The organism is Pseudomonas sp. (assembly GCF_049300855.1).
Taxonomy (GTDB): Bacteria; Pseudomonadota; Gammaproteobacteria; order Pseudomonadales; family Pseudomonadaceae; genus Aquipseudomonas.
In genome coordinates, this window is record NZ_JBAQKH010000026.1 from 56,398 (window position 1) to 287,083 (window position 230,686).

The following is a 230,686-nucleotide window of genomic DNA, read 5'->3' on the forward strand; positions in this document are numbered from 1 at the left end:
ACGGCGTTGAACTGCTGGCGTCGCTGCCGCTGTCGATGTTGATCCGCGAGCAGGCCGATGGTGGCAAACCCACCGTGATCGCCGAACCGGACAGCCAGATTGCCATGGTCTATCAGGAACTGGCCCGCCACGTCGGCGCGCGGATCGTGTTGCAGGAAGCGGCCACGCCGGCGATGCCGAACATCACCATCAGCGACGATTGATCAATCCGCAACCCCGATAACCTTGTGGGAGCGAGCTTGCTCGCGAACGCGGAGTGTCATTCAACCCATCAGTTGTCTGATACGCCGCCTTCGCGAGCAAGCTCGCTCCCACATTGGTTTTTGTGTTGTCAGTTAGATGCGCAAGCCGCCATCCATCTCCAGAATCCGCCCGGTGTAGTAGTCGTTTTCGAAGATATACGCCGCCGAATGGGCGATCTCTTCCGGCTTGCCCATGCGCTTGAGCGGGATCCCCGCCGTCATCTTCTCCAGCGCTTCGGGCTTCATGCCCAGGGTCATCTCGGTTTCGATGAAACCCGGGGCAATGCCCGCCACGCGAATGCCATAACGCGCCAGCTCTTTGGCCCAGGTCACTGTCGCCGCCGCAACGCCAGCCTTGGCCGCCGAATAGTTGGTCTGGCCAACGTTACCGGCACGCGAGATCGACGAAATGTTGATGATCGCGCCGCTGTTCTTCAGCTCGACCATTTTCGCCGCCACTTCGCGGGTGCAGAGGAACACGCCGGTCAGGTTGACGTCGATCACCGCCTGCCACTGTGCCAGGCTCATCTTGGTCATTTCGCCGTCCTTGACCTTCAGCAGCAGACCATCACGGAGGATCCCGGCGTTGTTGATCAAGCCGTGGATCGCACCGAAATCAGCGGCGACCTGGGCGACCATGTGCTCGACCTGCTCTTCATTGGCCACGTTGCACAGGTAGCTGCGCGCCTCGACGCCTCTGGCTTTGCACGCCGCGACCGCGTCGTCGAGTTTTTCCTGATTGAGGTCGACGAGGGCGAGCTTCGCGCCTTTGCCGGCGAAATACTCGGCCATCGAACGGCCCAAACCCTGGCAACCGCCAGTGATAATGATTACTTTGTCGTTGAGTTGCATTCGCATGCCCCGATAGCAGGTCTGAGTAGTTTTTGTTTTCAGCGACTCTCGATCTGCACCGGCCTTGGCTGGGTTGCACATGAGAATTGCCCGCTGGCGTGACAGGGACTTGAATCCCGGCGCCTGTCCGTTTTTTCGACGGATTCTATTTAAGGAGTCATAAATTGAGCGTTGAAGTGGCGAAGAATGCCCGAGAATTGCTTCTCAAGGAATACCGTGGAGTGCTGTCGACCCACTCCAAATCGATGCCCGGTTTTCCCTTTGGCTCCGTCGTGCCGTACTGCCTGGACGAGCAGGGCCGGCCGCTGATCCTGATCAGCCGCATCGCCCAGCACACTCACAACCTGGAAAAAGACCCGAAATGCTCGCTGTTGGTGGGTGAGCGTGAAGCTGACGACGTACAAGCCGTTGGTCGCCTGACCTATCTGGCCCAGGCGCAGAAACTCGAAGACCCCGCAGCCATCGAAGCGGCCGCCGAGCGTTACTACCGCTATTTCCCGGATTCGCAGAATTACCACAAGGCCCACGATTTCGACTTTTGGGTGCTGAGCCCGGTGCGTCACCGCTACATCGGCGGTTTCGGTGCGATTCACTGGGTCGATCAATTGACCCTGGCCAACCCGTTCGCCGGCAAGGCTGAAATCAGCATGGTCGAGCACATGAACAGCGACCACGCCAAAGCCATCGCGCACTACGTCGACCTCGCCGGTCTGCCGAAAAGCGTGCCGGCGCAACTGGCCGGGATCGACACGGAAGGCATGCACCTGCGCATCGGTCAGGCGCTGTACTGGTTGCCGTTCCCGGCACCTTGTAATACGCCGACACAAGTGCGCGAAGCCTTGGTTTCTCTGGCTCACGCCGAGGTCTGGGCAAAAAATGCAGTGGCCGACGCTTGAATTCACGAAAGGGCGACGTCATCTAAGGCTTACTGCAAGGCATTTCTTGCGTTGAGGAAACTTTGATGCGCCCTTTTCTGTTGCTCTTTCTGCTGTTTCCAGTGCTGGAGCTGTTCGTATTCGTCAAAGTGGCAGGGGCTATCGGGTTTTTTCCGGCCCTGCTGCTGATCATTGTCGGCTCGATGTTCGGTGTGTTTGTGCTGCGCGTCGCCGGTCTGGCCACTGCATTGCGTGCCCGCGAAAGCCTGAACCGCGGCGAACTGCCCGCGCAAACCATGCTCGAAGGGTTGATGCTGGCATTGGCCGGTGGCCTGTTGATCCTGCCGGGCTTCATCAGCGACGTGGTCGGTCTGGTCATGCTGCTGCCGATCTCGCGTCGTCTGCTGGCGAATAAAATGCGTAAGCGCGCCGAAGAACAGGCCATGCGCCAGCGTGCGTTCGCCGATGACCTGCAACCTCGTGGCGGTCCCGCACCGCGTCAGCCGCTGGGCCGCGAAGGTGATGTGATCGAAGGCGAGTTCGAACATCGCGACAGCAAGTAACTGCTCTCTCTGCACGGCACCTTCGGGTGCCGTGTTCTTTTATGAGCTGCTTTTGTGCAGAACATCGGTGAAAAATTTTTCGCCTCGCCCTTGTAATAAGCTTATGCGCCCTTATGTATCGGTCACCGAAAGGTTTCCGACATTTGCGTCGGACAGACTTCCGCGGTTCGCTCGACGAACCGCAACCGGCGCAGGCCGGATTCGTTAAACCCGCCGGGACTACACCGGCCGATGAAAACCACAATTAGGAGAGATCGACAATGAAGCTTCGTCCTCTGCATGACCGCGTCGTTATCCGTCGCAGCGAAGAAGAAAAGAAAACCGCTGGCGGTATCGTCCTGCCAGGTTCGGCTGCTGAAAAAGCCAACCACGGTGTGATTCTCGCTGTAGGCCCGGGCAAAGCTCTGGAAAACGGCGAAGTGCGCGCACTGTCCGTTAAAGAAGGCGACAAGGTTGTGTTCGGTCCTTACTCCGGCAGCAACACTGTGAAAGTCGACGGCGAAGACCTGCTGGTAATGAGCGAGAACGAAATCCTCGCTGTTATCGAAGGCTGATCCCCCGCTCATTTTCCCGCTACTACAAAGTATTTAAGGAATATCGATCATGGCTGCTAAAGAAGTTAAGTTCGGCGATGCCGCCCGCTCCAAGATGCTCAAAGGCGTCAACGTTCTGGCTGACGCGGTAAAAGCGACCCTGGGCCCGAAAGGCCGTAACGTGATCCTCGAGAAGAGCTTCGGCGCTCCGACCATCACCAAGGACGGCGTTTCCGTCGCCAAAGAAATCGAACTCGAAGATCGTTTCGAAAACATGGGCGCGCAGCTGGTCAAAGACGTTGCCTCCCGTGCCAACGATGACGCAGGCGACGGTACTACCACCGCTACCGTTCTGGCTCAGTCGATCGTCAACGAAGGCCTGAAAGCCGTCGCTGCCGGCATGAACCCGATGGACCTCAAGCGCGGTATCGACAAGGCGACCATCGCCATCGTCAAAGAGCTGAAAAACCTGTCCAAGCCTTGCGCTGACACCAAGGCAATCGCTCAGGTAGGCACCATCTCCGCCAACTCCGACAACTCCATCGGCGACATCATTGCCGAAGCCATGGAAAAAGTCGGTAAAGAAGGCGTAATCACCGTTGAAGAAGGCACTGGCCTGGAAAACGAACTGTCGGTTGTAGAAGGCATGCAGTTCGACCGTGGCTACCTGTCCCCGTACTTCGTCAACAAGCCGGAAACCATGGTTGCCGAACTGGACAACCCACTGGTGCTGCTGGTCGACAAGAAGATCTCGAACATCCGCGAAATGCTGCCAGTGCTGGAAGCCGTTGCCAAAGCCGGCCGTCCACTGCTGATCGTTTCCGAAGACGTTGAAGGCGAAGCCCTGGCGACTCTGGTTGTGAACAACATGCGTGGCATCGTCAAAGTTGCAGCCGTCAAGGCTCCAGGCTTCGGCGACCGTCGCAAGGCCATGCTGCAGGACATCGCCGTTCTGACCGGCGGTACCGTTATCTCCGAAGAGATCGGCCTGAGCCTGGAAGCCGCCACCCTGGAAAACCTGGGCAGCGCCAAGCGCGTGACCATCTCCAAGGAAAACACCATCATCGTTGACGGTGCCGGTGTTGCAGGCGACATCGAAGCCCGTATCGCTCAGATCCGTGCGCAGGTTGCTGAAACGTCCTCGGACTACGACCGTGAAAAACTGCAAGAGCGTCTGGCCAAGCTGTCCGGCGGCGTTGCAGTGATCAAGGTTGGCGCTGGTTCCGAAGTAGAAATGAAAGAGAAGAAAGCCCGCGTTGAAGACGCCCTGCACGCAACCCGCGCAGCCGTTGAAGAAGGCGTGGTACCTGGCGGTGGCGTAGCGCTGATCCGCGCTCTGGAAGCCCTGACCGAACTGACCGGCGACAACGCTGACCAGAACGTCGGTATCGCTGTGCTGCGTCGCGCTGTTGAAGCGCCGCTGCGTCAGATCGCTGCCAACTCCGGTGACGAGCCAAGCGTTGTCGTTAACCAGGTCAAGAACGGCAAGGGTAACTTCGGTTACAACGCCGCAACTGGCGAATACGGCGACATGATCGAAATGGGCATCCTGGACCCAACCAAAGTCACCCGTTCCGCTCTGCAAGCTGCAGCCTCGATCGGCGGTCTGATCCTGACCACCGAAGCCGCGGTTGCTGACGCGCCGAAGAAAGACGGCGGTGCTGGCGGCGGTATGCCAGACATGGGCGGCATGGGTGGCATGGGCGGCATGATGTAAGCCAGCCGTACCCCTGTAACGCAAAACCCCGCTGACGCGAGTCAGCGGGGTTTTTTATTGCCCAGAACTCAGGGCACATTGTTTCCCTGTGGGAGCGAGCTTGCTCGCGAAGAGGGCATGTCAGTCAACATGTATGTTGTTTGATACACCGCATTCGCGAGCAAGCTCGCTCCCACATTGGGTTCATGATTTCACACGCTGACCGGTTGTGCCTGGACCACGGCCTCGGCCTTCACCGCCGGGCGATACAGCACCCAGTAATACGACCCCAGGCAAATCAGCCAGCAGAAAATCGCCGTCCACACGTTGTGCGAGAAGAAGTGCGCGCCCTGCATCATCCGGCTGATCGAAAACACCGAGCCCAGCGCAAAGGCAAAGATAAACGCCTGACGCGCCAGACGCGGCCGGCGATCACGCAGGACAAAGAACAGCGCAAACAAGGTGAACCCCGTCGCCGCATGGCCACCGGGCCAGCAACGGCCGGGCTTGTTGGTCTCTGGGCGATGCTCCATCAGTTTGCTGTAGGTTTCATGCCCGCCGAATTGCTCCAGGCTCCATGGGCATTGCACGGCCGTCACCGCTTTAACCGGCGTGACGAACGAAGTGGCGAGGCCCAGCGAGAGCACCAGACAACCCAGTTCGCGCTTGAACGGCTGCAGTCTTGCGATAAAAAACGAGCCGATAAAGCCCAGTACCGCAAACACCGAGAAGCCGATCACCACCTGTTTGGCACGGTCGTGAAGGATGTCTTCAAGGAAAAAGCTGTGGCGGCCAATGAAGTCGCCGGCAACCGGATCGTAGAACAACTGCGCCAGCACCATGTCCAGGTCAGTCATTTCCAGCAGAATCAGACTTATCGCCGCGATGAGGGGAATGCCCAGATACAGTCTCAGATTCATCGGGCGAGGCGTGGGGCGTACAACATTTGATGACATGTTGGTTCCTGAATAAAAGAGAACGCCCCGGGGCATCAGCCCGGGGCGCTTCGATTTAACGTTCGCTGACTTGCGGAGCACCCTCCTTGGGTGCTTTCCAGCCAAGCAGCTGTTGCTTGAAGCCATAACTGGCGGTTTGGTAATAGGTGATGGCACGGCTGATCAGCGGGTCATCGCTGGATGCCCGGGATTCGCGGCTTTCGCTCAGCGCATCGTCATGTCGGCGCAAGCCTTGGCGCGGACTGAGGATCGCCAGATCCTTGCCGTCGAACAGCCCCAGATGCTGGTAGTTGCCGACCACGACACGCGGCGGCAGCGGGTTGTCCTGCAACAGGTTGCGACCGAAGAACGTCGATTGGTAATCCATGTTCAACAAGCCCAGCAGCGTCGGCGCGAGGTCGATCTGGCTGGCCAGTTGGCCATTCTCGCGAGGCTCGATCAGTTTCGGTGCGTAGATGAACAATGGGATCTGATAGTTGCTGATCGGCAGATCTTCCTTGCCGGCGCTACCGGCCGTGTGGTCGGCGACGAAGATGAAGATCGTGTTATCGAACCACGGTTTCTGCCGTGCCTGTTCCAGGAACTGGCCAATCGCGTAGTCGGTGTACTTCACCGCACCATCGCGACCGTTACCGGATTTGATGTCGATCCGCTCGTCCGGGTAGGTGTAAGGACGGTGGTTGGAGGTGGTCATCAACTGCAATAGAAACGGCTGCTGTTTGGCATAGTCGGCATCGGCCAGCTTCAGCGTCTGCGTGTACAGATCTTCGTCGGCCATGCCCCAGGCGTTCTTGAAGTGGATCTCTGCTTCGTCAACGCTGCTCTGGTCGACTACACGGTAACCGTTGCCGCTGAAAAACGCGTTCATGTTGTCGAAGTAACCGCGTCCGCCGTAGACAAACACACTGTCGTAGCCCACTGCGCTCAGCTGCTGACCGAGACTGGCGAAACCGCTTTCACGGCCGATGCGCTTGACGATCGAACGGCCCGGAGTCGGTGGAATGGCCAGGGTGATGGCTTCCAGACCACGGTCCGTGCGAGTGCCGGTAGCGTAGAAGTTATTGAAGTACAGGCTCTGTTTGCGCAGAGCATCCAGATTCGGCGTCAGGTCGCGTTTGTCACCATTGCTGCCCAGGTACTTGGCGCTGAGGCTTTCGATGGTCACCAGCACGATATTCGGTTTACGCGGGGTGCCGGGGTTATCGATCATCCGGCGAATGTCTTGCGGATCCTGGCCGATGAACTGCGCATTGGATTCATTCAGTTCAGCACGAATCTGTTGGGCGACTTTTTCCGGCGCCAGGCTGCCGTAAAACTGGGTGTAGTCCAGTTCGTTATTGCGGAACGCGGCGAAAAACTGGTACGGGCCGTTGCTCGCCAGTTCATTCTGATAGGCGTTGCCGCCCTGGGCGCGCGGTGCGTCCTGACTGAGCAATTGCAGGCTCAGGCCAGCGACGACCAGCAACGCCAGCGCATTGAGCAAACGCCCACGCAACGGCGGCAGCGGAGCGTCCAGCGCCGCATTGAACGGCTTGCGCAGGGCAAAGCTCAGCGCAATGGCCAGCAGCGCCAGAATGCTCAGCAGTGTGCCGATCGGGTACGACTCCAGCACGTTGTTCAGCACTTCGTCGGAATACACCAGGTAGTCGACAGCGATGAAGTTGAAGCGCACGCCGAACTCGTCCCAGAACAGCCACTCGGCCACCGAGACGAACAACATGGCGAACAGGCTGACGGTCAGCAGCCCTTGCAGAAACCAGCGATGACCACGGCGACGCCACAGCGCCGGCGGGCAGAGCAACAGGTACAGGCCCATCGGCAGCGCCGCGTAGGCGAGGAAACCCAAGTCATACAACAGACCGATGCCGAACACGGAAAGCGCAATGCCGCCGGCCTCATCAAGGTGAGTCAGCAGCAGGACGGTTCGGGTCAGGAAGAACAGCACCAGCCAGACGCCAGTGACCAACAGCAGAAGGCGCAGGGGCGCCGTCTTGAAAAAGTCCATTGTCTACATTCCTTATATCTAATGGCGCGAGAGTGTCGCGTCGTCACTGTAGTCAGGTTGTGAACCGATAGTGAAAAACTTGTTAAGGATTGAATTTGCTTGAGAGAGTTGATTTACGAGGCTTTCAGCCCTAGCTCTGAGCTGAATCTGGCCTTAAGCTGCGCGGGCCATGACGGCCGTTACTGTGTACGGAGGAGATGCCATGCGAATTTTATTGGTCGAAGACAACCGCGACATCCTGGCCAATCTGGCCGATTACCTGGGGCTGAAGGGCTACACCGTCGATTGCGCCCAGGACGGTCTGTCGGGCCTGCATCTGGCTGCCACCGAACATTACGACCTGATCGTGCTCGACATCATGTTGCCGGGCATCGATGGCTACACGCTGTGCAAGCGCCTGCGCGAAGACGCTCGGCGTGACACCCCGGTGATCATGCTCACTGCCCGCGACCAACTCGACGACCGCTTGCAGGGCTTCAAGTCCGGCGCCGACGATTACCTGGTCAAACCCTTTGCGTTGTCTGAGCTCGCGGCACGCGTCGAGGCGGTCATGCGCCGTGCTCAAGGGGGCGGCCGCCGTGCCTTGCAGGTCGGTGATCTGAGCTACGACCTCGACACGCTGGAAGTGACCCGCGAGGGCAAACTGCTGAAACTCAACCCGGTCGGCCTGAAATTACTGGCGGTGTTGATGCAGAAGAGCCCGCACGTGTTGCGTCGGGAAATTCTCGAAGAGGCGCTGTGGGGCGATGACTGTCCGGACAGCGACAGCCTGCGCAGCCACGTTCACCAGTTGCGCCAAGTCATCGATAAGCCGTTCGCCAAGCCACTGCTGCACACCGTGCACGGTGTCGGTTACCGCTTGGCCGAGGGCCGTGATGGAGTTTAAGCAAAGCCTTTCCCAACGGATCATCATTGCCTTTGCGTTGATGAGCGCACTGGTGGCTGGCGCCTTTGCCATGGGCATCGTCGCGACCGTGCACCTTGTGGAAGAAAAATTGATTTCGGCCGGGCTGGGCGGCGACTTGCAGCGCCTACTGCTGATGGACAACGTCTCGGACTGGAGCCATCGTCCGGAACCGGATCAGCTGTTCTATTTCAGCGGCGGTCCGGGTGATTTCGAGCTGCCCAAGGATTTACGCCACCTCGATTCAGGCTTCCATGAGGTGTTCCGCGAGCAACTGTCGTACCACGCGATGGTCGAGATCGTCGACGGTCGACGTTATGTCTTGCTGCAGGATCAAAGCGATTTCGAAGAGCGTGAGCGCGTGCTGTTTGCCGTGGTGCTGGTGGGCTTCGTGCTCAGTCTGGCGCTGGCGGTGTTTCTCGGCTGGGTGCTCGCGCGCAAAGTGATGGCGCCAGTGGTGCGCCTGGCGCGGCAGGTGCGCCATCGCGACCAGTTACTCGGCCTGGCGCCGCCGCTGGCACCCGATTATGCGGCCGATGAAGTCGGCGAACTGGCAGTGGCGTTCGATGCGACGCTGGGGCGTCTGCGTCAGGCGTTGACCCGTGAAAGATTGTTCACCAGCGACGTCAGCCACGAGTTGCGTACGCCGTTGATGGTGCTGGCCAGTTCCTGCGAATTGCTGATGGAAAACCCGGCCATCGATCAGCGTGGACGCAATCAGGTCGAGCGCATTGCCCGGGCCAGTGAGGAAATGCGCGAACTGGTGCAGACCTTCCTGATGCTCGCCCGCGCCCAGCGCGAAGATGCCGGCTCGGCGCCACAGCAAACGCTCGCGCAAGTGGCTGACAGTCTGTTGTGCGTGTGGCGCGAGCCGATCGAAAGCAAAGGGCTGACCTTGCAATTCGAACCCGGTAATCCACCGGACACCTGCTACAACGCCACGCTGTTGACGGCGGTGATGGGCAACCTGTTGCGCAACGCCTGCCATTACACCGAGCAGGGGTTCATTCGCCTGACGCTCAATGCCAACGGCTTCATGGTTGAAGATTCCGGTGTGGGCATTCCCGAGGAAAAACGCGAAGCCATGTTCCAGCCGTTTGTGCGCGGTACGGAAAAACGCGGCGAAGGTTTGGGGCTCGGCTTATCGCTGGTGCAGCGGATCTGCGAAAACCAGGGGTGGTGCGTCAACTTGAGCACGATGGAGCCCAATGGCTGCCGCTTCGAAGTGGATCTCGGAAAAATCTGACGCAAATAGTGGCTTCAGGCTACTCCCTCCTTCCTGTCTAAATCCTGTATAACTCTGTAATAGTTTGTCGGTTTACCGGACGTTTTTTTCACAAATGGATGACCTGACGCTGACACGCCGCTCCCTAATGTGGTGCCATCAGCAACTCAGGAGTCCTGGTGATGGCCGGCCCGATCAAACTCGATTTTTCCGAGAAGTACGACGATCAACACGCGCAGAAATACCTGCGCAAACACAAAGAAAGTCTTGGACGTCGTCTGTCCCACTGGCGTGACGAACAGGTGGCCCGCAAGGCGCTGGCGGCGGTCGGTGAACCGGGGCTGGTGCTCGATCTGCCCTGCGGTGCGGGGCGTTTCTGGCCACTGCTGGGCGAAAAAGCCAACCGGGTGATCATCGGCGCGGACAATTCCGAGTCGATGATCAAGACGGCGATGCAGTCGCAACCGGCCGATGTGGTGAAACGGGTACAACCCTTGCACACGTCTGCGTTCGACATTGCCCTGCCGGACAACGCAGTCGACAGCATTTTCTGCATGCGTCTGCTCCACCACATCGGTGAAGCCGAGCATCGCATGGCGATTTTGCGAGAATTCGAGCGCGTTACCCGTGACAGTGTGATTGTTTCATTGTGGGTCGACGGCAATTTCAAGGCCTGGAAGCGTGAGCGTGCGGAGAAAAACCGTGACAAGCGCGAGTACCAGAATCGCTTTGTGTTACCGGCCGCTACGGTCGAAAAGGAATTCGAAGCAGCAGGTTTTCGAATTCAGGAACAACTGGACTTTATTCCGCTCTACGCCATGTGGCGGGTTTACGTATTACGCAAGAGGTAACAGGATGGCAGTGCAATTTGCAGCAGAAACGGAAGTCGCTCCGCAAGATCGCTTTGACTTTTACTGGAACCAGCGCGGTGAGTGGGTGGAAGAACCCAATGTCCGGCGCGGTGGCGAAAGTGGTGTGCAAAGGGTCGTGGGGCGCGATGGTCAATTGCTGTATGCGAAACGCCAGACCGGACATATTTATCGCAGTTGGTTACACCCTTTCGGGCGTCCCACTGTTTTGCGTGAACTGGACGCGCTGACCGGCGTCAGCAAGCTCGGTGTGCGAGTACCGGAGATCGTTTTCTGTGGTGCCCAGCCTGATCCGCAGCACAAATGGCGAGCGCTGTTGGTGACCAAGTCCCTGGACGGTTTCCAGGAACTGGAACACTGGTTGGCATCGGCCGGTGGCCGCGACCAGTGTGGCGAGGTGGTTTATGAGCGTGTGCTCAAAGACCTTGCCGAGAATCTGGCGCGCATGCACAAGGGCCGTTGGCAGCACAGCTGCATCTACATCAAGCATGTGTTCGTGCGAGTGACCGGTGAAGGCGAATCGGCCAAAGTCGAAGTGGCCTTGATTGACCTGGAGAAGTGCCGCCAGCGTCTGACCGCTTACCGCGCCGCCTCCCACGACATGAAACAATTACGTCGCCATTCGTCGTTCCGCGACGCGGACTGGAAAAAACTCGTCTATTTTTATGAGACGGCGTTTGGCAGCGCTATCAAAGGTTTATAGCGATGAAACTAGAAATTGCACGAGGTTTGTTTTTGGTTGGAGCCTTGGCAGTTGCTTCATTGGCGGTGGCTGCCTGGGAGCAGCCCCGCATGCAGGTTGTTGGCGCGTCCGTAGACGACGCCCACTGCGCAGTCCCACGGGTGGCGAAAGCCTCCGTGGCGACTAAACCTGACCATGATTTGTTGTTGTTCATGTTCGGACTTTCTCAAGGGATGAGGCCACAGAGTTGAACCGATTGAAGCCCAAATAAAAGGCCTCGCAGATGCGAGGCCTTTTTTTATGCGCTTGGTTTGGGATCGGGTTTCGCCAGCAGGGTGTAAACGCATGGCAAGACGAACAGCGTAAACAACGTGCCAATCGACATCCCTGTGGCAATCACCATGCCGATATCAAAGCGGCTGACCGCACCGGCACCCGTGGCGAGAATCAGCGGCACCATGCCAAACACCATCGCTGCCGTGGTCATCAACACCGGCCGCAAACGAATCGCCGCCGCTTCCTCAACGGCCTCACGCGCGGTCAGGCCCTTGTCCTTGCGCAACTGGTTGGCGAACTCGACGATCAGAATCCCGTGTTTACTGATCAGCCCGATCAGCGTCACCAACCCGACCTGGGTGTAGATGTTCATGCTCGACCAGCCAAGGAACAGCGGAATCAGCGCCCCGCAGATCGACAACGGCACCGTGACCAGAATCACCAGCGGGTCGCGGAAACTCTCGAACTGCGCCGCCAGTACCAGAAAGATAATCGCCAGCGCCAGCGCAAAAGTTACCCACAGGGCACTGCCTTCCTGCACGAACTGGCGTGAGGCGCCGCCGTAGTCGAAAGCGAACCCGGCGGGCGCTTCTTCGCGGGCAATCTGCAACACGGTGTCGATGGCTTCGCCCATGCTCACCAGCGGGAAACCGGAAATCTTCGCGGCGTTGAGTTGCTGGAACTGGTTGAGCTGGCGCGGTCGTGCGCGGTCGCTGACCTTGATCAGCGTCGACAACGGCAACAGTTCACCCTGAGTGTTTTTTACGTAGTAATTGTTCAGCCAGTCCGGGTTGTCGCGGTAGGGGCGCTCGACCTGGGCGATGACCTTGTAGCTGCGCCCTTCAATGGTGAACCGGTTGATTTCCGCCTCGCCCAACAATGTCGCCAGCGTACCGCCGAGGTCCTGCATCGACACGCCCATCTGCGCGGCTTTGGCGCGGTCGATATCCACCACCACTTCAGGTTTGTCGAACGCCAGATCAAGGTCGACGAAGGCGAACTTGCCCGACTCCATCGCACGCTTCTTGATCCGGTCAGCCACTTGCAGCAGCAATTCATAGTCGTTGGCGGTGTTGACGACGAACTCGAACGGCAAGCCTTCGCCGGTACCGGGCAAGGAGGGCAGGTTGAAACCGAAAATCTGCAGGCCGGGGATGGCACCCAGTTTTCCTTGTACCTCTGGGAGGATCTGCATCTGCGTGCGACTGCGCTCGTTCCATGGTTTGAGCAGGAAACCGCCAATACCGGCCTGCACGCCGTTGTAGCCGTTGATCTGGAACGAGGAGTAGTACTCCGGGAATTCCTTGAATATTTTGATGAACTCGTCGGTGTAGGTGCTCAGATAATCGAGGTTGGTCGGCTGTGGCGCGTTGGCCATCATGAAAATAATGCCCTGGTCTTCATCCGGGGCCAGCTCCGACTTGGTGAACTTGAGGAACACCGGGATCAGGCACAACACGATCACCGCGAACACCAGCACCACCGGCCGCGTGTTCAGCGTGCCATGCAGCATGCTTTGATAGCGGCGCTTGAGGCCTTCGAAGACGCGGTCGAGGCGGTGCGCCAGGCCACTGGGGTTTTCCTCGTGACGCAGCAAAAACGCGCACATCATCGGCGACAGGGTCAGGGCAACGATGCCGGAAATCACCACCGCACCGGCCAGGGTCAAGGCAAACTCCTTGAACAGCGCCCCCGTGAGTCCCGTCAGGAAGCCGATCGGCGCATACACCGCCGCCAGGGTGATGGTCATCGACACCACCGGCATGGCGATTTCCCGCGCGCCTTCCAGCGCCGCATCAAACGGCGTCTTGCCTTCCTCGATGTGCCGGTGGATGTTCTCCACCACGACAATCGCATCGTCCACCACCAGGCCGATGGCCAGCACCATCGCCAGCAGCGTCAGCAGGTTCATCGAGTAGCCCATCATCTGCATGAAGAACATCACACCGATCATCGACAACGGAATGGTCACCACCGGGATCACCACCGAGCGCAGTGCGCCGAGGAACAGGAACACCACGACGATGACGATCAGCACCGCTTCGAACAGGGTTTTCACCACTTCGTCGATGGAGGCCTGAATGAACAGCGTGGCGTCGTAGGCGATCTCGCTTTTCAGGTTCGGCGGCAGCTGCGCTTCCAGCTCGGGCATCAGCTTGCGCACTTCCTTGATCACGTCCAGCGGGTTGGCGCCGGGTGTCGCCTTGATGCCGATATACACCGACGGCGTGCCGCCGAAGGAGCTGATCGAGTCGTAGTTTTCCGCGCCCATTTCCACCCGCGCGACATCGCTGAGCAGCACCCGGCTGTCGCCACTGACCTTGAGCGGAATGGCGGCGAACGCTTCGGCGGATTTCAATTCGGTGTTGGCGTTGATGCTGGTGACCACGTACTCGCCTTTCACTTCGCCGGCGGCGGAGAGGAAGTTGTATTGGCGCACGGCGTTGGTCACGTCGCTGGCGCTGAGGCCGAAACCGGCGAGCTTCACCGGGTCGAGCCACAGGCGCATGGCGAATACCTGGTTGCCGAGAATCTCCGCTTCGGCCATGCCCGGCAGCGTCGCCAGTTTTGGCTGGATCACCCGCGACAGGTAGTCGGTGATCTGCGGGTTGCTCAAGTCCTTGCTGAAAAAGCTGATGTACATCAGCGCCGAGGCGTCGGCGGATTCTTTGCTCAGCACCGGATCTTCGGCGTCCTGCGGCAATTTGTTTTTCACCTCGTTGGCCTTGGCCAGCAATTCGGTGAACAAACGGTCGGTATTGGAACCGATGCGCGCGTAGATCGAGATCACCGAGAAGTTCTGCCGGCTGACCGAGGTCATGTAGTCGATGCCCTCGGCGCTGGCCAGACTCTGCTGCATCGGCTGGGTGATGTAGCCCTGAATGGTTTCGGCGTTGGCCCCGGGATAAGCGGTGGTCACCGTGATCAGGGCGTTTTCCATTTGCGGGTATTGGCGCAGCGGCAACTTGCTCCAGGCCTGAAAGCCGAGCAACACAATCAACAGGCTGACCACAGTGGCGAGCACCGGGCGGCGGATGAACGGATCAGTAAAAGCCATGAGGATTCCTTGATCAGTCGGCGCGGGGCGGACTGTTCTGCTCGCCGAGGGTCTTGTCGTCGCTGATCGCGATGTGCGCGCCGTTGTCCAGTTTGATCTGGCCAGCCGTCACCACTTGTTCGCCGTTCTGCACGCCCTTGTTGATCATCACCAGGCCATCGCGGCGTTCACCGGTTTCGATGAAGCGGCGTTCGGCGATCAGCACCGGTTGGCCCTTGTCGTCTTTTTCGACGTTGCCGTCCTCGGCTTTCTTCTGCCCGACCACGTAGATCGAGTTGCCGTAGAGGGTGTAGGTGATCGCGCTTTCCGGCACGACGATGTGTTTCTGCGGATCCGGCAGCAGCACCTCGAGGCTGGTGAACATGCCCGGCAACAGTTTGCCGTCGGGGTTGGCCAGCGTGGCGCGGATCAGAATATTGCGCGTGGTGCTTTCAACGATCGGGTTGATCGCGCTGATCTTGCCGGCGAAGTTTTGCCCGGGGTAAGCGGAGACCGAGATTTGCACCGGTTGACCGATGGCCAGTTTTGGCACCGATTGCTCGGGCAGGTAGAAGTCGGCGTAGAGACTGCTGAGATCCTGCAATGTGGCGATTTTAGTGCCGCTGGCGAGGTAGTCGCCGACGTCGACCTGACGGATACCGATGGTGCCGCTGAACGGCGCGAGGATGCGTTTTTTCGCCAGCGAAGCGTTGAGCTGATTGACCGTGGCCTTGTTCTTTTGCAGCACGGCGGAGAGGCGGTCGTACTCGCCTTTGGAAATGGCACGGCTGTCGACCAGTTGCGCGCCACGGCCGAAGTCCAGTTGCGCCAGGCCCAGATCGGCCCTGGCGGTTTCCAGCAGGGCGGTTTCGACGGCGCTGTCGAGTTGCAGCAACGGTTGCCCGGCCTTGACCTTCTGCCCGGATTCGAACTTGAGCTCGGTGACGGTGCCGGCGACCTCCAGGCTCAGCTCGACCCCTTGCAGCGCCTTGAGCGTGCCGACGGTAGGCAAGCGCAATTGCCACGGCTGCTCGGTGGCGTGGGCCACGGCGACGCTGATCGGCGGTTTCGGCTTGGAAAAGCCCTGGATCATTGTGTAGATCGAAAAGGCTTTGTAGCCGCCCAACACCAGGACGATCAACAAAACAACACCCAACATGATCAGCATGCGGCGACGCAGCATATTTCCAGTTCCTTGGATAAATCAGGTGAGACAGGCGGGCACATTACTCCGAGTACAGGGGGGATTCCAACTGACAGTTATTACAGGTGAAGAAAAGGGTGAGGGAGATAAAATCCCCTCACCCTTGAGGTCGTGGCAGCAGAGAAAGCGGGCGGCTTATGCCATCAGATGCAGATGGTTGTCCCAGAGCCCCGCCGGCAATTCCAGCGGCTTGGCCAGCAGCTCATCCTGACGGCAATCGTAGTACCGGCAACGCCCTTGACCGGAGGTCACGACAAAACCGTCCTTCACCGCACCGACACCGGCGCAATCGGGCAGCGGCGCATCGAGGCGTACTTCGCCACTGTCCAGATCCCAGATAAAGAAGCGGTTGCCACGCGGTGCCGTCAGCGCGACCAGGCGCAAATCGCTGTGCACGGCGACGCTGGCGGTGTAATGCCCCATCGACTGCAACTGATGCTCCGGCACCGGGAACGCCACGAACGGCTGCCCCGGACGCTTGATCGCCAGCAGCTCTGAACGCTCGTGCGAGGCGCCCATGAATTGCTGACCGGCGACGATGGTGCCGTCGCTGGCGATGCCCAAGTGACGCACGCTGTTCATCTGCTGGGCGAGGGTTTCCTTGCTCAGCAGCGTACCGTCGCGCTGCATCAGCACCAGACTTGGCTCCATGGCGTTGAGGTTCATGTCGACACGGCTTTCCGCCTCGGTACGAATCCCGCCATTGGCCACCACCAGCGTCTCGCCGTCAGGCATCCATGACACCTGATGCGGGCCGAGACCGTGGGTGGAAATCTCCCCCGTGTGCACCAGTCGCTCGCCTTCGAACTTGTACACGCCGAGCAGACCGCGACCAGGATCGCTGGTGTCGTTCTCGGTGGCGTACAGGTATTCGCCGTCCTTGTGCACCACGGCGTGGCCGTAGAAATGCCGGTTCGGCTGCGAGGTCACCGTCTGCAACAGCGTGCCGTCACGCAGATCGATCAGGTAACTCTCGGTGCCCGGACGCCGCGCGACGAACAGTGCAATCGGCTGCGTCGGGTGGTTGATGATGTCGTGGCAACGCTGGCCGACTTCGGTGGCGAACACCCGCGTGCCATCCAGCCGATAACCGACGGCGTAATGCTTGCCGTCGGTGTCGTCGCGCGCCGACAGCAACAGCGGGCTCTGATCCTTGCGTTTGAACAGCGTCCAGCCGCCCAGCGTCACTGCTCCCAGCAGTGCACTACCTAAAGTCAGAACCTGACGTCGCAGCATGGCCGTTGCCCTCATCAGTCACCGTCGTTGGCGTTGAAGCCCAGTTGGATGCCCAGCGCCTTGGCCAGTTCGCCTTCGTGCAGGCGATGGACGACGTTGAGGCTATCGTAGATGTCATTGAGTTGCTGACGACCGGCGTCGTCTTCGAGCATTTCGCCGAGCGAACGCTGGGTGCTGTCGAACAGTTTCAGCGAAGCGGCGTAGGCAGCATCGATCTTGTCGGCCAACGGCTTTTGCTCAGCCGGCAACAGACCGCGCAGGCCTTTGTTGTCGACGCCTTCCCACACGGTTTTCGCGGCGGCAAGGCTGGCTTCCAGCGCGGTCAGTGAAGACTGGCTGCGCCAGGCATCGGCCTGGAACGGCTGTGGCACGCCCTTGCTCTGGCGGCCCATTGGCGTGCCGAGCTTTTTCTTCAGGGTGTCCAGCGCGGTGACCTGCACACGCAGCAGATCGGCGATCGCTTCGTGGGAGTCGGCGTAGCGCTGGTTGGGGAACTTGGTCATCTGCGCGAGCATGCCGTCGGTGTTGTTCCAGTTCTGCAGAATCTCTTCGGCCAGTTGCTTCTGACGCTCGCCGATGGCGATCAGCAGCGGGCAGTACTTGGCTTTCTGCTCGGCGTTGGCCACGTCAGGCTTGGCGTCGAAGAGGATGTATTCGTAAGCCGACAGGCCTTGCACGACGACGCTCGATTTGGCCAGTGCGGCGGCATCGATCTGCGGCTGTGCGACGACCAACTGCTCGACCTGACGGCCGACGAGATTCTTCTTGTCCGGCCAGAACTGCACCTGCCACGAACGGTTGCCCTCGGCCAGCGGACCGATCAGCAGCGGTTGCAGCTCGGCCCAGGCTTTCTGTGCGTGGAGGAAGTCGGCGCGGGCGGTCTCCAGGGTTTCTTTGCCCTGGCAGTAGGCGAGGGCGCTGACCGCCAGTTGCTTGTCGGCTTCGACCCAACGGGTGTAGGTCGGCAGGATCACCGATTTGGCGATGGCCGCCGAGGTGACCGCTTGCGGATCCTGCGGCGAACAGGCGCCGAGGGCGAGCGCGGCAAGGCTGGTGAACAGTAGCTTGGGACGGAACATGTCGGGCTCCCGATTCTTTTATCAGTGTTTAAAGTGAGTTCAAAAACGCCAGCAGCGCGGCACGCTGCTCGGCATTGAAAGACAAAACCTGTTGCTGCGCCGCCGCAGCTTCGCCGCCGTGCCAAAGCACCGCTTCGAGCAGATTGCGTGCGCGACCGTCATGCAAAAACTGTGTGTGGCCGCTGACCGCTTGCGTCAGGCCAATCCCCCACAACGGCGGCGTGCGCCAGTCGCGGCCGGAGGCCTGGAATTCCGTGCGGTGGTCGGCCAGGCCGTCGCCCATGTCATGCAGCAGCAGATCGCTGTACGGACGAATCACTTGATTGGCCAATTCAGGTTCGGCGGCGTTGGCGGCGGTGGTGTATTTCGGCGTGTGGCACGAATCGCAACCCGCCTGGAAAAACAGGTTCTTGCCGGCGATGACTTGTGCATCGTTGACGCCACGGCGCGCGGGTACGGCGAGGTTACGGCTGTAGAACAGCACCAGACGCAGAATGTTATCGCTGACTTCCGGCTCGCCGTCCGGGCCATTACCGTTCGGTGCCTGTTTGCAGGCGGTTTGTGCGTCGGTGCAGTCATCGAAGGGTCTCAGGCTGGTCGTGAGGCCCATGTCACCGGAAAATGCGTGAACATTTTGTTGATTGAGGTTCGGTTGCCCGGCTTTCCAGCCAAAACGGCCCATGACGGTTTTCTGCAATTCGTCATCCCAGACCCGGTTTGGCCGGCCATTGATGCCGTTGTTCGCTTTGGCCTGGGCGGCAGCGTTGGCGAGGATCGCTTCTTCGGGGATCGCTTCAAGCAGGCCGAGGCCGATCATCGGTGGCGCGACGCGGGCCGAAAAACGCGTGTCCGGGTGCATCGGGCCGTAACCCAGTTGGGCGATCTGCAACACCGGTTTGCGCAGCTCGATTTCGCTGCCGTCCTTGAACCGTACGGGCACCGGGGTGTAGTCGACGCGCACCTTGCCTTCCGGGGCGACGCCGGGCACGGCCATGTCCTGGAACTGGCCGCCGTAAACCGGCTCCGGCACCACGCCGACCTGCTCGATGAGCCGGGCATATTCCGGCGCATCAGGAATCGACAAGCGCACCAGCATTGACACCGCGTTGGCCGCATCCGGCGTTGGCGGATGACCGCGACCGTCCTTGATGTGGCAGTTCTGGCAAGCGTTGGTGTTGAACAGCGGGCCGATACCATCGCGCGCCGTGGTGGTCGACGGTGCGATCACCCAAGGGCTGCGGAAGAAACTGTTGCCGACGCTGAAATCCACCCGCCGCGACGGCGGCAGGTTGGCTGAGGGCAGCGAGAACGCGTTCTGATCGGTCTTGCGCACGGTCGCCGCGCCACCCGAACGCGCTTCACCGGGCTCGGCCTTGGTGAAACGCGGGGCGTCATCGCAGGCACTCAGGCCCAGGGCCAGCAACAGTGCGGACAAGCGAAGAGGCAGCGAGGGCATCAGACATCCTGCGGACGGGCGAAAATAAAGGCGCAAAGTCTAACAGGGCGAGGGGGTTTGAATAAGAGGAATTATCGTTTGCTTGATATGGCGCAGGATTTCACTCGAGACCGAGGTGCGGCCATCGCTGGCAAGCCAGCTCCCACAGGTACAGCGGCGTTCACAATATCTGTGTACACCAGCAATCGCTGTGGGAGCTGGCTTGCCAGCGATGGGGCCATCAGCATCACCACAGAAAGCAGGCATGAAAAAGGCGACCCGAAGGTCGCCTTTTTTTGAATCGAACGCAGTGATCAGAACTCGTGATCAGCATTGTCCGGGTTCAGGTCGCTGATGCCCAGTTTGCCAGCAGCGGCTTCGATCGAACCGGTCTGCTTGACCAGCGATGCGATGGCGTCGCGAACGATCTGGTTGCCAGCGGTGTTGCCGGCCGCGATCAACTGGTCGTAGTGCTCACCCTTGTTGGCGTGATCGACCATGACCTGGATCTTGGCTTCAGTTGCCGCCAGATCGGCTTTCAGCGCGGTGTCGGCAGCCGGGTCGGCCTTGGCCACCAGCGACGACAGGCTGGCGCCAGTCATTTTGGTGCCGTCAGTGCGGGTGTACTCGCCCAGGTAGACGTTACGAATGCCTTTGGCATCGTAGAAGTGCGAGTTGTGCGTGTTGTCGCTGAAGCAATCCTGCTCGTCTTCTGGGGAGTTGGCTTCCAGGGAAACCTTCATGCGCTCGCCCGCCAGTTCGCCCAGCGACAGGCTGCCCATGCCGAAGAGCATTTTGCGCAGACCGGTTTCGCCCGGCTCGGCTTCCAGCGTGGCGCGGTAGTTGTCAGCCACGTTCGGCTTCCAGTTACCGACCATTTCTTCCAGGTCGCTGACCAGCAGTTGGGTCACGGACTTCAGGTAGGCACGGCGACGATCGTTGTGACCGCCAGTGGCGCCGGCGCCTTCCAGGTAGTCCGAAGCCGGACGGTTGCCAGCGCCAGGGCCGGTGCCGTTGAGGTCCTGGCCCCAGAGCAGGAATTCAATGGCGTGGTAGCCGGTAGCGACGTTGGCTTCGGAACCGCCCAGCTCGTTGAGGCTGGCGAGTTTTTCCGGGGTGATGTCTTTGACGTCGACCTTGTCTTCGCCGACCTGAACTTCGGTGTTGGCGATGATGTTGGCGGTAGCGCCCGGGTTACCCAGTGCGTGCTCGTAGGATTTGTCGACGTAGTCGATCAGACCCTCGTCCAGTGGCCAGGCGTTAACCTGACCTTCCCAATCGTCGATGATGGTGTTGCCGAAGCGGAACACTTCGCTCTGCAGGTACGGAACGCGTGCAGCGACCCAGGCAGCCTTGGCGGCTTTCAGGGTGTCGGCGTTCGGCTTGGCGAGGAAGGCGTCGACGGCGGTTTGCAGGGTCTTCGCGGTGGATTCGGCATCGCTGTAAACGGCGAAGACCATGTCGGCGTAGTGCGCAACCACAGCCTTGGCGGCGGCTTCGTCGACTTTACCGGCAGCGGCAGGCGCAGCCGCAGGAGCGGTGGTGCTGGCGGCTGGCGTCGGCGCGGCGGGTGCTGCAGCCTTGTCTTTGCCTTCGCCGCAACCGGCGAGGGAAATAGCGATGGCCAGCAGACTGGCGGTAGCCAGAGGCATACGAATCATGGCGAACATCCTGCTTCGGTAGTTGATTGGACAGGCGCGGGGGTGCGCAAAACTGCGACATAATGCAAATCTTTCGCATTATGTGTAAAGGGTTGTGGCTGGAAATATTTCTTATTTACGAAGATCAAAAGATCGCAGCCTGCGGCAGCTCCTACATTTGGAATGCATTCCCTATAGGAGCTGCCGCAGGCTGCGATCTTTTGCTTTTATAAAATGGCTGCGTTAGTGCGTTGCGCCTGCTTGAGATAGGCACCCAGCTCGCGCGCCGGCAGCGGCTTGCTGTAGTGGTAACCCTGACCCTCGTGGCAGCCTTCGGAGATGATGTAGGTTTCCTGCTCAGCCGTTTCCACGCCCTCGGCGATCACCTGCATGCCGAGGCTCTTGCCCAACTGAATGATCGCGCGAACGATGGTCGCATCGTCGTCGTCATCGAGCAGGTCCTGGACGAAGCTCTTGTCGATCTTGATCTTGTCCAGCGGCAGGCTTTTCAGATAACTCAGTGACGAATAGCCGGTTCCGAAGTCATCGATGGCAATCAGTGCGCCGGAGCGGCGCAGGCTGAGCAAGTGCTGGGCGGCGGTGCTGATGTCTTCCATCAGACCGGTTTCGGTGACTTCCAGCTCCAGACTGCGCGGCGGCAGGCGGTACATCTGTAGCAGGTTGTTGACCACTCGTGGCAGTTCGGCGTGGTGCAACTGCACGGTAGACAGGTTGACCGCCATGCGCAGGTCGGCAAAGCCCTGATCGTGCCATTCGCGCAACTGCTTGCAGGCCTGATCGAGCACCCATTCGCCGATGGCGATGATCGTGCCGTTCTGCTCGGCCAGCGGAATGAACAAGTCCGGCGGCACCAGACCGTGCTCCGGATGTTGCCAGCGAATCAGCGCTTCTACGCCGACCACGCGGTGATCGCGATAGCTGATCTGCGGCTGATAGACCAAGTAGAACTGATCGCGCAAGAGCGCATCGCGCAGGTCTTTTTCCAGCTCGCGGCGGCGGCGCATCTCGCTGTCGACGCTGGCGATATAGAACTGATAGCGGTTGCGCGAGCGGGTCTTGGCCAGGGTCATGGTCTGCTCGGCCTTCTGCAACAGCTTCTCGGTGCTGTCGCCGTCCTCCGGGAACAGGGTGATGCCGATGGTTGCGCGCAGGCGGATTTCCTGATGGTCGAGGGCAAACGCCGCTTCCAGATCATCGAGAATGCTTTGCGCCAGTTCCGCTGCTTCGTATGGCTGTTCGATATCGGCCTGGACCAGCGCAAACTGATCGCCGCCCAAGCGGGCGAGGGCGCCGAGGCGGCCGCTGTGGGCACGCAGGCGATCGGCCAGGGCCAGCAACAATTGGTCGCCGGTCTGGTAGCTGAATTGTTCGTTGATGCCTTTGAAATCATCCAGCCCCACGCACAACACCGCGACTCGGCGTTGCAGTTTGCCGGCGTCGACCAGAATCTTGTCCAGTTGCTGCTGCAATTGCTGGCGATTCGGCAGGCCGGTGAGGAAGTCGTACTGGGCCATGCGCAGCAGGCTGTTTTCCGCTTCGTGGCGCAGATGGGTGTTGCGCTCGATCGATTCGAGCAACTGGTTGGCGGTGTTGATCCAGATCCCCAGTTCGTTTTTCTCGTGACCCTTGAGCTGCGGAATCTTGTGCTCGCTGGGGCGATCCGGGTTGATCTCGGTGAGGTGCTCGATGATCCGCGACAGCGGTTTGGTCAGCAGCCAGTGATAGACCAGATACAGCACCAGACCCATGGCCAGTGCGCGCAGCACACCGGAAATGAAAATGATCACCGAGCTGACGATGAAACCCTCGCCATAGGTGGCGGTGTCGAGGGTGATGCTCAGGTCGCCGTAATATTCGCTGTACGGGCCACGCCCGACCAATTGCGTGGTGAAGGTGCGTTCCTGGCCGAGGATCAGATCGGTCAGCCAGCGGCTGTTGGAATGCTGCAATTCGCGGGATTTCTGCGCGAGCATGGCTTCGTTGGGATGGCCGATGGAGGCCTGACGCACGGCATCGTCCTGGAACAGGCCTTCGATCACCTGCATGCCCATCTCCCGGTCCAGGCTGTAAACGGCCTGGGTCGAGGGGTCGCGGAACATGTCGAGGATGCGTTCGGCGTCGCCGGCAACCGCCTGACGGGTTTTGTAGGCATCGAAAACAATCTGCGCGCAGCTCAAGACTACGCCGACGATCAATGCCGACAGGAGCACGACCCGGAGCAACTTCACCGACAAGCTGTTCTTGAGTTCCAGCTTCAAAGGGTTATTCCTTAATCCGTGCGGGTAGCGTCAAGTTGCCATGAGTATTGGCAATCCCGAGTTGGCAGTCAAAGGGACAATCAGGCCCAAGGTCATTTGCCCGTGGCGTTGGCCGAAATGCTGCTGTCTGGAGTATTAGCCCTATTTGTACTGTGTCGGTAGTTTTGGCCCTCAACTTGAGCGGTTCGCAGGATATTTTCCTCTTTTTGATGGTAGCCGGCTGTGGCATGGCGGCAAGCGGCCTGAGGCTGCATTTTCTGTTTGATCGTTCCCACGCTCCGCGTGGGAATGCCTCCAGGGACGCTCTGCGTCCAGTGACGCGGAGCGTCACGGGCTGCATGCCCACGCGGAGCGTGTGAACGATCATCGTACGGGGTTTATCCGGGCATAAAAAAACCCGGCAAAAGCCGGGTTTTTTGACTGGCGCGCAGCTTAAGCGGTGAAGGTTTTGCCTTCGAACTGCTCAGCGACGAACTTCCAGTTGACCAGGTTCCAGAACGCTTCGACATACTTCGGACGAACGTTGCGGTAGTCGATGTAGTAAGCGTGTTCCCAGACGTCGCAGGTCAGCAGCGGGGTGTCGCCGCTGGTCAGCGGGTTGCCGGCGCCGATGGTGCTGGCCAGGGCCAGGGAACCGTCAGCCTTTTTCACCAGCCAGCCCCAGCCGGAACCGAAGGTGCCGATCGAGGTTTTGCTGAACTCTTCCTTGAACTTGTCGAACGAACCGAACGAAGCGTTGATGGCTTCAGCCAGCGCGCCGGTTGGTTGACCGCCGGCGTTTGGCGCCAGGCAGTTCCAGTAGAAAGTGTGGTTCCAGACCTGAGCGGCGTTGTTGAAGATACCGCCCGAGGAAGTCTTGACGATTTCTTCCAGGGTCTTGCCTTCGAACTCGGTGCCTGGCACCAGGTTGTTCAGGTTCACGACGTAGGTGTTGTGGTGCTTGTCGTGGTGGTATTCCAGGGTTTCCTTGGAAATGTGCGGCTGCAGGGCATCGTGTGCGTAAGGCAGCGGCGGCAATTCGAAAGCCATGATGATTCTCCTAATCAGGTCTGTTGCGGTGAGCGCAAGGCCGATCACGGGCGGCCAGAAATGCACCGGCGAGTTTTTACTCTTTGCGGCGCAGGGTTTCGATCATAGCACCGGGGTTGCGGCATAACCACGCAACAACTGTGTGGGATAGAGGTTCCAGAGCCTTTTGGAATAAATCAGGATGCCAATATCAATTGCCCCGCGACCGTGAACATCATCAACGCCACCACCAGATCAAGGATCCGCCAGGTACTCGGCCGGGCCAGCCATGGCGCTAGCCATGCGGCACCGAGTGCCAGAGTGAAAAACCACAACAGCGAGGCGCTCGCAGCACCGACCACATAAGCGCCGGGCACCGATTGCTGCGCGCCCAGCGAGCCGATCAGCAACACCGTATCCAGATAAACGTGGGGGTTGAGCAGCGTCACGGCCAAAGCGCTGAGCATCACTGCACGCAGCGAACGCACGGTCTGGTTTGCGCCCTGATCCATGCTCTGTTTCGAACAGGCCCGGCGCAGCGCCTGGCTGCCGTACCAGATCAGAAACGTCGCGCCGCCCCAGCGGGCAATCGCCAACAGCGTCGGGTTCTGCGCCAGAATCGTCGCCAGACCGAATACCCCGGCGGCGACCAGCAGTGCATCACAGACCACGCACAATGCCGCCACGGGCAAGTGGTGTTCACGGCGCAAGCTCTGCGCCAGGACAAACGCGTTCTGCGTGCCGATCGCCATGATCAGTCCGAATGCCACCAGCAGGCCGTTCACATAGCTTTGCCACATAAGATCTACTCCGCGTTGGCTGCGAGATCGCGCAGCACTTGCATGGCGCGTTCGGCGTCGGCCTGGCCGACAAACAAATGGTCGTGGTAGTACCCGGCGATCACGTTGCAACTGATCCCGGCCTTGCCCAATGCCGTGGCGAACGCGGCTGTGAGGCCGACGGCCTCCAGCGCCGAATGCACGTTGAGGGTGATCCACGCAGCGACATAGTCGAAACTGAAACCGGCCTGTTCGGCCTGCGAACGTTCGAGAATCACCGTCAAGCCTTCCTGTTCGCGGAAGCTGCCGATGATGTCCACACCGCTCGGCAACAGACCGTCGCGCAGGGTACAGAACACGTAATCACCGGCATTGAGTTGCGGGCTCATGCTGCGCAACAGGGTCGTGAGTGAGGTTTCGCCAGCCATTGCAGTGTTCCTTGATAAAGAGTGCTTGCTGGCTATTCTCCGGTCGAACGCTGTATAAGAAAAACCAATAGTGCTGATCGCTCATTAGGAAAACTGATGTTCGACTACAAATTGCTTTCTGCTCTGGCGGCCGTCGTTGAGCAGGCCGGCTTCGAACGCGCCGCGCAGGTGCTGGGTTTGTCGCAATCGGCAATCTCGCAGCGGATCAAACTGCTTGAGGCGCGAATCGGCCAGCCGGTGCTGATACGCAGTACGCCGCCATCGCCGACCGAGATTGGCCGGCGCCTGCTCAACCATGTGCAGCAGGTGCGCTTGCTTGAGCGCGACCTGCAAACCCTGGTGCCGGCGCTGGACGAAGAGGGTTTGCCGGAGCGTCTGCGCATTGCGTTGAATGCCGACAGCCTCGCCACATGGTGGGCCGAAGCGGTCGGCGACTTCTGTGCCGAACAACATTTGTTGCTCGATCTGATCGTCGAAGACCAGACCGTCGGCCTCAAACGTATGCGCGCTGGCGAAGTGGCCGCATGCCTGTGCGCCAGCGAACGACCGGTGGCCGGCGCGCGCAGCGTGTTGCTGGGGGCGATGCGTTATCGCGCACTGGCCAGCCCGGCGTTCATCGAGCGGCATTTCCCCGACGGCGTGCGTGCCGAACAACTGCCTCGCACGCCGGCGCTGGTGTTCGGCCCGGATGATTTCCTCCAGCATCGCTACCTCGCCTCGTTGGGCGTCGATGGTGGATTCGAACATCATTTATGCCCGTCTTCGGAAGGTTTCATCCGCCTGACCGAAGCCGGCCTCGGCTGGGGCCTGGTGCCGGAACTGCAAGTGCGCGATCAACTGCAACGCGGGTTACTGCGCGAACTGTTGCCAGATAAACCGATCGACGTGCCGTTGTACTGGCATCATTGGCGCAATGGCGGTCAGCTGCTGGGCTTGCTGACCGAGCAATTGGTGCGTTCGTCGGCGCAATGGCTGGTGCCGTTGGAGTGACGGCCAGCGTCAAGACACACGAATCAGGCAAAACGAAAGACATCGGAGCTTTACATGAAAATTCTGGTCACCGGCGCAAGCGGCTTCATTGGCGGACGTTTTGCGCGTTTCGCCCTGGAGCAGGGCCTGGACGTGCGGGTCAACGGTCGCCGGGCCGAAAGCGTCGAGCATCTGGTGCGCCGTGGTGCCGAGTTTGTGCCCGGCGATCTGACCGATCCCGATCTGGTCCGCGAGTTGTGTGCCGACGTTGAAGCCGTGGTGCATTGCGCCGGTGCCGTCGGCCTGTGGGGCCGCTATCAGGACTTTCATCAGGGCAATGTGCAGGTCACCGAAAACGTCGTCGAAGCCTGTTTGAAACAGCGGGTTCGGCGCCTGGTGCATCTCTCCTCGCCATCGATCTATTTCGATGGTCGTGATCATCTCAACCTGACCGAAGAGCAAGTGCCCAAGCGCTTCAAGCATCACTACGCGGCGACTAAATATCTGGCCGAGCAGAAGGTCTTCGGGGCACAGGAATTCGGTCTCGAGACCATTGCGCTGCGCCCGCGTTTCGTCACCGGCGCCGGCGACATGAGCATCTTCCCGCGTCTGCTCAACATGCAGCGCAAGGGTCGCCTGGCGATCATTGGCAATGGCCTGAACAAAGTCGATTTCACCAGCGTGCAGAACCTCAACGAAGCGCTGCTCAGCAGTCTGCTCGCCGCCGGTTCCGCGTTGGGCAAGGCTTACAACATCAGTAACGGCGCGCCGGTGCCGCTGTGGGATGTGGTCAATTACGTGATGCGCAAGATGGAAGTGCCGCAGGTCAGCAAGTACCGTTCGTATGGTCTGGCCTACAGCGTCGCAGCGCTCAACGAAGGCGCGTGCAAGCTCTGGCCGGGGCGCCCGGAGCCAACCCTGTCGCGCCTGGGCATGCAGGTGATGAAAAAAAATTTCACCCTCGACATCAGCCGCGCCCGGCATTATCTCGACTACGATCCGAAAGTCAGCCTGTGGTCGGCGCTGGATGAGTTCTGCGTGTGGTGGAAAGCTCAGGACATCCGCTGAAACGAATTGGCCGGCCGGCAATGAACCGCGTAGCCGCTCGGGGGTCAATCCCTGCGGCTGCGGCGGTTATACTTCGCAGCATTTAGCCATCACCGCGTTTCACAAAGGTTGCCTCAATGTCCATGCGTAATGATGCCCACGACGATTTCGATGATGTCCCGAGCCTGCGTGCCGACACCTTCGACGACGATGACATTCCGACCACCGCCCGCACCTCCGTGCACTCGCGCACGCCGCCGGTGGTCAAGGTCAAGGCCGCGAGCACCGGGCCATTGTGGGCCTTGGTCGGCGCCTTGTTTTTCGCCTTCGTCGGTCTGGCCTGGTGGAGTTTCCAGCAGATCTCGCTGATGGAGCAGCAACTGGTCGCGACCCAGGAAAGTTTCGCGCGGATCAGTGAAGAGGCGGCGGGGCGCTTGCAGGACATTTCCGGCAAGGTCGTGGCCAGTCAATCCAACGTCACCAGCGACAGCGAAGCGCTGAAGCTGCAGATCAAACAGCTCGAAGGCAAGTTGCTCGATCAGAGCAAACAGCAGCAGGGCGTCGCGGGGCAGGCCAGTGATCTGGACAAGCGTCTGGCGCAGATGACCGCGCAGACCACCGAACAGCAGAACGCCAATACTCAGTTGCAAGCGCAGGTCAAAGCCCTGAGTGCGGAACTGGCGACGATAAAAAGCACACCCGCCGACACCAGCAAGGTCGACACGCAGTTGAAGGCCTTTGACGCTCAGTTCAAAAGTCTCGGCGCCGATATCGCGGCATTGAAGAAGCAGGGCAACCCGAGCGCGGCGATCGATCGCCTCGAACAGGAAATCGTCGTGCTCAAAAGCGAACAGGACAACCGTCCGGCCGCCGCGCAGGGCGGCGGTAATACCGCTGAATTCGACGCCTTCCGTGGGCAGATGACCCGCAATATCAATACGCTGCAGGCGCAGATCCAGAACCTGCAGCAGCAGATCAACGCCCGCCCATAAATGCCGATGTGGCGAGGGCAAGCCCCCTCGCCACAGGAGATCCTGTAATCCCCTGCATCATTCTGAATACTCGTACATCACCCCAAGCCGTCTACGCTCTTGAAACACCAACAAGAACGAGGGATGCGTCATGGGGTTTGTGCAAAAATTCGCCTGGCTCTGTTTGATGTTACTGGCCGGCGTGGGCCCGGCCAGCGCCGCCACCACCGCCAAGGATGACGGCCAGGCCGCCATCGCCTTGCTGGAGAAAGCACTCGCTTACTATCACGACAACGGCGACAAGGCCTTTGCCGCGTTCAGCCGCCAGGGCGAGTTTGTCGACAAGGATCGCTACGTCTTTGTGGTCGACACCAAAGGCGTGATGCTCGCCAGCGGCGGGCCTTCTTCGGCGCTGATCGGTCGTGATGTCAGTGAAGTGCTCGGCCCGGATTTGCAGAAAGCTTTCAAGGAAGCGTTGCGGGTGCCCGAGGGCAATGGCATTCAGCAGGCGGAATACCGCTGGCAGAATCAGGCAGACGGCAAGGTCGAGCGCAAACATGTGTATTACCAGCGCATCGGTCAGCGGATTCTGGCGGTCGGTTATTACTTGCCGCGAGCCTCGGCCGAGCAGGCCAAAGCCTTGCTCGACAAAGCGGCGACTGACCTGAGCAAAGACGAGAAGGGCACGCTGACGGCGATCAATTCGCTCAAGGGTGGCTACTTGCAGGATGACCTGTATGTGTTTGTGGTTGACCTGAATACGCAGCGCTACGTCGCCCACGGTACCAATCTGCGGCTGGTCAATACCGACTTCGGCAAGGTCAAGGACCCGGAAGGCAAACCGGTGGGCGAGCCGATTCTGGCGCTGATCGGCAAGCAGGATGAGGGTGAGTACGAATACCGCTGGAAGAACCCGGTGACCGGCAAGGTCGAGGATAAACATGCGTACCTGAAGAAGGCCGGGCACTTCCTCGTCGCCGTCGGTTACTACAGCCCTTGAAGGATGATCGTTCCCACGCCCCGCGTGGGAATGCAGCCCGGGACGCTCTGCGTCCCCTTCAAAGCCGAACGCAGAGCGTCCGTTGAGGCATTCCCACGCAGAGCGTGGGAACGATCAAGGGGAGAACGTTATTTGGCGCCGTGCTCACGTCCGCGCAGCAGGTTGTTCGGCATCGCAATCGCTGCCGCCAACCCGAGCAACGACACCGCCGCACTTACCCACAGCAAATGCCGGAACGTCACCAGCAATTCAGCGCGCAAGGCATTTTGCGCATCCCCCGGTGCGGCGTTCAGACCATCGAGCAAGACGTTGCCCGAATGTCCCTCGCTCATCAGCGAACTGCTCGCCAAATGGGCGAAACTCGAATCCTGCAACAGCGCCAGCAACAACGCCGACATCAACGCCACACCCACCGCGCCGCCGAGGGAGCGGAACAGGTTGGTGGTGCTGGTGGCCACACCGATGTCGCGTTGTTCCACCGAGTTTTGTGTACCCACCAGCGATGTCGGGAATTGCATGCCACCGGCAATCCCGCTGAGCAGCATGAACAAGCCGCTGAGCAGCGTCGCCTCTGGCGGACTGAACGCCATGCCGAGAATCGAAATCGGCATCAGCATCGCGCCGGTCAGGATCTGTGGTTTGTAGCGCCCGGTGATCGAAGTACGACGGCCGGCGAAATACGCACCAATCGGCAAGCCCATCGCCAATGGCAGCAAGTGCAGGGCGGCGCTGTCGGCGCCGGCACCGGTGACACTCTGGAAGCGCAGCGGCATCAGCACGATCAGCGAAATCGCCTGGAAACTGGTGAAGAAAATCGTGCACCAGCACAGCAAGGCGTTGCGATTGGCGAACAGGTGCATCGGCAGCAACGGTTCCCGCGCCCGGCGCTCGTGCCAGACAAACACCGCCAGTACCACCACCGCACAAGCGAACAGGCCAAGCACTTGCGCGCTGCGCCACGCATGACCCTGACCGACCTGGGTAATGCCCAACAGCAGGGCGGTCAGGCCGATGATCATCAACAGTGTGCCGAGGTAATCGATGATCGGTTTGCGTTGCGGAATCGGCAGCCCGCGCAAATTACGTCGTGCTACCCAGTAAGCGCCGAGGCCCAGCGGCAGGTTGATCAGAAACACCCAGCGCCACGACAGGTATTCGGTCATGTAACCGCCGAGCACCGGCCCGGCGACGCTGGCCACTGCGTACATGCTGCTGAAGTAACCCTGATAACGCCCGCGTTCACGCGGCGGCACGATGTCGCCGATGATCGCCTGGCTCACCGAAATCATCCCGCCGGCGCCGATGCCCTGAAGGATCCGCGCCAGCACCAGTTGTTCCATGCTCTGCGCCATGCCGCAAAACAGCGAGGCGAGGGTGAACAGGCCCATGCCGAACAGCATCAGTTTGCGCCGCCCGTACAAGTCACCGAGCTTGCCGTAGATCGGCACCGCCACGGTCATCGCCACCATGTACCCGGAAATCACCCAGGCCAGCAGGCTGACGTCCTTGAACTGAGCAGAAATGGCCGGCATCGACACGGCGACGATGGTTTGGTCGAGCGCGCCGAGAAAGATCGCCATCATCAGCGCGACCAGCACGCTGCGAATGGCCGGTTTGGGCGTTTCGGGGTGATTGAGATTGGTCACGGGCGAGCCTGCGGGCAGTGATTGACCCGCGCGGCCATGGCGCGCGGGTGGATGCTCGCCAGTGTAAGTCGATAGGAAGCTATTCGATAGCCTCGTACGGAAGTCCGACGTAATTTTCTGCAATGGTTTTTCGCCCTGCTTCTGAACTGACAAAGTAGTCGAGTTCCGAGGCGCTGATACGTTGGCTGAAAGCGTCGTGATCATCGAAGCGGTGCAGCATCGAGGTCATCCACCAGGAAAAGCGCTCGGCTTTCCAGACGCGGCGCAGGCAGATCTCCGAGTATTTTTCCAGCAGCTCGGTGCGGCCGTCGCGGTAAACCTTCAGCAGGATATTGAACAACGTGCTGACGTCACTCGCCGCCAGATTCAGACCCTTGGCGCCGGTCGGCGGAACGATATGCGCGGCATCGCCGACCAGGAACATCCGTCCGTACTGCATTGGCTCGACGACAAAACTGCGCAGCGGCGCGATGCTTTTTTCAATCGATGGGCCGGTGACCAGTTTCTCGGCAAGCGCCACCGGCAGGCGATTTTTCAATTCATCCCAGAAGCGCTGATCGCTCCAGTCATCGACGTTTTCCTCCGCCGGCACTTGCAGGTAATAACGGGTGCGGGTGGCCGAACGCATGCTGCACAAGGCAAAGCCGCGTTCGTGACGGGCGTAGACCAACTCGTCATGCACCGGCGGCGTGTCGGCGAGAATGCCCAGCCAGCCAAACGGGTAAACGCGCTCGAACACTTTCAGACAATCGGCCGGAATCGACTGCCGCGCGACGCCGTGGAATCCGTCGCAACCGGCAATGTAATCGCAGTCGACGCGAAAGATTTCACCGTCCTTTTCAAAGGTGACAAACGCCTCGTCGCTTTTCATGTCGTGAGGCACGACATGGCTCGCCTGGTAAATCGTCGGCGCACCAGCCTCCCGACGAGCGGCCATCAGGTCGCGAGTGACTTCGGTCTGGCCGTAGATCATCACGCTCTTGCCGCCGGTCAATGCGTGCAGATCGATGTGCACCTGACGCCCGTCCAGGGCCAGATCGAAACCGCCGTGCACCAGCCCTTCGGCGTCCATGCGCTGACTCACGCCAGCCTGACGCAACAGCTCTACCATGCCTTGTTCAAGCACGCCGGCGCGGATGCGCCCGAGGACATAATCGGGGGTCTGACGTTCGAGGATGAGAGTGTCGATGCCCGCGTTGTGCAGCAACTGGCCGAGGAGCAATCCGGATGGACCGGCGCCGATAATGGCGACTTGGGTTTTCAGCGTTTTCATTGTTTTTATGACTCGCAAGCTTCACGCGGCTCAGACCGGTGAATGATTTTTATGGATCGAGTGCTTGCATTTTTCCCTTGCGGGTCTGTCAATTGAAGGTGAAAACTGAGCCGATACCTGTACATTCTGCCAATCGGTGCGATTATCGCCCACAACCCCGAGGCCTGGATTGAAGTGATGAACAAGCCTGAGCTGCCTTCGATTCCAGTGTTCAAGCTCTACGGTGAAAGCCTGGACTGGCCGACCCCCGACTTGCTGCACTGTGAAACCATTTCCTCCCGCAGTCGCGAACATGAATGGGAAATCAAACCCCACCGCCATGCCGATTTGTGCCAATTACTCTTCGTCTTCAAAGGTCAGGCAGAGCTTGAGATCGAAGGGCAACGCACCCAGCTCCAGACGCCAGCCATTCAAGTCTTGCCACCGTTATCGGTGCATGGCTTTCGTTTTTCCGAGGACGTCGAAGGATTCATCGTTACCCTCGCCACCCCGCTGATCAACCACTTGCAGGCGCAGCTGGGCGATTCGGTACAGGCGCTGGCCAGCGCGGACAACTACCCGGCCGCTCAGGACGGCGATTACCTCAACAGCCTGTTCTCGGCGTTGCAGGCCGAATACAACGGTCATCAACCGGCGCGGGAAATGCTCATGCATTCGCTGGTCAGCGTGATCATGGTCTGGGTCAGCCGTCAGGCGCTGGTGAGGCACAAAGCCAGTCAGCGCCCGCAACGTCAGCGCGAATACCTCAATGGTTTCATTCAACTGGTGGAAGAGACTTACCGTCAGCACGTCAAGGTCGAAGACCTGGCTCATCGGTTGGGGATTTCGGTGTCACACCTCAACGGCACGTGCCGCGAACTGGCGGGGCAACCGGCGTTGCAGATCATGCACGAGCGTCAGTTGCTGGAAGCCAAGCGCTTGCTGACTTACACCAGCATGACGATTTACGAGATGTCGGAATTGTTGGGGTTTTCCGATCCGACCAACTTCACGCGGCTGTTCCGGCGGCGGGTGGGGATTTCGCCAAAGGCTTTTCGCGACCGTCTGAAGGCCGAACAGTAATTTCATAACCACCTCAAAAACCTGTGGCAAGCCAGCTCCCACAGGTAATGAGTCAGCCTCAGCCTCAGCGCAACGCGTTCAGCGTGGCGTTGTGCGGAATGCAGCGCTCGAAGTTGCAGCTCGCGTACTCGCGCGGCAGCTGTCGCAGTTGCTCGACCCGCCAGGCCGCGGTGCCGTACAGCGCCAACGTGGCGGCGCAGGTGATGAAAATCGCGAAGTACCTTCTTGTTTTGATGTTCATGGCGTTGACCTCTGAACGACATACCCTGCGGTATTACTTTCAGCATAGGTCAGCGGCGGGGAGTTGCCAGCGAGTGTGCTTGAGGATTTACCACGGCATTCAGCACGCTGATGAACCCTTTGTGGGAGCGAGCTTGCTCGCGAAGAGGGCGTGTCAGCCAATGCAGTTTTCGAATGAAATTCCCTCTTCGCGAGCAAGCTCGCTCCCACAGTGGATTGGGTTTACAGACCGATATCCCATTCGGGGCTTTCCGGAAATCTGAGCACCAGAAAATCCAGCATGCTGCGCAACGCCGCCGGCATGTGTTTGCGCGAGGCATACACGGCGTAGATGTTCATCTGTCGTGGCTCGGCATGGGGTAGCAGGCGAACCAGTTCACCGTTGTGAATATGCACCCCGGCCTGATAGGTCGGCAGCATCGCCACCCCCGCGCCGGCCAGTGTTGCGCGCAATAACGTGCTGGCCTCGTTGGCGCTGATGTTGCCTTGCACCGGCACCGACACCGGTTCGCCGTCCTCCTCGAAATGCCACAGGCTCTTGCCGAAGTACGAGTGCGTCAGGCAGTTGTGCCGACTCAATTCCTCGACCCGTTGCGGCGCCGGCTGCTCCTGCAGATACGCCGGCGCCGCGCAGACCACCGAACGACAGACGGTCAGGCGTCGGGCGATCAGGTTGGGGTCCAGGTCATTACTGGTACGAATCGCCAGATCGATGCGCTCATCGACCAGATTCACCGTGCGATCGAGCATTTGCATATCGATGCTGACACCGGGATAGCGCTTGACGTAAGCGGCCATCGCATCGGCCAGTTGCGCCTGACCGAACGAGGTGCTGACGCTGATCCGCAGCAAGCCGCGTGGCGCATCATGGGGTTCGCTGACGGCGGCTTGCATGTCGGTCGACAGTTCGAGCATTTGCCGACAGCGCGGCAGAATCTCACTGCCGGCGGCGGTCAGGCTCAGCTTGCGCGTGGTGCGGTGCATCAGGCGTGCGCCGACCCAGTCTTCCAGTTCCGCCAAATAACGCGAAACCACTGGCCGCGAAAGGTCCAGATGATCAGCCGCAGCCGACTGACTGCCCAGATCCACCACGGTGACAAACACCCGCATTGCTTGGAGACGATCCATGATTTGCCCGCTTTCAGAAACAAACTATGTTCAAGCATCGCATTTTTTGTACTGAGTCAGGCAACTAAGCTCTGTTCCATCGCCAAGCACGGCATTCCGACACCGGAGCAACAGATGATCGGCTTCACCACACTCAAACGCGTTCTACTCGCCACCGCCTCCCTCGGTTTCGCCGCGCATGCCGCCGCTGCCAACCTGACCCTCGATGTCTACAACCCGGGTACCAATGCGATTTTTCCGGTGACCTCGGTGCTGGTCAGCGGCGACAAAGACGCGATCCTCGTCGATGCGCAATTCGGCAAATCCCAGGCTGAAAAGGTGGTGGAAAAGATCCGCGCCAGCGGTAAACACCTGACCACCATCTACATCAGCCACGGTGACCCGGATTACTACTTCGGCCTCGACACCCTGACCCAAGCTTTCCCTGACGCCAAGGTGCTGGCTTCGCAGCCGACCGTCGACCACATCAACAAAACCGTCGCCGGCAAACTGGCCTTTTGGGGCCCGAAAATGGGCGCGGACGTGCCAGCGAAAACCATCGTGCCGGGCGTGCTCAAGGGCGACAGCCTGATGCTCGAAGGGCAGAAATTGCAGGTGGTCGGCCTCGATGGCAAACAACCGGACCGCAGTTTTGTGTGGATTCCGTCGCTCAAAGCCGTGGTCGGTGGCGTGGTCGTCGCCGAGAACATTCACGTGTGGATGGCCGACACCCAGACCGCGCAATCCCATGCCGACTGGCTGGAAACCCTGCACTCGATCGAAACCCTCAAGCCGAACACCGTGGTGCCGGGTCATTACCTGGGCGACAGCAGCCGTTCGCTGGCCAGCGTGAAATTCACCGCCGACTACATTAAGGCTTTCGACGCGGAAACCGCCAAGGCCAAAGATTCCGCCGCACTGATCGCCGCGATGAAAAAGCGCTACCCGAAACTCGGCGAGGAAAGCTCGCTGGAGCTGAGCGCGAAAGTCGCCAAGGGCGAAATGCACTGGTGAGCCGATTCTGAAAAACGCAGCACTCTCAAGCCAACTGGAGAATGTCATGGGCAAGATCGCAATCATTGGTGCCACCGGACGTGCCGGTAGCCAACTGCTGGAAGAATCCCTGCGTCGTGGCCATAGCGTTACCGCTATTGCCCGCGATACCTCGAAGATCGGCGCGCGTGCCGGTGTGGTCAGCAAGAATGTCGATGTGCTGGATGCCGCGGCGTTGCAAGACGCGGTGGCCGGTCATGATGTGGTGATCACCGCTGCGCATTTCGCTACCGTCCCGGCGACCGCGATTGTCGGGCCGGTGAAGCAGGCGGGCGTCAAGCGTCTGCTGGTGGTGGGTGGTGCCGGTTCGCTGTTGCTGCCGGACGATACGCGAGTGATCGACAGTGCGGGTTTCCCGGCGGAGTACAAAACCGAAGCCAGCGCCGGTGCGGCGTTTCTTGAGGCGTTGCGTCAGGAACAGGATCTGGACTGGACCTTTCTGTCGCCGTCGGCGGAATTTGTTGAAGGTGAGCGCACGGGGAGTTTCCGTGTCGGCAAGGATCACTTGCTGGTGAGTGCCGAGGGGCGTAGCTGGATTACCTTTGCTGATTACGCGATTGCGCTGATCGACGAAGTGGAAACGCCGAAGCATTCGCGTCAGCGGTTTACTGTCGGGTATTGATATACAGCTTTACCCTCACCCCAGCCCTCTCCCGGAGGGAGAGGGAGCCGACCGAGGTGTCTGGCGCTGTACATCGACCTGAAAAATCCAGTCGATTATGGATTCAAAGCCAATCGTTCAGGTCGCTGAACCTCTTCAATATCCCCTGGTCAGTCCCCTCTCCCTCTGGGAGAGGGTTAGGGTGAGGGAAAAGGCCTCAGCGCAAATGCGCCTGCTCAACCAACCAGATCATCAATTCTTCCAGCTGCGGCGAAGGCTCGGTTCCCGCAGGCACCACCACGTAATACGCCAGCCCCGTCTTCACCTTCAATTCAAACGGCATCACCAGCCGCCCGGCGCGCAGGTCATCGCCAATCAACGACCAGTCGCCAATCGCCACCCCCGTCCCATGTGACGCCATCGACATTGCCTGATCCAGCGTTTCGAAATGCTGGCCCATGTTGACGTTATCCAACTGCAACTCGGCCGCCGTCAGCCAGACCTTCCAGTCCTGAGTGTCGCGAGTCGGATGCAGCAATAAATGCTGTTGCAGATCGGCCGGGTCGGATAGTGCCGGTGGGCCTTTCAACAGGGCCGGTGAGCAAACCGGGGTCAGTTGTTCATCGAACAGATGCAGCGCGGTCGATGAGTTGTCCGGTGGCGTTCCGTAGATCACCGCTGCGTCGAATTGCTCGCGTTGAAAATCCACGCCATGGGCCAACGTCGTGGTCAGTTTGACCGGCACATCCGGGCGCTCCTTTTGCCATTGCAGCAGGCGCGGCACCAGCCAGCGCATCACACAACTGGGTGCCTTGAGTTGCAGGGTTTCGCGCTTGAGGCCGATCTGCTCGGTCGCCTCGCTGATCAGGCCGAAGACCTTCTCCACTCGCGGTAACCACTCACGACCTTCAGCCGTCAGCTCCAGACCACGGGCCAGGCGGATGAACAATTCATACCCCAGATGATCTTCCAGCCCGGCGATCTGCCGGCTCACCGCGCCTTGGGTGATGTGCAACTGCTCGGCGGCCCGGGTGAAGTTGCAGCACTGCGCGGTGATCAGAAACGTATGCAGGGCAGGCAGGGGAGGCAGTCGCTTCATGTGGATCCAAGGTATGACGTGAGGACATGGCTAGTATGACTTTTAATCGATTGTTGCCGCTACCTGCCGACCGTTCAATGAGCCCATTGAAGGCCTGCATGGGCCTTGTGTCTCAAACGAACAAGAAGGGCAACGACATGGCGACGTGTGGCGAAGTACTGGTCAAGTTACTCGAAGGTTATGGGGTCGAGCAGGTGTTCGGCATTCCCGGCGTGCACACCGTGGAGCTGTATCGCGGGCTGGCCCGTTCGAGCATCAACCACGTCACCCCACGGCATGAGCAGGGCGCCGGTTTCATGGCCGACGGTTATGCGCGCACCAGTGGCAAACCGGGGGTGTGCTTCATCATCACCGGCCCGGGCATGACCAACATCACCACCGCCATGGGCCAGGCTTACGCCGACTCGATCCCGATGCTGGTGATCTCCAGCGTGCAGAGCCGCAATCAGTTGGGCGGCGGGCGCGGCAAGTTGCACGAGTTGCCGAACCAGAGCGCATTGGTCGCTGGCGTTGCGGCGTTCTCCCACACGCTGATGTCGGCGGCGGAATTGCCCGGCGTGCTCGCTCGCGCATTCGCCTTGTTCCAGGCCGGGCGTCCACGTCCGGTGCACATCGAAATCCCGCTGGACGTGCTGGTAGAAGAAGCCGATGAACTGCTCGCCAGCGTCCCGGTCAACATCGACCGCGCCGGTGCCGCACCCGCCGCCGTCAGCCGCATGAGCGAGCTGCTCGCCGGCGCTCAGCGTCCCTTGATCCTCGCCGGTGGCGGTGCGATCGACGCGGCTGCCGAACTCACTGAGCTGGCCGAACTGCTCGACGCGCCGGTGGCGCTGACCATCAACGCCAAAGGCATGTTGCCGTCGACGCATCCGCTGCTGATCGGCTCGACGCAAAGCCTGGTCGCCACTCGCGCGCTGGTTGCCGATGCCGATGTGGTGTTGGCGATCGGCACCGAACTGGCCGAAACCGATTACGACGTGACCTTCGCCGGTGGTTTCGAGATTCCCGGCAAACTGCTGCGCATCGATATCGATGCCGATCAGACCGTACGTAACTATCCGCCGCACGTCGCCCTGGTTGCTGATTCGCGCAACGCCGCCCAAGCGCTGCTCAGCGCCTTGTCGCACAAGGCGCTGGCCGAGCGCCGCAATGATTGGGGCCAGGTGCGCGCGGCGCGTCTGCGTAATGATCTGGCCGCGAGTTGGGATGCAGCGACTTTGGCGCAAACCCGCTTCCTCGAAACCGTGCTGCACGAATTGCCCGACGCCGTGTTCGTCGGCGACTCCACGCAACCGGTGTACACCGGCAACCTCACCTTCAACCCGGAGCGTCCGCGCCGCTGGTTCAACTCGTCGACCGGTTACGGCACCCTCGGCTATGCGTTGCCAGCCGCGATTGGCGCATGGCTCGGTGGACAACTCGATAAAGGCGCACGCCCACCGGTGGTGTGCCTGATCGGCGACGGCGGTCTGCAATTCACCCTGCCGGAACTGGCCAGCGCCGTCGAAGCGCGCACGCCGGTGATCGTCCTGCTGTGGAATAACCAGGGCTACGAAGAGATCAAGAAGTACATGGTCAACCGCGCCATCGAGCCGGTCGGCGTCGACATCTACACCCCGGACTTCATCGGTGTGGCCAAGGCTCTCGGCTGCGCCGCCGAAGCGATCAGCTCGGTGGAACAACTGCGCAGTGCGCTGCGTGCGGCGACCGATCGCCAAGGCCCTACCGTGATTGAAATCGACCAGCACCAGTGGATGCAGGCGGTGGCCCAATGATCAGTTTCCCAACCACGCTCGACGGCCTCTACATCAACGGCCAATGGTCGGCCGGCCGCGAACATCTGCGGGTGATCAACCCGGCCACCGAGGCGCTGCTGACCACGGTCAATGGCGGTGACGAGCAGGCGGTCGAGCAGGCTGTTGCTGCTGCCACAGCGGCGTTCAACGGTTGGTCGAAAACCACGGGCGCAGAGCGTGGCGCGATCCTGCGCAACATCGCCAATGGCGTGCGTAACGGTCGCGATCATTTGATCAATCTGCAATCGAGCAACAACGGCAAACCGCAGTTCGAAGCGGCCATCGACGTCGACGACGTGATCGCCACCTTCGAGTATTACGCCGAACTCGCCGAAGGCCTCGACGCGAAACAGGACAGCGACGTGCCGCTGCCCAGCGATGATTTCAGCGCACGCCTGCGCCGCGAGCCGTGCGGTGTGGTCGGGCTGATCGTGCCGTGGAATTTCCCGATGGTCACCACCGCGTGGAAACTCGCGCCGGCGTTGGCGGCGGGTTGCTGCGTGGTGCTCAAGCCTTCGGAAGTGACACCGCTGCCGGAGCTGGAACTGGCGGCGATCATCGCGCAATCGGGTCTGCCGAACGGCGTGTTCAACCTCGTCTGCGGCACAGGGTTGGCGGTCGGTGCTCCGTTGTCGGCGGATCCGCGTATCGCCAAAATTTCCTTCACCGGCAGCAACGCCGTCGGCGTGCAAGTGATGCAGCGCGCAGCGGAAACGGTGAAGGGCGTCAGCCTGGAACTGGGCGGCAAATCTTCGTTGCTGGTGCTGGACGATGCCGATCTGGAGCTGGCCGTCGAGTTGGCCTGCGGCGGCGGCTTCTTCAATGCCGGGCAGATGTGCTCGGCCACCAGCCGTGTGCTGGTTGCTGATGAGCTGGCGGATGAATTCCTCGAGCGTTTGCACAAGCGTGCGCAAGCGATTCGCGTGGCGGATCCGTTCGACCCGGATGTGGAAATGGGCGCACTGGTCAATCAGGCGCAATACCAGCGTGTGCTCGGGCACATCGATCGCGGCCTGAGTGCCGGAGCGAAGCTGCTTTGCGGCGGCAATCGTCCGGCGGATTTGCCGCGCGGCTATTTTTTGCAGCCGACGGTGTTCACCGACGTGCCCCTCGACAGTGCGCTGTGGTGCGAAGAGATTTTTGGCCCGGTGCTGTGCGTGCGCCGTTTCAGCAGCGAAGCCGAAGCGATCGCGCTGGCCAACGACAGCCAGTTCGGCCTCGTCGCCAGTGTAGTGACGCGTAACGCCGAAACGGCCGACCGAGTCGCCAACGCCCTGCAAGCGGGGCTGGTGTGGCTCAACGCGCCGCAAGTGATCTTCCCGCAAACCGCGTGGGGCGGTTACAAGCAGAGCAGCATCGGCCGCGAATTGGGGCCGTGGGGCTTGGCCGCGTTTCAGGAGCTCAAGCATGTGATTCGGGCGGTGTAAAAGCTTACCCTCACCCCAGCCCTCTCCCGGGGGGAGAGGGAGCCGACCGAGGTGTCTAACGCTGTCCATCGACCTGAGAGATCGAGTCGATTATGGATTCAAAGCCAAACGTTCAAGTCGGTGAATCTCTTCAATATCCCCCAATCAGTCCCCTCTCCCTCTGGGCGGTCCGACGTTTCGGGAGGGCTAGGGTGAGGGGCTTCTGAAAGGTCACACCGAAAGCCGCAACCGCGCCAGATCCCTTAACGGCGGCGCACCAAACAAGCGGCTGTACTCACGGCTGAATTGCGACGGACTTTCATACCCCACGCGATACCCCGCCGCCGACGCTTCCAGCCCTTCAGCCAGCATCAAGCGCCGCGCCTCTTGCAGGCGCAACTGCTTCTGATACTGCAGCGGACTCATCGCCGTCATCGCCTTGAAGCGGTGATGCAAGGTCGACACGCTCAGATTTACTTCCTTGGCCAGATCATCAATGCGCAACGGCTGCTCGAAGTTGCCGTTGAGCCATTTGATCGCCTGGCTGATGCGATGGCTCTGGCTGTTGGCAATCGCGATTTCATACAAGCGATGCCCCTGTGGGCTGCGCAGCAGGCGATAGAGAATCTCCCGGCGAATCAACGGCGCGAGCATGGCGATGTCTTTCGGTGCATCGAGCAATCGGGCCAGACGCAGCACCGCATCGAGCATCGAACTGTCGATCTGCTCGACATACAAACCACGCCCGGTCGGCCGGGTCGGCACGCCCATGGGGCCGGCATCGGCAATCAGCGCAGTGATTTCGGTCGGGTCGATGTCCAGGCGCACGGCGAGGATCGGATCCTCCGGCGAAACGTTGACCACGCGCCCGCTCAGCGGCATCGAAACCGACACCACCAGATAATTCAGCGGGTCGTAATTGAAGTACTCGTCGGCCAGCCGCACCTCTTTGCGTCCCTGCGCCATGATGCACAGCGCCGGTTGCGCGAGCACCGGGGCGAAGTCGTGGGATTGGGTGTGGCGCGACATGAACAGCGAGCCGATGGCGGTCTCGTAGCTGCCATCGTCGGTGGTGTTGCGGCGGATGATCGCCGCCAGCTCCGCGCGCTGTTTTTCCATGTCAGCGGTGGGTTCGGCTTGAAAACGATCGAATGACGTCATACACGGCATCCTCGGCAGGGGAGGTGGAATGGAGCAGAGCATATGTTTGTGCAAGCGCCAGCGGTAGACACATCCTGCGAAATGCTTGCCTGATTCTGCCTGGGCTTGTGTGCATGCCCAGCCATGGCAGGACGCAGAGCGGCAAACTTGCTCGATACGCCGTATGACAACCGTGTGACGCTGTTTTACAGGTTGTTACAGGTCCTGTGTGCAGTCTCGCAGGATTGTGCAACGCGGCGGCAGGAATCGACTAACGGCGACGGGCGTCAGGCCCTTAACCTTTGATCCTGTCGCAGCCCGTCCCCCGGCTGCCACGCGACTCCCTGGGAGGGTTGAACATGTCCAAGCAGATTCCCGTCAGTCATATGGCCTTCGTTCGAGCGCGCGCCGGACGTTCGGCGGAACTCGGTGTACGCCTCAGCGCGTTGATCGAGCCGTCCCGCGCCGCCCCCGGTTGTCTGAGCTTTGCCTTGCAGCATTCGCAGTGTGATCCCGAGTTGTGGCTGGTCTCCGGCTTCTGGAGCAGTCAGCAAATGATGACCAACTATTTCAACAGCCCGTCGATGGAAATCTTCGCCGAGCTGGTGCAGGAGCTGGTGGTCAACAGCCTCGACTTTCACACCTTCAAGGACGTGTCGGTGGCACAAGCCCTCGGTCAATGTCCGGCGCCGGTACACAAACTCGTCGGTTGAGGGTTTAATGTCCGGCTTATTTGTCTGAGCCGGGATCTGTGACATGGCACGTAAAGAGTTCGAACACTTCGAAGCAGTCTCCGCAGTCGTCCCCGTCGAGTTGGGCGGCAACAAGGGTTATCACGCGGCAATCGCGGTCAAGGCCCTGGTCGATGGCGGCGCACCACGCTTTCACAAATTGCTGAATGATCAGATTTTCCCCGGCGCCATCGCTGCCGATGAAGCGGCGATCAATGAGCTGGATAACCTCAAGGGCGTCACTGACGACGCCGAGTTGATCTGGTAACGCGTTACTGGTTGGCGCCCGGACGCCACATCTTGAACAGGGCTTCAGGCCCCAGCTGGAAATAATCCGCCGGCCCGCCGCCGCGCAGAATCGGTTCTGCCGCGGCGGTGTCGTAGATGCCGTCCTTCAACAGCCACTTGGCGATATGCACGGCGACCACTTCGCCGAGGATCAGCCAGCTCGGTACTGTCTCGCCATCGGCGCGCTGCAACTGAATGATCTGCGTGACCTTGCACTCGAAGGACACCGGGCTTTCGGCCACCCGCGGCACCGAAATCACTTTTGACGCGACGGTCGTCAATCCCGCCAATTCAAATTCGTTGACCTCAGGCGCGACCATCGCGCAACTCTGGTTCATCTGCTCGGCCAGCGGGCGAGTGGCGAGGTTCCAGACGAATTCGCCGGTCTGCTCGATGTTGTTCAGGCTGTCTTTGCGGCCGACGCTGGAAAAACCAATGATCGGCGGAATGTAGTTGAAGGCATTGAAGAAGCTGTAAGGCGCCAGGTTGAGCTGGCCGCTGGCATCCTGCGAAGAAATCCAGCCGATGGGGCGCGGACCGACGATGGCGTTGAACGGATCATGGGGCAGCCCGTGGCCGTTGGCGGGTTCGTAGAAGTGGATGTCATCGGGCATGGTGGGCGGTCCTGAGGCTAGGTTTTGAATGAGCCCATAGTGCAAGGCAGCCCCACATATTTCCAGCCAAACAAAAATCCCATGTAGGCGCTGCCGAAAATTTGTGTTCCCCCAGAAATAACTAAGCCCGGCCGAAGCCGGGCTGTGCGCCGTGCAGCAGCGATTAGCTGATGGCAGCGGATTGGGTGCGGTCATAACCATCGGCTGCGAAAGTCGCGGAGCCCGTGCGGTCGTAGCCATCTTCAGCAACAGTCGCCGAACCGGTGCGATCGTAACCGTCAGCAGCGACAGCGGCAGAACCGGTGCGGTCATAACCATCAGCAGCAACAGCAGAACCGGTGCGGTCGTAGCCGTCGGCGGCAAAGGTGTTGGCAGCCAGTACGGACAGGGCGAAGGCGAGGATCAGTTTGGTTTTCATGGTCGTGTACTCCGAATTCGTTGGGGGTGTGTGTCTTGCTTGGGTTTAATGCTACGCCGATAAAATCGATTAAAAAGCGCAAAATAATGCTAAAAGCTATCGATTAACTTGATGTTAAGGGCGGCGCATTTAAATCGCTTACGTCGTCGAAGCGAGCGTCGCGCAGGTCATCGATCAGGTGATTGCAGAATGCGCGAGCAGCATTAATTAGCGATTAATCGCTGTTTTTGCGCGTGTGACAGATTTTTCATACTTTGCCGACCGCGTTTTCACTGCCGTAACGCCAGTCTGCCCACGGCCAGAAAACCAAGAACCGGCCGTCACACACTGGAGCGTTGCCTGCGATGAATAAACTGCCTCAAATCACCTTGGCTTTCTGGGTCATGAAAATTTGCGCGACGACACTGGGGGAAACCGCGGGGGATTTGCTGTCGATGACCCTCAACGTCGGCTACGCGATCAGCTCGCTGATCCTGATCAGCGTCTTCGTCCTGACCTTGATCACGCAGTTGATGGCCAAGACTTACAAGCCGTTGCTGTACTGGCTAGTGATTCTGTCGACCAGCACCGCCGGCACGACCATGTCGGATTTTATGGATCGCACCCTCGGACTCGGTTACGCCACTGGCTCGATGATCCTTATCGCCATTCTGCTGGCGATCTTCGCCGCGTGGCGTCTGAGCGGTGATTCGCTCAACGTCAGCAAGGTGCAGACCTTCCGTGGCGAGATGTTCTACTGGATGGCGATTCTGTTTTCCAACACCCTCGGCACGGCGCTGGGCGATTACCTGGCCGACGATTCAGGGCTGGGTTTTGCCGGTGGCGCGCTGCTGATTGGCTCGACCATTGCGGCCGTCGTGCTGCTGAAATACTTCACCAGGATTTCGACGGTGGTGTTGTTCTGGGTGGCGTTCGTGCTGACCCGGCCGTTCGGCGCGACCTTGGGTGACTTGATGACCAAGCCCCATGAGAAGGGCGGGCTGGACTTCGGCACCATCGGTTCATCGGCGGTGCTGGCGGGGATTCTGCTGGTGATGATTGTCGGGGCTTCGTATGCGCAGAAGCGCTATGGCAAGCCGCAGGTTGCCGAGTTGAGTTGATACCGGGTCGCCCTCATTCGCGAGCAAGCTCGCTCCCACAGGGTAATGGGGTGCCCACAGAATATGTGAACACCACCGACCACTGTGGGAGCGAGCTTGCTCGCGAAGGGGCCAGAACAATCACCACAATGGTGACTGAATCTACACCGGTCAGTCAGTGACGATCCGCGAATGCTTCTGGGTGTCTTTCATGGTGATGTACACCAGCAACGACACCGCGATGCACGCGGTCACGTACCAGTAGTAACCGGTTTCCATGCCGATGCTCTTGAACCACAGTGCGATGTATTCGGCGGTGCCGCCGAAGATCGATACGGTCAGTGCGTACGGCAGGCCGACGCCCAGCGCGCGGATTTCGGTCGGGAACAATTCGGCTTTCACCACCGCGTTGATCGAGGTGTAGCCGCTGACGATGATCAGCGCCGCCATGATCAGGAAGAACGCGCCCCACCAGCTCTGAATGGTGTGCAGGGTCATCAGGATCGGCACGGTGAAGATCGTCCCCAATACACCGAAGGCGATCAGGATCGGACGACGACCGATCTTGTCCGACAGGCCGCCGATGATCGGTTGCAGGCACATGAACAGGAACAGCGTGGCAGCGGAAATGGTGGTCGAGTCGGAGATGCTCATGCCGACGGTGTTCACCAGGTACTTCTGCATGTAGGTGGTGTAGGTGTAGAACGCCAGGGTGCCGCCCATGGTCAGGCCGACCACGGTCAACAGCTCTTTGGGGTGGCGCATCAAGGTGCGCATGGCGCTTTCCTTGGACTTCTCTTTTTTGGTGAACGACTCGGTTTCTTCCATGCCGCGACGCAGGTACAGCGCCACGACCGCACACAGCGCGCCGATGGCGAACGGAATGCGCCAGCCCCACGCGTACAGCTGTTCAGTGGTCAGCACGTTCTGCAGCACGATCAGTACGCCCAGCGCGATGAGCTGACCGGAGATCAGCGTCACGTACTGGAAGCTGGAGAAGAAGCCACGACGTTCCTTGGTTGCCATCTCCGAGAGATAGGTCGCCGAGGTGCCGTACTCGCCGCCGACCGACAGGCCTTGCAGCAGTCGCGCGAACACCAGCAGGATCGGCGCACCGATGCCGATGGTTTCGTAGTTAGGGCTGAGGGCGATCAGCAGCGAGCCGAAGCACATCAGGTAGACCGAGGCCATCAGGGCTTTCTTGCGTCCGACCTTGTCGGCGTACAAACCCATCAACCAGCCACCGATCGGGCGCATCAGAAAGCCGACGGCGAAGATCGCAGCGGTGTTCATCAATTGTGCGGTGGAGGAGCCGGCGGGGAAAAAGGTCTTGGCGAAGTACAGCGAGAAGGCGGCATACACATACCAGTCGTACCACTCGACCATGTTGCCGACGGAACCGCTGAAGATCGATTTGATCCGGCTGGCGGTGGTTCTTTCTTTGGCGGGCACGGCAGCCGACCCAAGTGGCAGGGCGTTGGAGTTATCCATTGAAGGATCCTTCGTTTAATTGTTTTTGTGGAGCGCGTTGAAACGCAGCCTGCGAGGGCTATAGCAGGAGCTGTGCCAACGGGGGGGAGGGCCGGTTTAGAGGGGGTGACGGGATTGGGTGGGCGGATTTGTGCCGATGGAATTGATCTTGTGAGCGGATTTCCGCTTATTGGAGCTGAGATCAAAAGCCCCTCACCCTAGCCCTCTCCCAGAGGGAGAGGGGACTGACCGAGTGGATTGTTCGAGGTGCATCGACCTGAGATATCGAGTCGAACTCAGGTTTTGAACAGCACAAAGATCGGCTCCCTTTCCCCCTCGCCCCCACTGGGGGAGAGGGCTGGGGTGAGGGGGATGGATTTCAGCTAGACCGAAAATCCCGACCCAGCCTCACTCAGCCAGAAACATCTCCCGACTCAACCCATGCCGCTGCATCTTTTCATTGAACGTGCGGCGCGGCAGTTGCAGTTCTTCAAGCACCGCTTTCACATCACCCTTGTGCCGGGTCAGTGCCGCACGCAAACACTGCGCTTCAAACGCCTCCTGCTGCGCCGCCAGCGATTGTCCCGGATCGATCCCCGGTGCCGGCTCATCCAGCCCCAACACCTGGCGTTCGGCAACGTTCGCCAGTTCGCGCACGTTGCCCGGCCAGTCGTGGCTGAGCAGATGACTCAATTGCGCGCCACTCAAGGGTGGAAAGGTGCGCCCCAGACGTTCAGCGGCATTGTGGGCGAAGGTTTCGAACAGCAACGGAATGTCTTCGCGACGATCGCGCAACGGTGGCAAGCGCAGTTCGGCGACGTTCAGGCGATAGGCCAGATCCTCGCGAAAACGTCCGGCCCGAGCCTCGTCGAGCAGATCCGGTTTGGTCGCCGCGACGATCCGCAGATCCACGCGGATGCTTTGGTTCGAACCCAGCCGTTCAAGCTTCTGCTCCTGCAATACGCGCAGCAGTTTCACCTGTTGCGCCAGCGGCATGCTTTCGATTTCATCGAGAAACAAGGTGCCGCCATCGGCGTATTCGAGTTTGCCGATGCGCTTGCCCGAGGCGCCGGTAAACGCGCCGCTCTCATGACCGAACAGCTCAGCCTCGAACAACTGTTCAGGGATCGCCGCGCAGTTCAGGGCGACAAAGGGTTTGTCCGCTCGCGGGCCAAAATCATGCAGGCAACGTGCGACCAGCTCCTTGCCGCTGCCGGTTTCACCACGGATCAGCACGTTGACCGGCAACGCCGCCAGGTCCAGCACTTGCCGGCGCAAGGTCTGCAAACCACGGGAGACGCCGAGCAGGGTCGCATCGAGTTTCGCGCGGTTGTCGGCCTGCTCGTGCAGGGCGCGGTTTTCCAGTACCAGGCGACGCTTTTCCAGCGCCCGGCGCAGGCTGCCGAGCAAGGTTTCCGGGCTGAAGGGTTTTTCCAGAAAGTCGTAGGCGCCATCGCGCATGGCTTCGACGGCCATCGGCACATCGCCATGGCCGGTCAGCAGAATCACCGGCAGATCCGCATCGCGTTTCTGCACCTGGGCCAATAACGCCAGCCCGTCCATACCGGGCATGCGCACGTCGCTGAGGATCACCCCGGCGAAATGCGCGGGCAGGGCGGCGAGGCATTCTTCGGCGCGGCTGAACAGTTGCACCTCGAACCCCGACAGGCTCAGCCACTGTTCGACGGCGTTGCGGATGCTGCTTTCGTCATCGACCACCATCACCGAATTGAGCATCAGATATGCGCCTCCAGATCGATCGGCAAGGTCAGGGTGAACACTGCACCGTTGTCGCCATTCTCGGCGCTCAGGCGGCCGCCGGATTCATGCACGATGGCGAACGAAACCGCCAGCCCGAGCCCCAGCCCGTCGCCCACAGGTTTGGTGGTGAAGAACGGGTCGAACACCTGACTCAGGTGCTCTTCGGCGATGCCGCCACCGTTGTCGATCACGCTCAAGCGCCACAATTGTTCGTCGGCTTCCAGACGGATTTGCAGACGCTTGCACGGTTTCCCGTGCATGGCGTCGAGGGCGTTGCGCAGCAGGTTGATCAGCACCTGTTCGAGACGAATCGCATCGCCGCGCATCCACGCCGGCCGGGTCAGGTGCAGCACCAGACTGACCTGTTCGTCACGCAGGCGCGCGTCGAGCAATTGCAGCGCTTGATCGACCACCGTCGCCAGATCCAGGCGCTCGCGCAAACCGCTGGGGCTTTTGCGCGCGAAGGTTTTCAGGTGGCCGGTAAGGGCGGCCATGCGCGTGAGCATCTCGTCCACCGGTTTGAGCGCCTTGTACGCGTCGTCGACGCGGCCATGATCGAGCAGCAGGCGCAGGGTCGCCAGTTGCATGCGCTGAGCGGTCAGCGGTTGATTGATTTCGTGGGCGAGCGCGGCGGACATCTGCCCCAGCGCGGCGAGTTTGGCCGATTGCACCAGGCCTTCTTGCGCGGTGCGCAGGTCTCGGGTGCGTACTTCGACCAATTGCTCGAGTTCTTCGCGGCTGCGTTGGCGCAGCCTGGCCAGCCGCCAGCGCTGGTTGAGGAACAACAGCAGAAACACCAGTGCCAGCCACACCCCGGCAGCGGCGAGCCCGGCATTGCGTTGATCTTCGAACGCCACTTGCGGGCGTCGCAGCAGGTGCAGGGTCCAGCCTTCGGCCGCCAGCGGCAGCGACTCCCACAAATAGTCCGCGGTGCCTTGCGGGCCTTCGACGCGGCGCAGATCGCTGTTGTCATCGAAGCGGCGCAGCGACAGATGGGTCAACGGCGCGAGGGCCTGTTTGTCGTATTGGCGAGTGGCTTTGATCTCGGCCAGATCGGCGCTGTTGAGCGCACGCAACGAACGATAGCGCCAGCCGGGCTGGTTGGCGATGAAGATGATCCCGCGCGCATCGCTGACCAGCAGCGTATCAGTGCCCTGGCTCCACTCGCGTTCCAGTTCCGGGAATTCGAGCTTGACCACCATCGCCCCGAGAAACTCGTCCTGGTCGCCAAGGACTGCGCTGGAGAGGAAATACCCGGGGATGCCGCTGGTCACGCCCACCGCATAAAAGCGCCCGGTGCCTTGCGTGCGCGTCTGACTGAAGTACGGGCGGAAACCGTAATTGTGGCCGACGTAACTGCTGGGCAGACGCCAGTTGCTCGCCGCCACGGCCAGGCCAGTGTGATCAAGCAGCTCAAGGGTCGAGGACTGCGCCGCGCCGTTGATCTTTTCCAGTTTAAGGTTCAACGCCGCCTGTTCTTCGGCGTCGACCGGGCCTGCCAGTGCCGCACGCAACTGCGGATCCAGCGCCAGCACGGCGGGGAGCGCGCGATAGCGGTCAATCAACGTGTGCAGAGAATTGGCATACAACGCCAGTTGCTGATTGGCGCGGGCGGCGTCTTCCTCCAGCGCCTGTCGCTCGGCATGGCGGATGGCAAGCGTTGCGGCAATGGCCGCACCGGCGATGATCAGCAGGGTATACAACGACAGACGCAGGGTACGGGAAGTCGGCAGCATGCTGGGCAGATGGGTGGCAGGTCGGGCGGGCAAGATAGCATGGGCCGGGCTGGCCCGGCGTGCTGTTCGCGCCGGGCACTCGGGTCACACAAACGTTTCGCCAGTACTTTGCCGGCGTGGCAGTTTCGACCGGGGTTTGGGGATCGGTCGGGGGCGCGGTTCGTCGACGAGCGAGCGTTCCAGTTGCTGCAGGCGTTCGGTCACGCCTTCTGCCGCGCTGGGGGCGTCGAGTAGCGCCTGAGCTGTCTCCATGACCTTGTCGATGGCATCGAACGGATCGAGACCGGTCCTCGCCAGCTTCAGTACCTGGCGTTGCTTTTCCGCATCCAGTGCCTTCAGCTGCTCATAGAACAGTTCCTGAAGAGGTGCCGCGTAGGTGCTGAGGTTGTCAGTGAAGTTTTTGATGCCGTCGATCAGGGCGGTGCCCCCGTTAATCAGATCTCTTGCACCCTCGACCACGTTTGAAACCGTCTCGCTGACGGTATTGAGGCCATCCTTGAGTTCCTGGGTGTGCAGCGTTTGCGCCAGCTTCAAACCTTTCTTGAAGAAGTGGTAGCGCAGCAACGGCATCGCCACGCCACCGACCACCGCACCGATAGCCACACCGATCGCGTTGCCGGCGCCCGGTACAACGCTGCCCAATGTGCCGGCCAGCGGAGCTCCCGCCAATACGCCCTTGAGGACTGATTTGACTCCGTGTTTCGACCTGAGGAATTTGCCGAAGGTCATACTTTCACGCAGTTCGTTGATGTCGGCGTTTTCCGGAACAAGCCCGTCGAACTCAGTCGCCAGATTGTGTAACTGAGCGGCGGCTGTCTGAGCCTTGTCGAGCATTCCCACAAATTCGCCAAGTATTTCGAATACGGCTTTTTTTCCGCCGGTCCTGTCGACGTACAGGATCGGGTTGTTGGCAACCATCGCGTACAGATTCAGGCCATCGACTTCGCCATTCGGATCGGCACTGAGCCAGCGTTGCAACCACGCTGCGTAATAGCGCTCGCCGTAGTAATACAACCCACTGACATCCATCTCCTTGCCCGAATACCGCACGGTCTTGTAGTCGATCCCGTCGGCCGGGTACTTGAGCATCCAGGCGGTGGCACCGAACGGGTAATAACCTTCGTGGCTGATGATTTGCGCCTGCTGATCGAGCTCCATGACGCAGGAGCCGAGGTGGTCGGCGAGGCTATAGCGCAGTTGATCGTCGCGCACACCCTCGGGTTGTTTCTGCGCCCAATGCAGGCAGCGCGCATTACCGACACTGATGACGTGCAGTGCTTCGCCATTGTCGCGGCTGCGTATTTCCAGCCCCGGCAAGTAGCGCACCTGATGAAAATGTTCAGCGTTGGCTGTGTAAGTTTCGTGGCGCTTGAACACCCGTACGCCCTGGCTGTAGCGGTAATGCTCGGCGTCGTGGTGCCCGTCCTCGCGGTGGATCAGGGTGACGCTTGCCAGTTCATCGCGTGCATTCCAGTGCAGGGCTTGCCCCGGTTGCAGGTTCTGCTGGTTGCCGTGGCGATCGAACAGCGTGTCGAAATCCGGCACCGGTTGCCCTTCGGCCCAGCGCACGCCACGGTTGCTGTGCGGGTCAATGCACAACTGCCGCGTGTAACTGGCGCCGGCCCGCACATGCACCAGTTTCTGCAGATTGCCGCCGGTGTCGTAAATGTAGGTCTGGGTGTAGTTGAGGCGGTTGTTAGGGTCGGTGGGCTTCGGCAGGCCGGGAATGTCCGAGAGCGGGCCGTCGTCGTAACCGCTGGCGCTGACCAGTCGGTACAGCGAGTCGTAGCTGAAGTCACGGTGACCGTCGACCCGCTGGTTAGCGAAATAAACCGGCTGGAAGGCGTGGTCTTCGATGCGAGTAATGTTGCCGACGAGGTCGTAGAAATATTCGAGGTCTTGTAGCACTGCGCCGGTGTCTTTGCGACTGGACTGGGTGTGCAGACGACCATCGGCCGGGTGGTAAGTCCAGCGACTGAGTACAAGATTACCGGCCTGCTGCTCGATGATCTGGTCGGCGGCGTTGTACTGCGCATCCAGCAACACGGGCTGCCAATCGGGCTGACCGTTGATCTGCAACTGCACGTGCTTGAGCTGTCCGCCGAAGCCGTAGCGTGATTGCTGACGATGGTCTCCGGCATCGGTCTGTTCCAGCACTGCGCCCATTGGGCTGAACACCCGACGGCTGGTGAAGCCTTGGTCATCGTCAAAGAAACGGGTTTCGGCCAGCGGCTGGCCGGTGAGGGCGAAGCTGTCGGTGCGCAGGGTGCCCGAGCTGTCGTGTTGCTCCAGCAATTGTCCGCGTCGATTGAACCGGGGATCGGCGGCGGCATCGGCGTAGGTAAACACATCGACGTCGGCCACGCCGTTTTCTTCGACGGCAACTACGCGCAACTGCTTATCGAACGTCGTGCGCCAATGATCGTTGCGCTCGTCCCAGTGTTGCAACGGTTCGCCAGCCAGTCCCGGCAGGAGCAGGCGCCAGCCAGCATCGACGCTGGCGGTTTTCAGCGGTTCGCCGTCCAGGCGATAGAGGGTGGTCAGGCATGGAATCGGCAGGCGTGGATCCCACTGCTCAATCAAGTGGCCCGCTGCATTGTGATGCAGGCGGTTCGCAAGGGCAGCGGGCGTGTCACTGGCAACCCTGCGCAGATAATCCAGCCTCTTCACGACTAATGTGCGCGAATCCCAGGCACTGATTCGTGGAGTAGAAGCATGCACCAAGGCTGACCGCGCGTTCATGCCGTTATGCCGCTCGTTTCAATGTTTGTTGCGCAACATAAGTACGGTATCGGCCGAGTATGGACCTGGCGTATTCGACGCTGCTCAATGCACTTTCTGTATCGGTGTTTATGGTCGAACGACTGACCATTCTAGAGTTGGGGGCTGCTACCCGTCCTTGTGCGAGATCCATCAGGTAATCAGCAGAGTTTGCATACACTTGCTCGACGCCTAGCGCGTCGAGTGCAGCGTGGCCGGCTTTCGATGAACGGATGATGGCGTCGCGCAAGCTGTCGAACATCGATTCATAAGCGTCCATTTCAAAACGGGTCAAGAGCTGTTCGGCTTTGGTGGCGTCTTTCGACACCTTGAACAACTCGGCCAGTTCAGAGACACCGGGAAGCAGGGCACCGCCAACCCCGTCACGTCCGAAGCTGAACAAAGCCCTTATGTTCTCCGACCTTTCCTGCCATGTCGCTGGACTGACGCTGTAGCTTTCCAGAGGGCTGGCAGATGAGCCAGCGCTTTGAGCGCGCAGTGATTGCACATCCAGATCCGACTGTCGCGGCAAAATGGATTGATTGAGAGACGATGCAACCTTGGCAAATACGGGATTGACTGCATCTGCGCTTGCATTGCCTAAGGTCAACCCTTGCAACTCTCCCGGGATACTGGCCGGGAGCGTACTGGTCGTGTTGTATCCGGCAGCGAATCCAATGATTGCCCGACCGCTGAGATAGAGGAGGTTGGTCAGTATCTTCTGTCGAAAACTTGCAGGAGAGGTCAAATCACCCAAAGCCTTCTGCACATCTCTCATGCTGCCTGGGATAACTGAAAGGAATTTCCTTTCTTGATCGATGATTTTTTTTTGCTCCGAGGGTGTCTTCGTCGTGCCGCCATCATCGAAGTAGCGCAGTGGATTATTTCCCACAAACCCATACAGATTCAGGCCATCTACAGCCCCCGCCGGGTCGGCACTGACCCAACGCTGCAACCACGGCGCGTAGTAGCGCGCGCCGTAGTAGTACAAACCGCTGACATCCATCTCCTTGCCTGAATAACGGATGAATTTGTAGCTGACTGTCGTCGCCGATTTTTCGGCCATCCACGCCGTGGCGCCGAACGGGTAATAGCCTTCGTGGCTGATCAGTTGCGCGGCCTGGTCCAGTTCCATCACGCAGGAGCCCAAGTGATCGTCGAGGCTGTAACGCAGTTGATCGTCGTCGACGCCGTCGGGTTTGTTCTCAGCCCAGTGCAGGCAGCGCGCGTTGCCGAGGCTGATGACGTGCAGTTCTTCGCCGTTGTCCTTGCTGCGGATTTCCAGCCCTGGCAAGTAGCGCACCTGATGAAAATGGGCGGCGTTGTCAGTGAAGGTTTCATGGCGCTTGAACACGCGCACGCCCTGGCTGTAGCGGTAGTGCTCGGCGTCGTCGCGTGTACCGCCTCGGGCAATCAGGGTCACGCGCTGCAGTTCGTCGCGCGCGTTCCATTGCAGGTCCTGAACCGTTTGCAGGTTCTGCTGGTTGCCGTGGCGGTCGAACAGACTGTCGAAGTCAGGCAGCGGATCACCCGGGTGCCAGCGCACCCCACGGTTGCTGTTCGGGTCGATGCGCATCTGGCAGGTGTGGCTGGCACCGGCCCGCACATGTTTGAGTTCGATCAGGTTGTTGCCGGCGTCGTATTGGTAGGTCTGGGTGTAGTTGAGCCGATTGTTCGGGTCGCCGGGTTGCGGCAGGCCGGGAATGTCGGACGGTGGCGCGTCGTCGTAACCGGTCGCGCGAGCCAGTCGGTACAGCGAGTCATAGGTGAAATCCCGGTGGCCATCGACGCGCTGGTTGGCGAAATAAACCGGCTGGAAAGCGTGGTCTTCGATGCGGCTGATATTGCCGACAGGGTCGTGAAAGTATTCGAAATCCTGCAGGACCTCGCCGGCCGCGTTGCGGCTCGACTGAGTGTGCAGACGGCCGTCCGCCAAGTGATAGGTCCAGCGGTTGCGCACGTGGTTGCCGGCCAGTTGCTCGATGATCTGCCCGGCAGCGTTGTACAGCACATCCAGCACCACCGGCTGCCACTCAGTCTTGCCGTTGATACGCAGATGCACTTGTTTTAGCTGTCCGGCCAGACCGAAGCCGGAGCGTTGTCGGTGGCCGCCGGCATCGGTCTGCTCCAGGGCCGCACCCAGTGGACTGAACAGCCAGTGGCTGGTGAATGCCTGACCCTCCTCAAAGGTCCGGGTTTGCGTGAGCGGCTGGCCGGTGAGGGCGAAGCTGCCCGTGCGCAGCGTGCCCGCGCGCTCCTGCTGCGCCAGCAACTGACCGCGCAGATTGTGGGCGGCGTCGGCGCTGGCATCGGCGTAGGTAAACACATCGACATCAGCCTCGTCGTTTTCGGCGAGTGCGATCACCCGCAGTTGCTTATCGAAGGTCGTGCGCCAATGCGTGCCACGCTGGTCCCAGCGCTGCAACGGCTCACCGGCCAGACCAGGCAGGCTGAGGCGCCAGCCGGCGTCGACGCTGGCGGTTTTCAGCGCGGTACCACTCAACGAATGAGCGGTGGCGAGACAGGGCACGGGCAGGCGTGCGTCCCACTGCTCGATCGAGCGTCCGGCAGTGTCGTGAATCTGACGGCTGATCTGGCGCTCGGCGGCAACACCGGCGATTCTGCGCAGATAAGCCACCTGAGCAATCGGCAGGCCTCGCCCATCGATCACCGACAATGCCGGTGTGCGCCAATCCACGGAGGCAGTCATCACGGTAACGTCTTTGCGGCTGGTGAATGTTCAGCGGTGTCGTTGAAGTCCTCGCTGGTCTGATACCAGGGGTGATAAGTCTCGCGAGAGAAGTCGCCACGAGCATTGATCAATTTGGTCGTGCGGCCCAGTGGGTCATAGCACAGGCTGTCGAAACAACCGTGGGTGCGCAGTGACTGGTCATTGACGTAGCGATGCCGATTGGCAAAAAACGGCCGGAACCTTCGCACCGGCAACCCCTTGTTGTTGTATTCGATGCGTTCACTGATACGCCAGCGTTGCTCGACGAAGACTTCTTCAAGCTGGCCGTCCTTGATGATCAGTGCGCCGTCGTCGTCCACTGCGTAGGCGATGCCCGGGTCAACCAGTTGCTGGTTTTGCAAGGCGCGACCAAAGCCATCGACGCAGGCTTTGACGATCTGAATCTGTGCCGCTATGGCATCGTCCGGATAGCGATCGGCGCTGAGGACGACGCTGTGCACCGGTTCGCGCCGAGTGCTGGCGATGATGTCACGCAAGGCGTGCTCTGAAGCTGTCAGCACCGTACGCCGCGTCAGTTGTTGACGGGCGCTGGCGCGAATATGGCCGCTGGGGAGGACGTAGCGCCGGGCGATCCAGTCGGTCAGTAGCGCAGCATCGGGCGGCACCTGGCCCATCCAGCTGAACAAGTCCTTGCGCAGCGTGCTCGCGGCTTTTTGCACCGCGCCTTCGGGGTCTTCAATGGCCGGGTCCGGACGATGATCTTCCGGGCGCTGATACTCGCTCAAGGGCCTGAAGCCTGCGGCGACGCCACGTTCGGTGCCGTGAAAGCTGGTGGCCAGCGGTTGTCCGGAGGGCTCGTACAGCGCTTCTTCGATGTTTTCATTGGCATCGATGATGCGCAGCGGCTGCAGGGCGTGGTAGTCGTACTCGATGTGGGTGGTGCAGTGATCCGGCAATTGGACGCGGCTGATCGCCAGGTGGTAGGCGTCGTATTCGGCGAGAGTCGCGCCCTGGCTGAGGGTCTCGTGGTAACTGCGCACCTTGTAGAAACCGCTGAGATCGGCGTAATCGGCGTAGCCGTAATGCACCGACCAGAGGTTTTGCTCGGCGTCGATGGCGGGGTCTATTTCGAACAACAATCGCATCGGTGTGTAGCCGATCTTTGCCAGTTCATCGCGAATATTGAAGGGCGCCGGTAACACGTCGTAGGCATCCAGCGCGGTCTTGTCCAGCTGCGCCAACTCCAATGGCCCGACGAGCGCGACAAAATCGGCTTTGCCATCGTCGTGCGGTGTGCCATCGCTCTTCACATAACGTTGCACCGACTGGGTGGTCAGGACCCGCTGCTCATCCCAGTGCGCTGAATCCTGATGCGCGACCATGTCTTCATAGCTGACCTGTTGTGCCGTCAGACCTTCCGGCAGCGAACCTTTGGGCAGCACCAGTGCATTGCTGCGTTGTTGCCACGGCAAACCGAGCCGCCACTGCTGCGCATCGTCGCTCAGATCAATAAAACGTGAGCGTGTTTCGTTCAGATAAAAGGCTTGCTGCGCCGCATCGTGTGCATCGCGCCACCACTGTTGCTCATCAACATCGGTAAAGGGCGGAGTGTCCGTTTCGGTCAGGCGCCGCGCATAGCTGACGGTCAGCGCATGGGTGGCTGAACCGTGGGCGTCCCAGCTCAGATTGAGCGCGTGGCGGCACAGCGGATCGTCGATGAAACGGTCGTACTGGTAGCTGATGTTTTCCAGCGCCAGCGGCAGCAACACTGCGGAGTCGTATTGGCCTCGGGCCCGGACTTCGCGCACCAGGTAGCGGTTCTCCTGCACCGCAAAAGGGCGGGGTATGCCCGGGGTGTCAATGTCGTCCTCGGCATAGGTTTCGATGCGGATGACCGAACCCACCAGTGCCCGAGCGATTTCGTATTCGGTGTCGGCATCAGCTGGCGTGATGGTTTCATCGCACTCATCGGTGACGTGATAGCGGCTGAACAGGGTGTCGCCCAGCGGCCAGGCTTGTTGATCGCCATTGAAATAATCTGCACGCGAACGGTCCATCGACTGCCCGGTGTGAAACCAGGTACAGACCCGCACCGGCGCAGTAAAACCGCCCTCGTCAATGGCTCCGGCGCGCTCGCTGTCGGTCTGTTGGAGCTGGCCGAACCCGCGGAACTCACGTTCTCTGGCGTCATAGACACCCTCGCGATAGACGAACGCCTGAGTCAGGCAATTGCCGGTGATTTCGTCCAGTTGCCGTTGTTTTTTGACCACGGCCACGGCAAACGGCAGATGACAGACCGGCGGGTTTTTCAGCGTCAGCAGGCGCTGCTTTTCATCCAGCCACTCTTGCGCCGAGCTGCGATAGACCACGCTGGCGCTGCATCCCATGTTGTTGTTGCTTGCGGTCAGCAGATAGGGCTTGGCCGCGACGAAATCGTAGCGCCAGTGCTGCGGTGTGATGTGTGGCACCGTCAGGATCAGGCTCGCGCAGCCGAGGCCTTGCAGGTCGGCGAAACTGACCTGGCTCAAGCGGTCGTAGCGCACGCCGGCAGGCCACGGCACGTGGATCGGCGTCTGTTCCAGCCCGTTCCCGCCACGGTTGCGGTAGATATCGAACCCCACCGATCGCAGATAAATCAGCGCAGGCGCACCGCTGCCATCGAGGTCGGCGATGCGTACACGCGATGCATCGAACGATTCATAGGCAAAGGGCAGGGCGCTGATGACCCGGCCTGCGCCAAACCTGCCGTGCCCCAGGTTCGGCCAGCATTTGATTTCGTCATGACGGATACGGCACAGCTCGGGCATGTCGCTGCCGAGCAGGTTGCCCAGCATCACCAGTTCGGTCGGCGAATGGCTGAACAGCGGCAGGCGATCATCGCTCGGCTGGTGCTCGACCTCTTCGGCAGGGGCGAAACCTTCTTCGCGTCGGTTGGCATAGAGGCGCACCGAGTTCGGTCCGATCAACGCCAGCGAGCTGAGCCCGTCGCCACTGAGGTCGCCGAGTTGCGACAGCGTGTGGAAAAACTCCAGCGGAAACGCATTGAACGGGACAAAGTCGGCGAATTCACGCTGGGCATTGAGCGAGCGAAAAGCGCTGATGCCCGGCTGCGCGCTGACCCAGTCGAGGCGGCCATCACCGGTCAGGTCTGTCAGCAGTTGGTGCACCGGGCGCTGGCGATCGCCCCGTGGAATGCTGTCCAGCGCCTGCCACGGTCCGTAGCCGATCTCATCGGTGCCTGATGTTTTGCGTAGCGGCTCACGGTAATACCAGCCCTGATCATAGCGGCATAGAAAACCCGGCACGCCTTCGCCATAGAGGTCAACGCACTGGTAGAAACCGCCGTCTTCCACGCCGGGCTGATGGTCGGATTCGAGCAGGCGTGTGGGGATCGGGTTGATCTCGAACGGCGAATAATCGAACTCCACCGGCGGGCTGTTTTCCACGCGGCCACTGGCGTCATAAGCCTGATAGTGGGCGGCGCTGATCTGGCTGAAAGACCATTCGCTGCCAGGCGCCGAATATTCCAGCAACAGGCGCCGTACCAGCGCCGGTTTGCTCGCCGGCTCATCGCTGAAACGATGAAACATCAAGACTTGCCGACAGAGCCGGCGGGTCGCCAGTTCAAAGCCCTGACCATAGGTCGAGAAGGGATCCGGGCGCGTGAGCCACGGTTGCAGGGTTTCGCCGTCGTAGGCCGGCGTATCGGTCAGCGCGGTACTGCGCTCGCCGTAATCGAACAGCAGGTGAAAGTGCCAGTCCAGATCGGCCGGATTCTCCACCGTCCAGCTGTACAGATCCTTGCTCGCCGTGACGTTGCCGTAGCACACCCGGTGCAGGTAGCGCTGGGCGCGGTGATCATGGATCGGGTCAGGATCCTGATCATCGCTCTTGTAGGCAAAACAGATGTGTTCACCGCGCGCATTCATGCTTTCGCAGAGCAGCCAGGTGGCAATGTGTCCGGGGGCGTGCGGGTCGGCAATGCGTGTGGCTTCGGTTTTGCCGTACAGGTGCAGCGAACCGTCAGCGCCGTGGATCAGCCAGAATATCGCCGGATCGGCTTCTCGGGTCTGTCGCTGCCAGCGCTCGCACAGGGCAAAGCCACTTTCGACCTGTGGCCAGTAACGCAGCACGCTGTGCGCGCCGATGTCGACGCCATCGTAACGCGATTCCTCACGCGTTTTGAGGCTGCCATCGTCCTTGAGCTCCGGCATCCACACTTCGCCGTCGTGGCCAATGATCTCGTCGTGATCGGTGTAGCGCGGCACGCCTTTTTGCCTGCGCCGGCTGATGGCGCCAAGCCCCGAGAGGCCCCAGCCGATACCGAACGCGCCGTTACCGCTCTGGCTGCTGTAGCTCAGGCCCATTTGCGGGTCCCAACCCCGCCCGCTGGAAATCGGCAATGGCAGTTCGAACGATGCCGCACCCGTTGGGCCAACGACGCCCCAATCCTTGCCAATGGTGGCAATCGAGGCGCTTTTGGCGATGCTCGGGGTCGTGATACTCAGCTCTTGATCAGCCATGATCGAATCCATTGCGTACGTGAACACGAAGGTGGATTGACGCTAGCAAGAAAAGGTCTGGGCGTAACCTGTCAGATCTGACAGGTCATAAAGAATAAAAAGTGTGATAGAGGGCGGTTTTTATCGCCAAATCCCGATCAAGCCGTAAATGGGTGAACGACGGGCATAAAAAAGGCCGGCCCGTCGGGTGACGGGCCGGCCTTTTTTTCAGGCTGCGAAGCGCTTACTGCACTTCGACGGCCAGGCTTTCGCTGATCTTCTGTTGCCAGATCGCAGGACCAGTGATGTGGACCGACTCGCCTTTGCTGTCAACGGCAACCGTCACCGGCATGTCCTTGACCTCAAATTCGTAGATCGCTTCCATGCCCAGTTCGGCGAACGCCAGCACTTGCGACTTCTTGATCGCCTGGGCAACCAGGTAGGCAGCGCCGCCGACGGCCATCAGGTACACGGCTTTGTTGTCCTTGATCGCTTCGATCGCGGTCGGGCCGCGCTCGGATTTGCCGATCATGCCCAACAGGCCGGTTTGCTCAAGGATCTGCCGGGTGAACTTGTCCATCCGCGTCGCGGTGGTAGGACCTGCCGGGCCAACCACTTCGTCACCGACCGGATCAACCGGGCCGACGTAGTAGATGAAGCGACCCTTCAGGTCGACCGGCAGGGTTTCACCCTTGTTGAGCATCTCGACCATGCGCTTGTGCGCGGCGTCGCGACCGGTGAGCATTTTGCCGTTGAGCAGGACGGTTTCGCCCGGCTTCCAGCTCTGCACGTCTTCCGGGGTCAGGGTGTCGAGGTTGACGCGACGGGCCGACGGGCCGGCTTCCCAGACGATTTCCGGGTAGGCGTCCAGCGGTGGCGCTTCCAGCGAGGCCGGGCCGGTACCGTCGAGCACGAAGTGCGCGTGACGGGTGGCGGCGCAGTTCGGGATCATGCACACCGGCAGCGAAGCGGCGTGAGTCGGGTAGTCCATGATCTTCACGTCGAGCACGGTGGTCAGGCCACCGAGGCCCTGGGCGCCGATGCCCAACTGGTTGACCTTCTCGAACAGCTCCAGACGCATTTCTTCGATGCGGTTCTGTGGACCACGGGCCTTCAGCTCGTGGATGTCGATGGATTCCATCAACACTTCTTTAGCCATCACCGCGGCTTTCTCGGCGGTGCCGCCGATGCCGATGCCGAGCATGCCCGGTGGGCACCAGCCGGCGCCCATGGTCGGAACGGTCTTGAGTACCCAGTCGACGATCGAGTCGGACGGGTTGAGCATGGCCATTTTCGACTTGTTCTCGGAACCGCCGCCCTTGGCCGCCACGTCCACTTCCACGGTGTTGCCCGGGACGATGGAGTAGTGAATCACGGCCGGGGTGTTGTCCTTGGTGTTTTTCCGAGCGCCCGCCGGGTCGGCGAGGATCGAGGCACGCAGGACGTTTTCCGGCAGGTTGTAGGCGCGACGCACGCCTTCGTTGATCATGTCGTCCAGGCCCATGGTGGCGCCATCCCAACGTACGTCCATGCCGACGCGCACGAACACGGTAACGATACCGGTGTCCTGGCAGATCGGGCGGTGGCCGGTGGCGCACATGCGCGAGTTGATCAGGATCTGCGCCATCGAGTCACGGGCCGCTGGCGATTCTTCGCGCAGGTAGGCTTCGTGCATCGCCTGGATGAAATCCACGGGGTGGTAATAGGAAATGAACTGCAGGGCGTCGGCAACGCTCTGAATCAGGTCGTCTTGCTTGATCACGGTCATGAGTCGCGCTCCTCTAAAAGACGGGAACATTCAATAAGGTGCCTGCGGCTTGGGTGCATCGGTCGCTCGCATGCACCTTTCAAGGCACGCCGGGGCTGCTGGCGCGACGCTAAAAAGGCGCGGCAGTATACCGCGCCTCGGTGGGGCATACACGCGCCGGCAGTCATTCGTTGGTCGCATGGCTGGGCGAATATCGGACAGCGGGTTTGCACTTGCGGTTTTACCCCCTCACCCCAGCCCTCTCCCCCAGAGGGGCGAGGGGGAAAGGGAGCCGATCTTCGTGGTATTCAAAACCTTAGTCCGGCTCAGGAAAGTTGCCGATCTTCATGCTGTTCAGACCTGAGTTCGGCGCGATGTTTCAAGTCGATGTACCTCGGATAAACAACGCGCTCAGTCCCCTCTCCCTCTGGGAGAGGGCCAGGGTGAGGGGCTTTTGCAGCCGCACTTTTGACGTCAATTTTCGAGCCCGAAAATCGGTGGTCATTTATCGACTACGCCACTAAAGTGGCAGCCGGTCTGTAGAGTAGGACACTCGGTCAGCCTCCTATCGCACGGTGAGTCAACGATTGACCCATAACGCCATTCAACGTCTTTTGCTTAAACGTTTCGCCCTTGCTGCGGCCACCTACGGATTGGCTTTGCTGCTGCTGTGGCTGGCGTTTTTCACCGGCCATTACGGCCAGTCCCTGAGTGCCGTGGCCATCGGCAGCGCGCTGGTGGTGATCAGTCAGGCGACGCTGTTCGCGCTGTTCTGGAGCGGCCGCAATCAACGCTTTGAAGACCCCAGCCTGACCGAAGTGCAGGTGCTGCTCGGACTGGGCTGGCAAACCTGGCTGATCGCGCATCTGGATGACGCCCGGGGCGCCTTTCTGGTGTTCTATGTGTTGATTCTGCTGTTCGGCCTGTTCCACCTGAGCCGACGGGCGTTCATTCGCTGTGCGCTGCTGGTGTTCTTCAGTTTCTGCGCGATCACGCTGTGGGACGGTTATTACTTCCTCTTGCCGGATCCGGCGCTCGCCGCCCTGCAGGTGTGCATTCTGGCGATGGTGCTGGCGTGGCTGGTGCTGTATGCGCGCTTCGTTCAGATCTCGCGGCAACGCCAGCGTCAGCGCCGGTTTGCCTTGCAGGCGCATCAGGACACCCTGCGCGGGATGATGCGTCAGCTGGAAGACCTGGTGGCCACCGACGAGCTGACCGGGTTGTTCAATCGTCGGCATTTTCTGCGCCTGGCCTCGCGTGAGCTCAACACGATGGACAGCGACGTGGTGCATGGCCTGGCGCTGATCGACCTCGACCATTTCAAACGCATCAACGACCTGCACGGTCACGCCGCCGGCGATCAGGTGTTGCAGGCGTTCGCCGGCGTTGCCCAGGCGTGTCTGCGCGACGGTGATGTGCTGGCGCGCTATGGTGGTGAGGAGTTTGTGCTGTTGCTGCCCGATTGCGACGCCGAACGCATGACCGCCTGCTGCGAGCGTCTGCGCCTGGCCTTTACCGATGTTGAACTGGTCGGCCTGAACGTGCACAACCTCAGCCTGTCGGCAGGCATGACCCTGCTGGAACTGGGCGATGATCTGGACGACGCCTTGCAGCGCGCCGATCAGGCGCTGTATCGGGCCAAGCGCGACGGACGCAACCGTTGTGCCGCAGCCTGGGAGAATCTCGATGCCTGAACTTCGCGTCGGTGAACGTCAGTGGTCGGTGGCGGCGGGCAGCAACCTGCTCGATGCCCTCAATCAGAACGGCGTCGCCGTGCCTTACAGCTGTCGTGCCGGCAGTTGCCACGCCTGTCTGGTGCAATGCGTGCAAGGCCTGCCGGCCGATAACCGCCCGGATGCCTTGAGCGCTGAACAACGCGATGAGGGCTGGCGGCTGGCCTGTCAGTGTCAGGTGGTCGAAGATTTGCGCGTGCACACCTTCGATCCGCTGGCTGATGGTCGTCCGGCCGTGGTCGAGGCACTCGACTGGCTGAGCGAGGGTGTGTTGCGTATGCGCCTGACCCCGCAACGGCCGTTGCGCTACAGCGCCGGGCAACATCTGGTGCTGTGGATCAATCACATTGCCCGGCCGTATTCACTGGCGAGCCTGCCGGAAGAAGATCGCTTTCTCGAGTTTCACCTGGATTGTCGCCTGCCTGGCGAATTCAGCGATGCGGCGCGGCGCTTGCAGATCGGCGACCCGGTGCGCCTTGGCGAACTGCGTGGCGGCGCTTTGCACTACGACCCGGATTGGCACAGCCGGCCGCTGTGGCTGCTCGCCGCCGGCACGGGGCTGGGGCCATTGTTCGGTGTGCTGCGTGAAGCTTTGCGTCAGGATCACCAGGGCGCCATTCGCCTCATTCACCTGGCCCATGATGCTGACGCACATTATCTGGCCAAACCGCTGGCGGCACTGGCCGCGCAGCGCGAAAACCTCAGCGTCGAGTTGTGGACGGCGGCCGAGTCAGCCGCCGCTTTGGCGCAACTGCGCCTTGTTTCCCGGCAAACCCTGGCCTTAGTCTGCGGCTCGACGGCCAGTGTCGACGCCTTTGCCAGGCGCCTGTATCTGGCCGGATTGCCGCGCAATCAACTGCTGGCCGATGTATTTTTGAGCCGTGGTTGAGCGCTGAATCTCAGACGCGAGACACGCCATGACCGATGCCATTCTGCTGGAACGCGAACGCGGTTTACTGACTCTGCGCCTTAATCGCCCAGACAAGAAAAATGCCTTGACCCGCGCCATGTACAGCCGACTCGCCGAGGCGCTGAAGCAGGCCGACAGCGACCCCGAGATCAACGCCGTGCTGATCACCGGCAGCGCCGAGTGCTTCACCGCCGGCAACGACATTGCGGATTTCATCCAGCAACCGCCGAGCGACCTCGACAGCCCGGTGTTTCACTTCATGCTCAATTTGCTGGAGTGTCGCAAACCGGTGATTGCCGCCGTGGCCGGGGCGGCGGTGGGCATTGGCACGACGTTGTTGCTGCACTGTGATCTGGTCTACGTGGCCCGCGATGCGCGCTTGCGCATGCCGTTCGTTAACCTTGGGTTGTGCCCGGAGTTCGGCTCAAGCCTGATTCTGCCGCGCTTGCTCGGGCAGGCGAAAGCGGCAGAACTTCTGTTATTGGGCGAAGGTTTTACCGGTGAACAGGCCGCGGCCTGGGGCATTGCCAGCGAGGCGCTGGGCAGTGGCGAAGCCGCATTGAGCAAGGCGCGGGAGATGGCCTTGCGGTTCGATGAGTTGCCGCCTGAGGCGGTGCGCATCAGCAAGCAATTGATGAAGGCACCGGACCGCGAGCTGATCCGCAAAGTGATCGAGGAGGAGGGCGCGTTATTCACCCAGCGCCTTCGTTCGCCAGAAGCGCTGGCGGCGTTGACCGGGTTTATCAAACGGCATTGATGTTCGGCTGGCCGAGTTGGCCGTGTACTTTTTCAGGCCTGCACGCGAGAAGCCCTGCCATTCACAGGGCAGGGCGTTGTTGCCGTCACGGTTGTTGAAGCCCAGGATTGGCAACCCGACAGCCCGTTTGCCGATCGGACGGGAGGTGCGGTCCACTGGCCGCTGCTTCAGTCGTGCATCGTCGTCAGCAGGCCACGGGCAACACAGCGCATTCGCCGACCACTGACCATGGCGGTGCCGAGAAACAATACGCTGCGGTCATCGAATAAGGCAGCCAGCGCTTCTCCCGCCTCGACATTGAACTGCAGCCATCCCTTCCCGGTCCCCAGCGTTGTATCCAGTTCGCCGCGGTCAGTGAACTTCGCGACGACCGCACGCGCCGATTCTGAAAGGCATCCATGCACCAGGATGCTGGCGTCCTGCTGGCTGATCGCCGATGCCCATCTGGTCAACTGGCCATCCAGTCTGGTCAACAGTGGTTCGCCATTATTGAACCGGGTGTTCTTGCTGCCATCGGACTTGCGGTTGATCAACAGTCCATGCTCACCCTCGGGGTGTTCGTAGCCAATGCCCAAGAGGTGTGTATCGGTCTGGGCAATGAGCTGGTGAATGAAGAAGTGTTGATCGTCGCTGTTCGGCTCAATCAACAAATAGCCCGCCGTGGCGAAGGAGGTATCCAGCGCCCCGGTGGTCTCGATTTTGCTGAAAAGCGCACGGGCTTGCTGAGCACTTTGCCCACTGCAATAACCGCTGAGGGCGTATTTCCCCTCATGGTCGACGGCAATATCCGTCAACACAGTATGCAGAAAGTCAGGATGCGCGAAGCGGACACTGCCCGTCTGATTGAAGCTTGTATCGAGTGCGCCATCCGGCATGAGCCGAATCACCATGGATTGGGTCTTTTGCAGACCATCATAAATCTGCCCCAGTACAAGAATCTTGCCGTCAGGCAGCACGGGGCCGTGGCTGAACGATCGGGTCAGCGACGCAGTGAGCGAGTTTGCCTCGCGCTGTTTGTGGCTGGTGCTCAGGCTGCCAAGCGGGATCAGCACTTGTCCGTTGTCGCCAAAACCCTGGTCCCGACGGCCATCGGCGAGCAGGCGCACCAGCCCGGTCCAACTGGCAAAACTACCGTCATGATAGTCACCGATCAGCAGAATTTTACCGTCACTCAGTACTGCGACTTCGTTGAGGGTCGAGTAAGCGCGTCCGCCTTCGTTGGAAGCAAACTCGCCAGTGACATATCCGGCCTGACCGAATGAGTGATCGACGACGCCGTTTGCACTCATTCTCATGCAGCAGTAGGAAGTCCGATCACTGTGCAGGTGCGCATGCCCGGCGATGTAAACCCGGCCAGCGGCATCAACCCCCAGTCCCTTGGGCGAAATCGATGGACCGCCTGTTTCGGATGCCTCCAGAAGTGCCAGGCCACGCTTGCCGAACGAGGGGTCAAGTTGCCCTTCGTTGTTCGAAAGCGTCGTGCTGTTGGCGTGGTAACGCAGGATCACTCCGTGCATGTCAGCGTCGGCATGCCGAACGCCAGCCACGACGATTTTTCCGTCATCCTGCAGCGCCAGCGCATTCAAAATGGTCACGCCGCCGACCCGAGTGCTTGCCCAGCCAAGTCCGTGAAATGTCTCGTCCAGCCTGCCGTCGCTCAGTAAACGTGCGACCACGCCCGGCGATGATTGGTCCGCCGGTTTGATGGCACCGCACACAACGATTTTTCCATCGGGTTGCATCGCACCTGCTTTCCAGTAGGTGATGTGCTGGCCCAGTTGGGTAAGCAACGGTTGCGCACCATTGAACTGAATGTTGTACTCACCATTCGGTTCGAGGCTGATCAAAAGACCTCGCCCGTCCGCAGTTGAGCCGATCCCCAGCAGTTTGTTGTTCGGCTGGCCAATGACCGAGTGGAGTTCGCCGGACTTGAACAAGCTCTGTGGTGGGGCGAAGAAACCACCTGCGCCGAAGCCAGGAACAAGTCTGCCGTCGCGCGAGAAACGCGCCATCAGCGGCAGCTTCGACGCCGGGTCCTGGGCCAGGTAACCCGCGACGACGATCGTCTTGTCCCCATCAATAAAGCCACTGCGCAGTTTTACGTGAGACTGATCGACGCCGGGATAAATGACCTGGACATAACCGGTCTGGTTGAACGACTGGTCCAGCGAACCATCGCTGTTGAGCACAAACAGGTAGGCCCGGGTGTCGGTTGTGTGAGTGACGGTATAGGTGTGAACCACCAGAATTGTGCCATCGTCCAGTGCCGCGACGCTTGTCGACGAGTCTGGGCCGTCATTGCTGTTGGTTGCGTCAGCGAGGATTTGATCTTGCGTCGAACCCGGCATTCTGAGGATCACATATCCATCGTTGGCACCGAACTCAGTGTCGTGCTTGCCATCAGCAGTGAATCTGGCCAATGCCGGCACCGCTTGGCCAAACACGTGCCCGACGAGCAGGATTTTTCCGTCAGGGAGCAGCGTGATCGAGTGCCCGCCAGAGGGTGTGCGCTCAATAAACGTAGAGCTGGTGATGCCGTTCGTTCCGAAGGCAGTATCGAGTGTGCCATCAGGTTTCAAGCAACCCAGCAGGTACGCTGAGTTGACGCCTGATTGCACCGTTCCAGTGAAATAAATTCGTTCGGCTGCTGGTGAATAATGAGTCTTGACGCCCTTCAGTATTATTTTCCTACCCAGATGAGGTATCTCCAGTAGAAAGACACCTTCGTCTGCGAAATCCTTATCAAGCCCGGTATTGTTCTGCACTGACTCTTTCAAATCGTTCATGCCGCTCTCCTTGAGGGGATGGTTGCGACTCGATTAGCTGCCGAACAAGATTCCTCGTCTACTGTCAGGTCTGACAGTAGACGCCGGCGTCGCCTGTGTGCGTCGCCCATAAAAAAGCCCCACCATTCACATGGCGGGGCTGTGCTTTTTCAGCAACCGGTCACTCAGACCTGCGGGTCGCCCACGTGCAGGATCTTCATGCCGTTGGTGCCGCCGGTGGTGTGGTAGCTGTCGCCCTTGGTCAGGATGACCCAGTCGCCTTTTTCCACAACGCCGCGCTTGACCAGCTCGTCGATCGCCTTCTGGCTGACTTCGTGCGGTTCCAGCGAAGCCGGATCGAACGGTACGGTGTACACGCCACGGAACATCGCTGCGCGTGCCTGCGTTTCGCGGTGCGGCGAGAACGCGTAGATCGGCACCGACGAACGGATACGCGACATGATCAGCGGGGTGTAGCCACTTTCGGTCAGCGCGATGATCGCTTTAACGCCCGGGAAGTGGTTGGCGGTGTACATGGTCGCCAGCGCGATGCTTTCGTCGCAACGGGTGAATTCCTTGCCGATACGGTGGCTGGAAGTCTTGCCGGTAGGGTGCTTTTCGGCGCCGACGCAGATGCGCGCCATGGCCTGCACGGCTTCCAGCGGGTACAGACCTGCAGCGGATTCAGCAGACAACATCACGGCGTCGGTGTAGTCGAGCACGGCGTTGGCCACGTCGGACACTTCGGCGCGGGTCGGCATTGGGTTCTGGATCATCGACTCCATCATCTGGGTCGCGACGATCACAGCCTTGTTGTGGCGGCGTGCGTGCAGAATGATTTTCTTCTGAATGCCCACCAGCTCGGCGTCGCCGATTTCCACGCCCAAGTCACCACGGGCAACCATCACCGCGTCGGAGGCCTTGATCAGACCGTCGAGGGTTTCGTCATCGGCCACGGCTTCGGCGCGTTCGATCTTCGCCACCAGCCAGGCAGTGCCGCCAGCTTCGTCGCGCAGTTGACGGGCGTATTCCATGTCGGCGGCGTCACGCGGGAAGGACACGGCGAGGTAGTCGACTTCCATTTCGGCGGCGAGCTTGATATCGGCCTTGTCTTTTTCAGTCAGGGCCGGTGCGGTCAGACCGCCACCGCGACGGTTGATGCCTTTGTGGTCGGACAGCGGGCCGCCGATGGTCACGGTGCAATGCAATTCTGTTGCGGTGGCGGTATCAACGCGCATCACCACACGGCCGTCGTCGAGCAGCAGCTCGTCGCCCACGCCGCAGTCCTTGACCAGATCCGGGTAGTCGATGCCGACCACTTGCTGGTTGCCTTCGGTCAACGGATGGCTGGTGGAGAAGGTGAACTTGTCACCGATCTTCAGCTCGATCTTCTTGTTGGCGAATTTGGCGATACGGATTTTCGGGCCTTGCAGGTCACCCAGCAGGGCGACGAAGCGACCGTGCTTGGCTGCCAGGTCACGCACCAGCTTCGCGCGAGCCTTGTGCTCGTCGGGGGTGCCGTGGGAGAAATTCAGACGGGCAACGTCCAGACCAGCCAGAATCAGCTGTTCGAGAACTTCCGGCGAGTTACTGGCCGGGCCAAGGGTAGCGACGATTTTGGTACGACGGACGGACATGCAAAGACTCCTGAGTTCAAGCGCTAGCGAAGGCTACTATGCTCTTGGGGTGTAGTCATTGTTCGTTTGCACTACTTATTACTTTCTTTATTGAACACGACGATTGGCGCAAACACTTCTGAAGATTTCTCGGCAAGGGTCGATAAAGAGCACAAGACAGGAGAACCTTCATGCGATTCGTACCCATTGCCGCCCTTGCCCTCAGCGTCCTCGCCGTCACGGGCTGCACCCGTTGGTCGATGAACCATCATTTGAACAACGCCTACAGCGCCTACGACCGTGGCAATTGCGAGCAGGTCATGCTCGAACTGTCCAAGGTCGAGCGCGCCAGCCGCGCCCGTCCGTACGTGTGGCCGGAAGTGTCGATGATGCGCGGTCAGTGCCTGGAGCGGCAGAAAATGTTTGTCGACGCGGCGCAGACCTACCAGTTCATCATCGCCTCGTACCCGAACAGCGAATATGCCTTCCGCGCCCGCGCCCGCCTGGAAACCTTGCAGAGTCTGGGTCACTACCCGACTCGCAGCGCCGCAACCGTGGTGAAACCGAGCCGTTTCTGATGACACTTGTCATACAAAATCTGGCCGGTTGTACAGGCTGAGCTATAGTCGAATGATCCGGTTTTAGAGCAGCGTTTCTAAATTCGGGGCAACACCTGCGACTGGCAAGTGGTCACGTGACAGCGAGGTAGCGACTGTCACACCGGAAGCGGGGAGAGCGTGCCGGCAGTACCGGCGCGTTCCGAAGCAAAGGTGCGGCTCTGTGATGGAGCCTTGCATGGCGAACTGCGCATCATGTTTACCGACCGCCGAATCGAACGGCATCAGTTGCCGTATTTCCTCCGCGTGTTCAACAGCGTCACCGACAAGCCCATCGGTTTTCTCGGCAACGTGTCCGAAGACGGGCTGATGCTGATCAGTCAGTTGCCGATGATGACCGGCGTGGATTTCCATTTGCGCCTGAAAATCCCCTGCGGCGACAGCTGCCAACAGGTGATCGACCTGACAGCGTGCTGCCTGTGGTGCCACGAAGACGCAACCCCCCTGCATTACGACGCCGGCTTCAGCCTGCTGCGACCGCCGCCGGAATATGGGCAGCTGGTTGAGGCATTGCGTCAGTATTTCAGCTTTCAGCCGTTGCCGGCTTCGGCCTGATTCCTCTCTGCGCCGCCTCTAAAAGCTGTTCAGGCGCCAGGCGGCCTTGTTCATGCGTAGCTCTTACCGTTTGTCGGGACTGTCAGATTTTACAGGTGCCGGGAGCGTTGCCGTGCCTGTAAACATCGTGTCAACGATGAGCCACGGAAGATCGCTGCCATGTCTGACTTCACTGTTACGGTACTGGACGAACCGCTGATCAACGATCTTGAGGAGATTCCACAATTAAATAGCGGGAGTGTAGATAGCAAGCCCGACGGCCTGCAGTTCTATTATGCAGGGAGGGTGATACTCGGCGATTTCGCAATGGACCTCACCTTCAACGTTCCTCAGGATGATGGCGAGCAGCACAAGGTCTGGATTGATTATCACGGCCCACTTGGCGGGATGAATATTCTCGCTGACGTACCTTTTTACGGGAAGCGGTGGAATACCATTCGCATCACGGGTCTTGAAGGCGCGGGGGCCGCGCGGTTTGATGGCAAGTGGAATTACAGAGGTACCAACTCTGAATGGACATCCCAGGGCCTGCAAATGTGGCCTGCAGCCAGGTTTGATCCCCGCACGGTGATTGCTGATGGAGTGTTAAGGGGGACTGCTCGGAGTCGGCACACCATTACCGTCGTGCGTGCCAATGTTGGCGAGGCCTTGACCGAGACAGTAATCGCGGCTCCCGACGGCAGCTGGAGCGCAAACCTGTTGCCCTCCACTGGCACAGGGGGGGCCGTGATTCTTGAGACCCTTCCAGGCGTGGCAAGCAGATACGCTGAGTCTAAACACCTCACAATCATGAACGCTCCCGCTATTACTTCTCCAACCGAGGGGGCCGATGTAAAGCAACAAAGGCCCAACGTCTCTGGCGAGGGAACGCCGGGTGCGACAGTCAGAATCTATCGCGAGAGTTTTGGCGGCATTGTCTATGGCGAGGCGCTGGTTCAACCCAACGGTCGATGGTCGACACCTGTGCTCATTGAGCTGCCAGAAGGATCCTTTACGTTCACCGCGCAGCAGACGCTGGGCACTACCCTGTCTGCCTGGGCGAAAGGCGTAACCGTCACGGCCAGCAATCGGCCTGTCATCACCCGTCCTGAGCCAATCTTTCAGGAGATGAATTTTCAGCTGTTTGGAACTCATAGCGAGGCAGGAGCCACGGTTCAGGTGTTCCGCGATTTGACTCAGGACAGGGTCGGGGCAAGCTGGCCGTTGACGGGGGAGAACTGGGAGGCGGGCGTCATAGTCCCGCCAGGACCTGTGTCACTGGTAGCCATCACTGTCGTGGCAGGATTGCAGTCGCGGCGCAGTGCGGCCTGTGCAGTCAAAATTCGCCCGCCCAAGTTGACTGGCGTCAAGGTCGAAATTCTGGCGGATAATTCGATCCGTTTCTCAGGCAGCGCCTACCCTGGTGCGACGGTTGTGATCACTGTCCTTGAGTCGATGGTCGAGCCGCCTGCGGAGGTTGTGGCCGTTGACGGCAATTGGGCAACCACGGCTACGGGTTGGCCGGCCGGTGCTTACAAAATCAAGGCCATTCAAAAGGTTTCTGATAACGCCGGTGGCTGGATCGAGTCGACGCATGAGAAGGGTGATGACTTGCCTGTGGCCAATGTGCCGAGGGTGAGCGCAGTCACCTCCACAATAAACTATCGACCCATCGTCAGCGGTAGGGGTGTCAACGATGCCACGGTAGTGTTATTACGCCCCGGAGGCGAGGCGTCGGTTCTGCCCGATGCAACGGTCGTTAACGGTCAGTGGACGAGCACCGCGCTGATAGAGTTGGGCCCGTTGAAGGACTACACCCTTCACATTCGCCAATGCCTCGACGGGGTGGGCGCGTCCGAAAGGGTTGAGCACAACGTCAACATTCCCCCATTAGCCCCGGGCCTGCATGACCCGGTTGAAGATGGCCTGTCACCCAGGTTCAGTGGCACGTGCTGGCCGGGGGCCGAAGTCAAGATCTGGTTCAGCGATGCCATCTCGGATGTGCATGATGCGTGGGTCAGCGATGCCTCCTGGTCCTTCCGGCGGGCAAAGGAATTTGCCGCGAATGAGCTGCATACCGTCTACGTGACCCAAGTGGCTGCATCGCAGACTTCGGCGCCCGCGTCGAAAACATTTACCGTCAGACGGACCCTGCTGACGCCGCAGATCACGCAACCGCAAGAGGGGGGCGCGGTAGGCCGCGAGGTGATGATCGAGGGCGACAACGGTATGAAAGACGCCACGATGCAGTTGTTTGACGCTCAGTACAGAGTGCCCGTAGGACTGCCGTTGCTTTTGCTCGAGCAGGGCAAATGGCAGATTCCGCTCAGCGATCTGCCTTTCGGTCAGTTCACGGTCTATGCGGTACAAACGTACGCTCAAATTCCCTCCGAAGAGAGTAAACCGCTAGGGTTCCGGGTCGTGCTGCTGCCACCGACATTCATCCTGCCTGAGCCGGGTGGCAAGTTGTCGCGTACCGCCACAATTGAAGGCAAAGGCATGCCGTTCGGGTGGCTCGATATATGGCTGGATAACGATCAAGAACCCTGGTTGAGCAATATTCCGGTCGAGGCCGACGGCAAGTGGCATCGGGCAGTGAATTTGCCAGTCGGCAGCACGACTATTCGGGCTCGGCAGTCTTTCGATTTCAATGGCGCAATACAAGAGTCTGACTACACGCAGTTGACCTTTGACGTCGTCCCTGTGGCACCTTTCATCGAGACGCCAATCGCACTGGAACACGTCGGACGGCGGGTGGTGGTGTCAGGCTTTGGTGTGCCGGGCGATACCGTCAGCGTGGCGTTGGGGATCGACAGGCAAAGCGCCGTGGTGCTTGAGGATCGCACCTGGTCGGTCACCGTGAATCATGGTGAGGCCGACGGCAACAAGCTGTTGGCTGCGAAGGCAATATGCGACGGCTTCGAGTCAGACTTCACAGAGCTCCGTGTGTTGGCGGACACGTATCTGCCCGGTATCGATCAGCCAGCGGCAGGCCGCGAGGTCAGCGATCCGCTGGTCTTTGCCGGGACGGGCGAGGAAGGCAGCGGGCAGGTCGCAAGCTGGTTCAATCCGGAAATTAAATTGACGCTGCCGTTGACGGTCGCCAACGGCCAGTGGCGCGGTGTATCCGACGTGTCTTTAAGGCCCGGTGGCAACTGGTGTCGGTTCAGGCAGACGATCACGCAAGGGGCGAAGCTGTCCGACTGGGGGGTGAGCGCCCGCTTCGAAGTGCTCGCCGCACCCTCGAAAAAGCCTTGAGCCTTGAAAAGTCGATGAGCGGTCATTGAACCTGTCAGATCTGACAGTAGACGTACATCGCCGTTCGGCGCCCAATTCTCAGGAACGAATACGCAGCCGGTTGACGTCTCCTTGCTGCGTACTCCCGGTGTCGCCTTGAGGAATTTGATCATGCCTGAACCACGCCGTCCCGGCTTGCAGCTTTACACACAGTTGTTTGCTGAAGAGACAAACGCCCGGCACGAAGGTCTGCAAAGCCTCAAAGCGTACCTGGAAGGCGGCGGTTCGATTTTTCCTCTGGTGGAAAAAGGCGTGCAAGGGATGGTCCGGGAGTACGGGGTAAGTGTCGAGCAGGCGCAACGGTTTTTGTACCGTGCCAACAGCATGGCCACTTATTTGAGCCGTCAGTTCATCGAGCGCGAACTGCACGGCGGCAACGCTGGCCAGACACCGTCCCAAGGGCTGTTGTCGATGGTTCGTGGTCCCCGGTATGAGGACATGTTCTCTACCCGATTCGACAGTATGTGTTTGCCGCAGGCCTTGGAGTCGCTCGCTTCACCCGTGGCCTACCTGATAGACCTGTTGCGCTGGATCCGTGACCGGATCGAACCTTATCGCCGGGGGCTGGAGCCGCAGCCGGATAAGTTCGAACTGCATATCCGGCGCCAGGATCTGCTGGCGTTGTCGGTCGATTTCAATGCGGTGTACCAGTCGGTGTCTTCGGTGGAGATCATTGTCTCGGTGCTCGAGTCCTTTATTGCCGCTCATGAGCCAACGCGCGGATTGGCTGCAAACGCCTCGATCGAGGACGCATTGATCCAAGCCCGTTATCCCAATGGCCTGCCTTACTATCAACACTGGGTCACGCTCGACGGTGTCGCGCAACTGAACGCGCTGTCCGTGGGGGATTTTGCCCGCAGGGTGGATAAGGGCTACCCCTACTTTATGGCAACGGCTGACTGGAAGGAAAACGCCGGGCGTGCGTTGGCGCATGCTTCACGACTGGGGCCGTATCAGCGCGAATTGTTGACAGAGGATGCCGCAGAATTCGAGAGCCTCGAAGATTTTTATCGGGATAACTACGGTGCAATAGATGTGGCGGCGAGCAACTTGAATCAGGTGCAGTACTTCGCTGATCACACCAAACTCGATGCGCCAGCGATTGAACGTTTGCTGTCGATCCACGAGTTCGCACCGGTGCGTTCAGCCAATGTGGATTATCCGTCAGTCGCTCCCGCGCAAGCGGAAAGCGCGCACGCCGGCTCGGTTTACCTCAACGCGCATGATCACCCTGGCATACACATCATTAACCACGGCGAAGGCCCCGCATTTCTGCATCGTCTGTCAGTGTCGCCCAATGATGAGGACGGGCTTGCCAGCTTCGACCGAATGAACCGGATGGTGCGCCTGTGCAACTGGCTGGCATTGCCCAGTGACCAGGTAGACGCCTTGCTGGTTGCAGCGATCAAGGCTGAAGAGCGCGGCGGTTTGCCAGCAGGCGATTGGTGGATAACCGATAACGGTGTGCATGCGCTCGGACTGTTTCAGACCTTGCGCGAGCGCTACAACTGTTCGGCCGCAGACTTTGCGGTGTTCCTCGATGAGTTGGGCATTTACGGGCGCGGCGAGGCGTTGTCGCAGTTCGACCAGATATTCAACAGCCAGGGCGGTTATCGCGAGCCACTGCGACTGGATAACGGGCCGTTTCCGGTGATGCCTGAACCGGGTGTGGTCGACCTGACGATCAACCAGTTGTGCAATGGCCTGGGGATCGACATCCAGACCTATCAGTACCTGGCAGTGCAAGTGGCCAGCGCGCACGGTGTCACTGGCACGTTCAGGCGCAATCTGCCAATCATTTCCAGTTTTTATCGACTGGTCAGGTTGCCAAGGTTGCTCAACCTCACGCCGGTTGAGGGTGTGCTGATGCTGTTGCAGTTGAGTGAGGGGGGGGAATGGCTGCAAGCCCTGGCGGGATGTCCGGCTATCGACGCTGGCGAAAGCAGCGAGCCGGATGTGCTGCAGATTATCGACACGCTATTGGCGTGCGTGCAGTGGTGCGAGCAAAACGAGCTGCCGGTGTTGTGGATGCTGCAACACGTGTCAGCCCCGCCACCTGCCCGCGAAGCCAGCGAGCAGGATCGCCAGTTGTTCGATCAAATACGCAATCTGCTGCCAACGGCACAGTTCTCCAACGCGGGGGTGTTGATGGCCGGTTTACCGCCTGCCGGTGCGGCCAGCTGGCTGGACTTCCTGACCGCCGAGGCCGACGCAATGGCCGCTGTGGTCGATGCCGACGGACTGGTGCTGGCGCCCGTCGTGACGCCGGAGCAGTACTTGATCGATGTCCGTAAAAGGCTCGAGTGGGCGGTCGATAATGCGCTTGGCCTGCGCGATGAGCAAACGCGCACGGTCATGGTTGACACTCTGCTCGGCGTGCTTCTGGAAGCCAGAGATGCCCAAGCGTCGCTGGTCAAGCAAACGCTGGCCGTCTATGCCGGGGTCGAGGTGGAACAGGCAATTCCCGTGCTGAATTGGGCCAATACGACGGTTTACCGGTTGTTGCAGGCGGTGAATGCACGGGGCGATTCGAGCGCTGACCAATCCGCTCGCAGAGGCGACGCCGAGCCAGATCCCTTGCTTGCTCTGCTGGCCGAGGTACGGCGCCGCAGCGAGGTCGTGTCGACGTTGGGTTTAAGTGCCGCGCTATTGCAGGAGTATCTGGATTACGGTTATGACGCCTGGATGGAACAGGGCGACAAATACGCATTGTCGATGCAAACGCTTTATCACCTGACAACGCTGACTCGCGCATTTGGCATGAGCACGCAACCGGCGCAGAAACTGCTCGACTACCTGCGCGCGGTCAATTTTGCCAAACCACAGGGACTACACGCGAACCGGCTGGTGCAACAGGCATCAGCCATCAGACTGGCCGAGTTTTTCGGCTGGAGCGTACAGGAGGTACGTGAGTGCGTGGAGCGCATGGACGCAGCGGCACCGCTGCTCAAAGACCTGACCCAACTGGCACTGCTGATGCGCGTGCGTGAACTGTCGCTGGATACGGGCATGGATGCGCTGACGATTTTCCTGATCGGCCATTTGCCCGAGCGGGTGTTCAAGCCGGACTACGCCAAGGCCGCTGAACTGGCGTTGCTCAGTGAGTCCAGCCCACGTGCGCCGATCGTCCAGCTGCCAGCCGATCTGCGGCAATTGGTAACCACGACTTGCATCGTGGATAAAACCGAAATTGTCGCCGGATCCACCGACCACGCCACCTTTACGGTCACCGTCACAGATGCCGGCGGGGCCCCGTTGAGCGGCGTCACCGTGCATTTTCGCGCCAGCCTCGGGCAGATTCAGTCGGGCGATACCCAGCCCGGTGGGACTTTCACCGCCAGGTACACCCCCGGTATGGAAATGGGGGTAGACACGCCTGTGTACTGGCTGGATTTGTTTGAGCCCCAGAACGCTCCTGCGATCAATCTCACGTGCGATTTGGCGACTCTGGAGTTTGTAACGCGGCTGACGTCACCGTTGCCATTGGGAGACGTGGCGAGAGGTGAGGACGTCGAACTCCATGTGACGCTCAAGGATAGATACAACAACCTTGGGAAAAATGAATGGGTGGAATGGACGTTTGAAGGTGGTCAGGCAAACGAAAGTGCACTGATTCGCCCAACGCGAGCGCTGACCAATCAGGAAGGGCTGGCGCGGGCGTTTGTTTCCAGCACTACGGGTGGCACATTCAGGTTCAGGGTTAACTGCGAGCGTGCCGGAAGAAGTCTGTTGTTCGATGCCATTACGTTCGAGGGTGGAGGGACACCGCAATGAAATATTCCCCCGACCCACGTTTATTGCGTAATTTTCCCAGGGAGCACGGATCATGGCATTGAATGACATTGGCGGTCTGCTGGAAAAACGGCGTTCCGCGCTGCTTGAATACTGCATCGGACAAACCAGTCAGGCCGTTTACGACTTTGTGAAAATACCGGCTGACCTGTTCGAACTGCTGCGCATGGATCCGCTGGACACCTTCGCGGTGCAAAGCTCCCGAGTGGCGGAAGCGAGCAGTTGTGCGCAGCAATTCATTCACGCGGTATACCGCAGGCTTGAACCGGATTTTGAAGAACAGCAGTTCCCTGCCAGCGATCTCGCGCAATGGGAACTCTACAACAACTATCCCGATTGGGCGGCCGTGCAACTGATCCGGCTCTACCCGGAAAACTACATCAATCCGTTCGTGCGCCAGCGCAAGAGCAGCCTGTTCAGGGATCTCGAAAACGACCTCAATCAGGCGCGCCTGACCACGGACTCGGTGCAGGCGGCATTGCAGAACTATCTGCAAACGTTCGAGCAGACCTGCGATCTCGACGTCATCAGTTGCTACATGGACGGCGTCTCACCCGCGCGAGCCGATTATTATTTTGTCGGCCGGCAACGCGTGCAGCCCTTTCAGTATTTCTGGCGCAAGGCCGAGATCGAACTCACGCCCACCTGCGAGGCAGTCAACCCGGCGGCCTGGGGTGAATGGCAGGCCGTGGATATTCAGCCCGCCCATCGCGTGCTGGATATGCGCCCGGTGTTCTGGAACGGTCGGCTGTGTCTGGTCTGGGCTGAGTGGCGTGACAAGGTGGAGGGTAAAACCGGGGAGGCTGTCATTCCCGACAAACTCAGTGTCAGCCTGGCGTTCATGAAGCAAAACGGTCAATGGTCAGCGCCGTTGAGTGTGTATGACGCAGAGGCAGACATCAGCCATGCCGAGAATTTTCGGCTGATTGCAACCGTGTGGAACGATTCGTTTTCCCCCAAGGGCAAGTTGGGAGTGCGGATCTCAGGCGGTAAAAATGAAGGTCCGACTAAACAAGCTCTGCTGAAGGTGTACAGGATTTACGACGTGCTGATGCGTGTGGATACGACAGACGCCGGTGGCTGGCTCGATACCGCCCGCGAGCGGTTCGCCACGCCGGAGACGGTCCAGCATTCCTTCGGCACACAATTAACGATGACCGCCGAAGGCGTAGAGAACGGCAGCATGTCGGACTACCTGGATCTGCGGGCCGCGGCCCAGCGGGTAGGTGGTGAAGATGTACTCACCGTCAATGGTTTGTGCCGACCGACGGGGTTACCTGGCATTTCGATTCCTTTTACATTGTCCCTGGTGAATGCCAGTGGCGATGACCCGACGCCTGTCATTGAACAGTTTCCGCCAGCGGGTGATTGGGTAACCCGGTCCTATACGTTCAGGCGTGAAAAAGGTCACTGGCCGCTCGACACGACATTCACGTTATTGACCTCCGCTGCAGGATATGGCGGCAAAACATTCAAACTGACGATCAAGGATCTAGCGGATTTCACTCCGCCCACGCTGGTGAAAAACAGCGTCGATGCGGCGCAGTTTCTGTCCTTCGAATTGCCGGGCACCTACCTCAAATACACCCGGCTGAATTCACTGTTCGGTCCCGAACTGGTCCAGCGCTCGAATATTTCCGTCGATGCGGTACTGGACTGGGACACTCAATTCATTGCTGAACCACCGCCAACCCTGCAGACCGTCAAGGAGCCAAACGGCGCTTTCGATGGCGCCAACGGATTATTTTTCTGGGAGCTGTTTTTCCATTTGCCGCATCTGGTCTTCACTCGCCTGCGTGATGAAGAGCGTTTCGCCGATGCGCAGAAATGGGCGCATTACGTATTCGATCCGCAAGCCATTGCCGAGCCTGGGAGGGCGGCGCCGAAAGTGGACTATTGGCGCTGCCGACCGCTGGCCAATAACGCCGGCAATGCCGGCTGCGAAGCACTGGCTCCGGCCGATCCGGATGCCATCGGTTACGCGGCGCCGGTGCACTTCAGGATTCTGATGTTCTGCGAGTACGTGAAAAACCTGTTGAGCTGGGGCGACTGGTATTACCGGCAACTGACGCGTGACAGCCTGGTAGCGGCCAAGCTGTGTTACGTGCAAGCCGACTTTCTGATGGGCAAGCCACCGCTGGCGCGCACGGTCAACGGTTGGCAAACCGCAACCGTGGCAAGCCTGCTGGTGAGGAGCTCTACGCGCCCTGCGCTGGAACAGTTCGAACAAACCCTGGCGTTCAGCCTGGCGGATATCGCCGCCGGTTCCGAATCCACGGCGACGCTCGGATTGTTGGCCAATGAGCCCTTCAAGGCGCCGATCAATCAGCCACTGCTGGACTTGTTTGCCTTGCCCGAACAGCGCTTGTATACCCTGCGCCACAACCTGACCCTGGATGGCAAACCCCTGGATATCAGCTTGTTCAGTCCACCCACGGATCCCAATCAGTTGCTGCGCGATCTGGCGGCGGGGGGTGTCGGCGGGCCAAGGCCGATGGGTGGGCGGCTGGTGGTTAACGCGTTCCGCTGGCGTGTAACGTTCGAAGTCGCCCTGCGAGCAGTGCAGGCATTACAGGAGTTTGGCAGCCAGGTCCTCAATCTGCTCGAGCGCCGGGATCGCGCCGAGCAAGAGGAATTGCAGCAAACGCACCTGCTGGAACTGGGCACTTATGCCCAGAGTGTGCAGGAGCAATCGATCGCTCAGCTGGAAGCGACTGTCACCGCCCTGCAGCAGAGTCGGCTAGTGGCGCAGCAGCGCGCCGATGCCTACGCCCGGCGCTACGACGAGAACATTTCGCCGGTTGAATATGAGGTCATGGCGAACCTGAAACTGTCGAAATACCTTGCCCTGAACGCCAAAGTGCTCAAACCCACCGCAGCGCTGATTGCGGCGTTGCCGAAAATCTACGGCACGGCCAATGGTGGCATGAAGCCTGAGAATGCCATCGAAGCGCTGGTTTTTGGTCTGGAAATAGCCTCATCCATGGCGCAATCGGAGGCCGACAGTCAGGCCACTACCGAAAGCTATCGACGCCGCCGCAGTGAATGGGCGCTGCAACGTGATCAGGCGTTGGCCGAGGTCGATGCGATCAATGCGCAGATCGAGGCGCAAGGCCATGCGGTCGGCGCGGCTCGCACCAGTCTTGCGCAAACCCTGCGGGCCAACGCTCAGGCATTGACGGTTTACAACTTCCTGAAAAAGCGCGCGAGCAATGCCGAGTTGTTCGGCTGGATGCTCGGCCAGCTCAAGGCCTTGCACTATCAGGCGTACGACGCGGCGGTCAGTCTGTGCCTCAGCGCACAGTCTTCGATGAGTGCCGAAACCGGTGATTACGACACCCAGATCCCCTTGCCTCAGGCGTGGCTCGATCAACGTCATGGTCTGACCGCCGGCGAGCATTTGCGTGGGCATTTGCTGCGCATGGAACGTGAGTATCTGCAGCGCTACGAGCGGCGGCAGGAACTGGTGAAAACCGTGTCCCTGCGCAAGTTGTTCGATGACCCGGTGGAGAGCCAGATCGGCATCAGCAGTTGGGCTGCTGCACTGCAACAACTGCAAACAACCGGCACCCTGGAATTCCAGCTGACCCAGTTGCTGTTCGATCGTGATCATCCGGGACACTACTGCCGGCAAATCAGCTCGGTGGAAATCGACCTGCCGATGTTGACCGGGCCATTTGAGGACGTGCGGGCTACTTTGCTGCAAATCGAAAGCAAAACCGCGACCCGCCCCACCACGCAGTCGGTGAGGTATTTACACCATCAGGACAGCCAGGCGCCGGGGGATGTGCTGATCAATTTGCGCAGTGGCCAGCAAATTGTCCTGTCGGCAGGGATTGCCGACAACGGTTTGACCGCGATGAAGCCTGACGAAGGTTTGCTCAACAGCTTTGAAAACACGGGGGCGGTTTCGAAGTGGCAATTGAATTTTCCGCGGCCGTTGAAACAACCCCAGGCGGACATGCTGCAATCAATGACTGACGTCATCGTGCGCATCCGCTTTACCGCCAAGGTGGGTGAGTCGACCTTTACCCGCAAGGTCGAAGATCTGGTGACCGAATTTGAAAACACTGCGCTAACCATCAAGGGCAAAGGAGCGGGCAATCATGAGTGAGCCAGTCATTCAAGCGAACCGCAATCTGCTGCGCAACGGCGATTTCACGGAAGGAACCAGTGAGTGGAAAAAGAACGGCCTCTCGATCGGCGTTTTCGGGGAGAGGTATGAAGGTGTCTGTATCAACATTCTGGATCTCAGTCATGAGAGTGGGGTCAGCCAGGAGATCGAGGTCCCCAAGACGCCTGCTGACAACGCCCGTTACACACTGAGTTTTCTCTGCGAAACCAGACACGTCGAGTCGGGTTGGCTGCGTATCTTCAACGGTGCGCAGGAGTTGTTGGCGATCGAGCTCAGACCCGATCCTGCGCGTCGTGTGCAAGACGATCTGGCGCGATTGGCGGCCGGCCAGCCGCTGGCCTTCGAGCCTAAGCCCTACGAGCAGGAACTGGAATTATCGGTCGAGGCCGCGGACACGCTTCGCTTCGAAATTCGCAGCCCGAAAAACGACCCCGCCGATGATTACTCAAAAGTTCGTATTACCCGGCTCAACGTCCAGTTGCATCTGGATCCGTTGACCCTGCAAACCGTGCAACTGGATGAACAATCCCTGGCGCCGGACAGGACGTTGTACCTCTGTCTGGGGGCCACGGATTCCCGGTCGCACAGGTTGATGTTCAGGCCGCAGGCGGGCAATGCCTGGGACGGCACCGAGGCGTCGTTGACCCTTGATGGCAATCCACAGGAAGCGATCATTGTTACCCCGGGCAAGGACGCCGAACAGTTGCTGACAGAACACTGGCTGCTCGAATGTCCGGTGGTCGGCGAGGCCGATGAGTATCCATTGACGCTGAACCTGCTTAACCGCTACGCCTCCGCCCCTTGCGCCATTCCCGTGTCACTGGGGCACCATCGTCTGACGTTTCGCGACAGGCTCGACGCCGCTTATTACCCGGTGATGGACGATAAGCAGAGCGTTCAATTGGGCGTGCGCGTGGCGTCCTTCTATACCGGGCAGGTACTGGCAGGGCTGACGGTCAACTGGGCGATGGCGGGGCACGGGGTAAAAAGCGCGGCTGTGACCAATCAAGAGGGCTGGGCTTACTACGATTTTTCGCCAGAGGAGGCGGGTGCGTTTGTCATTGAGGCGACGGTCGAAAGCCGCTACTACGCCACGGCTGTGATCACTGAACAGTTCGAGGTGCGTGTATTGGACGCCGATCCGTGGCTGGATCTGTGCGCCGTGGTTGACGGTAACGAGACACCCTGGGTTGCGAAAGGCTATCCGAACCGCGGCAGCGAATATGAGCTGAAGGTACGTCTGCCGGCTGCCAGTCCCTTGCTCGCAACGGAGTTGTCCTTGTACTGGGCTGGTGACAGCCATGCGCAGTTGGGCGTCGAGGTCGCCCCGGCGCTTGAAAGTGCGGTGCCCGTCGACGCTCGGGACGTCGTCTGGGCGTTGACCTGTGAGGATGAACTCGACGGCGAATTCGACCTGTCGTTGGTTTGCTCGAAACTGTTACGGCCTTCGCCGGGTAAACCGATGTCGTTGGCGCGCAACAAGGTCAAGGTGGGTGACGTCCGTGAGGCCAATAAATCCCCGGTGGTCGATGAGCAGGAAAGCGTGCTACTGCGGCTACAGGTGCTGCATGACACGACAGGCCCTGAGGAAGTGCCGGTCAGCAATGCGTTGGTCGACTGGCAAACGCCCGAAGGTCTGATAATGGCTCGGTCCGGTGCCGATGGCTGGGCGAGTTTGCTCTATGCGCCGAAAGCGGCGGGGAACCTGCAAGTCACGGCCCACATCAAAGCGCATTCCGAGGCTGTGCCGGTCACGCAAGTGTTCGACGTTCACGCGATCGAAACCAGCCCCTGGAAGCAACAAATCGAGATCCTCGTGGACGACGTGCCCGTCGAGTTCAATTCGCTGGGCGTGGTGTGCCGCCCAGGGCGGTCACACACCTTGAGCGTCAGACCCCGCACTGACAGTCAGTGGCTCGACAGGCACGTCAGCCTGCACTGGCGCCATGATCAGGCCCCGAATATCGGGCTGCGGCCTTCCGATATGGGAATAGGGAAACCGTTGGTGAAGGAGGGGGTGCAATGGACACTGACGGTGACAGCCCAGGGCATCAGCAGTCTGTTTGATCTGGAGTTGCGCCTGGACGGTCTGGGCGATGTTCGCGCGTTGCCGGGGCGTTTGCTGTCTGTGGATTTGAATAAAGAAGTGAGCCTGTTGCTCGATCAGATTCAGATACAGATGAATGAGCAAGCGCTTTATCCCTGTCTGGGTGCCACGCACCGCTTCAAGGTCTTGCCCAACACGTTAAGCCCATTGGTGGGGCTGCGGGCCACGCTGAGCTGGCAGGGAGATTCGCCTGAGGATCTGGAGGCAAAAGTTCGTCCGCTACTGCACGATCCACAGATCTTGAGCGATGGTGGTGCTGTGTGGGCGCTGGATTTTGCTGCCAGTGAGCGCATCGGCCGGTTCGCGTTGACGTTGGAGTTACCTGAACTGAATTTTTCCGCCATCGCCAAACCGATGGTATTGCACCATAACAAAGTCAGAATTCAGGTCATGCGTGGATCGGCGGTGGACCCGGTCGTCAATCAGCTACCGGCGCACTTGTGGGTACAAGTCATCTCACACTTCACTGGCCGGCCCGTGGGCCAGGTACCGGTGAAATGGTGGGCTCACATGAATGGCGAGACCGTGCCCACCGATGACGAAGGCTGGAGCGGTTATGCCTTTGCGCCGGAAGAACCTGACAAGTATGACGTCACCGCGTTGGTGGAGAACTTCTACGACGATTATGAAGACCAGAACTCGATAGCAGTCGTTGCCCTTGCAGAGGATCCGTGGGCCGGCTTGCAGGTCAGTTTTGACAATCAGCCAGCACAGCCATGGGCTGAAAGAACTTTTTTCCCGCGGCGTAATGCTCCGCACCAGCTCACGGTGACCGCCGCCGCCAATAGCGCTTTGTTTGGTAAAAGTCTGGCGCTCGGGATGACGGGTGGGGTCGGGCCAACGGAGCTGGCCATCGACTTTAGTGAACCCCCGCTCGGTGAGCCCAGGCTTTTCTGCGAAGAGGGATTGACCTACACCTTTAAGGTTGGCGACCAGCGCGATGGTGGTTTTGGCTTTTGCTTCGCCGCCGAGCGGCTGGCGAGCCTTTCGCCTGTCAACGCGATGTCGGTGGGGCGAGGTACGCCAGCGCTGAAAATCGTCAGTGGCGAACATGTCATGCAAACCCTGCTCTGGGAGGACGCAGTGGCGAAGCAGATCACCGTGGTGTCGGTGATCAACGGCAAGCCGATGGCGGGTGTGACAGTGACGTGGTGGAGTCCGGATCTTGGTGCAGTCACCTCGACCACCAACTTTTACGGGGTGGCGAAAATCAGGTTCGTGCCGACGACTCCTGGCGCGTTTGAGCTGACGGCGCGGGTGGGCGATGCGTTGCATTCGGATGCGGTTTCATCGTCGTTTTACCTGAATGAACCACGGGAAATACAGGCGCTGTATCAAGCGCTCGACTCACCGCCATCAACCAACACGCCGCAGGCGTACGCCTATGCCAAAGTGGTGTCTGCACTGACCGGGTTGCCGTTGGCGGGTGTGGAAGTGTTGTGGGAGTACGAAGGCCAATTCATGCAAACCTCGCTAACGGGAGAAGACGGTATTGCCGGTTTCGCTGCGGATTTTTCGGGACTGGGACATGGCGTGCTGTCAGCCATCGTGAAGGGCGGGATCGCCGGTTGGAAAGTTAGATCTCTATTGTATGGCGGACCCATGGCGGCCATCGAATCGCTCACGTGCGACACGTCAGTGACGTATGTGGGCTATGAGGTTAATGCCCAGGCTCACGTGAAAAACTTAGCTGATGGTGCGGGATGGCCCGGTATCCAGGTCAAATGGAGCTTCGCCGGGCAAACGTTGCCCGACGCCACTGCCGACAATGAGGGTATTGCTCGCAGCACGTTCAGACCACAGCAGGTTGGTTATTTTGATCTGGTTGCTTCATTGGCTCGCGGCCTGTCGAGCGAGAAGCGATTTCCAATCACCGTGGAGTTTTTGCCCATCGCTGCGCTACGCGATATTCGCACTGATCCGCAAAGGGTATTGGTCAACAGTGAAGTGAAACTCAGGGTCTATGTCTTTGCCCGAGGACAAGGTGGGCTCGAGATGCCCCTTACAGGAATTGAGGTGCAATGGAAGCTGAATTACGCAGAGATCGGACATTCGTTGAGTAACGATCAGGGGTGGGCCGAGTTTGACTACAAGGCCGGCACAGCAGCGGGGGCATTTCCTTTGAAGGCGACAGTGTTCAACACGAACGGGGAGGTAAGCGCTGAGATGGATCTGGTCGTGAGGTGGCCGGGTTAGGCTCAAAAACTGCCAGCCTTCTTCCAGCTCAAATAGCGCGTCACCAGTTCAGCCCCAAGCTCCACAGGCCGAACATCCACCACCGGAACCCCATGAGCACTCAAGCGCTCATGGAGTTCTGCTCGCTCATTCAAATAACTCACCGTGCCGCAATAGGTCATCGCCTCGGACAAGGTTTGCACGGGGGCCTCGCGCAGCGAGTCGAGCGTTTCTTCGCGCAGGCTCGCCACCAGTACGCGATGTTGCGTGCTCAGGCGTTTGACCGCGTTCAGCAGTTCATCATCGTCTTCATCGCGCAGGTTGGTCACAAGAATCACCAGCGCCCGGCGCTTGTGCCGAAGCAGCAGTTGATTGACCGCGGCCTGGTAGTCGGCGGGACGTTGCGTGCTGTCGAGGTCGTAGACGCTGTTGAGCAAGACGTTGAGCTGGCCATTGCCTTTGACCGGCGCGAGATGGCGCGGTCGTTCACTGGCGAAGGTGCTCAAACCCACCGCATCGCCCTGGCGCAGGGCCACGTAACTGAGCAACAGGCAGGCATTGAGGGCATGGTCGAAGTGCGACAACTCATCGTCCTGGCTGCGCATGCGTCGGCCGCAATCGAGCATGAAGATGATTTGCTGATCGCGCTCGTCCTGATACTCGCGGGCAATCGGTGTGCGCTGGCGGGCGGTGGCTTTCCAGTCGATCTGGCGCAGGCTGTCGCCTTCGCGAAATTCGCGCAGTTGATGGAACTCCAGACCCTGGCCACGGCGTTGGCGCTGACGCACGCCGAGCTGGCTGAGCCAGTTGTCCACCGCCAGCAGCTCACCGCCATAGAGTCGGGCAAAATCCGGGTAGACGCGGGTGTGGTCGGTAACGTCGAGCAGGCGTTTGCCTGACCACAATCCCAGCGGGCTCGGCAGGTTGATTTCGCAATGCTCGAAAGCGAAATGACCACGCTTGAGGGGGCGCAGGCGATAGTTGATCAGGCTGCGCTGGCCCGGTTGCAGTTCGACCGACAGCGGCAAGTGCTCGAAGCTCAAGCCCTCGGGGACGTGATCGAACACCTGAACCTGCAACGGCGCGGCACATTCATGCGCGATCTCCAGACGGACTTCGCTCCAGCGACCGAGGGCGAGGCTGCCGGGGATCTGCCGGTTGATACGCGGTGCGGGCAGGCGTCTGAGGCGCAATGCATCGAGTGTTGCCAGTGCGAGCAAGGCCAGCAGCAACCCCCAGTTGATCGACAACAGGCTTGCCGGGACGTTGATCTGCAGTGCTTGCAAGGTGCCCAGCACGATGCCGATGGCCACCAGGGTCAGCAGCCAGACCAGCAGCAGGCGCGAGGGTTTCACAGGCGCGGCGCCGGTACTTGATCGAGCAATTGCTGCAACACCTGATCGACTTGCAGGCCTTCGATATCCAGCTCCGGGGCGAGGCGCACACGGTGACGCAGCACGGCCAGGGCGCAGCCCTTGATGTCATCGGGAATCACGAATTCACCGCCGCGCAACAACGCTCTGGCGCGGGCGCAACGCACCAGCGCAATCGAGGCGCGTGGCCCGGCGCCAAGGTTCAGGCCCGGCCAGGTGCGAGTGCTGCGCGCCAGCCTGACGGCGTAATCGAGCACCTGATCATCCAGCGGCAAGTCACTGGCAATGCGCTGCAAGGCTTGCACATCCTTGGCCTGCAACACCGTGCGCAACGGTTGCACATCGAGCATGTCGGCACGGGTCGAGCGGCTGACCTGACGCACCATGTTCAACTCTTGGTCGGCGTCGGGATAGTCCATGCGCACCTTGAGCATGAAGCGGTCGAGCTCGGCTTCCGGCAATGGATACGTGCCTTCCTGTTCGATCGGGTTTTGCGTCGCCAGGACCATGAACGGTTGCGCGATCGGCAGGGCCCGGCCTTCAAGCGTGACCTGGCGTTCCTGCATGGCTTCGAGCAACGCTGCCTGGGTCTTCGCCGGGGCGCGGTTGATCTCGTCGGCCAGCAGCAGGTTGGTGAACAACGGCCCTTTGCGCAGCTTGAACTGCTCGGTTTGCAGGTCATACACGGCGTGGCCGGTCACATCGCTGGGCATCAGGTCCGGAGTGAACTGAATGCGCGCGAACTCACCGCCGAAGCAACGCGCCAGCGCGCGCACCAGCAAGGTTTTACCCAGCCCGGGCACGCCTTCGAGCAAGACGTGGCCGCCAGCAATCAGCGCGGTCAGCACGTCATCGATCACGGCATTCTGGCCGATCAACGCTTTCTGCAATTCGCTGCGAACCGCCTGCGCCAACTGGCTGGCGCGCTGGCGCTGCTGGGCGGCGTGGCTGGCGCTGCCTGGCTCGATCTGTTCAGTCATAGCGTGTTCCTCAAGGTTTGCAGGTGGGCGACCCGGCGGCAGAACTCGGCGCTGGACAGGCGCTTGTCCGGCACCGGGCTCAAGGCCTGGCTGATGGCGCGGGTGGGTTGTCGGGTCAGGCGCGACAACGCCAGCCATTGTTCGGCAACGTTCAGTTGGTCAAAGCCTGGAGAGCGGCGGCGGGCGCGGCGCAACACGTCTTGTTGCAGCGCTTGCAGCAAGGTTTGCTGGCCGTTGTGGCGCAACACGAAGTCGCTGCTGGCGCGCAGGTGCTCCTGCAATTGTCGACGTCCAGTGGCTGCGGGTAGCTGAAGCGGGCCGTGGCGTACACCGACGTGCCACCACCACAGCCCAAGCAAGGCGAGCAGGGCGACGATGGCTTGCGGAAAATAACGCCAGAGCAAGGTCAGCAGACTGTCGTGCTCGGTGTTGTAAATCAGCGTGACGTCGGTGTCGGCGCTCAAGTACCAGAGCAACCAGGCGTTGTCGTACTGAGCGATGCTGGTGCTTTTCCACAGGTCGGCGTCGGTCACCACGGTGATCGAGCCGAGGCCGTGTGCCAGTTGCATCATGTGCGTCGCCTTGGCGCTGTTGGCCCAGGCTTGCGCAAGGTTCTTCGGGTCGTCGAGGTGGAAGTCCGTGTCGAAACCGGCATAGGCCGGTGCATCTTCGTCTTCCAGATACAGTTTGGTCAGTTTCGGCAAGCGGTCCTGCTCCAGATCCTCGGGCGGATCCTTGAGGTCCTTGCTCAGGGACTGATGCAATTGCACCCGATCCAGCAACAGGTCGTTGCTTTGCTTGCTCTGCTCATCCCACAGCGACTCGGCGACAAACACCAGCCGGCCACCGGCGCGTGTCCAGTTCAATACTTGCTCGACCTGACGCGGGGTCATCCTGGAACGGTCGTTGAACAGCAGCAGCGTGTGTCGGCGTGGGTCGATATCGGGCAGCACGGCAAGGCTTTCGGCATGGCTGACACGCAGGCCGCGCTCGCGCAAAAACAGCTCCGCTGCCAGATAGGGATTGGCCTGCGCCGCGGGTGAAGGGCCGTGATCGACCACTTCCTGATAAGGCCTGGCCTTGATGAACAGATAAGCGCTCAACGTGCCCAGCAGTACGATGAGCACGGCGCCGACGCACGCCATGGTACGGCGACTCAACGGGCCGCTCCGGGGCCGAACAAGGCGCGCCAGCCGTCGCACAACTCCCGTTGCAGATGCGCTGAGGGTGCGCGATGCCCGTAAGCCATGTTCTGCCAGTGCGCGGTCAGACTGCGACTGAACGCCACCAGTTCAGGGTGCTGCAAGCGCTCAACGTGGGCCAACACCTGATTTTCGGTGTCGGCAGGTTTCAGGGTCATGTCAAAATCGTTGAGCAGATGGCTGAGCAGGCCGCGATACAGCAGGCTCAGCGCCGCGCGTGGCTGGGTGGGCCAGAGGCTCTCGGCACTGGCAGCGATGTCCTCGGGCAATGTTTCAGGGCTCAAGTCCAGACCGAAGGCTTGCTGTGGTGGCGCTGGTTTTTGCTTGTCGGGCAATCTCGGACGCCGACTGACGAACGCCTGCAGAAACTCGCGATAGCGCCAGACCAGCCAGCCAAGCCCTGCGATGACGAGACCCCACAACAGCACCTCGATCACCTTGGCCAAGGCATTGAGCGGCTGGCCGTTGAGCCAGCCCAGCAGGGTTTTCAACCATTGCGGCGCTTGCGTGCTGTGCTCTTCTTTGCCTGGAGCGGCCGGATCTTCGCCAAAACGGTAGCGCGTGACGCTTTCCTTGTTCTTGAACGGCGGCTGTTCCAGCAAGGCCTTGATGCTGTCACGCGAGGCCTGACTGGTCAGCGGCTGATTCAACAAGCGCGGGGCGTCCGGGCTGCTGTCGGGTTCGTCTGCCCAGGCCGAAGGCAGATTCGGCAGCAACAGACAGATCGCCAGTAATAAACCCAAAGCGCTGCTGTTCAGGCGCTGGCGCAAGCGGCGGAACACCAGTTCGATGTCCCAGGCTTCCAGTTGGGTGCGCCGGTTCAGATAAAGGCTGAAGCCGCAGGCGACGTAGATCGGCTCCCACACCACCAGCACCAGCGCATAAAAAGCGTTGGTCAGGTGTTCGAGCCAGCGCCAGTCGTGATCCGCGGCGAGGATCAGCGTTTGCCAGTCCCAATCGGTTTCGATCTGCTCTGGCAGCAGCATATAGAACAGCACCATCAGGCCGATCCACAGTGCGGTTTCCAGATGCACGCCGATGATGGTCAGCCATTGCGCGGCCCCGGCGTTACGTTGCAACAGTACTTGCAGGCGTTGTTGCCGCGCGCTGCCGTCGAGGCCTTCGAGTTGCATCACCGGCAGCAGAAAGCTGCGGCTCAAGCTCAGTCGGCGCCACGTCAGGCTGGCCAGCAGTTGTGGCTTGAGCAGGCGCGGCCATGCGCGCAAGGCTTGCTTGAGTGTCGGCGTTTCCCCGAACAGCGCTTTCGAGAGGATGTACAGCGGCAGGCGTTCATACGCCGGTTTCAGCCACCAGAAGATAAACACCGCCAACGACGGCGAATCCCACAGCAACAGGCTGAGCACGGCAAACAGCGGCAGGGTGACGATCGCCCAACTGGTCATCAACAAGCGCCGATGCTGCTGGCTCATGAGCACGCCCAGGTCCATGGCTTCCCACGTCGTGCGCGGCCGGATCACCACCATGGCGTCACTCAGGCGCATGGCGTGTCCTTCCGGCAAACAACAGATAGCTCGCGACGAGCACCCACAGACCGGCACCCACCAGGTATTTGGTGGGCGCGGCGACGCTGGTTTTCGACGACCAATACGCTTCGATGAATGCCGCGATCAGCAGGAACAACATCACCCCGCAGATCAGCAGTACGCTTTTGCGTGCCGCGCGTTTCAACGCTTCGGCGCGGGTCAACCGTCGCGGTGCGATCAGGGCCCAGCCGAGTTGCAGGCCCGCCGCGCCGGCGAGGGCAATCGCGGTCAGTTCGAAAGCGCCATGGGCGATGACAAAGGACCAGAAGGTCTGGCCGAAGCCGATTTCGCTCAGGTGCCCGGCGACGGCACCGATGACCAGACCGTTGTAGACCAGAAAGAACGCACTGCCCACGCCCATCAATAAACCGCTGGCGAAGGTCTGGAAGGCGATGCCGATGTTGTGCATCACGTAGTAACCGAACATCACCCAGTCTTCACTGGCCGCGCGTTCGGCGGTGCGCCCTAGGTGGCCGGCGACCGGATCGTACATGCCTTGCATTTCGCGCACCTGATCGGCGGGGAGCAGGTTGTAGACCAGTTCCGGAAACACGTACACCAACACGCCAACGCCCATCAGACTGCCGAAAAACAGCAAGCCGGCGACCAGTACAAAAGGCCATTCGGCGCGGACCAGACGCGGAAAATCGGCAAGGATGAAACTCAGCAGGTTGGCGCCGAGCCGACTGCGATGCCGGTACAGTTGTTGATGCCCGCGCCATACCTGACGCTGCAGCGAGTCGATCAGAAAACTGCTGTAACCGCGTTCCTGGGCCAACGCCAGATGCTGGCAAAGTCGGCGATAGGCTTTGGGGAAACCGGCGACTTGCGAGGTGTCCTTGCCGTGTTCGAGGCGTTCGAGGGCTAGCGTAAACCGCTCCCATTCGGCCTTGTGGCGACTTTCGAAAAGGCTCTGCTTCATGTCGGGCCCAACAAGCCGCGGGCGATGCCGTTGAGTTCAGTAACCGCTTTGGGGGCGCTAATGTGTAGCGGCTGGGCCAGCAGGCCTGCCAGTTCATTGACCCGCGCCGGCGTCAACTGCGCCTGACGTTCCGCAAAACCGAGCACGGCGCGTTGTTCGCTGAGTGTCAGGGCGACGGGCGAGCGACGGGGTTCGGCCTCTGGCAATTGCGGGCGAGTCAGCGGGCGTTCGCTGTAGATCACCAGCGTGCCGGCAGCCATGTCGCCAAGGCGTTTGAAGGTTGGATGTTGCAGGCAACTGAGCGCGCCCAGAAAGTAGCCAAACGGCAGCAGATCGACGAAACGCAGCAGATTGCGCAACAACGAGGCTGACCAGCCGACCGGTGTGCCGTCCTCATGCACCACGCGCAGGCCCATCCACTGTTTGCCCGGCGAGCGGCCCTGACGCAGCACTTCGAACAGCACCATGTACCACCAGCTGATCGCAAACAGCAGCAGCGAGCCGAGGCCCATGCCGAGCTTGCCGAGAAACGCCAGCGCGATGAACAGCACCGACAGGAGCGCGCCGCGAATGCCCAGATCGATGGCGAACGCCACCGCCCGCACCATCAGCCCGGCGGGCCGCAACGGCAGGTCGATGCCTTCCGGCGTTTCGACCTGATGCCGCGTATCCAGCGGCGGGGTCAGCGATGCTTTCCTTGGCGGTGCTGTGGGCTCGAGCATGGGCTACCTGATGTACGCCTGTCTGAGTGCAAGTGCGTCCGATGCTAGCAGCCTCTCGGGGTGAAACGACATAACTATGTATTGCACCGCGTGTGACACGAGGTATTTGAATGTTTCAAGGCTGGCCGCGACGGCGGTTGAGCGCCTAGACTTCGCCGATCTTCAGTTCAGGAACCGCCCGTGACTTCTATCTTCTGGTACGACTACGAAACCACTGGCATCAATCCCCGCAGCGACCGCCCGTTGCAGGTGGCCGGGATCCGCACCGACCACGCGCTCAACGAAATCGATGCGCCGGTCAACCTCTACTGCCAGCCCAGCGAAGACATCCTGCCGCATCCGGCAGCGTGCGCCATTACCGGCATCACGCCGAGCCAGCTCGCCGAGCACGGCTTGAGCGAAGCCGATTTCATGACCCGGGTGCATGCACAACTGGCGGCACCGGGCACTTGTGGTGCCGGTTACAACACCTTGCGTTTCGACGATGAGATGACGCGTTACAGCCTGTACCGCAATTTTTTTGATCCTTATGCCCGTGAGTGGCAGGGCGGCAACAGTCGCTGGGATCTGATCGATGTGGTGCGGGCTGCCTACGCGCTGCGCCCCGACGGCCTGGTCTGGCCGACCAATGACGAGGGCCGGGTTACGCTCAAACTCGAACGCCTGACCGCAGCCAACAATATTGACCATGGGCATGCCCACGAAGCCTTGTCCGATGTGCGCGCAACCATCGCGCTGGCGCGTTTGATCCGCGAGAAACAGCCGAAACTGTATGACTGGCTGTTTCAACTGCGCAGCAAACAGAAAGTCATGGATCAGATTCGCCTGTTGCAGCCATTGGTGCACATCTCCGGGCGTTTCTCGGCGGCGCGCAGTTACCTCGGTGTGGTCCTGCCACTGGCCTGGCACCCGAAAAACCGCAATGCGTTGATCGTCTGCGACTTGCATCTGGACCCTCAGGGCTTGCTGGACCTGGACGCGCAAACCCTGCGTCAGCACTTGTACACGCGCCGCGACGATTTGCCTGAGGGCCAATTGCCGGTGCCACTCAAGCTGATTCACATCAATCGTTGCCCGGTGGTTGCGCCGCTGGCGGTATTGCGCCCGGACGATCAACAGCGATTGGGTCTGGACCTGGCGCTTTATCAGGCGAGGGCGCTGCGACTAACTGACGCACAACAAGTTTGGAAAGATAAAGTTGCGGCGATTTATGCCAGTGAAGATTTCACCCCGAGCGAGGATCCGGAACAACAGTTGTACGACGGATTTATCGGCGACCGTGACCGGCGTCTATGTGAGCAAGTGAGAACGGCTGATCCTGCCCAATTAGCGCAAGAGCAATGGCCGTTCGATGACGAACGTTTGCCCGAATTACTCTTTCGATATCGAGCGCGCAACTTTCCCGATACGTTGAATTCTGAAGAGCAAGAGCGTTGGAGATTATTTTCTCAGGCGCGTTTGTCCGCACCTGAATGGGGCGCTCCGAATACCTTGCAATCTTTTACAGAGGCCGCTGCGCAATGGCTGCTTAGTGCGACACCGGTGCAGAGAGATGTGCTGATCGAATGGCAGAATTATGTCGAGGCATTACGCAAACGTTTGAATCTTTGAAAACGAACATTACCGGCAGTCAAATGCCGGGCATAAAAAAACGCCAGCATTCGCTGGCGTTGTTTTTTCGCGGATCGCTCTGCGAAGACGTTGCGGCTTAGCCCAGCAGGGTAGCCCAGCCTTCAACCACGTCGCCGCCCCACTTGGCTTTCCACTCTTTCAGAGTTTTGTGGTTGCCACCTTTGGTTTCGATGACTTCGCCGTTGTGCGGGTTTTTGTATTGTTTAACTTTGCGAGCACGCTTGGTGCCGGTAGTTTTTACCGCGCCGCCGCGAACTGCTTTGGTTTTTGCTTCCGGGTCCAGCAGCGCGATGATGTCACGCAGGGATTTGGAGTATTCGCCCATCAGGGTGCGCAGTTTGCCTTCGAATTCCAGCTCGGCTTGCAGTTTGTCGTCTTGCGACAGATTCTTCAAACGGGCTTGCAGCTCTTTGATAGCTTCTTCGGTGGCGCGATATTCGTTGATCAAGGACATGATTACTACCTTAGTAGAGTGCTGAATGGCAGGGGACAGTGGCGCAATAATAGTCAGGCTGTTTCATCAAGTAAACATTTAACCGGACTTTTTATTTAAATTAGTTACGAGAATTAGCGGCAGATTGAATGTTCAGTTAAATAGTGTGATGCAGTCATCACCGATATTCACAGTTGTCTGATCGACGCCGCAGCGGAGCGCCAGCTGCCCTGACGATTGGCCCGCCCAAAAAGGCGTATGCCGAAACATCTGCCAGGGTAACGGTCATCAATACTGCAGTTTTCCTGCGCAGTCGCTAGAATGGCGGCCTTTGCGAAGTTCTGGAGTTTCCCCCTCATGCGCACTTTTCGGCTGGTGATCTCTTGCCCCGACCGCGTTGGCATCGTTGCCAAAGTCAGTAACTTTCTGGCGTCCCACAACGGCTGGATCACCGAAGCGAGCCACCATTCGGACAATCAGAATGGCTGGTTCTTCATGCGTCACGAAATCCGTGCCGATTCGCTGCCTTTCGGTATTGAAGTATTGCGCGAGAAGTTTGCGCCGATCGCCGAAGAGTTCTCGATGGACTGGCGCATCACCGACACCGAGCAGAAGAAGCGCGTTGTGCTGATGGCCAGCCGCGAATCGCACTGCCTGGCTGATCTGCTGCACCGCTGGCACAGCGACGAGCTGGATTGCGAAATCTCCTGCGTGATTTCCAACCACGACGATCTGCGCAGCATGGTCGAGTGGCACGGCATTCCTTATTACCATGTCCCGGTCAACCCGCAGGACAAGCAACCGGCTTTCGCCGAAGTGTCGCGCCTGGTCAAACAGCACGACGCCGAAGTCGTGGTGCTGGCGCGTTACATGCAGATCCTGCCGCCGGAACTGTGCCGCGAATACGCGCACAAGGTGATCAACATTCACCACAGCTTCCTGCCGTCGTTTGTCGGTGCCAAGCCGTACCATCAGGCGTCCCTGCGTGGCGTGAAACTGATTGGTGCGACTTGCCACTACGTGACTGAAGAGTTGGACGCCGGTCCGATCATCGAGCAGGACGTGGTGCGCGTCAGCCACAGCGACAGCATCGACGACATGGTGCGTTTCGGCCGTGACGTCGAGAAGATGGTGCTGGCTCGCGGCCTGCGTTATCACCTCGAAGATCGCGTGCTGGTGCACGGCAACAAGACTGTGGTGTTCTGATCGAACTCACGCAGGCTTGAAAAACCAAGGGTCTGGGCGTTCAATCGCTCAGACCCTTTTTCATTCAAGCCCCCGAGGAAACCTTCATGAGTGATCCACTGGACAAAGCCACTTCCAAAGCCCCGGCGACATTGGGCGAGGGGTGTTTGAGTCGATACGATCCCGAGGACATGAGCCCGGAGGATGGCACCGAATTTCCCGGCGCTGCCGAGTTGTGGGAACAACTCAAAGAACATGAGCAGGACGACGTCAAGAAGCCTGTCTGACGTTCATCAGCTTCTTCAACAGCGGCCGGCCCAACATCAACAGAAACACCGGGCCACCGACCAACAGATAGAAGTAATACGTCACCACCCGCCAGATCAGAATCGCCGCCGCTGCGGTGGATTTGCCCACCATTGGCGCCAGCAGTGCCGCCGAGGTCAGCTCCGCCGCCCCCGCACCGCCCGGCAGCAGGCTGAACTGGCCAGCGCCCAGCGACAGCATCTGCACCAGAAAACTCCATGCCCATTGCAAGTCCGCGCCCAGGCCGCGCAACGCCAGATACAGCACGCTGTAACGCAGCAACCAATGCACGCAGGTCAGGGCGAATACTTTGCTCAATGTTTGCCAGGGCAACTTCAATGTATCGGTAAACGCCGCGAGAAAGTGCAGCAACTTGCGCGCCCAGCGGCGGCGGGTGCTGGCCTTGACGTTCAGCCTTGCCAGCAGGCGACCGCTCAGGCGAATCAAACGGCGGTGATAGCGCGCCACCAGCACACAACTGAACAAGCCACCGAACAGCGAAATCGCACTGACGGTCAGCAGCCACTCGAGGCGATCACTGAGGTGCTGAAACAACGCATAAATCAGAATCGCGCTGAGGGCGCAGAGGAAGAACAGCAAGTCGCTGAGCTGATCCATGGCAAACACCGCGCTGCCGCGGGCCGGACGCACGCCGGAGCGGGCCAGCAGGGCCATGATCGTCAACGGCCCGCCGCTGCCGCCGGGCGTCGCGCAGTAGGCGAACTCGGCGGCCATGACCACGCCAAGGCTTTGCAGCGGCGTGACGCGCTCGCGCTGATCACCGAGCAACAGGCGCAGGCGCAAGGTATTGATGCCCCAGCACAACAGAATCATGCCGAACATGATCAGCAACCAGTGCAACGGGAAGCTTTGCAGCCGCGCCCAGGTTTCGCCACCCCCCAGTACAACGGGGATCAGCACCGCTGCGAGCAGGCCGATCAGCAAGAGAATGCCGCGACTCATGCGGCGTTTCCCAGTTGACCGCGCTGTTGGGCGAGCCAGTGGATTTTGCTCATCGGTACACGTCCTTCGCTCAGTAGTTGTTCGAGGGTGTTCAGCCAGTAATCACGGGAAAAATCGTGGCGCATGTCCACAGGGTGCAAGCCTAGCCGAATCACCGGCGCCTGGCGCCAACGCTGTTGACGCTGCTCGCTGACAATCTTCGACAAGCCCCGGCGCCAGGCACTGCGGGCGCTCCAGACCAGACCCGGCGCATTGATGGCGCTGAACTCCGGCAAGCGATAAAGATGCTGCGGATCGCTGGTGTAGCGCAGCGGTAATTCGCGCAGAGCCTGGCGGGTGCCTTCACTCATCAGCCAGGCGGGGGCAACGAAACCGTGCAGCGGCCAGTCGTGGCGCTGGAACACCTCGATGCCGGCGCGCAGGCGGGCGAGGGCGGCTTCACGGGATAAACGGTAGAACTCGCCTTCATGGGTGTAAACGCGGCGCATGAACCAGTCACGCGGTGTCGTCGGGCCGGGTTCCCGGTCATCGTGGAAATAACCATGCAACGCCAACTCATCGCCACGGGCGACGCGCGCATCGAGCATTCGACAAAATGCCGGGTGATCGTCGAGGGCGTTGTGCCGGTGAAAATTCGGTACGAGCAACCACGTCATCGGCACGTTGCCCAATGCATCGACGGCCTCGACAAAGGGTTGGTAATCCGCCCACGTCGACGGCGCCACGTCATGCAGCACCAACAACAGGGCGCGGCGATTCATAGGCTCAGCCATTGGCAACCTTGGGCAGCGTATGCCCGAGCACGGCGTGATAGTGACCCAACAGGCTGTCGACCACCGTGTCCCACGCATAGTGGGTTTCGACATGCTGGCGCGCCTGTGCGCCGAGTTTTGTACAGCCGCGACTGAATAATTCGCGCACGGCATTGGCCATCGCCTGCGGATTGTTTGGCGCGCAAAGCAGGCCGCAGGACGGCGTGACGATCTCTTCAAACGCCCCGGCGGCCACCGCTACCACGGGAATCCCGCAGGCCATGGCTTCGAGGATCACCAGACCGAAGGTTTCCTGATCGCCGGCATGCAGCAATGCATCTGCACTGGCCATCAACTGCGCCACGCGTGACGCCGGGCAGAATTCGTCGATCACGCTGACATTGTCCGGCACGGCGGCGGGCATCGACGAACCGACCAGCAGCAAGTGATAGCGTGGGCCGAGGCGTTGCATGCATTTGAGCAGTACCGGCAGGTTTTTCTCTTTCGAGCCGCGCCCGGCAAAGATCAGCAGCCGGGCATCTTCGGCGATGCCCAGTTCGGCGCGCAGTTGCGGGTCGCGGGCACTGGGATGAAAGGTCTGCAGATCGACGCCCAGCGGTTGCACGAACACATTGCGTACGCCGAGGCAGCTGAGCTTGTTGGCCATCACTTGGCTGGGGGCTAGCACCCGGTCGAAGTTGCCGTAGAGTCTGCTGACGTACGCCTCGATATTCGGCATGACCCAATGGCCCATGCGATTGCCGACCAGCAGGGGCAGGTCCGAGTGGTAAAAGCCAATCACTGGCACGTCCAGTTGCCGCCGCGCATCCAGTGCGGCCCAGGCAGTCAGGTAGGGATCGCCGACTTCGATCAGCTCGGGCTGCAAATCGTGTAGCACGTTGCGCCAGGGGGCGAGGCGCAGAGGGAATCGATAACCTTTGCCGAAAGGCAGGGCAGGGGCGGGCACCGTGTAAACGCCGTCGTGTTCGCTGAACTGCGCGCCGGGGATCAACAAACTGTGGCGAATGCCGGGTTTGACGCTCATCCGGCGGTGTTTGGCGTCCAGATAAGTGCGCACGCCGCCGCTGGCCGGGGCGTAGAACATGGTGATGTCGGCGATATGCAAGGTGATCAACCCTCCGCTGCGTGGTTCTCCCTTGGTTGACCTTTATCAACAATAGATGTTCGGTCGGGATTGCGCGGCCCCCTCACCCTAACCCTCTCCCGGAGGGAGAGGGGACTGACCGAGGTGGATGTTGAAAGTACATCGACCTGAGAGGCGTGAGTCGAACTCAGGTTTTGAACAGCACGAAGATCGGCTCCCTTTCCCCCTCGCCCCCCTGGGGGAGAGGGCTGGGGTGAGGGGGTAGGCTTTTGATCTTAAATCCTGAAACTACCCACCAACTGCTTCAACCGCGAAGCCTGCTGCTCCAGGTCCGAACACGCCCGCAACGTCGCCTGCAAGTTCTCCACGCCTTCCTGGTTCAGCGTATTGATCTCGGTGATATCAACGTTGATCGACTCGACAACAGCGGTCTGCTCCTCGGTCGCGGTGGCCACCGACTGGTTCATCCCGTCGATCTCGCCAATGCGCTGCGTCACGCTGTTCAAGCGCTCGCCAGCGAGGTTGGCGATCGCCACGCTGTCCTGACTGTGGCGTTGGCTGTCACTCATGGTGCTCACCGATTCACGGGCGCCGACTTGCAGTTCCTCGATCATGGTCTGCACCTGTTGCGCCGATTCCTGGGTGCGATGCGCCAGATTGCGCACTTCATCCGCCACCACGGCAAAGCCACGGCCGGCCTCACCGGCCCTCGCCGCTTCAATCGCCGCGTTGAGCGCCAGCAGGTTGGTTTGCTGGGAAATGCTGGTGATCACTTCGAGAATCTGCCCGATGTTCACGGTTTTGCTGTTCAGCGACTCGATGTTGCTGCTCGACGCGCTGAGCATGCTCGACAGTTGATTCATCGCCTTGATGCTGCGATCCACCACTTGCTGGCCGTCTTCAGCCAGGCCGCGCGCATCACTGGCCTGATTCGAGGCTTGTGCGGCGTTGCGGGCGATTTCCTGTGCGGCGGCGCCGAGCTGGTTGATCGCCGCCGCCACGCTGCTGGTGCGCGAGGCTTGCTGATCAGAGTTGTACATCGACGAGTTCGATGCCGCGACCACGCGCAGGGCGACTTCGTTGACCTGGCCGGTGGCCGAAGACACTTCGCGGATCGAGCCATGAATACGCTCGACGAAACGGTTGAACGCCGTGCCCAGCACACCGAATTCATCGTTATTGACGATGGTCAGGCGTTTGGTCAGGTCGCCTTCACCGTCGGCGATGTCTTCCATGGCGCGGGTCATCACGTGCAGCGGCTGGATCAGAATACGGATCAGCATGCCGAGCAACGCGATGATGATCGCCACCGCGATCACGGTGGCAATCACCGCCGAGGTACGGAACTGGCTGAGCATGGCGAATGCCTGGTCTTTATCCACCGACAGACCGATGTACCAGTTCACCGACGGCAGGCCTTTGATCGGCGCGAAGGTGACGATGCGGGTCTTGCCATCGACGGTGACTTCGCTGAAGTCGCTGCTGATGCGCGGGGTGTCCTGTGGATAGGCTTCTTTCAGTGATTTCATCACCAACGCCTTGTCCGGATGCACGAGGATCTTGCCGTCGGCGCTGACCAGGAACACATAACCCATGCCGTCGAAATCGCGGGCGGCGAGGGTGTCGACCAGCGATTGCAGGCTCAAATCGCCGCCTACCACGCCGACGCTCTGGCCGGCCTTTTTCGAGGCGGTGGCGATGGAGATGATCAGTTGGCCGGTTGCCGCGTCGATGTACGGTTCGGTCAGGGTCGAGGTGCTGCTGCTCTCGGCACCTTTATACCAAGGGCGCACGCGCGGATCGAAACCGTCCGGCATTTTCGTGTCCGGGCGAATGGTGAAGTGCCCGGTGGCATCGCCCAGATAGGTGGCCATGAACGTCGAGGTCAGGGTCTTCTGTTCCAGCAGGCTGGCGACGTTGGCCGGTTCCGGGTTGATGGCGATGTTCTGGGCGGCGTTCTCGACCAGCAGAATGCGGCCGCTGAGCCAGGTCTGGATATTGCCGGCGGTGACCTCGCCCATCTCATTGAGATAGTTGTTCAGGTCATCGCGGATCGCATTGCGCTGCAACCAGTCGTTGTACAGCGTGAACGAGGCGAAGGCGGCGATGACGATGAGGGCGGCGGCAAGCAAAATTTTATGGCTGAAGCGCAGATTTTTGTTCATGGCTTGGGGTTCCGCTAAGGTCTTAATGTCCAGGGCATGCTTTTATAGAAGCGCGCAAAATGGGCAAGGTTGAAAACAAGCTGATATTTCCGTCTCTCCTTAGGGAAATGTCCGGCATGACTTGTGGTCGGGGTCTCTCACTCCTTTTTATCGGCCATGCAGAATCAAAGATTAACCATTAGGTGACAAAATGCCTGACTCCTCGCAACTCGTAATCGGCGCTGATCTCGCAGGCCAACAGATTGCTCAGGCGATGCGCCTGGCCAACCGTCACGGCCTGGTCGCCGGCGCCACCGGTACCGGTAAAACCGTCACCTTGCAGCGTTTGGCCGAGGCGTTCAGCGACGCTGGGGTGGCGGTATTTGCCGCTGACATCAAGGGCGACCTGTGTGGCCTCGGCGCTGCCGGCAACCCGCAGGGCAAGGTGGCCGAGCGCATTGCCGGAATGCCGTGGCTCAACTACAAGCCGCAGGCGTATCCGGTGACGTTGTGGGACATCCACGGCGAATCGGGCCATCCGTTGCGCACCACGCTGAGTGAAATGGGCCCGCTGCTGATCGGCAGCCTGCTGGAACTGACCGACAGTCAGCAGTCGGCGCTCTACGCAGCCTTTAAAGTCGCCGATCGCGAAGGTCTGTTGCTGCTCGATCTGAAGGATCTGAAAGCGCTGCTCAATCACCTCAAGGACAACCCGCAAATGCTCGGCGAGGACGCCGCGCTGATGACTACCGGTTCCAGTCAGGCGCTGTTGCGTCGTCTGGCGACGCTGGAACAGCAGGGTGCCGAAGCGCTGTTCGGCGAGCCGGCGCTGCAACTCGAAGACATTTTGCAACCGGCGGCGGACGGCCGCGGGCGCATTCATTTGCTCGATGCCAGCCGTCTGGTGCATGAGGCACCGAAGGTCTACGCGACGTTCCTGTTGTGGCTGCTGGCTGAACTTTTTGAACAGTTACCGGAACGCGGCGATGCCGACAAACCGCTGCTGGCGCTGTTTTTCGATGAGGCGCATTTGTTGTTCGGTGATACGCCGAAGGCCTTGCAGGAGCGCCTCGAACAAGTGGTTCGACTGATTCGCTCGAAGGGCGTTGGCGTGTATTTCGTCACGCAATCGCCGGCGGACTTGCCGGATGACGTGCTGGCGCAGTTGGGCCTGCGCATCCAGCACGGCTTGCGCGCCTTCACCGCCAAAGAGCAGAAATCCCTGCGCGCGGTGGCGGACGGCTTCCGGCCAAATCCGGCGTTCGACAGTTTGTCGGTGTTGACCGAGTTGGGGATTGGCGAGGCGCTGGTCGGTACGTTGACCGAGAAAGGCACGCCAGAAATGGTCCAGCGCGTACTGGTCGCGCCGCCGCAGTCGCGGATCGGTCCGCTGACGGAAACCGAGCGTACGCTGCTGATCGCCGGGTCGCCGTTCAAGGGGCGCTATGACAAACCGATCGATCGTGAGTCGGCGTATGAAATTCTGATGGGACGCAAAGGACTGGCGCCAGAGGCTGAAGCGCCAGCGGCTTCGCAAGAGCCGAGTCTGGCGGACAGGGCTGGAGAGTTCCTGGGTACGGCAGCAGGGCAGGCCTTGAAGTCAGCCATGCGTCAGGCTGCCAATAACCTCGGCAAACAACTGGTGCGTGGCCTGATGGGGTCGCTGCTCGGCGGCAGCAAACGCCGCTGAAACCTGTGGGAGCGAGCTTGCTCGCGAAGGCGCCGTGTCAGGCAACACATAGGTTGAATGACAGTCCGCATTCGCGAGCAAGCTCGCTCCCACAGGGAATTTGTCAGGTTTTGTCTTTGGCGTGCGCCGCCAGTCGCTCCAGCGCCGCGCGCAACCCCGGATCACTGATCCCGTCCGCCGTTGCCTGAATCGTCGCCGCGGCATCCGTCGACAAATCCATCGTGTGCCCGGTTGCTCCGCGCTGCACCGTCGGCGGCTGCACCTTGAACAGAATCCGCGTCAAACTGGCGAACTCGTCAAACATCTGCAATTGCCGCTGCAAGCGTTTTTGCTGGTAACGCAGGCGGGTGGCCCAGTGGCCATCAGTGACAATCAGCAACAAACTGCCCTCACGCCACGACGCTACATGGCAGTGTTCACGGGCGGCGGGTTGCAGTTGGCTTTCGAGCAGGCGTTGCAAATGACCCAGTCGTTGGGCATGGCCGAGGATGGCTTTGAGCGGCTTGGCTTCGCGTAATAGAACGGCGGGTGCTCTGGCCGTAAGAGGGCGAAATGCCATGATCGAACACCTGAAGTAACAGAAACGCCATGGTAGCAGAAAGGAGCCGTTTCACTCGCCCATTGCTTTTGCCCCCGCTTTACCCATTAAATCAACAACTAACTTCTGCCTTGTATGACTTGAAGTTGAGCAAAACGCCCCTATTTTAAGTGAGCCCCGTCAAAGCGCAGTGCCAGCATCGTGGAACATCGCCACTTTCCTCACTTCCGTTTCCGGGTAGAATGCTCGTTCGCATGCGGCCATGAGGGCTGCACGGGCGACGCTCACGGGGCCGCCCTCCATCCCTTTAGTGTGGAAGATCCTGCCGATATGTTTGCGCCTTTGTTAAAGAAACTTTTTGGAAGCAAGAACGAGCGTGAAGTCAAACGCATGCTCAAGACGGTGCAGCTCGTCAATGCCTTCGAAGAGCAAATGGTGGCCCTTTCGGACGATCAATTGCGCGCCAAGACCGCTGAGTTCAAGGCCCGCATCGCCAAAGGGGAAACCCTCGACAAGCTGTTGCCAGAAGCCTTTGCGGTCGCCCGCGAAGCCGGCAAGCGCATCATGGGTATGCGCCACTTCGACGTACAGCTCGTCGGTGGCATGACCTTGCACGAAGGCAAGATCGCCGAAATGCGCACCGGTGAGGGTAAAACCCTCGTAGCGACCTTGGGCGTTTACCTCAACGCACTGTCCGGCAAGGGCGTGCACGTTGTGACGGTGAACGACTACCTGGCGCGTCGTGACGCCAACTGGATGCGCCCGCTGTATGAATTCCTCGGCCTGACCGTCGGCGTCGTGACGCCGTTCCAGCCGCCGGAAGAGAAACGTCTGGCCTACGCCGCCGACATCACCTACGGCACCAACAACGAATTCGGTTTCGATTACCTGCGCGACAACATGGCGTTCAGCATGGAAGAAAAATTCCAGCGCGAACTCAACTTTGCCGTGATCGACGAAGTCGACTCCATCCTCATCGACGAAGCGCGTACCCCGCTGATCATCTCCGGTCAGGCCGAGGACAGCTCCAAGCTGTACATGGAGATCAATAAACTGATCCCGCAGCTGGAACTGCACGTTGAAGAAGTCGAAGGCGAAGTCACCAAGGCTGGCCACTACACCGTTGACGAGAAGACCCGTCAGGTCGAACTCAACGAAGCCGGTCACCAGTTCATCGAAGACATGCTCACCCGCGTCGGCCTGCTGGCTGAAGGCGAGAGCCTGTACTCGGCGCACAACCTGGGCCTGCTGACCCACGTGTATGCCGGTCTGCGTGCGCACAAGCTGTTCAACCGCAACATCGAATACATCGTGCAGGACGGTCAGGTCGTACTGGTCGACGAACATACCGGTCGTACCATGCCGGGCCGTCGTCTGTCCGAAGGCCTGCACCAGGCCATCGAAGCCAAGGAAGGCCTGAACATCCAGGCCGAGAGCCAGACCCTGGCCTCGACCACTTTCCAGAACTACTTCCGTCTGTACACCAAGCTGTCCGGCATGACCGGTACCGCTGACACCGAAGCGTTCGAATTCCACCAGATCTATGGTCTGGAAGTGATGGTCATTCCGCCGAACAAACCGTTGGCGCGTAAAGACTTCAACGACCTGGTGTTCCTCACTGCCGAAGAGAAATACGCGGCGATCGTTGCGGACATCAAGGAAAGCATGGCCGCCGGTCGTCCGGTGCTGGTGGGTACTGCGACCATCGAAACCTCCGAGCACATGTCCGCATTGCTCGTGAAGGAAGGCATCGAACACAAGGTTCTGAACGCCAAGTTCCACGAAAAAGAAGCCGAGATCATCGCGCAGGCCGGTCGTCCGGGCGCCCTGACCATCGCCACCAACATGGCCGGTCGTGGTACCGACATCCTGTTGGGCGGTAACTGGGAAGTTGAAGTCGCCTCGCTGGAAGACCCGACCCCTGAGCAAATCGCGCAGATCAAGGCCGACTGGCAGAAGCGTCACCAGCAAGTGCTGGAATCCGGCGGTTTGCAGGTGATTGCTTCCGAGCGTCACGAATCGCGTCGTATCGACAACCAGTTGCGTGGCCGTGCCGGCCGTCAGGGTGACGCCGGTTCCAGCCGCTTCTACCTGTCGCTGGAAGACAGCCTGATGCGCATCTTCGCTTCTGATCGAGTGAAGAACTTCATGAAAGCCCTGGGCATGCAGCCGGGCGAAGCGATCGAGCACCGCATGGTGACCAACGCGATCGAGAAGGCGCAGCGCAAGGTTGAAGGCCGCAACTTCGACATTCGTAAACAACTGCTCGAGTTCGACGACGTCAACAACGAACAGCGTAAAGTGATTTATCACATGCGTAACACGTTGCTGGCCGCTGACAACATCGGTGAGACCATCGCCGATTTCCGTCAGGACGTGCTCAACGCCACCGTCAGCGCGCACATTCCGCCGCAATCGCTGCCAGAGCAGTGGGACGTGGCCGGTCTGGAAGCGTCGATTGCCAGCGACTTCGGCGTGACATTGCCGATCCAGCAATGGCTCGACGAAGACGATCACCTGTACGAAGAAACCCTGCGCGAGAAGCTCATGACCGAGCTGATGGCGGCGTACAACGAGAAAGAAGACCAGGCCGGTGCCGACGCACTGCGCTCGTTCGAGAAACAAATCGTGCTGCGCGTACTGGACGATCTGTGGAAAGACCACCTGTCGACCATGGATCACCTGCGTCACGGTATCCACTTGCGTGGCTACGCTCAGAAGAACCCGAAGCAGGAATACAAGCGCGAGTCGTTCACGCTGTTCTCCGAACTGCTCGATTCGATCAAGCGCGACTCGATCCGTGTGCTGTCGCACGTTCAGGTGCGCCGCGAAGATCCGGAAGCCGAAGAGCAACGTCTGCGTCAGGAAGCCGAAGCACTGGCCGCCCGCATGCAGTTCGAACACGCCGAAGCGCCAGGTCTGGAGCAACCGGAAATACTCGGTGAAGAGGTTGATGTAGCCCTCGCCACCGCGCCGGTGCGCAACGAGCAGAAGCTGGGCCGCAACGAACTGTGCTACTGCGGTTCGGGCAAGAAATTCAAGCATTGCCACGGGCAGATCCAGTAACCCCCGTTTCAATCGCTGAAATACCCGCGCCGCGACCGGCTCCTGCCGTCGCGGCGTTTTGCCATTTAAACCACCGTCGCGGCGAGTGACGGTGCTGACATCATTGAGTAAGGAGCGCATTCATGGCTGTTGGTCTTGGTCCTTTGCCAACGTTGCACCCGGTTGCCGGTTTTGAACTCGGTATCGCCTCGGCCGGCATCAAGCGCCCCGGGCGCAAAGATGTCGTTGTGATGCGCTGCGCCGAAGGTTCGACCGTGGCCGGTGTGTTCACGTTGAACGCCTTTTGTGCCGCGCCAGTGATCCTGGCGAAGAAGCGCGTACAGAATGACGTGCGTTATCTGCTGACCAACACTGGCAACGCCAACGCAGGCACCGGTGAGCCGGGCCTGGCTGCCGCTGAGCGCACCACTGCCAAACTGGCTGAGCTGACCGGCGTCGATGCCAGCCAGATCCTGCCGTACTCCACCGGCGTGATCGGCGAACCGCTGCCGGTCGAGAAGATTGAAGGCGCACTGCAAGCCGCGCTGGACGATCTGTCGGAAAACAACTGGGAAGCCGCCGCCACCGGCATCATGACCACCGACACCCTGCCGAAGGGCGCCAGCCGCCAGTTCGAACATGACGGCGTGACCATCACCGTCACCGGCATCAGCAAAGGCGCGGGCATGATCCGTCCGAACATGGCGACCATGCTCGGCTACATCGCCACCGACGCGAAAGTCTCCCGCGAGGTGCTGCACAACTTGATGCTCGACGGCGCGAACAAGTCGTTCAACCGTATCACCATCGACGGCGATACCTCGACCAACGACTGCTGCATGTTGATCGCCACGGGTAAAGCCGCACTGCCGGAAATCAGCCATGCCGAAGGCGAGCTGTTCGCCAAGCTCAAGCAAGCGGTGTTCGAAGTGTGCATGGACGTGGCCCAGGCCATCGTGCGTGACGGCGAAGGCGCGACCAAGTTTGTCACTGTTGAAGTGAATGGCGGCGGCAACCATCAGGAATGCCTCGACGTCGGCTACACCGTGGCGCACTCGCCGCTGATCAAGACCGCGCTGTTCGCCTCCGATCCGAACTGGGGCCGCATTCTGGCTGCCGTCGGTCGTGCCGGCGTGCCGGATCTGGACGTGAGCAAGATCGACGTGTTCCTCGGCGATGTGTGCATCGCCAGCCGTGGCGCGCGCGCAGCCACCTACACTGAAGCGCAGGGTTCGGCGGTGATGCAGCAGGAAGAGATCACTATCCGCATCGAGCTGGGTCGCGGCGATTGCAGCGAAACCATCTGGACCACCGACCTGTCGCATGAATACGTGAAGATCAACGCCGAATACCGCACTTGATCCAATAGGTGGAGCGGGCTGCCGGCCTCTTCGCGGGCAAGCCTGCTCCCACAGAGTTCTGTGGTGTACACAAAATTTGTGAGCGACTTCAGTCACTGTGGGAGCGGGCTTGCCCGCGATGACGGACGAACAGACGCCAGACATTCTGGATTGTTTCCCTGAGAAGAAGGTATTCACCCATGTCCTTGCACCTGATCATCGGCGACAAACTGCTTTCCTCCTGGTCCCTGCGCGCCGCTCTGGCCGTTGAATTGACCGGCGCACCCTACAGCGAAGAACTGATCAAACTCGGCAAACCCGACACCCGCGCGCTGCTGCTCAAGCATTCGCCGACCGCCAAGGTGCCGCTGCTGCAAACCTCGCGTGGCACGATTGCCGACTCGCTGGCCATTGCCGAATACCTCGCCGAGCAGTTTCCGTCCGAGCAACTCTGGCCGAGCGATATTTACGCGCGTGCCCAGGCCCGATCCGCCTGCGCCCAGATGCACAGCGGCTTCTTCGCCATGCGCAATCACATGCCCTTCAACCTCAACCATGACGCGCCGCTGAACCCGGTGCCGCCAGAAGTGAAGGTCGATATCGAGCGCATGCTCGCGCTGTGGGCCGAGTGCCGTGCCGCCGCCACCGAGAGCGGACCCTATCTGTTTGGCCGGGTCAGTCTGGCCGATGCGTTCTTCGCGCCGATTGCCGTGCGTCTGCGCACTTATCAGGTGCAACTGCCGGCCGCCGACGAAGCCTATGTTGAAACCGTCTACCAATGGCCCGCGTTCAAGGCGTGGCAAAAGGCCGGACTGGAGGAGTTGAATCCGTGAAACGTGTACACGTCGCCGCTGCGGTCATTCGTGACGACAGCGGCAAAATCCTCATCGCCCGCCGCGCCGACAGCCAGCATCAAGGTGGTCTGTGGGAGTTTCCCGGCGGTAAGGTCGAGGCCGACGAGTCGGTCGAAAGCGCACTGGCCCGTGAGTTGCAGGAAGAGTTGGGCATCGTCGTTGGCGCTGCCCGACCGTTGATCAAAGTGCGTCACGACTATCCGGACAAGCAGGTGTTGCTGGATGTCTGGGAAGTCTCGGCATTCACCGGTGAGCCGCACGGTGCCGAAGGCCAGCCGTTGGCCTGGGTTACGGCGAAAGAACTGGCGAACTACGAATTCCCGGCGGCTAACCAGCCGATCGTGGCGGCGGCGCGCCTGCCAGCCGAGTACTTGATCACCCCGGAAGATCTGGAAACCCCGGCGTTGCTGCGCGGTATCCAGAAGGCGATTGCCGGCGGGATCAAATTGATTCAGTTGCGTGCGCCGAATGGCTATGACCCCAAGTACCGCGATCTGGCGGTCGATGCGGTCGGGCTGTGCGCGGGCAAGGCGCAGTTGATGATCAAGGGGCCGTTCGAATGGCTTGGCGATTTCCCGTCGGCCGGTTGGCACATCACCTCTGCACAGTTGCGTAAATACGCGGCGGCGGGGCGTCCGTTGCCGGCGGAGCGCTGGTTGGCGGCGTCGTGCCACAACGCTGAAGAGTTGGCGCTGGCCGAGCAGATGGGCGTGGATTTCGTTACGCTGTCGCCGGTACAACCGACATTGACGCACCCTGATGCGCAGCCGCTGGGCTGGGAGCAGGCCGGGGCGTTGATCGAAGGCTTCAGTAAACCGGTGTTTCTGTTGGGCGGAGTTGGCCCGGTTGAGCGCGAAAAAGCCTGGGGCGTTGGTGCACAAGGCGTGGCGGGGATTCGCGCGTTCTGGCCTGAATCTCTGTAAAGGCTGCCGGCCTCTTCGCGAGCAAGCTCGCTCCCACAGTTGATTGGGTTCATCCAGTTGGAATGCAGCCAAATGTGGGAGCGAGCTTGCTCGCGAAGGCGATCTGTCAGGCGCTACATCTCTGTGGGTTTTCGGGCCGGCTGCCAGAGAATCTCTGCAATTCCCTGCCGCCGCGCAATCAACCGCGCCGCCACAAACAACAAATCCGACAACCGATTGATATACGCCAACCCAACCCCGGCCAACGGTTCCACCGCGTTCAGGTGCTGACAGCGGCGCTCGGCACTCCGCGCCAGACTCCGACACACATGCGCCTGCGCAATCAGCATCGAGCCACCCGGCAGAATGAAATTCTCCAACGGCCCCAGCTCTTCATTCCAGACATCGATCGCCGCCTCCAGCCGTTCGATTTCGGCGGTGTTCAATGCCTGATACTCCGGCATCGCCAACTCGCCACCCAAATCAAACAAGCGATGCTGACAAGGCGCCAACACCTCAATCAGCTCATTCAGGCCCGGACACGCCTCGCGCTCGGCAAGCAACCCGGCCAACAACACACCGACCTGACTGTTGAGCGTATCGACCTCGCCAATCGCTTCGATGCGCGGGTGATCCTTGGGTACGCGGCGGCCATCGCCCAGGCCGGTTTCGCCTTTGTCACCAGTGCGGGTGTAGATCTTCGACAAGCGAAAGCCCATGGGTTACCTCGGTAGTTGATTGTTTTCGACCGCAATCGGCGCAGGTTGCGCCAGCGGCAGGCGCAGGGTGAAGCAGGTGCCTTGACCCGGTGCTGACTGCACCTCCATCTGCCCTTTGTGATTGTTGGTGATGATGAAGTACGACACCGACAAGCCAAGGCCGGTGCCCTGGCCGATTTCCTTGGTGGTGAAGAACGGCTCGAAGGTGCGTTTGCGCACGCTCTCGCTCATGCCGATGCCGTTGTCCTCGACCTGAATCTCGGCCCACGGCGGATTGAGGCGGGTGCGCAAAATAATGCGCCCCGGCTCGCTGTCGCCCTCGCGCTGGTGTATCGCTTGCGCGGCATTCTTCAGCAGGTTGAGCAGCACTTGTTCCAGTTCGTTGGCGGTGCCCGGCACCGGGCCCAGCGCCGGGTCGAACTGGCGGATGATCGCCTGACCCTTGAAGTCGAAACCGATGGCCAGATCGAAGTCGTTGCCGGCAATGTCCACGGCCTGGTCGATCAGTGCCGGCAGGTCGCACGGCGCCATTTGCCGGGTGCTGCGGCGGCTGAAACTGAGCATGTGCGTGACGATTTTCGCCGCGCGGGCGCCGGCCTGCTGAATGCCGTCGAGCAATTGCGGGACTTCGCGGCCCTGCAGATAACGGTTTACCGAGTCCAGTTCTATGCCCAGTTGTTCGGCGGTTTCGAGGTTTTTCGGCAGGTCCGTCGAGAGCCGCCGGCGGATGTTCTGTACGTTGTGCAGAATCGCGCCCAACGGGTTGTTGATTTCATGGGCCATGCCGGCCGCGAGGCCGCCGACCGAGAGCATTTTTTCCGACTGCACCATCATTTCTTCCAGCGACAGACGCTGGGTGATGTCGTCGATACGGATCACCACGCCACGCCCGGCACCGCCCATCAGCGGATAGAAGGTCAGTGCGTAATGTTTCGGCTCGTCGTCCTTGAACCAGGTCACCCGCTCGATTTTCGCCACGCTGTGTTGTTCGACGGTTTCCTTGAGCTGTGGCAGAAACGGTTTGAGCGGTTCGAAGGCAAGGAAGATCGGCTGGTTCAACGCTTCGTCCAGACGTGTGCCGGAGAGGGCGCTGGCCTCCTGGTTCCATTGAGTGACGTAAAGCTGTTCGTCGAGGGCGATCAGCGCCGACGGCATCGAGTCGATGATGCTGTTGAGGTAGTTCTGGAAACCGGTGAGCTTCTTCTCGATCTTGCTGCGCACCTGGACTTCCAGTTCCAGCTTGCGGTTGGTGTGGCGGGTTTCTTCGGCCAGCCCTTGCGCCTGATCGTACGCGGCTTGCGAGTCGTCGCGGGCGCGCTTGAGCTGCTGCTCGCGGGCCTCGATGCGCGACAGCATGGTATTGAACGCCTCGGCCAGACTGCCGATTTCGTCGTGGTTACCGCGAGAGGCGCGCAGGGCGTAGTTCTCTTCCCGGGTGACCTGGCGGGACAATTCCTCAAGCTGATGGATCGGCCGGGTAATCAGGCGTTTGATCTGCCGGGCGATCACCAGCCACAACAGCACACTGAAAATCAGAATGCCAAGACTCGCGGTCAGGGTGCCGGTATAAAACGCCATCGGCAGTTCGCTGCTGGCCACCAGCAATAGATGACCGGGCGCGGTGCCGGGGCGGGGCAGGGTGATCAACTGGTTGCTGCGAAATTCGGTGAGTTGCCAGGCTTCAATGTGCCGGTAGCGTTCCGGCAGGCTGAGTTTGTCGCCACGCTGGACTTGCGCCAGGCGTTCGCCCTTGCCGTCATACAATGCGGCGGCGCGCAGGGGGGAATAGCTGTCGAGTTCTTTGAGCAGGCGTTCGGCGCTTTGCGGTGATTGCAGGGCTTCACTGACCAGACTCGGGTTGGAAATCAGTCGACCGATGGTCTGCAACGCCTGCGGCGCCATGCTTTCCTGGGAGATGTAATAGGCGGCGCTGATAAAAGTCAGGTTGGCGACCAGCAAGACCGTGGTCAACAGCACCAGCAGGGCGGCCAGCAGTTTCTGGCCGACCGGCAGGTTTTCGAGGCGCTGGCGCAATGGCATCAGGTTTATCGCAGCAAAGGAACAAGTCGCCAGCGTAGCCGCTGCTCAGTCGCTGGGCAATCCGAGGCTGTGCAGATGCGTGATCAGTCGTTGCTGCAATTGCTTGAGGTGCGGCAGGTTCAACTGGTGGCGCGCGGCGACTTTGCAGGCGTGGCCCAGCAGATAGCTGATCTCGGTGCGGCGCTGATTGGCGACGTCCTGATACATCGATGAGTAATTGGCGGCGGTAGCAAGGATGACCCTTTCGACTTCCTGTTGCAGGTTTTCTGCTGCAGCCGGTTGGCCGCAGCGCTCCAGCAGTTCGGCCAGTTCGCCACACAGCGTAGCGACTTCGCAGTGATGTTCCTGCAATCCGCCGTTGCGGCATTCGTGCAACACAGTGAGCGGATTGATCGCACAGTTGAGCGCCAGTTTGCGCCACAACCTTGTGAGGATGTCGGTGCTCCATTCATGGGGGATTTTTGCTGCGTCGAGATCGTCCAGCCAGATGGGCGCGACCGGATGGCCGGCATCACCCAGCCAGGTGTAACCATGGCCTGCGAATACCACGCGCCAGTCGCCATCACGGAAAGCCCCCTCGGTACTTGAAGCGCTGATGCAGCGGGCCTGCGGTACAACGTTGGCGACGGCGTCCTGACTGCCGAGGCCGTTTTGCAGGAGGATCAGTTCGGCGTCCTCTGCCAGCCGCGGGGCGAGACGAGCGACTGCGCTTTCGGCGTCGTAGGCTTTGCACGCCACCAGCAAACGGCGGATCGGCTCGGGGCTGTCGGGTGTTTCGCCGGGCACCGCGTAGGTAGTGGCCACACCGTGTTCCACCAGCGTCAGGCCGCCCGCGGCTTGATAGTTTTGCAAACGTTCGGCATCGCGCACGATCAGCCGGACCGGCAGGCCGGCCCGAGCCAGACGTGTGGCCCACAACGTGCCGAGGCTGCCGGCGCCAAGAACGTGCCAGGGGGTGGCCATCAGTTTTTTGCTCGATTGCGTACAGGCATGTGCGGCTCGCCGTGTTCGTAGGAAAAGACCCGTTATAATGAGCCCGATTTTAACCGCAAGCCAAGCGCGCTCCATCCTCATCGAGCGCGCCTTTTTATTGGAGAGATTACATGCCGTCGTTCGACGTGGTATCCGAACTGGACAAACACGAACTCACCAACGCGGTCGAGAACGCCGTGAAGGAACTCGATCGTCGTTATGACCTGAAAGGCAAAGGCAGCTTCGAGTTCAAGGAAAAGGACCTCACTGTCAGCCTGACCGCTGAAGCCGGGTTCCAGCTGGAAGCGATGATCGAAATCCTCAAGCTGGCGCTGGTCAAGCGCAAGATCGACGTGCAGTGCCTTGAGGTCAAGGACGCCTACGCTTCGGGCAAGCTGATGAAGCAGGACGCCATCCTCAAGGAAGGCATCGACAAGGAACTGGCGAAGAAAATCGTTGGCCACATCAAGGACGCCAAGCTCAAAGTGCAGGCTGCCATTCAAGGCGAGCAAGTGCGCGTGACCGGCAAGAAGCGTGATGACCTGCAAGAGGCCATCGCGGCACTGCGGGCCAAAGAATTCGGCATGCCTCTGCAGTTCAACAACTTCCGCGACTAAGCTCGGTCAGATGACCTGTGGGAGCGAGCTTGCTCGCGAAAGCTGTATGTCATTCAGCAATGAGTTGACTGACACACCGCCTTCGCGAGCAGGCTCGCTCCCACATTGTTTGTGTACACCCGGCGGTTTTCTGCCGCTTATTTTTCGCGTGCCGAATGGCCGGAAATCAGGAGATAGAACATGGATTTGAATGCTGAGGTCGACAACCTGGTCAAGGCGTCCCAGGCGTGGATCCCGATGATCATGGAATACGGCAGCCGCGTGCTGCTGGCCGTGATCACGCTCGCCATCGGCTGGTGGCTGATCAACAAGGTCACGCAAAAGCTCGGCGGTCTGTTGGCCCTGCGCAACGCTGATCTGGCGCTGCAAGGTTTTATCAGCAGCCTGGCGAACATCATTCTCAAGGTGTTACTGATCGTCAGCGTCGCGTCGATGATCGGTGTTGAAACCACCTCGTTCGTGGCGGCTATCGGTGCTGCCGGTCTGGCGATCGGTCTGGCGTTGCAGGGCAGCCTGGCGAACTTCGCTGGCGGCGTGTTGATTCTGCTGTTCCGCCCGTTCCGCATCGGTGACTGGATCGAAGCGCAAGGCGTGTCGGGTACCGTCGACAGCATTCAGATTTTTCACACCGTGCTGCGTACTGGCGACAACAAGACCATCATCGTGCCGAACGGCAACCTGTCGAACGGCATTATTACCAACACCAACCGTCAGCCGACTCGCAAGGTTGTGTTCGATGTGGGTGTCGATTACGAGGCCGATCTGCAAAAGGCCCGTCAGGTGCTGCTGGATCTGGCCAAGGATGAGCGCGTGTTGCAGGATCCGGCGCCGCAAGCGGTGATTTCGACCTTGGGCGACAGTTCGATCACTGTTTCCCTGCGTGTCTGGGTTAAAACCGCAGACTATTGGGACGTGATGTTCATGTTTAACGAACAGTCGCGCGATCGTTTAAAAACGGCCGGTATCGATATCCCGTTTCCGCAACGGGTGATTCGCGTAGTTCAGGAAACGGCTGCGCAGTAACAACATTGATACCTGGCTTCGCGGTCAGTTAATTAATGAAAAAACCCAAGTGCTGTTCGCAGCCTTGGGTTTTTTTATGTGTGTGTTGAAAGTTTGCTGGCTAATAGATAGCTGGCTAATTTTTTTGATTCGCATGCCGTTGGGCCAGGCATAAAAAAACCGCCTACCTGAATCAGGTAGACGGTTTCTATTAGAGCAACGCTCTGAAGTAACGCCGATTTACATCCGTATTACAGGATGTGCAGCGGGTACTCAACGATTACACGGACGTCATTGTTGTCGGCAGTGTAGTCGGCGTTGTACGCACCGTTTGCACGATAGATCGCGCTACGCAGGCGGAACGACAGGTCCTTGGCTGGACCTTCCTGCAGTACGTATTTGGTTTCGAAGTTGAACTCGTTTTCCTTACCTTCGGTATCGGACGAGGTCTTGATGTTGTCACCTTTGACGTAACGCGCCATGAAGCTCAGGCCAGGAACGCCGTAGGTCTTCATGTTCAGGTCGTAGCGAGCCTGCCAGGAGCGCTCGTCGCGACCGATGAAGTCGGAGATCTGGATGGAGTTGGCTACGAAGATCGTGCTGTTACCGTCCACGCCGTACAGGTAGTTGGTGTCACCGGTGGAACGCTGGTGAGCGATGGTGAATTTGTGTGCACCGATGCTGTACGCCGCTGCAAGGCTCCACAGTTTGTTGTCCAGTTCGCCGTACAGCGCCTGGCCCTGATCCTTGGTGCGATAGCCGTTGAAGTCGATGTTCAGCGACTGATCGTCATTGATCGGGAAGGTGTAGTTGGCGTTGATGTATTGCTTCTTGAAGTAGTCATCAACGTCCGACGCAGCAACACCGGCAACGAAATTATCGGTGAACTGGTAGGTCGCGCCAGCGATGTTGGCGCTGGTCAGGCCAGGGCCCTTGCCGTTGATGCTGTCCTTGCCCATGCCGGTTTGCGAGCTCAGCGCGGTGAAGCGACCAGCGGTCAGTTCCAGACCTTTGATCTCTTTGCTGGTGAGCAAGGTACCTTCAGCGACTTCTGGCAGCAGACGGCTGTCATCGGTCGCGAATACTGGGCTGGCAACGAATTGACGCCCGTACTTCAGGGTGGTGTCGGAGAGGCGGAATTTGATGGCTGCGCCGGTTTTGCCTTGAGCGTCTTCTGGCTCGCCGTCGCCGTTGCGGGCAAACAGACCGTTACCGGAACGACCTTCGCCACCATCCAGCTTGACGGTGCCCATGGCCATCGCGTCCAGACCAAAACCGATAGTGCCTTGAGTGAAGCCCGACTCGTAGGTCAGCAGTTGGCTGATACCGGTGTCCTGACGGTAGCCGCTCTTAAATGTAGTAGGACCTGTCTGAATATTACCGGCACCATTACGGAAGTCACGGTTCATGTATTCCAGACGGGTTTTCAGATTCAGGCTCTGATCTTCCAGGAAACCCTTCGCGTCATCTTGAGAGGACGCTACTGCGAACTGCGAGGTGCCTGCTGCAACAGCCAGGGCGATCATGCTCCACTTCATCACGCGCATCGTGATTTGCTCCTTTGGTTTTTAGAAGAGTACTGCCGTCCCACCTGTTTTATTATCTGGGCGGCTCTTTCTTTTTGTGTCGGCGCAAACTTATATCACGCCGACAATGTTGGCGATACTTGCGAATCTAACCTTTCACCTTCTTTACGACGCTGTCGCAAACGGTTGTGTAGATGTCGCAAATTCACAGTACCGATGCAATCGGGCCTACAACTTTCTCGCTGTTTTTTTAGCCGTTTGCATCGCTAAAAAAGAGTCCCTGGCAAAACACTTGAATCTCCATCGGGCAACCCTGCCACTGTTTTTGTTGGGCTTGAGGCATCCACATCGTGTGGTGCGCTTATAGTCCATATGTGTGCGAATGCAACAAGCGTGCACAAACCGCAATGTCAGTGCGGTTATTTTTCTGCACAGCGCGTGTTACCTGTAAAAACCTCATAAATACGGGGCGCAAAGCCCATTTTTACAAGGGCTTGACGCCATTCCTGCAATGGTGTTGCCACGGTGTCAGCTGCACGCGACAGCCAAAAACGTTACCGGTTCACCCCGTGAGTGAGTATTCGGCGGATGCTTCGAAGCATGAGCGTAGACGCACTGTGCGGTTTTGGTGCAAAAAAAATACACGCTGTCCTGTAATCACACAGCTTGCTGAATGGTCGACCTTGAGCGCATCAGGGGTTTTCGGTCATTTGCGCGTGTTTGTTGCCGATCTCGGTTCTTTGCTGGTGCAACGTGTCGGTAAATGTCACATGTCGGGGCGTGCGGCGAATGACGTGAGGGCACTGCTGTCGTGAAGGCTGGCGCATTCACAGGTATGCTGCCGTCCTGTCGCTTGGTGACGCCTTACGCGAGGAGGGCCGCTAAGCTGAATAATGAAACAACAGCCGGGAGTGCGCGCAGTGTTTGCTTTAGATTCACGACTTCAACAGGACACGCTGACGATCGGTGATTTCCCTCTGTGCCGATTGCTGCTCTCCAACGACGCCAATTACCCTTGGTTCATCCTGGTGCCTCGTCGCGACGATATCAGTGAGTTGTTTCAGTTGGATGTCGCTGATCAACAGCAGCTGTGGCAGGAAACCACTGCGCTGGCTGAGCTGCTCAAGGATTTGTTTGACGCCGACAAGATGAACGTCGCGACGTTGGGTAACGTCGTCAGCCAGTTGCACATGCACGTGATTGTGCGCAAACGCGATGACGCCGCCTGGCCGGCGCCGGTCTGGGGCAAGCACCCGGCCAAGCCCTACAGTGCCGAGCAGGTCACCGCCATTCGCGAACGTTTGCAGTTGGTTTTGACCGAGCATTTTACCTTTGTGGAGGGCTGAGTCATGAGCCTGGAAGATCGCGTTACCGATCTGGAAAGCCGTCTGGCGTTTCAGGATGACACCATTCAGGCGTTGAACGACGTGCTGGTGGCGCAGCAGCGAGTGGTCGAGCGCCTGCAATTGCAGATGGCTGCACTGCTCAAGCGCCAGGAAGAGATGGTCGGCCAGTTCGAGTCCTTCGAGGAAGAGGCGCCGCCCCCGCACTATTGAGTCACGACACAGTTTTGCGCAGGCATGAAAAAACCGCGAGCAGCCAGGCTGTTCGCGGTTTTTTGCTTTGGATCAGCGACGCGGCAGAGCGGCGATCACATCCTCGGCTTGCAGGCCTTTGTCTCGGTTCATCACCGAGAATTCGACGCGCTGGCCTTCGACCAGTACGCGGTGGCCTTCGCCACGGATGGCGCGAAAGTGCACGAAAATGTCATCGCCGGAATCCCGGGAGATAAAGCCGAAGCCTTTCGAGGTGTTGAACCACTTCACGGTCCCGGTATCGCGGTTGCTCATGTCGTAGCTGGTGGGTGCAGCGGCAGGTGAAGACTTATAAAAGCTGACGGCCAGGTGTACAACCACGGCAACCAGAGCAATCAACAGACTGAACAACACGGCTGGCTGGCCGGCGATGACAGGCATCGGCGCGATCAGGGTCAAGGTTTGCAGGACGACAGTCAGGACCAGAAGAGCGCTGACGATATTTTGCAGATGCTGACGCGGGCCCTTGTTCCAGTAAGGAATCACTGGCGCGAGAAGCAGGTTCAGCAGGCCGAAAAAGGCCAGGTAAAGTGCATCGGGTTGTTGCAGGTAGGGAACGGCTTCGGATTTCAAGCTAGGGATGAACGACAGCAGCAATGCCGCTGCGCCCATTAGCAGGTGGACGATTTTCAACATTTTAATTGGCTCACGTTTATGACGGCTCACAAGGAAGAGCTGAAGGCGTACGGTTCGCTTCGTAACGAAATAAAGAGGCGGTAGGCACGTACACGGCATCAGCCTATGCGCAAGACCCCGAAAAAAGGGGTATAGCGACACACTGCCTATTTAACAGTAAAGGCCGCAGCTACTCAAATCAGCCCGGCCAGTGGCACTGTGCCGGTCGATTTGTCGCAGCCTGTGCCGCCGATCGGGGCTGCGAGGTGTCGACAGCCTTGCTAGAGTGGGTCTGCACCTGCTGGATGAACTCAATCGCCTTAGGGGGTAAACATGGCAATCGATATCGGTATCAGTGAAGAAGATCGCAAGTCCATCGTCGAAGGGCTGTCACGTCTGCTGTCGGACACCTACGTGCTGTATCTGAAAACCCATAACTTCCACTGGAATGTCACCGGTCCGATGTTCCGTACGCTGCATTTGATGTTCGAAGAGCAATACAACGAGCTGGCGCTGGCCGTGGACTTGATCGCCGAGCGTATTCGGGCGCTGGGGTTTCCGGCGCCTGGCGCCTATGCCACCTACGCACGTCTTTCTTCTATTAAGGAGGAGGTGGGTGTGCCCAGCGCCGAGAACATGATCAAGCAACTGGTCGAGGGTCAGGAAGCCGTAACCCGCACCGCACGCGGTATTTTCCCGCTACTGGACAAGGTCAGCGACGAGCCAACGGCAGACCTGTTGACCCAGCGCATGCAGGTGCACGAGAAAACCGCGTGGATGTTGCGCGCATTGCTCGAAGCCTGATCGACAAGGTGCGCGGGCTTGTTTGAAAGGCCCGCGCGTTGTCCGAAATCTTACTCGTGTGGTCGGCTTATCCTACGGCGTCGGTCAACTAGTCATCTGGATATAACTTTGCGTCTGCGTTTTTATGAAGGGCACAGGATGTGTCTTTTTCAATAAGCAGAGATGGCAAAGGAGTGTCACCTATATGGTAGATGGAGACAGGCGAGGCGACAGGGTTGTCGGCTTGCCACAAGCGTTGAAAGTCGATCCGTTCGTCAACGAATTCGACATGTCGTTGATCCAGCCATTGTCGCGATCCGTGCGTCTGAACGGGTATGCGACCTGCCTGCGGCTGGAGCAGGTTTACTGGAATATCCTCGGCAACATGGCGGCCGATAATGGCTGTTCGGTCAGTTCGCTGCTGTCCCACGTCGATCGTGAAGTGCATTTGCGTCACGGCGGGGTGAAAAACTTCAGTGCGCTGGTGCGAGTGGTTTGCGTGATGAATGGGGTCGAGAAGCAAATGCCGGCGGTTTCAGTCTGAAACGGTGTTTGCCAATGAGGTCGCGGCCTGTGCAGTCTTACGGCTGCACAGGCCGCATTTAATGGATATAATCCCGCTCTTTCGCCGCAAAGCCCTGCGCGCGGTGGCAATCTGATCGCCGAGACACCCCCATGCCGATGTACGATTACCAATGCGCTTCCTGTGGTCATCAGTTGGAAGCCATTCAAAAGATCAGCGAGGCACCGCTGGTCGACTGCCCTGCCTGCCAGGCGCCAGAGCTCAAGAAACAGCTGTCCATGCCGGGCTTTCGCCTCAGCGGCAGCGGTTGGTACGAAACCGATTTCAAGACCGGGACCAAGAAGAATCTGGCCGGTGGCGACAAATCTGACTAGGGTCTACAGCCTGAGTCGAACGACACGCGCGAGCTACCGGATCGCTTGAATGCGCCGGGATCTCCACCGAATTTCGAATTACGAGAAGCGAACCACTATCATGATGCGCAGCCACTATTGCGGCCAACTGAACGAAAGCCTGGAAGGTCAGGAAATTACCCTTTGCGGATGGGTTCACCGTCGTCGCGACCACGGCGGGGTGATTTTCCTCGATATCCGTGATCGTGATGGTCTGGCTCAAGTGGTATTCGACCCGGATCGCGCCGAGAGCTTTGCCGCCGCCGACCGTGTGCGCAGCGAATACGTGGTGAAGATCACCGGTAAGGTGCGTCTGCGTCCGGCCGGTGCGACCAACGCCAACATGGCCTCGGGCATGATCGAAGTGCTGGGCTATGAACTGGAAGTACTGAACGAGTCGGAAACCCCGCCGTTCCCGCTGAACGAGTTCTCCGACGTTGGCGAAGAAACCCGTCTGCGCTACCGCTTCCTTGACCTGCGTCGTCCGGAAATGGCCGAGAAGCTGCGTCTGCGTTCGCGCATGACCACCAGCATCCGTCGCTTCCTCGACGAGAACGGCTTCCTCGACGTCGAGACGCCGATCCTGACCCGTGCCACCCCTGAAGGTGCGCGTGACTATCTGGTGCCGAGCCGTACTCACGCCGGTTCGTTCTTCGCCCTGCCGCAATCGCCGCAACTGTTCAAGCAACTGCTGATGGTCGCCGGTTTCGACCGTTACTACCAGATCGCCAAGTGCTTCCGCGACGAAGACCTGCGCGCTGACCGTCAGCCAGAATTCACCCAGATCGACATCGAGACCAGCTTCCTCGATGAAAAAGAGATCATGGGTCTGACCGAAGAAATGATCCGCAACCTGTTCAAGGAAGTGCTGGGTCTGGAATTCGGTGACTTCCCGCACATGACTTTCGAAGAAGCCATGCGCCGTTACGGTTCCGACAAGCCGGACCTGCGCAACCCGCTGGAACTGGTCGACGTTGCCGATCAACTCAAAGAAGTCGATTTCAAAGTGTTCAGCGGCCCGGCCAACGATCCGAAATGCCGTATCGCTGCTCTGCGCGTTCCAGGCGGGGCGAGCATGCCACGCAAGCAGATCGACGATTACACCAAGTTCGTCGGCATCTACGGTGCCAAGGGCCTGGCGTACATCAAGGTCAACGAGCGCGCTGCCGGTGTTGACGGTCTGCAATCGCCGATCGTGAAAAACATCCCGCTGGAAAACCTCAACGCCATCCTCGATCGCGTTGGCGCAGTTGACGGCGACATCGTGTTCTTCGGTGCCGACAAGGCCAAGATCGTCAGCGAAGCCTTGGGCGCACTGCGTATCAAGCTCGGTCACGATCTGAAGCTGCTGACTTGTGAGTGGGCGCCGATGTGGGTCGTCGACTTCCCGATGTTCGAAGAAAACGACGACGGCAGCTTCTCGGCACTGCACCACCCGTTCACCGCGCCGAAGTGCACGCCGCAAGAGCTCGAAGCCAACCCGGCCGGCGCTCTGTCCCGCGCGTACGACATGGTCCTGAACGGCACCGAGCTGGGTGGCGGTTCGATCCGTATCCACCGTAAAGAGATGCAACAGTCGGTATTCCGTCTGCTGGGCATCAACGAAGCGGAACAGGAAGAGAAATTCGGCTTCCTGCTCGACGCGCTGAAGTACGGTGCACCGCCACACGGTGGTCTGGCCTTCGGTCTGGACCGTCTGGTGATGCTGATGACCGGCGCCCAGTCGATCCGTGAAGTGATTGCGTTCCCGAAAACCCAGAGTGCTGCTGACGTCATGACGCAAGCGCCGGGTGTGGTGGATGCGAAGGCATTGCGCGAGCTGCACATTCGTTTGCGCGAAACGCCAAAGGCTGAGTAAGACGGGCCTGAAGGCGCATCTTCGGATGCGCCTTTTTTCTTTCTATAGAGAGCAGGTCGAGATTTTTTTGTTTGCCGGCCGCTGCATGAGCAGGGCGGGCAACGTTTCAAAGAGAATTCGGAGCGAGTTATGGCAGGTCATTCCAAGTGGGCGAACATCAAGCACCGCAAAGAACGTCAGGATGCCAAAAGAGGCAAGATCTTCACCAAGTGGATCCGTGAACTGACCGTTGCGGCCCGTCAGGGCGGCGGTGATCCGGGCTCCAACCCGCGTCTGCGTCTGGCCCTGGACAAGGCGCTGAGCGCGAACATGAGCCGCGACATCATCGACCGTGCCGTTGCGCGTGGCGCCGGTGCGACCGAGGCGGACAACGTTGAAGAGCTGACCTACGAAGGTTACGGCCCGGGTGGCGTGGCGGTGATGGTCGAATGCATGACCGACAACCGCAACCGTACTGCCGCCGCTGTACGCCATGCGTTCAGCAAGTGCGGTGGCAACCTCGGTACCGACGGTTCGGTGGCGTATCTGTTCGAACGCAAAGGCCAGATCAGCTTCGCGCCGGGCGTCGATGAAGACGCACTGACCGAAGCGGCGCTGGAAGCCGATGCCGATGACGTGGTCACTCACGAAGACGGTTCGATCGACGTGTTCACTTCGTTCACCAGTTTCTACGCGGTGCGAAACGCGCTGGAAGCTGCGGGTTTCAAAGGTGATGATGCGGAAATCGTCATGCAGCCAACCACCAGCGCCGAGCTGGATCTGGAAGGTGCGGAAAAGGTGCTCAAGCTGATCGACATGCTTGAGGATCTGGATGACGTGCAGAACGTCTACTCCAACGCGGATATTCCGGAAGACGTGGCCGTTCAGCTCGGTTGATGTAAATAGAAAGGTCGCAGTTTTTGCTGGCTCTACACTTCACCTGTAGGAGCTGCCGAAGGCTGCGATCTTTGTGTTTTTAAAAGATCAAAAGATCGCAGCCTTCGGCAGCTCCTACCTGTACCCTCAGCTTTCGCATCAATTTTTGCAGGCGTTATGACTTTAATTCTTGGTATCGACCCCGGTTCGCGCATTACCGGTTACGGGATTGTTCGCGATACCGGGCGTGGCGGTTGCATTTATGTGGCTTCAGGCTGCATCCGCACCGGTGCGGGTGAGTTGCACGAACGTTTGCAAATCGTTTATCGCGGTGTGCGTGAAATCATTCAGACTTACGGCCCGGTAACCATGGGCATCGAAAAAGTCTTCATGGCGAAAAACGCCGATTCGGCCTTGAAGCTTGGCCAGGCCCGTGGCGCGGCGATTGTCGCCGGTGCCGAAGAGTGCCTGGAAATCGCCGAGTACACGGCCACTCAGGTCAAGCAGGCCGTTGTGGGCACAGGCGCCGCCAATAAAGAACAAGTGCAGATGATGGTCATGCACATGCTCAAGCTCACCAGCAAACCGCAAATCGATGCCTCGGACGCCCTCGCTATCGCCATTTGTCACGCGCATACACGTTCCAGTCTGCTGCCGCACGGCTTGGGAACGGCACGCAGTCGTGGCGGGCGCCTGCGTCTCTGATAGCATCAGCATCAATTTTCCTGAAAGCGGATTTCCTGCGCCTGAGTCGTCGGCCCGAAATCCGCCTTTCGACAGTCGCCAGCCTACGGTTGGCCAACGCTCAAGGATCTGAAACGTGATTGGACGCTTGCGCGGCACCCTGGCTGAGAAACAGCCGCCGCACCTGATTCTGGATGTAAACGGCCTCGGGTATGAGCTGGAAGTGCCCATGACCACCCTTTATCGTCTGCCGTCGGTCGGTGAACCGCTGACCCTGCACACCCATTTGGTCGTACGCGAAGACGCGCAATTACTCTATGGTTTTGCCGGCAAGCGTGAGCGAGACTTTTTTCGCGAGTTGATCCGTCTCAATGGTGTCGGGCCGAAACTGGCCCTGGCCTTGATGTCGAGCCTGGAAGTCGACGAACTGGTCCGCTGCGTACAGTCGCAAGACACCTCGGCGCTGACCAAGGTGCCGGGCGTCGGCAAGAAAACTGCCGAGCGTTTGCTGGTCGAACTCAAAGACCGTTTCAAGGCCTGGGAAACCTCGCCGGCCATGTTCGCGCTGGTACCGAATCAGCCGGACGGCCCGGCGCCGGTCAACACCGCCGAGAACGACGCGGTCAGCGCGCTGATTTCCCTGGGCTACAAGCCGCAGGAAGCGAGCAAGGCGATTACCGCCATCAAGGACAAGAATTTGAGCAGTGAAGACCTGATCCGCCGCGCCCTGAAGGGAATGATTTAAGTGATTGAAGCTGATCGTCTGATCGCCGCCGCGCACAGTCCGCGCGAGCGCGAAGAAGTCCAGGACCGCGCGATTCGTCCGGTCAGTCTGGCCGACTATATTGGCCAGCCGACCGTGCGCGAGCAGATGGAACTGTTCATCCAGGCTGCCCGTGGCCGTAGCGAATCCCTCGACCACACGCTGATCTTCGGCCCGCCGGGTCTGGGTAAAACCACGCTGGCCAACATCATCGCTCAGGAAATGGGCGTGTCGATCAAGAGTACATCCGGCCCGGTGCTGGAGCGCCCGGGTGATCTGGCGGCGCTGCTGACCAATCTTGAACCGCACGATGTGCTGTTCATCGACGAAATCCATCGTCTGTCGCCAATCGTTGAAGAAGTGCTGTACCCGGCGATGGAAGATTTCCAGCTCGACATCATGATCGGCGAAGGGCCGGCAGCGCGTTCGATCAAACTCGATCTGCCGCCGTTCACGCTGGTCGGCGCCACCACCCGCGCCGGCATGCTGACCAATCCCCTGCGTGACCGCTTCGGTATCGTCCAGCGTCTCGAGTTCTACAGCACGGCCGATCTGGCGACGATCGTCAGCCGTTCGGCAGCGATTCTCGGCTTGCCGCTGGATCCGGAAGGTTCGTTCGAGATCGCCCGTCGCGCCCGTGGCACGCCGCGAATCGCCAACCGTCTGCTGCGTCGGGTGCGTGACTTCGCCGAAGTCCGCGCCAAGGGCCACATCACCAAAGCGGTGGCGGACCTGGCGTTGAACCTGCTGGACGTCGACGAGCACGGTTTCGATCATCAGGACCGGCGTCTGCTGTTGACCATGATCGAGAAGTTCGATGGCGGCCCGGTCGGTATCGACAGCCTCGCTGCTGCGATCAGCGAAGAGCGCCACACGATTGAAGATGTGCTGGAGCCGTATCTGATTCAACAGGGTTACATCATGCGCACGCCACGGGGCCGGGTGGTCACGCGGCATGCGTATCTGCACTTCGGTTTAAACATTCCGTCACGAATGGGCGAAATGCCTGTGGCAGACGAGTTTCTCGATGCCGTGGACGACTAATACACATTTGTTGTCGATTTATTCAGGGTTTGTACTGTCAGAGGACGGTACTTTTGCAGTAATGCCCTGAAACCATGAAAAACAGTTGCCTGGCCGGATTGGCAACCTGAGGAGTAAGCACTAGAGTATGCGCGCGCAAAACGGGCTTGAGCCGTTCGCACATCGTTGTCGCGTTTATTACGAGGACACCGATGCGGGCGGCATCGTGTATTACGTTAATTACCTCAAGTTTATGGAACGGGCTCGAACCGAGCGGCTCCGCGAACTGGGCTTTGCCCAATCGCAGCTTGCCGGGGAGGATCTGTTGTTTGTCGTGCATTCCAGCGAAGCGCGTTACCACGCGCCGGCGCGACTGGACGACGAACTGCTGGTAAGCGCTGAAGTAATCGAATTGAACCGTGCCAGCCTGCGCTTTAAACAGCAGGTCAGGCGGGCTACGGATAATGTGCTGCTCTGCGAGGGGCAGTTTTTGGTGGCCTGTGTGCGCACTAACAGTTTGAAACCCCGGGCCCTTCCCGAAGATCTGCGTGCGGCCTTCGCCGACGCGGTCGGCCCGGGTACACACTCAAAGCAGGAGATAAAGCGTGGAAGCTAACGTCGTCGACCATTCCTCCATGTGGAGCCTGGTCAGCAATGCCAGCATCGTGGTGCAGTTGGTAATGTTGACTCTGGTGGCCGCATCGGTGACCTCATGGATCATGATCTTTCAGCGCAGCAACCTGCTGCGTGCCGGTCGACGTGCCCTGGAGAGCTTCGAGGAGCGCTTCTGGTCGGGTATCGATCTGTCCAAGCTGTACCGTCAGGCGGGCAGCAACCCGGACCCGGATTCGGGCGTCGAGCAAATCTTCCGCGCCGGTTTCAAGGAATTCTCCCGTCTGCGTCAGCAGCCAGGTGTCGATCCTGAAGCGGTGATGGAAGGCGTGGCCCGTGCCATGCGCGTAGCCATCTCCCGCGAGGAAGAGAAGCTTGAGCAGAGCCTGCCGTTCCTCGCCACCGTCGGTTCGGTCAGCCCGTACATCGGCCTGTTCGGTACCGTATGGGGCATCATGAACTCCTTCCGCGGTCTGGCCAGCGCCCAGCAAGCCACCCTGGCCACCGTGGCCCCGGGTATCGCCGAGGCCCTGATCGCCACCGCGATCGGCCTGTTCGCGGCGATCCCTGCGGTTATCGCTTACAACCGTTTTGCTGCCCGCAGCGAAACCTTGCTGGGCCGCTACTACACCTTCGCCGATGAATTCCAGGCGATCCTGCACCGCAAAGTGCACACCAGCGAAGAATAAGCAGGTAATTTCCAATGGCTTTAATCGCTCGAGCTCGCAAAAAGCGCAAGCCGGTCGCCGAGATGAACGTGGTGCCTTACATCGACGTGATGTTGGTGCTGCTGGTTATCTTCATGGTGACCGCGCCGATGCTCAATCAGGGCGTGAAAGTTGATCTGCCCAAGGTTTCCAGCGAAGCCTTGCCGCAGGACAACAACACTCAGGTCCTGACCATTTCGATCAAGGCTGACAAGACCTACTACTGGAACCTTGGCAGCGAAGTCGATACCGAGAAGCAACAGGACAGGGCCATGACCCTGCCGCAAATGACCGACGCGGTGACCAAGATCATTCGTGCCGGCACCGAAGGCGGCAAGCGTACCCAGGTCTTCATCCGCGGTGACAAGACCGTCGATTATGGTTCCGTCATGGGCGCCATGGGCGGGTTGCAGAAAGCCGGGGTCGGTAATGTTGGTTTGATTACCGAGGCCCCCTGATGCAGCAACAGCGAGAGCCGTCCGCCTCGGAAAGCTACTTCTGGCCTAGTGTTCTGGCAATTGTCCTGCACGTGCTGGTGTTCGGCATGCTGTTCGTCAGTTTTGCCTTTACACCAGAGCTGCCGCCGGCCAAACCGATTGTCCAGGCGACCCTGTACCAACTGAAATCGAAAAGTCAGGCAACCACCCAGACCAATCAGAAGATTGCGGGTGAGGCGAAGAAATCCGCCGCGCGCCAGACCGAAGTCGAGCAGATGGAACAGAAAAAGGTCGAGCAGGAAGAGATCAAGGCCGCTGCGGAACAAAAGAAAGAAGAAGCGGCTCAAAAAGCCGAGGAAGCCAAGAAGGCCGATGAGACTAAAAAAGCGGATGAAGCTAAAAAGGCCGATGACGCCAAGAAAGCTGACGACGCGAAGAAAGCCGAAGCCAAGAAGGCCGAAGAGAAACAATTGGCTGATATAGCCAAGAAGAAGGCTGAAGAAGAGGCTAAGGAAGAAGCCAAGAAAGAAGCTGCTGAAGAAGCCAAGAAAAAGATCGTCGAAGACGCGAAGAAGAAAGCCGCCGAAGACGCCAAGAAGAAAGCTGAAGCTGAAGAGGCGAAGAAGAAAATCGCCGACGAAGCGAAGAAGAAAGCTGCTGCCGATGCTGCGAAGAAGAAAGCGCAGGATGCGGCACGCAAATCGACCGAAGACAAAAAGGCTCAGGCCTTGGCCGATTTGCTTTCCGACACGCCGCAGCGTCAGCAAGCCTTGGCCGATGAGCAGGGTGACGAAGTTGCGGGCAGTTTCGATGACCTGATTCGTGCTCGTGCTGCAGAAGGTTGGGCGCGTCCACCTTCGGCACGCAAAGGCATGACGGTTGTATTGCAGATCGGCATGTTGCCGGACGGTACGGTGACTTCGGTCAGCGTGTCCAAGTCCAGTGGCGATGGTCCGTTCGATGCGTCGGCAGTGGCGGCAGTCAAGAATATTGGACGTTTGACAGAAATGCAGGGAATGAAGCAGAGCGATTTCGCTCCGTATCGTTCATTCAAGATGACATTCACACCTGAGGATCTAGCCTTGTGAGAAACCTTCTTCGAGGAATGCTGGTCGTGATCTGCTGCATGGCAGGGATCGCGATGGCTGATGAAAAGAACATTCTGGTTACCAGCGGCAGCGATCGGGCTACTCCGATCGCCGTTGTACCGTTCGGTATGCAGGGCGGTGCTGTCCTGCCGGACGACATGGCTGAAATCATTGGTAACGATTTGCGTAACTCGGGCTACTACTCGCCGATTCCAAAGCAAAACATGATCAGCCAGCCAAGCCAGCCGAGCGAAATCATCTTCCGTGACTGGAAGGCGGTAGGTGCTCAGTACATGATGGTCGGCAGCATTGCTCCAGCCGGCGGTCGCCTGCAGGTGCAGTGGGCACTGTTCAACGTGGCCACCGAACAGAAAGTGGCAGATGGCAGTGTTTCCGGTACCACCGAGCAACTGCGCGACATGGCGCACTTCATCTCCGACCAGTCGTTCCAGAAACTGACCGGTATTGAAGGTGCGTTTTCGACTCGCCTGCTGTATGTGACGGCTGAGCGCTTCTCCGAGAAGAACACCCGTTACACCTTGCAGCGTTCTGACTATGACGGTGCCCGCGCCGTGACGCTGCTGCAATCGCGCGAGCCAATTCTGTCGCCGCGTTTCGCACCGGACGGCAAGCGCATTGCCTACGTGTCGTTCGAGCAGAAGCGTCCGCGTATCTTCATGCAGAACATCGACACCGGTCGCCGTGAGCAGATCACCAACTTCGAAGGCCTGAACGGCGCGCCAGCCTGGTCGCCGAATGGCGATCGCCTGGCGTTCGTACTGTCGAAAGACGGTAACCCGGACATCTACGTGATGAACCTGGCTTCGCGCCAGATCACCCGCGTAACCGCAGGGCCAGGCATCAACACCGAACCGTACTGGGGCAAGGATGGTTCGACCATCTACTTCACCTCGGACCGCGGCGGCAAGCCACAGATCTACAAAACCAGCGCCAGTGGCGGCGGTGCCGAGCGTGTGACCTTTATCGGTAACTACAACGCCAACCCGAAACTGTCGGCGGATGAAAAGACTTTGGTGATGATTCATCGTCAGGATGGCTTCACCAATTTCAAGGTGGCAGCTCAGGATCTGCAGCGAGGTAGTGTAAAGATCCTCACTGATAGCACTCTGGACGAGTCACCTACTGTTGCGCCCAACGGCACCATGGTAATCTACGCCACCCGCCAGCAGGGCCGGGGAGTCTTGATGCTCGTGTCCATTAATGGACGCGTTAGGCTCCCGCTTCCTACCGCTCAAGGCGAAGTCAGAGAACCGTCCTGGTCCCCTTACCTGAAGTGAGCGGGCGCTACACGTTTTACTTAACACACTGGGGTTCATTAGGAGTTTCACGATGGAAATGCTGAAGTTTGGTAAATTTGCTGCGCTGGCTCTGGCCATGGCTGTAGCTGTAGGTTGCTCGTCCAAAGGCGGCGACAACGCCGGTGAAGGCGCTGTTGATCCAAACGCTGGTTACGGCGCAAACACTGGTGCCGTTGACGGTTCCCTGAGCGAAGAAGCTGCTCTGCGCGCAATCACCACCTTCTACTTCGAATACGACAGCTCGGACCTGAAGCCAGAAGCCATGCGCGCTCTGGACGTTCACGCCAAAGACCTGAAAGCAAACGGCGCTCGCGTTGTTCTGGAAGGCAACACCGACGAACGTGGTACTCGTGAGTACAACATGGCACTGGGCGAGCGTCGTGCGAAAGCCGTTCAACGCTACCTGGTACTGCAAGGTGTTTCCCCAGCTCAGCTGGAACTGGTTTCCTACGGCGAAGAGCGTCCAGTTGCTACCGGCAACGACGAGCAGTCCTGGGCTCAAAACCGTCGCGTCGAACTGCGTAAGTAATTCGATATGCGAACGTGCCGTCGTGCTGTAACTGTTCTGGCTCTCAGCCTCGCGCCGCTTGCGGCGTGGGCTGCGGTTCCTGTGGTCGATGACAACTCCGGTTATAACAATAGCGGGAGCAGTTATCCGCCTGCAGGTTACGGTACGAACGGCGCCTATGCCGGGGGAGCGGCTTCGGCCCCTGCCTCGGCACAAGGCATGCTGTTCAACCAATTGCAACAGATGCAGGATCAGATTTCGCGCCAGCAAGGCGTGATCGAAGAACTGCAGAATCAGGTTGCGCGCATGAAGCAGGAATCCCTGGAGCGATACCAGGATCTTGATCGGCGCATAGGATCCGGCGGTGCACCTGCCGCGACTCCTGAGAATTCTTCTGCCGGTGGCGACGCAAGTGCTGCTGCCGGTGCTGCTGCTGGCGCCGGGGCTGCTTCTGCTGCCCAGGCGCCGGCCGCAAGCAGCGAACCGGGTGATCCGGCCAAGGAAAAGCTGTATTACGATGCTGCTTTCGACCTGATCAAAGCCAAGGATTTCGACAAGGCCAGCCAGGCTTTTGCCGCTTTCCTGCGCAAATACCCGAACAGCCAATACGCGGGCAACGCCCAGTACTGGTTGGGCGAAGTCAATCTGGCCAAAGGCGATCTGCAAGGTGCAGGTCAGGCTTTCGCCAAGGTTTCGCAGCTGTATCCCAAGCACGCCAAAGTGCCGGATTCGCTGTACAAGCTGGCTGATGTAGAGCGCCGCCTCGGTCATACCGACAAGGTCAAAGGCATTCTGCAGCAGGTGGTGGCCCAATATCCGGGTACCTCCGCTGCTCAGTTGGCTCAACGCGATCTGCAACGCATGTAAGCACGCTTGACCCGTTTGGAAGAAACCCGCGCTTGTCGCGGGTTTTTTCGTTAGAATTCACGCCCTTTTTCTGAACACGCTTCTTGTGGTCTGCGCGTTGGCGGGATTACCTGAAGTGCCTGACGGAGGCGGACAGCCTGTTTAGCTGTTACGCCCGTGGCGACTATGCAAGACACATTGAGAATCACCGAAGTTTTCTACTCGTTGCAGGGGGAAACGCGGACTGCCGGGCTGCCCACGGTTTTTGTGCGCCTGACCGGTTGCCCATTGCGTTGCCAATACTGCGACAGCGCCTATGCGTTCAGCGGCGGCACTGTGCGCAGCCTCGACGACATCCTCGAGCAAGTGGCCGGATTTCGTCCGCGCTATGTCTGCGTCACCGGCGGTGAGCCGCTGGCACAGCCCAATGCCATTCCTTTGCTTAAACAGTTATGTGATGCCGGATACGAGGTCTCGCTGGAAACCAGTGGTGCCCTCGACGTATCGGCGGTCGATCCGCGCGTCAGTCGCGTCGTCGACCTGAAAACGCCGGGTTCGAAAGAGGCCCACCGCAACCGTTACGAGAATATCGAACTGCTGACGCCCAATGATCAGGTGAAGTTTGTCATCTGCTCGCGGGAAGACTACGACTGGGCGGTGTCCAAGCTGATCCAGTACGGTCTTGATCGACGCGCCGGCGAAGTGCTGTTTTCCCCAAGCCACCATGACCTCAATGCTCGCGATCTGGCGGACTGGGTGGTAGCGGACAACTTGCCGGTGCGTCTGCAATTGCAGCTGCATAAATATCTTTGGAATGACGAGCCGGGGCGCTGAGATGAGCGAACAACTGAACACCACTGAAAAACGTGCGGTCATCCTGCTGTCCGGGGGGCTGGACTCGGCGACCGTCGTGGCCATGGCACGCGCCGAAGGCTACCGCTGCTACACCATGAGCTTCGACTACGGTCAGCGCTCGCACGCCGAACTGCACGCCGCTGCCCGCGTCGCCCGCGACTTGGGCGTGGTCGAGCACAAGGTGATTGGCCTCAATCTGAATGGTATGGGCGGCTCGGCGCTGACCGACACCAGCATCGACATCCCCGAAGAGCTGGGTGAAGGCATTCCAGTGACGTACGTGCCGGCGCGTAACACGGTGTTCCTGTCGCTGGCGTTGGGCTGGGCAGAAGTGCTCGGGGCGCGTGACATCTTTATTGGTGTCAACGCTGTGGATTATTCCGGTTACCCTGATTGCCGTCCCGAGTTCATCGAGTCGTTCGAGCGTATGGCCAATCTGGCGACCAAGGCTGGCGTTGAAGGCAATGGCTTCCGCATTCAGGCGCCGTTGCAGAACCTGAGCAAGGCGCAGATCGTCCAGGCCGGCGTTAAGCTCGGCGTTGATTACGGCCTCACCGTTTCCTGCTATCAGGCTGACGATGAAGGCCGCGCGTGCGGCAAATGCGACAGCTGCCGCCTGCGCGCAGAGGGCTTTGCGGTCGCTGGTGTGGACGATCCAACACCTTATTTTTGATTATTTTCAAAAAGGTGTTGAATAGTCCTTAAAAATCAGTATTATACGCGCCACCACACAGCGGGTCGTTAGCTCAGTTGGTAGAGCAGTTGGCTTTTAACCAATTGGTCGTAGGTTCGAATCCCACACGACCCACCATATTTGGCGGTTTAGAAAATCCGGAAGGCCCACGAAAGTGAGGATTTCCGGGTTTTTTTTTGTCTGCAATTCGGCCCCGCGTCGTTTCAGTGGCAGCAGCGCTGACGCAGGACAGAATCATCTTTTGTATCAACGGGATATTCTGTAGCCTTGCGCAGCTTCAATGCTGTCCGTGCCTGATAATACTCACTCTCCCGGCGGTACCCTCAAGCGGTCCGGAGCCGGGTGTATACTCGACTTTCGCGCGAAAGCGCCTGCAGGTCTTGCGAACATGACGCAGATTTCCGAACGCCTTCTGGTCCAGGCCCACCTCGATGCCAAACAGCCCAAACCGCTGACGGCCGAGGAAGAGGCTTATTACCGTTCCGCCATCGCCGCCGAGCTCAAGGCTCAGGACGCGGTGCTGGTGGCCCACTTCTATTGCGACCCGGTGATTCAGGCCCTGGCTGAAGAAACCGGCGGTTGCGTGTCCGACTCCCTGGAGATGGCCCGCTTCGGCAATGCCCACCCAGCCAAGACTGTAGTCGTTGCCGGCGTTAAGTTCATGGGCGAGACCGCGAAGATTCTCAACCCGGAAAAGCGCGTGCTGATGCCGACCCTCGAGGCGACGTGCTCACTGGACCTGGGTTGCCCGGTCGATGAGTTCTCGGCGTTCTGTGATCAGCATCCGGAGCGCACGGTGGTGGTCTACGCCAACACCTCCGCAGCCGTTAAGGCTCGAGCTGATTGGGTCGTAACGTCGAGTTGCGCGCTGGAGATCGTCGAAAGCCTGATGGACAACGGCGAGACCATCATCTGGGGCCCTGACAAGCATCTGGGCACGTACATTCAGCGCAAGACCGGCGCCGACATGCTGCTCTGGGATGGTGCCTGCATCGTTCACGAAGAGTTCAAGTCCAAGCAGCTCGAAGACATGAAGGCGTTGTACCCGGATGCCGCAATTCTGGTGCACCCGGAATCACCGACGTCGGTGATCGAACTGGCGGACGCCGTCGGCTCTACCAGCCAACTGATTGCCGCTGCGCAGTCGTTGCCGAACAAGACCCTGATCGTGGCCACCGACCGTGGCATCTTCTACAAGATGCAGCAGTTGTGCCCGGACAAGGTCTTCATCGAGGCGCCAACCGCCGGTAACGGCGCCGCGTGCCGCAGTTGCGCACATTGCCCGTGGATGGCCATGAACACCCTTGAGCGCACGCTCAAGAGCTTGAAGGAGGGCACGAACGAGATCTTTGTTGATCCGGCGTTGATTCCGCAGGCGATCCGGCCGTTGAAGCGCATGCTCGATTTCACCCAGGCAGCACGGATGAAGCTGGCCGGTAACGCTTAAGCTCAAAAGGCATTTCACAAAAACTGTGGGAGCGAGCTTGCTCGCGAAAGCGCTGTATCAGTCAGCATTGGAATCGACTGATACGACGCCTTCGCGAGCAGGCTCGCTCCCACAGTGGTATGTGGTGTCTGGAAATTATTGGGTCTTCTTCGGGATTCGCACGACGCGCGTATCGGAATAGATGTCATGCCACGTGCGCTTCTGCTTGTCGTACAGCGACCAGAGGAATCCCAGCCCCACGCACAGCCACGACGCGATCGACACCATGAAGCGCAACAGCGCCTGCCACAGGCTGATCGCCGTGCCATTGGCATTCTGCACACGAATGCCCCACACCTGCATGCCCAGTGTCTGCCCGCCATGGGTCCAGAACTTGGCAAAGAACGCGAACAGCACCATCAGCAGCACGGTGGAATAGAGTGGATCGCCATCGAGCTTGCCGGCGTCGGTCATCACCCGCAGACGCTCTTCACCAATGATCGCTGCCTGGATCATTTTGTAAACGAAACCGGTGACGATCAGCAGGGCGGTGCACAGCAGAAAATCATAGAACATCGCTGCCAGGCGACGACCTAGGCCAACGGGAGGAAAGTCCCCTTGGGGCGTGAGCAGGTTTTTCGACATGGCAGCCTCTGGACGCAAAATGAAGCGCCATTTTACGGATTCGCGCGCACAAAAAAGCCCCTGATATCAATATCAGGGGCTTTTTCGTTACAGAAGATTAGCCTTCTGCTTGTACTTCGTCAGCCTGCATGCCTTTCTGGCCTTGCACAGCAACGAAGGTCACTTTCTGGCCTTCTTTCAGGCTTTTGAAGCCGTTGCCCTGAATGGCGCGGAAATGCACGAACAGATCCGGACCGCTTTCTGGAGTGATAAAACCAAAACCTTTCTCGTCGTTAAACCACTTGACGGTACCGCTCTGACGTGTGGACATTTCTTATTTCCTTTGACGCAAAAATTGATGACAGCCTCTTTCTCATGAAAGAGTACTGGGGCTGGTTGCAGGAGAGTAAGAAGACGTCGAACGGGATGTAGCTAACTTGTAGGCTACTGCCCAGGTCACGATTCCAAGCTGACCCATGCAAACACAGTGGACAAACTCTACGCCAACTACGGGAGAAAAAACAAGCCCCGTGAAGGCCCCGGATTTGCTGCGCTTGCTGGCAGTTAGTCATTCCACTAGTGCGGCTTAGACGATTCGCTTGTTCAATTGTTTTCGAACGTTATAAGCAAAGTTCATATTCGAATCGAATGTTAGAAAATGCACTTTTTTGTGGCGATTGCGTTACACATTAGTGCACGCATAACGCAATCGCGTTACTTATAGAAACAGGCAATCAACCACGATAGTAGCGTTGCGGAACAAATGGCATTTTGCTTACAAGCATTTGCACCTTTTTCCCACGGACGATAGCCCAAACCGCTGTATCGAGGGTGACATAAGCGCTGTCGAGGTAGCCCATTGCCAACGGCCCGCCCAAGGTCGGACCGAAACCGCCACTGCACACGCTGCCGATGATTTCGCCGGCTTCGTTGACGATTTCTGCGCCTTCACGCACCGGGGTGCGTTCCTGTGGCAGCAGGCCGACGCGTTTGCGTGCCACGCCATTCTGTTGCTGGGCGAAAATGTTTTCCGCGCCCGGGAAACCGCCGGCGCGCGCGCCATCAGCGCGACGTGGCTTGGACATTGCCCAGAGCAGGCTGGCTTCGATTGGTGTGGTCTCGGTGTTCATGTCGTGGCCATAAAGGCACAGGCCGGCTTCCAGACGCAGCGAGTCGCGGGCACCGAGGCCGATGGCCTGGACCTCCGGTTCGGCGAGCAGGGCGCGGGCAAGTTTTTCGGCATCGGCGGCCGGAACGGAGATCTCGAAACCGTCTTCACCGGTGTAGCCCGAACGGCTGACAAAGCAGTCGACGCCCAGCAGATCGACACGGGCGAACTGCATAAAAGTCATTTTTTCAACGGATGGTGCCAGCCGCGCCAGCACCGTAACGGCCGCCGGACCTTGCAACGCCAACAGCGCACGCTCTTCGAACAGCGCCGTAATGGTGCACTGATCGCCGATGTGTTTTTGCAAGTGAGCCAGGTCCTGATCCTTGCACGCGGCGTTGACCACCAGGAACAGTTCGTCGTTACCGAGGTTGGCCACCATCAGGTCATCGAGAATGCCGCCGGTCTCGTTGGTGAACATCGCGTAACGCTGCATGCCCACCGGCAGGTCGATGATGTCCACCGGCACCAAAGTTTCCAGGGCTTTGGCGGCGTCGGCACCGGTCAGGCGAATCTGGCCCATGTGCGAGACATCGAACAACCCGGCCTGCTCACGGGTGTGTTGGTGTTCTTTCATCACGCCGAGCGGGTATTGCACCGGCATGTCGTAGCCGGCGAACGGCACCATGCGGGCGCCGAGCTCGAGGTGCAGAGCGTGCAGCGGGGTTTTCGACAGTTGTTCGGTGGACATGCGTGGCTCCTTGGAAATTTGGGTTTGGGATAAGGGCAAGATCAAGATCAAAAGCCCCTCACCCCAGCCCTCTCCCGGAGGGAGAGGGCGTTAGTTAGGTTTCTCTCCCGGAGGGAGAGGGCTGGGGTGAGGTCAGCATTCGATAATGTTGACCGCCAGACCGCCACGGGCGGTCTCTTTGTATTTGCTTTTCATGTCGGCGCCGGTCTGGCGCATGGTGCGGATGACTTTGTCGAGGGAGACGAAATGCTGGCCGTCGCCACGCATGGCCATGCGCACTGCGTTGATGGCTTTCACCGAGCCCATCGCATTGCGCTCGATGCACGGCACTTGCACCAGTCCGCCAATCGGGTCGCAGGTCAGGCCGAGGTTGTGTTCCATGCCGATTTCCGCCGCGTTCTCGACTTGCTGAACACTGCCGCCAAGCACTTCGCACAACGCACCGGCGGCCATTGAACACGCAACGCCCACTTCACCCTGGCAGCCGACTTCGGCGCCGGAGATCGAGGCGTTTTCCTTGTAGAGAATGCCGATGGCCGCCGCCGTCAGCAGAAAGCGCACGACGCCGTCATCATTCGCACCGGGAATAAAACGCATGTAGTAATGCAGCACTGCTGGAACGATCCCCGCCGCGCCGTTGGTAGGTGCGGTGACCACGCGGCCGCCGTTGGCGTTTTCTTCGTTGACCGCCAAGGCGTAAAGGTTGACCCAGTCGAGCACCGACAACGGATCGCGCAACGCCGATTCCGGGTTCTTGCACAATTGTCGATGCAGCGCCGCCGCCCGGCGTTTGACCTTCAAGCCGCCCGGCAGAATGCCTTCGTTACGACAACCGGCGGCGACGCAGTCCTGCATCACTTGCCAGATTTTCAGCAGCCCGGCGCGGGTTTCCGCCTCCGGGCGCCAGGCACTTTCGTTGGTCAGCATCACCTGACTGATCGACAGACCATAGGTCGCGCAATGACTGAGCAAATCCTTGGCACTTTTGAACGGGAAGGTCAGCGGCGTGGCGTCTTCGACGATGCGGTCGGCGCCGGCTGCGTCCTCATCGACAACAAAGCCACCGCCGACCGAGTAGTACTCGCGGCTGCGAATCTGCAGGCCCGCCGCATCGAAGGCGCGAAAAATCATGCCGTTGGGGTGATAGGCCAGCGGCTTGCGGATCATCGCCAGATGTTCTTTCTCGTTGAACGCAATGCTGTGCTCGCCGAGCAGATTAAGCCGGCCGTTGGCGCGAATTTCTTGCAGGCGCGCGGCAACGGTTTCGGTATCGACGGTGTCCGGGTGTTCGCCTTCCAGGCCGAGCAGCACGGCTTTGTCGCTGCCGTGACCTTTACCGGTGGCGCCGAGGGAACCGTACAACTCGACGCGCACGCTGGCGGTGGCTGTCAGCAGGTTTTCACGGCGCAAACCTTCGGCGAAACGCGCAGCAGCGCGCATCGGGCCGACGGTGTGGGAACTGGAGGGGCCGATGCCAATCTTGAACAGGTCGAACACGCTTAACGACATGAGTGGTTCTCCGGTTTCTTGTTATAGGAATTGGCGGTATATCAGGCTGGTTACATCCCCCCTGTGGGAGCGAGCTTGCTCGCGAATGCGGTAGGTCACCCTCTATGTTGGCTGACCTACCGCATTCGCGAGCAAGCTCGCTCCCACAGGGATTCGTGGTGTTCTGGAGAAAGAGGCAGGTATTCCTGCCCCTCATTCGTTTAAGCGTAGCTTTCGATCGACGGGCAGGCGCAGACCAGGTTGCGATCGCCGAAGACGTTGTCGACGCGACCGACCGGTGGCCAGTATTTGCCTTCGATCAGCGACGCTACCGGGTACACGGCTTGCTCGCGGCTGTACGGGTGAGTCCACTCGCCAACCAGCTCTGCCGCGGTGTGCGGGGCGTTTTTCAGCGGGTTGTCGTCCTTGTCCAGCGTGCCATTTTCCACCGCGCGGATTTCTTCGCGGATGCGGATCATGGCGTCGCAGAAGCGATCCAGTTCTTCCTTGGATTCGCTTTCGGTCGGCTCGATCATCAGCGTGCCGGCAACCGGGAACGACATGGTCGGTGCGTGGAAGCCGAAGTCGATCAGACGCTTGGCGACGTCATCAACGCTGATGCCGCTGCTGTCTTTCAACGGACGCAGATCGAGGATGCATTCGTGCGCCACCAGACCATTGCTGCCGGTGTATAGCACGGGGTAGTGCTCTTCGAGGCGACGGGAAATGTAGTTGGCATTGAGGATCGCCAGTTGCGAAGCGCGTTTGAGACCGGCGCCACCCATCATGCGAATGTACATCCAGGTGATCGGCAGAATGCTCGCGCTGCCGAACGGTGCCGCGCAGACCGCGCCTTCCTTGCGTTCCATCTGACCGTGGCCGGGCAGGAACGGGGTCAGGTGCGACTTGACGCCAATCGGGCCGACGCCCGGGCCGCCACCGCCGTGCGGGATGCAGAAGGTTTTGTGCAGGTTCAGGTGCGAGACATCGCCGCCGAACTTGCCCGGTGCGCAGAGGCCGACCATCGCGTTCATGTTGGCGCCGTCGATGTACACCTGGCCGCCGTTGTCATGAATGATCCCGCAGATTTCGCGGATGCCTTCTTCGAACACGCCGTGGGTCGACGGGTAGGTGATCATCAGTGCGGCGAGGTGTTCGCGGTGCTCGATGGCTTTGGCGCGCAGGTCTTCGATGTCGACGTTGCCACGGGCATCGCACGCAGTCACGACCACGCGCATGCCAGCCATGTTGGCGGTGGCCGGGTTAGTGCCGTGGGCGGAAGACGGGATCAGGCAGATGTCGCGGCGCTCATCGCCACGGCTCTGGTGATAGGCGCGGATGGCCAAGAGGCCTGCGTATTCACCTTGCGAACCGGCGTTCGGTTGCAGCGAGATCGCGTCGTAACCGGTGGCGGCGCAGAGCATCGCTTCCAGCTCGTCGGTCAGTTGCTGGTAACCGGCACTTTGCGCGGCCGGGGCGAACGGGTGCAGCGCACCGAATTCAGCCCAGGTCACCGGGATCATTTCGCTGGCGGCGTTGAGCTTCATGGTGCACGAACCCAGCGGGATCATGGTGCGATCCAGCGCCAGATCCTTGTCCGCCAGTTTGCGCAGGTAGCGCATCAACTCGGTTTCCGAGTGATAACGGTTAAACACCGGGTGACTGAGGATTGGTGACTGACGTACCAGCGACGCAGGAATGGTGCTCTGTACCGAAGCGGCCAGCGCTGCGAAGTCCGGCAGGGTCTTGCCGTCGGCGAACAGGCCCCACAAGGTTTCGATATCAGCCTGTGTGGTGGTTTCATCGACCGACAGGCCCAGACGCTGAGCGTCGATCACGCGCAGGTTGAGCTGCGCCGCGTGCGCCTTGTCGTGCAGTGCGGCGGTGTGCGCACCGGTAGCCACGGTCAGGGTGTCGAAGAAGCTGGCTTGTTCGACTTTCGCGCCCAATGCGCTCAGGCCCTTGGCCAGAATCGCGGTCAGGTGATGCACGCGGTTGGCGATTTGCGTAAGGCCTTTCGGGCCGTGGTAGACGGCGTACATGCTGGCGATGTTAGCGAGCAGTACTTGCGCGGTGCAGATGTTCGAGGTGGCCTTCTCGCGACGGATGTGTTGCTCGCGGGTCTGCATCGCCAGACGCAGCGCCGGCTTGCCGAAACGGTCAACCGACACGCCGACCAGACGGCCCGGCATGTCGCGCTTGAACGCATCCTTGGTGGAGAAGTAAGCGGCGTGCGGGCCACCGAAGCCCAGCGGCACGCCGAAGCGTTGTGCCGAACCGATGGCGACGTCAGCGCCGAATTCGCCCGGGGCGGTCAGCAGCGTCAGGGCCAGCAGGTCAGCGGCCACGGCCACCAACGCGTTGGCGGCGTGGAAGCGTTCGGTCAGTTCGCGGTAGTCGAACACATCACCGTTGGCGGCCGGGTATTGCAGCAGTGCGCCGAAGAACGGCGTCACGTCAGTCAGTTCACGCTCATCGCCAACAACCACGTCGATGCCCAGCGGCTCGGCACGGGTACGCAGCACGTCGAGGGTTTGCGGGTGGCTGTGGATCGAGGCGAAGAATTGGTGGCTGCCCTTGTTCTTGCTCAGGCGTTTGCAGAAGGTCATGGCTTCGGCAGCGGCGGTGGCTTCGTCGAGCAGCGAGGCGTTGGCGATCGGCAGGCCGGTGAGGTCGCTGATCATGGTCTGGAAGTTCAGCAGCGCTTCAAGACGGCCCTGGGAAATTTCTGGCTGGTACGGCGTGTAAGCGGTGTACCAGGCCGGGTTTTCCAGCAGGTTACGCAGGATCGGCGACGGCGTGTGGCAGTTGTAGTAGCCCTGGCCGATGTAGGTCTTGAACAGCTGATTTTTGCCGGCGATCGATTTGATCATCGCCAGGGCATCGGCCTCGCTGAGGCCGTCGTCCATGCCGAGCACGCTGGTGCCCTTGATGCTTTCCGGGATGACGCTGGCGCTCAGCGCTTCGAGCGAATCAAAGCCGAGGCTGTTGAGCATGGCTTGCTCGTCACCGGCGCGCGGGCCGATGTGACGGGCAATGAATTCGTTGGCGGTGCCGAGATTGATTTGGCTCATGTCGCTACTCCTCAGGCTTCGGCTTGGGCTTTGATCAGACGGTCGTACGCGTCCTGATCGAGCAGTTTGGCCACGGCCGACGCGTCGCTAGGCTGGAAGCGGAAGAACCAGCCTTCGCCCAGCGGATCTTCGTTGACCAGTTCCGGGCTGTCTTCCAGCGCCGGGTTGGTCGCCAGCACTTCGCCGTCGAGAGGCATGTACACGCCGCTGGCGGCTTTTACCGATTCCACGGTGGCGGCTTCGGCGCCTTTTTCGTAGGCCTGCAGCTCAGGCAGTTGCACGAACACCACGTCGCCCAAGGCGTTCTGCGCGAAAGCGGTGATGCCGACAGTAACGCTGCCGTCAGCTTCAGTGCGCAGCCATTCGTGATCTTCAGTAAAACGCAACTCGCTCATGGAAACTCCTCAGGGGGCCAGACTCGTCTGGTGGACGCGATGGAATAGTCGGGCACGAAGGCCCTTATTTATGAGGGGTTGATTAGCAAGAACGCGGCCAATGTTTATTTGTCGTTATAAATCAATGGCTTGCATATTATTTCCATGCGGCGTGCGCTGACATGTGTATCGAAATCGCTACAGCGTGGGGCGAGGAAAAAAGCTGAGCGGGATCAAAGCCTTGCACAGCGGCAATCAAGGGTGAGTGTAGCGAAATCGTTCCGCTGTAGCGCTTTCAGTACAGTTGAAGGTCGTTTTTAGCGTGGATCGAAAGACTGCTGAAAAAACCTGTGGGAGCTGGCTTGCCAGCGATAGCGGTGGGTCAGACACCATCGATGGTGCCTGTGCCGACGTCATCGCTGGCAAGCCAGCTCCCACAGGTATGAGGTGATCTCAGGATTTGTTGGGGATGCCGTACTTGCGCAGGCGATGGGCGATGGCCGTGTGCGAAGTTTGCAGGCGGCTGGCCAGTTGGCGGGTCGAGGGGTAGCTGACGTAGAGTTTTTCCAGCAGCGTTTTTTCGAAAGACTCGACCGCTTGTTCGAGACTGTCGACATCGCTGTCGGCCTGACGCGCGACCGAGGTGCCGGCGATGTCGAGGTCGCCGATATCCACCAGGCTGCTCTCGCAAATTGCTGCGGCGCGGAAGATCACGTTCTGCAATTGCCGCACGTTGCCCGGCCAGCGATTGCCGAGCAGGGCCGGGTAAGTCCCCGGGGCGAGGCGGCAGACCGGGCGCTGGATCTGCGCACAGGCCTGCTGCATGAAATAGCGCGCCAACAGCAAAATATCCTGGCCGCGTTCACGCAGCGGCGGCACTTCGACGTTGAGTACGTTTAGGCGATAGAACAGGTCTTCGCGGAACAGACCTTCGCTGACCATTTTCTCCAGATCGCGGTGGGTCGCGCTGAGGATGCGCACGTTGACCTTCACTTCGCGATCACCGCCCACGCGGCGGAAGCTGCCATCGTTCAAGAAGCGCAGTAGCTTGGCTTGCAAGTACGGCGACATCTCGCCGATCTCGTCGAGAAACACCGTGCCCTGGTTGGCCAGTTCCATCAGCCCCGGTTTGCCGCCACGCGCCGCGCCGGTGAAGGCGCCGGGGGCGTAGCCGAACAGTTCGCTTTCGGCGAGGTTCTCTGGCAACGCTGCGCAGTTCAATGCCAGAAAAGGAGCGCTATGGCGAGTGCTGATCGCGTGACAGGCGCGGGCGACCAGCTCTTTACCGGTGCCGGTTTCGCCTTGAATCAGCAGCGGTGCGTCGAGGGCGGCAACCCGTTGCGCACGAGCCTTGAGGGTGCGGATTGCCGGGGATTCACCGAGCAGCGCGTCGAAACCTTCGGCGTGGTCGTGGTGCAGCGCCGAGAGTTGTTCGCCGATACGGTTCGGTTGGTACAGCGTCAGCAGGGCGCCGGCGTCAGTGATCGGCGTGGCGTCGAGCAGCAAGGTCTGGCCGTTGACGGTGATTTCACGCAGCGGCAGACGAAAGCCGTGTTCGAGCAAGGTGTCGAGCAGGGCGGGATCGTTGAACAGTTCAGCGACACTTTCACCGGCCGGCTCACGACCGTACAACGCGATCAACGCCGGGTTGGCCAGCAGCACTTTGCCGGCACTGTCGAGGGCCAGCACCGGGTCGGTCATCGCCGCGAGCAAGGCATCGAGTTGCAGGTGTCGACGTTGGCCAGGGAGGATGTCGACCACGGTCACCGCTTCCACGCCGAGCACGCGAAACAACGCATCTTTCAGCTCTTCGAGCACTTGCGGGCTCAGGGTCGGCGCGTCGATGTAGACGTTCGGCGGGATCATCTCCACCGCATCCAGATTGAGATTGCGCCCACCGAGGATAGCCAGGACTTCCTGGGTGATGCCGACGCGGTCGATGAAACTGACGTGGATACGCATGGGGCGATTCAGTGATCTGCAGAGCTGAGGGGGGCAAGTATGCCTTGGGCTTGGAGAGAGGTGAAAGCAAAAGCACCCTCACCCCAGCCCTCTCCCGGAGGGAGAGGGGGCCGACCGAGGTGTCTGAGGTTTGACGTCGACCTGAAAGAACCAGTCGATTATGGATTCGGTAAAGCGAGTTCAGATCGGCGTAACTCCGACGCATTTCCCAATCAGTCCCCTCACCCCAGCCCTCTCCCGGAGGGAGAGGGGGTCGACCGAGGTGTCTGAGGTTTGACATCGACCTGAAAGAACCAGTCGATTATGGATTCGGTAAAGCAAGTTCAGGTCGGTGTAACTCTAGAGCATCCCCCAATCAGTCCCCTCTCCCTCCGGGAGAGGGTTAGGGTGAGGGGCTTTTGCGGGTTATTCGAAATGCTCGGGATTGACCGGGTCCCCGGATTGCATATTCAACTTCTGCCGAATGTCTTCAAACATCAGATCGTAATGCTTGTGCACCGAACCAATCTGGCTGTGAGCCTTGGGAATCCCGTACTTCTCGGCGATCCGGGTCACGTCGCGGGCGAAGTTGTAAGCCTCTTCCTTGGGCAGGAAAAACGTTTCCTTCATGTCCTTGCCCTGCATGCTGCCATGCAAGGTGAACTGTATCCCTTTGCCTTTCTGCGGATCGCTGAACACTTCATAGTCGAGGCACACGTTGTAACTGACGTCATCCGGCGTCAACGCATGCCGCTCGATGTGCAAATGACCGGGTTCAAACTGGGCCATGGTTTTCTCCTTTCAAGGCATGGGAGAAGGGCAGACCTTGGGCCTGCCCCCGCAGTTTCTAATTATCGGTAAGTGATGCCGGGCTTGGCGGTAGTCACACGCGTACCGGCAGTGCCCTGAACGATGGCTTCGATGTCCGCCAGCGAACCGATCACCGCGACCTTGCCAGTATGGTGCGCGAATTCGCAGGCTGCCTGCACCTTCGGCCCCATGGAACCAGCAGCGAAACCGAGGCGTTCGAGTTCATCCGGGTGCGCTTCGGCGATGGCTTTCTGTGTCGGCTTGCCGTAATCGATGAACGCCGCGTTGACGTCCGTGGCGATCACCAGCAGGTCAGCTTCCAGTTGCTCGGCGAGCAGCGATGAGCACAGGTCCTTGTCGATCACCGCCTCGATGCCTTTGAGATTACGGTTTTCGTCGTACATGGTCGGAATCCCGCCGCCACCGGCGCAAATCACGATGCTGCCCTTGTCCAGCAGCCACTTGATCGGGCGGATTTCGAAGATGCGTTTTGGTCGAGGGCTGGCCACCACACGGCGGAATTTGTCGCCGTCCGGAGCAATCGCCCAGCCTTTGTCGGCGGCGAGTTTTTCCGCTTCGGCCTTGTCGTAAACCGGGCCGATCGGTTTGGTCGGGTTCTTGAACGCGGGGTCGTTGGCGTCGACTTCAACCTGGGTCAGCAGGGTGGCGAACGGCACTTCGAAGTCGAGCAGGTTGCCCAGTTCCTGTTCGATGATGTAGCCGATCATGCCTTCGGTTTCGGCACCGAGCACGTCCAGCGGGTAAGGGGTGACAGAGGTGTAGGCCGCCGCTTGCAGCGACAGCAGGCCGACTTGCGGACCATTGCCGTGGGCGATGACCAGTTGGTTGCCGGCATGGATCTTGGCGATTTGCTCGGTGGCGATGCGGATGTTGGCGCGCTGATTGTCAGCGGTCATCGGTTCACCACGGCGGAGCAGGGCGTTACCGCCCAGCGCTACGACGATACGCATGGTGCATGTCCTTTTCGTAGTGATCGTTCCCACGCTCTGCGTGGGAATGCCGCCACGGACGCTCCGCGTCCGCTGTGACGCAGAGCGTCACGGGATGCATTCCCACGCGGGAGCGTGGGAACGATCATGGATAAGCAGTGGTTAGAGATCAGCCAGGGTCGAGACCAGAATCGCCTTGATCGTGTGCATGCGGTTTTCCGCTTGCTCGAAGGCGATGCAGGCAGGCGACTCGAACACATCGTCGGTCACTTCGATGCCGTTTTTCAGGTGCGGATACTGCTCGGCGATTTGCTTGCCGACTTTGGTATCGCTGTTGTGGAACGCCGGCAGGCAATGCATGAACTTGGTGCGCGGGTTGCCGCTGGCTTTCATCAGTTCAGCGTTGACCTGATACGGCAGCAGTTGCTGGATACGCTCGGCCCAGGCTTCCACCGGTTCGCCCATCGACACCCAAACGTCGGTGTGGATGAAGTCGACGCCTTTAACGGCGGCTTTCGGGTCTTCAGTCAGGGTGATGCGCGCACCGCTTTCTTCGGCATATTTGTGGCAACGCTCGACCAGATCATCCAGTGGCCACAGCGCTTTCGGCGCACAGATGCGCACGTCCATGCCGAGTTTGGCGCCGACCAGCAGCAGCGAGTTACCCATGTTGTTGCGTGCGTCGCCCAAGTAGGCGTAGCTGATGTCATGGATCGGCTTGTCGGCGTGTTCACGCATGGTCAGCACGTCGGCGATCATCTGCGTCGGGTGATATTCATCGGTCAGACCGTTGAACACTGGCACGCCGGCGAACTTGGCCAGCTCTTCGACGATTTCCTGTTTGAAGCCACGGTACTCGATGGCGTCGTACATGCGACCCAGCACGCGGGCGGTGTCCTTCATGCTTTCTTTGTGGCCGATCTGCGAAGAGTTCGGGTCGATGTAGGTGACGTTGGCGCCTTGGTCATAGGCCGCCACTTCGAACGCGCAACGGGTGCGGGTCGAGGTTTTTTCGAAGATCAGGGCGATGTTGTTGCCCTTCAGGTGTTGTTGCTCGGTGCCGGTGTATTTCGCGCGTTTCAGATCGCGGGACAGGTCGAGCAGGTAACGCAGCTCACGTGGGGTGTGGTGTTCCAGGCTGAGCAGGTTACGGTTGTGGATGTTGAACGCCATGATGATTCTCCTTGGATTCGGTAATCGGCCCGGCCGCTACGGGATGGGTGCGGCCGGGGAGATGGTCGTTTAGTAATCGATTGGGTCGCGGATGATCGGGCAGGTCATGCAGTGGCCACCGCCACGGCCTCGGCCCAGTTCACCGGCGCTGATGGTGATGACTTCCACGCCGGCCTTGCGCAGCAGGGTGTTGGTGTAGGTGTTGCGGTCGTAGCCGATGACCACGCCCGGCTCCACGGCGACCACGTTGTTGCCGTCGTCCCATTGCTCGCGTTCAGCGGCGAAGCTGTTGCCGCCGGTTTCCACCACGCGCAGCTTCGGCAGGTTGAGGGCTTTGGCCACGGTGTCGAGGAAGGTGCCTTCTTCGCGGCGGATGTCGATGCCGCCCTGTTTGCTTTCGTCAGGGCGCAGGGTGAAGGCGACAATCTGATTGACCACCTCAGGGAAAATCGTCACCAGGTCGCGGTCGCAGAAGCTGAACACAGTGTCGAGGTGCATCGCCGCGCGGGATTTCGGCAGGCCGGCGACGATGACTTTTTCCACGGCTTTGTTCTTGAACAGGTTCAGCGCCAGTTGGCCGATGGCCTGGCGGGACGAACGTTCGCCCATGCCGATCAGCACCACGCCGTTGCCGATTGGCATCACGTCGCCGCCTTCAAGGGTGGAGCTGCCGTGCTCCTTGTCCGGGTCGCCGTACCAGATTTCGAATTCGGCGTTGGTGAATTGCGGGTGGAATTTGTAGATGGCGGTGGCCAGCAGGGTTTCCTGACGGCGCGCTGGCCAGTACATCGGGTTCAGCGTCACGCCACCGTAGATCCAGCAGGTGGTGTCGCGGGTGAACTGGGTGTTCGGCAGCGGCGGCAGAATGAAGCTGGAGTGGCCGAGGAAGTCGCGGAACATCTGGATGGTCTTGCCACCGAAGCTGTCCGGCAGATCATCGGCAGACACGCCACCAATCAGGAATTCGGCAATGTGCCGTGGCTCGAGGCTTTTCAGCCAGGATTTGACTTCGTTGATCAGGCCCAGGCCCACCGAATCGGCGGTGACCTTGCGCTCGAGAATCCAGTCCAGTGCCTCAGGGATGGCGACGATGTCGGTCAGCAGGTTGTGCATTTCCAGCACGTCGATGCCGCGCTCGCGCATTTTGGTGACGAAGTCGAAGTGGTCGCGCTTGGCCTGGGCCACCCAGAGAACGTCATCGAACAGCAGTTCGTCGCAGTTGTTCGGGGTCAGCCGCTGATGGGCCAGACCTGGGGAGCACACCATGACTTTGCGCAGTTTGCCGGCTTCGGAGTGGACGCCGTACTTAACTTTTTCCGTGGTCATTTCAGATCCTCCAGATAACAAAACAATCAGGGGTTACAGAGTCAGGAAGCCGTCGTAGAGACCGTAGGCAGCCACCAGGGCACCCACGACCACTGCGGCGAAAATCAGCTTCTCGACGTTAGTGAAAATCGCTTGTTTGAGTTCCAGCTTGGCTTTGGCGAACAAGATCGCGCCAGGTGCGTAGAGCAGGGCCGAGAGCAGCAGATACTTGACCCCGCCGGCATACAGCAGCCACACCGCGTAGATCAGCGCGATGCCGCCGATAATCAGGTCCTTGCGCCGTTCGGCCGCAAAGCCTTCGTAGCTTTCGCCGCGCACCGCCAGCAGCAGGGCGTAGGCCGCCGACCACAGGTAGGGCACCAGAATCATCGAGGTGGCGAGGTAGATCAGCGACAGGTAAGTACTGGCCGAGAACAGCGTGATGATCAGGAAAATCTGCACCATCGCGTTGGTCAGCCACAGGGCGTTGACCGGTACGTGGTTGGCGTTTTCCTTGCGCAGGAACTCCGGCATGGTGTGGTCTTTGGCGGCGGCAAACATGATCTCCGCACACAACAGCACCCACGACAGCAGCGCCCCCAGCAGCGAGATGATCAGACCGACGCTGATCAGCACCGCGCCCCAGTGACCGACCACGTGCTCAAGCACGGCGGCCATCGACGGGTTCTGCAGTTTCGCCAGTTCAGGCTGAGTCATGATGCCCAGCGACAGCACATTCACCAGCACCAAAAACAGCAGCACGGTGATGAAACCGATCACGGTGGCCTTGCCGACGTCCGAGCGTTTTTCCGCTCGGGCCGAGAAGATGCTCGCGCCTTCGATGCCGATGAACACCCACACGGTGACCAGCATCATGTTGCGCACCTGGTTCATCACACTGCCCAGATCCGGATTTTTGATGCCCCAGATGTCGGCGGTGAAGATGTCCAGTTTGAAAGCGAACACCGCGATCAACACGAACAGCAGCAGCGGTACGACTTTGGCGACCGTGGTCACCAGGTTGATGAACGCCGCTTCCTTGATCCCGCGCAGCACCAGAAAGTGCACCGCCCACAGCAGCACCGAGGCGCCAATCACCGCAGCAACGGTGTTGCCCTCACCGAAAACCGGAAAGAAATAGCCGAGAGTGCTGAACAGCAGAACGAAGTAACCGACGTTACCCAGCCAGGCGCTGATCCAGTAACCCCAGGCGGACGAGAAACCCATGTAATCGCCAAATCCGGCCTTGGCGTAGGCGTAGACGCCGCCGTCCAGGTCAGGCTTGCGATTGGCGAGGGTTTGAAAGACAAAAGCGAGGGTGAGCATGCCGACAGCGGTGATGGCCCAGCCGATCAGTACTGCACCGACATCGGCGCTGGCCGCCATGTTTTGCGGCAAGGAGAATATCCCGCCACCGATCATCGAGCCGACTACCAGTGCAACCAGTGCACCGAGTCGTAGTTTTCCGGGAGCTTCAGACATTGCATGACTCCATTGCAGGAGAGAAGAGATCACAGCGTAGTTCTGTTGTCTGTTCAAACAGCTGACGTAGATCAGTGCATGGTCACATTCCATTGTTAATGAATGACTTAGGCTTCGGCTGAAGGCATAAAGCTATTGCCTGTAAGGCCCGTCCTAGAGGCGTTGTGGCTACATCTTTGGGAATGGCTATTATTACTTTCGAATTATCACGCTAGTTCTTTTTCAGCTTTTGGCAAATTTTCCGCCTCTGTTTTCAGTACAGAATTGATTTATCAGGATCAGCGCACAAAACTGTCTTAACGTGCTAGGCGTTAGCGTCATCCGCTATATATAAATGGGCGTTAATTGGCGTTACCTGATAAACGTCATCTACCTTTATCCGTTTAGTTAATAGTTGTTACAAATAAACTCTCACCACACTTCAAAGGGAAAATGAAATGTCGCAACCGACGCAAAAGCTGCGCCTTGGCGCGTTGATCGCCCTGGTGGTGGGTTCGATGATTGGCGGGGGGATTTTCTCGCTGCCGCAGAACATGGCGGCGCGCGCCGATGCCGGAGCAATCCTGATCGGTTGGGGCATCACGGCGATCGGCATGCTGACCCTGGCGTTCGTGTTCCAGACGCTGGCCAATCGCAAGCCGGAACTGGATTCCGGCGTGTATGCCTACGCCAAGGCCGGGTTTGGCGACTACATGGGTTTCTCGTCGGCGTGGGGTTACTGGATCAGTGCCTGGCTGGGCAACGTCGGGTATTTCGTCTTGCTGTTCAGCACCCTTGGGTATTTTTTTCCGGTGTTTGGCCAGGGCAATACGCCGATCGCCATCGGCTGTGCCTCGGTGTTGCTGTGGGCCGTGCATTTTCTGGTGATGCGCGGGATCAAGGAGGCGGCGCTGATCAATCAGCTGACCACGGTGGCCAAAGTCGTACCACTGATCATGTTCATCGTCATCGCTGCCGTCGCCTTCAAGGCTGACATTTTTACCCGCGATATCTGGGGCACCAGCAACCCGAATTTCGGCGGGGTGATGGATCAGGTGCGCAACATGATGCTGGTCACGGTGTTCGTGTTCATCGGCATCGAAGGCGCCAGCGTGTACTCGGCGCGGGCGGAAAAACGCAGCGACGTCGGCCGCGCCACGGTGATCGGTTTTGTCGCCGTGCTGGCGCTGCTGGTGCTGGTCAACGTGCTGTCGCTGGGGATCATGAGCCAGCCGGAACTGGCGAATTTGCAGAACCCGTCACTGGCGGCGGTGCTTGAGCACATCGTCGGGCCGTGGGGGGCGTTGCTGATCAGCATTGGCCTGGCGATTTCCCTGCTCGGCGCGTTGCTGTCCTGGGCATTGCTGTGTGCGGAGATTCTCTTCGCCACGGCCAAGGACAAGACCATGCCGGCGTTCCTGAAAAAGGAAAACAAGAACCATGTGCCGGTCAACGCGCTGTGGCTGACCAACGCGATGATCCAGGTTTTCCTGTTGATCACGCTGTTTTCGGCCGGGACTTACACCAGTCTGATTTATCTGGCTTCGTCGATGATTCTGGTGCCGTACCTGTGGTCGGCGGCGTACGCCGTGTTGCTCAGCGGGCGCGGCGAAACCTATGAGCATGCCTCGGCCGAGCGCACCAAGGACCTGCTGATCGGCGGCATCGCGCTGGGGTATGCGGTGTGGCTGTTGTATGCCGGCGGGGTGAAGTATTTGCTGCTGTCGGCGCTGTTGTATGCGCCGGGGGTGATTTTGTTTGCCAAGGCCAAGCATGAGGCGGGCGAGCCGTTGTTTACCCATGTCGAGAAGGGCATTTTCACCTGCGTGGTTATCGGCGCGGGGTTGGCGGCTTACGGGTTGTACAGCGGTGTGCTGTCGTTGTGAGGTTGGCGCTTGCGTATGCGCTGCCGTATGACTGGGACGCGATGCTGGGGTTTCTGGCGGCGCGGGCGGTGGTCGGGATGGAGGTCGTGGTCGATGGTGTGTATTCACGCAGCATCGGTTTGAACGGGCTTCATGGCACGGTTTCAATTTGGCCTGAGGCAGGGAATGCCTTGGCCGTTGAGTTGGATTTTCCTGATCCGTTGGTGGTGCCCGAGATCGTTGTCAGGTTGCGGCGGATGTTTGATCTGGATGCGGATCTGGCGGTGATGCATGCGCATCTGGCGAATGATCCGTTGCTGGCGCGGCTGATTGCCGAGCGGCCGGGATTACGGATTCCCGGGGCGTGGGATGGCTTGGAGCTGGCCTTTCGCGCGGTGCTCGGGCAGCAGATTAGCGTGGTTGCGGCGATTCGCCTGGCGGGGAAACTGGTTGCGCAATATGGCGCGCCGCTGGATTCCTCGGTGCCCGGATTGACGCATGTGTTTCCCGAGGCGCACGTATTGGCGGCGGCAGATCTGGCGGCGCTGGGCATGCCGAAAAGTCGCGGGCGGACGCTGTCGGGGGGGGCGCAGGCGTTGCTCGATGAGCCTGATGTGTTTGCGCCGAATCGCGAGGGCGGCGTGGCGCGATTGTTGGCCTTGCACGGGATTGGCGAGTGGACGGCGCAGTACATTGCGCTGCGGCAGTTGCGGGATATGGATGGGTTTCCCCATGGTGATGTCGGGTTGTTGCGCGCGTTGGAGGTGCTGGAAGGCGAACGGCCGACAGCGCGGGAAATGGCTTCGCGCGCTGAGGCCTGGCGGCCTTATCGAGGCTATGCGGCGCAGCTTTTGTGGGCATCCTTGAGTCGGGCAGATTGATACATCATCGCTCGACCTGAAATTGCAGCCCTCACCCCAGCCCTCTCCCGGAGGGAGAGGGGGCCGACCGAGGTGTCTGGCGCTATACGTCGACCTGTTAAATCGAGTCGATTATGGATTCACAGCCAATCGTTCAAGTCGGTGAATCTCTTCAGTATCCCCGAATCAGTCCCTCTCTCTCTGAGAGTGGGCCGACCGAGGTGTCTGGCGCTATACGTCGACCTGTTAAATAGAGTCGATTATGGATTCACAGCCAATCGTTCAAGTCGGTGAATCTCTTCAATATCCCCGAATCAGTCCCTCTCTCTCTGAGAGTGGGCCGACTGAGGTGTTTTGCGTTGTACATCGACCTGCAAGATCGAGTCGATTATGGATTCCGAGTCAATCGTTCAAGTCGGTGAATCTCTTCAATATTCCCCGATCGGTCCCCTCTCCCTCTGGGAGAGGGTTAGGGTGAGGGGCTTTTTAAGTCCACTGTGGTCGATGAGAACCCAACTCTGTAGCCGGCAACGCCCACTGAATCGGTATGCCGCTGATCTTCACCGGCACCTGCAAGCGATGCGCCGGCCCCCACGGGGTCTGTTCCAGACATGAACCCTGATCCCGCTCATCTTTCGCCCGCAATGCTTCACCCGTCCCCGGTCCATGCTCGATCAACAACTTCGCCGTCCGCGCCAGCGACAACCGCGCCGAGCCACCGTGCCCCGTGTTCAAACGCTCGGTCAACAGTCGGAGCGCACTCGCCGCCATCAAATACCCGGTCGCATGATCCAGTGCCTGCACCGGCAACGGCGTCGGTTTATCAGCCTGCTGCCAGCGCTGGCCGGCCTCGGCGATGCCGCTGCTCATCTGCACCAGACTGTCGAAACCGCGACGGTTCTGCCACGGGCCGCTCCAGCCGTAGGCGTTGAGGCCGACATCGATCAGGCCCGGCGCGATTTGGCGACGGCGCTCAACGCCGAAACCAAGATTCTCCAGCGCATCGGCGCGGTAGCCGTGCAGCAGAATGTCGGCGTCTTTCAACAAGCTTTCGAACACCACGCGATCCGCCGGGGTCTGCAGATCCAGTCGCGCACAGCGTTTACCCAGCGTCATGTCCGGCACCACGCCGGGTTCGTTCCAGGTATAGGGATCGATGCGCAACACGTCAGCTCCGAGGCCAGCAAGAAAACGGCTGGCGGTCGGGCCGGCAAGCACGCGCGTCAAATCCAGCACCTTGATCCCGGCCAAGGGTTGCGCCAACGAGCCTTGCCACGGTTGGCGGCTTTCATCGTGCGAGTCGAGGAAGTGCACCAGTGGTTCGGCATTCACCGCCAACCCCTGCGGATGCTTTTGCCACTGCGCCCAACTGCGCATTTCGGCGGCGCAGCCCTTGGCATTGACCACCGCTTGCTCCAGATCTGTGCTCGTCCATTGCGCGACTTTCGCCGCCATCGCGGCACGGTCGGCGCAGGCACCGAGCACGCTTTCGGCAGCGGCGCGGTGATGCGGGGCGTTGGTGTGCAGGCGGATCCAGCCGTCCTGGGTGGCGTAGTCGCCGGCGACCGGATCCCACAGTGGCGGCAATTGCCAGCCGATGGGCCTGATTGAGGTCGAGAACCAGAACGAGGCCAGACGGCGATCCACTTCAACCGCAGGCAGGTTACCGGTCTGTTGCCAGATCAACTCGCTGACGGCCTGAGCGGCCGCGGCGATGCTGGCGCAGGCAAGGTCAGTGACGGCGAACGCCGAGGGCAGGGCGCCACGGTCGGTGAACGGAATCGGCGTGCGGGGCAAGCCGAGTGCGGCTTGAATGGACGTGAGTAAATCAGTCATCGAAGGCCCTCCGGAGCGAGAGGGCGATGATAGTGCAAAAGAATGTCGGGTCAGATGAAATCACCGATTGCGGGGTTGCCACTTGACCCTGTGGGAGCTGGCTTGCCAGCGATAGCGGAGTGTCAGTCAACAATGTACTGACTGATGCGCCGCCATCGCTGGCAAGCCAGCTCCCACAAGGTTTTGTGGTGGATTGAGTGGCGAGGTCAGACGCGGAACTGATCCATCAATTTCATCTGCTGACTGGCTAGAGCATTGAGCTGGCTGCTGATCGCCGCCGACTCAGTGGCCTGGCCGGTCAAGGTTTCGGTCACCGTACGAATCGCCGACACGTTGCGGTTCACTTCTTCAGCCACCGCACTCTGCTGCTCGGCCGCACTGGCAATCTGCAGGTTCATGTCGCTGATCACCGTCACCGCGTCGCTGATCTTGCCCAGCGCATCCACCGCCTGACGAATCTGTCCGGCGTTGTTGTGCGCCTGGGTCTGGCTCGAATGCATGGTCGCGACCACGCCCCGCGTACCGGTCTGAATCCGCTCGATCACGATGCGAATTTCTTCCACCGAATCCTGCGTGCGCTTGGCCAGGTTGCGCACCTCGTCGGCAACCACCGCAAAACCGCGACCGCTCTCACCGGCGCGGGCCGCTTCAATGGCCGCGTTGAGCGCGAGCAGGTTGGTCTGTTCAGCGATGCTGCGGATCACTTCCAGCACCGAGCCGATCTGCTCGCTGTTGACCGCCAGCGCTTCAACCTCGGTCACCGCTTTGCTGACTTCATCGGCCAATTGGTTGATGTCGCGGGTGCTGCGCTCGATGATCGACATGCCATCCTTGGCCGACTGATCGGCACCTTTCGCGGCATTGGCCGCGTTCGACGCACTGTTGGCGACGTCGTGGGCGGTGGCGCTCATTTCGTTGGAGGCGGTGGCGACCTGGTCGATCTCGCGGAACTGCACCTGCATGCCTTCGCTGGTCTGGCGGGCGATTTCCGAAGACTGGTCGGCGGTGCCGCGCGCTTCGGTGATGCTCTGCTTGATCTGCGCGATGGTCGGTTGCAGCTTGTCGAGGAAGCGGTTGAACCAGTTGACCAGTTCGCCCAGCTCATCCTGCTTGCTGTAATTCAGACGTTGGGTCAGATCGCCTTCGCCGCTGGCGATGTTCTTCAGCATTTCGGCGACGCTGTTGATCGGGCGGGTGACGCCTGACGCGGTCAGCCAGATCAGCAACAGGCCAACCAGACCAGCGATCACGGCAACCAGCAGCGCAGTGATTACGCCGGTTTCCTGCGCATCATCGAGTACCGCTTGCAGCTTGACCGAGTCGGCCAGCAGGACTTTTTTCGGCAGGTCAATGACCACGCCCCAGGCGCGCGAGTTGCCGATCGGATCGACCGGGTACACGGCGCGAATCAGCTCGCCCTGTTCGAGAATCTTCGGCGTGCCGCTGCTGACCAGTTGCAACAGGTCCTTGCCGTCGGCGCCGAGGGTGTCGCTGATCTTTTTGCCGACCTTGCTCGCGTCCGAACTGTCGGCACCAAGCACACCGCTGCCGGAGACGATCAGCATGTGCCCGGCGTTGTTGAACAGGTTGCGCTGCGACTCGACAGCGGCCGCTTGCAGGGCATCGAGGGCGATGTCGACACCGACCACGCCGATGGCTTTGCCGTCGACGATCAACGGCACGGAAATGGTCGTCATGAGCATTTCCTTGTTGCCCACGGTGTCGGCATACGGGTCGAGCAGGCAGGTACGCTTGTTGTCGCGAGGGCAGGTGTACCAGCTGTTGTAGGGCGTGCCACTGACGCTGAGGGTGGTTTTGGTCAGGTCTTCTTCGACCATGATGGTGTTCAGCGAGGCGCCGGCGGCGCGGCTCCAATAGGTGGCGAAACGTCCGGCTTCGTTGGATTGGCGGGCGGCGTCGTTGACGAACTCGCTGTCCTTGCCGTCGAGGCCGTTGGGTTCAAAGGCGAGCCAGATGCCGAGCACTTTGTCGTTGCGCTCAAAAGCGGTTTTCAGGCTCAGATTCAACTCTTCGCGCAAGGCGCCGGCGTCCAGCGCACGCTTGGCGGCCATCACCCGCATGTCTTTGATCTGATCCGCTACGGCAGTGATCACCGTCAGGCTTTCGCCGAAGGTTTTCTGCACGCGCACCGCTTGTTCGGCGGCTTTGGCTTGCAGCAGATTCTGCACGCTGGCGGTGAGCAACTGGTTGCTCGAGTTGCTGACCAGTTCGTCGTTCTGGTTGGTCTGGTAAATGTTCATGCCGACGATCAGCGCGACCACACCGAGCAGGCACAGGCCGGAGAGCAGAACGATTTTCAGGCGAATGGACAGAGAGTCGAACATGGGGCGATCTCGCGAATGAATAAACGGGTGGCAGGCGGATATGAACTAATCCGGTTCGCCAAATCCATTCAGCGCCATTCAATGCTCATCGGCGTGGAAGCAGAGGGCATGAGGCGGCTGCCGACGAACGGTCAGCGCTAAACGTTTGCGCAGGGGAAAGTGCTGAAAAAGCGATTAATTACAGGGATGTTTCAGTGCGATGACGGGTCAGTGCAGACCCGGATGGATTCCGGGCGCGACCAGATCCACAGATTGCCCAGACTCATCCCGGCAATCGCCAGATAAACCGGCCAGCCGTGATCGAGCATCACCAGCATTAACGTCGCGCAGAGCAACATGCTCACCGTCGCACTGACCTTGGCCTTGCGCGCAATGATCTTGCCGTTGCGCCAGTTGCTGAGGATCGGCCCGAACAGCCGATGGTTTTCCAGCCAGGCACTCAGGCGCGGCGAGCTGCGGGTCGCGGCCCAGGCGGCGAGGAGGATGAACTCGGTGGTCGGCAGGCCGGGCACGACGATGGCGATCAGGCCAATGCCGAGGCTGACGTAGGCCAGCAGGCCGAACAGCACACGGGCGAGTTTCGAGGAGGCGGGTTGCGGCATGGGCTCGGGATTGCTGTCAGGCGAGATGGGGATTCTACAGACTTGCGCTGTTCCCATGTGGGAGCGAGCTTGCTCGCGAAAGCGGTAGGTCAGTCACATCAATGTTGAATGTGCCGCCGTCTTCGCGAGCAAGCTCGCTCCCACAGGGTTTTGTGGTGTTTTGGGGATCAGGCCAATTCGGCTTCAGTGGCGTAAGCCTGTTCCAGCAACACGGTAAAGCGGTTGAACGCGTCGATTGCGCCTTGCTCCACCTCAGCCTCTTCTTCAGCAGTGAACTGCAGCGAATCGAGGGTACGCACGAAGCTTTTCCAGCCTTCGGCACGGCCACCTTCAGGCTCACCCAGATGACGGGCGCCGAAGGTTTCGCTCAGCTCCAGCGCCACGGCGCGTTTGATCAGGAACGCAGCGCCGAGCTTCGAGCCCTCGGAGACGAAAATCCAGCCCAGCGCGCGAGCCTTGCTCGGGTTCTTCACCGCGCCCGCGACCGGCGCCGGCACTTCGGTGTCCAGGTCGGCGAGGTCAGCCTTGGCCGCTTCGGCGCGGCAACGGGCTGGCAGATCAGGGACGATGGCGGTCAGTTCGGCGTTGTTGTACAGGTCGACCAGTTCCGACTGAAACAGGTATTGCGCGACGACAAAACGGGCGAAGTTGGCGCGGGTCTCGAACGGCGCGTGTGCCTTCACCAACGCGTCGAGCTTGGTGTGCGGCTCGTTGGTGATCTGGTTCAAGCGTTGCGAACGCAGGGCAGGGCGTTGTTCGGTGTCTTGAGCGGTCATGGGAAATCCTTGAGAAAAAGAAGCGCTTGCTAACGAGACGAACAAGAAGACGTGCAAGCGTAAAAAAACCTCACTGCGCGCCACCTGAATGCGCGCAGTGAGGTCGACCGGATCAGATGTCCCAGATCAGGTTGATCGCGAAGTTGCGGCCCGGTTGGGTCAGGCGATCAAGGTTGGCCGGTTGCGTCACTGACGCTTCGCCGACGCTGTCGTAACCGCGCACGTCATCCCACAGCCAGTATTTCTTGTCGGTCAGGTTGTAGATGCCGCCGCTGACGGTGACGTCGTCGGTGACTTTGTAGTACCCGGCCAGATCCAGAATGCCGAAGCCTGGCGTTTTGAACTGACTGCTGACGCCGTCCGGCGACTTGAAGTTGCTGTCGTCGACGCGATCCTTTTTCTTCACCACGGTCCAGCTCAGCAGGCCGCCGTAGTTGTCCTGGTCGTAACCCAGACCGAACACACCGGTCAGCGGGTTGACGCTGTTGAGCGGCTCGCCGTTGTCGTTGTTGCGACCGTAGGCGTAGGCGATCGAGCCCTGGGTGTAGAGGCCTTGTGGGGCGCCAAATGCATCCAGATTCAAGCGACCTTTGACTTCCGCACCCTTGATGGTGGCGTGCTTGATGTTGGCCGACTGGAAGGTCAGCTCGTTGCGGCCCGGGGTCACAGCGTCTTCATTAATGAAGTCGCGGTACTTGTTATAGAACACCGCTACGTCGAACGAGCCTTGCTCGAAGTTGCCGCGCAGACCGGTTTCATAGCTTTTGCTTTTTTCCGGTTCGAGGTCCGGGTTCGGCGCCACGCTGTAACCGGTGGTGGTGTTTTCGAAGCGGCCGTACAGGGCTTTCGCGGTCGGCGTGCGGAAGCCTTCGGCGTACTGACCGTACCAAGTGTAGTTTTCGGTCAGGGCATAGGTCAGGCCGAATTTCGGCGAAACTTTGTGCCAAGTCTTGTTCTTGTCGCTGACCGTGCCTTGGCCGTCAGCCGCCACGGTGTTGAGGAATTCCTGAGTGATGTGCGGCTTGAGCTGGGTGTAGTCGTAGCGCAGGCCCGGCAGGAAGGTCCAGTTGTTCCAGCTGATCTGATCCTGAGCGAACACGCTGTAGGTGTTGATGGTCGGGTCCGGGAAGTCGGTGGCTTTGGCCAACACGTCAGCGGGGCTGGTCGCGCCGATGGCGGTGCAGCCACGACCGACCGCCAGGCAGGTGCCGTCGCCGCTGCGCGAGCCGGTGACTTTCTGTTGCTTGATGGTGGTGCCGTAAGTCAGCACGTGATCGGTGTCGCCGATGGCAAACGCCTTGTCCAACTGCGCATCGAACACCCACTGTTTCTCTTCGTAAATGGTGTCGCGAGTACGCAGCACTTTACGGGTGATCGGGTAGTAGAACTCGGTGGTGCTCTGGTCGGTTTTGGCGATCTGGTGGTTGAGGCTCCACTTCACGTTGTCGACCAGCAGGCTGTCGAGGGCGAACGAGTGCTCGATGCCGAAACGCTCACGGGTGATGGTGTCGTTGCCGGTGCGCCACTGGTACATGCCGCCGGGCAGCACGCTGTTGGGGATGGTCGGGGCGCCGTTGAAGTACGGGCCGCCGTAAGCACTTTTCTGATCGGTGTCGCGATCATCCTTGTATTTTTCGTAGGTCAGGCCCAGACGCGAATCTTCGTTGTAGTTCCAGCCGATCTTGGCCAGCACGTTGTAGGCATTGACGTCTTCCGGGTTGGCGGCGGTGCGTTCCAGACCGGTGCCGTTGTTGCTGCCGTAGGAATCGGTTTCGTGACCGTCACGTTGGCTGTAGTGCAGCAAACCGTCGAACTGATCGGCGCGACCGGCCACGGTGGCGGACTTCAGCCAGCTGTCATCGGCGGAGCTGTAACCGCTTTTCAGACGAGCGCCGACGTCTTTGCCCGGCTTGATGATGTCGTCGGCATCGAGGGTGTAGTAGCTGACGGCGCCGCCAATGGCGTTGCTGCCGTACAGCACCGAGGCCGGGCCACGGAGGATTTCCACGCGTTTGACGATTTCCGGGTCAACGTAGTTGCGCTGGGTTTTGGCGTACGGGCCGTTGAAGAAACCATCCGGGACTTCGACGCCGTCAACCTGAGTGAGGATGCGGTCGCCGTCGATACCACGGATGTTGTAGCCGCTGATGCCGCCACGGGTGCCGGCGCCGCCGACGGAAACGCCCGGCTCATAGCGCACCAGATCCTTGATGGTGTTGACGTTGTTGCGGTCCAGATCCTGACGGGTCTGCACAGTGATGGTGGCCGGCACGCTGTTGACCGACTGCTCCTGACGGGTGGCGCTGATGGTCACCTGATCGAGATTGAGCGTGCCGCTGGCGTTGCGCTTTTCCAGCACGACATTGTTGTTGCCGAGTTTACGGAACGTCAGATTGGTCCCCACCAACAGTCGTTCGAGGGCTTTTTCCGCTGGCAGCGAGCCACGCACGCCCGGCGACGACACGCCCTGACCCAGTTCTGCCGGCAAGCCAACCTGCCAACCGGTCACGGCGGTGAAGGCATTGAGCGCCGACACCAGCGGCTGTTGGCCGATGGCGAACGAGTAATCGCCCATGTTGCGCGTCGGTTGCTCGGTGGCCGCCATCAGCGGCGCAGTGCCGGCCATCAGGATGGCAGCGGTCAGCAGCGACAATACGCGGGAAGGGGAAGCAGTCTGGCGGGTAAGGCGTGAGGACATCGATAGCGCTCCGTGTCGCACGAATCTTTATAGGTGCTGATTGGTTTCGCGTGTTGCGAATCAATTGCATTGGCTATAACGAGACGTACTGACGTTGGCTATCGAGTAAAAATAATTCTCATTTAGTTCAGAATGACCACGGCGGGGAATTCTTTCAGTTGCGCCGAGGTGATGTGCGCGAGGGAACGCACCACGTCGAGCGGCTGATCGAGACGGTAATTGCCAGTCACGGCGACATCGGCCAATTGCTCGTTGGTGTTGATGATCCAGCCTGGGTAGTAGCGGCGCAACTCGGCCAGCACCTGATTCAGCGGGCAGTTCTCGAACACCAGTCGGCCCTGAACCCACGCCAGATCCGTGTTGGCATCGAGTTTGGCCGGGCGGTCAAAACCGTTGGGACCGATGCGAATACTTTCGCCTGCCGTCAGACGCACACGGGCATCGTTGTGGGTGGCGCGCAGATCGACATCGCCGCGTTGCACATTGACCTGCGCGACGCCATCGAGATAACGCACGGCGAACGCGGTATCGCGCACGCTGGCGGTGACCGGCCCGGCATCGATTTCCAGCGGTTGACTACGGCCGCTGGCGATTTCGAAAAACGCTTCACCCTGAAACAAGCGGGCAACACGCTGCTGATCGTTGATGGTGCTGGAAAACGCTGAATTGGTATTGAGCAGGACTTTCGAGCCGTCCTCCAGTTGCAGACGCTGGCGCTCGCCCACCACGGTCAGATGATCGGCCTGAATGCGCATCGGCAAGTTACTGAAACTGAACAAACCGAGAATCAGCACGGCGGCTGTGGCCAGCGGCTTCCAGTGCGGACGCAGACGCTTGAGGAAGGTGACTTTCGCAGGTTTCGCCGCCAGGTTTTGCGCGCACTGGGCGATTTGCGGGCCGTCCCAGATCGCCTGCGCCTTGGCGAACGCTTCGGCATTCAGCGGGTCGGCCGCCAGCCAGGCATGGAATTGCCGGGTCTGCTCCTCGTCCGGGCTGCCGAGCACGATGAGCCAGTCCAGAGCCTGGTCCATTGCGTTTGCAGCGTCCTGCACCGAATCCGGCGAAGGCGAGCGGTGGGTGTCCGTCACGGTGTTTCCTCGGCAGTGTCTGCGCACGGCTGTTTTTCTAAGTGAAGCGTAAAAGTCGGGCAAGGGTAACAAAGCCCGATGATCCGTGCAGTCGATCCTGGCACTTACAGAAAAGCCCTACAGCTTCAGTCACCATTCAGACGTTCGGCGACGCCGATGCAAATGCTCATGATCAGCTTCAGTTCTTTTTGCACGGTGCTGAGGGAAACATTCAGTTCATCAGCGATTTCCTGATAACTGTTCCCGTGCAAACGGCTGAGGATGAAAATCTGCTGCTGGCGGGGGCTGAGTTGACTGAGGCTCACGTTCAGGCGCTCCAGCATCTGTTCGGCGTGGGCGGCATCTTCGGCGCTGCTGGCGGGGGCGGCGATGCTGTGCACGACATCCTGCGGCACGTCATCGACCATGGTGCGTGAATGGATCTTGCGCGCACGCAAATGATCCAGCGCCAGGTTGCGCGCGGTCTGGAAGACAAAGGGTTCGAGATGGTCGATGGCCCGCTCGCTCAGCGCCCGCGTCACGCGCAGGTAGGTCTCCTGCAACAGGTCTTCAGCGGTGCTGTGATTGTTGACCATCCGTTCCAGCGTACGCAGCAAGGACGTGCGCTGGGTGAGGAAGACGTGGTTGAAGCGCGATTGACTCACGGGAGGACCTGATCCATTTCGAGCGAATGATAATGCTTATCATCTAGTCGAATGGTCAAGTGTTGATTTCAAATTGAAATCGAAACCCTGTGGGAGCGAGCTTGCTCGCGAAGGCGTAGTGTCAGGCAATTCAACTAGCGACTGACCCACCGCTTTCGCGAGCAAGCTCGCTCCCACAGGGATAGGGGGATTACTTGAGATTACTCGGCGTTACACAGCGCCAGGCAGTTATCCAGCATGCGGTTGGAGAAGCCCCACTCGTTGTCATACCAGGCCAGCACTTTCAGCAGTTTGCCGCTGGCTTTGGTGTGGTTGGCGTCGAAGATCGACGACAGCGGGTTGTGGTTGAAGTCGCTGGAGACCAGCGGCAACGTGTTGTAACCCAATATCTTCGAATGCTGGCTCGCAGCCTTGAGCAGCGCGTTGACTTCCTCGGCGCTGGCTTCTTTCTTCAACTGTACGGTCAAGTCGACCAGCGACACATTGATCACCGGCACCCGTACGGCCATGCCGGTCAGTTTGCCGGCCAGTTCCGGCAGCACCAGGCCGACCGCTTCAGCGGCGCCGGTCTTGCTCGGGATCATGTTCTGCGTGGCCGAACGCGCGCGGTACGGGTCGGTGTGATAGACGTCGGTGAGGTTTTGATCGTTGGTGTAGGCATGAATGGTGGTCATCAAGCCACTTTCGATGCCCAGCTCACGGTGCAGCACCTGCGCCACTGGCGCCAGGCAGTTGGTGGTGCACGAAGCGTTGGAAATGATCTGGTGCGACTGGCGCAGAATGTCGTGGTTCACACCATAAACGACGGTGGCATCGGCACCTTTGGCTGGTGCGGAGATGATCACTTTGCGCGCGCCGGCAGTAAGATGCGCAGCGGCTTTGGCACGGTCGGTAAACAGACCGGTGCATTCGAACACCACATCAATCTTTTCCGCCGCCCATGGTAGTTCGGCCGGGTTGCGAATGGCGCTGACCGCAATGCGGTCGCCGTTGACGGTCAGACTTTCGTTGTCATGCTCGACTTGAGCATCGAATGTGCCGTGAACGGTGTCGTATTTGAGCAGATGAGCATTGATCGAGCTGTCGCCCAGATCGTTGATGGCGACGATCTGCAAATCCTGTCGATAGCCTTGGGTATACAGTGCGCGCAGGACATTACGGCCGATGCGGCCAAAACCATTGATTGCGATTCGAAGAGTCATGGAACAGCGCCGCCGTCGTTTTGTTGTTGGAATTACAAGATTATTCGCATAAAAATAGAAAACAAGCCTTTTTAATGGCAATATTTTGTTTTATCTACAACGAGTGACCTGAATCAACTGGTCCGAATGGTCAAAAAAGCCGTCTGTCATTCCAACAACAACGGCGTTTGATCAGCATAGACAATCAGGTCGCCACATCCGTTAGCCTGGAGTTCTACACATGCATCCCCGCGTTCTTGAGGTCACCGAACGGCTTATCGCCCGCAGCCGCGCCACGCGTCAGGCTTACCTTGCACTGATTCGCGGCGCCGCCACTGACGGGCCGATGCGCGGCAAGCTGCAATGCGCCAACTTCGCCCATGGCGTGGCCGGCTGCGGCAGCGAAGACAAGCACAGCCTGCGGATGATGAACTCGGCGAACATCGCCATTGTTTCTTCGTATAACGACATGCTCTCGGCGCATCAGCCGTATGAAGTCTTCCCGGAACAGATCAAGAACGCCCTGCGCGAAATCGGCTCGGTCGGCCAGTTCGCTGGCGGCACTCCGGCGATGTGCGACGGTGTGACCCAAGGTGAGCCGGGCATGGAACTGAGCCTGCCGAGCCGCGAAGTGATCGCGTTGTCCACGGCGGTAGCGCTGTCGCACAACATGTTCGACGGCGCGCTGATGCTCGGCATCTGCGACAAGATCGTGCCGGGCCTGATGATGGGCTCGCTGCGCTTTGGCCACCTGCCGACGATCTTCGTCCCGGGCGGGCCGATGGTCTCGGGGATTTCCAACAAGGAAAAAGCCGACGTGCGGCAGAAATACGCCGAAGGCAAGGCGACCCGCGAAGAGCTGCTGGAATCGGAGATGAAGTCCTACCACAGCCCGGGCACCTGCACCTTCTACGGCACCGCCAACACCAACCAGTTGCTGATGGAAGTCATGGGTCTGCACTTGCCGGGCGCTTCTTTCGTCAACCCGAACACGCCGCTGCGTGATGCGCTGACCCGCGAAGCCGCGCATCAAGTCACGCGTCTGACCAAGCAGAACGGCAACTTCATGCCGATCGGCGAAATCGTCGACGAGAAGTCGCTGGTCAACTCGATTGTTGCGTTGCACGCCACCGGCGGCTCGACCAACCACACCCTGCATATGCCGGCCATCGCTATGGCCGCGGGCATTCAACTGACCTGGCAAGACATGGCCGACCTCTCCGAAGTCGTGCCGACCCTGAGCCACGTCTACCCGAACGGCAAAGCCGACATCAACCACTTCCAGGCAGCGGGCGGCATGTCGTTCCTGATCCGCGAACTGCTTGGCGCCGGTCTGCTGCACGAAGACGTCAACACCGTGCTCGGCCACGGTTTGAGCCAGTACACCAAAGAGCCGTTCCTTGATAACGGCCAACTGGTCTGGCGCGAAGGCCCGCTCGACAGCCTCGACGAAAACATCCTGCGTCCAGTCGCCCGTGCGTTCTCGGCGGAGGGTGGCTTGCGCGTGATGGAAGGCAACCTCGGTCGCGGTGTGATGAAGGTGTCCGCCGTCGCCCTGGAAAACCAGATTGTCGAAGCACCGGCGATGGTGTTCCAGGATCAACAAGATCTGGCCGACGCGTTCAAGGCCGGTCTGCTGGAAAAAGATTTCGTCGCGGTGATGCGCTTCCAGGGCCCGCGTTCCAACGGCATGCCGGAACTGCACAAGATGACGCCGTTCCTCGGCGTGCTGCAGGATCGCGGCTTCAAAGTGGCGTTGGTGACTGACGGGCGCATGTCCGGCGCCTCAGGGAAAATCCCCGCAGCGATTCACGTCAGCCCCGAAGCTTATGTCGGTGGCGCTTTGGCGCGCGTGCAAGAGGGCGATATCATCCGCGTCGATGGCGTCAAAGGCACTTTGGAACTTAAAGTCGACGCCGAAGAATTTGCAGCGCGAGAACCTGCCAAAGGCCTGTTGGCCAACAATATTGGCAGCGGTCGCGAACTGTTTGGCTTCATGCGCATGGCCTTCAGCTCGGCGGAGCAGGGCGCCAGCGCCTTCACTTCTGCCCTGGAGACGCTTAATTGAAACTGGCTTTGGTCGGTGACATCGGAGGCACCAACGCGCGGTTCGCGTTGTGGAAAAACCAGCAACTGCAATCGGTTCAGGTCTTGGCCACGGCCGACCACGCCAGCCCGGAAGAGGCGATCGGCCTCTATCTGAGTGGGCTCGGTCTGGCGCCGGGTTCGGTCGGTTCGGTGTGCCTGTCGGTGGCAGGTCCGGTCAGTGGGGATGAATTCAAATTCACCAACAACCACTGGCGCCTGAGCCGCACCGCGTTTTGCAAAACCTTGCAAGTCGAGCAGTTGTTGCTGGTCAACGACTTCTCGGCGATGGCGCTGGGCATGACCCGCTTGCAGCCGGGCGAATTTCGCGTGGTCTGCGAGGGCACTCCGGAGCCGTTGCGTCCGGCGGTGGTGATCGGCCCGGGCACTGGCCTTGGCGTCGGCACCTTGCTCGATCTCGGTGAAGGTCGTTTTGCGGCGTTGCCGGGCGAGGGCGGTCACGTCGATCTGCCGCTGAGCAGCTCGCGTGAAACCCAGCTGTGGCAGCACATTCACAACGAAATCGGCCATGTCAGCGCCGAAACCGCGTTGAGCGGCGGCGGTTTGCCACGGGTTTACCGGGCGATCTGCGCGGTCGACGGCCATGAACCGAAGCTGGATACGCCGGAAGCAATTACCGCCGCCGGTCTGGCGGGTGATCCGATTGCGCTGGAAGTGCTTGAACAGTTCTGCTGCTGGCTCGGCCGTGTCGCCGGCAATAACGTGCTGACCACGGGCGGGCGTGGCGGGGTATATATCGTTGGCGGGGTGATTCCACGCTTTGCCGATTTCTTCCTCGAAAGCGGTTTTGCCCGCAGCTTTGCGGACAAAGGCTGCATGAGTGATTATTTCAAAGGCATTCCGGTGTGGCTGGTGACAGCGCCGTATTCCGGCCTGGTTGGCGCCGGTGTGGCCCTGGAACAGGCTGGCTGAAGCGTGAGATCGTTCCCACGCTCTGCGTGGGAATGCAGCCCGTGACGCTCCGCGTCACTGGACGCGGAGCGTCCCCAGAGGCATTCCCACGCAGAGCGTGGGAACGATCGGCGTGGGAACGATCGGTTCATCAGGCATAATCCGCCCCAATTCCAACAACAAGGATGCCTTCGAAGTGAGCTCAGTCAACAAGTCGATATTGTTGGTCGATGACGATCAGGAAATACGCGAGTTGCTGGAAACCTACCTGACCCGCGCCGGGTTTCAGGTACGTGCCACCGCCGATGGCGCCAGTTTCCGTCAGGCCCTCAACGAGGCGCCGAGCGATCTGGTGATCCTCGATGTCATGCTGCCCGACGAAGACGGTTTCAGCCTCTGTCGTTGGGTGCGTCAGCATCCGCGTCAGGCGCAGGTGCCGATCATCATGCTCACCGCCAGTTCCGATGAAGCCGATCGCGTGATCGGTCTCGAGCTCGGCGCCGACGATTACCTCGGCAAACCCTTCAGCCCGCGCGAACTGCAAGCGCGCATCAAGGCGTTGCTGCGGCGTGCGCAATTCGGTCAGGAGCGCAGCGGCAGCGACGTGCTGGCCTTTGATGAATGGCGCCTGGACATGGTCAGTCATCGACTGTTTCACACCGACGGCGAGGAGGTGATTCTCTCCGGCGCCGACTTCGCCCTGCTGAAACTGTTCCTCGATCACCCGCAGGAAATCCTCGACCGCGACACCATCGGCAACGCCACCCGGGGCCGCGACCTGATGCCGCTCGATCGCATCGTCGACATGGCCGTCAGCCGTTTGCGCCAGCGCCTGCGCGACACCGAGAAACCGCCACGGCTGATCCGCACCGTACGCGGCAGCGGCTACCAATTGGCAGCCAATGTGGTTGCCGGCAATGGTCACTGATTCGCTGCGTAAACTCGCCGCCAGGGTTCCGGTGCCGCGTTCGCTGCTTGGGCGGATGTTGCTGCTGACCTTACTTGCCGTGTTGTTCGCGCAGACGTTGTCGAGCGTGATCTGGGTCTCGCAACTGCGCGCCACGCAGCTCGAAGGCCTGGTCACCAGCGCCCGCAGCCTCGCCCATTCGATGACCGCCAGCGTCAGTTACTTTCGCTCGTTGCCGGTGGCTTATCGGCCACTGGTGCTCGATCAATTGCGCAGCATGGGCGGCACCCGCTTCGTGGTGACGCTCAACGACAAACCGCTGGGCATGGACGTGCTGCCGGTCACGCCGCGTAAAGCGGCGGTGATGAAAGCGGTCGACGAAGTGCTGCGCCAGACCCTCGGCAATGACACGGATATTTCGGTGACCTTTGTCAGTCCCGAAGACCTGCGCATCTTCAACGCCGGGCTGAAGCTGGATGAATTGCCACGCTCGTGGGCGCATTACGCGCTGACCCTGGAACCGGTCAACCCGCCCGTGCTGGTCACGCAGATTCAAATGGCGCCGGGCGAATGGCTGTACATCGCATCCTTGCTGCCCGAGCCGTACACCAGTCTTGAAGAGCAAGGCCTGCCCTCGCAGCAGGTGTGGTTTATCGTCCTCACCAGCGGATTCTTGCTGCTGTTCATCGGCCTGCTGGTGCACTGGCAGAGCCGGCCGCTCAAGCGGCTGGCGCGGGCGGCGCGTGATCTGTCGCTGGGCGCCGACGTCGAGCCGGTGGCCGAGGGCGGCGGCAGTGAAGTGGTGGAAGTGGGGCGTGCATTCAACACCATGCGCGAGCGCATCAGCCGTTACCTGACCGAGCGCAGTCAGTTGTTCAGCGCGATCTCCCATGACCTGCGCACGCCGATCACCCGTTTGCGTTTGCGCGTCGAATTGCTTGAAGACGAGACGCTGCAAACCAAGTTCGGCCGCGATCTGGATGAGCTGGAATTGCTGGTCAAGGGTGCGCTGCAATGCGTGAAAGACACCGACATCCACGAGAACATCGAGCCGGTGGATCTCAACCATGTGCTCGATTGTCTGGTCGAGCCTTATCTGGCGCCGAATGGCAACGGGCGCGTGACACAGCATGGTCGCGCGCTGGCGGCGTATCCGGGCAAGCCTTTGGCGTTGAAACGCTGCATCGGCAATCTGATCGACAACGCGTTGAAGTACGGACAGAACGCGCATCTGCACATCGATGACGATGACAGCGCGTTTGTCTTGCACGTCGATGATGAAGGGCCGGGGGTGCCGGAGCAGCGCCTGGAGCAGGTGTTTGAGCCGCACTTCAGGCTGGCGGGGCAGCAGCAGGGATATGGCTTGGGGTTGGGCATCGCGCGCAATATTGCCCACAGCCATGGTGGGGAAGTGACGTTGCAGAATCTGCGTGAGGGTGGGTTGCGGGTGACCTTGCAGTTGCCGCGTTCGGTGGATTAGGTCAAAAGCTTTCCCTCACCCTAGCCCTCTCCCGGGGGGAGAGGGCTAGGGTGAGGTGTATTTGGCTATCCGCCGACCTGATGCATTGAGTCGATTATGGATTCGGTACAGCACTTTCAGGTCGGCGCAACTCTTCAGCATCCTGCGGTCGGCCCCCTCTCCCTCGGGGAGAGGGCTGGGGTGAGGGTCGCTTTTTGTCACGACATGGTGACAAACCCCGTCCCCTTCGTTACAAGCCCACCCCGACCCGTTGTTTAGACTCCCCGCAGTCATAACAACAAAAAAGGCCACCCATGGATCTCTTCCAACCCGGCTTCAGCAGTTGGCTGAACGCCCCTGCCCACCAGCAATGGCTCGCCGCCGAAGGCCTGCGCCTGCTGGATTTCGCCAAGGCTTCAAGATCCCCCGAAGGCTTCGGCAATCTCGACGAACGCGGCCGTCTGCCAGCGAACGCGCATGCCGAAACCATGAACACCGCGCGCATGACCCACAGCTTCGCCATGGCCCACATTCAGGGCCTGCCGGGTTTCGCCGAGCTGGTCGATCACGGCATCGCCGCCCTGCGCGGGCCGTTGCGTGATGCACTGCACGGCGGCTGGTTCGCCGTTGCCGAACACCGCGATGACAACACCGGCAAGAACGCCTATCTGCATGCCTTTGTCGCACTTGCGGCGAGCTCTGCGGTGGTCGCGCAACGTCCCGGCGCCCAAGCGCTGCTGGACGATGCCATCGACATCATCGACACCTATTTCTGGAGCGAAGAAGAGGGCGCCATGCGCGAATTCTTCAGCCGCGACTGGAGCGAAGAAGAAGCCTATCGCGGCGCCAACAGCAACATGCACGCGACCGAAGCGTTCCTCGCGCTGGCTGACGTCACCGAAGATCCGCGCTGGCTGATTCGCGCGCAACGCATCGTCGAGCGGGTGATCCACGGTCACGCGGCCGGTAACGGTTACATGGTCATCGAGCACTTCGACCGCGACTGGCAACCGCTGCGCGAATACAACCACGACAATCCCGCCGATGGTTTCCGCCCTTACGGCACCACGCCTGGCCACGGTTTCGAGTGGGCGCGGCTATTGCTGCACCTCGAAGCAGCGCGGGTGCAGGCCGGCATGCTCACCCCCGGTTGGCTCGCCACCGACGCGCAAAAACTGTTCGAGAACAATTGCCGCAACGGTTGGGACGTCGATGGTCTGCCGGGCATCGTCTACACCCTCGACTGGGGCAACAAAGCCGTGGTCCGCCATCGCTTGCACTGGACGCACGCCGAGGCCAGTGCCGCTGCCAGTGCCTTGCTCAAACGCACCGGCGATGCGCAATACGAAACCTGGTACCGGCTGTTCTGGGAATTCTGTGAGGTGAATTTCATCGACCGTTGCGACGGCAGCTGGCACCACGAACTCAACCCGCAAAACATCCCCAGCGCTGATATCTGGCCAGGCAAACCGGATCTGTATCACGCCTGGCAAGCCGTGCTGATCCCTCGTCTACCCTTGTCACCCAGTATGGCGACTGCGCTGGCACAGTTATCCCAGAGCAGTCCTGTGTAACCATGTGGTGACATTCGCGCGTCCCTTCGTTACCTGCGAAGGGAATCGCCCTGTTTAAACTCCTGTGCAGCGCAAGCACCAGACTTGCATGCATAACAACAAGAAAGGTACATCTCAGATGAATGCGATTTCTCGCCTCGCTACTGTCATTTCTGTCGCCTCCCTGTTCCCGCTCGCAATTCTGCCTCTCAGTGTTTCCGCTGCCGAATCCAAAGGTTCGGTCGAAGTCGTGCACTGGTGGACGTCCGGTGGCGAAAAAGCTGCCGTTGATGTGCTCAAGGCGCAAGTCGAAAAAGACGGTTTCACCTGGAAAGACGGCGCTGTCGCCGGTGGTGGCGGTGCGACTGCCATGACCGTGCTGAAAAGCCGTGCCGTTGCCGGCAACCCGCCTGGCGTTGCTCAGATCAAAGGCCCGGACATTCAGGAATGGGCGTCCACTGGCCTGCTCGATACCGACGTGCTGAAAGACGTCGCCAAGTCGGAAAAGTGGGACAGCCTGCTCGACAAGAAAGTCTCCGATACCGTGAAGTACGACGGTGATTACGTGGCCGTGCCGGTGAACATTCACCGTGTGAACTGGCTGTGGATCAACCCGGAAGTCTTCAAGAAAGCCGGCATCACCAAGAACCCGACCACCCTCGAAGAATTCTACGCCGCTGGCGACAAGCTCAAGGCTGCGGGCTTCATTCCGCTGGCCCACGGCGGTCAGCCTTGGCAGGACAGCACCGTGTTCGAAGCCGTGGTGCTTTCGGTCATGGGGGTTGATGGCTACAAGAAAGCCCTGGTTGATCTGGACAACGCCGCGCTGACCGGTCCGGAAATGGTCAAGGCGCTGACCGAACTGAAGAAAGTCGCGACCTACATGGACGTCGACGGCAAAGGTCAGGACTGGAACCTGGAAGCAGCCAAAGTCATCAACGGCAAGGCCGGCATGCAGATCATGGGTGACTGGGCCAAGTCCGAATGGACCGCCGCCAAGAAAGTTGCCGGCAAGGATTACGAGTGCGTAGCCTTCCCGGGCACCGACAAGGCGTTCACCTACAACATCGACTCGCTGGCGGTGTTCAAGCAGAAAGACGCAGGCACTGCGGCCGGTCAGAAAGACATCGCCAAAGTCGTGCTGGGTGAAAACTTCCAGAAAGTCTTCAGCATCAACAAAGGCTCGATTCCGGTGCGCAACGACATGTTGAACAACATGGAAGCGCTGGGCTTCGACTCCTGCGCACAGACCGCTGCCAAGGACTTCCTGGCGGACGCCAAATCCGGCGGCCTGCAACCAAGCATGGCGCACAACATGGCGACCACGCTGGCGGTGCAAGGCGCGTTCTTTGATGTCGTGACCAACTACATCAACGACCCGAAAGCCGACCCGGCCGACACCGCCAAGAAACTCGGCGCTGCGATCAAGTCGTCCAAATAACAGCTAACACCGCAACCCCTGTGGGAGCGAGCTTGCTCGCGAAAGCGCAATGTCAGGCGCAGGTGTAATACCTGTCAGACGCCTTCGCGAGCAAGCTCGCTCCAACAAGGGGAAAGCATGTGAATTTTCTACCCTCGTACTGGATTTCCCCATGAGTTCTGTTGCTGTGTTCAGCAAGGCCTCGCCGTTCGATGCATTGCAGCGCTGGCTACCAAAACTGGTGCTGGCGCCGAGCATGTTCATCGTTCTGGTGGGCTTCTATGGCTACATCCTGTGGACGTTCGTGCTGTCGTTCACCACCTCGACTTTCCTGCCCAACTACAAGTGGGCCGGTCTGGCGCAATACGCGCGGTTGTTCGATAACGATCGCTGGTGGGTCGCGAGCAAAAACCTCGCAGTGTTCGGCGGTATGTTCATCGGCATCACCCTGGTGATCGGCGTGTTGCTGGCGGTGTTTCTCGACCAGCGCATCCGTCGCGAAGGCTTTATCCGCACCATTTACCTGTACCCGATGGCGCTCTCGATGATCGTTACCGGTACCGCGTGGAAATGGCTGCTCAACCCGGGCATGGGCCTGGACAAATTGTTGCGTGACTGGGGCTGGGAAGGCTTCCGTCTCGACTGGCTGATCGACCCTGATCGCGTGGTCTACTGCCTGGTGATCGCCGCTGTCTGGCAAGCCTCGGGCTTCATCATGGCGATGTTTTTGGCCGGCCTGCGTGGCGTTGATCAATCGATCATCCGTGCCGCGCAGATCGATGGCGCAAGCATGCCGATGATCTACTGGAAAGTGGTGCTGCCAAGCCTGCGTCCGGTGTTCTTCAGTGCGGTAATGATTCTGGCGCACATCGCGATCAAGAGCTTCGACCTGGTCGCGGCGATGACCGCCGGCGGTCCGGGTTATTCCTCCGACCTGCCGGCGATGTTCATGTATTCCTTCACCTTCAGTCGCGGCCAGATGGGCATGGGCTCGGCCAGTGCGATTCTGATGCTCGGTGCGATCCTCGCGATCATCGTGCCTTACCTGTATTCCGAGCTGAGGACCAAGCGCAATGACTAGTCTCGCTGCCAAACCCGCTATCAGCCTGAGTCGCATCGCGATCTACGCAGTGCTGATCATCGCCGTTCTGCTTTATCTGGTGCCGCTGGTGGTGATGTTGCTGACCAGCTTCAAGACCCCGGAAGACATCAGCACCGGCAACCTGCTGAGCTGGCCGACCGTGGTCAGCGGCATTGGTTGGGTCAAGGCCTGGGCCACGGTTGATGGCTATTTCTGGAACTCGATCAAGATCACTGTTCCGGCTGTAATCATCTCCACTGCCATCGGTGCGTTGAACGGTTATGTGCTGTCGTTCTGGCGCTTCCGTGGTTCGCAGTTGTTCTTCGGTCTGCTGTTGTTCGGCTGCTTCCTGCCGTTCCAGACTGTGCTGCTGCCGGCCTCGTTCACCCTTGGCAAGATGGGCCTGGCGAGCACCACCACCGGCCTGGTATTTATCCACGTGGTTTACGGTCTGGCGTTCACCACGCTGTTCTTCCGCAACTACTACGTGAGCATTCCGGATGCGCTGGTGAAAGCCGCACGCCTGGATGGCGCGGGGTTCTTCACGATTTTCCGCCGCATCATTCTGCCGATGTCGACGCCGATCATCATGGTCTGCCTGATCTGGCAGTTCACCCAGATCTGGAACGACTTCCTGTTCGGTGTGGTGTTCTCCAGCGGTGATTCGCAACCGATTACGGTAGCGCTGAACAACCTGGTCAACACCAGCACCGGCGCCAAGGAATACAACGTTGATATGGCAGCGGCGATGATCGCCGGCCTGCCGACCCTGCTGGTCTATGTGGTCGCAGGCAAGTATTTCGTGCGCGGGCTGACGGCCGGCGCAGTCAAGGGGTAATCATGGCAACGCTCGAACTTCGCAACGTCAACAAGACCTACGGTGCCGGCCTGCCGGACACCCTGAAGAACATCGAACTGTCGATCAAGGAAGGCGAATTCCTGATCCTCGTCGGCCCGTCGGGCTGCGGCAAGTCGACCCTGATGAACTGCATCGCCGGTCTGGAAACCATCACCGGCGGCGCAATCATGATCGGTGACCAGGACGTCAGCGGCATGAGCCCGAAGGATCGCGACATCGCCATGGTGTTCCAGTCGTATGCGCTGTACCCGACCATGAGCGTGCGCGAGAACATCGAATTCGGCCTGAAAATTCGCAAGATGCCTCAGGCGGCGATCGACGAAGAAGTCGCGCGCGTCGCCAAGCTGCTGCAGATCGAACATTTGCTGAACCGTAAACCGGGTCAGCTCTCCGGCGGTCAGCAACAGCGTGTGGCGATGGGCCGCGCGCTGGCGCGTCGGCCGAAGATTTATCTGTTCGACGAACCACTGTCCAACCTCGACGCCAAGCTGCGCGTCGAGATGCGCACCGAAATGAAACTGATGCACCAGCGCCTGAAAACCACCACGGTCTACGTGACCCACGACCAGATCGAAGCGATGACTCTGGGCGACAAGGTGGCGGTGATGAAGGACGGCATCATTCAGCAGTTCGGCACGCCAAAAGAGATCTATAACGACCCGGCCAACCTGTTTGTGGCGAGCTTCATCGGTTCGCCGCCGATGAACTTCATCCCGCTGCGTCTGCAACGCAAGGACGGTCGTCTGCTGGCGCTGCTCGACAGCGGCCAGGCCCGTTGCGAGTTGCCGATGAGCATGCAGGACGCCGGCCTTGAAGATCGCGAAGTGATCCTCGGCCTGCGCCCTGAGCAAATCGTGTTGGCGAACGGCGAGGGCAATGGCCTGCCGAGCATTCGTGCTGAGGTGCAAGTCACCGAGCCGACGGGGCCGGACACTCTGGTGTTCGTCAACCTCAATGAAACCAAAGTCTGCTGCCGTCTGGCGCCGGACGTGGCACCGCAGGTGGGCGAAAGCCTGACGCTGCAATTCGATCCGTCGAAAGTGTTGTTGTTTGATGCCAACACCGGTGAGCGCCTCGGCACTGCCGGCCAACCACAGACCGATGCGCGGTCTGCGAACGTGGCGCAATTCAAAGGCCGCTGAGGAACAAATGTGGGAGCGAGCCTGCTCGCTCCCACAAAGGAGCACGCGCTGGATTGCCTGTAATCCGGCGCAATTTATGTAAACCGCGTTAGATAAAAACAGTTAATAACAATAAAGACGAGGATGTAGGGATGAAAAAGAAACACGTCAATGCCCGGTTGATCTGCCAAGTGTCAGCTGCGGCGGCATTGGTGCTGGCCGGTAACGCCATGGCGGCGGATGCCTTCAGCTCCGACTCGAAATGGATGACCGGTGACTGGGGTGGCGAGCGGACCAAGCTGATCGAGCAGGGTATCGACATCAAGGCCGACTACGTTGGGGAAGTCGGTGGCAACCTGCACGGTGGCTACAACGACGACAAGACCGCGCGTTACGCTGACCAGTTCGGTCTGGGCGTGGCACTCGATCTGCAAAAGCTGTGGGGCTGGGATAACACCCAGGCGAAGATCCAGCTGACCAACCGTAACGGCTACAACATCTCCAACGACCGCGTTGGCGATCCGCGTGCCGGCACCCTCAGCTCCTCGCAAGAAGTCTACGGTCGTGGCCACATGGTCCGTCTGACCCAGTTGTGGATTCAGCACCAGTTCTTCGACAACAAACTCGACGTCAAGGCCGGTTACTTCGGTGAAGGCGAAGACTTCAACACCTTCCCGTGCGACTTCCAGAACCTCGCGTTCTGCGGTTCGCAAGTGGGTAACTGGGCGACCAACATCTGGTACAACTGGCCCGTCAGCCAGGCCGCGATCCGTGTGAAGTACAACATCAACGACGAGCTCTACGCGCAAATCGGCGCGTACAACCAGAACCCGTCGCAACTGGAACACGGCAACGGCTTCAAGCTCAGTGGCAGCGGCACCGCCGGTACTGTGTTGCCGGTCGAGTTGGTCTGGTCGCCTAAGGTCAACAGCCTGCCGGGCGAATACCGCGTCGGTTACTACAAGAGCACCGCTGATGCCAGCGACGTTCGTGAAGACGTCAACGGTTTTGACGCTGCAACCACTGGTGATGCCTACAAGACTCACAGCAGCAAACACGGCTACTGGTTCGTCGCGCAACAGCAACTCACCAGCCACAACGGTGACGCCTCGCGCGGTCTGAATATCGCCGCCAACGCGACCTTCCACGACAAAGACACCAACTTCATCGATAACTATCAGTCGGTGATGTTTGTCTACAAAGGCCCGTTCGACGCGCGTCCGAAAGATGACGTCGGCATTGGCGCGGCGCGTATCCACGTTAACGATGACGTGAAGAAAAACGCCGAGCTGCTGAACGCTTCCAACGGTGTTTCGGACTACGACAATCCGGTGTTCTCGCCGATTCGTGAAACCGAATACAACTACGAGATCAACTACGGCTTCCACGTCACCAACTGGCTGACCGTACGTCCTAACCTGCAGTACATCACTCACCCGGGTGGCGTGGATGCGGTGGACAACGCATTGGTCGCTGGCCTGAAAATTCAGTCTACGTTCTAACGCGTCTGCGATAAGCTCCTCTCTATGTGCGCATATTTGCGGACAGCCAAGGCTGTCCGCTTTTTTTTGGGGCTGGCGCCGCCCGGTGAAAGTCGAGTTCAGGATCGTGGCAAATGCATGAGCATCCGCTACAACGCTTCTTCAAATCCCTGCGTGAACAACCGGTGTTCGCCTGGGAGCGCTATCAGATGCGCGACGTTTTGGTGATCGATCACCCGCTGTGTCAGGCGGTGTTCAGTCGTCAGGGCGCGCAGTTGCTGCACTTTCAACCGCGCGGGCAAAAGCCGTGGTTGTGGTGTGCGGCGAAGTGGCCGCATGTCGGCGCGATCCGTGGCGGTGTGCCGGTGTGTTGGCCTTGGTATGGCCGTCATCCCAGCGAAAACGCCTGGCCGTCCCATGGCTGGGCACGGTTGCTCGACTGGAAGTTGCTCGACAGCAGCAGCGCCGACGACGGCGTGCGCCTGCACTGGCAATTGCAGCTGTGCGACTGGCAGGTCGACCTGCACGCGCACCTTGGCGAACGCATGGAATTGCGCCTGAGCACCGAGCATCAGGACGACATGCCGTGCCAGTTGAGCCAGGCTTTGCACGCTTACTGGCGTATTGGCGATGTCGGTGAGATAGCGCTGTCTGGGCTCGAAGGAGCGCAGGGTTATGACCAGTTGAATCGCCAGGTTTGTCAGCAAGAAGGTGAGTTAAGGGTGGATGGTGGCTGTCAGCGGGTGTTCCAGCATGACGGTGAATTGCAGCTGAAGGATCACGCCTGGCAGCGCGAGTTGTGCATTGATACCGGTGACAGTGCCGACACGGTTGTGTGGCATCCGGGTGCGCGGCCATTGCTGGGCGTGACGTGGGATGAAATTTCGGAGTTTGTCTGTGTGGAAGCGGCGGCGGGTGGGACTGATAGCTTGCACTTGGCGCCGGGGGAGAAGGCGCATTTGAGTTTGCAGGCGTGGGCGGCGGCTTGAGTGTGTCAGTCACATCGTAGCCCCTCACCCTAGCCCTCTCCCGGGGGGAGAGGGGACTTACCGAGTTGGATTGGCTATGTCCACCGACTTGCGACTACAACGGTGATCTTGGCTTGGCCAAACCTGAGGTCGGTTTGAACGTTCAGGTCGATGTAACTCCTTAGAGCACCTCGGTCGGCCCCCTCTCCCTCCGGGAGAGGGCTGGGGTGAGGGTGCTTTTGATCTTTAGTTGAATTCATCCCCAACCGGATACCGGCTGGCATTCAAACTCTCTTTGATCTTGCGCAAATGCGGCTGGAAATCCACCCCGCGACGCAAGGTCATCCCGGTCGCCAACACATCCAGCACGGTCAACTGAATGATCCGCGAAGTCATCGGCATATAAATGTCGGTGTCTTCCGGCAACGGAATGTTCAGGCTCAGCGTACTCGCCTTGGCCAGCGGCGAATTCTCCGCCGTCAGCCCCAGCACCGAAGCGCCATTCTCGCGAGCAATACGTGCCACCTCGACCAGTTCGCGCGTACGCCCGGTGTAGGAAATGATCACGAACAACTCACCGGTGTGCGCCACCGAAGCAATCATCCGCTGCATCAGCACATCGGCATGCGCAGTGACCGCCAGGTTGAAACGGAAGAACTTGTGCTGCGCATCCAGCGCCACCGGTGCCGAAGCGCCGAGGCCGAAGAAGTGGATCTGCCGCGCCTGAATCAACAGGTCGACAGCGCGGCTGATCAGGTTCGGATCGAGCGCCTGACAAGCACTGTCCAGCGAGGCAATGGCGCTGCCGAAAATCTTCTGCGTGTACGCCTCGGGATTGTCATCGGCCTCGACTGCGCGGCTGACATACGCCGCGCCACTGGCCAGGCTCTGCGCCAGTTGCAGCTTGAGTTCGGGGTAGCCGCTGACGCCGAACGAACGGCAGAAACGGTTGACCGTCGGTTCGCTCACCTTTGCTGCCTGGGCGAGGGCGGCGATGCTGAAGCGGGTGGCCTGCTGCGGGTTGAGCAGGATCACCTCGGCGACTTTGCGTTCGGCCTTGTTCAGGTCTTCAAGGCGACTCTGGATCTGTTCCAGTAAATTTCGCACGCGGTCCATATGGATTTCCTAATTCACCTGCGCAAAGGTGCGCCGGGCTATGCAAATTGGGCCTTTGATATGGCCCGTAACGGTGGCCTATCCTACTGATGCGTCCGAGCGACCACCACTCGGAATCTGTATTTTGCGAAAATGTTGTGGTTATTACTACATTTTCCCTTGAGTGATGCCTTGAAAAAAGGTATTTGTAGCTTAACTTGATAAAAGAACAAACATCATGCCTTCGATTACGGTTGAACCGTGCACCTTTGCCTTGTTCGGCGCGCTTGGCGATCTGGCCCTGCGCAAGCTGTTTCCTGCCCTTTATCACCTCGATGGCGCCGACCTGCTGCACGAGGACACGCGCATCATCGCGCTGGCCCGTGAAGAAGGTTCCCAGCAGCAACACATGGCGTTCATCGCCGCCGAACTGCGCCGCTATGTAGGCAAAGAGCTGGACGAGGCCGTCGCCGAGCGATTCCTGGCGCGCCTGACCTACCTGCACGTCGACTTCCTCAAGGCTGAAGATTACGTGGCGCTGGCCGAACTGGCTGGCAACACACAACGCATGATTGCTTACTTCGCCACGCCGGCCGCGGTGTACGGCGCGATTTGCGAGAACCTGGCGAAAGTCGGTCTTGCAGAAAACACCCGCGTGGTGCTGGAAAAACCGATCGGCTCCGACCTCGAATCGTCGCGCAAAGTGAATGACGCCGTGGCGCAGTTTTTCCCGGAGAACCGCACCTACCGCATCGACCATTACCTGGGCAAAGAAACCGTTCAAAACCTGATCGCCCTGCGTTTCGCCAACAGCCTGTTTGAAACCCAGTGGAACCAGAATTACATCTCCCACGTGGAAATCACCGTGGCCGAGAAGGTTGGCATCGAAGGCCGTTGGGGCTACTTCGACAAGGCCGGCCAACTGCGCGACATGATCCAGAATCACCTGCTGCAACTGCTCTGCCTGATTGCCATGGACCCGCCGGCCGACTTGTCCGCCGACAGCATCCGTGACGAGAAAGTAAAAGTGCTCAAGGCGCTGGCACCGATCAGCCCGGAAGGCCTGACCACGCAAGTGGTGCGCGGCCAGTACATCGCCGGCCACAGCGAAGGCAAATCGGTACCGGGTTACCTCGAAGAACCGAATTCCAACACCCAGAGCGACACCGAAACTTTCGTCGCCCTGCGCGCCGACATCCGCAACTGGCGCTGGGCCGGCGTGCCGTTCTACCTGCGTACCGGCAAGCGTATGCCGCAAAAGTTGTCGCAGATCGTCATCCACTTCAAGGAACCGTCGCACTACATCTTCGCCCCTGAACAGCGCTTGCAGATCAGCAACAAACTGATCATCCGCCTGCAGCCGGACGAAGGCATTTCCTTGCGCGTGATGACCAAAGAGCAGGGCCTGGACAAAGGCATGCAACTGCGCAGCGGGCCGCTGCAACTGAATTTCTCCGACACTTGGCGTAGCGCGCGGATCCCCGATGCCTACGAGCGGTTGTTGCTGGAAGTGATGAACGGCAATCAGAACCTGTTTGTCCGTAAAGATGAAATCGAAGCCGCGTGGAAATGGTGTGACCAGCTGATCGCCGGATGGAAAAAATCCGGTGACGCGCCCAAGCCGTATGCGGCCGGGTCGTGGGGGCCGATGAGCTCCATTGCATTGATCACGCGGGACGGGAGGTCGTGGTATGGCGATATCTGATGTGAAACTGCCCGCGGGCGTCAACGCCCACGAATTCAAGAGCCCGGTGCTGTTGGCCGAAGGGCTGGCGCTGAACGTTGCCAAGCAACTGACCGATGCCATTACTGCACGCGGCAACGCGGTGCTGGTGGTGTCCGGCGGTCGTAGCCCGGTGGCGTTTTTCCAGCACTTGGCCAAACAGGAACTGGACTGGTCCAAGGTCGTCGTGACCCTCGCCGATGAGCGCTGGGTACCGGTTGAACACGCTGACAGCAATGCCGGCCTGCTCAAGCAGTACCTGCTCAAAGGCCCAGCGGCGAAAGCGCAGTTCCTCAGCCTTTATAGCGCGGCGGCCAACGTCGAGCAGGCGGCTGAACAGGCGGATCGTTTGCTCGCCGAGCTGCCGCCGATTGACGTGCTGGTGCTGGGCATGGGCGATGACGGCCACACCGCGTCGCTGTTCCCCGACAGCCCGAACCTCACCGAAGCGCTGCAAGCCGACGGCACTCGCCGTTGCTGGCCGATGCTGGCGCCGAGCGTGCCGCGTCAGCGCTTGACCATGAGCCGTGCGCTGCTCGCGTCGGCCAAGCACAAGATTCTGTCGATTTCCGGTCAGTCGAAACTGACCACCCTGAATGCCGCGCTGGCATCCGATGACGTCGCCGCCATGCCGGTGCGCGTGTTTCTGCAACCTACGTTAGAGATTTACTGGTGCCCATGAGCCAAGGAACAGCCGCTATGACAACCCCATCCCCGACCGTTTCCATGGCGGACAAAGTTGCCCTGATCGACAGCCTCTGCGCCAAGGCGCGGATCCTGCCGGTGATCACCATCGCTCGCGAACAGGACGTGCTGCCACTGGCTGACGCTCTGGCCGCCGGTGGTCTGACCGCGCTGGAAGTGACCCTGCGTTCGCAGTTCGGCCTCAAGGCCATTCAGATTCTGCGTGACCAGCGTCCGGAGCTGATGACCGGCGCCGGCACCGTGCTCGATCGCAACATGCTCGCGGCGGCGGAAGCGGCCGGTTCGCAATTCATCGTCACCCCGGGCATTACCCGTGATTTGCTCGAAGCCAGCGTCGACAGCCCGATTCCGCTGTTGCCGGGCATCAGCAACGCCTCCGGCATCATGGAAGGCTACGGTCTGGGTTATCGCCGCTTCAAGCTGTTCCCGGCTGAAGTCAGCGGTGGCGTGGCGGCAATCAAAGCCCTTGGCGGCCCGTTCGGCGAAGTGAAATTCTGCCCGACTGGCGGCGTCGGCCCGGCCAACATCAAGAGCTACATGGCGCTGAAAAACGTCATGTGCGTGGGCGGTAGCTGGATGCTTGATCCGGAGTGGATCAAGAACGGCGACTGGGCGCGTATTCAGGAATGCACCGCCGAGGCGTTGGCGCTGCTCGACTGATCCCGCTGGTTTCAATTGTTACCTGACACTTCGTTGTGTGTTCTACGGCTTTACGGTGCGCTTGGTCGGTGCACCGTTTTTTTTTGCCTGAAGACAGTGCCAGGACATCACGCGATACATAGTTACCGCACAGGCGCATTTGTGTGGCGCTAATCTGCGTTCATCTTACGGAAGAGAGAACGCCTCATGGACGACCATCAATCTGTCGCTTTACTGCGTAATCAGCTGTATCCATTGCAACCTGGAGTCGGCGGCTCAGTCAGGCGTGAAACCGCAACGAACGTGCGCAACATCAGCCGTGGCATCGAAGGCGTACCGCTGGTGTTGCGTCTGACGCTGGTCGATGCGATGACCGCTGAACCGGTGGCTGGCGCGCTGGTGCGGATCGAACAGCGTATTGGCGCAGACACGCTGTGCGGCACGCAGGCGACCGACAGCAAAGGCATCGTGCGGTTTACCAGCCTTTACCCGGATCGGCTGTCGGGCGGTGCTTCATGCATCGCCATGACAGTGGGCATCGCCGGCGATGATCAATCCCCGCAGGCACATCACGAGGCCTGGACAGGAAAACTGCATTTACCCTGTGCATGCGGTTGTGAGGTCACGGCGGATGACGCCTCGCGCTTGCTGTTGCAAGCGATTGGCAGTGAAAGCCTGGAGGACGGCTACTTCGGTTGCCTGACAATCGGCGTCGACACCTTTGCGGTGTCGTCGCAGATCAGCCTTGCGGGCTACGATAAATGCACGGAGGCGGTGTTTTAGCGCAGCTCGTTCAGTGCGCGAACCAGCAACTGCATCTCGGCGGCGGTGGTGGTCAGCCCCGGAGTGATGCGAATGCTCGGCCCGCTGGCGGCACCATTGCGCACCACGGTGAACAGGTTGTAGTCGTTGAGCAGGCGCTCGGCCATCGCCTGTTGATTGTCGTGCCGGGTGAAGCGCAGCGAGGTGATGCCGCAATATAGCCGTGGATCATCCGGCGTCATCACCTCGATACCCGGCAACAGTCGCACCGCACTGACCCACAGATTGCGCAGATAATTCAGGCGAGCGCCTTTTGCCGGCGCGCCACCGAGCGAGCGGTGTTCTTCGAACACCAGCGGCAAGGTCATCAGCGCTGGAATGTTGGGTGTGCTGTACGAAGTGCGCGCGCGGATGTCATTGCCCGGGTAATGCATTTCACCCATGTCCGGATCGATATCGGCCAGGCGTTGCGGCGCGATATAGAGGAAACCGAGGGTGAGCGGTGCTCCGATCCATTTGTGCAGGTTGTAGCCGGCGAAGGCGATGCCCAGTGCTTCGAGGTTGAACTCGACCTGGCCAAGCGCATGGGCGCCGTCGAGGATGACATCGACGCCATGTTCCTTGGCGAGCGCGGCGATGGCCTGCACGGGCATGACCAGACCGGTGCGGTGAGTGACGTGCGTCAGGGCCATCAGCTTGAGTTTCGGGTGACCTTTGAACGCCTCGCGATAAGTCTCCAGCAGGCTGTCGAAACTCGCCGGGTGCGCGTGGGCAATCTCGATCACCTCGGCACCGCGATGTCTGGCCAGCCAGCGCATCGCACCTTTGACGGTGTCGTATTCCAGATCGCTGATCAGCACCTGATCGCCCGGTTGCAGGCGGTTGTAGTTGCGGATCAGCGATTGCAGGCCCTCGGTCGCGTTACGGGTGAACGCCACGCTCTGCGCGCGCACGCCAATCAACTCGGCCAGTTGTGCGCGGATGTCGAGGTTGTCGTGTTGTTCAAAACGCTGGCGTACATACACCGAGTTACTGGTGTTGATCAGCTCGATATTGCGCTGGTATTCCTCGATCACCGTGCGCGACATGCGCCCGAAGTAACCGTTTTCCAGGTTCACGGGGCCGGGTTGAACGTCGTAACGATCAGCGAACGTTTGCCAGAAGGCTTCGTCACGGGCGCGGCGGGTGTTATCGGGCATGGTCGGCTAACTCAGGATGAGGAGGGCGCTTCAATGGCGCGGGGCAGGTTTGCCGTGTTTGGCGCGCAGCGGTTCGAGCAATTCCGACAGGCCGTTATGGTCGATCTCCTGCATCAGCGCGAGCAAGCCACCGAGTTCGCCGTGCGGGAAACCTTCGCGGGCGAACCAGTTCAGGTACGGGCCTGGCAGGTCGGCAATGATCCGGCCCTTGTACTTGCCGAAGGGCATTTCGCGGGTGATCAGCAGTTCGAGTTTTTCGGGATTCATCAGTGAGATCGTCTGGCTTTAAATCAGATTGGAAAATACAGGCATTCTGCATGCAGGCCAAATGACAGATCATGCAAATAACCGTGATACGGATAGTTCATTTATATTTAAGTTGTTGATATATAACGATTTTTTATAAATAAAAAAGCTGGCACGCACACTGCAATATCCCTTGCATCTTCCACCGATCGCAAGGAATTGAAAAATGACCGACATGAATAAAGAAGCCATCTCTGTACTCAATGACCTGATTGAAACCTGCAAGGACGGTCAGGAAGGGTTCAAGACTTGCGCTGAAGACATCAAGCATCCAGAACTGAAAACCCTGTTTGTTACTCGCTCTGCCGATTGCGCCACCGCGGCGGCTGAACTGCAAGCCGAGGTTCGCAAACTGGGCGGTGATCCGGAAACCTCTACCAGCGTGAGTGGTGATCTGCACCGTCGCTGGGTCGACGTCAAAGCCATGTTCACCGGCAAAGACGAAGAGGCCGTGCTCAACGAAGCCGAGCGCGGTGAAGACCATGCGCTGAAGGCTTATCGTGAAGCCATCGAGAAGATCAACAAGCATAACCTGGTGGGTATTCGTGATCTGGTTGAACGCCAATACCACGGCGTACAACGCAATCACGACCAGGTGAAAGCCCTGCGTAACCAGGCTCGCGCTCGCTCTTAAGCGTTAGCCGGGTAGAAAAAACGCCAGCTAGTCTGGCGTTTTTTTGTGTCCGGGGGAAAGCTAAAGCAAGAGCCCCTCACCCTAGCCCTCTCCCGGAGGGAGAGGGGACTGATCGGGGAGCTCTTTCGAGGTACGCCGACCTGGGATATCCAGTCGAACTCAGGTTTTGAAAAGCACGGAGATCGGCTCCCTTTCCCCCTCGCTCCCCTTGGGGGAGAGGGCTGGGGTGAGGGGGAAAAGCTCTCACTGACACACCACCCATCAATCAGCCAATGCTAATCGCCGGCAAAGTCGGCAACGTCACCGTCTGCTGCTTGCGCGGCGCCAGAATCTCCGCCTCGCCATCCACCACCAACTCATCACGCTGGTTGAAAACGCGAGTGGCAATGCGTACACGAAACTTCGGCAGTTTCTCAAGAATTTCCAGGCGCACTGTCAGCGTGTCGCCAATCTTCACCGGCTTCTGAAAGCTCATCTGCTGACCGATATAAATAGTGCCCGGCCCAGGCAACTCACAGGCAACGGCGGCACTGATCAGCGCGCCGCTGAACATACCGTGAGCGATTCGCTCCTTGAACATGCTGGCGGCAGCGAACTCGGCGTCCAGGTGCACCGGGTTGTGATCGCCCGACATCGCGGCGAACAATTGAATGTCACGCTCTTCGACGGTCTTGCTGTAGCTGGCGGTCTGGCCGACTTCGAGGGCTTCGTAGGGGATGTTGGTAACCTGGGTCATCGGGCTTGATTCCTCTGATGGATTAAATGAATCCACAAAAAATTACTCGCTGCGGTGAGGGCGCGGATGGCTCAGGACCTGGTCGATCCAGGCCAGCACATCGGCGATCACTTCATCGCGGTTGGTTTCGTTGAACAATTCGTGCCGCGCCTGCGGGTAGATCTTCAGTTGCAGGTTTTGGCTGCCGGCGCTGCGCAAGGCATTGGCCAGATCTGTCAGACGCTTGCCTTCACTCACCGGATCACATTCGCCGCCGATTACCATCAGTGGCAGGCCCGGGTCGATCTGGGCGAGATTGGACGCTTTGCTGATTTGCTGCAAGCCGCCGAGCAGGTCGATCCACAGCTGATTGGTGCAGCGAAAGCCGCACAGCGGATCGCTGACGTACTTGTCGACTTCCAGCGGGTCGCGGCTCAGCCAGTCGAACGGCGTGCGCACCGGTTTGAATGTGTTGTTGAACGAGCCGAACGACAACCACTCGATCAACGCACTGCGGCCCTTGCCGCCCTGGCGCAGTTTTTCCAGTCGGGCGATCTGCCGGGCAGCGCCATACAGGGCCACCGGTTGAAAGTTCGAACCGCTGAGAATCGCTCCGTGCAGACTGGCGCTGTGATGCAGCAAATAACCTTGGGCGAGGTAACTGCCCATGCTGTGCCCGAGCAAAATGATCGGCACACCGGGGTGCTGCTGGCCGATGTGCTGATTGAGGCTCGCCAGATCGCCCAGCACTTTGCACCAGCCATCGTCATCGGCGAAATGCCCGAGCGTGCCCTGATCGGCCGTTTGGCCATGACCGCGCAAGTCCGGGGCATACACCCCGTAATCTTTGTCGCAAAAAATGTCGGCCAGTCGTGCGTAGCGACCGCTGTGCTCGGCCATACCGTGGGCCAGCAGAATCACCGCTTTCATCGGCGCTGAAGGCAGCCATTGATTGACGAACAGGCGGCTGCGGTCACTCGCATCCAGCCAGAGGGTGTGGTGGATCATAGCGATTCCTTTGCTCAGAGTCGGAACATTGTATAGCGCGTCTGATCAGCCCACGCCACGGCAGGAAGATTCACACGATCAATGACGGCTTTGCCCATATTTGCCTCAATGGCCATAGCTGCTAGTGTCCGTGAAGCTCCGCTTTTTCAGAAATGACAGAAAGCGGCCCGGATCGGCTCAGGTAAAGAGGACAAGAACAATGCAACCTGATTTCTGGAATGACAAACGCCCGGCCGGCGTACCGCTGGACATCGACATGGGGGAATTCAAGTCGGTGATCGAGGTGTTTGAGCGTTCCTGCAAAAAGTTCGCCGATCGTCCGGCCTTCAGCAACATGGGCGTGACCCTGACCTACGCCGAACTGGAGCGCCAGAGCGCGGCCTTCGCCGGCTATCTGCAAGCGCACACCGATCTGCTGCCGGGCGATCGCATCGCGGTGCAGATGCCCAACGTCCTGCATTACCCGATTGCCGTGTTTGGTGCCTTGCGCGCCGGGCTGATCGTGGTCAACACCAACCCGCTGTACACCGCGCGGGAGATGCGCCATCAGTTCAAAGATTGCGGCGCGCGGGCGCTGGTGTACCTGAACATGTTCGGCCAGAAAGTCGAGGAAGTGCTGCCCGACACCGATATTCAATACCTGATCGAAGCGAAGATGGGCGACCTGATGCCCACCGCCAAGGGTTGGCTGGTCAACACCGTGGTCAGCAAAGTGAAGAAAATGGTCCCGGCGTATGCGCTGCCGCAGGCGATCTCTTTCAAGAGTGCGCTGCGCCTGGGGCGTGGCCTGGGCATCAAGCCACTGAAGGTCGGCCTCGATGACATCGCCGTGTTGCAATACACCGGCGGCACTACCGGGCTGGCCAAGGGCGCGATGCTCACTCACGGTAACCTGGTGGCGAACATGCAACAGGTGCGCGCCTGCCTCGCGCAACTTGGCCCTGATGGCCAGCCGCTGCTGCGCGAAGGCCAGGAAGTGATGGTTGCGCCGCTGCCGCTCTATCACATCTATGCCTTCACCGCGAATTGCATGTGCATGATGGTTTCCGGCAACCACAACGTCCTGATCACCAATCCACGTGATATCGCCGGGTTCATCAAGGAGCTGAAGAACTGGCGTTTCTCGGCACTGCTGGGGCTGAACACACTGTTTGTCGCGCTGATGGATCATCCGGATTTCAAGACCCTCGACTTCTCCAGCCTGAAACTCACCAACTCCGGCGGCACCGCGTTGGTCAAGGCCACCGCCGAACGCTGGGAGCAGATCACCGGTTGTCGCATCACCGAAGGTTACGGTCTGACCGAAACGTCGCCGGTGGCCTGCACCAACCCGTATGGCGATCAGTCGCGGCTCGGTACGGTCGGTTTGCCGGTGCCAGGCACGCTACTGAAAGTCATCAACGATGACGGCGTCGAGCAGCCGATGGGCGAGCGCGGCGAGCTGTGCATCAAGGGGCCGCAGATCATGAAGGGCTATTGGAACAAGCCTGAAGCCACCGCTGAAGTGCTGGATGCCGAGGGCTGGTTCAAGTCCGGTGACATCGCCGTGATCGATCCGGACGGTTTCGTGCGCATCGTCGATCGCAAGAAGGACATGATCATCGTCTCCGGCTTCAACGTGTACCCAAACGAAATCGAAGACGTGGTGATGGCCCACCCGAAAGTCGCCAACTGCGCGGTGATCGGTGTGCCGGACGAGCGTTCCGGGGAGGCGGTGAAGCTGTTTGTGGTGCCGCGGGAAACCGGCGTCAGTCTTGAAGAGCTGAAGGCCTACTGCAAAGAGAATTTCACCGCGTACAAGGTGCCGAAACACATTGTGTTGCGTGAGTCATTGCCGATGACGCCTGTCGGGAAAATTCTGCGGCGCGAGTTGCGCGATATCGCGTAATCGGTGAATGGCCGGGCTTCGCGCGATCGCGGGCAAGCCACGCTCCCACAGGTTCTCTGTCACCCTGTGGGAGCGGGCTTGCCCGCGATGCTTTTGAGAGAAAGCCCCAGTTTCAGGGGCTTTCAAGGCGCTCTAGGATTTTTGCTCTAAAATGACTGCTAGATAGTCTTGAGTCATGAATATGACTGTAGGGGCCGCTTTTGGCTCTAGTCGACCCTCGGCAAAGCTGCTACTCTCGGCGCGCTTTGTGACTTCTCGGCCTCTCTGAAAGCCAGATTCACCAATACAAAACACACACCAATAATAATCGCATCAAATGCGGTGAAGAATTCGCGTTGCTGAGGAGTGGGCTTCCATGATCGAAGACTTTTGGAAGGATAAATACCCGGCTGGAATTGCTGCCGACATCAATCCAGACGAGTATCCGAACATTCAGGCAGTGTTGAAGCAATCCTGCCAACGCTTCGCCAACAAACCGGCTTTCAGCAATCTGGGCAAGACAATCACCTACGGTGAACTGTACGAATTGTCCGGTGCGTTTGCCGCGTATCTGCAACAGCATACCGACTTGCAGCCCGGTGATCGAATCGCCGTGCAACTGCCCAACGTTCTGCAGTACCCGGTCGCCGTCTTCGGCGCTATCCGTGCCGGGCTGATCGTGGTCAACACCAACCCGCTGTACACCGCGCGGGAAATGGAACACCAGTTCAACGACTCCGGTGCCAAAGCCCTTGTTTGCCTGGCGAACATGGCGCATCTGGCTGAAACCGTGGTGCCGAAAACCGGCGTCAAACACGTCATCGTCACCGAAGTTGCCGACCTGCTGCCGCCGATCAAGCGCCTGCTGATCAACAGCGTCATCAAATACGTGAAGAAGATGGTGCCGGCCTATCACTTGCCCAAAGCCGTCAAGTTCAATGACGTGCTGAGCAAGGGCCAGGGCCAGCCTGTGGCTGAAGCCAACCCGGACAGCGGCGACGTCGCGGTGCTGCAATACACCGGTGGCACCACTGGCGTGGCCAAGGGCGCGATGCTGACGCACCGTAACCTCGTCGCCAACATGCTGCAGTGCAAGGCGCTGATGGGTTCCAACCTCAACGAAGGTTGCGAGATCCTGATCACGCCGCTGCCGCTGTACCACATCTATGCGTTCACCTTTCATTGCATGGCAATGATGCTGATCGGCAACCACAACATCCTGATCAGCAACCCGCGTGACCTGCCGGCGATGGTCAAGGAACTGTCGAAGTGGAAGTTCAGCGGTTTCGTTGGCCTCAACACCCTGTTTGTGGCGCTGTGCAACAACGAAGGCTTCCGCAAGCTGGATTTCTCCGCGCTGAAAGTCACTCTGTCCGGCGGCATGGCCCTGCAACTGGCCGCTGCCGAGCGCTGGAAAGCCGTCACCGGCTGCGCCATCTGCGAAGGTTACGGCATGACCGAAACCAGCCCGGTGGCCACGGTCAACCCGATCCAGAACATTCAGATCGGCACCATCGGCATTCCGGTGCCGTCGACCCTGTGCAAAGTCATCGACGATGCCGGTGTCGAGCAGCCGCTGGGTGAAATCGGCGAACTGTGCGTCAAAGGCCCGCAAGTGATGAAGGGCTACTGGCAGCGCCAGGAAGCCACCGATGAAATGCTCGACAGCGAAGGCTGGCTGAAGACTGGCGATATCGCGCTGATCCAGCCGGACGGCTACATGCGCATTGTCGATCGCAAGAAAGACATGATTCTGGTCTCCGGTTTCAACGTTTATCCGAACGAGCTGGAAGACGTGCTGGCGACCCTGCCGGGCGTGTTGCAGTGCGCGGCCATCGGCGTGCCGGACGAGAAGTCGGGCGAAGCGATCAAGATTTTCATCGTCGCCAAACCGGGCGTGACGCTGACCAAGGAAACCGTGATGGAGCACATGCGTGCCAACGTCACCGGCTACAAGGTGCCGCGTTCGGTGGAGTTCCGTGATGCGCTGCCGACGACCAACGTCGGCAAGATCCTGCGTCGCGAGCTGCGGGATGAAGAGCTGAAGAAGATCAAGGCCAAGTCCGCCGCCTAAAAACACCAAGCCCCGCAGATGCGGGGCTTTTTGTTGGGTGCGGGGCAGGGCTTGGATTTCGCGTTGAGCCTACCCCTCATCGGAACGCCGCCCGCCCAGCTCTCTCCCGAGGGAGAGGGAGCTGATCGGGGGCTTTTCAGAATCTGAGTTCGACTCGATATTTCAGGTCGGCGTACCTTGCCCAGACACCTCGGTCAGTCCCCTCTCCCTCTGGGAGAGGGTTAGGGTGAGGGCTATTGACGAAACGGCGCGAAATTCACGTTGGTCCCCGCCGGACGCATGTCCTGCAGATACGAATCCTTGTCCGCACTCAATTCCAGGCTCAATGCCGCCTTGCGCTTGCCTTGATTGCGAATCACCAGCCCTTCAAGCTTTTCACGCAGGAACACCGTCGGCACCTTCAGGTGCAGCAACTCGTCGGTGGCCGGCGTGTGCATCAGCAAGTGAATCCACTCGTACTGACCGATGGCCAGACGCGACACCGGCAGGTCGAACCACCAGATGTTGCGGTTACGGTTCAGTTCGGCGAAGTGGCAGTTGTTGGTGCCGAGCACGGCACCGCCCAGTTCCTTGTTGCGTCGGGCGATGGCCTGCGTTTTATCGAGTTTCATAACATTCCTGCGGGATCGGTTCCTGGCGCGTGGCGCCCATATGGTGGGCATTCTCGTGGGTTGGGCAGCAAACATAAAGCCCAACCTGCACGCCACGACGAAATGCCCCCCGAAAATAAATGAAACTTGGCGCAAACCCGGCCAGTCAATCATTACGTACTGACTTTTCCCCCTAATTGCACCAAGGAGAAACACCATGAGTAGCACAGGCGATAAAGTAAAAGGCATGGCCAACGAAGCGGTCGGCAACGTCAAGCAAGGCGTCGGTAAAGCGACTGACAACGACAAACTGCAGGTTGAAGGCAAAATTCAAGAGAAAAAAGGCGAAGCCCAGCAAGCGGTCGGCAAAGCCAAAGACGCTGTGAAAAAAGGCGTCGACAAGGCGTAACTCAGCCTTGAACGAAAGACACGAACGGCCATCCAAGGATGGCCGTTTTTGTGTCGAAATTCTGCTGAGACCCGGCAAGGTTCGCCAAACAGGCTACCTTGATGTAAAAAACGGCCCCTGAGTCGCCACGACTTCAAACCTGTATAGCGGCGAAAGGAGACGCGAATGATTTTTCCGGACATGAAAGGTCTGCCCCTGCACCGGGTGATGGTGCGCACGGTGACGGAATTCGTCGACGACGAGATGTCGACTTACGCCTCGGCACTGGCCTACCAGATGCTGTTTTCGCTGTTCCCGTTCATTCTGTTCCTGATCGCGCTGATCGGTTTCCTGCACCTGCCGGACTTCTTCTCCTGGCTGCGCCTGCAATCGGAACTGGTCCTGCCACCGCAGGCACTTGAGCAGGTCAACCCGGTGATCGACCAGTTGCAGCAGTCCAAGGGCGGCCTGCTCTCGGTCGGTATCGTGATTGCCCTGTACACCGCGTCTGCCGGTGTGCGCTTGATGATGAGTGCGATGAACGCGGCGTACGACGTGGTCGAAGGCCGGCCGGTATGGAAGCGCTTCCCGCTGTCGATTTTCTACACCGTTGGCATCGCCGGCATGCTGTTGGTGGCCGCCGCGCTGATGGTGCTCGGGCCGCAGGTGATGGGCTGGATCGCTGCGCAGGTCGGCCTGGAAGAAGTCATCGTAACCGTGTGGACCATCGCGCGCTGGCCGGTGATCGTGATCTTGATGATGGTCGCCGTGGCGCTGATCTACTACGTGATGCCGGACGTCAAACAGGAATTCCGCTTCATCACACCCGGCTCGGTACTGGCCGTGGTGGTATGGATCATCGCTTCGTTGGGCTTTGCGTTTTATGTGAAAACCTTCGCCAACTACAACGCGATGTATGGCAGCATCGGGGCGATCATCGTGCTGTTGCTGTACTTCTACATTTCCGCCGCAGTGTTGCTGCTGGGGGCAGAAATGAACGCGGTGATCGAGCACATGTCCAGCGAGGGCAAGGACGCGGGTGAGAAAGTCCCCGGCGAACTCGATGAACATCCCAAACAACACGTCTCGGGCCTGGGTCGCGATCACTCGATCAAGCCGGACACTGACGAAGTCTGATCATGATTCGTGAAATTCTGAAAATGGGCGACGAGCGCCTGCTGCGCATTGCGCCGCCGGTACCGGCCGAGATGTTCGACAGCCCTGAACTGTGGCAACTGATCGACGACATGTTCCAGACCATGGAAAGCGTCGGCGGCGTCGGCCTGGCTGCGCCGCAGATCGGCGTTGATCTGCAACTGGTGATCTTTGGGTTCGAGCACAGCGAACGTTACCCGGACGCTGAAGCGGTGCCGCAGACGATCCTGATCAATCCGCTGATCACACCGCTGAGCCCGCTCACGGAAGAGGGCTTCGAAGGCTGTCTGTCGGTGCCAGGTTTGCGTGGCGCGGTGGATCGCTATCAGCAGATTCGCTATGAGGGTGTTGATCCGAAGGGCGAGCCGATTGTGCGCACTGCGTCGGGCTTCCACGCACGGGTTGTGCAGCACGAATGCGATCACCTGATCGGCCGGCTGTACCCGTCGCGCATTACCGATTTCAGCAAGTTCGGTTTTACCGAAGTGATGTTTCCGGACCTCGATCCCGCAGCCGACGATTGATCCTGCAAACACCGCCATCCCTTGTGGGAGCGAGCTTGCTCGCGAATGCGATAGATCAGTGACGTCTTCATTGACTGACACTCCGCCTTCGCGAGCAAGCTCGCTCCCACAGGTTTTGCGTTGCACATCAGGATTTAGAGGGTCTCAGCTCCATCGCAATCATCGGCTTGCTCCGCGCATACCGGCTCAACCGCTCCGCCATCGCCTGCGGCAGCGCCGGGTCGAAGGTGAACCCGCGTCGCTCATAAAACTCACGCAGATCCGGATGGCAGAACAGCCACACCGGCTCGCTCACATCCTCCACTGCCACCGCGATCAACTGCGCGGCAATCCCTTGCTCACGACACCCGGGATCCACAAACAACCCGGTCAACCAATGCCCCCCGGCCACTGGCCGTAAACATAATGCGGCGACAATCTCACCACGCCGCGCTACCCACAATTGTGCCTCGCGAACGGCCTTCATCGAGGATTGGTGGCTGCGGTAAAACTTGTTCATCAACGGCCATAACGACTCGTCGAGCAGGCTGTATTGGGTGTCGGGCATGGGATCGGACTGTCGGCGCTGAAAGCGGCGATTATAAAAGAACGCGCGCAACAGGATAGGTGTATACCTGAGCCTACATCCCCTGTGAGTGGAGTACGCATCATGTCCAAAGGTATGGATTCAAAGAAAGCCGCGAAGAAGAAACCGGCCAAGACCGCGATTGAAAAACGCGCAGAGAAGAAAGCCAAAAAGGTCGACATCTTCGGTCACTGATCACGCCTTTCCGGAGCCCGGTTCTCGGGCTCCTGCCTGAACCTGAAAATAATCTGCAAGATTGCGCAGCGTCGTTGCACAGAAGGGCAAGACTCCCGCTTCGAGCAACGCCATGCCCCATTACTTCGACGCCGCCCACCGTCAGCAAATCGAAACCCTGCGCCAACGCTTTACCGCCCGCACCGAATGGCCCACCTGGCTGTTGCTGATCGGCGTTTACGGCAGTTGGTTCACCATTGTGCTCAATAGCCATTGGCTCGGTCGTGGCGTGAGCACGGTGCTGCTGATCCCGTTGCTGGTGCTCTGGTTGTCAGTGCAACACGAACTGCTTCACGGGCATCCGACGCGCTGGAACCTGGTCAACAAAATCCTCGGCTATGCGCCATTCGCAGTCTGGTATCCGTACACGCTCTATCGCGACAGTCACTTGCTGCACCATCGCGATGAGAATTTGACCGTGCCCGGTGTCGACCCGGAAAGTCGCTACCTGACGGCAGCACGCTGGCAGGGCAGTTCGCTGTTCGAACGCAGTCTGCATTGGCTGAACAAAACCGTCCTCGGCCGTTTCGCGATGGGTGCGCCACTGGCGCTGTTGGCGCTCGCCAGCGAGGAGCTGCAACGCTTGAAAAACGGCGAGCGCCAGGCTTGGCTGATGTGGCTGACCCACGGCGCGTTCACCCTGCTGATGCTGGGGTTCATCGCCCGCTACAGCGCGCTGCCGGTGTGGCATTACCTGTTGTTGATCAGCGTGCCGGCGCTGTCGATCGCGATGATTCGCTCCTACTACGAACATCGCCCGCATGCGCAACCGGAACAACGCACGGTGCTCAATGAGGCCGGTTGGCCGTGGCGCTGGTTGTTCCTCAATCTGAATTTTCATCTGGTGCATCACGACTTGCCGAAGCTTTCGTGGTACGACTTGCCCAAGGTTTACCGGATGCATCGCGAGCAATGGATTGCGCGCAGTGGCGGGTTTCTGGTGCGAGGGTATGGCGAGTTCTGGCGCCGTCATGGCATCAAGCCAATCGACAGCCCGCAGCATCCGTTCCACTAACCCAAGAACACCACCGACCCCTGTGGGAGTGAGCTTGCTCGCGAATGCGGCGTATCAGTCCAAAATGTTTTGAATGACACACCGCATTCGCGAGCAAGCTCGCTCCCACATTGGAAAATCGTTGTATGAGAAAGCACTGATGAGCCAACACCACACCGAACTCCTGATGTACGTCGCCCCCGAGCCGATCCGCGCGGCGAATGAGCGCTGGATTGCGCGCATCCTCGAGCAGCTTGGGCACACGCGTCTGAGCGCTGATGGCCTGTCATTGCCCGAACTCTGGTTATCACCGGATCTGTTGCTCACGCAAACCTGCGGCTATCCGCTGATGACCGCGTTGCGCGGGCAGGTGCGCCTCGTCGGCCGCCCACGCTACGAACTGCCCGACGCCAGCGCCGGCAATCATTGCAGCCTGATTCTCAGCCGTGCCGATGACCCACGCCAAACCCTCGCGCAGTTGCGCGACAGTCGCGGGGTGATCAACAGTGAGGATTCCAACAGTGGCATGAACCTGTTCCGTCAGCGCCTGGCACCGCTGCATCAGCACGGGCAATTCTTCGCTTCGGTCGGCATCAGCGGTGGTCATCGCGAAAGCCTGCGCTGGTTGCGCGAACACCGCGCCGATCTGGCGGCCATCGACAGCGTCACCTACGCCTACCTGGCGCAGCATGCGCCGCACGAGGTCAGCGCCTTGCGAGTGATTGCGCGCAGTGCCCTGAGCCCGACTCTGCCGTTCATTACTGTCGCCAGCGCCACGGACGAGCAGATCGAAACGCTTCGGCACGTGATGAACCAGACCTTGCGCGAACTGCCCGACGTCGCGAAAACACTGGGCTTGCCGGAAATACTGCCGGCGAGCACCCGTGATTACCAGATTCTCCTCGACTATCAACAAGAGGCCGAGGCGGCGGGCTATAGCCACGTTCGCTAATGCATTAATGGAATATAAGAATTCGTTTTAAGTATTTTTAACGAATAAGGCGCCTTGCTACGATCGCGCCACCGGACGACCGGACATTCAAGCGACCCCTAACCCAGGAGCCCCTATGTCCGGCGCCGAGCTTTGCCATCGCCACACCGTGGACGGTCTGTTCCGCGCCCACTACCGCTGGCTCTGCGCTTACCTGCGCGGTCATGTGCATGACCGCGCCAGCAGCGAAGACATTGCCGCAGAAACCTTCGCGCAATTGCTCCAGGCCCCGGCACTGACGGCCATTCGTGAACCTCGCGCCTTGCTGACGACCATCGCCCAGCGTCTGCTTTATCAGCGCTGGCGACGGGCTGACCTGGAGCGTCGTCATCGCCAGTCAATCGATGTCGATTACGCCGCCTCCCCCGAGGACCTCGTCACGCTCTCGCAAACCCTCCACCGCCTCGATCACAGCCTGCAACGCTTGCCCGGCAAGGTCCGCACGACTTTTCTGCTGGCGCGCATCGATGGCCTGACCTACCCGCAAATCGCTGCCGAACTGGGCATCTCCCAGCGTTCGGTCAGCGTGTACATGACGCGTTCCCAAGCACTGTGCGATCGCCACAGCGCCAACCAATTTCTGCAAGACAAGAGGTCCGCATGAGATCGATCAAAACCCTGCTCGGCAGCTCGCTATTGGCGTTGAGCCTGAGTGTCGGCGCTGTATCCGCAACGGAAAAAACCGCGCCGATTCACTTCGGCGACATCACTTGGGAAAGCGGCAGTTTCATCACCGAAGTGCTGCGCCTGATCGTTGAAAAAGGCTACGGCTACCCGACCGATACACTGCCGGGCAGCACCGTCAGCCTCGAAGCGGCGCTGGCGAAAAACGATATTCAGGTGATCGGCGAAGAGTGGGCCGGGCGCAGTCCGGCGTGGGTCAAGGCTGCCGGCGAGGGCAAGGTGTTCGGCCTCGGCGACACGGTCAAAGGCGCGACCGAAGGCTGGTGGGTGCCGGAATATGTGATCAAGGGCGACCCCGAGCGTGGGATCAAGCCGCTGGCGCCGGAGTTGAAATCAGTGGCGGACCTGCCGCGTTACAAGGATGTGTTCCGCGACCCGGAAGATCCGTCGCGCGGACGTTTCCTCAACAGCCCGACCGGCTGGACCTCGGAAATCGTCAACAGCCAGAAGCTCAAGGCTTATGCGCTGAACGACAGCTTCGTCAACTTCCGCACCGGTTCCGGCGCGGCGCTGGATGCCGAGGTGGCGTCGTCGATCAAGCGCGGTAAACCGGTGTTGTTCTACTACTGGTCACCGACGCCGCTGCTGGGTCGATTCAAACTGGTCAAACTCGATGAACCACCGTTCGATGCCGAGGCCTGGAAGACCCTGGCCGATGCCAACAACCCGAACCCCAAGGGCACGCGGTCGATGCCGGCAAGCCTGGCGATTGGTGTGTCGGCGCCGTTCAAGGCGCAGTACCCGGAACTGGTGACGTTCTTTGAAAAGGTCGACTTGCCGATAGATCTGTTGAACCAGACGTTGGCGGGAATGAGCGAAAAACGCTTGCAGCCGAGAGTGGTGGCGCAGGCGTTCTTGCGTGATCAGCCGCAGGTCTGGAAAGCTTGGGTGCCTGCGGATGTGGCGACCAAGGTGACTGGAAGTCTGTAAGTCATTTTTGTTGTTTTTGTAGTGCTGCAACTTTTGCCTTCGCGAGCAGGCTCGCTCCCACAAGGGAATGCGTTCCATATGTGGGAACGAGCCTGCTCGCGAAAGCGTCCGCCCCGGCAACATTTCTCCCCGCGCTGAACCGATTCTTGTGCAAAAAGTGCCAGATACTGGCCGACTAGTGGCCTTGCGCAAGCCTTCCCGCTGGCTATGCTTCCTGTAACTAACTATGTCGACCGTCATGCCAAACCATGCCGGATGCACAGCGTTGGTCCGTGAATTCATGCTGCCAGAGTGCGCAAGCCAAGGCACCGACACTGAACCAACAAGGAGCGTCGCCTACATGGAAGTTCTTCAACGCGTTAGGGCTGGCCCGCGTGCGGGCTATCAAGAGAAGGATGTCTTGATTAGAGCGTCGCTGCATGGACGCTCCGATTGATCATCATTTATCACCTGACAACTTCCTCCCGTGGAGGAATGCGTGTGCCTGTTCTGTGGAACGTAGTGGTGGATCTTGAAAGAACTGAACTTTCATCAAATCAAAAGACCGCGCTAAAGGTGATACAACCATGTTCAACCTACATCACAAGGCTGACCTGCAGGAAATCGAGCGCTTCAGCTGCGCACTGACCGAGGCCAACGCCAAGTTGGCAGCGATCAGCCGCTCGATGGCCATGATCGAGTTCAGCCCTGATGGCATCGTTCTCGATGCCAACGACAACTTCTGCAAGACCATGGGCTACAGCGCCGACGAAGTGCGCGGCAAGCATCATCGGGTGTTTTGTGAAGAGGCGTTCTACCGCAGCGAGGAATACGCCAAATTGTGGCGCGACCTGGCCCGTGGCGAACCGATCAGCGGCACGTTTCTGCGCTTGAACAAGGCCGGCAAAGAAGTCTGGCTCGAAGCCAGTTACATGCCGGTGTATGGCCCGGACAAACAAGTCAGAAGCGTGATCAAAGTGGCGGCGGACATCACCGCGCGGGTCAATAAAGAACACGAAGAAGAAAGCATGCTGGCGGCGATCAGTCGCTCGATGGCGGTGATCGAGTTCACCCCGGAAGGCAATGTCATCGCCGCCAACGACAACTTTCTGAAGACCATGCAGTACTCGCTCAATGAAATCGTCGGTCATCACCACAGCCTGTTCTGCCATCGTGCCGAAGCCGAATCTGCGCAGTACAAGGCCTTCTGGGCTTCGCTCAACCGCGGCGAATATCACTCGCATCGTTTCGAGCGCAAGAACAAGTCCGGGCAGATGGTTTACCTCGAAGCCTCCTACAACCCGCTGTTCGATGCCAAGGGCCGACTGTACAAAGTGGTGAAGTTCGCCAGCGACATCACCCATCAGATGACCACCTTGCAGAACGCTGCCGAATCGGCCCACAGCACTTCGGTACAAAACGACGCCTGCGCGCAAAAAGGCTCACAGGTCGTGCAGCAGACGGTGCAGATCATTCAGGACATTTCCCGCGACCTCAACGAAGCGGCGTCCAGCATCGATGCGGTCAGCAAACAATCGGACATCATCGGCACCATCGTCCAGACCATCCGCGGCATTGCCGATCAGACCAACCTGCTGGCGCTCAACGCCGCCATCGAAGCGGCGCGGGCCGGTGAACACGGGCGCGGGTTTGCCGTGGTAGCCGATGAAGTGCGCAGCCTCGCGGCGCGCACCAGTCAGGCCACGCTGGAAATTGTCGAAGTGGTGCGCAAGAACCATGACCTGTCGCTAAGTGCGGTGTCGAGTATGCAGTCGAGCCTGAGTCGGACCGGGCTCGGGGTGGAACTGGCGAATGAAGCGGGGGAGGTGATTCTGGAGATTCAGCAGGGTTCGCGGCATGTGGTGGATGCGATCAGCCAGTTCAATGAAACCCTGCAACTGAACTGATTTCTTCAGCTGGATACAATCAATGTGGGAGCGAGCTTGCTCGCGAAAGCAGTGTGTCAGTCGATGGAAGTTTCACTGAAACACCGCCTTCGCGAGCAAGCTCGCTCCCACATTTCATTTCAGGCGACCTGGAGATCAGAGCGCAGCGAGAAACTTGTCCGCTTGCTTGTCGCTGTCCTTCACGTCGTTGTCTTTCTCCGTCTGTGCCAATTTCATCTTGTCCTGCAAACGCTCGGCAATCTCTTTGCCGATGGCCTGTTGTTTCTCCGGCGGCATGGCTTTGATGTCGTCTTCGGTCAACCCCATCGACTGCAGGATACTGTCGCGCAGACGCTGTTCCGGCGTCTTGCTCATGTAGTCCTTGAATTCGTCAGTGGCGGATGTTGCCGAAGCGCTGGTGGCGTCGGTCGATTGCAGGCCAACGCGAGTCTTGGCGAACGCTTCGTCGACGTTGTCGCTGATGCGCGAGGCTTCGCTGACTTGCTGGGTGGCGACCTGCGTGGCCGAATTCTGCACCTGGGCAGTGGCTTCAGCGGTTTGCGCCTGGGTCTGATTTTGCAGGGTTTGCAGCATGGCCCCGTGCAGACCACCTTGCAGACCGGCGGCGGCGATGGATGTCGCATCGTCATTCAGTGCTTTGGGCAAGTGAATGATTTGCTGTTGTTTGGCACTGATCAACATGATGTGCGGACCTGAAGGTAATTGCTGACTGGCGTAGCGGAGCAATTACCGTGCCTTGTAGATAAATCCCTATATTTCAATGATTTGAGCATTGCTCAAGTGGTCGTGGCGGTCATCCCTTGCCGATAAGCGGCAGAGGATGACCGTTGCCTCTCAGCGATGGGCAATGTTTTCCAGGGCCAGATTGCGTGTGCGCGGGCCGAACCAGCCGATGGTCAGCATCACGATCAGCATGCTGCTGACGATGAATGCCAACACCCCGGGCGTACCGAAATTGTCGAGAAACAAGCCGATCAACAGGCTGCTGAACACCGTCGACAAACGACTGAACGAATAGCAGAAGCCTACTGCGCGGGCGCGGATGTTGGTCGGGAACAATTCGCTCTGATAGGAGTGATAACTGAAGCTCAGCCAGGCGTTGCAGAAGGTGATCATCACCCCGCAGAAGATCAGCCCGAACGCGCTGGTTTGCAGGGCGAACAGGGTGCCGAAGGTCATCGCACCGAGGGCCGAACCGACGATCTGCCATTTGTTTTCGAAACGATTGGCAAACTTGACGAACAGCAGCGGCCCGAGCGGGTAGGCGAGGGTGATGATGAAGGCGTACATCAAACTGTGGGTGACGCTGACACCCTGACCGGAGAGCAACGCCGGCAACCAGTTGCCGAAACCGAAGAAGCCGATGGCCTGGAAGATGTGGAAGACGATCAACATCAACGCGCGGCGGCGATACGGTGGCTGCCAGATATCGGCGAAGCGGCCCTTGCCTTCGACGTCGACCGGAACTGCTTCGGGTGCGTCCAGCGGTTGACGATGGTCCTTTTCGCAACGTGCTTCGATGTGGTCGAGAATTCGCTTGGCTTCATCAAAGCGGCCATGCTGCGCCAACCAGCGCGGCGATTCCGGCAGGCGCTGGCGCAGCCACCAGATAAACAGCGCAAACACCGCACTGGCCAACACCACCCAGCGCCAGCCGCTGATGCCGAACGGCGCTTGCGGCACCAGCCACCACGACATCAGCGCCACCGCCGGCACCGACAGGAACTGCACGAAAAACGCAAAGGCAAACGCCGAACTGCGCATGCGTTTGGGCACCAGTTCCGAGAGGTAGGCGTCGATGGTCACCAGTTCGATGCCCAGACCGATGCCGACCAGAAAACGCATGCAGATGATGCCCAGCGCCGAACTCTGAATGCCCATCAACACCGTCGCGACCGTGTACCAGACCAGCGCAAAGGTGAAGATCGCGCGGCGGCCGAAGCGATCCGCCAACGGGCTGAGCAGGCTGGCGCCGAGGAACAGGCCGAGGAACGTCGCCGAGGCAAACGCCGCCTGATCGGAGAAACCGAACACCCCCTGATTGCCGGTGGCGAAGATGCCGTCGCGGATCAGGCCGGGGCTGATGTAGGCGGTCTGGAACAGATCGTAGAGTTCGAAGAACCCACCGATCGACAGCAGCGCCACCAGCCGCCAGATCGTCGCGACGGCGGGGAGACGGTCGATGCGGGCGGAAATCTCGGCGGCGCGTACCGGGTCGATGCCGTCGCGTTGCGCGGCGGCGGAGGCGTGTGCAGTCATGGGCTGATCCATTTTTTATTGATGGAAAAGCTTAGCCTGCTATCGGAGTCAGCGGATTGTGAATATCGGCGGCGTAGTGCGGAAGCCCGCCGATTTCTCGCAATATCTGTTTACGAATTAACGATTTATGCCGCAGCCGCCGTATCGGGAAGGGCCGAAGCGGGCAAGCCGAAGATCCGGTCAAACAGCCAGTTGAACGCGAACGTGTAGCACGGGATGAAAATGATCAGCGCCAGATCCAGCAGAAACGCCTGCACCAGGCTGATGTTCATCCACCAGGCGATCAACGGAATCAGGAACACGATCAACGTCAGTTGAAAGCCGACGGCGTGGGCGATACGGCGTTTAACCGTGCGCGTGCGCGATACCTGACGGCTTTCCCAATGCTCGAACAGCGAGGTGTAGATGAAATTCCAGGTCACGGCGATGGTGGTAATGATCACCGCCAGCGGCCCGGTACTGCCCGGCGAGGTGCCGGACAACAGCGCCAGACCGAGGGCGGAGAAGGTCATGCCGATCACTTCGTAGAGCGAAACGTAGACCAGTTTGCGTTTAACGCCTTGCATAGGGAATTGCCTCTTTCTTGCCATTCGTTGGCCAGCGGGACTGGCGAAGGCTGCGAAAGATAGCTTCAATAGGGCTGACAGAAAAAGTCAGTAGCTTTCAGTTTTGTTGATAGGTGTGAAAAGTGAATTTCAACAGCGACAGCATCGAGCTGTTTCTTGCCGTGATCGAACGCGGCTCGTTTTCGGCGGCAGCGCGGGCGCTGGGCAAAGTCCCCTCGGCGGTGAGCATGGGCATCGGTAATCTTGAAGCCGAACTGGGTTATCTGCTGTTCGACCGCAGCCATCGCGAACCGCAACCCACGGCGATGGCGCTGTCGTTGGTGCCCCACGCGCGATTGATCGCCGAACAACTCAAACACCTGCAAGTGCACGCGGTGGAGTTGTCGTTGGGGCTGGAGAGCAAGTTATCGATCGGCGTGGTCGCCGACATCGACCGTCGCCGTTTGCTGGCCGCGATCAAGGTGATTGCCGAGCGGCATCCGCTGCTCGATATCGAAGTGTTGACCGCGCCGCAGGATGACGTGCTGGCGATGCTGCACAGTGGCCGGGTCAGCGTGTGTCTGGCGTTCGCCGGGTTGAGCATGAACGTGCTGGAGCGTTTTCAGTTTGTCGGCAGCGAACGGATGATCGCCACGCTGGCGGCAGACAGTCCGCTGTTGCGGGAGCAGGATGTGTTTCTCGAAGACCTGGTGCACGTGCGGCAGATCATCGTCGCCAGCCGTGATTTGCCGATCAGTGAGACACGGCCGTTGGTGGCGGAGTCGTATTGGCGCACCGACAGCCTCGAGACGGCGATGGAAATGGTCGAGGCGGGATTGGGCTGGGGTAACTTTCCGTTGTCGGTGGTGCAGTCGCGGATCGAGGCCGGGCGGCTGAAACGGCTGAATTTCCGCAACATCGAAAACGGACTGGTGATGCCGGTGCATGCGGTGTGGCTCAAGAGCCAGCCGCTACAGAAAGGCGCGCTGGCTCTGGTTGACCTGCTCAGCCATTGAACATTGCGCAGATCCAACTGTGGGAGCGAGCTTGCTCGCGAAAGCGGTGGATCAGCCAACAAAGATGTCGACTGAAATGACGCCTTCGCGAGCAAGCTCGCTCCCACAGGGATTGTGGTCAAACTCTGGATTTGTGAACACTACAAAAACCTGAGGGAGGTCAGGTACTTTCGCGGATCTTCAGCTCGAAGCCCATGTCTTCAACTGGCCGCGCCACGCTGTTACCCGCCATCAGCGTCAACATCTGCTCCGCCGCACGCCGGCCAATCGCTTCACGCGGGGTGTTGATGCTGCTCAGGCGCGGCACCATGTGCTCGGACATCGGCAAGTCGTTGAAACCGAGAATCGCCACCTGCTCCGGAATCTTGATGCCGTTGCGCAGTGCTTCCAGCAACGCACCCTGCGCCAGGTCGTCGTTACCGAAGAAGATCGCATCAACATCCGGATGCGCCGCGAGCAACTGCAAAAACAATTCCCCACCTAACCCCACCGACGAGGCACGCGGTGTCAGCACTTCCAGATCCGGGTCATAACGCCCGGCCTTCTGCAGCGCCTTGCGAAAACCTTCACCGCGCAACAAGGTACGCTGATCGAGTTGCGCGCCTATATACGCCAGACGCTTGCGCCCTCGCGAAAGCAAATGCTCAGCCGCTGTTTCACCGGCACTGAGTTGCGAGAAACCTACGCAATTCACCCCGGCGGCGCTGTCGAGTTCCATCATGTACACGCAGGGAATGTTGCTCGCCTCAATCATCCGCCGCGAACTTTCCGTGCGATCAAACCCGGTCAACAAAAAACCGCGTGGCTGATAGGCCATGTAGTTGCGCAGCAGGTTTTCTTCTTCATCACGGGAGTAATGGAAGTTGCCGATTAGCACTTCGAAGCCCTTGGGCGTCAGTACCCGATGAATGGCTTCCAGCGTATCGATGAACAGCAAGTTGGACAGCGACGGCACTAACACCACCACCGAATGGCTTTGCGCCGAAGCTAAAGCGCGGGCGGCCGGGTTGACCACGTAGTTGAGTTCGAGGGCGGCTTTCTGGACTTTTTCCACCAGTTCGGTGGCCACGGTGCTGACGCCACGCAAGGCGCGGGAGGCGGTAATCGGGCTGACACCGGCCAGGCGGGCAACTTCATTCAGGGTGGGACGGCCAGTGGTGCGAGTGTTTTTATCGTTTTTAGGGGAGGTCATCGGGCGGCTTGCCAAACAAAAATCAAGGCACTAAGGTAGCGCTGTCCTGATGCAGCTGTAAATGCGTAAGCGAGGTCCTGCCTGATCTTCGCTTTTTGGCGTTGGGAACAAACCTGCTGCAACCCAAAAAAACGACAAGAAGGCGTCGGCAACTTCTGCCTGTGCACTAGAGTCATAGCTAGCAAAGGTAGCGCTGTCTGCGCGCTGAGGTGTTATATGAGTCATCCCATCACCGCCCTGGTCATCATGGGCGTTGCCGGTTGCGGCAAGACGTGCGTCAGCGAGGCCCTGTGCCAATTGAGCGGCGCCACTGCCATTGAAGGCGATACTTTCCATCCGGCCGCGAACATCGAAAAGATGAGCGCGGGGATCCCCCTGAACGACGACGACCGTGCCGGCTGGCTCGACAGCCTGTGCGATGAACTGCGTCGCGTCGACGCGTCGGGCAAACGCCCGGTGCTGACCTGCTCGGCCCTTAAACACAGTTATCGCGAAGTGTTGCGCAGTGCCTTGCCGGGCCTGGGTTTCGTGTTTCTTGAATTGACCCCTGAAGTCGCCGCTGAACGTGTGTCCCATCGTCCGGGCCACTTCATGCCGGCCACGTTGATCGAAAGCCAGTTCGCCACCCTCGAATCGCCCAAGGGCGAGCCGTTGACGTTGGCGTTGAATGCTTCGATCCACAGCGTTGAAGAACTGGCGTCCCAGGCTCACGTCTGGTGGCAGGCCAACGGTCTGAAACAGGCGGTATGAGTGTGTTGAAAGAGATAGCGCTGTCCTCACGACTTCTGTTTAACCCGCTTTAATAACAACAACAATCCAGGAGACACCCCCAATGTTTGGCATGTCCCACGACGCCTACCTGCTGCTCGATGCAGTGGTCACGGTAATCGGCCTGATTATCCTGATTACCAAATTCAAGATTCACCCCTTCATCTCCCTGACCATCGCCGCCGCGTTCCTCGGCCTGACGTCGGGCATGCCGATCGGCACCATCATCAAAGCGTTCCAGGACGGCTTCGGTGGCGTGCTCGGTTTCGTCGGCATCATCCTTGCGCTGGGCACCATGCTCGGCAAAATGATGGCCGAGTCGGGCGGGGCGGATCAGATTGCCCAGACCCTGATCCGTGCGTTCGGTAAAGACAAAGTCCAGTGGGCAATGATGTTCGCCGCGTTTCTGGTGGGCATCCCGCTGTTCTTCGAAATCGGCTTTGTCCTGCTGATTCCGCTGGTGTTCATCGTTGCGCGCCGCACCGGTGTGTCGATCATCAAGATCGGTATCCCGCTGCTGGCCGGCCTGTCCGCCGTGCACGGTCTGGTGCCGCCGCACCCGGGACCGTTGCTGGCCATCGGCGTGTTCGGCGCGGACATCGGCAAGACCATTCTTTATGGTCTGATCGTTGCGCTGCCGACCGCCATCATTGCCGGCCCGATCTTCGGTACGTTCATCGCCAAGCACATTCCGGGTCACCCGAATCAGGAACTGGTCGATCAACTGGCCCGTGAAAACGACGACTCGGCCAAGTTGCCGAGCTTCAGCATCACCCTGATCACCGTGCTGCTGCCGGTGTTCCTGATGCTGCTGAAAACCTTCGCAGACGTGGCGCTGCCGGACGGCCACTTCTTCCGCACCTGGATGGACATGATCGGTCACCCGATCTCGGCACTACTGCTGGCGTTACTGCTGTCGCTGTACACCTTCGGGCACAAGCAGGGCATCGGTTCCCAGCAGATGCTCAAGTGGCTCGACGCAAGCCTGGCGCCAACCGCCGCGATCATCCTGATCATCGGTGCCGGCGGTGGCTTCAAGCAGATGCTGGTGACCAGCGGTGTGGGCGACGTGATTGGCCACATGGCGGTCAGCGCACAGATCTCGCCGATCCTGTTGGCCTGGCTGGTGGCAGCGGTGATTCGGATCGCGACCGGTTCGGCAACGGTCGCGACCATCACTGGCGCCGGCATTGTGGTGCCGGTGGTGGGGATGATTCCGGGCGTTAACCGTGAGTTGCTGGTGCTCGCCACGGGCGCCGGTTCGCTGATCCTGTCGCACGTGAACGACGCCGGTTTCTGGCTGGTGAAGCAATACTTCAACATGACCGTGGCCGAGACGTTCAAGACCTGGACGGCGATGGAAACCATCCTCTCGGTGGTTGCGTTGGGCTTTATCCTGCTGCTGTCGCTATTCGTTTAAACAGCTTCTTGCAGACACAAAAAAACCGCAGCGATGCGGTTTTTTTGTGGGTGGATCGTTCCCACGCTCTGCGTGGGAATACCTCAATGGACGCTCTGCGTCCGCTTTGGGACGCGGAGCGTCCCGGGCTGCATTCCCACGCGGAGCGTGGGAACGATCAGTGCGTCAGGCGGAGGTTTTCGGGGCCAGGCCATCGGCCCGGAACATCCCGCGAATCCCGCGTACTGCCTGACGAATGCGGTCCTGGTTTTCGATCAGCGCAAAGCGCACGTGATCATCGCCATACTCACCAAAACCCACCCCCGGCGACACGCAGACTTTGGCCTCGGCCAGCAGTTTCTTGGCGAACTCCAGCGAACCCAGATGCGCGTACTGCTCAGGAATCTTCGCCCAGACATACATCGACGCCTTCGGATTTTCGACCATCCAGCCCAGCTCATGCAGGCCTTTGACCAGCACGTTGCGACGCTGGCGATACTGCTCGGCAATGTCGCGCACGCACTGCTGATCACCTTCCAGCGCAGCAATCGCCGCGACTTGCAGCGGAGTGAAGGTGCCGTAGTCGTGGTAGCTCTTGATCCGCGCCAAGGCGTTCACCAGTTCCGGATTACCGACCATGAAACCGATGCGCCAGCCGGCCATGTTGTAGCTCTTGGACAGGGTGAAAAACTCCACCGCGATGTCCTTGGCGCCCGGCACCTGCATGATCGACGGGGCTTTCCAGCCGTCGTAGACGATGTCGGCGTAAGCCAGATCGTGAATCACCAGCACGTCGTACTGCTTGGCGAGGGCGATCACGCGTTCGAAGAAATCCAGTTCCACGCACTGCGCAGTCGGGTTCGACGGGAAACCGAGGATCATCATTTTCGGTTTCGGAATCGAGCCACGAATCGCCCGTTCCAGCTCATCGAAGAAGTCCACGCCCGGCACCAGCGGCACCGAACGCACCTGGGCGCCGGCAATCACCGCACCGTAAATGTGAATCGGGTAGCTCGGGTTCGGCACCAGTACGGTGTCGCCCTGATCCAGGGTCGCCAGCATCAAGTGTGCCAGGCCTTCCTTGGAACCGATGGTGACAATGGCTTCGCTTTCCGGGTCGATATCGACCGCGTAGCGATCCTTGTACCAATTGGAAATCGCCCGGCGCAGGCGCGGAATGCCCTTGGACGTCGAGTAACCGTGGGTGTCTTCGCGTTGGGCAACTTGTACGAGTTTTTCGACAATGTGCGGCGGCGTGGCGCCGTCGGGGTTGCCCATGCTCAAGTCGATGATGTCTTCACCACGACGACGCGCGGCCATCTTCAGCTCGGCGGTGATGTTGAAAACGTAAGGGGGGAGTCGATCTATGCGCGCAAAGCGGCGCGGCGAACCTTGTTCAGCCATTGTTGCCTCGGATAACGTAAGCGCCCGGAACCGTCCGAGCGACGCTGGTCACTGCGGTGACCTGTGGCCGAAGATAAGGGCTGTGATGGCATACTGTCCAGCGCGTTTTTCAAACATTTTTGCCCAAGGAAATCGGTAGATGGAATTCACCAGCGGCTTCTTGCTGAGCCTTTCGCTGTGCCTGGATATCGGCGTGGCCAACATCGCCATGATCACCCTGGCGATGCAGCGCGGTTACTTTCAGGGCTTTGCGCTGGGCCTCGGCACCTGTGTCGGCGACCTGATTTACGCGGTGCTGGCGCTGGCCGGGATGACCGTGTTGCTGCAATACGAAACTGTGCGCTGGGTGCTGTGGATCGGCGGTTCGGTGCTGCTGATCTACTTCGCGGCGAAGATGATTTACTCGGCGATCCACCACGAAGCGCAATTGGCCGCGACCGCTGAGGTGGGGCAAAACTCGCATCGCAAGGAGTTCTTCCGGGGGATTTTTCTCGCCATGTCGTCGCCGAGCGCGATTCTCTGGTTCGCGGCGGTGGGCGGCACGTTGATCGCTCGTTCCGGCGGTGGTGGCCCGCTGAGTTCGGCGCTGTTCCTCGGTGGTTTCCTTTGCGCCGGGCTGCTGTGGTCGGCGGGTTTGTGCTTCGCGGCGAGCCACGGCGGCAAGCTGCTGGGCGACAAGCTGTTGCGCTATTCCTATATGGCATCTGCAGCGATCTTCTGCTATTTCGCGGTCTACGTGATCGTATCTGGTTACAACGAATTTGTCGGCTCGGGCGCCGTCGAGCAGTTGCATTCGCTGTAAGCGTGCGAATTGGGTTTGGCTTTCTATACTCCCAGCCGAACCCCTTTTTTTGTGCCAGGAGTCGAGTCATGGATGAGCAAAAACGCGTCGAAGTGGCTGAACCTCGCTTCGAACATGGACACTTCCTGCTGATTGCAGGTTTTCGCGGTCGATTTACCCAAGACACTGCCAGGGACATCCCGGCGCTGTGGGAAAAGTTCTTGCCGCACCTGGGAAAAATCCAGGGGCAAAAGAACGAAGTGACCTACGGGGTCTGCAGCAACTTCGACGGCAAGGGTGGCTTCGATTACATCGCCGGGGTGGAGATCAGCAAGCTCGATGACCTCGACCAGAAGGTCTATCAATGGGTCGAAGTGCTGCCCCGGCAATACGCGGTGTTTGAGCACCAAGGGCCACTCGATCAACTGCCGCAAACCCTGCAATACATCTACAAGACCTGGCTGCCAACCTCTCACTATGTGGAGCTCAACGCTCCAGAGTTGGAGCGTTACAGCGCCGATTTCAACCCGAAGAAGCACACCGGGAAACTGGAAATTTGCGTGCCGGTCGATACCAAGGCTTGAGCCAACAGCAATGAGGCGGATCACCAATCCGCCTCATGTTTTCAACGCGGTTTGCGCCGCGTGCGCATCAAGTCGATTGCCAGCGTGATGAAGCCGAATGTACTGATGCCCAACACCATCAACAGACCGATCTGAACGCTGCTCATAAGTTGCTTCCCCCAAGGGTGATCAGAGACACCCCTGAGAAATAGCCCGCCCCGACCCCGAAGAAAAGCGCTTATACGCAAGCTTTACGCCGCCCGTGCGCATCGATATGCAGGCCTTATTCCTTTATGCTTTCGGCACTTTCTTCTGCTGATTTCCGAGCTGCCATGAACACCGTCATTCGCAACGTCACCGCCGCCGACCTGGACCGCTGCTACGCCATCGAAACCGTTGCCTACGAAGGCGACGAAGCGGCCACCCGCGAGAAGATCGCCACGCGCATCGCCACCTGGCCGCAAGGGTTTATCGTCGCTGAGGTCGATGGCGTGGTCGCCGGTTTCGTCAATTCCGGTGCGGCGTTTGACGTGCAGATGTCGGACGAGGCGTTCAAGGAACTGATCGGTCACGACCCGAAAGGCCCGAACGTGGTGATCATGTCGGTGGTGGTGCACCCGGATTATCAGGGGCAGGGTTTGGCCAAGCGCTTGATGGGCGAGTTCATCGAGCGTATGCGCGGGATGGATAAGGCGACGATTCATTTGATGTGCAAGGAACAGCACATTCCGCTGTATGCCGGGTTTGGCTTTGCCTACATCAAACCGTCGGAGTCGGATCACGGCGGCATGGCGTGGCACGAGATGATCCTCACGCTCTGACCCATCACACATAACCTGTGGGAGCTGGCAAGCCAGCTCCCACAGGTTTTTGCAGGGTTTGCGGTCCAGCGTTCCCTCCCGCCGACTTAGAAAAACAGCCCCATGCGCCGTTCGTAACCGATCCGTCCCTTGTACGCTTCGCCGCTGTCGACATAGCCGTGCTTGGCGTACAGGGCGATGGCCGCGTCGTTATCAGCGTCCACCGACAATTCCAGCCCCTTGATCTCCGGCCACGCCAGGCGCGCGGCGTCGGGCAGCGCTTGCAGACAGGCCTTGCCGTAACCCTTGCCCTGCGCGCGGCGATCGACCTGCAACGCATGCAGGGTGGCGCTGTGTTCATTGGCCCAGGCCGGCAATACCGGCGGGCGTTTGAGCAGCAGAAACGCCACCGGCACGTCTTCCGTCAGCAGGGCAAACCCCTTCACGCCCGGGCCGGGTTTCGACAGCAGCGTGTGCAAGGCACCATGGATATCACCGGAGAATTTGATCTGCTCGGCATGGATTTCAATCGCTTCGACTTGCTTACGCTGCAAAGCGTTAAGGCTGTCGTACGGCACGAGTTGGGCTGACACGGGAATTTCCTTTTTCCTACAAGAGTAAGCCGCCGATTCTAGCGACTTTGGCTTCGTCGGAAATTTTTTGTTTCGTCTGTCGATCTGCCCAACCGCCGAACGACTAAGGGTGTCTTCACAACAAAAACCACGGAGAACACCATGAGCGCACAAGCTGAAATCCAGACCCTGATCAACACCTACCGCGAAGCCGTCATGACCAAGAATGTGGAGAAAGTCATGGCGCTGTACGCCGACGACATCGTCTCCTTCGACGCGATCAAGGCCCTGCAATTCAAGGGCAAAGCCGCCTACCGCGAGCACTGGGTGGCCTGCATGGAAATGTGCCCCGGCCCACACATTTTCGAGTTCCACGAAATCGCCATCGAAAGCGCCGACAACATCGCTTTCGCGCACTGGGTGGCGAACTGCGGCGGCACCAACGACAAGGGCGAAACCCAGAGCTGCTGGATGCGCGTCACCGCCTGCTATCGCCAGGTCGGCGGGGCCTGGAAAATCGCCCACGAACACTGGTCGGCGCCGTTCGATCCGATGAGCGGCGCGACCCTGTTCGATGTGACGCCCTGATCTTCAGCCATAGTTGAACCGTCCGTTTCAGGAGAACGCCATGAAGTATTTATGCCTGGTCTACAGCGATGAACGCCTGCTGCATTCATCGCCCGACAGCCCGGAAGACGCCGAGTGCTGGGCTTATGCCGAGTCGATTCAGGGCAGCGGGCGGATGGTTGCCGCCGAGGCCCTGGAGTCGGTGCAGACCGCTACCACCGTCAGGATGCGCAACGGCAAACTGTCGATCACCGATGGCCCGTTCGCCGAAACCAAGGAGCAATTGGCCGGTTTCTACCTGATTGACGCCAAGGATCTCAACGAAGCCATCCAGGTCGCCGGCAACATTCCGGCGGCGCGGGTGGGCAGCGTTGAAGTGCGCCCGGTGCGGCAGTTGAATGTCTGAAGTCCGCGCGCGGGTCGAGCAGGTCTATCGCGAAGACTCGCGGCGGATTCTGGCGACGCTGATTCGCTTGCTGGGTGATTTCGACCTCGCCGAAGAAGCCCTGCACGAGGCGTTCTTCGTTGCGGTCGAACGCTGGCAGCGCGACGGCGTGCCGGACAACCCGCGCACCTGGCTGGTCTCGACCGGGCGTTTCAAGGCGATTGACGTGTTGCGCCGCCGCGCCCGGTTCAAGGCCTCGCAACCATTGTTGTTAGCGCAACTGGAAGAACTGGAGCAGGCCGACTGGAGTGGCGAAGACGTGGAAGACGATCGTCTGCGGCTGATCTTCACCTGTTGTCACCCGGCGCTGGCGGCGGATGCGCAAGTGCCGCTGACCTTGCGCGAAGTCTGCGACCTGACCACCGAGGAAATCGCCCGTGCGTTTCTCTCCGCCCCAGCGGCGATAGCGCAACGTATCGTGCGCGCGAAAGCCAAGATTCGTGACGCGAAAATCCCTTATCAAGTCCCGAGCCTGAGCGAATTGCCCGAGCGCCTCGACAGCGTGTTGCGGGTGATTTATCTGGTGTTCAACGAAGGCTATTCGGCGTCGGGCGGGGCCGAGGTGACCCGTGAGGATTTGACGCGTGAGGCGATCAGGCTGGGTCGGTTGTTGATGGAGTTGCTGCCGGAACCGGAGGTGATGGGGCTGTTGGCGATGATGTTGTTGCACGAATCACGACGCTCGGCGCGCACTTCGCCGGGTGGTGAATTGGTCTTGCTCGACGATCAGGATCGATCATTGTGGGACAGCGAGTTGATCGCTGAAGGTTGTGCGCTGGTCGAGCGTGCGCTGACTACGCGGCGGTTCGGGCCGTATTGTTTGCAGGCGGCGATTGCAGCGGTGCATGCCGAGGCGCCGACGGCGGCAGAAACGGATTGGGAGCAGATCGTTGGCTTGTATGACGTGCTGTTGCGGGCAGTGCCTTCGCCGGTGATCGAGTTGAACCGGGCGGTGGCGGTGGCCAAGCGTGATGGGGCGCTGGCGGGGTTGAATTTGATTGAGGGGATTTTGGCGCGCGGTGAGCTGCAGGATTACCACTTGGCGCATTCGGCGCGGGCGGAGTTTTGTCGGCAGTTGGGTCGGGTGGAGGTGGCGAGGGCGGCGTATCTTCGAGCCTTGGAATTGACGCGGCAGGAGCCGGAGAGGCGGTTTATTGAAGGGCGGCTTTCGGCGCTGGAATTGCCCTCACCCTAGCCCTCTCCCGGAGGGAGAGGGGACTGATTGGGGGATGCTGTAGAAGTACGCCGACCTGAACGCTCAGCGGTGAATCCATAATCGACCCAACCTGGTCGAGGTTTAATGTCGCAACGAATCCATAATCGACTCGGTCTCTCAGGTCGATGTATGACCCAAGACACCACGGTCGGCCCCCTCTCCCTACGGGCGGTCCGACGTTTCGGGAGGGCTGGGGTGAGGGGCTTTTGAGCTCATATCCAATGAATCCATAATCGACTCGGTGTCTCAGGTCGATGTATGACGCAAGACACCTCGGTCGGCCCCCTCTCCCTCGGGGAGAGGGCTGGGGTGAGGGGGGCTCTATCTTCACCGCTATTCCAGCATCTTGCTCAACAACCAACTCCCCGCCGGCCCCGGCGGATACAACCGCGACCACAACGCATCGACAAACACCGGTTTCGGCCAGCCACGCACCTTCAACTCCACCAGCAGATCATTGCCAAAACGCTGCGCCAGCCAGCGCGGCAGTGGCGCCCAGCCAAAACCCTTCTCGGCCATTTCCAGCAGCATCAGGTAACTCGGCGCCGACCACACCCGACCTTTGCCACGACTGTCATACGGATTGACGATCGTCGCCAGACGCAATTCGCGATGCTGCTCGAGGATGTGCTGATCAATGTGATCAAGCTTGGCCAGCGCATGGTCGCGATTAACGAACAAGGCGATTTCCGTGCGTTCGGCCACGGTCGAGGTGACCAGATCCGGCGGATAGTTTTCCTGCATCTCGGCGAAGGCCAGGTGCGCACGGCCGCGCTGCACCAACTCGATCAGGTCATCGCACTCAGCGATCAAACATTCCAGTTCCAGATCCGGATAACGCTGCTCGAAACCGACCAGCGCGGCTTCAAAACGGTACGACTGATACGTGTCGGAAATCGCCACCGTCAGTTTCGGCTCGACGCCTTGGGACAACTGCCGTGCGGTCATTTCCAGGCGACTTCTGGCCGCCAGAATCGCTTCGGCACGTTGCAGCATCACATGCCCGGCCGGGGTCAGCGTCGGTTTGCGGCTGCTGCGATCGAACAGCTGCAGATCCAGATCGATCTCCAGGCTGGCCACCGCCGCGCTGATGGTCGACTGACTGCGCCCGAGTTTGCGCGCGGCTGCCGAAAACGAACCTTGCGTGGCTGCCTGGACAAACGCCAACAGCACTTCCTGAGAGATCATCAAGTATCGCCTTGCTCGATGGTTATTGATTATGAAGTATCGGTTTGAGGATAGATCATGGCAACCATCTTCACTCAAGGACTCAGGCCATGACTGCCAACAAATCCATCACTGAACGTATTTTCCAGGCCATCGGTTTCGAACTGCTGGCCATTTTGATCTGCACCCCGCTGCTGGCGTGGATCATGCAAAAACCGATGCTTGAAATGGGCGCGGTGACGGTGCTGATCGCATTGCTGGCGCTGGGTTGGAACGTGGTGTTCAACCGCTTCTTCGACCGCATGCTGGAACGCATGAATGTGGCGCACAACGCCTGGGTGCGGGTGGTGCATGCGTTGCTGTTCGAAGGGGGCTTGATCGTGATGGGCGTGCCGCTGATTGCCTGGTGGCTGTCGGTCAGCCTGTGGCAGGCGTTCTTGCTCGACATCGGCGTGTTGCTGTTTTTCCTGCCGTACACCTACGTGTATCACTGGGGTTATGACGTGGTGCGTGAGCGCGTGATGATGCGCAATGCGTGTCAGGGATAAACAAAAAAAATCGCAGCCCGAAAGGCTGCGATTTTTTGTGTCCGGACTTTAGAGAAACATCCCGCCGGAAGCCTCGACCCGCTGACCATTGATCCACTGTGCACCCGGCGACAGCAACAGCGCCAGCGCCCCACCAATGTCATCCGGCTGACCGGCGCGACCCAGCGCGGTGTTGTCGGCGACCATCGCATTGACTGCCGCGTTGTCGCGAACGGTGCCGCCGCCAAAGTCGGTTTCAATTGCACCGGGCGCCAGGGTATTCACGGCAATCTGCCGTGCGCCCAGCTCTTTCGCCTGATAGCGGGTCAGCACTTCAATCGCGCCTTTCATTGCCGCATAAGCACTGGCGCCGGGGATGGTGAAACGGGCGAGGCCGCTGGAGATGTTGATGATGCGGCCGCCGTCGTTGATCAGCGGCAGCAGTTGCTGGGTCAGGAAGAACGGCCCTTTGAAATGCACGTTCATCAACATGTCGAATTGCTCAACACTGGTCTCGGCGAAACTGACGTGCAGACCGACCCCGGCGTTGTTGATCAGGAAATCAAAGCGCTGACGGTCGAAGGTTTGCTGTAACGCTTGCTCAACCCGAGAACCGAAATCGGCAAAGCTGTCGCTGCGGCCAACGTCCAGTTGCAGCATCACGGCTTTGGCGCCGAGTTTTTCCAGTTCCACGACCAGCGCCTGGGCCTCATCGGCGCGGCTGTGGTAAGTGCCGATGATGTCGACGCCTTGAGCAGCAAGGTGCAGGGCAGCGTTTTTGCCCAAGCCACGACTGGCGCCAGTGATCAATGCGATTTTGCGATTCATGGTTTTTTCCTCGATTGCCGTGAGTGATCAGGTGATGAATCAAAGTTTATTTATCCGCCCTGTGGTGATAAACAGACTGAAAGCGGAATCACTGATCGCTTGAACCGAACAATCAACGGGTGGCCCATGAACAAACTGGAACTGCTGCGCACCTTCGTCCGTGTCAGCGAGCTGTCGAGTTTTACCCTGGCGGGGGAAAATCTCGGTCTCCCGCGATCGACCGTTTCCGAGCATGTGCAAGCGCTTGAAGCGCTGCTTGGCACACGCCTGCTGCAACGCACCACACGCAAGGTGCAGGCCACTCAGGACGGTCTGGTGCTGTACGAACGCAGCAAGGATCTGCTCTCGCACATGGACGAGATCGAAGGCTTGTTCCGCCAGGACGAGGCGTCGCTGACCGGGCGCATTCGGGTCGACCTGCCGAACATTCTGGCGCGGCGTCTGGTCATGCCGTGCCTGCCGCAATTCATGGCTCGCCACCCGAATCTGGAACTGGAAATCAGCACCACCGACCGCCGCGTCGACCTGCTCAGCGAAGGCTTCGATTGCGTGGTGAGGATTGGCGCGCAACCGGATCAATCGGTGGTCGCGCGGCACCTCGGTGACTTCCCCATGGTCAACTGCGCCAGCCCCGCGTACCTCGAACGCTACGGGGTGCCGCAGTCGCTGGAAGATCTCGCGCAGCATCGATTGGTGCATTACGTCGGTGTGCTGGGGTCGCGTTCGGAAGGCTTTGTGTACGAGGAGGGCGGACAGGTGCAACGCTTGCCGATGGCAGGCAGCATTACGGTCAACAGCACTGACGCTTACGAGTCGGCGTGCCTCGGCGGCTTCGGTCTGACGCAGGTGCCGCGCACCGGCATGCAACCGCATCTGGATAACGGTGAACTGGTGACGGTGTTGCCGCAATTCACGGCGCCGGCGATGGGGATTTCATTGCTGTATGCGCGGCAACGGCATTTGCCACTGCGGGTGCGGGTGTTTATGGATTGGCTGGGCGATCTGATTCGCTCTGCGCTCTGAACCTGAATACAAAACCAATGTGGGAGCGAGCTTGCTCGCGAAGACGGCGTGTCAGTCAATTCAGAGTTGACTGATCCAGCGCTTTCGCGAGCAAGCTCGCTCCCACAAGGATAGTTGTGCGGTTAGAAGATTTGGGTGAACAGCCAGTACAGGCTGCCCGACAGCAGGATCGCCGCCGGCAGCGTCAGCACCCACGCCATCAACAGATTGCGGATGGTCTTCATCTGCAACCCGCCACCGTTAGCGACCATGGTCCCGGCCACACCCGAGGACAACACATGCGTGGTCGACACCGGCAAACCAAACATGTCCGCCGCGCCGATGGTCAGCATGGCCACGGTTTCCGCCGAGGCTCCTTGCGCATACGTCAGGTGGGTCTTGCCGATCTTCTCGCCGACCGTCACCACAATCCGCTTCCAGCCGACCATGGTGCCCAGCCCCAGCGCGATGGCCACGGCGATCTTCACCCACAGCGGAATAAACCGTGTGGCGTTGTCGATCTGTTGCTTGAACAGTTGCAGTTTGCTGCTGGTATCGGCGTCGAAATTGCCGACCTTGTTCTTGTCCATCAGGCGAATGCTTTCACTGGCCAGGTACATGTCATTCCGCACGTTGCCCATGGCTTCAGCCGGGACTTTCGCCAGCGAACCGTAGCCTCTGACTTCTTCGCCGATGTGCCCGGTGAGGGCGGCGAGGGCCGGGATCAGTTGCGGCGTGGCGTCCTTGCTGCGCACGTAGTCGGAGAGCACTGCACGCGGATCGGCGGGCGTCGGCAGCGGTGCACTTTTCACCAGCGCTTGCTGGGTGACCTGCGCCACGGCGGCGAACTGCAGCGATTGCTCTTCCGGCATCGTGCGGTTCAAGGCGTAAGCCATCGGCAACGTGCCGACCAGAATCAACATGATCAGGCCCATGCCTTTTTGGCCGTCGTTGGAGCCGTGAGCGAAGGACACGCCGGTACAGGTCAGAATCAGCAAACCGCGAATCCACCACGGTGGCGGCGCGTTGCCTTCCGGCGCTTTATACAGCGAACGATTCTTCACGAACGCACGCAGCGCCAGCAACAACAACGCCGCACAACCGAAACCCACCAGCGGCGACAGCAGCAGCGCGTAACCAATCTTGGTCGCCTGTGCCCAGTCGACACCGCTGGTGCCGTCGCGGCCATGCATCAAGGCGTTGGCCACGCCGACGCCGATAATCGAACCGATCAAGGTGTGTGACGACGACGCCGGCAAACCCAGCCACCAGGTGCCGAGGTTCCACAGAATCGCCGCGATCAACAGGGCGAAGATCATCGCGAAACCGGCAGACGAACCGACCTGCAGAATCAGCTCCACCGGCAGCAAGGCAATGATGCCGAACGCCACTGCGCCACTCGACAGCAGCACGCCGAGGAAGTTGAAGAACCCCGACCAGACCACCGCGACATTCGGCGGCAGCGAGTGGGTGTAGATCACCGTCGCGACGGCGTTGGCGGTGTCGTGGAAACCGTTGACGAACTCAAAGCCCAGCGCAATCAACAACGCCACGCCGAGCAGCAGGAACGGCGTCCAGGTGGTCACCACCGTACCGAGTTCGTGCATGTCGTGCATCAGGCTGTAAGCGGTGAAGAGCATTCCCATCGCCAGCACGGCGAAAAAGATCACGTAGGTAAACGGGCCGGTTTTCTTGTCGAGGGCTGGCCTGCCGCTGGCGGCGGACGCGGGGCTGGCGGTCAGGGAGGGAGTAGCCATGAGCGGACAATCCTGAGCGAGGGAAGGAGTGCCGCCCATGATCATTGCAGAATGTTACAGAGAGACTGCGATAGATCAGTGTTTGCTTTATTAGCCCGACCACTGATCTAAAGAACCACGAAGATCCCTGTGGGAGCGAGCTTGCTCGCGAAAGCGGTGTGTCATCCGACAATGATGGTGCCTGACACTCCGTCTTCGCGAGCAAGCTCGCTCCCACAGGGGATCTGCGGTGGCATTGCGTTTTGTGGTCAATAATCCCCGCGCTTGCGAAACGCCCAACGCCCGGCAATCACGGTAAACGTCGCCACCAGCGCGACCAATATCCAGAACCCCTCCGGATCCTGCGATAACGGCACGCCGCCCACATTCATCCCGAAAAAACCGGCAATGATGTTGATCGGCAGCGCCAGTACCGTGACCACCGTCAGGGTAAACAGCGTGCGGTTGCTCTGTTCGTTGAGGTTGGCGGCGATCTCTTCCTGAAGCAATTTGATCCGTTCACCGAGGGCGGTGAGGTCGTTGATGATCAGCGCAAACTCCTCGGTGGATTTGCGCAGTTCCTTGACGTCCTCCTTCTGCAACCACGGCGGCGGCCGATTGAGCAGGCGCAGCAACGAACCCGGCTCCAGCGCCAACAGCCGTTGCAGACGCACTAGCACGCGGCGGTTGGCACCGAGTTCGGCGCGGTTGGTCGACAGCCGCGAAGAGAGCAATTCGTCCTCGACCTGATCGACGCTGAGGCTGGTCTTGCGCACGATCTGCGTCAGCACCTCACCCTGATCGCGCAGTAGATGCACAAGCAATTCCGATGGCGAACGAAAACGCTCGCCGGCCTTCACCGACGAGCGCAATTTATCCACCGAGTGCAGCGGTTGCAGGCGCGCGCTGACGATCAGTTTGCTGCGCACGCAAACCCACAGCGTCGACACGTCCGAGGAGACCATGCTGCTCAGGTTGAACACCACGTCGTTGACCACCGCCAGCAACGCCGAGTCGACATGCTCGATGCGCGTCGACCGCGAGCCTTCGTGCAGCGCCTCGAAAAACTCTTCGGGCAATTGCAGGTGACTTTTCATCCAGCGCTCGCACGCCGCATGCGCCAGATTGAGGTGCAGCCAAAGGAATTCACCGCTGTCGCTATCGTCCTGCAAACAGCGCAATGCCGTGGCCGAATCGACTTCGCGGCCACGTTCGCCGGGCAGGAAGCGAAAGCCGTAGAGCAGGCCAAACAGATCAGGATCGCGATGACTGATATCGAGGCTATGGTTCATGAAGGCTCGCTGCGAAGAGGGGGCGTCGGTCGCGCAAATGGCAGGTTCACTGAGCCGCATCATCGCAATGTCACATGACGTTTGTGTGACAGCAAAATGACGTCAAATCAGCAACTTACCGACGGTCGGATTTTCTTCAAGAAGCGCTCTGGTACGCCGATCAAGCTTGGGTTACGTTGCGCGCGCTTGGCCATGAGCCAAGGCTCGCCGACACGGATGTCCGGCACAATTTCACGCCTTACCGGGCGTGCCTCATCCTTGTCCTGAGTATCTTTCGATGCTGCAAAAATCCCTGAGAGCGCAAATTCTCGCCCTGCTGAGCGGCAGCCTGCTGGCGATGCTGTTGATCGCGCTGGCCTGTTTTCATTTCCTGTCCAACGGCGTGCAAAGCTACAGCCAGTTGATCGCAGGTCCCTTGCACACCTCGCAACTGATCGATGAGGCCAACCTGCAATTCAAGGTGCAGGTGCAGGAATGGAAAAACGTCCTGCTGCGCGGCAAGCAACCGGCGGATCTGAGCAAATATTGGGGGCAGTTCGAAGATCGTCAGCGCGATGTGCAAAACATCCTCGGCGAACTGGCCGGCCAGAAAGGCCTCGAGCCGAGCCTGAAAAACCGTATCGAACGTCTGCGTGATGAGCATCGTCAGCTCGGTTCCGCCTATCAGAAGGGCCGCGATGCCTACGTGGCCGCCGGTGGCGATCCGACGGCGGGCGACACTGCGGTCAAAGGCGTCGATCGTGCCACCAGCGATCAGATGAGCGAACTGGTCGCCCAATTGCGCAAGCAGGGGACAGAGCAGTCGGCGCTGATCAGTGCCGAGGCTGACCGCACGGTGTTGTTTGGTCTGCTGGTGATGCTCGCGTCGGGCCTGTTGATCGGCCTGCTGAGCCTGTGGCTGGTCAACCGCAATCTGGTCGAGCCGATCCGCAAGCTGATCGATTACGTCACTCAATTGAGTCGCGGCAAACTGGCCGAACGTGTGGTCAGCGACCGTCAGGATGAATTGGGCAACCTCGCCGCTGCCGCCAACACCCTGCGTGATTTCCTCGCCGACACCTTCACCCGTTTGCAACGCAGCGCGTCGGATCTGGACAGCGCCAGCGGTGAGTTGAATGCAATCGCCACGACCATGGCCGGCGGCACCAACGAGCAGTTCAACCGCACTGATCAGGTGGCCACGGCGATGAACGAAATGTCCGCCACCGCGCAAGAAGTCGCGCGTCACGCCGCTGATGCTGCGCGTGCAGCCGACGATGCCGACCAGTCTGCCCAACAGGGTGAAAAGGTCATGCAGAGCACCATCCACTCGATCACGCAGATGCGCGGCGAAATCGCCAACACCGCTACAGTGATTCGTCGCCTGGAAGCTGACAGCGGCCGCATTGGCAAAGTGCTGGAAGTGATTCGCGGCATCGCCGAGCAGACCAACCTGCTGGCGCTCAACGCTGCGATCGAAGCGGCGCGCGCCGGTGAGGCCGGGCGTGGTTTTGCCGTGGTCGCCGATGAAGTGCGCAACCTCGCACAACGCACCGCCGAGTCGATCATCGAGATCAACCAGATCATTCACAGCGTGCAGACCGGCGCGGTGGATGCGGCGCAAGCCATCGACAGCGGCCAGACACGCAGTGACGAAAGTGTCGAGCAAGTGACTCAGGCCGGCGCGATGCTGGAGCGCATTACCCACGCCGTGGAAGCGATCCGCGACATGAACCGTCAGATCGCTACCGCAGCCGAAGAGCAGACCTCGGTTGCCGAAGACATCTCGCGCAACCTCACCGAGATCACCTCGATCGCCAGCACCAACCTCGACAACGTGCAGCGCACCGAAAGCGCCAGCCAGAACCTGCACAGCCTGTCGGGGCAACTGAACGAAGTCACCGCGCGCTTGAGCGCCTGAGGCGATTGGACGTGTACCGGTTCGGATACCGAGTCGGTACACAGTCGATCTCAAATCGAGGCGGGCGTGGTCGATGACCGGTTATCTATAACCGGCATTGGAGTATTCCCATGGTCAGCATCACTTCTGTTTCGATCAATCAGACCGTCACCACGCCCACCAGCAAAACCTCGATCAGTGACGTTGGTGACGACACGTCTACCTCAGCAATCGCCAGCACGGGCACGACGGCCGATACCGGTAAAGTCGCCGCCGGTGGTGGGGCCGCTCCGGCGGGCGGCAGCAATTCCAGCAGCAGTGAAGAATCGGATTCGGTGAAAGAACTGCGCAAGCAGATTGCCGAACTGCAGAAGCAATTGCAGGAACAGCAGCAGGCGTTGCAAGCGGCGCAGGCGAAGCAGGAAAGTTCGGATGCCAAGGCTGCCGAAGTAGCCTCCGCACAAGCGCAGATCACTGCCACCTCGGCTTCTCTGTCAACCGCAACAGCCTCGCTGTTGCAGGCGTTGCAGGATTCCGACTCGAGCACTTCGGGTTCGCTGGTCAGCACCTCGGTGTGATGCCTTTTCCCCTCACCCTAGCCCTCTCCCAAAGGGAGAGGGGACTGACCGTGGTGATTATGTGAGTTACGCCGACCTGAAATATCAAGTCGAACTCAGGTCTTGAATAGCCCCCGATCGGCTCCCTTTCCCCCTCGCCCCCTTGGGGGAGAGGGCTGGGGTGAGGGGGAGAAAATTTCACTGACAACACATCAAAAAAGCCGAACACAAAAAAGCCGCACGATCTTGCAATCGTGCGGCTCCTTATATTCGCGCTATCAGGTGTCTTGCTTGTTGCTCAGCACTTTGCCGGTGGTGGCGTCGAAGTCGACATCCCATTCAGTGCCATCGGCCAAACGCAGCTCAACTTCATACTCATAACCATTGAAGTGGTTATCCAGGTCAGTGTCAGTAATAGTCGCACCCGGGTGCAGCTTCAACGCTTCGGCGTTCATCGACTCCAGCGACTTGATCTTGCCTTCCTTGACCAGTTGCGGGATCTGGTCAACGCGGACATCAGCCTGGGCCAGGCCAGCGGTGAGGGTCAGGGCGGCAGCGGTAAACAGGGCAGTCAAAGTTTTCATCGGTTCAATCCTTTAGGTGTTTGTCTAAGCGGGTGTGCTGTTTCAGTGGGTTCAGATTAAACAGCGCAACTTAATTCACCCTTAAAACGCGCCGTTCGGTTGCGTCGTTTGTTCAATTAGCCCACGCCGCAAGCTTTCATGCTGTGCCCTCGATCAATGGAGGTGCACATGAAACGTATCGTTGCCCGGTTGTACGCGCCGCTGTTCTGGGGCGGTTTTATTGGCGGTGGGTTATGGCTGGCGCAGTGCTCGACGGCATGGCTGTTGCCGCTGTTTGGTGCGGCGCTGGCGGTGTCGTTCACGGCGGAATGGCTGCTGCCCTATGAGACAGTCTGGAACCGTCCGGCCGGTGATCGCCGACGCGACATCTTGCATGCGCTGGTCAACGAAGCGTTGAGTGCGCTGGGCCTGCTCGCATTGCCCGGGCTGGTGGCGTTGCTGGCGATTGACGGCGTGTGGCCAAGCGGTTGGCCGTTGTGGTTGCAACTGGGGCTGGCGATTTTCATTGCTGACGCCGGCATCAGCCTGATGCATTACGCCAGCCATCGCGTGGCGTGGCTGTGGCGATTACACGCGGTGCATCACAGTGTTGAACGGCTCTACGGTTTCAACGGTTTGATGAAGCATCCGTTGCATCAATTGCTCGAAGCGTCGGCGGGGCTGTTGCCGTTGTTGGTGCTGGGCATTCCTTTGCAAGTGGCGACGTTGCTGGCGTTTGCCATCGCGATCCAACTGTTGCTGCAGCATTCCAACGTCGACATGCGCCTCGGTTTCCTCCGCTGGATTTTCGCCTGGGCGCCGCTGCATCGCTTTCATCACATGAAGTACGGGCGCGCCGGTGACGTCAATTTCGGTCTGTTCTTCAACGTGTGGGATTGGCTGCTGGGCACTGGTTTTTACACCGATGAGTATCGGATCGGGCAGGGCGATCTGGGCATTGGCAGTCGCCCGGATTTTCCCAGGAATTACCTGGCGCAATTGCTTGATCCTTTTGACTCGGTAACGTTGGCTCGCGAACCGACAGTGCCCGCGGCGCTGCGCCGCTGAATCAGCTCAAAAGCTTCAACTCGATGTGTTGAAGCGCCTGACGAGCAGTGACCCCGAAGAGTTTTTTCAGGCTGCGTGAGAAGTGCGCCGAATCGGCAAACCCGGCAGCGTGCGCAGCGGTGGTCACCGGGCTGCCCGCCAGAATCGCAGCCATGGCCATGCGCAAGCGCCGCCACAGCACCAGTCTGCGCACCGGCAAACCGACCTGATCGACCAGCAATCGCTGCAATTGGCTCAGGGACAAATTTGCCGTGTCGGCCACCGAGCGGGCGGCGACTTTGCTGCCCAGCGAGGCGTCGACGGCGGCCAGTGCACGTGTGATGCGCGGATCATGCAACGAGCGGCGCGGGCATTGGCGTAGCGCGAGATCGAGTGCGGTTAAAGACAGTTCGGCGTTGAAAACGGCTTCACGCAGTGTCGCCGCTTCGAACAGCAACGGCTCTGCATAAACGCTAAACAGCGGATCCGGCGCTTCAACAATCGCATGAGGCACATTGGAAGCAATCAACAGCCGAGAGCTGCTGACGGTTTCGCCCTCGAGCCACACCGTGGCCGGTCGCTCAGGGGCGAGGATGATTTGATGGGCATAGTGGCAATGGGGCGCAGTGCGCCCCGACACTCCGTGGATCAGGCCATAGTCGTGCCCCAGCCAGAGGCGGCCTGTCCACTCGGTGTGTGCGCTCACTCAGAAGCCGTTGTTCTTCAACACTTGCTCAACACTGGCGGCCGCCGGGCGTTTATAGAACTTCAACAGTTCGCTGGCACGGTTGGTGAAGATGCCGTCGACACCGGCGGCCATGACTTTCTCGAAGTCCACTGGCTCGTCGACGGTGTAGACGTGCACCAGCAGGCCTTGATCGTGGGTGTATTTATTCATCCACGGTTGCACCAGATCCGAATAGCTCTGGTCGCCACCCTTGGTCAACTTCGCCGACGGGCCAGTGCCGATGGCACCCTGGGCCTTGGCGTAGTCCACCCATTGCTTGAACTCGGCTTCAGACTTCGGCTCTTGTTTGCCGTAGAAAACGTTTTTGTCCTTCTCGCCGGACTCGGCAAAGGTCACTTTCGATTTCGGCTCGATGCTGCCTTCGCCGACCCACAGCAGGAGGATTTTCGGCACTTGCGGCATTTCTTTTTCCAGCAGTTCGAGGCTGTTTTTCTCGAACGTTTGCAGGATCACTTTGCCTTTGCCCTGACCGACGCCCAGTGCGCTTTTCGCCAGTTTCGAACCGGCCGGGCTCAGCCAGCCGCGGTCCTGCAGTTTTTCCTTGAGGTCTTTTTCGATCCCGGGAAACAGCTGCGGCTCTTTGGTTTCGATGTACAGGCCCGGTTTGTGTTGCGGGTTGGCCTGGGCGATGTCGATGATTTCATCGAGGGTCAGAATCTTCAGCCCGGCGTAAGTCGGGCGCGCGCGATCCGGGTAGGCCTTGTTGTACCAGCTACCGGCGTCGAGGGTTTTCAGCTCGGCCATGGTGAAGGCATTGGCCGGGCTGTCCTTGCGCTCCGGGAACTTGCTGGCGACGTCAGTGGTGCGTTGCAGGTTGTTGTCGTGCAGGGCGAACAGCACGCCGTCCTTGCTGCGCTGCAAATCCATTTCCAGGTAATCGGCGCCCAGATCACGCGCCAGTTTGTAGGACGCCGCCGTGGATTCCGGTGCATCGAAGGACGCGCCACGGTGAGCAATCACCGCCGGGTGCGGGATGCCGTTGGCGGCAGCGACTGCATTCGGATCAGTCTGGCTGGCGGCGTGCGCCTGACCGAGGCCGAGCAGCAGGCTCAGGACCAGAGCGCTTTTGGTGAAAGTGGCGGGCATGTTCGAGTTCCTTTCGCAGGGCATTTTCAAAGACGTACCTTTTAACAACTGAATCGATTACGTGCTATCGCCAGACCGACATAAACGTATTAAAAGCGATTTTTCCTGCACTTTTGTGGCGCCGTTTGCAGTACGCTTGCCCACGGCAGACGCTCCGGCAGAGGGCGCGCCGCTCCGTTGCCCTGCGTGTAAACCATCGATCATTTTTCGTGAGGTTTACCATGCGCATCACCTCCCAACTCATCTGCCAGGCCGCCGACGATCTCAAGGGGTTTGTCGGCCTCAACCGCAAAACCGCTCAGTACATCGTGCGCTTCAGCGAGGATTCGTTCGGCATGGACGTGGCCGATGACGGCATTATTCCTGTGAATGAATTCGTCTGGGCGCCGACGACAGCGCAGACCATGACGCTTAAGCGCGAGTTGATTCAGTTGTTGCTGGATCAGAACATCGATGACCGCATCAACATCACCGAGCCGTTGCGCGTTTATATGAGCAAGGTTGAAGTGCCGGAGATTGAGGCGGTGCGCAGTCTGGTGCGCGGCTGAGATTTTGTAGTGGCTGTACTGGCCCCATCGCTGGCAAGCCAGCTCCCACAGGTACGATGTAATCCTCCGAGCCGCGCATAACCTGTGGGAGCTGGCTTGCCAGCGATGAGGCCGGTGAATTCGCCACCAATATCACAGGCCGAACTGATACTCCCGCTCGACCCGACACACCCGCGTATGAAACGCCGAATACCATTCCGAGCGCCCACGCGCTTGAATCAGCCGATGCTCAGGATGCTGCCGCCACGCCAGAATTGCCGCTTCGCTGTCCCAATACGACACCGTAATCCCGACACCATCCGCACCGCGAACCGACTCCACCCCAAGGAACCCCGGCTGCTCACTGACCAAGGCAGCCATGCGCTCAGCCGCCTCGGCATAGCCGTTGTCACCCTCGGTGCGAGTCGAGGTAAAAATCACCGCAAAGCAAGCAGCCATCAACGCGGCTCTCCGCAAGCTTCAACAAACGCGCGCACCAGCGGCGGCATCTGCCCTTTGAGCGCCGCGCGCTCTGGTTGAAACAACGTCGCCACAAAGAATGGATGATCCTTGAGTTCAATCGCACGCAAATCCCCTGACGAATCATGCCCCACCGCTTGTAGGCGATCGTTCAACAGTTGCCGTTCGAACAGCGGATTCACACCGAAGCGGCAGCGATAGCCTTCACGAATCTGCGACGTTTCGTACGCCCTGGCGATCAACGAACCGGGCACCAGGTGAATGCTGTCCAGCGCTTCGACCAGCGAACAGGTCAGCGGCGTGAGCACCGCGCGCTCGGAATCGGGCGACGTTTCACCATGTTCCGCATCAGCCCAACCCAGTACGTGGCGGGAAAACTCCAGCACCGCATGTTGAAAACCGCCGCAGGTGCCAAGGAAAGGGCGCTGTTGTTCGCGGGCAAAACGGATCGCCCGCAATGCGCCGGCTTCGCTTTTGTAAGGGCTGGCCGGTACGCACCAGAAACCGTCGAAACCGCCGAGCGGCGTATCGGCGTGGATCTGCTCGGTGGGCAACCATTCGAATTGCACGTTGCGGTTGAGGTGTTCGCCGACCAGACCGAGGGCGACAGGAATGGCTTGGTGAGCGGTGACTTGCGGGTCGTAATCGCCGATCAGGGCGATACGGAGGGCGCTATTTTCCATGGGATTCCCTGCGCTTGTTGAATGATGGCACTCACTATAGATTGGCGCTCACGCACTCAACATGGGCATTTCCCCAAGTGATTAATGCAGCGACGCACTATCAGCTCGACTATCCCGATCTGGCCCTGATTCTGGCCCTGGTGCGTGGCGGCTCGCTGGCCCGGGCAGCGCAGCTGTTGAAAGTAGACGTCTCCACGGTATTTCGCGCGGTGCGGCGTCTTGAAGCCGCACTCGGTCAGCAACTGTTCGAAAAAAGCCGCGCCGGCTATTTGCCGACAACCCTCGCGCAGACGCTAGGCGAGCAGGCCGAACGCGCCGAACAGGCGCTCGAAGCCGCGCGCATTGGCGTGGAGCAGGGCGGTGAAGTGGTCAGCGGCACGGTGCGCCTGACCTGCACCGATTCGGTGTTGCAAGGTTTGTTGCTGCCGGCGTTGGCGCAATTCATGCCCAATTATCCGGCGCTGACCCTTGAGCTGAGCACCTCCAACGATTTCGCCAACCTCAGCCGTCGCGATGCCGACATTGCCCTGCGCTTGACGCGTACACCACCGGAGCACTTGGTCGGACGGCAACTGGCGAAGATTTCCTACCGAGTCTGCGCCAGTACACGCTATTTGCAGAACGTCGATCCGGGCGATCTGGCCGCGCTGACCTGGATCGCTCCGGACGACTTCCTGCCCGATCACCCGACCGTCGCTTGGCGCCGCCAGCAATTGCCCGGCGTGATGCCGGGGTATCGCTGCAACAGCATGTTGGCGGTCACCGAACTGGTCCGCGCCGGCCTCGGCGTGGCGGCATTACCGGACTTTTTGATCAGCGAGGGTTTGCAGGCGTTGAGCGAGCCGCTGCACGGATACGACACCGCGCTGTGGCTGCTGACCCGCCCGGATTGCCGGGCGTTACGTTCGGTGGTGACGTTGTTCGACGAACTGGGGCGAGCGCTGCGTTTGCCGTGATCAGCGCTGCGGATTCACGTGCATGTGCTCGTGCATTTCGCGGGTCAGACATTCGATGCGTTCAGTCAGGCTTTTGGTCATCTCGGTCAGGCGGGTGTTCTGCTCCAGCAGTTCCAGCAACTGTGCGGTGTTCTTCGCGGCCTGGGCCTGGCGCTCGGTATTGGCTTGTGCCAGCGCTTCACGGTGTAGCGCGTCGGCATCCGCCTGTGCCTTGTCGCGGGCGGCCTGACGGGTTTGTGCGAGCAGAATCAGCGGCGCGGCGTAGGCCGATTGCAGGCTGAAAGCGAGGTTCAGCAGGATGAACGGGTAAACGTCGAAGGTGGTCACGCCAAACACGTTGAGGCAAACCCACAACAACACAATCAGGGTTTGCGCGCCGAGAAACGTCGGCGTGCCGAAGAACCGCGCAAACGCCTCGGCGCGCAGGGCGAAGGTGTCGTTGCCGAAAGTGGTGCTGAGGTGGGCGTGGGGGCGGTGGAAGCGCAGGTGATCGACGGGAGCAGCTTCAGGTATTGCGGGTTTTTCAGTGGTCATGATGCACTCGGCAGGGCGTGGGGCGTGTAGTCACTATAGCTCTGCGCTGTGGCGACCGGCCCCTTCGCGAGCAAGCTCGCTCCCACAGGTAGCCGGGGTGTTCACACATATTGTGATCAACCTAACCCCTGTGGGAGCGAGCTTGCTCGCGAAGGCAACGACGCGGTCTACCTGCCTTTAACCCGGGGCCCGCTCATTGGCAAACATGCTCACGGCATCCACCGCCTCGCTGGCGCCATCACGAATCTGCAGAATCACCGTGCCTGCCTGATCCGCCAACTCGACCCCTTGTGCCGCACGACCTCGGGTGCCCTCCATGCTCTTGATGGCCTGCCGGGTCTCGTTCTGGATCAGGCTGATCATGCTGGAAATCTCCGCCGTCGACCCGCTGGTGCGTGCCGCCAGCTGTCGCACTTCATCGGCGACCACGGCAAAACCGCGTCCCTGTTCACCGGCTCGCGCGGCCTCGATTGCGGCGTTGAGCGCCAGCAGGTTGGTCTGGTCGGCAATCGCGCGGATGGTGTTGACGATGGCGGTGATCTGCTCTGAGCGCTCACCCAATTGCGCAATCAACGTCGACGATCCGGCAATGTCCTCGGCGATTTCGCGCATTTCGCTGGCGGCCTGCTGGATCACCTGAGTGCCTTGTTCGGCGACTTTTCGTGTGGCCACCGAGATGTGATACGCCGCGCTGGCACTGCGCGCATCCTGCTCGTGTTGTTCGACGCGGGCGGTGACATCGGAGGCGAACTTCACCACTTTGCACAAGCGCCCGGCGGCGTCGTAGACCGGGTTGTAATTGGCCTCGAGCCACACGGTCTGCCCGCGCTTGTCCACACGCTCGAACAGACCATGGAAAAACTCGCCCTGATTCAAGCGGCGCCAGAAATCTTCGTAGGCACTGCTATTGACCAGTTCCGGCGTGCAGAACAAACGGTGATGTTTACCTTTGAGTTCGGCGAGTGTGTAACCCATGCGCGTCAGAAAATTCTGGTTGGCCGTGAGAATACTGCCGTCGAGATTGAATTCGATGACCGCCATCGCCCGGTCAATCGCCTGCAACTTGGCATTGGCCTCGCTTTCCTGTTGCACCTTGGCGGTCACGTCCATGGCGTACTTGACCACTTTCACCACCCGTCCCGAGGCATCCTTGATCGGGTTGTAACTGGCTTCGAGCCAGATCGGCTGACCCTTGCTGTTGACCCGCTCGAATGTCCCGGACTGAAACTGGCCGTTTTTCAGGCGTGACCACAAATCAGTGTACTGAGCGCTGCGCCCGAATTCCGGTGTGCAAAAGCGTCGATGGGGCTGGCCGATCGCTTGTTCGGCGGTGTAACCCATGGTCTTGAGAAAATTGTCATTGGCGCGCAATACCACGCCATCCAGATCGAACTCGATCACTGCCATCGAGCGATTGATCGCGTCGAGCAGGCCGGCTTGTTCGGTGAGGGAACGCTGAAGATCGGCGACGGCGGATTTGTGGCGATTGAAGAACATGCTCGCAGTACTCTGGAAGGAGGGAAGATCGAGGATTCAGTCCCTATTCCCGCGCTGGCAGACCGAATGCGCGGACGGCATTCGGCGGTGACTGCTCAATGCCAGCATTCCTTAACTGGCAGATGGCTACTTATACAAAACTTCATAAAGTTGTACAAGAAAGTAATTATTTGTAAGTTTGTATAACTTTTTAGGCGTCTGCGCTGTCCGTCGCTACCCTGGTCAAGGCAACGCTGATGGTGTTGCGGCCCGTGTGTTTAGCGGTGTAGAGCGCTTTATCGGCATCGTCCAGCCAGTCCAGTGCATCCTTGTACAAGGATTGGTAGCGCGCCAAACCGATACTAAGGCCCACTCGCAACGCTGATACCTGCGGATGACGATACTGCAACAATGCCTCGCGCAGTTGCTCCATCACGGCTTCGGCCTTGTGCAATGGCAGTGTCGGCAGAACCACGCAGAACTCGTCACCACCGTAGCGCCCGGCCAATTCATACTGATCGAGCAGGCGTTTGAGCTCCTGACTCAATTGCCGAAGCACCTCATCGCCGACAATGTGCCCGAAGCTGTCATTGATCTGCTTGAAGTGATCGATGTCGATCAACGCCAGCGTGGCTTGGGTGTTGTGCTGGCGGCATTGCTGAAATTTCAGATGCAGCAAGTCTTTCCACGCGCCGTGGTTGAGCAGTCCGGTCAGGCTGTCGGTACGGCTGAGGGCGGTCAGCGTGCGTTTGTGTTGCGAGAGTTTGATCGCCAGGCGATAACAGACCATGCCCAGTGCCAGTGGATACAGCGTCAGCATCGGCAGACAGGCCCAGACTTGCGCCTGCGTCATGATCAGGCTGAATTTGAAACCAAAGATCGTCCAGCCGAGCAAAACGCCGGCGAGTTGGGCGAGGGCGCCGAATACGAACAACCGATAGCCACCGGCGGCGACGTTGTTCATGGTCATCATCGACAGGATGGTTACGGTGGTCAGCGGATTGAACTGAAAACACGCCGCCCAGAAACCGCCGCACAGTGAGTCGCAGAGCAGATTGCGCCG

General features: G+C 59.7%; 196 protein-coding genes, 1 tRNA gene and 5 pseudogenes (2 of these 202 running past the window's edge). 107 read left to right on the forward strand and 95 right to left on the reverse strand.

Translation table 11 applies throughout. The features are described from left to right. Window positions 1-203, forward strand: partial view of an iron-sulfur cluster carrier protein ApbC gene (gene apbC, locus WA225_RS09885; RefSeq protein ID WP_008079385.1) — the end only. It extends 892 nt beyond the left edge of the window; 203 of the gene's 1,095 nt are visible here — the last part of the coding sequence; its start codon lies beyond the left edge, outside the window; the stop codon is at window positions 201-203. A gap of 132 nt (window positions 204-335) precedes the next feature. Here apbC and WA225_RS09890 read toward each other — a convergent pair whose 3' ends face one another. Further along, complete coding sequence (locus WA225_RS09890; RefSeq protein WP_422607796.1) at window positions 336-1,094, reverse strand: SDR family oxidoreductase; 759 nt, start codon at window positions 1,092-1,094, stop codon at window positions 336-338. A 164-nt stretch (window positions 1,095-1,258) separates the two neighbouring features. On the opposite strand from WA225_RS09890, the gene WA225_RS09895 reads away from it, so the two are divergent. From WA225_RS09895 to groL, 4 genes are all read left to right on the forward strand, one after another. After that, on the forward strand, window positions 1,259-1,990 hold the full coding sequence (locus WA225_RS09895; protein ID WP_422607797.1) for a HugZ family protein: 732 nt from the start codon (window positions 1,259-1,261) through the stop codon (window positions 1,988-1,990). Between the two features lie 65 nt (window positions 1,991-2,055). Continuing rightward, on the forward strand, window positions 2,056-2,532 hold the full coding sequence (locus WA225_RS09900) for an FxsA family protein (RefSeq protein ID WP_422607798.1): 477 nt from the start codon (window positions 2,056-2,058) through the stop codon (window positions 2,530-2,532). Window positions 2,533-2,792: 260 nt separating this feature from the next. After that, entirely contained in the window at window positions 2,793-3,086 is a 294-nt protein-coding gene (locus WA225_RS09905) for a co-chaperone GroES (RefSeq protein ID WP_007916610.1), read from the forward strand. Window positions 3,087-3,135: 49 nt separating this feature from the next. After that, entirely contained in the window at window positions 3,136-4,782 is a 1,647-nt protein-coding gene (gene groL, locus WA225_RS09910; RefSeq protein WP_422607799.1) for a chaperonin GroEL, read from the forward strand. Between the two features lie 191 nt (window positions 4,783-4,973). On the opposite strand, the gene WA225_RS09915 is transcribed toward groL, so the two are convergent. Next, complete coding sequence (locus WA225_RS09915; protein ID WP_422607800.1) at window positions 4,974-5,717, reverse strand: phosphatase PAP2 family protein; 744 nt, start codon at window positions 5,715-5,717, stop codon at window positions 4,974-4,976. Window positions 5,718-5,772: 55 nt separating this feature from the next. Then, entirely contained in the window at window positions 5,773-7,722 is a 1,950-nt protein-coding gene (locus WA225_RS09920) for an LTA synthase family protein (RefSeq protein ID WP_422607801.1), read from the reverse strand. 202 nt (window positions 7,723-7,924) lie between these two features. On the opposite strand from WA225_RS09920, the gene colR reads away from it, so the two are divergent. The 5 genes from colR (at window position 7,925) to WA225_RS09945 (ending at window position 11,653) form a co-directional block, all read left to right on the forward strand. After that, window positions 7,925-8,608 carry a two-component system response regulator ColR gene (gene colR / locus WA225_RS09925; protein ID WP_129395306.1) on the forward strand — a complete coding sequence of 228 codons (684 nt, stop codon included), beginning with the start codon at window positions 7,925-7,927 and terminating at the stop codon, window positions 8,606-8,608. Next, window positions 8,598-9,872, forward strand: coding sequence for a sensor histidine kinase (locus WA225_RS09930; RefSeq protein ID WP_422607802.1), 1,275 nt, complete (start codon window positions 8,598-8,600; stop codon window positions 9,870-9,872). The genes colR and WA225_RS09930 overlap by 11 nt, the downstream gene beginning before the upstream one ends. 161 nt (window positions 9,873-10,033) lie before the next feature. Then, a complete protein-coding gene (locus WA225_RS09935; RefSeq protein WP_422607803.1) occupies window positions 10,034-10,702 on the forward strand; it encodes a class I SAM-dependent methyltransferase in 669 nt (222 codons plus the stop codon). Between the two features lie 4 nt (window positions 10,703-10,706). After that, the gene (locus tag WA225_RS09940; RefSeq protein ID WP_422607804.1) at window positions 10,707-11,423 is read left to right on the forward strand and encodes a lipopolysaccharide kinase InaA family protein; all 717 of its coding nucleotides are present in this window, start codon (window positions 10,707-10,709) and stop codon (window positions 11,421-11,423) included. 2 nt (window positions 11,424-11,425) lie between these two features. Continuing rightward, window positions 11,426-11,653: a hypothetical protein gene (locus WA225_RS09945; RefSeq protein WP_034153490.1), complete on the forward strand. Its 228-nt coding sequence runs from the start codon at window positions 11,426-11,428 to the stop codon at window positions 11,651-11,653. A gap of 47 nt (window positions 11,654-11,700) precedes the next feature. Here the strand turns inward: WA225_RS09945 and WA225_RS09950 are convergent, their stop codons facing one another. The 10 genes from WA225_RS09950 to WA225_RS09995 all read right to left on the reverse strand — a co-directional run bounded on the left by WA225_RS09950 (window position 11,701) and on the right by WA225_RS09995 (window position 25,803). After that, the gene (locus WA225_RS09950; RefSeq protein WP_422607805.1) at window positions 11,701-14,736 is read right to left on the reverse strand and encodes a multidrug efflux RND transporter permease subunit; all 3,036 of its coding nucleotides are present in this window, start codon (window positions 14,734-14,736) and stop codon (window positions 11,701-11,703) included. A 13-nt stretch (window positions 14,737-14,749) separates the two neighbouring features. After that, the gene (locus WA225_RS09955) at window positions 14,750-15,898 is read right to left on the reverse strand and encodes an efflux RND transporter periplasmic adaptor subunit (protein ID WP_422607806.1); all 1,149 of its coding nucleotides are present in this window, start codon (window positions 15,896-15,898) and stop codon (window positions 14,750-14,752) included. A 156-nt stretch (window positions 15,899-16,054) separates the two neighbouring features. Beyond that, a complete protein-coding gene (locus tag WA225_RS09960; RefSeq protein WP_422607807.1) occupies window positions 16,055-17,155 on the reverse strand; it encodes a DUF1513 domain-containing protein in 1,101 nt (366 codons plus the stop codon). A 14-nt stretch (window positions 17,156-17,169) separates the two neighbouring features. Further along, window positions 17,170-18,234 carry an imelysin family protein gene (locus tag WA225_RS09965; protein WP_007916589.1) on the reverse strand — a complete coding sequence of 355 codons (1,065 nt, stop codon included), beginning with the start codon at window positions 18,232-18,234 and terminating at the stop codon, window positions 17,170-17,172. A 28-nt stretch (window positions 18,235-18,262) separates the two neighbouring features. After that, window positions 18,263-19,690: a di-heme oxidoredictase family protein gene (locus tag WA225_RS09970; RefSeq protein ID WP_422607808.1), complete on the reverse strand. Its 1,428-nt coding sequence runs from the start codon at window positions 19,688-19,690 to the stop codon at window positions 18,263-18,265. A gap of 293 nt (window positions 19,691-19,983) precedes the next feature. Continuing rightward, window positions 19,984-21,330, reverse strand: coding sequence for an imelysin family protein (locus WA225_RS09975; RefSeq protein WP_422607809.1), 1,347 nt, complete (start codon window positions 21,328-21,330; stop codon window positions 19,984-19,986). Between the two features lie 206 nt (window positions 21,331-21,536). Continuing rightward, a complete protein-coding gene (locus tag WA225_RS09980; RefSeq protein WP_422607810.1) occupies window positions 21,537-23,588 on the reverse strand; it encodes a putative bifunctional diguanylate cyclase/phosphodiesterase in 2,052 nt (683 codons plus the stop codon). Between the two features lie 432 nt (window positions 23,589-24,020). Then, window positions 24,021-24,617 carry a superoxide dismutase gene (locus tag WA225_RS09985; protein ID WP_008085479.1) on the reverse strand — a complete coding sequence of 199 codons (597 nt, stop codon included), beginning with the start codon at window positions 24,615-24,617 and terminating at the stop codon, window positions 24,021-24,023. A 176-nt stretch (window positions 24,618-24,793) separates the two neighbouring features. Beyond that, window positions 24,794-25,396, reverse strand: coding sequence for a LysE/ArgO family amino acid transporter (locus tag WA225_RS09990; protein WP_242206596.1), 603 nt, complete (start codon window positions 25,394-25,396; stop codon window positions 24,794-24,796). Between the two features lie 5 nt (window positions 25,397-25,401). Then, window positions 25,402-25,803 (reverse strand): ACT domain-containing protein, encoded by a 402-nt coding sequence (locus WA225_RS09995; RefSeq protein ID WP_422607811.1) that lies wholly within the window; start codon window positions 25,801-25,803, stop codon window positions 25,402-25,404. 96 nt (window positions 25,804-25,899) lie between these two features. Here WA225_RS09995 and WA225_RS10000 point away from each other — a divergent pair, with 96 nt between their 5' ends. From WA225_RS10000 to WA225_RS10015, 4 genes are all read left to right on the forward strand, one after another. After that, window positions 25,900-26,793, forward strand: a complete 894-nt coding sequence (locus WA225_RS10000; protein ID WP_422607812.1) for a LysR family transcriptional regulator ArgP — start codon at window positions 25,900-25,902, stop codon at window positions 26,791-26,793. Window positions 26,794-26,847: 54 nt separating this feature from the next. Beyond that, window positions 26,848-27,840 carry an NAD-dependent epimerase/dehydratase family protein gene (locus WA225_RS10005; protein WP_422607813.1) on the forward strand — a complete coding sequence of 331 codons (993 nt, stop codon included), beginning with the start codon at window positions 26,848-26,850 and terminating at the stop codon, window positions 27,838-27,840. Between the two features lie 116 nt (window positions 27,841-27,956). Beyond that, window positions 27,957-28,811 (forward strand): ATPase, encoded by an 855-nt coding sequence (locus WA225_RS10010; RefSeq protein WP_422607814.1) that lies wholly within the window; start codon window positions 27,957-27,959, stop codon window positions 28,809-28,811. Between the two features lie 130 nt (window positions 28,812-28,941). Continuing rightward, window positions 28,942-29,790, forward strand: coding sequence for a cache domain-containing protein (locus WA225_RS10015; protein ID WP_422607815.1), 849 nt, complete (start codon window positions 28,942-28,944; stop codon window positions 29,788-29,790). A 128-nt stretch (window positions 29,791-29,918) separates the two neighbouring features. On the opposite strand, the gene WA225_RS10020 is transcribed toward WA225_RS10015, so the two are convergent. Both WA225_RS10020 and pobA read right to left on the reverse strand, forming a co-directional pair. Then, window positions 29,919-31,436, reverse strand: a complete 1,518-nt coding sequence (locus WA225_RS10020) for an MDR family MFS transporter (RefSeq protein ID WP_422607816.1) — start codon at window positions 31,434-31,436, stop codon at window positions 29,919-29,921. A gap of 79 nt (window positions 31,437-31,515) precedes the next feature. Then, complete coding sequence (gene pobA, locus WA225_RS10025; RefSeq protein WP_422608205.1) at window positions 31,516-32,700, reverse strand: 4-hydroxybenzoate 3-monooxygenase; 1,185 nt, start codon at window positions 32,698-32,700, stop codon at window positions 31,516-31,518. 186 nt (window positions 32,701-32,886) lie between these two features. Between pobA and WA225_RS10030 the strand changes: the two genes are divergently transcribed. Beyond that, window positions 32,887-33,771: a helix-turn-helix domain-containing protein gene (locus WA225_RS10030; protein WP_422607817.1), complete on the forward strand. Its 885-nt coding sequence runs from the start codon at window positions 32,887-32,889 to the stop codon at window positions 33,769-33,771. 64 nt (window positions 33,772-33,835) lie between these two features. Here WA225_RS10030 and WA225_RS10035 read toward each other — a convergent pair whose 3' ends face one another. After that, complete coding sequence (locus WA225_RS10035) at window positions 33,836-34,012, reverse strand: hypothetical protein (RefSeq protein ID WP_008085463.1); 177 nt, start codon at window positions 34,010-34,012, stop codon at window positions 33,836-33,838. Between the two features lie 221 nt (window positions 34,013-34,233). Beyond that, window positions 34,234-35,139, reverse strand: coding sequence for a LysR family transcriptional regulator (locus WA225_RS10040; RefSeq protein ID WP_422607818.1), 906 nt, complete (start codon window positions 35,137-35,139; stop codon window positions 34,234-34,236). 114 nt (window positions 35,140-35,253) lie between these two features. Between WA225_RS10040 and WA225_RS10045 the strand changes: the two genes are divergently transcribed. After that, a complete protein-coding gene (locus WA225_RS10045) occupies window positions 35,254-36,132 on the forward strand; it encodes an MBL fold metallo-hydrolase (RefSeq protein WP_422607819.1) in 879 nt (292 codons plus the stop codon). A gap of 46 nt (window positions 36,133-36,178) precedes the next feature. Next, entirely contained in the window at window positions 36,179-36,793 is a 615-nt protein-coding gene (locus WA225_RS10050; RefSeq protein WP_422607820.1) for an NAD(P)-dependent oxidoreductase, read from the forward strand. A gap of 196 nt (window positions 36,794-36,989) precedes the next feature. Here the strand turns inward: WA225_RS10050 and WA225_RS10055 are convergent, their stop codons facing one another. Continuing rightward, a complete protein-coding gene (locus WA225_RS10055; RefSeq protein WP_422607821.1) occupies window positions 36,990-37,871 on the reverse strand; it encodes a LysR substrate-binding domain-containing protein in 882 nt (293 codons plus the stop codon). A 137-nt stretch (window positions 37,872-38,008) separates the two neighbouring features. On the opposite strand from WA225_RS10055, the gene WA225_RS10060 reads away from it, so the two are divergent. Next, window positions 38,009-39,646: a 5-guanidino-2-oxopentanoate decarboxylase gene (locus WA225_RS10060; RefSeq protein WP_422608206.1), complete on the forward strand. Its 1,638-nt coding sequence runs from the start codon at window positions 38,009-38,011 to the stop codon at window positions 39,644-39,646. Beyond that, window positions 39,643-41,094, forward strand: coding sequence for an aldehyde dehydrogenase family protein (locus WA225_RS10065; RefSeq protein WP_422607822.1), 1,452 nt, complete (start codon window positions 39,643-39,645; stop codon window positions 41,092-41,094). Before WA225_RS10060 ends, WA225_RS10065 begins: the two co-directional genes overlap by 4 nt. Window positions 41,095-41,304: 210 nt before the next feature. Here the strand turns inward: WA225_RS10065 and WA225_RS10070 are convergent, their stop codons facing one another. Further along, window positions 41,305-42,234 carry an AraC family transcriptional regulator gene (locus WA225_RS10070; protein WP_064119041.1) on the reverse strand — a complete coding sequence of 310 codons (930 nt, stop codon included), beginning with the start codon at window positions 42,232-42,234 and terminating at the stop codon, window positions 41,305-41,307. Between the two features lie 338 nt (window positions 42,235-42,572). Between WA225_RS10070 and WA225_RS10075 the strand changes: the two genes are divergently transcribed. Continuing rightward, window positions 42,573-42,926 (forward strand): putative quinol monooxygenase, encoded by a 354-nt coding sequence (locus tag WA225_RS10075; RefSeq protein ID WP_422607823.1) that lies wholly within the window; start codon window positions 42,573-42,575, stop codon window positions 42,924-42,926. A 43-nt stretch (window positions 42,927-42,969) separates the two neighbouring features. Next, window positions 42,970-43,212, forward strand: coding sequence for a hypothetical protein (locus WA225_RS10080; RefSeq protein WP_077574323.1), 243 nt, complete (start codon window positions 42,970-42,972; stop codon window positions 43,210-43,212). A gap of 4 nt (window positions 43,213-43,216) precedes the next feature. Here the strand turns inward: WA225_RS10080 and WA225_RS10085 are convergent, their stop codons facing one another. Both WA225_RS10085 and WA225_RS10090 read right to left on the reverse strand, forming a co-directional pair. Then, window positions 43,217-43,846 (reverse strand): flavin reductase family protein, encoded by a 630-nt coding sequence (locus WA225_RS10085; RefSeq protein WP_422607824.1) that lies wholly within the window; start codon window positions 43,844-43,846, stop codon window positions 43,217-43,219. Between the two features lie 163 nt (window positions 43,847-44,009). After that, on the reverse strand, window positions 44,010-44,264 hold the full coding sequence (locus WA225_RS10090) for a hypothetical protein (protein WP_159812556.1): 255 nt from the start codon (window positions 44,262-44,264) through the stop codon (window positions 44,010-44,012). A gap of 344 nt (window positions 44,265-44,608) precedes the next feature. Here WA225_RS10090 and WA225_RS10095 point away from each other — a divergent pair, with 344 nt between their 5' ends. After that, a complete protein-coding gene (locus WA225_RS10095) occupies window positions 44,609-45,364 on the forward strand; it encodes a hypothetical protein (RefSeq protein WP_422607825.1) in 756 nt (251 codons plus the stop codon). A gap of 150 nt (window positions 45,365-45,514) precedes the next feature. Here WA225_RS10095 and WA225_RS10100 read toward each other — a convergent pair whose 3' ends face one another. The 7 genes from WA225_RS10100 to WA225_RS10130 all read right to left on the reverse strand — a co-directional run bounded on the left by WA225_RS10100 (window position 45,515) and on the right by WA225_RS10130 (window position 62,032). Next, window positions 45,515-46,834, reverse strand: a complete 1,320-nt coding sequence (locus WA225_RS10100) for an MFS transporter (RefSeq protein WP_422607826.1) — start codon at window positions 46,832-46,834, stop codon at window positions 45,515-45,517. A 387-nt stretch (window positions 46,835-47,221) separates the two neighbouring features. Then, a complete protein-coding gene (locus WA225_RS10105) occupies window positions 47,222-48,550 on the reverse strand; it encodes a sigma-54-dependent transcriptional regulator (RefSeq protein ID WP_422607827.1) in 1,329 nt (442 codons plus the stop codon). Further along, window positions 48,550-50,310: an ATP-binding protein gene (locus WA225_RS10110; protein WP_422607828.1), complete on the reverse strand. Its 1,761-nt coding sequence runs from the start codon at window positions 50,308-50,310 to the stop codon at window positions 48,550-48,552. Before WA225_RS10110 ends, WA225_RS10105 begins: the two co-directional genes overlap by 1 nt. Before the next feature lie 84 nt (window positions 50,311-50,394). Continuing rightward, window positions 50,395-52,893 (reverse strand): RHS repeat-associated core domain-containing protein, encoded by a 2,499-nt coding sequence (locus tag WA225_RS10115; RefSeq protein WP_422607829.1) that lies wholly within the window; start codon window positions 52,891-52,893, stop codon window positions 50,395-50,397. A 163-nt stretch (window positions 52,894-53,056) separates the two neighbouring features. After that, a complete protein-coding gene (locus WA225_RS10120) occupies window positions 53,057-55,780 on the reverse strand; it encodes an RHS repeat-associated core domain-containing protein (protein WP_422607830.1) in 2,724 nt (907 codons plus the stop codon). After that, window positions 55,780-60,285: a SpvB/TcaC N-terminal domain-containing protein gene (locus WA225_RS10125; RefSeq protein WP_422607831.1), complete on the reverse strand. Its 4,506-nt coding sequence runs from the start codon at window positions 60,283-60,285 to the stop codon at window positions 55,780-55,782. The genes WA225_RS10120 and WA225_RS10125 overlap by 1 nt, the downstream gene beginning before the upstream one ends. Before the next feature lie 223 nt (window positions 60,286-60,508). Beyond that, window positions 60,509-62,032, reverse strand: a complete 1,524-nt coding sequence (locus WA225_RS10130; RefSeq protein ID WP_008080438.1) for a fumarate hydratase — start codon at window positions 62,030-62,032, stop codon at window positions 60,509-60,511. A gap of 566 nt (window positions 62,033-62,598) precedes the next feature. Here WA225_RS10130 and WA225_RS10135 point away from each other — a divergent pair. From WA225_RS10135 to WA225_RS10145, 3 genes are read left to right on the forward strand one after another with little or no spacing between them, the layout of a single operon-like run. Next, on the forward strand, window positions 62,599-63,705 hold the full coding sequence (locus WA225_RS10135; RefSeq protein ID WP_422607832.1) for a diguanylate cyclase domain-containing protein: 1,107 nt from the start codon (window positions 62,599-62,601) through the stop codon (window positions 63,703-63,705). Further along, window positions 63,698-64,633, forward strand: a complete 936-nt coding sequence (locus tag WA225_RS10140) for an iron-sulfur-binding ferredoxin reductase (protein WP_422607833.1) — start codon at window positions 63,698-63,700, stop codon at window positions 64,631-64,633. Before WA225_RS10135 ends, WA225_RS10140 begins: the two co-directional genes overlap by 8 nt. A gap of 28 nt (window positions 64,634-64,661) precedes the next feature. Then, window positions 64,662-65,411 (forward strand): enoyl-CoA hydratase-related protein, encoded by a 750-nt coding sequence (locus WA225_RS10145; protein ID WP_422607834.1) that lies wholly within the window; start codon window positions 64,662-64,664, stop codon window positions 65,409-65,411. 167 nt (window positions 65,412-65,578) lie between these two features. Here the strand turns inward: WA225_RS10145 and WA225_RS10150 are convergent, their stop codons facing one another. Both WA225_RS10150 and pyk read right to left on the reverse strand, forming a co-directional pair. Next, window positions 65,579-68,197, reverse strand: coding sequence for a hypothetical protein (locus WA225_RS10150; protein WP_422607835.1), 2,619 nt, complete (start codon window positions 68,195-68,197; stop codon window positions 65,579-65,581). Between the two features lie 164 nt (window positions 68,198-68,361). Next, entirely contained in the window at window positions 68,362-69,813 is a 1,452-nt protein-coding gene (pyk, locus tag WA225_RS10155) for a pyruvate kinase (protein WP_016983110.1), read from the reverse strand. A gap of 170 nt (window positions 69,814-69,983) precedes the next feature. On the opposite strand from pyk, the gene WA225_RS10160 reads away from it, so the two are divergent. From WA225_RS10160 to WA225_RS10185, 6 genes are all read left to right on the forward strand, one after another. Further along, on the forward strand, window positions 69,984-70,370 hold the full coding sequence (locus WA225_RS10160) for a tetratricopeptide repeat protein (protein ID WP_422607836.1): 387 nt from the start codon (window positions 69,984-69,986) through the stop codon (window positions 70,368-70,370). Between the two features lie 234 nt (window positions 70,371-70,604). After that, window positions 70,605-70,964 (forward strand): PilZ domain-containing protein, encoded by a 360-nt coding sequence (locus tag WA225_RS10165; RefSeq protein WP_422608207.1) that lies wholly within the window; start codon window positions 70,605-70,607, stop codon window positions 70,962-70,964. 159 nt (window positions 70,965-71,123) lie between these two features. After that, window positions 71,124-74,201: a hypothetical protein gene (locus tag WA225_RS10170; protein ID WP_422607837.1), complete on the forward strand. Its 3,078-nt coding sequence runs from the start codon at window positions 71,124-71,126 to the stop codon at window positions 74,199-74,201. A gap of 150 nt (window positions 74,202-74,351) precedes the next feature. Continuing rightward, window positions 74,352-78,014, forward strand: a complete 3,663-nt coding sequence (locus WA225_RS10175) for a Tc toxin subunit A (protein WP_422607838.1) — start codon at window positions 74,352-74,354, stop codon at window positions 78,012-78,014. Window positions 78,015-78,066: 52 nt separating this feature from the next. Continuing rightward, window positions 78,067-82,146 (forward strand): neuraminidase-like domain-containing protein, encoded by a 4,080-nt coding sequence (locus WA225_RS10180; RefSeq protein WP_422607839.1) that lies wholly within the window; start codon window positions 78,067-78,069, stop codon window positions 82,144-82,146. Then, window positions 82,139-86,470 (forward strand): hypothetical protein, encoded by a 4,332-nt coding sequence (locus WA225_RS10185; RefSeq protein WP_422607840.1) that lies wholly within the window; start codon window positions 82,139-82,141, stop codon window positions 86,468-86,470. The genes WA225_RS10180 and WA225_RS10185 overlap by 8 nt, the downstream gene beginning before the upstream one ends. Window positions 86,471-86,472: 2 nt before the next feature. Here the strand turns inward: WA225_RS10185 and WA225_RS10190 are convergent, their stop codons facing one another. Genes WA225_RS10190 through WA225_RS10215 form a run of 6 tightly spaced genes read right to left on the reverse strand, consistent with a single transcriptional unit; the run spans window position 86,473 to window position 93,192 of the window. Continuing rightward, window positions 86,473-87,804, reverse strand: a complete 1,332-nt coding sequence (locus tag WA225_RS10190) for a DUF58 domain-containing protein (RefSeq protein WP_422607841.1) — start codon at window positions 87,802-87,804, stop codon at window positions 86,473-86,475. After that, window positions 87,801-88,802: an AAA family ATPase gene (locus tag WA225_RS10195; protein WP_422607842.1), complete on the reverse strand. Its 1,002-nt coding sequence runs from the start codon at window positions 88,800-88,802 to the stop codon at window positions 87,801-87,803. The genes WA225_RS10190 and WA225_RS10195 overlap by 4 nt, the downstream gene beginning before the upstream one ends. After that, the gene (locus WA225_RS10200) at window positions 88,799-89,947 is read right to left on the reverse strand and encodes a DUF4350 domain-containing protein (RefSeq protein ID WP_422608208.1); all 1,149 of its coding nucleotides are present in this window, start codon (window positions 89,945-89,947) and stop codon (window positions 88,799-88,801) included. The genes WA225_RS10195 and WA225_RS10200 overlap by 4 nt, the downstream gene beginning before the upstream one ends. 11 nt (window positions 89,948-89,958) lie before the next feature. Further along, on the reverse strand, window positions 89,959-91,506 hold the full coding sequence (locus WA225_RS10205) for a DUF4129 domain-containing protein (protein ID WP_422607843.1): 1,548 nt from the start codon (window positions 91,504-91,506) through the stop codon (window positions 89,959-89,961). Then, window positions 91,493-92,470 (reverse strand): stage II sporulation protein M, encoded by a 978-nt coding sequence (locus WA225_RS10210; RefSeq protein ID WP_422607844.1) that lies wholly within the window; start codon window positions 92,468-92,470, stop codon window positions 91,493-91,495. The genes WA225_RS10205 and WA225_RS10210 overlap by 14 nt, the downstream gene beginning before the upstream one ends. Then, the gene (locus tag WA225_RS10215; protein ID WP_422607845.1) at window positions 92,467-93,192 is read right to left on the reverse strand and encodes an RDD family protein; all 726 of its coding nucleotides are present in this window, start codon (window positions 93,190-93,192) and stop codon (window positions 92,467-92,469) included. The genes WA225_RS10210 and WA225_RS10215 overlap by 4 nt, the downstream gene beginning before the upstream one ends. A 180-nt stretch (window positions 93,193-93,372) precedes the next feature. Here WA225_RS10215 and sbcB point away from each other — a divergent pair, with 180 nt between their 5' ends. Further along, window positions 93,373-94,803, forward strand: coding sequence for an exodeoxyribonuclease I (sbcB, locus tag WA225_RS10220; protein ID WP_422607846.1), 1,431 nt, complete (start codon window positions 93,373-93,375; stop codon window positions 94,801-94,803). A 97-nt stretch (window positions 94,804-94,900) separates the two neighbouring features. Here the strand turns inward: sbcB and mvaT are convergent, their stop codons facing one another. Then, window positions 94,901-95,278, reverse strand: coding sequence for a histone-like nucleoid-structuring protein MvaT (gene mvaT, locus WA225_RS10225; protein ID WP_007912775.1), 378 nt, complete (start codon window positions 95,276-95,278; stop codon window positions 94,901-94,903). Window positions 95,279-95,614: 336 nt separating this feature from the next. Here mvaT and purU point away from each other — a divergent pair, with 336 nt between their 5' ends. Together purU and WA225_RS10235 are read left to right on the forward strand one after the other, a co-directional pair. Continuing rightward, the gene (purU, locus tag WA225_RS10230) at window positions 95,615-96,463 is read left to right on the forward strand and encodes a formyltetrahydrofolate deformylase (RefSeq protein ID WP_064119088.1); all 849 of its coding nucleotides are present in this window, start codon (window positions 95,615-95,617) and stop codon (window positions 96,461-96,463) included. Between the two features lie 86 nt (window positions 96,464-96,549). Next, complete coding sequence (locus WA225_RS10235) at window positions 96,550-96,729, forward strand: hypothetical protein (RefSeq protein ID WP_422607847.1); 180 nt, start codon at window positions 96,550-96,552, stop codon at window positions 96,727-96,729. Here the strand turns inward: WA225_RS10235 and WA225_RS10240 are convergent. From WA225_RS10240 to WA225_RS10260, 5 genes and pseudogenes are all read right to left on the reverse strand, one after another. Next, complete coding sequence (locus WA225_RS10240) at window positions 96,713-97,711, reverse strand: lysylphosphatidylglycerol synthase transmembrane domain-containing protein (RefSeq protein ID WP_422607848.1); 999 nt, start codon at window positions 97,709-97,711, stop codon at window positions 96,713-96,715. The genes WA225_RS10235 and WA225_RS10240 overlap by 17 nt on opposite strands. Continuing rightward, window positions 97,708-98,484, reverse strand: coding sequence for a DUF2334 domain-containing protein (locus WA225_RS10245; protein ID WP_422607849.1), 777 nt, complete (start codon window positions 98,482-98,484; stop codon window positions 97,708-97,710). The genes WA225_RS10240 and WA225_RS10245 overlap by 4 nt, the downstream gene beginning before the upstream one ends. Next, window positions 98,477-99,589 (reverse strand): glycosyltransferase family 4 protein, encoded by a 1,113-nt coding sequence (locus WA225_RS10250; RefSeq protein WP_422608209.1) that lies wholly within the window; start codon window positions 99,587-99,589, stop codon window positions 98,477-98,479. The genes WA225_RS10245 and WA225_RS10250 overlap by 8 nt, the downstream gene beginning before the upstream one ends. A 254-nt stretch (window positions 99,590-99,843) precedes the next feature. Then, window positions 99,844-100,608: a methyl-accepting chemotaxis protein gene (locus WA225_RS10255; protein WP_422608210.1), complete on the reverse strand. Its 765-nt coding sequence runs from the start codon at window positions 100,606-100,608 to the stop codon at window positions 99,844-99,846. A gap of 93 nt (window positions 100,609-100,701) precedes the next feature. Further along, a pseudogene (locus WA225_RS10260) lies at window positions 100,702-101,733 on the reverse strand (HAMP domain-containing protein); the annotation flags it as partial. 190 nt (window positions 101,734-101,923) lie between these two features. Between WA225_RS10260 and WA225_RS10265 the strand changes: the two are divergent. Further along, window positions 101,924-103,402 carry a helicase HerA-like domain-containing protein gene (locus WA225_RS10265; protein ID WP_422607850.1) on the forward strand — a complete coding sequence of 493 codons (1,479 nt, stop codon included), beginning with the start codon at window positions 101,924-101,926 and terminating at the stop codon, window positions 103,400-103,402. A 103-nt stretch (window positions 103,403-103,505) separates the two neighbouring features. Here the strand turns inward: WA225_RS10265 and WA225_RS10270 are convergent, their stop codons facing one another. Further along, window positions 103,506-103,961: a DUF721 domain-containing protein gene (locus WA225_RS10270; protein WP_064391811.1), complete on the reverse strand. Its 456-nt coding sequence runs from the start codon at window positions 103,959-103,961 to the stop codon at window positions 103,506-103,508. Window positions 103,962-104,270: 309 nt separating this feature from the next. On the opposite strand from WA225_RS10270, the gene secA reads away from it, so the two are divergent. The 4 genes from secA (at window position 104,271) to WA225_RS10290 (ending at window position 110,102) form a co-directional block, all read left to right on the forward strand. Next, complete coding sequence (gene secA, locus WA225_RS10275) at window positions 104,271-107,006, forward strand: preprotein translocase subunit SecA (RefSeq protein ID WP_422607851.1); 2,736 nt, start codon at window positions 104,271-104,273, stop codon at window positions 107,004-107,006. A gap of 122 nt (window positions 107,007-107,128) precedes the next feature. After that, complete coding sequence (argJ, locus tag WA225_RS10280; RefSeq protein ID WP_422607852.1) at window positions 107,129-108,346, forward strand: bifunctional glutamate N-acetyltransferase/amino-acid acetyltransferase ArgJ; 1,218 nt, start codon at window positions 107,129-107,131, stop codon at window positions 108,344-108,346. 179 nt (window positions 108,347-108,525) lie between these two features. Beyond that, complete coding sequence (locus tag WA225_RS10285) at window positions 108,526-109,158, forward strand: glutathione S-transferase family protein (protein WP_422607853.1); 633 nt, start codon at window positions 108,526-108,528, stop codon at window positions 109,156-109,158. Continuing rightward, a complete protein-coding gene (locus WA225_RS10290; RefSeq protein ID WP_422607854.1) occupies window positions 109,155-110,102 on the forward strand; it encodes a Nudix family hydrolase in 948 nt (315 codons plus the stop codon). The genes WA225_RS10285 and WA225_RS10290 overlap by 4 nt, the downstream gene beginning before the upstream one ends. Window positions 110,103-110,215: 113 nt before the next feature. On the opposite strand, the gene WA225_RS10295 is transcribed toward WA225_RS10290, so the two are convergent. From WA225_RS10295 to WA225_RS10305, 3 genes are read right to left on the reverse strand one after another with little or no spacing between them, the layout of a single operon-like run. Further along, window positions 110,216-110,800 (reverse strand): cob(I)yrinic acid a,c-diamide adenosyltransferase, encoded by a 585-nt coding sequence (locus WA225_RS10295; protein WP_422607855.1) that lies wholly within the window; start codon window positions 110,798-110,800, stop codon window positions 110,216-110,218. A 3-nt stretch (window positions 110,801-110,803) separates the two neighbouring features. Continuing rightward, window positions 110,804-112,840: a sensor histidine kinase gene (locus WA225_RS10300; protein WP_422607856.1), complete on the reverse strand. Its 2,037-nt coding sequence runs from the start codon at window positions 112,838-112,840 to the stop codon at window positions 110,804-110,806. 45 nt (window positions 112,841-112,885) lie between these two features. Next, the gene (locus WA225_RS10305) at window positions 112,886-113,803 is read right to left on the reverse strand and encodes a putative 2-dehydropantoate 2-reductase (RefSeq protein WP_422607857.1); all 918 of its coding nucleotides are present in this window, start codon (window positions 113,801-113,803) and stop codon (window positions 112,886-112,888) included. A 140-nt stretch (window positions 113,804-113,943) separates the two neighbouring features. Here WA225_RS10305 and WA225_RS10310 point away from each other — a divergent pair, with 140 nt between their 5' ends. Further along, complete coding sequence (locus WA225_RS10310) at window positions 113,944-114,429, forward strand: YajQ family cyclic di-GMP-binding protein (protein WP_008080210.1); 486 nt, start codon at window positions 113,944-113,946, stop codon at window positions 114,427-114,429. A 180-nt stretch (window positions 114,430-114,609) separates the two neighbouring features. Further along, window positions 114,610-115,452 carry a mechanosensitive ion channel family protein gene (locus tag WA225_RS10315; protein WP_122844494.1) on the forward strand — a complete coding sequence of 281 codons (843 nt, stop codon included), beginning with the start codon at window positions 114,610-114,612 and terminating at the stop codon, window positions 115,450-115,452. Window positions 115,453-115,682: 230 nt separating this feature from the next. Here WA225_RS10315 and WA225_RS10320 read toward each other — a convergent pair whose 3' ends face one another. Next, window positions 115,683-116,978, reverse strand: a complete 1,296-nt coding sequence (locus WA225_RS10320) for an OprD family porin (RefSeq protein WP_186623886.1) — start codon at window positions 116,976-116,978, stop codon at window positions 115,683-115,685. A gap of 899 nt (window positions 116,979-117,877) precedes the next feature. Here WA225_RS10320 and WA225_RS10325 point away from each other — a divergent pair. Next, the gene (locus WA225_RS10325; protein ID WP_422607858.1) at window positions 117,878-118,303 is read left to right on the forward strand and encodes an HIT family protein; all 426 of its coding nucleotides are present in this window, start codon (window positions 117,878-117,880) and stop codon (window positions 118,301-118,303) included. Between the two features lie 3 nt (window positions 118,304-118,306). Then, window positions 118,307-118,513 carry a SlyX family protein gene (locus tag WA225_RS10330; protein WP_095188019.1) on the forward strand — a complete coding sequence of 69 codons (207 nt, stop codon included), beginning with the start codon at window positions 118,307-118,309 and terminating at the stop codon, window positions 118,511-118,513. Between the two features lie 72 nt (window positions 118,514-118,585). Here WA225_RS10330 and WA225_RS10335 read toward each other — a convergent pair whose 3' ends face one another. Then, complete coding sequence (locus WA225_RS10335; protein WP_064119104.1) at window positions 118,586-119,188, reverse strand: cold-shock protein; 603 nt, start codon at window positions 119,186-119,188, stop codon at window positions 118,586-118,588. A gap of 312 nt (window positions 119,189-119,500) precedes the next feature. On the opposite strand from WA225_RS10335, the gene WA225_RS10340 reads away from it, so the two are divergent. From WA225_RS10340 to nadA, 19 genes are all read left to right on the forward strand, one after another. Continuing rightward, window positions 119,501-119,971, forward strand: coding sequence for a Dps family protein (locus tag WA225_RS10340; protein WP_025112783.1), 471 nt, complete (start codon window positions 119,501-119,503; stop codon window positions 119,969-119,971). 184 nt (window positions 119,972-120,155) lie between these two features. Next, entirely contained in the window at window positions 120,156-120,494 is a 339-nt protein-coding gene (locus WA225_RS10345; protein WP_064119105.1) for a ribbon-helix-helix domain-containing protein, read from the forward strand. A gap of 131 nt (window positions 120,495-120,625) precedes the next feature. Further along, window positions 120,626-120,847 carry an FmdB family zinc ribbon protein gene (locus WA225_RS10350; RefSeq protein ID WP_064119106.1) on the forward strand — a complete coding sequence of 74 codons (222 nt, stop codon included), beginning with the start codon at window positions 120,626-120,628 and terminating at the stop codon, window positions 120,845-120,847. Between the two features lie 100 nt (window positions 120,848-120,947). Then, window positions 120,948-122,723 carry an aspartate--tRNA ligase gene (gene aspS, locus WA225_RS10355; protein WP_016983822.1) on the forward strand — a complete coding sequence of 592 codons (1,776 nt, stop codon included), beginning with the start codon at window positions 120,948-120,950 and terminating at the stop codon, window positions 122,721-122,723. Between the two features lie 129 nt (window positions 122,724-122,852). Beyond that, a complete protein-coding gene (locus tag WA225_RS10360) occupies window positions 122,853-123,599 on the forward strand; it encodes a YebC/PmpR family DNA-binding transcriptional regulator (RefSeq protein WP_422607859.1) in 747 nt (248 codons plus the stop codon). 156 nt (window positions 123,600-123,755) lie between these two features. After that, the gene (ruvC, locus tag WA225_RS10365) at window positions 123,756-124,283 is read left to right on the forward strand and encodes a crossover junction endodeoxyribonuclease RuvC (RefSeq protein WP_007962095.1); all 528 of its coding nucleotides are present in this window, start codon (window positions 123,756-123,758) and stop codon (window positions 124,281-124,283) included. 115 nt (window positions 124,284-124,398) lie between these two features. Beyond that, window positions 124,399-125,007 carry a Holliday junction branch migration protein RuvA gene (ruvA, locus tag WA225_RS10370; protein ID WP_008080221.1) on the forward strand — a complete coding sequence of 203 codons (609 nt, stop codon included), beginning with the start codon at window positions 124,399-124,401 and terminating at the stop codon, window positions 125,005-125,007. Next, complete coding sequence (gene ruvB / locus WA225_RS10375; protein ID WP_016983825.1) at window positions 125,008-126,069, forward strand: Holliday junction branch migration DNA helicase RuvB; 1,062 nt, start codon at window positions 125,008-125,010, stop codon at window positions 126,067-126,069. 127 nt (window positions 126,070-126,196) lie between these two features. Beyond that, complete coding sequence (gene ybgC / locus WA225_RS10380) at window positions 126,197-126,664, forward strand: tol-pal system-associated acyl-CoA thioesterase (protein ID WP_064119107.1); 468 nt, start codon at window positions 126,197-126,199, stop codon at window positions 126,662-126,664. Beyond that, window positions 126,654-127,349, forward strand: coding sequence for a protein TolQ (gene tolQ, locus WA225_RS10385; RefSeq protein ID WP_008080223.1), 696 nt, complete (start codon window positions 126,654-126,656; stop codon window positions 127,347-127,349). The genes ybgC and tolQ overlap by 11 nt, the downstream gene beginning before the upstream one ends. A 23-nt stretch (window positions 127,350-127,372) precedes the next feature. Continuing rightward, on the forward strand, window positions 127,373-127,825 hold the full coding sequence (gene tolR, locus WA225_RS10390; RefSeq protein WP_161806672.1) for a protein TolR: 453 nt from the start codon (window positions 127,373-127,375) through the stop codon (window positions 127,823-127,825). Then, on the forward strand, window positions 127,825-128,892 hold the full coding sequence (tolA, locus tag WA225_RS10395; RefSeq protein ID WP_422607860.1) for a cell envelope integrity protein TolA: 1,068 nt from the start codon (window positions 127,825-127,827) through the stop codon (window positions 128,890-128,892). The genes tolR and tolA overlap by 1 nt, the downstream gene beginning before the upstream one ends. A gap of 17 nt (window positions 128,893-128,909) precedes the next feature. After that, complete coding sequence (gene tolB / locus WA225_RS10400) at window positions 128,910-130,190, forward strand: Tol-Pal system beta propeller repeat protein TolB (RefSeq protein ID WP_172828178.1); 1,281 nt, start codon at window positions 128,910-128,912, stop codon at window positions 130,188-130,190. 52 nt (window positions 130,191-130,242) lie between these two features. Continuing rightward, window positions 130,243-130,740 (forward strand): peptidoglycan-associated lipoprotein Pal, encoded by a 498-nt coding sequence (gene pal / locus WA225_RS10405; RefSeq protein ID WP_003178634.1) that lies wholly within the window; start codon window positions 130,243-130,245, stop codon window positions 130,738-130,740. A 6-nt stretch (window positions 130,741-130,746) separates the two neighbouring features. Further along, the gene (gene ybgF, locus WA225_RS10410; protein ID WP_422607861.1) at window positions 130,747-131,586 is read left to right on the forward strand and encodes a tol-pal system protein YbgF; all 840 of its coding nucleotides are present in this window, start codon (window positions 130,747-130,749) and stop codon (window positions 131,584-131,586) included. A 165-nt stretch (window positions 131,587-131,751) separates the two neighbouring features. Beyond that, entirely contained in the window at window positions 131,752-132,399 is a 648-nt protein-coding gene (gene queE / locus WA225_RS10415) for a 7-carboxy-7-deazaguanine synthase QueE (protein WP_159812532.1), read from the forward strand. Window position 132,400: 1 nt separating this feature from the next. Then, window positions 132,401-133,093 (forward strand): 7-cyano-7-deazaguanine synthase QueC, encoded by a 693-nt coding sequence (gene queC, locus WA225_RS10420; RefSeq protein ID WP_422607862.1) that lies wholly within the window; start codon window positions 132,401-132,403, stop codon window positions 133,091-133,093. 62 nt (window positions 133,094-133,155) lie between these two features. Then, window positions 133,156-133,231, forward strand: a tRNA-Lys gene (locus WA225_RS10425). A 271-nt stretch (window positions 133,232-133,502) separates the two neighbouring features. Beyond that, complete coding sequence (gene nadA / locus WA225_RS10430) at window positions 133,503-134,561, forward strand: quinolinate synthase NadA (protein WP_016773509.1); 1,059 nt, start codon at window positions 133,503-133,505, stop codon at window positions 134,559-134,561. 135 nt (window positions 134,562-134,696) lie between these two features. Here nadA and WA225_RS10435 read toward each other — a convergent pair whose 3' ends face one another. The 12 genes from WA225_RS10435 to arcD (WA225_RS10490) form a co-directional block, all read right to left on the reverse strand. Beyond that, a complete protein-coding gene (locus WA225_RS10435; RefSeq protein WP_422607863.1) occupies window positions 134,697-135,185 on the reverse strand; it encodes an RDD family protein in 489 nt (162 codons plus the stop codon). A 97-nt stretch (window positions 135,186-135,282) separates the two neighbouring features. Beyond that, complete coding sequence (locus tag WA225_RS10440; RefSeq protein ID WP_003237709.1) at window positions 135,283-135,495, reverse strand: cold-shock protein; 213 nt, start codon at window positions 135,493-135,495, stop codon at window positions 135,283-135,285. A 403-nt stretch (window positions 135,496-135,898) separates the two neighbouring features. Further along, a complete protein-coding gene (gcvT, locus tag WA225_RS10445) occupies window positions 135,899-137,023 on the reverse strand; it encodes a glycine cleavage system aminomethyltransferase GcvT (RefSeq protein WP_422607864.1) in 1,125 nt (374 codons plus the stop codon). A gap of 132 nt (window positions 137,024-137,155) precedes the next feature. Beyond that, window positions 137,156-138,532 carry an L-serine ammonia-lyase gene (locus WA225_RS10450; protein ID WP_422607865.1) on the reverse strand — a complete coding sequence of 459 codons (1,377 nt, stop codon included), beginning with the start codon at window positions 138,530-138,532 and terminating at the stop codon, window positions 137,156-137,158. Window positions 138,533-138,732: 200 nt separating this feature from the next. Next, on the reverse strand, window positions 138,733-141,585 hold the full coding sequence (gene gcvP / locus WA225_RS10455; protein ID WP_422607866.1) for an aminomethyl-transferring glycine dehydrogenase: 2,853 nt from the start codon (window positions 141,583-141,585) through the stop codon (window positions 138,733-138,735). An 11-nt stretch (window positions 141,586-141,596) separates the two neighbouring features. Beyond that, the gene (gcvH, locus tag WA225_RS10460) at window positions 141,597-141,980 is read right to left on the reverse strand and encodes a glycine cleavage system protein GcvH (RefSeq protein WP_158831185.1); all 384 of its coding nucleotides are present in this window, start codon (window positions 141,978-141,980) and stop codon (window positions 141,597-141,599) included. Window positions 141,981-142,412: 432 nt separating this feature from the next. Then, window positions 142,413-143,921 carry a sigma-54-dependent transcriptional regulator gene (locus WA225_RS10465; protein WP_422607867.1) on the reverse strand — a complete coding sequence of 503 codons (1,509 nt, stop codon included), beginning with the start codon at window positions 143,919-143,921 and terminating at the stop codon, window positions 142,413-142,415. 405 nt (window positions 143,922-144,326) lie between these two features. Further along, entirely contained in the window at window positions 144,327-144,689 is a 363-nt protein-coding gene (locus tag WA225_RS10470) for a DUF5064 family protein (protein WP_422607868.1), read from the reverse strand. Between the two features lie 62 nt (window positions 144,690-144,751). Next, window positions 144,752-145,681, reverse strand: coding sequence for a carbamate kinase (arcC, locus tag WA225_RS10475; protein ID WP_422607869.1), 930 nt, complete (start codon window positions 145,679-145,681; stop codon window positions 144,752-144,754). Window positions 145,682-145,822: 141 nt separating this feature from the next. Further along, on the reverse strand, window positions 145,823-146,833 hold the full coding sequence (locus WA225_RS10480; protein WP_016983839.1) for an ornithine carbamoyltransferase: 1,011 nt from the start codon (window positions 146,831-146,833) through the stop codon (window positions 145,823-145,825). Window positions 146,834-146,902: 69 nt separating this feature from the next. Then, a complete protein-coding gene (gene arcA, locus WA225_RS10485) occupies window positions 146,903-148,159 on the reverse strand; it encodes an arginine deiminase (protein WP_008086806.1) in 1,257 nt (418 codons plus the stop codon). Between the two features lie 33 nt (window positions 148,160-148,192). Continuing rightward, window positions 148,193-149,620 (reverse strand): arginine-ornithine antiporter, encoded by a 1,428-nt coding sequence (gene arcD / locus WA225_RS10490; RefSeq protein ID WP_422607870.1) that lies wholly within the window; start codon window positions 149,618-149,620, stop codon window positions 148,193-148,195. Between the two features lie 437 nt (window positions 149,621-150,057). Between arcD (WA225_RS10490) and arcD (WA225_RS10495) the strand changes: the two genes are divergently transcribed. Together arcD (WA225_RS10495) and WA225_RS10500 are read left to right on the forward strand one after the other, a co-directional pair. Then, entirely contained in the window at window positions 150,058-151,485 is a 1,428-nt protein-coding gene (gene arcD, locus WA225_RS10495; protein WP_422607871.1) for an arginine-ornithine antiporter, read from the forward strand. Continuing rightward, window positions 151,482-152,345 carry a DNA-3-methyladenine glycosylase family protein gene (locus tag WA225_RS10500; protein WP_422607872.1) on the forward strand — a complete coding sequence of 288 codons (864 nt, stop codon included), beginning with the start codon at window positions 151,482-151,484 and terminating at the stop codon, window positions 152,343-152,345. Before arcD (WA225_RS10495) ends, WA225_RS10500 begins: the two co-directional genes overlap by 4 nt. 465 nt (window positions 152,346-152,810) lie before the next feature. On the opposite strand, the gene WA225_RS10505 is transcribed toward WA225_RS10500, so the two are convergent. The 9 genes and pseudogenes from WA225_RS10505 to gap form a co-directional block, all read right to left on the reverse strand. Continuing rightward, window positions 152,811-154,160 (reverse strand): CoA transferase, encoded by a 1,350-nt coding sequence (locus WA225_RS10505; RefSeq protein WP_422607873.1) that lies wholly within the window; start codon window positions 154,158-154,160, stop codon window positions 152,811-152,813. Between the two features lie 206 nt (window positions 154,161-154,366). Next, window positions 154,367-155,122 carry a methyl-accepting chemotaxis protein gene (locus tag WA225_RS10510; RefSeq protein WP_407692549.1) on the reverse strand — a complete coding sequence of 252 codons (756 nt, stop codon included), beginning with the start codon at window positions 155,120-155,122 and terminating at the stop codon, window positions 154,367-154,369. A 102-nt stretch (window positions 155,123-155,224) separates the two neighbouring features. Beyond that, a pseudogene (locus WA225_RS10515) lies at window positions 155,225-156,505 on the reverse strand (HAMP domain-containing protein); the annotation flags it as partial. Between the two features lie 191 nt (window positions 156,506-156,696). Beyond that, complete coding sequence (locus WA225_RS10520) at window positions 156,697-157,107, reverse strand: YbaN family protein (RefSeq protein ID WP_064119128.1); 411 nt, start codon at window positions 157,105-157,107, stop codon at window positions 156,697-156,699. A 167-nt stretch (window positions 157,108-157,274) separates the two neighbouring features. Continuing rightward, entirely contained in the window at window positions 157,275-157,883 is a 609-nt protein-coding gene (locus WA225_RS10525) for a biliverdin-producing heme oxygenase (RefSeq protein WP_422607874.1), read from the reverse strand. Window positions 157,884-157,995: 112 nt separating this feature from the next. Further along, window positions 157,996-160,581, reverse strand: coding sequence for a TonB-dependent receptor (locus WA225_RS10530; protein WP_422607875.1), 2,586 nt, complete (start codon window positions 160,579-160,581; stop codon window positions 157,996-157,998). Between the two features lie 122 nt (window positions 160,582-160,703). Further along, window positions 160,704-161,669, reverse strand: coding sequence for a FecR family protein (locus WA225_RS10535; RefSeq protein ID WP_422607876.1), 966 nt, complete (start codon window positions 161,667-161,669; stop codon window positions 160,704-160,706). Window positions 161,670-161,794: 125 nt separating this feature from the next. Then, a complete protein-coding gene (locus WA225_RS10540) occupies window positions 161,795-162,313 on the reverse strand; it encodes an RNA polymerase sigma factor (RefSeq protein ID WP_122598769.1) in 519 nt (172 codons plus the stop codon). A 200-nt stretch (window positions 162,314-162,513) separates the two neighbouring features. Then, window positions 162,514-163,515, reverse strand: coding sequence for a type I glyceraldehyde-3-phosphate dehydrogenase (gap, locus tag WA225_RS10545; protein WP_422607877.1), 1,002 nt, complete (start codon window positions 163,513-163,515; stop codon window positions 162,514-162,516). Between the two features lie 220 nt (window positions 163,516-163,735). Between gap and edd the strand changes: the two genes are divergently transcribed. The 11 genes from edd to WA225_RS10600 all read left to right on the forward strand — a co-directional run bounded on the left by edd (window position 163,736) and on the right by WA225_RS10600 (window position 177,361). Beyond that, entirely contained in the window at window positions 163,736-165,562 is a 1,827-nt protein-coding gene (gene edd / locus WA225_RS10550; protein ID WP_422607878.1) for a phosphogluconate dehydratase, read from the forward strand. Further along, complete coding sequence (locus WA225_RS10555; RefSeq protein WP_422607879.1) at window positions 165,559-166,512, forward strand: glucokinase; 954 nt, start codon at window positions 165,559-165,561, stop codon at window positions 166,510-166,512. The genes edd and WA225_RS10555 overlap by 4 nt, the downstream gene beginning before the upstream one ends. Before the next feature lie 175 nt (window positions 166,513-166,687). After that, complete coding sequence (locus WA225_RS10560; RefSeq protein WP_003227460.1) at window positions 166,688-167,419, forward strand: response regulator; 732 nt, start codon at window positions 166,688-166,690, stop codon at window positions 167,417-167,419. Beyond that, the gene (locus WA225_RS10565; RefSeq protein ID WP_422607880.1) at window positions 167,409-168,878 is read left to right on the forward strand and encodes an ATP-binding protein; all 1,470 of its coding nucleotides are present in this window, start codon (window positions 167,409-167,411) and stop codon (window positions 168,876-168,878) included. The genes WA225_RS10560 and WA225_RS10565 overlap by 11 nt, the downstream gene beginning before the upstream one ends. A gap of 293 nt (window positions 168,879-169,171) precedes the next feature. Continuing rightward, entirely contained in the window at window positions 169,172-170,431 is a 1,260-nt protein-coding gene (locus WA225_RS10570; protein ID WP_422607881.1) for an AGE family epimerase/isomerase, read from the forward strand. A 118-nt stretch (window positions 170,432-170,549) separates the two neighbouring features. Continuing rightward, entirely contained in the window at window positions 170,550-171,851 is a 1,302-nt protein-coding gene (locus WA225_RS10575; RefSeq protein ID WP_422607882.1) for an ABC transporter substrate-binding protein, read from the forward strand. Between the two features lie 151 nt (window positions 171,852-172,002). Beyond that, window positions 172,003-172,911: a carbohydrate ABC transporter permease gene (locus tag WA225_RS10580; RefSeq protein ID WP_008082808.1), complete on the forward strand. Its 909-nt coding sequence runs from the start codon at window positions 172,003-172,005 to the stop codon at window positions 172,909-172,911. Beyond that, window positions 172,904-173,749, forward strand: a complete 846-nt coding sequence (locus WA225_RS10585) for a carbohydrate ABC transporter permease (RefSeq protein WP_093430462.1) — start codon at window positions 172,904-172,906, stop codon at window positions 173,747-173,749. The genes WA225_RS10580 and WA225_RS10585 overlap by 8 nt, the downstream gene beginning before the upstream one ends. 2 nt (window positions 173,750-173,751) lie before the next feature. Next, window positions 173,752-174,912, forward strand: a complete 1,161-nt coding sequence (locus WA225_RS10590) for an ABC transporter ATP-binding protein (RefSeq protein WP_422607883.1) — start codon at window positions 173,752-173,754, stop codon at window positions 174,910-174,912. Window positions 174,913-175,043: 131 nt separating this feature from the next. After that, complete coding sequence (locus WA225_RS10595; protein ID WP_422607884.1) at window positions 175,044-176,393, forward strand: carbohydrate porin; 1,350 nt, start codon at window positions 175,044-175,046, stop codon at window positions 176,391-176,393. A gap of 113 nt (window positions 176,394-176,506) precedes the next feature. Then, a complete protein-coding gene (locus WA225_RS10600) occupies window positions 176,507-177,361 on the forward strand; it encodes a D-hexose-6-phosphate mutarotase (RefSeq protein ID WP_175553397.1) in 855 nt (284 codons plus the stop codon). Window positions 177,362-177,586: 225 nt separating this feature from the next. On the opposite strand, the gene WA225_RS10605 is transcribed toward WA225_RS10600, so the two are convergent. Further along, on the reverse strand, window positions 177,587-178,447 hold the full coding sequence (locus WA225_RS10605) for a MurR/RpiR family transcriptional regulator (RefSeq protein WP_172828179.1): 861 nt from the start codon (window positions 178,445-178,447) through the stop codon (window positions 177,587-177,589). A gap of 226 nt (window positions 178,448-178,673) precedes the next feature. Here WA225_RS10605 and zwf point away from each other — a divergent pair, with 226 nt between their 5' ends. The 4 genes from zwf to WA225_RS10625 all read left to right on the forward strand — a co-directional run bounded on the left by zwf (window position 178,674) and on the right by WA225_RS10625 (window position 182,285). Further along, window positions 178,674-180,140, forward strand: a complete 1,467-nt coding sequence (zwf, locus tag WA225_RS10610) for a glucose-6-phosphate dehydrogenase (RefSeq protein ID WP_422607885.1) — start codon at window positions 178,674-178,676, stop codon at window positions 180,138-180,140. Further along, window positions 180,127-180,840: a 6-phosphogluconolactonase gene (gene pgl / locus WA225_RS10615; protein WP_422607886.1), complete on the forward strand. Its 714-nt coding sequence runs from the start codon at window positions 180,127-180,129 to the stop codon at window positions 180,838-180,840. The genes zwf and pgl overlap by 14 nt, the downstream gene beginning before the upstream one ends. A 17-nt stretch (window positions 180,841-180,857) precedes the next feature. Then, complete coding sequence (locus WA225_RS10620; RefSeq protein ID WP_008082815.1) at window positions 180,858-181,523, forward strand: bifunctional 4-hydroxy-2-oxoglutarate aldolase/2-dehydro-3-deoxy-phosphogluconate aldolase; 666 nt, start codon at window positions 180,858-180,860, stop codon at window positions 181,521-181,523. Between the two features lie 186 nt (window positions 181,524-181,709). Then, complete coding sequence (locus WA225_RS10625; protein WP_422607887.1) at window positions 181,710-182,285, forward strand: hypothetical protein; 576 nt, start codon at window positions 181,710-181,712, stop codon at window positions 182,283-182,285. Here the strand turns inward: WA225_RS10625 and WA225_RS10630 are convergent. After that, complete coding sequence (locus WA225_RS10630; RefSeq protein WP_422607888.1) at window positions 182,282-183,463, reverse strand: aminotransferase class V-fold PLP-dependent enzyme; 1,182 nt, start codon at window positions 183,461-183,463, stop codon at window positions 182,282-182,284. The genes WA225_RS10625 and WA225_RS10630 overlap by 4 nt on opposite strands. A 30-nt stretch (window positions 183,464-183,493) precedes the next feature. Continuing rightward, window positions 183,494-183,730, reverse strand: coding sequence for a DUF3820 family protein (locus tag WA225_RS10635; protein WP_003213031.1), 237 nt, complete (start codon window positions 183,728-183,730; stop codon window positions 183,494-183,496). Between the two features lie 205 nt (window positions 183,731-183,935). On the opposite strand from WA225_RS10635, the gene WA225_RS10640 reads away from it, so the two are divergent. Then, a complete protein-coding gene (locus tag WA225_RS10640) occupies window positions 183,936-184,403 on the forward strand; it encodes a ferritin-like domain-containing protein (RefSeq protein ID WP_064391705.1) in 468 nt (155 codons plus the stop codon). 265 nt (window positions 184,404-184,668) lie between these two features. On the opposite strand, the gene WA225_RS10645 is transcribed toward WA225_RS10640, so the two are convergent. Then, complete coding sequence (locus tag WA225_RS10645; protein ID WP_003227420.1) at window positions 184,669-185,139, reverse strand: MaoC family dehydratase; 471 nt, start codon at window positions 185,137-185,139, stop codon at window positions 184,669-184,671. A 42-nt stretch (window positions 185,140-185,181) separates the two neighbouring features. After that, window positions 185,182-186,126 (reverse strand): alpha/beta hydrolase, encoded by a 945-nt coding sequence (locus tag WA225_RS10650; protein ID WP_422607889.1) that lies wholly within the window; start codon window positions 186,124-186,126, stop codon window positions 185,182-185,184. Window positions 186,127-186,325: 199 nt separating this feature from the next. Between WA225_RS10650 and fadD2 the strand changes: the two genes are divergently transcribed. Further along, the gene (gene fadD2 / locus WA225_RS10655; RefSeq protein ID WP_422607890.1) at window positions 186,326-188,014 is read left to right on the forward strand and encodes a long-chain-fatty-acid--CoA ligase FadD2; all 1,689 of its coding nucleotides are present in this window, start codon (window positions 186,326-186,328) and stop codon (window positions 188,012-188,014) included. Between the two features lie 355 nt (window positions 188,015-188,369). Further along, window positions 188,370-190,067, forward strand: coding sequence for a long-chain-fatty-acid--CoA ligase FadD1 (gene fadD1 / locus WA225_RS10660; RefSeq protein ID WP_095048180.1), 1,698 nt, complete (start codon window positions 188,370-188,372; stop codon window positions 190,065-190,067). 233 nt (window positions 190,068-190,300) lie between these two features. On the opposite strand, the gene WA225_RS10665 is transcribed toward fadD1, so the two are convergent. Then, on the reverse strand, window positions 190,301-190,678 hold the full coding sequence (locus tag WA225_RS10665) for a hypothetical protein (protein WP_422607891.1): 378 nt from the start codon (window positions 190,676-190,678) through the stop codon (window positions 190,301-190,303). Window positions 190,679-190,874: 196 nt separating this feature from the next. On the opposite strand from WA225_RS10665, the gene WA225_RS10670 reads away from it, so the two are divergent. The 3 genes from WA225_RS10670 (at window position 190,875) to def (ending at window position 192,724) form a co-directional block, all read left to right on the forward strand. Next, a complete protein-coding gene (locus WA225_RS10670) occupies window positions 190,875-191,066 on the forward strand; it encodes a CsbD family protein (RefSeq protein WP_422607892.1) in 192 nt (63 codons plus the stop codon). A gap of 165 nt (window positions 191,067-191,231) precedes the next feature. Next, window positions 191,232-192,182 (forward strand): YihY/virulence factor BrkB family protein, encoded by a 951-nt coding sequence (locus tag WA225_RS10675; protein WP_422607893.1) that lies wholly within the window; start codon window positions 191,232-191,234, stop codon window positions 192,180-192,182. A gap of 2 nt (window positions 192,183-192,184) precedes the next feature. Continuing rightward, window positions 192,185-192,724: a peptide deformylase gene (gene def, locus WA225_RS10680; RefSeq protein ID WP_422607894.1), complete on the forward strand. Its 540-nt coding sequence runs from the start codon at window positions 192,185-192,187 to the stop codon at window positions 192,722-192,724. 127 nt (window positions 192,725-192,851) lie between these two features. On the opposite strand, the gene WA225_RS10685 is transcribed toward def, so the two are convergent. Further along, window positions 192,852-193,271, reverse strand: coding sequence for a GNAT family N-acetyltransferase (locus WA225_RS10685; protein ID WP_422607895.1), 420 nt, complete (start codon window positions 193,269-193,271; stop codon window positions 192,852-192,854). 325 nt (window positions 193,272-193,596) lie between these two features. On the opposite strand from WA225_RS10685, the gene WA225_RS10690 reads away from it, so the two are divergent. The 6 genes and pseudogenes from WA225_RS10690 to WA225_RS10715 form a co-directional block, all read left to right on the forward strand. Then, complete coding sequence (locus WA225_RS10690) at window positions 193,597-194,538, forward strand: fatty acid desaturase (RefSeq protein WP_422607896.1); 942 nt, start codon at window positions 193,597-193,599, stop codon at window positions 194,536-194,538. Window positions 194,539-194,677: 139 nt separating this feature from the next. Then, the gene (locus WA225_RS10695; RefSeq protein ID WP_422607897.1) at window positions 194,678-195,469 is read left to right on the forward strand and encodes a phosphate/phosphite/phosphonate ABC transporter substrate-binding protein; all 792 of its coding nucleotides are present in this window, start codon (window positions 194,678-194,680) and stop codon (window positions 195,467-195,469) included. A 115-nt stretch (window positions 195,470-195,584) separates the two neighbouring features. Continuing rightward, entirely contained in the window at window positions 195,585-196,112 is a 528-nt protein-coding gene (locus tag WA225_RS10700; protein WP_422607898.1) for a sigma-70 family RNA polymerase sigma factor, read from the forward strand. After that, window positions 196,109-197,122 carry an ABC transporter substrate-binding protein gene (locus WA225_RS10705; protein WP_064119153.1) on the forward strand — a complete coding sequence of 338 codons (1,014 nt, stop codon included), beginning with the start codon at window positions 196,109-196,111 and terminating at the stop codon, window positions 197,120-197,122. Before WA225_RS10700 ends, WA225_RS10705 begins: the two co-directional genes overlap by 4 nt. Window positions 197,123-197,688: 566 nt before the next feature. After that, window positions 197,689-198,465, forward strand: a pseudogene (locus WA225_RS10710) (PAS domain-containing protein); the annotation flags it as partial. A gap of 120 nt (window positions 198,466-198,585) precedes the next feature. After that, window positions 198,586-199,008, forward strand: a pseudogene (locus WA225_RS10715) (methyl-accepting chemotaxis protein); the annotation flags it as partial. 135 nt (window positions 199,009-199,143) lie between these two features. Here the strand turns inward: WA225_RS10715 and WA225_RS10720 are convergent. The 3 genes from WA225_RS10720 to WA225_RS10730 all read right to left on the reverse strand — a co-directional run bounded on the left by WA225_RS10720 (window position 199,144) and on the right by WA225_RS10730 (window position 201,833). After that, window positions 199,144-199,689 carry a hypothetical protein gene (locus tag WA225_RS10720; RefSeq protein ID WP_422607899.1) on the reverse strand — a complete coding sequence of 182 codons (546 nt, stop codon included), beginning with the start codon at window positions 199,687-199,689 and terminating at the stop codon, window positions 199,144-199,146. 153 nt (window positions 199,690-199,842) lie between these two features. Then, window positions 199,843-201,267 carry an MFS transporter gene (locus WA225_RS10725; RefSeq protein ID WP_422607900.1) on the reverse strand — a complete coding sequence of 475 codons (1,425 nt, stop codon included), beginning with the start codon at window positions 201,265-201,267 and terminating at the stop codon, window positions 199,843-199,845. 125 nt (window positions 201,268-201,392) lie between these two features. Beyond that, on the reverse strand, window positions 201,393-201,833 hold the full coding sequence (locus tag WA225_RS10730) for a PACE efflux transporter (protein WP_422607901.1): 441 nt from the start codon (window positions 201,831-201,833) through the stop codon (window positions 201,393-201,395). Window positions 201,834-201,955: 122 nt separating this feature from the next. Here WA225_RS10730 and WA225_RS10735 point away from each other — a divergent pair, with 122 nt between their 5' ends. Beyond that, window positions 201,956-202,828, forward strand: a complete 873-nt coding sequence (locus tag WA225_RS10735; protein WP_422607902.1) for a LysR family transcriptional regulator — start codon at window positions 201,956-201,958, stop codon at window positions 202,826-202,828. Between the two features lie 160 nt (window positions 202,829-202,988). Here the strand turns inward: WA225_RS10735 and WA225_RS10740 are convergent, their stop codons facing one another. Next, a complete protein-coding gene (locus tag WA225_RS10740) occupies window positions 202,989-204,020 on the reverse strand; it encodes a LacI family DNA-binding transcriptional regulator (protein ID WP_422607903.1) in 1,032 nt (343 codons plus the stop codon). A gap of 216 nt (window positions 204,021-204,236) precedes the next feature. Between WA225_RS10740 and WA225_RS10745 the strand changes: the two genes are divergently transcribed. Together WA225_RS10745 and WA225_RS10750 are read left to right on the forward strand one after the other, a co-directional pair. Beyond that, window positions 204,237-204,770 (forward strand): gluconokinase, encoded by a 534-nt coding sequence (locus tag WA225_RS10745; RefSeq protein WP_122589500.1) that lies wholly within the window; start codon window positions 204,237-204,239, stop codon window positions 204,768-204,770. A gap of 82 nt (window positions 204,771-204,852) precedes the next feature. Further along, the gene (locus WA225_RS10750) at window positions 204,853-206,208 is read left to right on the forward strand and encodes a GntP family permease (RefSeq protein ID WP_315445636.1); all 1,356 of its coding nucleotides are present in this window, start codon (window positions 204,853-204,855) and stop codon (window positions 206,206-206,208) included. Window positions 206,209-206,373: 165 nt separating this feature from the next. Here the strand turns inward: WA225_RS10750 and alaC are convergent, their stop codons facing one another. Next, entirely contained in the window at window positions 206,374-207,591 is a 1,218-nt protein-coding gene (alaC, locus tag WA225_RS10755; protein WP_397482044.1) for an alanine transaminase, read from the reverse strand. A 139-nt stretch (window positions 207,592-207,730) separates the two neighbouring features. Between alaC and WA225_RS10760 the strand changes: the two genes are divergently transcribed. The 3 genes from WA225_RS10760 (at window position 207,731) to WA225_RS10770 (ending at window position 209,756) form a co-directional block, all read left to right on the forward strand. After that, on the forward strand, window positions 207,731-208,393 hold the full coding sequence (locus WA225_RS10760; protein WP_422607904.1) for a LysE family translocator: 663 nt from the start codon (window positions 207,731-207,733) through the stop codon (window positions 208,391-208,393). A gap of 68 nt (window positions 208,394-208,461) precedes the next feature. After that, window positions 208,462-208,956 carry a GyrI-like domain-containing protein gene (locus tag WA225_RS10765; RefSeq protein WP_422607905.1) on the forward strand — a complete coding sequence of 165 codons (495 nt, stop codon included), beginning with the start codon at window positions 208,462-208,464 and terminating at the stop codon, window positions 208,954-208,956. A 311-nt stretch (window positions 208,957-209,267) separates the two neighbouring features. Next, on the forward strand, window positions 209,268-209,756 hold the full coding sequence (locus tag WA225_RS10770; protein ID WP_422607906.1) for a GNAT family N-acetyltransferase: 489 nt from the start codon (window positions 209,268-209,270) through the stop codon (window positions 209,754-209,756). Between the two features lie 86 nt (window positions 209,757-209,842). On the opposite strand, the gene WA225_RS10775 is transcribed toward WA225_RS10770, so the two are convergent. Next, window positions 209,843-210,328, reverse strand: coding sequence for a GNAT family N-acetyltransferase (locus tag WA225_RS10775; RefSeq protein WP_422607907.1), 486 nt, complete (start codon window positions 210,326-210,328; stop codon window positions 209,843-209,845). Between the two features lie 141 nt (window positions 210,329-210,469). Here WA225_RS10775 and WA225_RS10780 point away from each other — a divergent pair, with 141 nt between their 5' ends. Genes WA225_RS10780 through WA225_RS10790 form a run of 3 tightly spaced genes read left to right on the forward strand, consistent with a single transcriptional unit; the run spans window position 210,470 to window position 212,514 of the window. Further along, the gene (locus WA225_RS10780; protein ID WP_422607908.1) at window positions 210,470-210,895 is read left to right on the forward strand and encodes a YybH family protein; all 426 of its coding nucleotides are present in this window, start codon (window positions 210,470-210,472) and stop codon (window positions 210,893-210,895) included. A 40-nt stretch (window positions 210,896-210,935) separates the two neighbouring features. Continuing rightward, on the forward strand, window positions 210,936-211,280 hold the full coding sequence (locus WA225_RS10785) for a YciI family protein (RefSeq protein WP_008081988.1): 345 nt from the start codon (window positions 210,936-210,938) through the stop codon (window positions 211,278-211,280). Beyond that, window positions 211,273-212,514 (forward strand): RNA polymerase sigma factor, encoded by a 1,242-nt coding sequence (locus WA225_RS10790; RefSeq protein ID WP_422607909.1) that lies wholly within the window; start codon window positions 211,273-211,275, stop codon window positions 212,512-212,514. Before WA225_RS10785 ends, WA225_RS10790 begins: the two co-directional genes overlap by 8 nt. A 354-nt stretch (window positions 212,515-212,868) precedes the next feature. Here WA225_RS10790 and WA225_RS10795 read toward each other — a convergent pair whose 3' ends face one another. Continuing rightward, window positions 212,869-213,723, reverse strand: coding sequence for a LysR family transcriptional regulator (locus WA225_RS10795; RefSeq protein ID WP_422607910.1), 855 nt, complete (start codon window positions 213,721-213,723; stop codon window positions 212,869-212,871). Between the two features lie 89 nt (window positions 213,724-213,812). On the opposite strand from WA225_RS10795, the gene WA225_RS10800 reads away from it, so the two are divergent. Beyond that, a complete protein-coding gene (locus WA225_RS10800) occupies window positions 213,813-214,250 on the forward strand; it encodes a multidrug/biocide efflux PACE transporter (protein WP_422607911.1) in 438 nt (145 codons plus the stop codon). Window positions 214,251-214,298: 48 nt separating this feature from the next. Here WA225_RS10800 and WA225_RS10805 read toward each other — a convergent pair whose 3' ends face one another. Beyond that, window positions 214,299-215,057: an SDR family NAD(P)-dependent oxidoreductase gene (locus WA225_RS10805; protein WP_422607912.1), complete on the reverse strand. Its 759-nt coding sequence runs from the start codon at window positions 215,055-215,057 to the stop codon at window positions 214,299-214,301. Window positions 215,058-215,183: 126 nt separating this feature from the next. Between WA225_RS10805 and WA225_RS10810 the strand changes: the two genes are divergently transcribed. Continuing rightward, on the forward strand, window positions 215,184-216,080 hold the full coding sequence (locus WA225_RS10810; protein WP_422607913.1) for a LysR family transcriptional regulator: 897 nt from the start codon (window positions 215,184-215,186) through the stop codon (window positions 216,078-216,080). 122 nt (window positions 216,081-216,202) lie between these two features. Here WA225_RS10810 and WA225_RS10815 read toward each other — a convergent pair whose 3' ends face one another. Continuing rightward, window positions 216,203-217,816, reverse strand: a complete 1,614-nt coding sequence (locus WA225_RS10815; protein WP_422607914.1) for an inorganic phosphate transporter — start codon at window positions 217,814-217,816, stop codon at window positions 216,203-216,205. Window positions 217,817-218,064: 248 nt separating this feature from the next. After that, window positions 218,065-219,087, reverse strand: coding sequence for a transporter (locus tag WA225_RS10820; RefSeq protein ID WP_095121237.1), 1,023 nt, complete (start codon window positions 219,085-219,087; stop codon window positions 218,065-218,067). A gap of 277 nt (window positions 219,088-219,364) precedes the next feature. On the opposite strand from WA225_RS10820, the gene WA225_RS10825 reads away from it, so the two are divergent. Next, window positions 219,365-220,987 carry a methyl-accepting chemotaxis protein gene (locus WA225_RS10825; RefSeq protein ID WP_422607915.1) on the forward strand — a complete coding sequence of 541 codons (1,623 nt, stop codon included), beginning with the start codon at window positions 219,365-219,367 and terminating at the stop codon, window positions 220,985-220,987. 110 nt (window positions 220,988-221,097) lie between these two features. Next, a complete protein-coding gene (locus tag WA225_RS10830; RefSeq protein WP_422607916.1) occupies window positions 221,098-221,544 on the forward strand; it encodes a hypothetical protein in 447 nt (148 codons plus the stop codon). A 257-nt stretch (window positions 221,545-221,801) separates the two neighbouring features. Here the strand turns inward: WA225_RS10830 and WA225_RS10835 are convergent, their stop codons facing one another. Next, on the reverse strand, window positions 221,802-222,107 hold the full coding sequence (locus tag WA225_RS10835) for a PepSY domain-containing protein (RefSeq protein WP_422607917.1): 306 nt from the start codon (window positions 222,105-222,107) through the stop codon (window positions 221,802-221,804). Window positions 222,108-222,275: 168 nt separating this feature from the next. Here WA225_RS10835 and WA225_RS10840 point away from each other — a divergent pair, with 168 nt between their 5' ends. Beyond that, window positions 222,276-223,154 (forward strand): sterol desaturase family protein, encoded by an 879-nt coding sequence (locus tag WA225_RS10840; RefSeq protein ID WP_422607918.1) that lies wholly within the window; start codon window positions 222,276-222,278, stop codon window positions 223,152-223,154. A gap of 1 nt (window position 223,155) precedes the next feature. Here the strand turns inward: WA225_RS10840 and WA225_RS10845 are convergent, their stop codons facing one another. Together WA225_RS10845 and WA225_RS10850 are read right to left on the reverse strand one after the other, a co-directional pair. Then, window positions 223,156-223,839, reverse strand: coding sequence for a helix-turn-helix domain-containing protein (locus WA225_RS10845; protein ID WP_422607919.1), 684 nt, complete (start codon window positions 223,837-223,839; stop codon window positions 223,156-223,158). Next, the gene (locus WA225_RS10850) at window positions 223,840-224,967 is read right to left on the reverse strand and encodes a glycerophosphodiester phosphodiesterase (RefSeq protein WP_422607920.1); all 1,128 of its coding nucleotides are present in this window, start codon (window positions 224,965-224,967) and stop codon (window positions 223,840-223,842) included. A gap of 221 nt (window positions 224,968-225,188) precedes the next feature. On the opposite strand from WA225_RS10850, the gene WA225_RS10855 reads away from it, so the two are divergent. Then, window positions 225,189-225,515, forward strand: coding sequence for a DUF2025 family protein (locus WA225_RS10855; protein ID WP_422607921.1), 327 nt, complete (start codon window positions 225,189-225,191; stop codon window positions 225,513-225,515). A 132-nt stretch (window positions 225,516-225,647) separates the two neighbouring features. Here the strand turns inward: WA225_RS10855 and WA225_RS10860 are convergent, their stop codons facing one another. Both WA225_RS10860 and WA225_RS10865 read right to left on the reverse strand, forming a co-directional pair. After that, window positions 225,648-225,953 carry an antibiotic biosynthesis monooxygenase family protein gene (locus WA225_RS10860; RefSeq protein ID WP_422607922.1) on the reverse strand — a complete coding sequence of 102 codons (306 nt, stop codon included), beginning with the start codon at window positions 225,951-225,953 and terminating at the stop codon, window positions 225,648-225,650. Next, a complete protein-coding gene (locus WA225_RS10865) occupies window positions 225,953-226,657 on the reverse strand; it encodes a CTP synthase C-terminal region-related (seleno)protein (protein ID WP_422607923.1) in 705 nt (234 codons plus the stop codon). The genes WA225_RS10860 and WA225_RS10865 overlap by 1 nt, the downstream gene beginning before the upstream one ends. A gap of 14 nt (window positions 226,658-226,671) precedes the next feature. On the opposite strand from WA225_RS10865, the gene WA225_RS10870 reads away from it, so the two are divergent. After that, the gene (locus WA225_RS10870) at window positions 226,672-227,613 is read left to right on the forward strand and encodes a LysR family transcriptional regulator (protein WP_422607924.1); all 942 of its coding nucleotides are present in this window, start codon (window positions 226,672-226,674) and stop codon (window positions 227,611-227,613) included. Here WA225_RS10870 and WA225_RS10875 read toward each other — a convergent pair whose 3' ends face one another. From WA225_RS10875 to WA225_RS10890, 4 genes and pseudogenes are all read right to left on the reverse strand, one after another. Further along, on the reverse strand, window positions 227,614-228,147 hold the full coding sequence (locus tag WA225_RS10875) for a DUF1003 domain-containing protein (RefSeq protein ID WP_422607925.1): 534 nt from the start codon (window positions 228,145-228,147) through the stop codon (window positions 227,614-227,616). Window positions 228,148-228,324: 177 nt separating this feature from the next. After that, window positions 228,325-228,819: a methyl-accepting chemotaxis protein gene (locus tag WA225_RS10880; RefSeq protein ID WP_422608211.1), complete on the reverse strand. Its 495-nt coding sequence runs from the start codon at window positions 228,817-228,819 to the stop codon at window positions 228,325-228,327. Between the two features lie 51 nt (window positions 228,820-228,870). Next, window positions 228,871-229,644: pseudogene (locus tag WA225_RS10885) on the reverse strand (PAS domain-containing protein); the annotation flags it as partial. 190 nt (window positions 229,645-229,834) lie between these two features. Next, on the reverse strand, window positions 229,835-230,686 hold the 3' portion of the coding sequence (locus tag WA225_RS10890) for a diguanylate cyclase (RefSeq protein ID WP_422608212.1). 216 nt of this gene lie beyond the right edge of the window; only the last 852 of its 1,068 coding nucleotides appear in the window; its start codon lies beyond the right edge, outside the window; the stop codon is at window positions 229,835-229,837.

Excerpts from the sequence above, each read along its gene's own strand:
- WA225_RS10765 (WP_422607905.1), top strand. The coding sequence starts at position 208,462 with ATGGATGAGCAAAAACGCGTCGAAGTGGCTGAACCTCGCTTCGAACAT.
- WA225_RS10300 (WP_422607856.1), bottom strand. The coding sequence starts at position 112,840 with ATGCCATTGCGCCAGCGCCTCGAAAACCTGCCGGTCGGCCAGAAACTG.
- WA225_RS10780 (WP_422607908.1), top strand. The coding sequence starts at position 210,470 with ATGAGCGCACAAGCTGAAATCCAGACCCTGATCAACACCTACCGCGAA.
- WA225_RS10095 (WP_422607825.1), top strand. The coding sequence starts at position 44,609 with ATGAATAAACTGCCTCAAATCACCTTGGCTTTCTGGGTCATGAAAATT.
- WA225_RS10835 (WP_422607917.1), bottom strand. The coding sequence starts at position 222,107 with ATGAAAACTTTGACTGCCCTGTTTACCGCTGCCGCCCTGACCCTCACC.
- WA225_RS10070 (WP_064119041.1), bottom strand. The coding sequence starts at position 42,234 with ATGACGTCATTCGATCGTTTTCAAGCCGAACCCACCGCTGACATGGAA.
- WA225_RS10110 (WP_422607828.1), bottom strand. The coding sequence starts at position 50,310 with ATGCTGCCGACTTCCCGTACCCTGCGTCTGTCGTTGTATACCCTGCTG.
- WA225_RS10335 (WP_064119104.1), bottom strand. The coding sequence starts at position 119,188 with ATGTTGAAAATCGTCCACCTGCTAATGGGCGCAGCGGCATTGCTGCTG.
- WA225_RS09965 (WP_007916589.1), bottom strand. The coding sequence starts at position 18,234 with ATGTTCCGTCCCAAGCTACTGTTCACCAGCCTTGCCGCGCTCGCCCTC.
- WA225_RS10255 (WP_422608210.1), bottom strand. The coding sequence starts at position 100,608 with ATGTACAACTCTGATCAGCAAGCCTCGCGCACCAGCAGCGTGGCGGCG.
- aspS (WP_016983822.1), top strand. The coding sequence starts at position 120,948 with ATGATGCGCAGCCACTATTGCGGCCAACTGAACGAAAGCCTGGAAGGT.
- WA225_RS10730 (WP_422607901.1), bottom strand. The coding sequence starts at position 201,833 with ATGCAAGGCGTTAAACGCAAACTGGTCTACGTTTCGCTCTACGAAGTG.
- WA225_RS10600 (WP_175553397.1), top strand. The coding sequence starts at position 176,507 with ATGCATGAGCATCCGCTACAACGCTTCTTCAAATCCCTGCGTGAACAA.
- WA225_RS10030 (WP_422607817.1), top strand. The coding sequence starts at position 32,887 with ATGAACAAGCCTGAGCTGCCTTCGATTCCAGTGTTCAAGCTCTACGGT.
- WA225_RS10320 (WP_186623886.1), bottom strand. The coding sequence starts at position 116,978 with ATGCGCGTGATGAAGTGGAGCATGATCGCCCTGGCTGTTGCAGCAGGC.
- WA225_RS10650 (WP_422607889.1), bottom strand. The coding sequence starts at position 186,126 with ATGATCCACCACACCCTCTGGCTGGATGCGAGTGACCGCAGCCGCCTG.
- WA225_RS10055 (WP_422607821.1), bottom strand. The coding sequence starts at position 37,871 with ATGAAGCGACTGCCTCCCCTGCCTGCCCTGCATACGTTTCTGATCACC.
- WA225_RS10315 (WP_122844494.1), top strand. The coding sequence starts at position 114,610 with ATGGATTTGAATGCTGAGGTCGACAACCTGGTCAAGGCGTCCCAGGCG.
- WA225_RS10345 (WP_064119105.1), top strand. The coding sequence starts at position 120,156 with ATGGTAGATGGAGACAGGCGAGGCGACAGGGTTGTCGGCTTGCCACAA.
- WA225_RS10720 (WP_422607899.1), bottom strand. The coding sequence starts at position 199,689 with ATGTTGATCAGTGCCAAACAACAGCAAATCATTCACTTGCCCAAAGCA.
- WA225_RS10815 (WP_422607914.1), bottom strand. The coding sequence starts at position 217,816 with ATGGCTACTCCCTCCCTGACCGCCAGCCCCGCGTCCGCCGCCAGCGGC.
- WA225_RS10105 (WP_422607827.1), bottom strand. The coding sequence starts at position 48,550 with ATGCTCAATTCGGTGATGGTGGTCGATGACGAAAGCAGCATCCGCAAC.
- WA225_RS10000 (WP_422607812.1), top strand. The coding sequence starts at position 25,900 with ATGTTCGACTACAAATTGCTTTCTGCTCTGGCGGCCGTCGTTGAGCAG.
- WA225_RS10825 (WP_422607915.1), top strand. The coding sequence starts at position 219,365 with ATGCTGCAAAAATCCCTGAGAGCGCAAATTCTCGCCCTGCTGAGCGGC.
- WA225_RS10160 (WP_422607836.1), top strand. The coding sequence starts at position 69,984 with ATGCGATTCGTACCCATTGCCGCCCTTGCCCTCAGCGTCCTCGCCGTC.
- WA225_RS09950 (WP_422607805.1), bottom strand. The coding sequence starts at position 14,736 with ATGGCTTTTACTGATCCGTTCATCCGCCGCCCGGTGCTCGCCACTGTG.
- WA225_RS10215 (WP_422607845.1), bottom strand. The coding sequence starts at position 93,192 with ATGCTCGAGCCCACAGCACCGCCAAGGAAAGCATCGCTGACCCCGCCG.
- WA225_RS10435 (WP_422607863.1), bottom strand. The coding sequence starts at position 135,185 with ATGTCGAAAAACCTGCTCACGCCCCAAGGGGACTTTCCTCCCGTTGGC.
- WA225_RS10510 (WP_407692549.1), bottom strand. The coding sequence starts at position 155,122 with ATGCAGGTGCAGTTCCGCGAGATCGACCAGGTCGCCACCGCCTCCAAC.
- WA225_RS10520 (WP_064119128.1), bottom strand. The coding sequence starts at position 157,107 with ATGCCGCAACCCGCCTCCTCGAAACTCGCCCGTGTGCTGTTCGGCCTG.
- ruvC (WP_007962095.1), top strand. The coding sequence starts at position 123,756 with ATGACTTTAATTCTTGGTATCGACCCCGGTTCGCGCATTACCGGTTAC.
- WA225_RS10360 (WP_422607859.1), top strand. The coding sequence starts at position 122,853 with ATGGCAGGTCATTCCAAGTGGGCGAACATCAAGCACCGCAAAGAACGT.
- WA225_RS10350 (WP_064119106.1), top strand. The coding sequence starts at position 120,626 with ATGCCGATGTACGATTACCAATGCGCTTCCTGTGGTCATCAGTTGGAA.
- WA225_RS09915 (WP_422607800.1), bottom strand. The coding sequence starts at position 5,717 with ATGTCATCAAATGTTGTACGCCCCACGCCTCGCCCGATGAATCTGAGA.
- WA225_RS10620 (WP_008082815.1), top strand. The coding sequence starts at position 180,858 with ATGACAACCCCATCCCCGACCGTTTCCATGGCGGACAAAGTTGCCCTG.
- gcvP (WP_422607866.1), bottom strand. The coding sequence starts at position 141,585 with ATGAGCCAAATCAATCTCGGCACCGCCAACGAATTCATTGCCCGTCAC.
- WA225_RS10705 (WP_064119153.1), top strand. The coding sequence starts at position 196,109 with ATGAGATCGATCAAAACCCTGCTCGGCAGCTCGCTATTGGCGTTGAGC.
- WA225_RS10860 (WP_422607922.1), bottom strand. The coding sequence starts at position 225,953 with ATGGCTGCTTGCTTTGCGGTGATTTTTACCTCGACTCGCACCGAGGGT.
- WA225_RS10060 (WP_422608206.1), top strand. The coding sequence starts at position 38,009 with ATGGCGACGTGTGGCGAAGTACTGGTCAAGTTACTCGAAGGTTATGGG.
- WA225_RS10530 (WP_422607875.1), bottom strand. The coding sequence starts at position 160,581 with ATGTCCTCACGCCTTACCCGCCAGACTGCTTCCCCTTCCCGCGTATTG.
- WA225_RS10795 (WP_422607910.1), bottom strand. The coding sequence starts at position 213,723 with ATGATCTCTCAGGAAGTGCTGTTGGCGTTTGTCCAGGCAGCCACGCAA.
- WA225_RS10470 (WP_422607868.1), bottom strand. The coding sequence starts at position 144,689 with ATGGCCCAGTTTGAACCCGGTCATTTGCACATCGAGCGGCATGCGTTG.
- WA225_RS10270 (WP_064391811.1), bottom strand. The coding sequence starts at position 103,961 with ATGGCATTTCGCCCTCTTACGGCCAGAGCACCCGCCGTTCTATTACGC.
- pyk (WP_016983110.1), bottom strand. The coding sequence starts at position 69,813 with ATGTCCGTCCGTCGTACCAAAATCGTCGCTACCCTTGGCCCGGCCAGT.
- purU (WP_064119088.1), top strand. The coding sequence starts at position 95,615 with ATGCGCACTTTTCGGCTGGTGATCTCTTGCCCCGACCGCGTTGGCATC.
- WA225_RS10075 (WP_422607823.1), top strand. The coding sequence starts at position 42,573 with ATGTCCAAGCAGATTCCCGTCAGTCATATGGCCTTCGTTCGAGCGCGC.
- WA225_RS10140 (WP_422607833.1), top strand. The coding sequence starts at position 63,698 with ATGCCTGAACTTCGCGTCGGTGAACGTCAGTGGTCGGTGGCGGCGGGC.
- WA225_RS10875 (WP_422607925.1), bottom strand. The coding sequence starts at position 228,147 with ATGACCACTGAAAAACCCGCAATACCTGAAGCTGCTCCCGTCGATCAC.
- WA225_RS10800 (WP_422607911.1), top strand. The coding sequence starts at position 213,813 with ATGACTGCCAACAAATCCATCACTGAACGTATTTTCCAGGCCATCGGT.
- WA225_RS10565 (WP_422607880.1), top strand. The coding sequence starts at position 167,409 with ATGGTCACTGATTCGCTGCGTAAACTCGCCGCCAGGGTTCCGGTGCCG.
- WA225_RS10580 (WP_008082808.1), top strand. The coding sequence starts at position 172,003 with ATGAGTTCTGTTGCTGTGTTCAGCAAGGCCTCGCCGTTCGATGCATTG.
- pgl (WP_422607886.1), top strand. The coding sequence starts at position 180,127 with ATGGCGATATCTGATGTGAAACTGCCCGCGGGCGTCAACGCCCACGAA.
- WA225_RS09900 (WP_422607798.1), top strand. The coding sequence starts at position 2,056 with ATGCGCCCTTTTCTGTTGCTCTTTCTGCTGTTTCCAGTGCTGGAGCTG.
- WA225_RS10805 (WP_422607912.1), bottom strand. The coding sequence starts at position 215,057 with ATGAATCGCAAAATCGCATTGATCACTGGCGCCAGTCGTGGCTTGGGC.
- WA225_RS10145 (WP_422607834.1), top strand. The coding sequence starts at position 64,662 with ATGACCGATGCCATTCTGCTGGAACGCGAACGCGGTTTACTGACTCTG.
- WA225_RS09940 (WP_422607804.1), top strand. The coding sequence starts at position 10,707 with ATGGCAGTGCAATTTGCAGCAGAAACGGAAGTCGCTCCGCAAGATCGC.
- WA225_RS10685 (WP_422607895.1), bottom strand. The coding sequence starts at position 193,271 with ATGCCCGACACCCAATACAGCCTGCTCGACGAGTCGTTATGGCCGTTG.
- WA225_RS10865 (WP_422607923.1), bottom strand. The coding sequence starts at position 226,657 with ATGGAAAATAGCGCCCTCCGTATCGCCCTGATCGGCGATTACGACCCG.
- WA225_RS10440 (WP_003237709.1), bottom strand. The coding sequence starts at position 135,495 with ATGTCCACACGTCAGAGCGGTACCGTCAAGTGGTTTAACGACGAGAAA.
- WA225_RS10450 (WP_422607865.1), bottom strand. The coding sequence starts at position 138,532 with ATGTCGTTAAGCGTGTTCGACCTGTTCAAGATTGGCATCGGCCCCTCC.
- WA225_RS10595 (WP_422607884.1), top strand. The coding sequence starts at position 175,044 with ATGAAAAAGAAACACGTCAATGCCCGGTTGATCTGCCAAGTGTCAGCT.
- WA225_RS10170 (WP_422607837.1), top strand. The coding sequence starts at position 71,124 with ATGTCTGACTTCACTGTTACGGTACTGGACGAACCGCTGATCAACGAT.
- WA225_RS10820 (WP_095121237.1), bottom strand. The coding sequence starts at position 219,087 with ATGAACCATAGCCTCGATATCAGTCATCGCGATCCTGATCTGTTTGGC.
- WA225_RS10590 (WP_422607883.1), top strand. The coding sequence starts at position 173,752 with ATGGCAACGCTCGAACTTCGCAACGTCAACAAGACCTACGGTGCCGGC.
- WA225_RS10700 (WP_422607898.1), top strand. The coding sequence starts at position 195,585 with ATGTCCGGCGCCGAGCTTTGCCATCGCCACACCGTGGACGGTCTGTTC.
- fadD1 (WP_095048180.1), top strand. The coding sequence starts at position 188,370 with ATGATCGAAGACTTTTGGAAGGATAAATACCCGGCTGGAATTGCTGCC.
- tolB (WP_172828178.1), top strand. The coding sequence starts at position 128,910 with ATGCTGGTCGTGATCTGCTGCATGGCAGGGATCGCGATGGCTGATGAA.
- mvaT (WP_007912775.1), bottom strand. The coding sequence starts at position 95,278 with ATGTCCTTGATCAACGAATATCGCGCCACCGAAGAAGCTATCAAAGAG.
- WA225_RS09945 (WP_034153490.1), top strand. The coding sequence starts at position 11,426 with ATGAAACTAGAAATTGCACGAGGTTTGTTTTTGGTTGGAGCCTTGGCA.
- arcD (WP_422607871.1), top strand. The coding sequence starts at position 150,058 with ATGTCGCAACCGACGCAAAAGCTGCGCCTTGGCGCGTTGATCGCCCTG.
- WA225_RS09920 (WP_422607801.1), bottom strand. The coding sequence starts at position 7,722 with ATGGACTTTTTCAAGACGGCGCCCCTGCGCCTTCTGCTGTTGGTCACT.
- WA225_RS10130 (WP_008080438.1), bottom strand. The coding sequence starts at position 62,032 with ATGACCGTGATCAAGCAAGACGACCTGATTCAGAGCGTTGCCGACGCC.
- colR (WP_129395306.1), top strand. The coding sequence starts at position 7,925 with ATGCGAATTTTATTGGTCGAAGACAACCGCGACATCCTGGCCAATCTG.
- WA225_RS10180 (WP_422607839.1), top strand. The coding sequence starts at position 78,067 with ATGGCATTGAATGACATTGGCGGTCTGCTGGAAAAACGGCGTTCCGCG.
- WA225_RS10725 (WP_422607900.1), bottom strand. The coding sequence starts at position 201,267 with ATGACTGCACACGCCTCCGCCGCCGCGCAACGCGACGGCATCGACCCG.
- WA225_RS10625 (WP_422607887.1), top strand. The coding sequence starts at position 181,710 with ATGGACGACCATCAATCTGTCGCTTTACTGCGTAATCAGCTGTATCCA.
- tolA (WP_422607860.1), top strand. The coding sequence starts at position 127,825 with ATGCAGCAACAGCGAGAGCCGTCCGCCTCGGAAAGCTACTTCTGGCCT.
- queC (WP_422607862.1), top strand. The coding sequence starts at position 132,401 with ATGAGCGAACAACTGAACACCACTGAAAAACGTGCGGTCATCCTGCTG.
- WA225_RS10295 (WP_422607855.1), bottom strand. The coding sequence starts at position 110,800 with ATGGGCTTTCGCTTGTCGAAGATCTACACCCGCACTGGTGACAAAGGC.
- WA225_RS10080 (WP_077574323.1), top strand. The coding sequence starts at position 42,970 with ATGGCACGTAAAGAGTTCGAACACTTCGAAGCAGTCTCCGCAGTCGTC.
- WA225_RS10035 (WP_008085463.1), bottom strand. The coding sequence starts at position 34,012 with ATGAACATCAAAACAAGAAGGTACTTCGCGATTTTCATCACCTGCGCC.
- WA225_RS09995 (WP_422607811.1), bottom strand. The coding sequence starts at position 25,803 with ATGGCTGGCGAAACCTCACTCACGACCCTGTTGCGCAGCATGAGCCCG.
- WA225_RS10760 (WP_422607904.1), top strand. The coding sequence starts at position 207,731 with ATGGAATTCACCAGCGGCTTCTTGCTGAGCCTTTCGCTGTGCCTGGAT.
- WA225_RS10630 (WP_422607888.1), bottom strand. The coding sequence starts at position 183,463 with ATGCCCGATAACACCCGCCGCGCCCGTGACGAAGCCTTCTGGCAAACG.
- fadD2 (WP_422607890.1), top strand. The coding sequence starts at position 186,326 with ATGCAACCTGATTTCTGGAATGACAAACGCCCGGCCGGCGTACCGCTG.
- ybgC (WP_064119107.1), top strand. The coding sequence starts at position 126,197 with ATGCGCGCGCAAAACGGGCTTGAGCCGTTCGCACATCGTTGTCGCGTT.
- gcvH (WP_158831185.1), bottom strand. The coding sequence starts at position 141,980 with ATGAGCGAGTTGCGTTTTACTGAAGATCACGAATGGCTGCGCACTGAA.
- WA225_RS09975 (WP_422607809.1), bottom strand. The coding sequence starts at position 21,330 with ATGATTCGTATGCCTCTGGCTACCGCCAGTCTGCTGGCCATCGCTATT.
- WA225_RS10585 (WP_093430462.1), top strand. The coding sequence starts at position 172,904 with ATGACTAGTCTCGCTGCCAAACCCGCTATCAGCCTGAGTCGCATCGCG.
- ybgF (WP_422607861.1), top strand. The coding sequence starts at position 130,747 with ATGCGAACGTGCCGTCGTGCTGTAACTGTTCTGGCTCTCAGCCTCGCG.
- WA225_RS10015 (WP_422607815.1), top strand. The coding sequence starts at position 28,942 with ATGGGGTTTGTGCAAAAATTCGCCTGGCTCTGTTTGATGTTACTGGCC.
- secA (WP_422607851.1), top strand. The coding sequence starts at position 104,271 with ATGTTTGCGCCTTTGTTAAAGAAACTTTTTGGAAGCAAGAACGAGCGT.
- WA225_RS10690 (WP_422607896.1), top strand. The coding sequence starts at position 193,597 with ATGCCCCATTACTTCGACGCCGCCCACCGTCAGCAAATCGAAACCCTG.
- WA225_RS10310 (WP_008080210.1), top strand. The coding sequence starts at position 113,944 with ATGCCGTCGTTCGACGTGGTATCCGAACTGGACAAACACGAACTCACC.
- WA225_RS10330 (WP_095188019.1), top strand. The coding sequence starts at position 118,307 with ATGAGCCTGGAAGATCGCGTTACCGATCTGGAAAGCCGTCTGGCGTTT.
- arcA (WP_008086806.1), bottom strand. The coding sequence starts at position 148,159 with ATGACCACGGAAAAAGTTAAGTACGGCGTCCACTCCGAAGCCGGCAAA.
- WA225_RS10185 (WP_422607840.1), top strand. The coding sequence starts at position 82,139 with ATGAGTGAGCCAGTCATTCAAGCGAACCGCAATCTGCTGCGCAACGGC.
- WA225_RS10670 (WP_422607892.1), top strand. The coding sequence starts at position 190,875 with ATGAGTAGCACAGGCGATAAAGTAAAAGGCATGGCCAACGAAGCGGTC.
- queE (WP_159812532.1), top strand. The coding sequence starts at position 131,752 with ATGCAAGACACATTGAGAATCACCGAAGTTTTCTACTCGTTGCAGGGG.
- WA225_RS10695 (WP_422607897.1), top strand. The coding sequence starts at position 194,678 with ATGAGCCAACACCACACCGAACTCCTGATGTACGTCGCCCCCGAGCCG.
- WA225_RS10740 (WP_422607903.1), bottom strand. The coding sequence starts at position 204,020 with ATGACCTCCCCTAAAAACGATAAAAACACTCGCACCACTGGCCGTCCC.
- WA225_RS10505 (WP_422607873.1), bottom strand. The coding sequence starts at position 154,160 with ATGACTGATTTACTCACGTCCATTCAAGCCGCACTCGGCTTGCCCCGC.
- WA225_RS09985 (WP_008085479.1), bottom strand. The coding sequence starts at position 24,617 with ATGGCTTTCGAATTGCCGCCGCTGCCTTACGCACACGATGCCCTGCAG.
- gap (WP_422607877.1), bottom strand. The coding sequence starts at position 163,515 with ATGACTCTTCGAATCGCAATCAATGGTTTTGGCCGCATCGGCCGTAAT.
- WA225_RS10040 (WP_422607818.1), bottom strand. The coding sequence starts at position 35,139 with ATGGATCGTCTCCAAGCAATGCGGGTGTTTGTCACCGTGGTGGATCTG.
- WA225_RS10245 (WP_422607849.1), bottom strand. The coding sequence starts at position 98,484 with ATGGCTGAGCCTATGAATCGCCGCGCCCTGTTGTTGGTGCTGCATGAC.
- zwf (WP_422607885.1), top strand. The coding sequence starts at position 178,674 with ATGCCTTCGATTACGGTTGAACCGTGCACCTTTGCCTTGTTCGGCGCG.
- WA225_RS10570 (WP_422607881.1), top strand. The coding sequence starts at position 169,172 with ATGGATCTCTTCCAACCCGGCTTCAGCAGTTGGCTGAACGCCCCTGCC.
- WA225_RS10005 (WP_422607813.1), top strand. The coding sequence starts at position 26,848 with ATGAAAATTCTGGTCACCGGCGCAAGCGGCTTCATTGGCGGACGTTTT.
- WA225_RS10465 (WP_422607867.1), bottom strand. The coding sequence starts at position 143,921 with ATGCGTATCCACGTCAGTTTCATCGACCGCGTCGGCATCACCCAGGAA.
- WA225_RS10065 (WP_422607822.1), top strand. The coding sequence starts at position 39,643 with ATGATCAGTTTCCCAACCACGCTCGACGGCCTCTACATCAACGGCCAA.
- WA225_RS10175 (WP_422607838.1), top strand. The coding sequence starts at position 74,352 with ATGCCTGAACCACGCCGTCCCGGCTTGCAGCTTTACACACAGTTGTTT.
- def (WP_422607894.1), top strand. The coding sequence starts at position 192,185 with ATGATTCGTGAAATTCTGAAAATGGGCGACGAGCGCCTGCTGCGCATT.
- WA225_RS10840 (WP_422607918.1), top strand. The coding sequence starts at position 222,276 with ATGAAACGTATCGTTGCCCGGTTGTACGCGCCGCTGTTCTGGGGCGGT.
- groL (WP_422607799.1), top strand. The coding sequence starts at position 3,136 with ATGGCTGCTAAAGAAGTTAAGTTCGGCGATGCCGCCCGCTCCAAGATG.
- WA225_RS10050 (WP_422607820.1), top strand. The coding sequence starts at position 36,179 with ATGGGCAAGATCGCAATCATTGGTGCCACCGGACGTGCCGGTAGCCAA.
- WA225_RS10645 (WP_003227420.1), bottom strand. The coding sequence starts at position 185,139 with ATGACCCAGGTTACCAACATCCCCTACGAAGCCCTCGAAGTCGGCCAG.
- WA225_RS10045 (WP_422607819.1), top strand. The coding sequence starts at position 35,254 with ATGATCGGCTTCACCACACTCAAACGCGTTCTACTCGCCACCGCCTCC.
- WA225_RS10850 (WP_422607920.1), bottom strand. The coding sequence starts at position 224,967 with ATGCCCGCCACTTTCACCAAAAGCGCTCTGGTCCTGAGCCTGCTGCTC.
- WA225_RS10210 (WP_422607844.1), bottom strand. The coding sequence starts at position 92,470 with ATGAAGCAGAGCCTTTTCGAAAGTCGCCACAAGGCCGAATGGGAGCGG.
- WA225_RS10750 (WP_315445636.1), top strand. The coding sequence starts at position 204,853 with ATGTTTGGCATGTCCCACGACGCCTACCTGCTGCTCGATGCAGTGGTC.
- WA225_RS09890 (WP_422607796.1), bottom strand. The coding sequence starts at position 1,094 with ATGCAACTCAACGACAAAGTAATCATTATCACTGGCGGTTGCCAGGGT.
- WA225_RS10790 (WP_422607909.1), top strand. The coding sequence starts at position 211,273 with ATGTCTGAAGTCCGCGCGCGGGTCGAGCAGGTCTATCGCGAAGACTCG.
- WA225_RS10120 (WP_422607830.1), bottom strand. The coding sequence starts at position 55,780 with ATGACTGCCTCCGTGGATTGGCGCACACCGGCATTGTCGGTGATCGAT.
- WA225_RS10675 (WP_422607893.1), top strand. The coding sequence starts at position 191,232 with ATGATTTTTCCGGACATGAAAGGTCTGCCCCTGCACCGGGTGATGGTG.
- arcD (WP_422607870.1), bottom strand. The coding sequence starts at position 149,620 with ATGTCTGAAGCTCCCGGAAAACTACGACTCGGTGCACTGGTTGCACTG.
- WA225_RS10085 (WP_422607824.1), bottom strand. The coding sequence starts at position 43,846 with ATGCCCGATGACATCCACTTCTACGAACCCGCCAACGGCCACGGGCTG.
- argJ (WP_422607852.1), top strand. The coding sequence starts at position 107,129 with ATGGCTGTTGGTCTTGGTCCTTTGCCAACGTTGCACCCGGTTGCCGGT.
- WA225_RS10635 (WP_003213031.1), bottom strand. The coding sequence starts at position 183,730 with ATGAATCCCGAAAAACTCGAACTGCTGATCACCCGCGAAATGCCCTTC.
- WA225_RS10810 (WP_422607913.1), top strand. The coding sequence starts at position 215,184 with ATGAACAAACTGGAACTGCTGCGCACCTTCGTCCGTGTCAGCGAGCTG.
- WA225_RS10100 (WP_422607826.1), bottom strand. The coding sequence starts at position 46,834 with ATGGATAACTCCAACGCCCTGCCACTTGGGTCGGCTGCCGTGCCCGCC.
- WA225_RS09990 (WP_242206596.1), bottom strand. The coding sequence starts at position 25,396 with ATGTGGCAAAGCTATGTGAACGGCCTGCTGGTGGCATTCGGACTGATC.
- WA225_RS09955 (WP_422607806.1), bottom strand. The coding sequence starts at position 15,898 with ATGCTGCGTCGCCGCATGCTGATCATGTTGGGTGTTGTTTTGTTGATC.
- WA225_RS10830 (WP_422607916.1), top strand. The coding sequence starts at position 221,098 with ATGGTCAGCATCACTTCTGTTTCGATCAATCAGACCGTCACCACGCCC.
- WA225_RS10855 (WP_422607921.1), top strand. The coding sequence starts at position 225,189 with ATGCGCATCACCTCCCAACTCATCTGCCAGGCCGCCGACGATCTCAAG.
- WA225_RS10125 (WP_422607831.1), bottom strand. The coding sequence starts at position 60,285 with ATGGCTGATCAAGAGCTGAGTATCACGACCCCGAGCATCGCCAAAAGC.
- WA225_RS10195 (WP_422607842.1), bottom strand. The coding sequence starts at position 88,802 with ATGACTGAACAGATCGAGCCAGGCAGCGCCAGCCACGCCGCCCAGCAG.
- gcvT (WP_422607864.1), bottom strand. The coding sequence starts at position 137,023 with ATGTCCACCGAACAACTGTCGAAAACCCCGCTGCACGCTCTGCACCTC.
- WA225_RS10340 (WP_025112783.1), top strand. The coding sequence starts at position 119,501 with ATGGCAATCGATATCGGTATCAGTGAAGAAGATCGCAAGTCCATCGTC.
- WA225_RS10525 (WP_422607874.1), bottom strand. The coding sequence starts at position 157,883 with ATGACCGCTCAAGACACCGAACAACGCCCTGCCCTGCGTTCGCAACGC.
- WA225_RS09905 (WP_007916610.1), top strand. The coding sequence starts at position 2,793 with ATGAAGCTTCGTCCTCTGCATGACCGCGTCGTTATCCGTCGCAGCGAA.
- WA225_RS10575 (WP_422607882.1), top strand. The coding sequence starts at position 170,550 with ATGAATGCGATTTCTCGCCTCGCTACTGTCATTTCTGTCGCCTCCCTG.
- WA225_RS10010 (WP_422607814.1), top strand. The coding sequence starts at position 27,957 with ATGTCCATGCGTAATGATGCCCACGACGATTTCGATGATGTCCCGAGC.
- WA225_RS10770 (WP_422607906.1), top strand. The coding sequence starts at position 209,268 with ATGAACACCGTCATTCGCAACGTCACCGCCGCCGACCTGGACCGCTGC.
- WA225_RS10150 (WP_422607835.1), bottom strand. The coding sequence starts at position 68,197 with ATGAACGATTTGAAAGAGTCAGTGCAGAACAATACCGGGCTTGATAAG.
- WA225_RS10205 (WP_422607843.1), bottom strand. The coding sequence starts at position 91,506 with ATGCGCCTGAGTGACGCCATGGTGGTGATCCGGCCGCGCACGACGTGG.
- nadA (WP_016773509.1), top strand. The coding sequence starts at position 133,503 with ATGACGCAGATTTCCGAACGCCTTCTGGTCCAGGCCCACCTCGATGCC.
- edd (WP_422607878.1), top strand. The coding sequence starts at position 163,736 with ATGCATCCCCGCGTTCTTGAGGTCACCGAACGGCTTATCGCCCGCAGC.
- WA225_RS10165 (WP_422608207.1), top strand. The coding sequence starts at position 70,605 with ATGTTTACCGACCGCCGAATCGAACGGCATCAGTTGCCGTATTTCCTC.
- WA225_RS09935 (WP_422607803.1), top strand. The coding sequence starts at position 10,034 with ATGGCCGGCCCGATCAAACTCGATTTTTCCGAGAAGTACGACGATCAA.
- WA225_RS09930 (WP_422607802.1), top strand. The coding sequence starts at position 8,598 with ATGGAGTTTAAGCAAAGCCTTTCCCAACGGATCATCATTGCCTTTGCG.
- WA225_RS10785 (WP_008081988.1), top strand. The coding sequence starts at position 210,936 with ATGAAGTATTTATGCCTGGTCTACAGCGATGAACGCCTGCTGCATTCA.
- WA225_RS10235 (WP_422607847.1), top strand. The coding sequence starts at position 96,550 with ATGAGTGATCCACTGGACAAAGCCACTTCCAAAGCCCCGGCGACATTG.
- WA225_RS10285 (WP_422607853.1), top strand. The coding sequence starts at position 108,526 with ATGTCCTTGCACCTGATCATCGGCGACAAACTGCTTTCCTCCTGGTCC.
- WA225_RS10200 (WP_422608208.1), bottom strand. The coding sequence starts at position 89,947 with ATGGCGTGCGTCGGCGCCGTGCTCATCGTACTGCTGGGCACGTTGAGC.
- WA225_RS10480 (WP_016983839.1), bottom strand. The coding sequence starts at position 146,833 with ATGGCGTTCAACATCCACAACCGTAACCTGCTCAGCCTGGAACACCAC.
- WA225_RS10090 (WP_159812556.1), bottom strand. The coding sequence starts at position 44,264 with ATGAAAACCAAACTGATCCTCGCCTTCGCCCTGTCCGTACTGGCTGCC.
- WA225_RS10745 (WP_122589500.1), top strand. The coding sequence starts at position 204,237 with ATGAGTCATCCCATCACCGCCCTGGTCATCATGGGCGTTGCCGGTTGC.
- WA225_RS09970 (WP_422607808.1), bottom strand. The coding sequence starts at position 19,690 with ATGCCCTCGCTGCCTCTTCGCTTGTCCGCACTGTTGCTGGCCCTGGGC.
- WA225_RS10305 (WP_422607857.1), bottom strand. The coding sequence starts at position 113,803 with ATGGCCACCCCCTGGCACGTTCTTGGCGCCGGCAGCCTCGGCACGTTG.
- WA225_RS10240 (WP_422607848.1), bottom strand. The coding sequence starts at position 97,711 with ATGAGTCGCGGCATTCTCTTGCTGATCGGCCTGCTCGCAGCGGTGCTG.
- WA225_RS10665 (WP_422607891.1), bottom strand. The coding sequence starts at position 190,678 with ATGAAACTCGATAAAACGCAGGCCATCGCCCGACGCAACAAGGAACTG.
- WA225_RS10640 (WP_064391705.1), top strand. The coding sequence starts at position 183,936 with ATGACCGACATGAATAAAGAAGCCATCTCTGTACTCAATGACCTGATT.
- arcC (WP_422607869.1), bottom strand. The coding sequence starts at position 145,681 with ATGCGTATCGTCGTAGCGCTGGGCGGTAACGCCCTGCTCCGCCGTGGT.
- WA225_RS09960 (WP_422607807.1), bottom strand. The coding sequence starts at position 17,155 with ATGCTGCGACGTCAGGTTCTGACTTTAGGTAGTGCACTGCTGGGAGCA.
- alaC (WP_397482044.1), bottom strand. The coding sequence starts at position 207,591 with ATGGCTGAACAAGGTTCGCCGCGCCGCTTTGCGCGCATAGATCGACTC.
- pal (WP_003178634.1), top strand. The coding sequence starts at position 130,243 with ATGGAAATGCTGAAGTTTGGTAAATTTGCTGCGCTGGCTCTGGCCATG.
- WA225_RS10265 (WP_422607850.1), top strand. The coding sequence starts at position 101,924 with ATGCCTGACTCCTCGCAACTCGTAATCGGCGCTGATCTCGCAGGCCAA.